Below are 230,686 nucleotides of genomic sequence, written 5' to 3'. Positions count from 1 at the left end.
TGGCAATCTGGTTGGCCTTGCCAAGTCCGGGTTCGGCTCCTTTCAGATATTTACGGATCAGGGCCTCACTCAACCCCACCTTGCGGGCAAAGGCACTGATGCTGCCCGTCCCGATCAGGCTGTGCAAGCGCTCGGCAAAACCGTCCATTTCCTTCCCCTTCAGAACCAAAGTTCGAATTAACAAAAGCCGCATTATTGCCTTGCCAGCCAGAAGAGACCAAGATGCTGGCAGCATTTTTTCCCTTATCCGCCAAGGAGCCACCATGTCCGTATCCCGCCTCTCCCTGCATCCACAGGGTCCGACCTTCTCTCGCCTCATCATGGGTTACTGGCGTCTGATGGAGTGGCAACTCTCCCCGAACGCCCTGCTGGATCTGATGAAGTACCACCTGGATCTGGGGGTCACCACCATCGATCACGCCGACATCTATGGTGGCTACCAGTGTGAAGAGGCCTTCGGTAACGCCCTGCGCCTTGAACCCTCTCTGCGCAGCCGGATGGAGATCGTCAGCAAGTGCGGCATCGCCCTCACCGCCAAGCCGGAACACGCGCTGAATCACTACAACACCGGCAAGGCGCACATCATCGCCAGTGCCGAGGCCTCCTTGCAAAAGCTCGCCACCGACCATCTGGATCTGCTGCTGATCCATCGCCCGGATCCCCTGATGGATGCCGACGAGGTGGCCGATGCCTTCATCACCCTCAAGCAGGCGGGCAAGATCAAGCATGCCGGGGTCTCCAACTTCACCCCTAGCCAGTTTGAGCTGCTGCAGTCGCGCCTGCCCTTCCCGCTGGTGACCAACCAGCTGGAGATCTCGCCGCTCAACCAGAGCACCACCCTGGACGGTACCCTGGACCAATGCCAGCAACTGCGCATCAAGCCGATGGCCTGGTCCTGCCTTGGTGGCGGGCGCCTGTTCCAGGCTCCCGAATATGCCCCGCTGCGCGCCGAGCTCGAGCAGATCCGCCAGGAAGTGGGCGCCGAGCAGATCGAACAGGTGGTCTACGCCTGGGTCATGATGCTGCCAAGCCAGCCGCTGCCGCTGATTGGCTCCGGCAAGCGGGAGCGCATCGCCGCCGCCGTGGCCGCTGAATCCATCGTCCTCAATCGCCAGCAGTGGTTCCGCATTCGCAAGGCGGCGCTCGGTTACGACGTACCCTGATTCATCCGGCAAACGCCAGAAACAAAAACGGCATGGGGAAACCCATGCCGTTTTGCGTTATCGAGGCAGCTCAGCGATGACGCTGGGGGCGACCACGTGGTGCATCTGTCTTCGGCTTGGCCTGGTTGACTGTGATGGTACGGCCACCGATTTCGGTGCCATGCAAACCGGCGATGGCCTTTTCGGCCTCGCCATTGACAGGCATTTCAATGAAGCCAAACCCCTTGGACTGACCGGTATCGCGATCGATGATGATATCGACCTTGTCTACCTGCCCAAATTGGCTGAACACGGTTGTCAGTTCGTCGGCCGTCATCCGGTACGACAGATTACCTACGTAAATCTTCATGCCATCCACTCTCGATTCAAGGTGCCTTCTCTATCCAATCACCAACACAAAGGTAAGGGCACAACCCCCATGCCGGACCTGCCAGGGCATCATGCCTGGGCACTCCCCCGTACGATTCACTCAAGTCATTGATCTCTTGGGTGAACAGAACGGGCAAGATCAATTCGAGTCACTGGCAGTATCTGAGCTTTGGGGAAGATTGTCGAGAAAATAGTCAGCTCATATGGGGAGCAGAGTATCCAGCAGCCCCTGCAGCGTGCGTCGACCATGCCAGGCGCGCTTAAAGCCAAAGCGATAGATGCCGGGCGTCACGACATGGGTGCCTTCCCGACTCAGCCCCATCAGCGCGGTGGCGGCCGCCAGCTGCTCATCGTTCAGCGCTAGATCCAGGCTGAAGGCCAGCCACTGACCATCGTGGCCCACCTTGCGATACCGCTCGACCCCGACCAGTACCGATCTTGGCAAGGCCTGTGCCCGATCACTGCTGCCATTGAGCAGGTAAAGATGCGTCTCGTCCCAGGCCAGCTCCGCCAGCCGCCAGCGCTGCCAGCTGCGAGGCAGTATCATCATCAGCAGCACTATGCCGCCAAACACCAGCCCCACCCAGGGCAGCAGACCCATGTGTGGATAACCAAGACCGACGGCAGCCAGCACGGTGACCAGGCTCGCCAGCAACAGCACAACCATCACCGGATAGAAACGGCGAGCAGGGGGCATCAGCCAGACCAGTCCCTCTTTGTTCACCAGCTCACTGACCTTCATTCTCTTCTCCTCTTGCCTGTGCGTTTACACGCCCTGGATGCACCAATTTTGTCGCGCATTGTGCGCGAGCCCGACACCGGGATGCAACCGGGCTCGCTCATCGGGTGACGGCCTCACCGGACTCTTGATATCATTCTCTTCATCTGAGCCCATTCGCATGTTTGTCGGGAGTCTCATGCTTGCCACCACCCTGCTCTTCATGGCCAGTGCCTTTCTTGCCGAACCTCATCCCCGCCAGGCCGAAGCGATTGGCAGCTACTCCGCCGGCTGCCTCAAGAACGGAGTAGCCCTGCCGCTGACCGGCCCCGGCTATCAGGTGATCCGCACCAAGCGACTGCGCTACTACGGCCACCCCGAGCTCATCGCCTACCTGACCACCCTGGCCAACCAGACCCGCATGGCCGGCATGCCGGATCTCTATATCGCCGATCTCGCCATGGCCCACGGTGGCCCCTTCACCTCCGGTCACCGCAGCCACCAGACCGGCCTCGACGCCGACATCTGGTTTCGCATGGCCAACCAGCCCATCTCAACATGGGAGCAGGATGCCCCCAAGGAGTGGGCGCTGATCGATGAGCCCAGCTACCGGGTACTGCCCGGGCGCTTCGGCCCCCTGCAGCTAAACCTGTTGCGCCTGGCAGCCAGCAAGCCCGAGGTCGCCCGCATCTTCATCAACCCGGTGCTCAAGGCCGAGGTATGCAAACGGGCACCCGATGAACCCTGGGTCGGCAAGTTGCGCCCCTGGGTCGGCCACTTCAGCCACTTTCATGTGCGTCTGCGCTGCCCGGCCGGCAGCCCGGATTGTCAGCCTCAGGCGCCGATCCCGCCCGGCAACGGCTGCGGCGCCGAGCTGGCTTCCTGGCTCAAAGACAAGCCGCAACTGCCCAAGGTTTCGATGGCTTACCACAAACCCAGACTGCCCGCCCGTTGTGGCGGTTGACCACAAGCTGGTATGGTGAGCCGTTATCTGCAAAAAATGTCAATGGAGAACAACAAGATGGCCACTTCACTCTGGCAGAGGGCAACCCAGTCCCTGTTGGTTATGACCCTGCTGCTGGGCCTGACCGGTTGCGGCATGAACAATATTCCGACCCTGGATGAGCAGGTCAAGGCGAGCTGGGGCCAGGTCGAGAACCAGTATCAGCGCCGCGCCGATCTGGTCCCCAATCTGGTGGCCACCGTCAAGGGCTACGCTAGCCACGAGCAGGAGACCCTCAAGGCGGTGACCGATGCCAGAGCCCGGGTGGGCAGCCTGCAGGTCAGCGATCCCGCCCAGCTCAAGGAGTTTGAAGCGGCCCAGAACCAGCTCTCCGGCGCCCTCTCCCGGCTGATGGTGGTGGTCGAGCGCTATCCGGACCTGAAAGCGGATCAGCAGTTCCTGACCCTGCAGGCCCAGCTGGAAGGCACCGAAAATCGTATTTCGGTGGCCCGGCGCGACTACATAGAAGCGGTACGTCAGTTCAATACCGAGATCCGCACCTTCCCCGGCGTCATCTGGTCCAAGCTGCTCTACTCGGACCTGGAGGCCAAACCCACGTTCAGCGCCAAGCCAGGTGCCGATGAGGCGCCCAAGGTCAGTTTCCAATGAAGCGCGTGATCCGCGCCCTGTTGTCCTGCCTGCTGCTGTGGACGGCGGTGGTGTCCGCCGCCCCCACTTTCCCCGCCTTGAGCGGACGAGTGGTGGACGAGGCCAACCTGATGTCCCGCAAGCAGGCCCACCAGCTCACCCAGCAGCTGGCGGCATTCGAGAAGCGCAGCGGCATCCAGCTGGTGGTGGTCTCCATCGACACGCTGGCGGGCGACACCATCGAGGAGTACGGCTATCAGCTCGGCCGTCATTGGGGCATCGGCCAGAAGGGCAAGGACAACGGGGTGCTGCTGCTGATCGCCCAGGATGAGCGCAAGGTGCGCATCGAGGTGGGCTACGGGTTGGAAGGCGCCCTGCCCGATGCCATCGCCGCCAACATCATCCAGACCCGGATCCTGCCCGCGTTCAAGCGCGGCGACATGGTGGCCGGGGTGGTTGCCGGCAGCCAGGCGATCATGCAGGCGCTGGCGGGCGAGTACAAACCGGTGGACAACGCCAGCAAGGATAAGCTGGGCGGGCCCTGGCTGTTCATCCTGATGGTGATAGTGATGATCGTGCTGCACAACCTGCGTGGCGGTGGTGGTGGCGGCAGAGGTGGCCGGCGCCGCGCCGCTTACCTCGCCGGTGGCTTCGGTGCCGGTCGCTCCGGTGGCGGTTTTGGTGGTGGCGGCGGTTTCAGTGGAGGGGGCGGCAGTTTCGGCGGCGGCGGTGCCTCCGGTGGTTGGTAACAGGGATTAAGAGACGACACATGATTTCGAAACAGTTCTTTCACACGCTGCAGGCCAGGGTCAAACAGGCGGAGCAGGCAACCGATGCCGAGCTGGTGACCGTACTGGCCCCCGCTAGCGACGGCTATCGCTATATTCCCACCCTGTGGGCGGCGCTGCTGGCCATGCTCACCCCGCTGCTGGTATTCGAGCTCGGTTTCTGGCTCGGCTGGTACGAGATCCTGCTGGTGCAGTGGTCGGTCTGGCTGGTGCTGAGCATCCTGTTCCACTGGACCCCCATCAAGATGTACCTGATCCCCAAACAGGTTCGCCAGCACAGGGCAGCCCTGATGGCACGCCTGCAGTTCGTCGAGCAGGGGTTGCATCGTACCCAGGATAGGCTGGGTGTGCTGATCTTCGTCTCGGTGGCCGAGCACTACGTGGAGATCCTGGTGGATGACGGCATCGCCCAGCACATCGACAACGGTCAGTGGCAGGAGATCATCGATGACTTCACCCGCCGGGTACGCAACAAGGAGGTGGAGCAGGGTTTCCTCGAGTGCATCGAGCGGACCAGCGCCATTCTGACCGACGCCTTCCCCGCCACCCGCGACCAGAACGAGCTGCCGGACAGCCTGATCATCCTCCCCAAGCCCTGAGCGGGTTTAAAAAACCGGCATTCTGTTCAAGGGATAGGCGTTCGATAAAGATTATGAAAAATAAGGGGAAAAGTGGTTGACCCAGGCAGCCCTTTCCCCTAAATTACGCCCCGTTCCAGCGCAACGGCGCTGTGAGCAAAAATTTGGTGAGGTGTCCGAGTGGCTGAAGGAGCACGCCTGGAAAGTGTGTATACGGCAACGTATCGAGGGTTCGAATCCCTCCCTCACCGCCAAATTTTAAAGAACCGACCTGATGGTCGGTTTTTTGCTTCTGGGAGCACAGCAAATCTGATGCCCACAGAGGGAGGGTGAGAACCCTCGCCGGGTTCGAGCAGAGCAGCTTGCTGCGATGAACGGCCGCAGGCCGCCCCGAAGGGGTGAGCCACGCAGTGGCGAATCATCCCTCCCTCACCGCCAAATTTTAAAGAACCGACCTGATGGTCGGTTTTTTGCTTTTGGGGTTTTCAGATGCGTGACCCCCGTGAAAGAAAGCAAAACTCTCGTTGGGTACGAGCAACGTTGCCTGTGGTAATGGAGGGCTGCCCGCCGCCCCCAAGGAAAAACCACACGGACTGAAGCATCCAATTCCCACAATCCAATCTAAGAAAACCGGCTCAATGGCCGGTTTTTTTTCTTCTCACATTTGCAATCTGATCTGCTGGGTCTCTCTTCCCGTCAAAGTCCCGCGACAGACCCTCCCCTTTTCGGTAAAACGCCCTGCATGGCCCGGCTGCTTGCCACCCGGGAAAGAAATCTGTCCATCTAGGTCAAGGCACTCACTTTATTGCTCATCGATTGGATATCATTTTGAAAAACTGATACTTAAATAGCTACACTAGCCATTATCAATATTCAGGGATGTATAAAAAATGAGCTTAATCGGCCTGGTCCTGGCATTGATCGCCATCCTGGGCGGCAACATGATCGAGGGTGGACATCCCAGCGCCCTGCTCGATCTGCCCGCCTTCCTTATCGTGATCGGAGGCACCATAGGTGCCGCCTTGACCCAGTTCCCCTTCTCCGTTGTCGGCAGCACTCTCAAGCGTTTCAAGTGGCTGCTGGCCCCTCTCAAACTCGACATGCAGCAGCAGGCCGAACTGCTGGAAAACCTGGCCGGCAATGCCAGGCGCAGCGGCATGCTGGCCCTCGAAGGCATGATCGACGAGATCAAGGATCCCTTCCTGCAAAAAGGGGTGCAGATGATGGTCGACGGCTACGAGAAGACCAAGATCCACGAGGTGCTGGAGAACGAGATCGAGTTCGAGCAAGAAGATCTCGAGCAGACCGTCAAATTCTATGAAGCCATGGGTGGCTACTGCCCGACCATGGGGATCGTGGGGGCGGTGTTTGGCCTGATCCACGCCATGGGCCTGCTGGATGCCCCTGACAAGCTGGGTGGCGCCATCGCGGTGGCCTTTATCGCCACCATCTACGGGGTATCGGCCGCCAACCTGATCTTCCTGCCCTTCGGCAACCGTTACAAAGGGTTTGCCCATCAGATCCGCCACTACAAGGAGATGACCCTGACCGGTATCCTCTGCATCGTGGATGGCGAATCCCAGCAACGCCTGCAAGTCACCCTCGAACCCTACCTCGGAGGCCACGGTGGCAAAAAAGAAAAAGGCTGAAGCGCCGGAGAACCACGAACGCTGGCTGGTCTCCTATGCCGACTTCATGACATTGCTGTTCGCCCTGTTCGTGGTGCTCTACTCCTTTGCCATGGCCAAGCAGTCTGAAACCCGGGTGCTGATCCAGGGCTTCATCGAATCGCTGGGCAAAATTGGCCTCATCTCCCCTGCCGCGGGCTCCCCCGTGATGCAGGGCGGTACCGGGATCCTGGAACCCGAGTCCAAGACCACCCCCAGCAGCCCGAAGAAGGAGACGGTGTTGGAGAAGGATGCCCCCATGGCCGCCTCGGACCCCTTCAACGAAACCATCGGCGCCTCGGAGAAGCCGAGCGCAACGGAGTCATGGCCTCACAAGACCAAGGAGCAGGAGTGGGTGCAGGTCACCAAGAAGAAGCTCGAGCAGCAGCTCAAGGCACAGATTGAATCCAAGGATCTGGAGGTAGAACAACTGGGCAGCCAGCTGGTGATCCGCATCGGCGAGAAGGCGCTGTTCCCGGCCGACTCCGCCTTCCTGCAGCCCCAGTTCATTCCGCTGGTCAACAAGATCTCCGGCATTCTGGCTGACATTCCGGGCAAGGTCGTGGTCACCGGCCACACCGACAACTCCCAGGCCCCGGTAGAGCTCTATCGCAGCAACTGGGAACTGTCGGTATTGCGCTCCGCCTCCATCGTGCACACATTGCTGACCAACCCCAAACTCGATGCCACCCGGGTCATCGCCCAGGGGGTAGCGGATGCCCAGCCCCGCTATCCCAATGACACAGCCGAACATCGTCAGGCCAACCGCCGGGTCGAGATCACCCTCTCCCAGGGCAAGGCAGCCGAACAGGCTCTACCCATCCTCAAACCCTGATCGAGCAGACCCCGCCTTGCGGGGTCTCTCATTTCACGATTAGTTTATTTTTCACACGATCCCGCCATTTCCGTCACATCCTAAAAGCGATTGAAAATGATTCTCAAATAGGAACATTGACTCCGCTAGCAAAATACGATTTTCCTCCCGATGATTAATAATTAATCCTTTGAAATGACATGTAAATCAGTACGAAAGTGGCATAATACGTAACATCCTTGTTAAATCGCGTGATTAATTCGGTTAGGGAAAACTCCTATGTTTGCTGATATTGCTGTCCAGCATTGGGCTTTTGCTGTCTATGTAGTTGGGGCCATCTGCATCTGCCTGACCATGATCGGCCTTGCCGCCCTGCTGGGTGGTCGAGCCTATGGTCGTGCCAAGAACAAACCCTTCGAATCTGGCGTCGATTCGGTGGGCAATGCCCGTCTACGCTTCTCCGCCAAGTTCTATCTGGTTGCCATGTTCTTCGTCATCTTCGACGTCGAGGCACTCTACCTCTTCGCCTGGTCCGTCTCCGTTCGAGAAAGCGGCTGGGTCGGTTTCATCGAAGCCACCATCTTTATCTCCCTGCTGCTGGTAGGACTCGTCTACCTGTGGCGCATTGGCGCCCTCGACTGGGCACCGAAAAAGCGCGTCCTGACCGACAAGAAGCCAGACTGAATTACTGATTATCCCTTTGAGGTTGCACCATGAAGTACACCCTGACCCGGATCGACCCAGATGCGCCCGTTGAGCGCTACCCCCAGGAACAGCGCCAGACCGTCGAGGATCCCCTGGCTCAAGAGGCCTCACGCGGCATCATGATCGGGCGCCTCGAAGAGGTGCTGCAAGACACTGTCAACTGGGGCCGCAAGAACTCCCTCTGGCCTTACAACTTCGGCATCTCCTGCTGCTACGTAGAGATGTGTACCGCCTTCACCTCCCCCCATGATGTGGCCCGCTTCGGTGCCGAAGTCATTCGTGCCTCACCGCGCCAGGCCGATTTCATGGTGATCGCCGGCACCCCCTTCATCAAGATGGCCCCCGTCATCCAGCGTCTGTATGAACAGCTGCTCGAACCCAAGTGGGTCATCTCCATGGGTGCCTGCGCCAACTCCGGCGGCATGTACGACATCTACTCGGTTGTTCAGGGCGTCGACAAGTTCCTGCCGGTCGACGTTTATATTCCGGGTTGTCCACCCCGTCCCGAGGCATTCCTGCAGGCGCTGATGCTGCTGCAGGACTCCATCGGCAAAGAGCGCCGTCCGCTCTCTTGGGTGGTTGGCGATCAGGGTATCTATCGCCCCCAAATGCCTGCCGAGAAGGACCGCAAGCGTGGCGAGCGGATCAACGTCACCAACCTGCGCACGCCGGATGAGATCTGACCATGAAACTGACTCGAGAATTTCCCAGCAACTACGCCATGGCCCAATGGCAACCGAGTGATCACAAAGACGCTCAGGTGATCGGCGAGCTGTTCGCCCATTTCGGTGCCGAACGTTTCACCATCCAGAATACCCGCACCGGCGTGCCGGTGGTCTGGCTCTCCCGCGAACTGCTGCTGGATGTCATGGGCTTCCTGCGCAAGCTCCCCTCCCCGTTCGTGATGCTGTTCGATCTCAGCGCCACCGACGAGCGGATGCGCAGCCATCGCCACGACCTGCCCGACAGCGACTTCACCGTCTTCTATCACCTCATTTCCATCGATCGCAACGCCGACCTGATGCTGAAGGTGCCGCTCAAGGAGGGGGATCTGACGCTGCCCACCGTCAGCCGCCACTTCCCCAACGCCAACTGGTATGAACGGGAAGTGTGGGATCTGATGGGCATCAATTTCGATGGTCACCCCCACCTGACCCGCATCATGATGCCCAAGAGCTGGCAGGGTCACCCGCTGCGCAAGGATTATCCGGCGCGTGCCACCGAATTTGATCCCTTCATGCTCGATGCGGTCAAGCAGGATCAGGAGCAGGACAACCTGCTGTTCAAACCGGAAGAGTGGGGCATGGCCCGTGGCAACGAGAACGAGGACTACATGTTCTTGAACCTCGGCCCCAACCACCCCTCCGCGCACGGCGCCTTCCGCCTGGTGCTGCAGCTCGATGGCGAGGAGATCCGCGACTGCGTGCCCGACATCGGCTATCACCACCGCGGGGCCGAGAAGATGGGCGAGCGCCAGTCCTGGCACAGCTACATCCCCTATACCGACCGGGTCGAGTACTTAGGGGGGGTGATGAACAACCTGCCCTACGTACTGGCGGTCGAAAAGCTGGCCGGCATCAAGGTGCCACAGCGGGTCGACATGATCCGGGTGATGCTGGCTGAGCTGTTCCGCATCCAGAGTCACCTGCTGTTCATCGGTACCTATATCCAGGACGTGGGTGCCATGACCCCGGTCTTCTTCACCTTCACCGACCGGCAGCGGATTTACACCATCATCGAGGCCATCACCGGCGCCCGTATGCATCCGGCCTGGTTCCGCATCGGCGGCGTGGCCCACGATCTGCCCGTCGGCTGGCAGCGACTGGTGCAAGACAACCTGCTGAGCTGGCTGCCCAAGCGGCTGATGGACTATGAGAAGGCCGCCATGCGCAACAGCATACTGCGTGGCCGCACCATCGGCGTCGCCGCCTACAACACAGAGCAGGCGCTGGCCTGGGGCACCACGGGCGGCGGTCTTCGCGCCACTGGCCTCAACTTCGACGTGCGCAAGTGGCGTCCCTACTCCGGCTACGATCAGTTCGAATTCGAAGTACCGGTCGGCGCCAACGGTGATGCCTACGATCGCGCCCTGGTGCGCATCGAGGAGGTGCGCCAGAGCATGCGCATCATAGAGCAGTGCATGAAGAACATGCCGGAAGGGCCGTTCAAGGCGGATCACCCGCTCACCACGCCGCCACCCAAAGAGCGCACCCTGCAGGACATCGAGACCCTGATCACCCACTTTCTGCAAGTGTCGTGGGGCCCGGTCATGCCGGCCGCCGAGTCCTTCCAGATGATCGAGGCGACCAAGGGGATCAACAGTTATTACCTGACCAGCGATGGCTCCACCATGAGCTACCGGACCCGGATCCGCACCCCGAGCTTTGCTCACCTGCAGCAGATCCCCTCGGTGATCCGTGGCCAGATGGTGTCGGACCTCATCGTCTATCTGGGCAGTATCGATTTCGTTATGTCGGATGTGGACCGTTGAGTAACGGCTGTTACCAAGACCCGTTACACGACAAAAAGGACAAGCCACAAAAGGTTAAGCCATGAGCCAGCAATGTCAGTGCCAACACAATCAGTCCCCGCAGGGACAGAGTTCATGCCAGGGCAAGGGGAAGGATTTCGTCCTGAGCCAGGCAGAACGCGATGCCATCGAGCATGAGAAACACCACTACGAAGATCCCCGTGCCGCCAGCATTGAAGCGCTCAAGATAGTGCAGCAGGCCCGCGGCTGGGTACCTGACGGTGCCATCCACGCCATCGCCGCCGAGCTCGGCATCCCCGCCAGCGACGTGGAGGGGGTCGCCACCTTCTACAGCCAGATCTTCCGCCAGCCGGTCGGTCGCCACATCATCCGCGTCTGTGACAGCATGGTCTGCTACATCAACGGCCACGAACAACTGCTGGCCGGCCTGAAAGAGGTGATGGACCTGGCACCCGGCCAGACCTCCGCCGACGGCCGCTTCACCCTGCTGCCGGTCTGCTGCCTCGGCAACTGCGACAAGGGGCCGGCGCTGATGATCGACGATGACACCTACGGTGGGCTCGACGCCGTCAGCCTGCTCAAGACCCTGGAGGCTTACCCATGAGTCTGGCATCCCTTGGTACCGCCAATCGCATCGCCCGCGCGGCCGAGACCCACCCTCTCACCTGGCGGCTGCGCGACGACGGCCAGCCGGTCTGGCTGGATGAATACCAGAGCAAGCAGGGTTACGATGCGGCCCGCAAGGCACTGGGCCAGATGAGCCCGGATGAGATCGTCGGCACCGTCAAGGATGCCGGCCTCAAGGGTCGCGGCGGCGCCGGTTTCTCCACCGGCGTGAAGTGGGGCCTGATGCCCAAAGACGAGAGCATGAACATCCGTTACCTGCTCTGCAACGCCGACGAGATGGAGCCGAACACCTACAAGGATCGGCTGTTGATGGAGCAACTGCCCCACCTGCTGATCGAGGGGATGATCATCTCGGCCAAGGCCCTCAAGGCCTACCGTGGCTACATCTTCTTGCGCGGCGAGTACGTCGATGCCGCCACCAACCTGCGCCGCGCGGTGGAGGAGGCCAAGGCTGCCGGTCTGCTCGGCAAGAACATCCTGGGCTCGGGCTTTGACTTCGAGCTGTTCGTCCACACCGGCGCGGGTCGTTACATCTGCGGCGAAGAGACGGCGCTCATCAACTCCCTGGAGGGTCGCCGCGCCAACCCACGCGCCAAGCCCCCCTTCCCCGCCGTTTCCGGCGTCTGGGGCAAGCCGACCTGCGTCAACAACGTCGAGACCCTGTGCAACGTACCCGCCATCATCGGCAACGGTGTGGCCTGGTATCAGGGGCTGGCGCTGCCGGGGTCGGAAGATCACGGCACCAAGCTGATGGGCTTCTCCGGCAAGGTCAACAACCCCGGCCTGTGGGAGCTGCCGTTTGGCATCACCGCCCGCGAGCTGTTCGAAAACTATGCCGGTGGCATGAAGCCCGGCTATCGCCTGAAAGCCTGGCAACCGGGCGGGGCCGGTACCGGCTTCCTGCTGCCCGAGCACCTGGATGCCCAGATGTACGCCGGCGGCATCGGCAAGGTCGGCACCCGGATGGGCACGGGCCTTGCCATGGCGGTGGATGACAGCATCAACATGGTCTCCCTGCTGCGCAACATGGAAGAGTTCTTCGCCCGCGAGTCCTGCGGCTGGTGCACTCCCTGCCGCGACGGCCTGCCCTGGAGCGTCAAGCTGCTGCGCGCGCTGGAGCGAGGCGAGGGCCAGCCAGGGGATCTCGCCACCCTGGAGCAGCTGGTCAGCTTCCTCGGCCCAGGCAAGACCTTCTGCGCCCATGCCCCTGGCGCCATCGAGCCGCTGGGCAGTGCGATGAAGTATTTCCGGTCGGAATTCGAGGCCGGCGTCAAGGCGCCGCAGGATAATCGCAAGCAGCTCAAGGGTATCCAGCCCAACCTGCTGGGCGAGCGCTGGTAAGGCACGCAGGGCGCCCACCGCGGGCCCGCTGAACCGGCGCGAGCCAAAGAATTTATCTCATTGAAGTCAGGGAAGTTGTATGGCCACCATTCATGTAGACGGTAAAGAGTACGAGGTAGACGGGGCAGATAACCTGCTGCAAGCCTGTCTGTCCCTTGGTCTGGACGTCCCCTATTTTTGCTGGCACCCGGCGCTTGGTAGCGTCGGCGCCTGCCGCCAGTGTGCGGTGAAACAGTATCAGAATGCCGACGACAAGCGCGGCCGCCTGGTCATGTCCTGCATGACCCCCTCCACCGATGGCACCTATATCTCCATCGAGGACGAAGAGGCGAAGGAGTTCCGCAAGACGGTGGTGGAGTGGCAGATGACCAACCACCCCCACGACTGCCCGGTGTGCGAAGAGGGTGGCTCCTGCCACCTGCAGGACATGACGGTGATGACCGGCCACAACAGCCGTCGCTACCGCTTCACCAAGCGCACCCACCAGAATCAGGATCTGGGCCCCTTCATCAACCACGAGATGAACCGCTGCATCGCCTGCTATCGCTGCGTCCGTTACTACAAGGACTACGCCGGCGGCGAGGATCTCGGGGTCTACGGCGCCCACGACAACGTCTACTTCGGCCGGGTCGAGGACGGCACCCTGGAGAGCGAGTTCTCCGGCAACCTGGTGGAGGTCTGCCCCACCGGCGTGTTCACCGACAAGACCCACTCCGAGCGTTACAACCGCAAGTGGGACATGCAGTTCGCCCCCAGCATCTGCCAAGGCTGCTCGGTCGGCTGCAACATCAGCCCAGGTGAACGTTATGGCGAGCTGCGCCGCATCGAGAACCGCTATCACGGCGCCCTGAACCACTACTTCCTGTGCGACCGCGGCCGCTTCGGCTACGGCCACGTCAATCTGACCGACCGCCCGCGCCAGCCCCTGCTGCAGGATGGCAATGACAAGCTGGCCATCACGGTGGACGGCGCCCTGAACCGGGCCGCCGATGCCCTGCGCACCGCCGCTGGCGTCATCGGCATCGGCTCGCCCCGCGCGTCGCTTGAGAGCAACTTCGCCCTGCGCGAACTGGTGGGAGCCGCCAACTTCTACAGCGGCGTCGAGCAAAGCGAATGGGAATGCCTGCAGAAGATGCTGCAGATCCTGCAGCACGGCGGCGTGCGCACCCCCAGCCTGCGTGACATGGAAGAGGCCGACGCCGTGCTGGTGCTCGGCGAGGATGTCACCCAGACCGCCGCCCGCATCGCCCTGGCCCTGCGTCAGGCCGTCAAGGGCAAGGGCCGCGAAATCGCCCGCAAGCTGAAGGTGGATCTGTGGCAGGTCGCCGCGGTGCAGACCCTGGCCCAGAACGAGCGCTACCCGCTGCTGATCACCAGCCTGGACAGCACCCGACTGGACGACGTGGCGAGCGGCACCCTGCACGCCCCTCACGCGGATCAGGCGCGCCTCGGCTTCGCCATCGCCCATCTGCTCGATGGCAGCGCCCCTGCCCTGACCGATCTCGCCCCCGAGCAGCAGGCCCTGGCCGCCAGCTGGGCCACGCTGCTCGGCAACGCCAAGAAGCCGCTCATCATCGCCGGTACCGGTGCCCGCAGCCAGGCGCTGCTTGAGGCGGCCAGCAACATCGCCCACGCCCTCAAGGGCCGTGGCCAGGCCGTGGAGCTCGCCCTGGTCGCCCAGGAGACCAACAGCCTGGGGCTGGCCATGCTGGCCGGCAATGCCGCCCCGCTGGAAGCCGCCCTCGAGCGTATCGAAAGAGAAGAGAAGCTCGCGCTGGTGATGCTCGAGAACGATCTCTATCGCCGCGCAGCGCGCAGCCGCGTTGATGCCGCCATCGACCGTCTGCAGCACCTGCTGGTGGTCGACCATCAGGACACCGGCACCGCCCAGAAGGCGAACCTGGTGCTGCCTGCCGCCAGCTTCGCCGAGGCCGACGGTACCCTCATCAACATGGAAGGCCGCGCCCAGCGCTTCTTCCAGGTCTATGCCCCCGCCTTCTACGACGCCGACATCCAGGTGCGCGAGAGCTGGCGCTGGCTGGCCGCCCTGCAAGGCGTGCTGGATCGCAAACCGCTGCGCTGGAACACCTTCGACGAGGTGAGCAGTGCCTGCGCCGCCAGCGCCCCGCTGCTGACCAGCATGCGCGAGGCCGCACCCAACGCGGGTCTGCGCATCCGCGGCATGAAGCTCGCCCGCGAGCCGCATCGCTACAGTGGCCGTACCTCCATGCTGGCGGACCAGAACGTGAGCGAGCCCAGAGTCGCCCAGGATCCCGACTCGCCCTTCAACTTCTCCATGGAAGGCTACGCCGGTGCCCGCCAGCCGCTGCAACAGGTGCCGTTCGCCTGGGCGCCGGGCTGGAACTCCCCGTCCGCCTGGAACAAGTTCCAGGATGAAGTGGGTGGCAACCTGCGCGCCGGGGATCCCGGTCGCCGTCTGCTGGAAGCGGGCGAGGACAGCCTCGGCTGGTTCGACACCGTCCCCGCCCCGTTCAGCGCCAAAGAGGCGCTGCAGGTGGTGAGCTATGACCAGCTGTTTGGCGGCGAAGAGCTGTCTGCCAGAAGCCCGGTCATCCAGGCCCGCATGAGCGAGCCCGTGCTGGTGCTGAACCCGGCCGACGCCAGTCGTCTCGCCCTCAGTGCCGGCAGCCAGGTCGCCTTCTCCTGGGGTGGCCACCACTGGCGGTTGACCCTGCGGCTGAGCGAGCATCTGGCCGCGGGTCTGGTGGGTCTGCCGCTCGGTGTCAACGGTCTGCCGACCGCCCTGCACCAGCAATATCTCGCTAACCTGCAGGAGGCCATCGCATGAGCGACTCTCTGATCGATCTGTTGCTGGAAATCGGCAAGGCATTGATCGTGCTGGTGGGGATCGTGGGGGCCGGTGCCTTCATGAGCTTCATCGAGCGCCGTCTGCTGGCGCTGTGGCAGGATCGTTACGGCCCCAACCGGGTAGGCCCCTTCGGCCTGCTGCAGCTGGCGGCCGACATGATCAAGATGTTCTTCAAAGAGGACTGGATCCCGCCGTTCGCCGATCGCCGGATCTTCGTGCTGGCCCCCATCATCGCCTTTACCGCCTTCATTCTGGCGTTTGCGGTGGTGCCGATCACCCCCACCTGGGGCGTGGCGGACCTCAACGTGGGGCTGCTCTACATCCTGGCCATCGCGGGGCTGGCGGTCTACGCCGTGCTGTTCGCCGGCTGGTCGAGCAACAACAAGTACTCATTGCTTGGCAGCCTGCGCGCTTCGGCTCAGACCCTCTCCTACGAGGTGTTCCTGGGCCTATCCTTGATGGGCATCGTCATCCAGGCCGGCAGCTTCAACCTGCGGGATATCGTGGAAGCCCAAGCAGGACTGTGGAACGTGATCCCCCAGATCCTGGGCTTCATCACCTTCCTGTTTGCCGGCGTCGCCGTCACCCACCGCCATCCGTTTGACCAGCCGGAAGCCGAGCAGGAGCTCGCCGACGGTTATCACATCGAGTATGCGGGCATGAAATGGGGTCTGTTCTTCGTGGGCGAGTATATCGGCATCGTGCTGATCTCTTCGCTCATCGTGACCCTGTTCTTCGGTGGCTGGCACGGCCCCTGGCTGCCGCCCTTCATCTGGTTTGCCCTGAAGACCGCCTGTTTCATGGTGTTCTTCATCCTGCTGCGGGCCTCCCTGCCCCGCCCGCGCTTTGACCAGGTGATGTCGTTTGGCTGGAAAGTCTGCCTGCCGCTGACCCTGCTCAACATGCTGGTCACCGGCGCCGTGGTGCTGATGAATGCGCAGTGAGGCCGCAATGGACAGAAAAATTGTGATGCCGTTTGGCTGGAACGTCTGCTTGCCCGCCGCCCTGCATCCCGCTCTGGATGCAGCCGGTGCGGGCTGTGGTGCTGATGAATGTGCAGTGAGGCACGACTATGAAAATTATTAACATCATCAAGGGTGTCGGCACCCAATTGCGCAGCCTGGGGATGGTGTTCTCCCATGCCTGGAGCCCCCGCGAGACCCTCAACTATCCGGAACAGGCTGTCTATGCGGCGCCCCGCTATCGCGGCCGCATCGTGCTGACTCGCGATCCGGATGGCGACGAGCGCTGCGTGGCCTGCAACCTGTGTGCGGTGGCCTGCCCGGTCGGCTGCATCTCGCTGCAGAAATCCGAGCGGGAAGATGGTCGCTGGTATCCGGAGTTCTTTCGCATCAACTTCTCTCGCTGCATCTTCTGCGGCCTGTGCGAAGAGGCCTGCCCCACCACCGCCATCCAGCTGACGCCGGATTTCGAGATGGGCGAGTACCGCCGCCAGGATCTGGTGTACGAGAAGGAAGATCTGCTGATAAGCGGCCCCGGCAAGTATCCGGATTACAACTTCTACCGCATGAGCGGGATGGCCATCGACGGCAAGCCGAAAGGGGATGCCGAGAACGAAGCCAAGCCCATCGATGTCAAGAGCCTGCTGCCCTGAGGAGTCAATCATGGAACTGGCATTCTATGCCGCGGCCCTGGTCGCCATTTACAGCACGCTGCGGGTGATCAGCACCAGCAATCCGATGCACGCGCTGCTCAATCTCATTATCTCCCTCATCGCCGTGGCCATGATCTTCTTCTGCCTGGGCGCCTCCTTCGCGGGTGCCCTGCAAGTGATCGTCTATGCGGGCGCCATCATGGTGCTGTTCGTGTTCGTGGTGATGATGCTGAACCTGGGCTCGGCCCAGGATCAGGAAAAGAACTGGCTCACCCCCACCACCTGGGTGGGCCCCGGCCTGCTTTCGCTCATTCTGCTGGGTTTTCTGGCCTACGGCATTCTCGGGGTCACCGGCGGTGAACTCGGTCTGACCGACGTCAGTGCCAAAGCGGTTGGCATCGCCCTGTTCGGTCCTTACGTGCTGGCGGTGGAGCTTGCCTCCATCCTGCTGCTGGCGGGTCTGGTCACCGCCTATCACCTGGGCCGTGAAGACAAGAGCGGGGAAGTGCTCTCCGTGCCAAAAGCCTCGGCACATCCGTCTCAAGAAGGAGGTCAATGATGAACGGAATCCCGATGGAACACGGCCTGCTGCTGGCTGCCGTGCTGTTCTGTATCGGCCTGTGCGGCCTGCTGATACGTCGCAACTTGCTGTTTATCCTCATGAGTATCGAGATCATGATGAACGCGTCGGCACTGGCATTCGTGGTGGCTGGCAGCCGCTGGGCCCAGGCTGATGGCCAGATCATGTACATACTGGTGATTTCTCTGGCGGCAGCGGAGGCCAGTATCGGCCTCGCCCTGTTACTGCTGCTCTATCGTCGTTACCACACCCTCAACGTGGACACTGTGAGCGAGATGCGCGGATGAGCCTCCTATACCTGACTTTTCTGTTTCCGCTGCTGGGATGGCTGGTGCTGGCCTTCTCCATCGGTCGTTTCGGCGAGCGCACTGCTGCGCTCATCGGCGTCGGCAGCATAGGGCTGTCGGCCCTCACTACCCTGTGGGTCGGCATCGATTTCCTCAACACCATGCCAACTGGCGGCGTCTATACCCAGACCCTGTGGCAGTGGATAACGGTGGGTAAATTCACCCCCACCTTCCGCCTGGCGCTGGACGGTCTGTCGCTGACCATGCTCGGCGTGGTCACCGGGGTGGGTTTCTTCATCCACCTGTTTGCCTCTTGGTACATGCGCGGGGAAGAGGGCTATTCGCGCTTCTTCACCTACACCAACCTGTTCATCGCCAGCATGGTGTTCCTGGTGCTGGCCGATGACCTGCTGTTCGTCTACCTCGGCTGGGAAGGGGTGGGGCTGTGCAGCTACCTGCTGATCGGCTTCTACTACCGCAACCCGGCCAACGGCGCTGCCGCCCTCAAGGCGTTCGTGGTGACCCGGGTCGGCGACGTGTTCCTCGCCATCGGTCTGTTTGTCCTCTACCGGGAGCTGGGCACCCTCAACATTCACGAGTTGCTGGTACGTGCACCGCTGATGTTTGCCGAGGGCTCCCCTGCCCTGTCGTTTGCCTGTCTGATGCTGCTTGGCGGCGCCGTCGGCAAATCGGCCCAGCTGCCGCTGCAGACCTGGCTGGCGGATGCGATGGCGGGCCCGACCCCGGTCTCGGCGCTGATCCACGCAGCCACCATGGTGACCGCCGGTGTCTATCTCATCGCCCGTACCCACGGCCTGTTCCTGCTGGCCCCTGAGATCCTGCATCTGGTGGCGCTGGTCGGTGCCATCACCCTGGTGCTGGCAGGCTTTGCGGCCCTGGTGCAAACCGACATCAAGCGGATCCTGGCTTACTCCACCATGAGCCAGATTGGCTACATGTTCCTGGCCCTCGGTGTTGGCGCCTGGGAAGGGGCCATCTTCCACTTGATGACCCACGCCTTCTTCAAGGCGCTGCTGTTCCTCTCCGCAGGTGCCGTGATCGTCGCGACCCACCACGAGCAGAACATCTTCAAGATGGGGGGCCTGCGCAAGAGCCTGCCGCTGGTCTATGCCTGCTTCCTGGTAGGGGGCTCGGCCCTGGCCGCGCTGCCGCTGGTGACCGCCGGTTTCTACAGTAAAGACGCCATCTTGTGGCAGGTGCAGGCCAGTGGCCAGAGCGCCCTGCTGTGGGCCGGTCTGGGTGGTGCCTTCCTCACCTCCCTCTACACCTTCCGCCTGATCTTCATCGCCTTCCACGGCAAGGAGCAGACCCAGGCTCACGCCGGTCACGGCCTGGCCCATCAGCTGCCGCTGCTGGTCCTGCTGGTGCTCTCCACCGGCATCGGCGCCTTGATCGTGCCGCCGCTGGCGGGGGTACTGCCAGCAGGTCCGGGGGATCACATCGAAGAGGGGCGCCATGGGCTGGAGATCACCTCCGCCATCATCGCCATCGCCGGCATTGCCCTGGCCGCCTTCCTGTTCCTGGGCGAGCGCCGTCTGGCCAGCAGCGTGGCCAACAGTGCGCCGGGCAAGTTGCTCAGCACTCTCTGGTTCAATGCCTGGGGCTTTGACTGGCTTTACGATCAGCTGTGGGTCAAACCATATCTGCTGGCGACCCGGCTGCTCGGCAAGGATCCGCTGGACTGGATGATGAACCTGCCGGCCTGGCTGGCACAGAGTGGCCACCAGCTGTTGGCCTGGACCGTTTCCGGCAAGTTGCGCTGGTATGCAGCTTCCATGGGGATGGGCGCCGCCCTGATCCTGGCCCTGCTGCTGCTCGGCTGATCCCGTGATGCAGCCCCTGAACTCGCAGCAAGCCCACGGGCCTGCACAGTGACTAGAACATAGACGAGAGCTGATATCGTGACCTTACTCTGGATCTTGTTAATACCCTTCATCGGCGGTCTGCTCTGTTGGCAGACCGAGCGATTCGGCGAGTACTTCGTACGCTGGGTCGCCCTGCTGTCGATGAGCGCCTGCCTGCTGCTCTCCTGCGCCGTCTGGTGGAGCGGTGACTTCACCCTGGCAGCCCAGGGCGGCGTGCCCGTCTGGGCCGCCGAACTGCAACTGCCCTGGATCCCCCGCTTCGGCATCTCATTGCACCTGGCGGTGGATGGCTTGTCGCTGTTGATGGTGATCCTCACCTGCTTCATCGGCGTGCTGGCCATCCTCTGTTCCTGGAAGGAAATCGTGCAGCGCATCGGCTTCTTCCACCTCAACCTGTTGTGGATCCTGGGTGGCGTACTCGGCGTCTTCATGGCGCTGGACCTGTTCCTCTTCTTCTTCTTCTGGGAGATGATGCTGGTACCGATGTACTTCCTGATTGCGCTGTGGGGCCACTCGGTCACCGACGGCAAATCCCGGATCAACGCCGCCACCAAGTTCTTCATCTACACCCAGGTCAGCGGCCTCATCATGCTGGTCGCCATCCTGGGCCTGGTGCTGACTCACCATGCCGCCACCGGCGTGTTCACCTTTGACTATCAGGACTTGTTGAATACCCCGATGAGCAAGGGCGTGCAGTGGCTGCTGATGCTGGGCTTCTTCATCGCCTTCGCGGTCAAGATGCCGCTGGTGCCGCTGCACGGCTGGCTGCCGGATGCCCACAGCCAGGCACCGACCGCGGGTTCCGTGGACTTGGCGGGGATCCTGCTGAAGACCGCCGCCTACGGCCTGCTGCGCTTCGCCCTGCCGCTGTTCCCCGAGGCGTCCGCCGAATTTGCCCCCTACGCCATGGTGCTGGGTCTCATCGGCATCGTCTACGGCGCCATCGTGGCGTTCGCCCAGACCGACATCAAGCGGCTGGTGGCCTACACCAGCATCTCCCACATGGGCTTCGTGATGATCGCCATCTACTCCGGCAGCGAGCTGGCCCTGCAAGGCGCCGTGGTGCAGATGATCGCCCACGGCCTCTCCGCCGCCGGCCTCTTCATCCTGTGCGGTCAGCTCTACGAGCGGCTGCACACCCGGGACCTGCGTCTGATGGGCGGGCTGTGGGGCCGTCTGCGCTACCTGCCCGGCGTGATGCTGTTCTTCTCGGTCGCCTCTCTGGGGATGCCGGGCACCGGCAACTTCGTCGGCGAGTTCCTGATCCTCATCGGCAGCTTCCAGGTTGCCCCCGTGCTCACCATCATCGCCACCTTCGGGCTGGTGCTGGCCTCGGTCTACTCCCTCATCATGCTGCAGCGCGCCTGCTTCGGTACCCCCAAGGACGAGAGCGTCCTCAAGGGGCTCGACAGCCGCGAGCTGGTGATGATGATGACCATTGCCGGCCTGCTGGTGCTGCTCGGTGTCTATCCCCAACCTGTGCTCGACACCGCGGGCAACAGCCTGCTGAGCGTGCTGCACTGGTACGCCCTGCCCTTCGCAGGAGCATTGCAATGAGAGTGACCGCTGTTAAACCGCTGGCCCTGTTGCCTTCCTTGTCCATTACAGGAGCACTGCAATGACCTTCACCGCTTCGCAACTGCTGGCCCTGCTGCCCCTGTTGCTGACAACCGGGGCCATGGTGGCCCTGATGCTGGCCATCGCCTGGAAACGGTGCGATGACACCGCCTTCGTGGTCACCATCGCCGGCCTCAACCTGGCGCTTTTCTCCCTGCCCATCGTGATGGCACAGGGCGATCAGGGGGTCACCCCGCTGCTGCAGATCGATGGCTACGCCGTCTTCTACATGGGCCTGGTGCTCATCGGTGCCCTGGCGACCTGTACCTTCGGCCGCTCCTGGCTCAAGGGCTATCCGGACAACCGGGAAGAGTTCTACCTGCTGCTGCTGATCGCCACCGCCGGTGGCCTGGTGCTGGCCGGCTCCCGTCACCTCGCCTCCCTGTTCATCGGGATCGAGATGCTGACCCTGCCGATGTTCGGTCTGGTGGGCTACGCCTATCGCGAGCGCCACTCGCTGGAGGCCAGCATCAAGTACATGGTGCTCTCCGCAGCCGCCACCGCCTTCCTGCTGTTCGGCATGGCGCTGCTCTATGCCCAGGCCGGCAGCCTGAGCTTCAGCGATCTGGGGCTGACCCTGGCCACCACCCCGGCTCACCACCCGCTGCTGATGGGTGGTCTGGGTCTGATGCTGGTCGGCTTTGCCTTCAAGCTCTCCCTGGCACCGTTCCACCTCTGGACCCCGGACGTGTACGAAGGGGCGCCGGCCCCGGTGGCCACCTTCCTCGCCACCGTCAGCAAGATCGCGGTGTTCTGCGTGCTGCTGCGCTTCTACCTGGCGGTGCCCGCCGCCGCGGACCCCATGATCCACTGGCTGCTGGCCGCCATGGCGGTGATCTCCATCGTCATCGGCAACCTGCTGGCTCTGCTGCAGACCAACATCAAGCGGATGATGGGTTACTCCTCCATCTCCCACTTCGGTTACCTGCTGGCGGTGATCGTGGCGAGCCGTCTCGGCCAGATGCCGGTGGAAGCGGCCGGCGTCTATCTGCTGATGTATCTGTTCACCAGCCTGGGGGCCTTCGGCGTCATCAGCATGATGTCCAGCCCCTATCGCGGCAAGGATGCGGACTCCCTGCACAGCTACCGCGGCCTGTTCTGGCGTCGTCCCTACCTGACCGCCGTGCTGACCGTGATGATGCTCTCGCTGGCCGGTATCCCCATGACGCTCGGCTTTATCGGCAAGTTCTACCTGATCGGGGTGACCGTCGATGCGAAGCTGTGGTGGCTCTCCGGCGCCATCGTGCTCGGCAGTGCGCTGGGTCTCTACTACTACCTGCGGGTCATGGTCACCCTCTACCTGCGCGAGCCCGGCATGCAGCTGCGCGACGCCAAGGGAGACTGGGCCATCACCTCCGGTGGTCTGGTGGTGCTGCTCTCCGCCGCGCTGGTGGTGGCACTGGGTCTCTATCCCCAGCCAGTCATCAGCCTGGTGCAGGGCTTCCAGAACGTGGTGCTGCACTGATTTCACGCCCCCAAAAAAAACCGGCCCAAGTGGCCGGTTTTTTTATCTCCACAGCGCTGGATGCCTGTTCAGCCATCTCAAATTTATCTGCCTTTATAACGGCTTATGCTCGCTTGCCGGACACGACCGGGTATCCACCGCGCCCCCCTTGCTGATATATTGATGATTGGCAGGAAAGGAGTTCCGAGCGATGATGCAGCCCGCGTTTCATTCATTCGATACGCAGCCACTGGCCGAGGCACTGCGCCCCTATCGTGGCCAGCGGCTCGACGTCTTGCTGGCCGAGCAGGATGCAGAGCACGTAGCCGATCTGCAGCAGCAATGTAGCCACCTCGACATTCAACTCAGCGGCGCCCTCTTTCCGCGCCTCCTTAGCCGTCACGGTTTTCATGAACGCGGCGCCTGGCTGCTGCCGCGCCCGGCCTCCCACGTCCCGCAGCTCATCCCGCTCGATCCCGTCGCCAGCGCCGATGAGCAGGCCCGTCTGCTCTGCGACGCGCTGGCTCCTCGTCTTGCCCAGTGGCCAGCAGCCGAAGGCATTCCGACCCTCTTTCTGACCTTCGATGCCATGATCCCCAACATCGCCACCCTCCTCGATGGGATCTATCTGCATCTCGCGGACAGGGTCCACTATGCCGGCGTCAATGCCGGCAGTGGCCAGTTTCGCCCCATGCCCTGCCTGTTCGACAACCACAGGTTGCTGGATCAGGCGGTCTGCTGCACCCTGCTGCCCCATCGCAGCTACCCCTTGCTCGAGCACGGCTATCAGCTCACCGCCCAGCCCATGCTGGCCACCAGCAGCGAGGGCAACAAGATCTCCTTCATCGACTGGCAGCCCGCCTTCAGCCGCTACCAGTCCCTGGTCCAGCAACAGTTCCAGCAGCGCCTGACTCCGGAGCAGTTCTACCAGTACGGCGTCCACCTGCCGCTTGGGCTGCTGCGAGCCAACGGCGACGTCATCGTGCGCATCCCGGTCGCCGTCACCGACGAGGGGGCGCTGCTCTGCGTCGGGGAAGTGCCGGATCACAGCATCCTCACCCTGCTCAAGGCGCCGCACAGCCCGACCGCTCACGCCATCGAGCTGGCCGAAAAACTGAGCCGGCACGGGGCGCCGGAGCGCCTCGAGATCTACTACTGCGCCGGCCGCCAGCAGCACTTCGGCGAACAGAGCACCTTGGAGCTGGAGACCCTCTTCAGCCACAGCGGCGCCCACGAACTGGTCGGCGCCCTCTCCCTTGGCGAGATCGGCAGCCTGCGGCCAGGGGACTATCCGCTATTTCACAACGGCGCCATTGTCTGCAACGGGGAGGGATTGCGATGAACAACGACCACGCCATGGCCATCGTCTGCGATCTCGCCCTCTGCATCGGCCGCGAGGTCACGCTGGATGCCCTGCTGACCAAGGTGCTGCAGCGCTTTCTGTTTCACTGCGCCTGCCCGGTCGGGCTGGTGCTGCAGCAGTTGCCGCAGGGGGAGTACAAGATCATCAAGGCGATCGGCGACGAGCAGCTGCTTCGCCATCAGGGAGAGCCGCTCCCACTGCCCCACTGGGTCAGCGACGGCGAGCAGTGCATCCTGCGGGCAGCGCTGCCGCTGCCAGGCTCGCGCCCCTACCCGTTTGCCTATCGGCTTCGGATCGAGGGAGGCTATCTGATGCTGCTGCTCTCCCCCAATGCGGAGCAGCAGGGGGAGCAGCTCTGCCACCTGTTCAGCCCCATCCTCGGCAACCTGGCCCGCGCCATCCAGCTGTGCCGGGATAGCGAGCAGCTGGCCCTGCGCCAGCAGGCGGAGCTGGTCGACATGCAGCGCTTCAACGAATCCCTGCTCAAGGCAATCCCCATCCCGGTGTTCTACAAGGATGTCGAGGGGCGCTTCATCAGCTGCAACCCGACCTTCACCCAGATCACCGGCATCAGCAAGGCCGAGCTGCTGGGCAAGCGGGTAGACGAGATCCTCCCCCCCGAGATGGCCGACGAATACACCCAGCGCGACCTGGAGGTGCTGCGCAGCAGGCAGCCGCAATATTTCGAGCACACCCTGTTTGATCGCAGCGGCCACCGCTATCAGGTGCTCAACTTCAAGGATCTCTTCTACGACCATCAGGGTGAGGTGGCCGGCATCATCGGCGCCCTGGTCGACATCACCCACATCAAAGAGAGCGAGCAGCAGCAACGCACCCTGCTGTTCCAGACCATAGCGGCGCTTTCCTCCGCCATCGCTCACAAGGATCCCGGCACCGCAGGCCATGAGCGGCGCGTGCACGATCTCGCGCTGGCCATCGGCCAGCATCTGCAACTTTCCCAAGAACGCCTCGATGGGCTGGGCCTCGCCGCCATGGTGCACAACATCGGCCTGTTGCAGATCCCGGCGGAGATCCTCACCCGCCCCCGCGCATTGAGAGAGGTGGAGTTCGAGCTCATCAAACAGCACCCGCAGGCGGGCTGTGAAATCCTGCAGCAGATAGACTTCCCCTGGCCCATCACCGCCATCGTGCAGCAGCACCATGAGAACCTGGACGGCAGCGGTTATCCGCAAGGGCTGCAGGGGGATGCCATCTCGCTGGAGGCGCGCATCATCCGGGTGGCGGATTCTCTCGCCGCCATGACCGCCCACCGCCCGTTCCGGCGAGCCATGTCCCTCACCGATGCCTTTGCCGAACTGACCCGCTATGCCGGCGTCCACTACGACGAGCAGGTGGTCAGCGCCTGCTTCGCCGTATGGCAGGCGGGTTATCGCTTTGCCCCCCTTTGACCGAGGCAGGATGAAATGAGCTCAAGACCCGCACCGCCCTTTCCCCCGCTGCCCACGGCCGCCCTGCTTGGCCAGGTGATGGATCAGCTGCCCTATCGGGTGCTGCTCAAAGACACCCGCTCCGTCTTCATCGCCTGCAACCGGCTGCTGGCAGACGATCTCGCCCTCACCCCGGCCGAGCTGGTCGGCAAGTGCGATGCCGACTTCTTCCCGGCCGAGCTGGCCAAGCGCTACCGGGATGACGATCTGAGGGTCATGGCCAGCGGCACCACCCAGCGCCACGAAGAGCCCTATCTGAAGGGGGGCGAGGCCCGCTGGCTCAGCACCACCAAGTTTCCCCTGCACGACGAGCTGGGCCAGGTGGTCGGGGTCGGCGTCTTCTTCGACGACATCACCGAGAAGAAACAGCAGCAGGAGCGGTTGCAGCAGTACACCTGGACCCTGGAGGCCATCGGCCGCGCCCACCACGCCATGCTCAAGCAGGATGATGAGCAGACCCTGCTGCAGGAGATCTGCGATGCCATCACCTTCGACGGCCGCTTCCCCCTCGTCACCGTGCTGCAGGAAAACAGTGACCAGCACACCCTGCAGGTGCTGGCGCAGGCGGGCAACGCGGTCTGGTTTGCCAGCGACGACTGGCTGACCCGGGATCCCGCCCTGCATCAGGCCATCGGAACCGGGGCGCCGTGCAACGAAGCCCTGGCCAGCGCGCTGGTGCACCACTCGGCCACCCTGCGCGCCCGTCTGCTGCTGCCGCTGCAGTGGCACGCCGGCGGGCATGGCGGCCTGCTCATTCACAGTGAGCAGGCACGCCCCTTCACCGACGAGGAGGTGCACCTCTTCAGCCAGCTGGCGGACTACCTTGCCTACGGCCTGCAGGCCCGCGCAACCCAGCAGGCCTATCTCACCGCCCAGCGCGACAAGGTGCTGCACGCCCGCCAGCTGGAGCTGGCGCTGGAAGATGCCCTCGGCGCCATTGCCGCCGTGCTGGAGCAGCGCGATCCCTACACCGCCGGCCACCAGAAGCATGTCGCCACCCTGGCGCTGGCCATCGGCCGCGAGCTGAAGCTGGACGACAAGCGGCTGCGGGGGCTCTATCTGGGGGCCATGGTGCACGACATCGGCAAGATCCAGGTGCCACTCGATATCCTCACCAAACCGGGCCGGCTGACCCCACAGGAGTTCAACCTGGTCAAGGAGCACCCGGGTGCCGGCTATCAGGTGCTCAAGGACATCGCCCTGCCCTGGCCCGTCGCCCAGATGATCCACCAGCACCACGAGTTCATCGACGGCTCCGGCTACCCGGCGGGGCTCAAGGGCGAGCAGATCCTGCTGGAGGCCCGCATCCTCACGGTGGCCGACATCGTGGAGTCCATGTCCTCCGATCGTCCCTACCGTGCCGCCCTCGGCATTCCTCAGGCCAGGGCCCACATCATCGAACTGCGCGGCAGCAAGCTGGATGCAGCGGTAGTGGATGCCTGCCTGCGCATCCTCGATCGCGGTGACTTTACCCCCCATGAACTGGGCCACGGCCAGTTCTAACGGGCAAGCCGCCATAAAAAAACCGGCCACAAGGGCCGGTTTTTTTGTTTGCGATGCGCGTTTAACCCAGGCGTACCCGGGCGTTGCGGAACATCCGCATCCAGGCGCCGTCCTCGCCCCAGTTGTCCGGGTGCCAGGAGTTGGCCACGGTGCGGAACACCCGCTCCGGGTGCGGCATCATGATGGTGGCGCGCCCGTCCATGGTGGTCACCGCGGTGATACCCGCCGGTGCACCGTTCGGGTTGGCCGGATACTGCTCGGTCACCTGACCGCGGTTGTCGACGAAACGCAGCCCCACCAGCCCGCTCTGTTGCAGCGCAGCCAGGTGAGCGGCATCGCGCACCTCCACTCGCCCTTCCCCGTGGGAGACGGCAATCGGCATCACCGAGCCTGCCATGCCGGCGAAGAAGGCCGACGGAGAGTCCTGCACTTCCACCAGGCTGAAGCGGGCCTCGAAGCGCTCGGAGCGGTTGCGCACGAAGCGCGGCCACAGATCGGCCCCCGGGATCAGCTCGCGCAGGTTGGACATCATCTGGCAACCGTTGCACACCCCCAGGGAGAGGGTGTCGCCGCGCTCGAAGAAGCGCTGGAACTGCTCGCGGGCACCGTCGTTGAACAGGATGGACTTGGCCCAGCCTTCGCCCGCCCCCAGCACGTCGCCGTAGGAGAAGCCGCCACAGGCTACCAGGCTCTGGAACGCATCCAGCTTGATGCGCCCCTCGAGGATGTCGCTCATGTGCACGTCCACCGCCGCAAAGCCGGCGCGGTCAAACGCCGCCGCCATCTCCACGTGGGAGTTGACCCCCTGCTCGCGCAGCACCGCCAGACGGGGGGAGGCCCCGCGGGCAATGTAGGGTGCCGCCACGTCCTCGGCCGGGTTGTAGCTGAGCTTGGCCTGCAGGCCCGGATCGGCTGCGTCCTGACGGGCGGCATGCTCCTGATCCGCGCACTCCGGGTTGTCACGCAGGCGCTGCATCTGCCAGCTGGTCTCGCCCCAGATGGTACGCAGGGCGGTGCGGCTGGCGCGGTAGACCTCCTGACCGGCCCGCTGCAGGGTGATGAGATCCCCCTCGCGCACCGTGCCGAGCACATGGGAGCAAGCCGCCAGGCCGTGACCGGCCAGCAGGGTCATCACCGCTTCTTTATCTTCACGACGCACCTGGATGACGGCGCCCAGCTCTTCGTTGAACAGGGCCGGCAGCAGCTCGCCGCCGATGCGATCCAGCTGCAGGTCGAGACCACAGTGACCGGCGAAGGCCATCTCCACCAGAGTGACGAACAGGCCGCCATCGGAGCGGTCGTGGTAGGCGACAAGTTTGCGATCGCTCACCAGCGCCTGGATGGCATTGAAGAAGCCCTTCAGCTGGACCGGGTTGTCCAGATCCGGCGCCTTGTCACCCAGCTGGCGATAGACCTGGGCCAGGGCGGAGGCACCGAGGCGCTGCTTGCCGTTGCCAAGGTCGATGAGGATAAGGTCGGTCTCACCGAGATCGGTACGCAGCTGCGGCGTGACGGTATTGCGCACGTCCTCGACCCTGGCAAAGGCCGAGATGAGCAGGGAGAGCGGCGAGGTGACGCTGTGCTCCTTGCCATCCTGCTGCCAGCGGGTCTTCATGGACATGGAGTCCTTGCCCACCGGGATGGTGATACCCAGGGCCGGGCAGAGCTCCTCGCCCACCGCTTTGACCGCCTCGTAGAGGCCGGCATCTTCGCCCGGGTGACCAGCAGCCGCCATCCAGTTGGCGGAGAGCTTGACCCGCTTCAGAGACCCGATGTGGGCCGGCGCCAGGTTGGTAAGCGCTTCCGCCACCGCCATGCGAGCGGAGGCGGCGTGGGAGAGCAGCGCCACCGGGGTGCGCTCGCCCATCGACATGGCTTCGCCGTGGTAGCTGTCGTAGGTGGCGGCGGTGACGGCGCAGTCAGCCACCGGGATCTGCCAGGGGCCGACCATCTGGTCGCGGTTGACCAGACCGGTCACGCTGCGATCGCCGATGGTGATGAGGAAGGACTTCTCCGCCACGGTGGGCAGACGCAGCACCCGCTCGGCAGCCTCGCCCAGGGTGATGCCATCGAGCACCAGCGGCTTGCCCTGCGCTGGCAGGCTTGCAACCTCGCGGTGCATCTTGGGAGTCTTGCCCAGCAGCACATCCAGCGGCAGATCGATGGGGTGGTTGTCAAAGTGCTCATCCGAGAGAGTGAGATGCTTCTCTTCGGTGGCGCTGCCGATGACGGCATAGGGGGCGCGCTCACGCTCGCACAGCGCCTTGAACAGCGGCAACTTGTCCTTGGCCACTGCCAGCACGTAACGCTCCTGGGATTCGTTGCACCAGATCTCGAGCGGGCTCATGCCCGGCTCGTCGTTCGGAATGGCACGTAAGGAGAAGCGACCGCCGCGATCGCCGTCGCTCACCAGCTCTGGCATGGCGTTGGAGAGGCCGCCCGCCCCCACGTCGTGGATGAAGACGATGGGGTTGTCGTCCCCCAGCTGCCAGCAGCGGTCGATCACCTCCTGGCAACGGCGCTCCATCTCGGGGTTGTCGCGCTGCACGGAGGCAAAGTCGAGATCTTCTGCCGACTGGCCGGAGGCCATGGAGGAGGCCGCACCACCACCCAGACCGATGTTCATGGCCGGACCGCCCAGCACGATGAGGGCAGCCCCGACCGGGATCTCCCCTTTCTGGACGTGCTCGCTGCGGATGTTGCCGATACCGCCCGCCAGCATGATGGGCTTGTGGTAGCCGCGCACCTCGACGCCGTTGTGGCTCGGCACCTGCTCTTCGAAGGTACGGAAGTAGCCGAGAATGGCCGGACGGCCGAACTCGTTGTTGAAGGCGGCGCCGCCGAGTGGCCCCTCCTGCATGATGTCAAACGCGCTGACGATGCGGCTCGGCTTGCCAAAATCCTGCTCCCAGGGCTGCTCGAAGCCGGGGATACGCAGGTTGGAGACGGAGAAGCCCACCAGACCGGCCTTGGGCTTGGCACCGCGACCGGTGGCACCCTCATCGCGAATTTCGCCGCCGGAGCCGGTAGCGGCGCCCGGGAAGGGGGAGATGGCGGTCGGGTGGTTGTGGGTCTCCACCTTCATCAGGATGTCGACGCGCTCTTGATGATAGTGATACTCGCCGCTGGCGGGGCTCGGGAAGAAGCGGCCACCCTGGCTCCCTTCCATCACGGCGGCGTTGTCTTTATAAGCAGACAGGACATGATCCGGCGTCTGCTCGAAGGTGTTCTTGATCATCTTGAACAGCGACTTGGGCTGCTGCTCACCGTCGATGGTCCAGTCGGCGTTGAAGATCTTGTGGCGGCAGTGCTCGGAGTTCGCCTGGGCAAACATGTAGAGCTCGATGTCGTTGGGGTTGCGACCCAGCCGGGTGAAATTCTCCACCAGGTAGTCTATCTCGTCATCGGCCAGTGCCAGACCGAGCGCCACGTTGGCCTCGGCCAAGGCTGAGCGACCACCGCCCAGCACATCCACCTGGGTGAAGGGGCGCGGCTCGTGATGGGCAAACAGGGCGGCGGCCTCGTTCATCTCGCCAAACACCGTCTCCATCATGCGATCGTGCAGCACGGCGGCCACGTCGGCACGCTGGGTGGCGCTCAGCTCACCCTTGGCCTGCACGTAATAGGCGATGCCGCGTTCGAGCCGCTTGACCTGATTCAGGCCGCAGTTGTGGGCGATGTCGGTTGCTTTGGAAGACCAGGGGGAGATAGTGCCGGGGCGGGGGGTAACGAGAAACAGCTGACCGCTGGGGGTGTGTTCGGGGATGGTCGGGCCGTAGCGCAGGAGCTGGCCCAAGGTCGCTCGCTCCGGGGGCGACAGCGGGCTCGAGAGCTCGGCAAAGTGCACGTATTCGGCATAGACATCCTCTATCTCTACTCCTCTCTCCTGTTTCATCTGCGCGAAGCGTTGCAGCAGTTTTTGGACACGAAACTCAGACAGTGCGGGGGCACCACGCAAGATATCCATATGACCTTTCTCACCAAGTGTTGAAGTGGGGGGGAATTGAGACGCGCGTATTATAGGGATCAGGCCCATGCCGGACAAACGTTTTTCTTGTTTTGCCCAGTGTGACTCGGTGCACACTCTCTGGTATAAAGGTGCCTCTTTTTTGACAAATGCCGATTTTTTCAACAAGGGTACTCACCTACTTGCGCTGCATTTTTCGACTGTTTATCGGGCTGACGTTGCTGCTGACCCTGGTCGGTTGCGACTTCTACACCCCCTCCAGCCAGCTGGAGCAGATCCGCCAGCGTGGCGAGATCCGGGTTGGCACCATCTACGGCCCCACCTCTTATTACCAGCGTGACGACACCGCCCAGGGGTTCGATTACGAGCTGGCGCAGAGTTATGCCGACTGGCTGGGGGTCAAGCTGACCATAGTGCCGGTCTACTCCACCGCCGAACTGGTGGAACTGCTGAGAAAGGGCAAGCTGGATCTGGCTGCCGCCGCCATAGTGGTCACCCCGGAGCGACGCCAGCTGTTTCGCTTCGGCCCCGGCTTCTACCAGGTCTCCCCCAAGCTGGTCTATCGCAACGGTTCTCCCAAGCCCAAGGACATCGGCGATCTCAAGGGCAACATAGTGGTGCCGGCCGGTTCCACCGGCGAAGATCTGCTCAAGGAGCTCGCCAAGCAGTACCCCAACCTGAAGTGGAGCACCAATCGGGATGCCGATGTGGAGGAGCTGCTCAAGCAGGTGGCCGACGGCAAGATTGACTACACGGTGGTGCAGGATACCGTGCTGGCCCGCACCCAGCGCTACTACCCCGAGCTCACCGAGGGGATGACCCTGGCCAAGAACCAGACCGTGGCCTGGGCCATGACCAAGCTGCCGGACGACAGCCTCTACGCCAGCATCATCGACTTCTTCGGCCAGCGCTTCATGGACGGCGCCATCGCCAAGCTCGACGAGAAGTACTTCGGCCACGTGCAGAATTTCGACTTCGTCGACACCCGCACCTTCCTGCAGCGGGCCAAGAGCCTGCTGCCCAAGTATCAGGATCTGTTCAAGACCCACGCCAACGTGGTGGACTGGCGCCTGCTGGCCGCCATCAGCTATCAGGAATCCCACTGGGATCCGGAGGCGCGCTCCTACACCGGGGTGCGCGGCATGATGATGCTGACCGAGCCCACCGCCAAGGCGATGGGGGTCAACAACCGGCTGCACCCGGAGGAGAGCATCAAGGGCGGCGCCCGTTATCTGGAGCAGATGATGGAGAAGGTGCCCGCCTCGGTGCCCGATGACGAGAAGGTGTGGTTTGCCCTCACCGCCTACAACATCGGTTACGGCCACATGATGGATGCCCGCCGCCTGACCAAGGAGCTCGGCAAGAATCCCGATGCCTGGAGCGACGTGAAAGAGGTGCTGCCGCTGCTGCAACAGTCGCGCTGGCATCGCAAGGTACGCTACGGCTATGCCCGCGGCGGCGAGGCGCGCAACTACGTCAACAACGTGCGCCAGTACTACCAGAGCCTGCTCTGGCTCGATAACGAGCAGCAGAAAGCCCACCGCCGCGAAGAGCTGGACGATGACGACAGCAGCGAGCCGCCCAGTGCCGAGCGCCCCACCGTCATCGCCGAAGTGGTCAAGCAGATCACACTGCGCTGATCCCTTGTTGACAGGTTTGTTTTTCGGGTGGTTTCTCTGTTACCATCCGACCATACCGGAGCCTATCCGAAATTGTTTTTATCGCGCTATTTCATCCACTTGCACTCGGGATGACAGCACTTTCAGATAGGCTCCCATCATCACCCAAGGCCGGGATGGCCACCCAATGGGAGGAGACCAAGATGCGAGCTCGCAGAAGAACGACACTGGTCAGAAAAGCAAAGTGCGGCTGGAGCCCCAGACGCAAACTCAAGCTCAATGACATCAAACGCAAGATATGGCGCCGAAACCGCTCCTTCACCTTGCTGATAGCAGAACACACAGCATAAACCCGGCAATCGCCGGGTTTTTTATCGCCTCAATTCCCCGCCTGCGGGCTCACCTCAAAGACCACTGCCCGCTTCGATACCAGGCTGTTGCAGTGATTGCAGAAGTAATCCACCGCGCCGCAGGCCTTGAGCCGCTCCAGCTCCTGCCGGCAGGTCGGGCAGAGGGCCCGGATCTGGAAACGGGCCTGGCACTGGCTGCAGGTGGTCTCGCGGCTGCGACTGTCCAGCTCGCCCTGACAGGCAGGGCAGTGAAGGTGGCTCATGGTTGGCTCCTTGCAAAGTGAATGTGCAGTGGGTCAGCCCACTGCACATTCCCCTCCCCTTAGCCCTAGAAAAAACGGCTGCCGGTGAGGGCAGCCGCTGGGCCTTATTTCTTGGCTTTGGCCTTGAGCAGGCGCTTGCGTTGACGCTCCTGGCTCAGGGTCAGGGTATTTTTCTTGCCCTCGAACGGGTTGGCCGACTCCTGGAACTCGACCCGGACCGGCGTCCCCATGATCTTCAGCGACTTGCGGAAGTAGTTGATGAGGTAGCGCTTGTAGGAATCCGGCAAATCGTTGAGCTGGTTGCCGTGGATCACGATGCGCGGCGGGTTGTAGCCACCGGCGTGGGCATATTTGAGCTTGACCCGGCGACCGTTCACCATCGGCGGCTGGTGGTCTTCCTGCGCCATCTGCATGATGCGGGTCAGCATGGCGGTGCTGGTACGGCGGGTAGCGGACTGGTAGGCCTCCTGAATGGATTCGAACAGGTGGCCAACCCCGCTGCCGTGCAGGGCGGAGATGAAGTGTACGCGGGCGAAGTCGATGAAGCCCAGACGACGATCGAGCTCGTTCTTGACGTCCTCTTTCACCTTCTGATCCAGACCATCCCACTTGTTCACCACCAGTACCACGGAGCGGCCGGTGTTGAGCACGAAGCCGAGGATGCTCAAGTCCTGATCGGTGATGGTCTCCTGGGCGTCGATCACCAGCAGGCAGACGTTGGCATCTTCAATCGCCTTGAGGGTCTTGATGACGGAGAACTTTTCCACCGTCTCGTGCACCTTGCCGCGGCGACGCACGCCGGCGGTGTCGATGATGACGTACTTCTGCTCGTCACGCTCCATCGGGATGTAGACGGAGTCGCGGGTAGTCCCTGGCATGTCATAGACGATGACCCGATCTTCACCCAGCATGCGGTTGGTCAGGGTGGACTTCCCGACGTTGGGGCGACCGACGATGGCAAACTTGATGGGCAGATCGGCGAACGGCGTCTCCTTGGTGTCTTCCTTGGTGTCGAGTTCACCGGCAGCCACCATGCGCAGCAGGGCTTCTTCGTCGAAGTCCTCTTCTTCCTCATCCTGCGCGGTTTCTTGTGTGGCGGCGTCGACCAGGGTCTCCAGATGGGGGGCCAGCGCCAGCTCCAGCAGGCTCAGTACGCCACGACCGTGGGCGGCCGCCATCTGGTAGACCTCGCCCAGAGCCAGACCGTAGAATTCGGACACGGCGGAGTCACCGTCGATGCCGTCGGTCTTGTTGGCCACCAGAAACACCTTCTTGTGGGTCTTGCGCAGGTGCTCGGCGATGGCCTGATCCGCCGCGGTCAAACCGGCACGGGCATCCACCATGAACAGCACCACGTCGGCTTCTTCGATGGCCAGCAGGGACTGTTCGGCCATCTTCAGCTCGATCCCCTCTTCGGTGCCATCGATACCGCCGGTATCCACCACGATAAATTCCAGCTCGCCCAACTTCGCCTGGCCGTACTTGCGGTCCCGGGTCAGACCGGGGAAGTCAGCCACCAGGGCATCCCGGGTACGGGTCAGGCGGTTAAACAGGGTGGATTTCCCCACGTTGGGGCGGCCCACCAGGGCTACTACAGGAGTCATAAAAGCCTCATTCTCAAGACGACAAAGGCTCCGGGTCCGAAGACCAGGAGCCGGATATTCAGATTGACGGGCGATCAGGGACGCTGCAAAGCGTACAACTTGCCGCCACGGCTCTGCACATACAGGGTGTCACCATCCACCAGAGGGGCGGCGTACAGACCACTGCTGTCGAGCTGCTGCATGGCCTTGATGGTACCGTCGGTACGATCCAGCCAATACAGGTAACCTTCCACATCGCCGACCACCACATAGTCACCCAGGATGACGGGGGCGGTCACGGTGCGGTTTTCCAGCTGGGTATTGGACCACAGCTCGAGACCATTGCGACGGTCGACCGCAAACAGGTGGCTGCGGCTGTCGGTCAGCACGATGGCATTGCCGGTCACCGCCATGTCGCGGTAGCCGGAATACTTGCGCTTCCATACCTCGTCACCGGTCATCAGCTTGCGCGCCATCAGCTGGCCATTATAGGCGATGGCATAGAGCTCATCGCCGGCGATCAGCGGGGTGGCGTCCACGTCGACCATCCGATCCAGCTCGGTAGCACCGCGCGGGTCGGCGACCTTGGACTGGCGCACCGGCTGACCGTTGCTGAGCAGGGCGATGCCCACCTTGCCATCGGCGCGGCCGTACAACACGGCGCCGTTGGTGATGATGGGGGCACCGGCGCTGCGCAGGGTCAACGGCGGCTGTTCTTCCGCCAGCGTCCACTGCAGCTTGCCTTCATCGGTATCGAGCGCCACCAGGCGGCCCGAGGTGGTCAGCACCACTACCCGGCCATCTTCGACGGCAGGGCTCGCCACCACTTCACCCGGCACCGAAGTCTGCCACAGCACTTCGCCGTTCTCCTGGTTCAGGGCGTAGACCACCCCGTTCTCGGAACCCAGGAACAGCTTGCCGTAACGGGATACCAGGCCACCGGAGAGGCGGGCGCTGCGCTTGTCGGTGTTGATCGGCAAGTCAGCCAGATCCACGCTCCACAGCTCCTTGCCGCTTTCGCGGTCAAAGGCGGTCACGTCGCCATCGCGAGCGGCGGCATAGATGCGCTCCTCTTCCACCACCGGCTTGAGCTGGGAGTAGAAGTCGCCGATGCCGTCACCCACCGAGGAGGACCAGCTGGTATCGGCCGTGAAAGCGGACTCGACCTTGGGCAGCGGGGCCATCGGGTTGAGATCCTCTTCCGAACTGAACAGGGAGCACCCCTGCAGGGCGAAGGAGACCGCAGCCCCCAACACCACCATCTTGAACAGATTACGCATCCGGAGCCTCACCCGTGGTCACCGCTGGCAACGCCAGATCGTCCATTTTCAGCTTGAGCTCGGCGCTGCCCTGCAGGCCGCCGGCATCGGCCGCAGCCTGATAGGCATCGCGCGCCTCTTCGGCCTTGCCCTGCTTGAGCAGTACGTCGCCGCGCACTTCCGCGACCTGGGCCTTGAAGGCATCGTTGTTGATCTTGCCAAGCTGGGCCAACGCCTCGTCAGCCTTGCCCTGATCGTTCAGAACCCGGGCCAGACGCAGGGCGGCGATGGGACGGATGCTCTCGTCACCGCTGGTGGCCACCTGGGTCAGCTGCTCGACGGCCAGATCCAGCTTGCCAGCCTTGACGGCGGCGGCGGCCAGCTGCAAGGCAGCCAGTTCGGCATAGGAGTCACCCTTGTGGGCACTGATGAAGCTTTGCGCCTGCTCGAAGCCGGCGGCATCGCCCTTGGCCAGCTGGGCAGCCATCTCGTTGTAAGCCTGGGAGGCAGTCTCCTGGCTGGTCTGCTGATGCTCGTTGTAGTAGCGCCAGCCAAAGAGTCCAACCAGACCGATAACAGTTCCTGCGATCACCGAGGTTCCGTTCTCTTTCCACCAGCTCTTGATGACCTCAACCTGTTGTTCTTCGGTGGTATAAACTTCCACAGCTTACTCTCCTTTGGCTGCCAGCAGGGCAATGGCGGCGTCGACCGTGACGGTCTGTTGCTCGGCCTGGCCACGCAGATATTTGATGGTGATCTCCCCGTTTTGCACCTCGGTCTCGCCAAGGATCAGGGCAATGGCCGCGCCGCTCTTGTCGGCACGCTTGAGTTGTTTCTTGAAGTTGCCGCCGCCGCAGTGGCTCATCAGGCGCAAGTCAGGCAGGGCGTCGCGCAGCCGCTCGGCCAGCTGGAAACCGGCCTGTTCAGTGCCCTCGCCCACCATGGCCAGGTAGACATCCACCGCCGGGCGGATATCGCCGTTGAGTTCGAGGGTCTCGAGCATCAGCACCAGTCGTTCCATGCCCATGGCGAACCCCACAGCCGGCGTCGGCTGACCACCGAGCTGCTCCACCAGACCATCGTAACGACCACCGGCACAGACGGTGCCCTGAGCCCCCAGACTGTTGGTGACCCACTCAAACACGGTGAGGTTGTAGTAGTCGAGGCCGCGTACCAGCCGCTCGTTCACTTCGTACTGGATGCCGGCGGATTCGAGCAGGCGCTTGAGCCCCTCGAAGTGGGCCAGGCTCTCTTCGCCCAGGTGATCGAACAGACGCGGGGCACCCACCAGAATGGCTTGTACCTTCTCGTCCTTGGAGTCGAGCACCCGCAGCGGGTTGCTGTACATGCGGCGCTGGCTCTCTTCGTCCAGCTGATCCTTGTACTGCTCCAGGTAGGCGACCAGCGCATCGCGGTAGGCGGCGCGTTCGCTGCTCTGACCGAGCGTGTTGAGCTGCAGGGTTACGTGCTCGCTGATGCCGAACAGACGCCACAGGCGGTGGGTCAGCATGATGAGCTCGGCATCGATATCCGGCCCGTTGATGCCGAACAGTTCGACTCCGAACTGGTGGAACTGGCGATAGCGGCCCTTCTGGGGACGCTCGTGACGGAACATGGGGCCCATGTACCACATCCGGCGTTCCTGGTTGTAAAGCAGACCGTGCTCGATGCCGGCACGCACGCAGCTGGCGGTGCCTTCCGGGCGCAGACTCAGACTGTCGCCGTTGCGGTCTTCAAAGGTGTACATCTCTTTTTCGACCACGTCGGTCACTTCACCGATGGCGCGCTTGAACAGATGGGTCTGCTCGACAATCGGCATGCGCACTTCGCTGTAGCCATAGCTGGCCACGACCTGGCGCAGGATCTGTTCTACTTTCTGCCATACCGGGCTCTGCTCCGGCAGGCAATCATTCATACCGCGAATAGCTTGGATCTGTTTTGCCACGTTGATACTCGAGAAAAAGAGGTAAAATTTGGCCGCATTATAGGGATTTTCGACCCCGAGGTAAAATCAGGGTATTCCAATGCGGGATGTAAAATCAGCAACCTAAAGACAGGGCCACCCTGAGTGGCCCTTGGTTGCTCAACCCTCGTCCACCTGGATCTGGTTGGCCGGATCCAGCATGGCGGCCCGGGCGCGAATGCGGCGCTCCAGGGTCGGGATGAGATCCTTGTTGTCGAGCCGGTCCACCCGCTGACCACCCTCGTAGAAGGCGCTCTTGTTGGCCGCCCCCGCCAGACCCAGATCCGAGACCAGCGCCTCGCCCGGGCCATTCACCACGCAGCCGATGATGGAGACATCCATCGGGGTGATGATGTCTTCCAGCCGCTCTTCCAGGGCGTTGACCGTGCCGATGACGTCAAACTCCTGGCGGGAGCAGGAGGGACAGGCGATGAAGTTGATGCCGCGAGAACGGATGCGCAGGGATTTCAGGATGTCGAAACCCACCTTGATCTCTTCCACCGGATCGGCGGCCAGCGAAATGCGCAGGGTGTCGCCGATGCCTTCGCTCAGCAGCATGCCAAGGCCGATGGCGGACTTCACCGCGCCGGCGCGAAAACCGCCCGCCTCGGTGATGCCCAAATGCAGCGGCTGTTCAATCTGCTTGGCCAGCAGGCGATAGGCGCCGACCGCCAGGAAGACGTCGGACGCCTTGACGCTCACCTTGAAGTTGTCGAAGTTCAGGCGATCCAGATAGTCCACGTGGCGCATGGCTGACTCGAGCAGCGCCTCCGGGGTCGGTTCACCGTACTTCTCCTGAATGTCTTTCTCCAGCGAGCCGCCGTTGACGCCGATGCGGATCGGGATGTTGTAGTGACGGGCACAGTCGACCACGGCGCGAACCCGCTCCTCGTTGCCGATGTTGCCCGGGTTGATGCGCAGGCAATCGGCACCGTACTCGGCCACTTTCAGGGCGATGCGGTAGTCGAAGTGGATATCGGCGACGATGGGAATGCGGGTCTGCTGCTTGATGAGCTTGAAGGCTTCCGCCGCTTCCATGGTGGGAACCGAGACCCGCACGATGTCGGCGCCAACCCGCTCGATCCGCTGGATCTGCTCGACGGTGGCGGCCACGTCCGTGGTCTTGGTGTTGGTCATGGTCTGCACCGTGATGGGGGCATCGCCCCCAACCGGTACATTACCGACCATGATCTGCCTGGATTTACGACGAATGATGGGAGATTCGTGAGCGGACATGGCGGACAGATTACTCCTGCGGCAGTGAGAGGCGAGCAGTCCGGCCGTTGTTGTAACGGCTCATGTCGATGGACTTGCCCTGATATTCGATATTGACGGCCATGGGCGCACCAATGATGAATTTGAGCGGCTCGGGTCCTTCCAGTACCAGTTCGTCATTGGCCTTCTTGAGGCCGCTGAACAGGGTCTTGCCCTTGGCATCCTTGACATCCAGCCAGCAGTCGGCGGTGAAGCTCATCTTCAGCTGAGGCACCTTGGCCGGCTCGCTCGCGGCGGTATCGGCAGCCGGTTGCGTGGCAGTGGCGGCAGAGGTCGCAACCGCCGTGGTCGCCACGGCGCTGCTGGCATCGACCGGCAGCGTGGTCGCAGCGGCGCTCACTACGGGATCAGCCGAGGTCGCGGCCGCAGCGGAAGTTGCCGGAGCAACCACAGGGTCAGCCACGTCCACCGCCGGCGGCACTGTGGCGCTCGGGGTGTTGCTGGTTGCGCCCATTTCAGTCGCGGCCAGGGCCTCGTCACCGGCGGAGCGACGCGCCGTGCTCTGCCACCACCAGGCGACGGAGAGTGCGATCAGCACCAGGATCACCAGCCAGGTGACGACCTTGAGGCGGCTGTCGTTGGCCTGCTGACGGGAGCGACGGGAGAAGCTCTGCATGTCGATGTTGTCGGGGGGAGTCAGCCCCAGCTTGTCATAAGCCGCGAGGATGGTCTCTTCCGGGATACCGACCAGCTTGGCATAAGTACGCAGATAACCGCGAATGAAGGTATGGGACGTATGCTTGTCATACGTATCCGATTCGATCGCGGCAATCAGGGTCAGACGAAGGTGAATGCGAGACGCAACCTGTTCTCGTGTCCAGCCGAGCTGTTCACGGGCGTTGCGCAGCAGCTGGCCTGGGCCAACTGCCTGGGAGTCGTCTTGAAAATCGTGTGGCTGTTCAGTAGTCATTGGCTAAGTAACGCTTGGCTTGTTGCGAAGTGGGATATTGCCTTACCAGCTCAGTCCCGAATTGGTGAAGTAGTGCCGGTTTGTCCATGGCCTGCGCCAGCCGCAATCTCAACCAGAGACTGTTCTCGTTCTCGTCTGACACATCGGCAAAACGGGCGAGATAGGCCTGCACATCAGGCAGCTTGCCATCTTTCATGGAAAGCTCCGCCATGTCCAGCAATAACCTTGGATTGCGGGGATTATACCCCAAGGCCAAGCGATAATACTCGCTTGCTTTATCATTTCTGCGATTTTGCGCGGCGCAAAGTGCCGCGTTTTCATAGGTATCGGCAATCTTGATGTAGTTGGGCTGGCTGACGGCCTGCAGGAAGGCCTTTTCCGCCTCGTCGAAGCGACCACGATTGCAAAGGAAGGCGCCATAGTTGTTCATCGCGTCAGCATTGGACGGATCCATGGCAAGGGCTTTCTTGTAGCTCTCTTCGGCCGCCTTGAAATCTTCCACCTGCTGGTAGAAGTAGGCAAAACCGACGTAAACCTGAGGGTTGGCAGGGTCATACTGCAGCGCGCGGTCAAGGTTGAACTTGGCCTGCTCGGCGTTCCCCTGTTGCAGATATTGAATACCCAAATCCAGACGGGTCTGGGCTGCCGCCTTGAGATCGGGACCCACTTCACGCTGGGTGGAATTCTGGCCAGCGTAAGTGGTCTCGGTAACACAGCCTGGCAGCGCGCAGAGCGCTGCCACTACGATCAATGTACGTGTATCCATTCCCTGACTATACAATGGCTTAGCAAGTTAAACCATTTTGACGGAAATCCCATCCTGTTGCATCCGATTTTTCATGGTGCGCTTGGTGCGATCGATCACCTCCCCCACCAGCTGGCCGCAGGCCGCATCGATGTCGTCGCCACGGGTCTTGCGGACGATGACGGTGAAGCCGTATTCCATCAATACCTTGGAAAAACGGTCGATACGACTGTTGCTCGGCTTGCCGTAGGGGTTGCCCGGGAAGGGGTTGAACGGGATCAGGTTGATCTTGCTCGGGGTATCCTTGAGCACCTTGGCCAGCTCGTGGGCGTGCTGCATGTCGTCATTGATATGATCGAGCAGCACATATTCCACGGTCACCCGGCCGCCGTTGGCGTTGGACTTGCCGAGGTAGCGACGGACACCGGCGAGGAACTCCTCGATGTTGTACTTGTCGTTGATCGGCATGATCTCGGAGCGCAGCTTGTCGTTGGGCGCGTGCAGGGAGATGGCCAGGGCCACGTCAATCTGGTCGCCCAGCATGTCCAGTGCCGGTACCACGCCGGAGGTGGAGATGGTCACCCGGCGCTTGGAGATGCCGTAGCCGAAGTCGTCCATCATCAGCCGCATGGCCGGTACCACGTTGGCGAGGTTGAGCAGCGGCTCGCCCATCCCCATCATCACCACGTTAGTGATGGGACGCTTGCCGCCGACAATCTTGGCGGCGCGCCATACCTGGCCGATGATCTCGGAAACTTTCAGGTTGCGGTTGAAGCCTTGCTGGGCGGTAGAGCAGAACTTGCACTCGAGGGCGCAGCCTACCTGGGAGGAGACGCACAGGGTCGCCCGATCCTCTTCCGGAATGTAGACGGTCTCCACCTCCTGACCGCCAACCTGCAGCGCCCACTTGATGGTGCCGTCGGAGGAGCGCTGTTCGCGGCTCACTTCCGGCGCCCGGATCTCGGCGATCGCCTTGAGGCGCTCGCGCAGCACCTTGTTGACGTTGTTCATCTGATCGAAATCATCACAACCAAAGTGATAGATCCACTTCATCACCTGATCTGCCCGAAACGGCTTCTCGCCCAGTTCGACGAAGAAGGCACGCATGGCATCCCGATCAAGATCCAGCAGGTTGGTTTTTGTTTCGCTCATCAAGGGCCTCAGCTCACACACTTCATAAATTATCGGCTGACCTACGTCAGGGGGCGGCATTGTACAAATTATGGGTCCGGCTTTCCACCTGGAGAATAAGTGGATATTGACCGAATGACCAAAAAACAAAAGGGAGCCGAGGCTCCCTTGGGGTTCTTTCGACAGAAATCAGCCGCGCGGGCAGATCTCGGCGTCGGAGAAGAAGTAGGCGATTTCACGGGCAGCGGAGGCCGGTGCATCGGAGCCGTGCACGGCGTTGCGGTCGATGCTCTCGGCGAAGCAGGCGCGCAGGGTGCCGGCCAGGGCCTCTTTCGGGTTGGTGGCGCCCATGATTTCACGGTGGCGACGGATGGCCTCTTCGCCTTCCAGCACCTGGATCATGACGGGGCCGGAGGTCATGAAGCTGACCAGGCCGTCATAGAAAGGCTTGCCCTGGTGCTCGGCATAGAAACCGGCGGCTTGCTCGCTGCTCATGTGCAGCATCTTGGCGGCGATGACTTTCAGGCCAGCGCTCTCGAAACGGTTGTAGATGGCACCGATCAGGTTCTTGCTGACGGCATCCGGCTTGATGATGGAGAAGGTACGTTCGATGGCCATTGAGATCTTTCCTTAACTACAGAGATTTATTGTTAGAATCCATGTTCGGCGGCGATTATACGTAAACAAAAAGCGAAATAACACACAGAAAAGCAACTTTTTATTAAACAAATTCTTCCCTAAAACAACATCACAACTCATCTTGGCCCAGGCTGGCAGGAAAAAATGTGCGCTTGTGCACGATAGTCATGTTAACCCCCTGAAACCCAGGCTATTGCTCACCTCCCCCTGTCGAAAGGGCACCCGAGGGTGCCCTTGTCATTGCCGGTCAGCGGACTTCCGCCAGCAGGGTGTGAGCGATGGTGCGCATCCCCAGGGTGTTGGCCCCCGGCGCCCACAGGTTGTCGCCGTTCTCGCTGAAACAGGCGGCGAGATCGACGTGCAGCCAGCCCTGCCCCTCATTGGCGACGAAGCGGGAGAGGAAGCCCGCCGCGTTGGAGGCACCACCCGGACCGCCGCCCGGCACGGGCCGGCTGTTGGCGGTGTCGGCATAGTGGGACGGGCACTGCTGGCGATGCCAGGGTTCCAGCGGCAGCGGCCAGGCGGGTTCCTGTTCGGCATCCGCATAACCCATGGCGCGGCTCACCAGCCCCTTGTCCAGCCCGAACAGGGCATTGTAACGCCCCCCCAGCGCCATCACCGCCGCCCCGGTGAGGGTCGCGGCGTCGATGACCAGCGGCGCGCCAGAATCCCCGGCCAGCTGCAGGCCATCGGCCAGCACCAGCCTCCCCTCGGCGTCGGTGTTGACGATCTCCACCGTGGTGCCGTTCTTGTAGGTGAGGATGTCGCCCAGCTTGTAGGCGTGACCCGAGACCAGGTTCTCGGCGCAGCAGAGGATGAGCTTCACCCGCTTGTCGAGGCCGCGCAGAATGGCCAGCGCCAGGGCGCCGGTGACGATGGCCGCCCCGCCCATGTCGTGCTTCATGGTCAGCATGCCCTGGGAAGTCTTCATGGAGTAGCCGCCAGAGTCGAAGGTGATGCCCTTGCCCACCAGCGCCGCCGCCACCGGGGCTTTGGGATCCCGGCTAGGGTTGAAGTCCAGCTCCAGCAGCACGGGCTCGCGCTCGCTGCCACGGCCGACCTGATAGAGACCGACCCAGCCCGCCTGCTGCAAGGCTTCTCCCTTGAGGATGCGATGACTGATCCGGTCCGGCGCCAACTCGGTGATGAAGGCGGCAGCTTCAACCGCCAGCTCCAGCGGCCCCAGCTGTTCCGGCGTGGCATTGGTCATCTCCCGCACCCAGCGCCCGCACAGCCAGCGCGCCTCCAGCTCCTCCCGATCCTCCTCGGACGAAGTGGCCCACTGCAGCTCGACCTCCACCTTGGGGGTCTGCAGCCCTTGGGCAAAGGCCCACTGCTGCTCGCGCTCCCAGTGACCGGCCAGCACCACCTGCTGGATCCCCTGACTGCACAGACGCCGTGCCGCCTGCTGGATATCCAGCAAGGGGCTGGCGGTCACCAGATGGATCACCATGCCGTCGGCACGGTGGGAGAGCAGCGCCCCTTCACCCCACTCGGGAGCGGCAAATTCTCGGCTCAACCAGATGTTCATGCACTCACCTCCTGCAGCCAACGGGCAATCGTGCGCAGACCGTGGCCCTTGGCACCGGTCGCCCACAGGTCATTGCCCGATTTTTGATAGGAAGCGGCCAGATCCAGGTGCACCCAGCCCTTGCCTTCGTCACGTACGAAGCGCGACAGGAAAGCCGCCGCCGTAGTCGCACCGGCGGTGCCTTCGGCAGACGCCACGTTGCCCAGCTCGGCAAAGGCGGAGGTAAGCTGGCCCGCATGCCAGGGCTCCAGCGGCAGCGCCCAGGCCTGCTCGTTTTCGGCTTTGGCGGCAGCCAGCGCGCGGTCCTGCTCGGCCTCATCGAGGGCAAATACGGCGTTGTAGTCGCGGCCCAGCGCGGTCTTGGCGGCGCCGGTGAGGGTAGCGGCGTCGAGGATATAGGCAGCCCCGCTTTCGCTCGCGGCCAGCAGGCCGTCAGCCAGTACCAGGCGACCTTCCGCGTCGGTGTTCTGGATCTCGACCGAGATGCCGTTGCGATAGGTGAGGATGTCGCCGAGCTTGAAGGCATGGCCGGAGACCAGGTTCTCGGCGCAGCAAAGGATGAGTTTCACCCGCTTGTTCAGGCCGCGGCTGATGGCCAGCGCCAGCGCGCCGGTCACCATGGCGGCACCGCCCATGTCGGACTTCATCGGCAGCATGTTGTCGGAGGACTTCATGGAGTAGCCGCCGGAATCGAAGGTGATCCCCTTGCCCACCAGCGCCGCCAGCACGGGGGCATTGGCATCCCCGGTCGGGTTGTAGTCGAGCTCCAGCAGCACCGGCTCGCGCTCGCTGCCACGGCCCACCGACCAGATCCCGATGTGACCGGCCTCCTGCAGCGCCTCCCCGGCAGTAATGCGGGCGGTCACCTTGTCACCGGCGAGACTGCGGATGAGCAGCAGGGCGGATTCCGCCAGGCTCATGGGATAGATCTCCTGCGGGCAGCCGTTGGTCACTTCACGCACCCAGCGGGTCGCTTTGAGCAAGGCCGCCAGCTCGGCAGCCTCCTGGTCGCTCTGTTCGCCGAAATCGAGCTCGCGAACCCCCTTGGCGGCATAGAAGCCCTGGGCAAAGGCGTAGCGACGCTCCCCATTCCAGCCCTCACCCACCAGCTTGACGCGCTTGATACCGCTCGATTCTAGGCGTCTGGCAGCGCGCTGGATGGCGCGCAGCGCCTCCTTCTCCTGGCCACTGCCCAGATGGAGATGGGCTTCGTCGCCGTTGAAACTGAGCAGGGCACCCTCGCCCCAGTGGGCGGCGGCGGCCTGGGAAGACAACCGTACGTTCATCATGTCAGCCATGTTCTCTTGCTTCCTTTTTATTGGCACTTTCATCAACGAATAGGGAAATCACGGGCACAAAAAAGGCCGCTCCCTCAAGGGTCACGGCCTTCACCATATCATTACTGCACCACGAGATGCTGCACGCGCAATTCACTCATGTGTAATTAAGGGGTCATCAGTGGCGCTCAGACGCCAGATTCAGGGTGTACTTGGGCAGTTCCACCACCAGATCCTCGTCCGCCAGTCTGGCCTGGCAGCTGAGACGGGATTCCGGCTCCAGCCCCCACGCCTTGTCCAGCATGTCGTCTTCCAGCTCGTCGCTCGGCTCAAGGGAGTCGAAGCCTTCCCGCACCACGCAGTGGCAGGTGGTGCAGGCACAGGACTTCTCGCAGGCGTGCTCGATCTCGATACCGTTGCGCAGCGCGATGTCCAGAATGGTTTCACCGGTCGCGCCTTCGAGGGCCGCGCCGTCCGGACAGAGCTCGGGATGGGGCAGAATAATCAGTTTTGGCATATTACACCTTGTTGACGTTTTGTCCGGTCAGCACCTTGCGGATGGAGGCATCCATCCGGCGGGCTGCAAATTCGCCACTGGCAGCGTCCGCCGCCTCGATGGCCTCTTTGATCTGGTTGGTGGTGCCCGTGCTGCGCATGGTCAGCAGATGGGCGATGGCGGCATCCAGCTCGGCCCGCTCGGCGGGGCTCAATAAAGCCTCGCCATCGGCGGCCAGGGCGGCGTTGAGGCTCTCGACCACCCGGTCGGCCTCGACCTGCTGCTCCGCCAGCATGCGGGCGTCCATGTCCTGCTGGGCATTGGCGATGGAGGCGCTCAGCATGTTGAGGATGTCATCCTCACCCAGTCCGTAGGATGGCTTGACCTGGATCTCGGCCTGCACGCCGGAGGATTTCTCCATGGCGCTGACCGACAGCAAACCGTCCGCATCCACCTGGAAGGTAACCCGGATGTGGGCCGCCCCCGCCGCCATGGGCGGTATGCCGGTCAGGGTGAAGCGGGCCAAGGATCGGCAATCGGCCACCAGCTCGCGCTCGCCCTGCACCACGTGGATCGCCATCGCGGTCTGGCCATCCTTGAAGGTGGTGAACTCCTGGGCGCGGGCCACCGGAATGGTGGTATTGCGCGGGATCACCTTCTCGGCAAGGCCGCCCATGGTCTCAAGACCCAGGGAGAGCGGAATGACGTCCAGCAGCAGCATCTCGGCGTCAGGCTTGTTGCCCACCAGGATGTCGGCCTGGATGGCGGCACCGATGGCCACCACCTTGTCGGGGTCGATGCTGGTCAAGGGCGGACGCTGGAAGAACTCGCCCACCAGCTCGCGCACCAGCGGCACCCGAGTCGAACCGCCGACCATCACCACTTCCAGCACCTCCTCCTGCTCGAGTCCCGCATCGCGCAGGGCGCGGCGGCAGGCCAACAGGGTGCGTTTGACCAGCGGCTGGATCAGCTCGTCAAACTGGCTGCGGGTGATGGTGCCCTGCCAGCCGGCAAAGGTGCAGGGAACGGCGTCGGCGTCCGTCAGACCGTGTTTGACGGCGGCGGCCACATCCAGCAGTTCGCGCTGCAGACGGGCATCCAGCTCGCCAGTCAAACCGGCTTGTTCTTTCAACCAATCTGCCAGCAGGTGATCGAAATCATCGCCGCCCAGGGCCGAATCGCCACCGGTGGCCATCACTTCAAATACTCCGCGATGCAGGCGCAGGATGGAGATATCGAAGGTACCGCCCCCCAGGTCGTAGACGGCGATCACCCCTTCCTGGCCGGAGTCGAGGCCATAGGCGATGGCGGCGGCGGTCGGTTCGTTGAGCAGGCGCAGCACGTGCAGACCGGCCAGCCGGGCCGCATCCTTGGTACCCTGGCGCTGGGCGTCATCGAAATAGGCGGGCACAGTGATGACCACACCGTCGAGATCGCCACCGAGGGCGGCAGCGCCCCGCTCGGCCAGTTTCTTGAGGATCTCGGCCGAGACCTGAACCGGGTTGACCAGCCCTTGACGGGTCTGCAGCTGCGGCATGCCGTTGTCGGCCGCCACAAATTGATAGGGTTGCTGGCGGGTATCGATGTCGGCCAGCGCCTTGCCCATCATCCGCTTGGCGGAAACGATGGTGTTGTGCGGGTCGAGGGCGGCCTCGCGCTTGGCATCGACGCCGACCCGGATGGTGTCGGCCTGGTAATGCACGACGGAGGGCAGCAGATCACGCCCCTGCTCGTCGCAGAGGGTATCGGCCTGACCGCTGCGCACGGCGGCGACCAGCGAGTTGGTAGTGCCAAGATCGATGCCAACGGCACGTTTGTGCTGATGAGGTGCGGCGCTCTGGCCGGGCTCGGCGATTTGCAGTAATGCCATGGGTAATCAAACTTCCAGCGTTAAAGGATCAAGACTCGAACAGCGAGTCTTCGAATCGTTCCAGCTCCTCGAGGAGCTTGTCGACAAACTTGAGTTTGCGAACACAATCAGCCGCTCGCGGATCCTCGCCTGTGGCGAGGGCCTGGGTCAGCTGCTGCATCAACAACTGGTGATCATGCCTGATCTCCTGGCGAAAATCCTTGATGGCACGCTCAGGGTCAGTCTCCCCTTTCAGGTCGGCCAGCCGCTCGCGCCACTCCAGTTGCTGCATCAGAAACGCGGTATCTTGCAACGTCTGTTGCTCGCCACGAAGTTCGGTGCCACGCAGGGAGAGCAGGTACTCGGCTCGGCGCAGGGGCGCCTTGAGGGTAGTGAAGGCATCGTTGATCTGGGCGGCACGTTGCACCGCAGCCAGCTGCTCCCGCTCGGGGGCGGTGGCAAAACGATCGGGATGAAACTGGGTTTGCAACTGGCGGTAGGTCTCTGCCAGCTGACGGGTATCGAGCTCGAAGCCTTCAACCAGCCCAAACAGCTCGAAATAATTCATGCAGACCTCTTAGACACTGATGCTGCCCCCATGCCGCTCGCGCTCAGGTGGGCGAAGCGGCATGGTTGAACCGGCCGTGGCCGACCAGTTCAACGGACAAGCGATCATGTGTTGCACACATCTCAGACACTGAAGCTTTCGCCGCAACCACACTCGCCCTTGGCGTTGGGGTTGTTGAACTGGAAGCCCTCGTTGAGGCCCTCCTTGACGAAATCCAGTTCGGTGCCATCCAGGTGGATCAGACTCTTGGCATCGACGATTATCTTGACCCCGTCCTGCTCGAATACCTGATCTTCATCTGCCAGCTCATCGACGAACTCGAGCACATAGGCAAGACCCGAGCAGCCGGTGGTCTTGACGCCGAGGCGCAGGCCGATGCCCTTGCCCCGGTTGGTCAGAAACGAGGAAACCCGTGCCGCTGCGGCATCTGTCATGGTAATGGCCATACTGCGCTCCTGACCTTAGAGACCTTTCTTCTGCTTGTAATCGGCGATGGCGGCCTTGATGGCATCCTCGGCCAGAATGGAGCAGTGGATCTTCACCGGTGGCAGCGCCAGCTCTTCGGCGATATCGGTGTTCTTGATACCCGCCGCTTCATCCAGGGTCTTGCCCTTGACCCACTCGGTCACCAGGGAGCTGGAGGCGATGGCGGAACCACAACCGTAGGTCTTGAACTTGGCATCTTCGATGATGCCATCTTCGCTGATCTTCAGTTGCAGCTTCATCACGTCACCACAGGCCGGTGCACCGACCATGCCGGTAGCGATGCTGGGATCGTTCTTGTCGAAGCCACCTACGTTACGGGGGTTCTCGTAGTGGTCGATTACTTTTTCACTGTAAGCCATATCTAACTCCTGCTAATTCCGTTGAACACCGATCCCGCGGATCAGTGATGAGCCCATTCGACCGTGTTCAGATCGACGCCGTCCTTGTACATCTCCCACAGGGGAGACATCTCGCGCAGACGACCGATGGAGTCACGGATAAGCTTGATTGCGTAATCAATCTCTTCCTCGGTGGTGAAGCGACCCATGCTGAAACGGATGGAGCTGTGCGCCAGCTCGTCGTTCAGGCCCAGTGCGCGCAGCACGTAGGAGGGCTCCAGGCTGGCCGAGGTACAGGCAGAACCAGAAGAGACCGCCAGATCCTTCAGCGCCATGATGAGGGATTCCCCTTCCACATAGGCGAAGCTGACGTTGAGGTTGCCCGGCACACGCTGTTCCAGGTCACCGTTGATGTAGACCTCTTCGATATCCTTGATGCCGTCCCACAGACGCTGACGCAGGGCCATGATGCGCTGACCTTCGCTCACCATCTCTTCCTTGGCGATGCGGAAGGCTTCGCCCATGCCGACGATCTGGTGAGTCGGCAGGGTGCCTGAACGCATGCCGCGCTCGTGACCACCACCGTGCATCTGGGCTTCCAGGCGCACACGCGGCTTGCGACGCACGTAGAGGGCACCAATGCCTTTCGGGCCGTATACCTTGTGGGCGGACATGGAGAGCAGGTCAACCTTGAGCGCTTCCACGTCGACCGGGATCTTGCCCACGCTCTGTACTGCATCCACGTGCAGCAGGATCTTGCGGGAGCGGCACAGCTCGCCGATGGCGGCAATGTTCTGCACCACGCCGATCTCGTTGTTGACGTGCATGATGCTGACCAGGATGGTGTCATCACGCAGGGCGCCTTCGATCTGTTCCAGGGTGAACAGGCCATTGGGCATCGGCTCGAGGTAGGTTACCTCATAGCCTTCGCGCTCCAGCTGGCGACAGGTATCCAGTACCGCCTTGTGTTCGGTCTTGGAGGTAACGATGTGCTTGCCCTTGCCGGCGTAGAAATGGGCGACGCCCTTGATGGCGAGGTTGTTGGATTCAGTCGCACCGGAGGTGAAGACGATCTCGCGCGGGTCGGCACCGATCAGCTCTGCCACTTGATTACGGGCCAGATCGACCGCCTCTTCGGCTTGCCAGCCAAAGCGGTGGGAACGGGAAGCTGGATTGCCGAACAGGCCATCCATGGTGAGACACTGCATCATTTTTTCTGCGACACGCGGGTCCACCGGACAGGTTGCCGAATAATCAAGGTAAATAGGCAGTTTCATGTTTTTCTCCGTTACAGCCAGGGTCATACATCGACCAGCTGTGGAAAGCACGTTTGTTTATAGTTGGACTTTCAAGCTCACATCGCCGCGTTCTGCCCGGTCTACCAGGGACAACACGGTTTTCATTTGTTCATCTTGCTTGCCGGCAATCCGGCGCACATCGGCCTGATCAACCAGCTCGGCCAGGGTGATGTCCCCCAGGAAGCTGGAGATCCGCTCGCTCAGGTCACGCCACAGGGAGTGAGTGAGGCACTGGGTGCCGCCGTGGCAGCCGCCTTTGCCGAGGCACTTGGTGGCATCCACCGATTCGTCGACCGCGGTGATCACCTGACCGACCGAGATGGCATTCGGCGCCAGACCGAGGCGATAACCGCCGCCCGGGCCACGCACGCTGCTCACCAGGCCATGCTTGCGCAGGCGGGCAAACAACTGCTCCAGATAGGACAAGGAGATGCCCTGGCGCTCCGAAATATCAGCCAGGGGCACGGGCCCCTGCTCTGCATGCAACGCCACGTCGAGCATGGCAGTCACAGCGTAACGTCCTTTTGAGGTCAGTCTCATATGCCTTACCGTTTTGCGAACCAATCAATATGGGCATATGGTCACATACCCGACTAAATCAGTCAAGTATATGGTTGAGTAATCCAGTCGGGTTTAATCCTGCGGTCTCGGTTTTTGTACCGAGGTCAGAATGCCGCGCAGGATATTGAGTTCCACCGCCTCCGGACGAGCCCGGTTGAACAGGCGACGCAGCTTGCTCATGACCTGTCCCGGATGGTCATCGGCGATGAAGCCGGTCTTGAGCAGCGTCTGCTCCAGATGCTCATAGAAGCCTTCCAGCTGCTCGGCGCTGGGATAATCCACCGCCATGTCGGTCTCACCGACCTGTTCCTGCTGCAGCCAGTGCATCCGCACCTCATAGCAGAGAGTCTGCACCGCCATGGCCAAGTTGAGGGAGCTGTACTCCGGGTTGGCCGGAATGGCCACGTGGTAGTGGCACTTTTGCAGCTCGTCATTGGTCAGGCCGGTGCGTTCACGGCCAAATACCAGCGCCACCGGATACTGCATCCCCTCGGTTACCAGCTTCTCGCCCGCTTCGCGGGGGTCCAGCATGGGCCAGCTCAGGGTACGGGAGCGGGCACTGGTACCGATGACCAGACCACAATCCGCAATGGCTTCATCCAGGGTCGACACGATACGGGCATTGGCCAGCAGATCGCTGGCACCGGCGGCCAGCGCATAGGCGTTGTCATCAGGCTGTGCTTGCGGATCAACCAGCACCATCTGGCTCAAGCCCATGGTCTTCATGGCGCGCGCCGCAGAGCCCATGTTGCCGGTGTGAGAAGTGTTTACCAACACGATACGAATATGATCCAACATGCCCAGTCAATCTTCAGTCAAAAATGGCGCGCAATTGTAACATAGCCAATCGCTATTTTGGCACCGTAAATGGCGCGCCAATTCACAACAATGACGCCGTTTTGCAGAACAAAGCGGTATGAGGCGGGTGTGCTGACTGGCTAGACTTGAAGGATGGTAAGGTGAAAAGTGGAGGCAACATGTGCCCACGCTGGCTTTATGAGAGGTTGCCGGTCTGCTATCTGCTGGTGGCGGTCGGCATCATCCTGCTCAGCCACTCCCCGCTGCTCTGGCTAGCGGGCACCTTGCTGTTTGTCGCCGGCGCCACCGTCTGGATGATGCGATCCAGCTATCGGCGTACCGATCTGGTCATCTTCCCGACCAAACGCTGGTTTCAGCCGGAGTGGCTCTACGAGGCCCAGCCGTTCATCTGGCTGGCGCTGGGTCTGCTGCTCTCGCGCCTTCCCAACGCCGGCGCCCTGCTGGCACTGCTGCCCTGTCTGTGGGCCTGTCGCTGCCTGTGGGCTCGCAATCACTACCGCCACCATGCCGATGGACTGGTCTCACAGCTGAGGCGCAACCCCACCCGCCGGCGCAGAGTGCGCCTCTTGCGCTGAGCCCGCCTTCGCCCGCTCGATGAAGGTGGCAAGATCCAGCAAGGGATAACGCACCAGGCTTGGCAAACCGTCCAGATCCAGGCTGTCCATCAGGTTTTTCACCTCCAGCCCCAGCTCGGTGCTCCCTTCAATCTTCAGCTTGCGCTGGAAGAAGAGAGAGTCGGGATCTTCCTTGCGCCCGGCAATCAAAATGAGGTCGTTGGTAGTGCCGCTGAAACAGACATCGGCCTGCTCGCAATGACGCGCCACCACCAGCTTGCCATCCTGCTCGCTGATGAACCAGCACAGCTCCAGATCAGAGACTTCGACCTTGAGCCACTTGCCCGCCAGAAATTCAAAGTCGCCATCTGCGATGGCCTCTTTGAACACGCTGGCCAGCAGGCGCTCCATCAGGTTCTGCTGCAAGGAAAATGGCACCAGTTTGAGGGGATGGCGCAGAATGCGGGGAGCCTGTTCGACCAGGCGACGTTGCAGTTGTTGAAACACGATAAACTCCCAGTTTTTTGCGCATTCAAGCACAGGGCCGCAGCCATGATCCTGTTGGAAATCAAACTTGTGCCCACTTACCTCAAGAAGGGTAAAGCCACACAAAGCTGCCTCAGGTCAAAAAGTGGAAGGACGCCGGTGAATACAATCGGGCCACTTTTGCATTTTTTGCCCTCTCGGAGCGTACCCGATGGAATTACTCTGTCCGGCAGGCAGTTTGCCGGCACTGAAAACAGCCGTGGATAACGGGGCCGATGCGGTCTATATCGGCTTCAAGGATGACACCAACGCCCGCCATTTCGCCGGGCTCAACTTCACCGACAGCAAGCTGGAGAAAGCGGTCGACTATGTGCACCAGCATGGCCGCAAACTCCATATCGCCATCAACACCTTCGCCCACCCGGGCTCCGATACCCGCTGGCAGCAGGCGGTGGACAAGGGCGCCGCACTGGGTGCCGATGCCCTGATCATCGCCGACCTCGCCGTGCTCGACTATGCCAGCCGCCGCTACCCGGATCTGGAGCTGCACGTCTCGGTGCAGGCCAGTGCCACCAACGCCGCCGCCATCCGCTTCTACCAGCAGCACTTCAACGTCGGTCGGATGGTGTTGCCCCGCGTCCTCTCCATGCATCAGGTGAGGCAGCTGGCCCGCGAGACCGACGTCGGTCTAGAGGTGTTCGCCTTTGGCAGCCTCTGCATCATGGCGGAGGGACGCTGCTACCTCTCCTCCTACATGACCGGCGAGAGCCCCAATACCGTCGGCGCCTGCTCACCGGCCAAGTTCGTGCGCTGGGAGGAGACCCCGAGCGGCCTCGAGTCTCGCCTCAACGAGGTGCTGATCGACCGTTACGGCCCCGGGGAAAACGCCGGCTACCCGACCCTGTGCAAGGGCCGCTTCGAGGTGGATGGTCAGACCTACCACGCACTGGAAGAGCCCACCAGCCTCAATACCCTTGGCCTGTTGCCCGAGCTATTCCAGACCGGTATCCAGTCGGTCAAGATCGAAGGTCGCCAACGCAGCCCCGCCTATGTGGAGCAGGTCACCCGAGTCTGGCGCGCCGCCATCGACGCCTATCAGGCCAACCCGGAAGCCTATCAGGTCAAGGCCGAGTGGGATGCCCAGCTCGCCCGCGTCTCCGAGGGGAGCCAGACCACCCTCGGTGCCTATCATCGCCAGTGGCAATAAGGAGCCCTGTTCATGAAATTCTCTCTCGGCCCCCTGCTCTTCTACTGGCCCAAGGCCGACACCCAGGGCTTCTATCAGGCGGCCGCCGCCAGCCAGGCCGACATCGTCTATCTGGGGGAAACCGTCTGCAGCAAGCGCCGCGAACTGAAAGTGGATGACTGGATTGCCCTCGCCCGTCAGGTGGCCGGCTCGGGCAAGCAGGCGGTGCTCTCCACACTGGCGCTCATCTCCGCCCCCTCCGAGCTCAAGGAGGTCAAGCGGCTGGTCGACAACGGCGAGCTGATGATCGAGGCCAACGATCTGGGGGCGGTCCAGCTCGCCAGCGAAGCCGGGCTGCCGTTCGTCTGCGGCCCCGCCATCAACGCCTACAACGCCGACGTGCTGCGCATGCTGCTCAAACAGGGGATGCAGCGCTGGGTGATGCCGGTGGAGCTGTCACGGGACTGGCTGGTGCAGCTCAATCAGGATCTGGGCACTGCCCGCCAGCAGTTCGAGGTGGAGGTGTTCGCCTACGGCCACCTGCCGCTCGCCTACTCGGCGCGCTGCTTCACCGCCCGCTCCCTCGACCGCCCCAAGGACAACTGCGAACTGGCCTGCATCGACTACCCCACCGGTCGGCTCGCCAGCAGTCGCGAGGGGCAGAAGGTGTTCAACCTCAACGGCATCCAGACCCAGTCCGGTTATTGCTACAACCTGGGCAACGATCTGGCCGGGATGGAGGGGCTGGTGGATGTGGTGCGCCTCTCCCCCGAGGGGCTGGACACCCTGACGATGCTGGAGCGCTTCAAGGCCAATGAACAAGGCCAGGCTCCCCTGCCCCTGCAGCAGGAGCGGGACTGCAACGGTTACTGGCGTCAGATCCCCGGCATGATGCTGGCGCAGTGAGCCGGCGGTGTACCGTCTGACGGGGGTGACTCACCCCCTCGCATCTGACACCCGGACAGCAAAAAGGCCTCGCAATGAGGCCTTTTCTACATCATTCAAACCGGCAACAGGGCAAGCTCAGGATGCCTGCTTGCTGCTCTTGCCCTGGGCACTCTGGGCACCGGGCGGCAGGGGTTTGCGCGCCATCAGCTCCAGCTCGAGCAGGGCATATCTGTGCTCGATGAAGTCATACACGTTGTTGGCGAGCGCCAGCTTGAAGTAGCTGATGGCTTCCTTGCGGTTGCCCTTGGCCAGTTCAAACTTGCCGAGGTAGAAGTAGGTTTCGCACAGGCGCTCGGCGAGCTCCCGGTTGTCCTTCACCCCTTTCACCACGTTGCCCATCAACTGGGTGGCATTGAGTTCGCCGGTATAGAGGCGCACCAGATCCCAGTTCCAGGCATCGTCATCGTACTTGTTGAGCCGCTCGCGCATCCGGCTCATGGCGGCCGGGGCATTGAGCTTCTGTTCGGCCAGATAGAGCCAGATCACCCGATAGGGATCTTCCGGCTGCGCCTCGTAGAAGCGCTTCATATCGGCCGCGGCCAGCTCGGGACGATTGCCGTAATAGAGCGCAATGCCACGATTCAGGTAGGCATAGTCATAATCGGGAGCCAGCTCGAGGGCGGAATCAAATGCCTCGTAGGCCTCGTCATAATTCTGCTGCTGCACCAGATAGACGCCGATGAAGTTGTAGGCTTCGGCGAAATCCGGCTTCTCCCGCAAGGCGCGGTTGAAATCCAGCCGCGCCAGAGAGCGCAAGCCTACCCGGTCAAACACGACAGCACGCTCATAAAACAGTTCAGCCCGTTGCTCCGTGGTCAATTCCATCTCGCTGAGCATCTGCCCGAGTCGCGCCAACGCCAACTCGCTCTGGTAAGAGACCTGCAGGGGGGTCGCCAATACCAGTGAAGCGGGTTGCGGCTTGGGAACTTGAGGCGCTTCAACCTGACTGCTACTGCTGCAACCCCACATGGGGAGCAGCAACAGGATACCAAGGAGGTATCCAATCCCTTTCCTGACGTTCAATGAACACTCCGACGCTTACGCTTGACCCGGCATATGGTAAAGGTCAGCCGACACTTTGTCATGTGGCTGAGCCTCTCTCCCTCAAATAAATCAGGATTCGACAGGGTATCCGGCATCACACCAGCCCCGAAAGCCACCATCGACGCTGGCCACCCGACCGTAGCCCATCTTCTGCAGGTTCTCCGCCACCAGAATGGAGCGAAATCCCCCACCACAATAGAGGTAGAGCTCGGTGTCGGGATCCGGGTAACGGGTCTCGATGTCCCGCTCGATCACCCCGCGACCGAGGTAGGTCGCCCCCGGCAGATGGCCCCTGGCCCACTCGCTCTCTTCCCGCACGTCGATCAGGTGAAAGGTGCGCCCCTCATCCTGCCAGCGTTTGATCTGGTGCACGTCGGTCTCCTGCACATGGGGACGAATGGCCTCTACCAGTGCCAGAAAACGGGGATTGTGTTGCATGGCTTGCTCCTTGCCTGTTGGCCAACAGCCGTGGGTGAAACCGTCATAATGACTCACCCGGACGATAAGAGAAAGGGCGCCTCACGGCGCCCTTGTCATTTACGGCAGGATCTCTTGCTGATCCGCGCCCTCTTTTTCCACCTGGGTCGGCAGCATGTGCTCCCGCTTGACCCCGAAGAACATGGCGAACGAGCTCGCCACATAGATGGAGGAGTAGGTACCGAAGGCGACACCGATCACCATGGCCACCGAGAAACCGTGGATCAGCGGACCGCCCTTGAGCAGCAGCGCCAGCACCACCACGAAGGTCAAGCCCGAGGTGATGATGGTCCGGCTCAGGGTCTCGGTCATGGAGAGATCCAGGATGTACTCGGTATCCCCCTTGCGCACCTTGCGAAAGTTCTCCCGCAACCGGTCGAACACTACGATGGTGTCGTTCAGGGAGTAACCCACCAATGTCATCAATGCCGCCAGCACGGTCAGGTCGAACTCGTACTGGAAGTAGGCAAAGACGCCGAGGGTGATCACCACGTCGTGCACCAGGGAGAGAATGCCCCCCATGGCCAGACGCCATTCGAAGCGCACCGCCACGTAGATCAGGATACAGATGATAGAGGCCAGCATGGCCAGCGCACCGTCGGTCGCCAGCTCGTCACCCACCGAAGGGCCGACGAACTCGACGCGCTTGAGCACGGCCGCAGGATCGATCAGCTTGGCCGCCGCCAGCACCTCGTTGCCCTGCTGCTCCACCTTGACCCCCTCTTTCGGGGTCAGGCGGAACAGTACGTCACGGCTGGAGCCGAAGTGTTGCAGGGTCGCCCCTTCAATCTTCTGCTCGTCCAGCACCTGGTGCACCTTGTCCAGGCTCACCGACTGCTGGAAGCCCACCTCGATGGTGGTACCACCGGTGAAGTCCAGACCCCAGTTCAAACCCCGATCGAATAGGAAGAACAGGGAAATCACCATCAGCAGGGTAGAGAAGACCACACCCGGCCTGGCATAGCGCATGAAGGGAATGGGCTTTTCAAAATGTAGAATCTGAAACATGTCTCTTCCTTAGATCGGCAGCTTGTCGAGGCGCCGTCCACCCCAGGCCAGGTTGATGATGGCGCGGGAGACCGTGATGGCGGTAAACATGGAAGCACTCAGACCAATCCCCAGCGTCAGGGCGAAGCCCTTGATGGCGCCGGTACCGATACCGAACAGGATCACACAGGTGATGAGCGAGGTGACGTTGGAGTCGGCGATGGTCGAGAACGCCCGATCAAAGCCCAGATGGATGGCCTGCTGCACCCCACGACCGTTGCGGATCTCTTCACGAATACGCTCGTAGATCAGCACGTTGGCATCTACCGCCATACCCAGCGTCAAGACGATACCGGCAATGCCCGGCAGGGTCATGGTGGCCCCCGGGATCATCGACATGATACCGACGATCAACACCAGGTTCATGGTGAGGGCGATGTTGGCCACCCAGCCGAACGCACGGTAGTAGATCCCCATGAACAGCACGATCACCAGCATGGCCCAGCCGATGGCTTCCATACCGCTGTCGATGTTCTGCTGACCCAGGCTCGGGCCAATGGTGCGCTCTTCCACGATCTGGATCGGGGCGATCAGGGCACCGGCACGCAGCAACAGCGCCAGGTTGTGGGCTTCGTTGGCGTTGTCGATGCCGGTGATGCGGAACTGGCTGCCAAGGCGCGACTGGATGGTGGCGACGTTGATCACCTCCTCCTGCTTGCGGAACTTGCGCTTGCCGTCCGGACCCGGCTGACCAACCGGCTTGTATTCGATGAACACGGTCGCCATGCCCTTACCAACGTTGTCCTTGGTAAAGTTGGCCATCTTGTTGCCACCCTGGCCATCAAGCTTGATGTTGACCTGGGGACGGCTGTATTCATCGAAACCGGACTGGGCACCCACGATGTGGTCACCGGTCAGGATGATGCGCTTTTGCAGCACCACCGGACGTCCGTTGCGATCGTTGTAGACCTTGGAGCTCGGCGGCACCCGGCCATCGGCCGCGGCCTGGATGTCGGCAGTCTCATCGACCATGTGGAATTCCAGGGTCGCGGTCGCGCCCAGGATCTCCTTGGCACGGGCGGTGTCCTGAATACCGGGCAGTTCCACCACGATGCGCTCGGCACCCTGCTGTTGTACCAGCGGCTCGGCCACGCCCAGCTCGTTCACCCGGTTGCGGATGATGGTGATGTTCTGCTCGAGGGCGTACTTCTTCACTTCCTTGATCTTGGCTTCACTCAGACCGGCCAGCAGGACGAACTCGTCCCCCTTCTGCTCGGTGGTGAAGGTGAGATCCGGGTTCTGACGACGCAGGTGAGAGATGGCCTTGGCCTGATCGGCCTCGTCACGGAACAGCACCTGTACCTGATCACCGGCCCGGCGCACGCCGGAATAACGGATCTTCTGGGTACGCAGCTCGGAGCGGAAATCCTGCACCATCTGCTCTTGCTGCTTGGTCAGCGCCTCAGCCATGTCCACTTCCATCAGGAAGTGCACACCGCCGCGCAGGTCCAGACCCAGCTTGAGCGGGTTGGCGCCGATGGCTTCGAGCCAGGCAGGCGTGGAAGGGGCCAGGTTGAGAGCGGTAATGAAGTTGTCGCCCAGCTTGTTGGCGACGATGTCGCGCGCCTTGAGCTGCTCTTCGGTATTTTTGAAACGAACCAGGATGAAGCCGTGCTCGAACGCCGCATGCTTGACCGGGATCTGAGCCGCATCGAGCGTCTCTTTTACCAGGTCAAGGGTGTCCAGCTTGACTTCGGCCCCCCGGCTGGCAGAGATCTGCAAGGCCGGGTCTTCGCCGTAAAGATTGGGGGCTGCATATAGAAAACCGATGGCGATCACCACGACCACCATCAGGTATTTCCACAGCGGATAGCGATTTAACACGCTGTGCTCCTCGGGAGATTAGAGGGACTGGATAGAACCCTTGGGCAGAACGGCAGAGACGAAGTCACGTTTGATGGTGACCTGGGTCTGATCGTTCAGGGCCAGCACGAGGTATTCGCTGTCGGCGGATACTTTGGCGATCTTGCCGACCAGGCCACCGGAAGTGAGTACTTCGTCACCCTTGGAGAGGGAGCTCATCAGGTTGCGGTGATCTTTGGCGCGCTTGGCCTGGGGGCGATAGATCATGAAGTAGAAGATGAGGCCGAATACGGCCAGCATGATGATCATTTCCATGCCACCACCCTGTGCACCCGGAACTGCGCCTTCTGCATACGCCTTGGAGATAATGCTCATTTAACAACCTCTTATTGATGTAGATTTGAAAACTAGCTTATATATCGTTGTTATTTCACGTCATTTTCAGCTAACGGAGGCACGGGCTTCCCTTGCCGACGGTAAAACTCAGTTACAAAGTCGTCTAATTTACCCTGCTCGATCGCGTCCCGCAAACCCTGCATCACACGCTGGTAATAACGCAGGTTGTGGATGGTGTTCAGACGGGCACCGAGGATCTCGTTGCACTTGTCCAGATGGTACAAATAACTGCGGGTGTAGTTCTTGCAGGTGTAGCAATCGCAGTCGGCATCCAGGGTGCTGGTGTCCTCGCGATACTTGGCGTTGCGGATCTTGACCACCCCGTCGGTGGTGAACAGGTGGCCGTTGCGGGCGTTGCGGGTCGGCATCACGCAGTCGAACATGTCGATGCCGCGGCGCACCCCTTCCACCAGATCTTCCGGCTTGCCCACGCCCATCAGGTAACGCGGCTTGTCGGCCGGGATTTTCGGGCAGACGTGCTCGAGGATGCGATGCATGTCCTCTTTCGGCTCACCCACCGCCAGACCACCAACCGCGTAACCGTCGAAGCCGATCTCCAAGAGACCTTCCAGCGACACATCCCGCAGATCTTCGTACACGGAACCCTGGATGATGCCAAACAGGGCGTTCTTGTTGCCGAGCGCATCGAACTTGTCGCGCGAACGCTTGCCCCAGCGCAGGGACATCTCCATCGACTTGCGCGCCTCTTCGTAAGTGGCCGGGTACGGCGTGCACTCATCGAAGATCATCACGATGTCGGAGCCCAGATCGTACTGGATCTCCATGGATTTCTCGGGGTCGAGGAAGATCTTCTCGCCATTGATGGGGTGACGGAAGTGCACCCCCGCCTCGGTGATCTTGCGGATGTGCCCCAGGCTGAACACCTGGAAACCACCCGAGTCGGTCAGGATCGGGCCCTGCCAGTTCATGAAGTCATGCAGATCGCCGTGGGCGCGCATCACTTCCTGCCCTGGCCGCAGCCAGAGGTGGAAGGTGTTGCCGAGCAGGATCTGGGCGCCGGTCTCACGCACCTCTTCCGGGGTCATCCCCTTGACGGTGCCGTAGGTGCCGACCGGCATAAAGGCCGGGGTCTGCACGGTGCCGCGCTCGAATACCAGCTGGCCGCGACGGGCACGGCCGTCAGTGGTTTTCAGTTCAAATTTCATTGCTACCTCGTTGCGTCAGAGAAACAGTCTGACAGTAGGGGGCCCGAGGGCCCGGTATAAAGGGCGCGGCTTATGCCTGCGCCCGGCGACGGGTGACGAACATGGCGTCCCCGTAGCTGAAGAAACGGTACTGCTCGGCCACAGCCGCCTGGTAGGCCGACATCACGTTGTCGTAGCCGGCAAAGGCGCTGACCAGCATGATCAGGGTCGACTCCGGCAGATGGAAGTTGGTGACCATGGCATCGACCACCTGGAACTGGTAACCGGGGAAGATGAAGATGTCGGTGTCGCTGAAGAACGGCGCCAGCGGCTTGCCCTGGGCCAGAGTCACCTTGGCCGCGCTCTCGAGCGAGCGTACCGAAGTAGTCCCCACCGCAATCACCCGGCCACCACGGGCGCGCGTCGCGGCGATGGCGTCCACCACCTCCTGCGGCACCTCGGCATACTCCGAGTGCATGTGGTGATCTTCAATCTTGTCCACCCGCACCGGCTGGAAGGTGCCCGCCCCGACGTGCAGGGTGACGAACGCCGTTTCCACTCCCTTGGCACGAATTTTCTCGAGCAGCGGCTCATCGAAGTGCAACCCGGCAGTCGGCGCCGCCACGGCACCCGGCTTCTGGTTGTAGACGGTCTGGTAGCGCTCCTTGTCGGCATCCTCGTCGGGACGGTCGATGTAAGGGGGCAGCGGCATGTGGCCGATGGCTTCCAGGATCTCCAGCACAGGGCGGGGGTCGAGGAAGTGGATCTCGAACAGGGCATCGTGACGGGCACGCATCTCGGCTTCGACTTTCTCGCCGTCGGCCCCTCCATCCAGAATGAGCCGGGTACCGGGCTTGGGCGATTTGGAAGAGCGCACATGAGCCAGCACGCTGTGTTCGTCCAGCATCCGCTCCACCAGTACCTCCAGCTTGCCGCCGCTGGCCTTCTGGCCAAACATGCGCGCCGGAATGACACGGGTGTTGTTGAACACCAGCAGATCGCCGGGGTTGAGCTGGTCCAGCACATCCACAAATTGACCGTGGCGCAGTGCGCCAGTTTGACCATCGAGCTGCAACAGACGACTGGCGGTACGTTCCGTCATGGGATAGCGGGCAATCAGCTCGTCTGGCAGATCAAAATGAAAATCGGATACTTGCATCTTTCACCTCGGGGGGAATCGGCGGCTAGTCTAGTTATCCCCTTCTTCCAAGGCAACCCAAAAGACCAAAAACCCAAGGGAGACAAGGGATAGCGAGCAATTATGTGAAGCAGGGCCAGTTAAAAAACCTTTAAGGTTTTGTATTGACCCTGATCATGTTTTGCCGAGGGGGGCTGGGCTAGGGTGAAAGCAGATACACAAGGAGGCCCACCATGATGACCCTATCCGAGATCATGACTGAACACCCCTTCACCCTGGGTCCGGAAAACAGCGTCAAACAGGCGATGGATCTGATGCAGCAGGAGCGGATCCGCCACATCCCCATCGTTGACGAACAGCATCATCTGCTGGGCCTGGTTACCCTCTCCGACATCCTGGCCACCCGCGAGTCCAAACTGCTGCTGATCAATCCTGAGCGGGAGGCGGAGTTCACCGACAGCGTGCAGCTCGACGAGATCATGACCCGCCAGGTGGCGAGCGTGGATCCCCACGCCGGCATCAAGGAGGCGGCGCTCTACCTGCAACGACACAGATACGGCTGCCTGCCGGTACTCAAAGGACGCAAGTTGATCGGCATCGTCACCGAGTCGGACTTCATTGCCGTCGCCATCAACCTGCTGGAACTGATGGAGGAGCAGGAGCCGCTTGGCGACTTTTGATCTCAATTTCATGTAATAAAATTACAATAAAAGCGTTTTCAGCGTACTTGATCGGCAATAAAGCTGAAACCCTTTCATTTTGATTGAAAAATTACACCACAACCTTGCTTTGTGATCTGCATCACACTATCATGGCCGTCATGCAATAGTTGCCGAGCGGAAGACGAGGGATTGTGCACCCGTCCTCTTCCTCTCATATGTCTGCAAGTTTGCACACCCCGTAGTTAGTCTTTGCTGTAAAGCTTTTGTTTATATAGCCATTCCTTGTTTGATGACCCGGCCTTGTCCTTGCGACGACGCCGGGATTTTTTTATCCGCGCAATTCCCCTCCCCTAACCCCGTGCGTGCCGGCGCCTGTGCGTCGCAAGGCGGCAACCCCCCACCTCTCTGCGGTTGGCAGACTGCCACTTGCCTCTTGAAAAGCCGAAGCCGCGCACAGATGTTGAATCTCGACAAGGAGTTATCCCAGCATGCCGGCGATATTCATGTTAGGTACAGCAGCCATGGTTTATCTAATAAGTAGATTTAAGTGATTCAAAATTGCGGCTTTGATCGATTAGGAAAAGTCCCTATGATGAATCCATCGAAAGTTAAACGCCTCGTCCGGCACGACTCTTCAAACCCAGACAGGCATATGTACATCACCAAGGAGCAAATACATGTCTACCTACATCAACACTGAAATCAAGCCGTTCAACGCCACCGCCTACCACAATGGCAAATTCATTCAGGTGTCTGACGCTGACCTGAAAGGCAAGTGGTCCGTGGTGTTCTTCTACCCGGCTGACTTCACTTTCGTTTGCCCGACCGAGCTGGGTGACCTGGCTGACAACTACGCCGAATTCCAGAAGCTGGGCGTCGAGATCTACTCCGTCTCCACCGACACCCACTTCACCCACAAGGCCTGGCACGACACTTCTGACACCATCCAGAAGATCCAGTACCCGATGATCGGCGACCCGACCGGCACCATCACCCGCAACTTCGGCGTGATGATCGAAGAAGCCGGTCTGGCTGACCGCGGTACCTTCGTCATCGACCCGCAAGGCATCATCCAGATCGTCGAGATCAACGCTGGCGGCATCGGTCGTGACGCCCTGGAACTGCTGCGCAAGGTCAAAGCCGCTCAGTACGTTGCCGCTCACCCGGGTGAAGTGTGCCCGGCCAAGTGGAAAGAAGGCGACGCCACCCTGGCCCCGTCCCTGGATCTGGTAGGCAAAATCTAAGCCTCCCCGCTCTGAAGACCGGCCCAATCAAGGGCCGGTCTGCTTTCTGGCCTGACAAAACGCCGACCCGCAATCAAAAGAAGGAATTCGAAGATGTTGGATACCAACCTCAAACAACAACTCAACGGTTACTTGCAGTACATCGTCAATCCCATCGAGATCAGCGTGTCCGGCAATGACAGCGACAAATCCGCCGAACTGCTGGCCTTGGCCACAGAGATCAGCGAGATGTCCCCCAAGATTACCCAGACCTCTGGCACCAATGCCCGCAAGCCTTCCATGAGCGTCGCGCCGAAGGGCCAGGCCCCGCGCGTTCATTTTGCCGGCATCCCCATGGGTCATGAATTTACTTCCCTGGTCCTTGCCCTGCTGCAAAGCGGCGGTCACCCCTCCAAGGCCGATGCGGCCGTGCAGGAGCAGATCCGCAACCTCAAGGGCGAGTTCCACTTCGAGACTTACATTTCGCTCTCCTGCCACAACTGCCCGGACGTGGTGCAGGCGCTGAACCTGATGGCCACCCTGAACCCCGGCATCACCCACACCATGATCGACGGTGCCCTGTTCCAGGACGAGGTCAATGAGCGTCAGATCATGGCGGTACCGAACGTCTACCTGAACGGTCAGCCGTTCAGCCAGGGCCGCATTTCGCTCGAAGAGATCGTCGCCAAGCTCGACACTGGCGCCGCCGAACGCAAGGCTGAGGAGCTCAACGAAAAAGCGCCTTACGACGTACTGGTCGTCGGTGGTGGCCCGGCTGGCGCCGCCGCCGCCATCTATGCCGCTCGCAAAGGCATTCGCACCGCCATCGTCGCCGAGCGTTTCGGTGGCCAGGTGATGGACACCGTCGGCATCGAGAACTTCATCTCCGTGCCCTATACCGAAGGCCCCAAGCTGGCCGCGAGCCTGGAGCAGCACGTCAAGCAATACGGTGTGGAAGTGATCACCGAGCAGCGCGCCGCCGCCATCAGCAAGGATGGCTACGTCAATGTGGATCTCGCCTCTGGCGCCACCTTGAAGAGCCGCGCCGTGATCCTGGCGACCGGTGCCCGCTGGCGTGACCTGAACGTGCCGGGCGAGCTCGAGTACCGCACCAAGGGCGTGGCCTACTGCCCGCACTGTGACGGCCCCTTCTTCAAAGGCAAGCGGGTTGCGGTGATCGGGGGCGGCAACTCCGGCATCGAGGCCGCCATCGACTTGGCTGGTATCGTCGAGCATGTCACCGTAGTGGAGTTTGCCGACACCCTGCGCGCCGACGAGGTGTTGCAGAAGAAGGCCCGCTCCATGGGCAACATCGACATCATCATGAGCGCCCGCACCACCGAAGTGATCGGTGATGGCAGCAAGGTGGTGGGCATGGATTACGAAGATCGCACCACCGGCGAGATCAAGCATCTGGCGGTGGCCGGCATCTTCGTCCAGATCGGTCTGGTGCCGAACACCGAGTTCCTCAAGGGGAGCGACGTGGCCCTGACCCGCTTTGGCGAGATCGAGATCGACACCAAGGGCGCCACCTCCCTGCCCGGCGTCTACGCCGCAGGGGACGCCACCACGGTGCCGTTCAAGCAGATCATCATCTCCATGGGCGCCGGGGCAACCGCCGCACTGGGAGCGTTTGATTACCTCATTCGCAATCCGGCGCCGGAAGCGACCAAAGCTGACGCCGTCACCGCCTGATAGCGACCAGATGAACAAAAAGCCGACTCACAGAGTCGGCTTTTTTTGTTGCTACGCACCCGCGACTCAGCCTGCTTTTGACTGCTGGCCCTCATCCGATCCGGGGGTGGCATAGCTGGCGGGCACCGCCTCCCCCGCCAGATCCGTTCTCGGCTCCAACTCCGCCGTCATGGGAGTATTGGGCGGCACCGGGATGAACACCTGATGATCGGCCAGTGGAATGGGCGCTCGCTGCCGCTTGCGCCAGCCAAGATATCCTGTCAGCAGCAGGCCACAGAGGGCGAAGTAGACGAACAGCCCTTCTGGCCCGAACTGCGCCATGACAAAAGGTGCCAGCAGCGGCCCGGTCATGGCCCCCAGGCTGTAGGCGAGCAACAGCCCCTGATTGGCACCCAGCACCTGATCCGGGCGCAGCTCGTCGCAGGCATGGCTGAGGCTCAAGGGATAGATGGAGAACGCCATGCCGCCCAGCAGGAACACCAGGCCCCCCATCAGCGGCTCGCGCCAGCCGGCGGGCAGCAGCACCATCAACAGGGCCAGCAGCACCAGCACGGCGCCAAGCAGCAGGATCACCAGCCGCCTGTCATAGCGATCGGAGAGACGACCGATGGGGTACTGCAGGCACATGCCCCCCAGGATCACCAGCGCCATCATGTCCGCCACCTTGGAGAGCGACGAACCGCTGTCGGTAAAATAGAGCGGCAGCAGGCCGTAGATGGCCCCGAGGATGAGGCCGGAGGTAAAGCTGCTGCCCATCCCCGCCGGGGTGAGACGCACCAGCTCCAGCACGCCGACCGGCTGGGGTGCCACCATGGCCGGGGTCGCTACCCGGGAAATCGCCAGCGGGATCACCGACAGGGTCGCCGCCATGGCGCACAGGGCGAACGGAGTCAGCACCATGGGATCCACCCACTTGAGCAGCAGTTGCCCCATGGCCAGGGAGCCGTAGAGCAGGATCATGTAGAGGGACATCAGCCGGCCCCGGTTGGCTGGCGTGCTGGAGACCAGCATCCAGGACTCCAGCACCACGAACAGACCGCCGGTGGCAAAGCCCCCCACCAGCCGCAGCGCCGCCCAGCTCAGCGGCTCCACCACCATGCCGTGCAGCAGAAACAGAAAGCAGAGCAGGGAGGCGTAGGCCGCATAGGCCCGGATGTGACCGACCCGGATGATGAGGCGGGCGTTGACGAAGGCCCCCAGCACCAGACCGCCGAAGTAGGCGGCCGATACCAGGCCGATGGCCTGGGCCGATACCTGCTCGGCAGACAGGCGCACCGTCAGCAGGGTGTTGAACATGCCGTGGCCCAGAATGAAGATCACCAGACTGGTCAGGGGTGAGAGGAACCTTGCGAGTGTCATGGGGTCTCCCTGATTGGCTCAATCGTGAGCAAAACAACCATGGTACCGTCTGTTTCCCGCCCACTTCAACCCGAGCGCCCCGCCAAGGCGCGGACCGCGGGCTATGCTTGCTGGGTATCCCATGATGGAGCGTCCCATCATGGTCATCACTGTGGAGACAACCGACATGAAACCAGCCCTGCTTTTGGCCAGCCTGCTCTTTACCGGCAGCGCCCTCGCCTTTCACTGCCCCGCCGACATGAAGAAGATCGATGATGCCCTCGCCGCCAAACCCGCCCTCAGCGCCGACAAGCTGGCCGAGGTGAAGAAGCTGCGAGCCGAGGGGGAAGTCCTGCACAAGGCGGGCAAGCATCAGGAGTCCGTCGATACCCTGGCCAAGGCGATGGCCATGCTGGGGTTGAACAAGAGTTAGCGCAGGCACCACAGCCCACCGCTGCGAACAGGATCAGCCATGCCCTTGCGGGCCCTCGCCACCGGTGGCAAGGGCCCGCTGTTTATCTGGGCCCCTTGCTATCCCCGACTGCTACACCCGACCGCTGTAGAGCAGGGTGTCGTAGTTGAAGGCAATCACGCCATCGACCGCATGGCGGGCAAATTCCCGCGCGATCAGCGCCGTCAGCGCGGCATGGGCTTGCGAGCCGGCCACCGGGGCATAGGAAGAGGAGTTGAGCCGCCCCAGCACGCCGTCGAGATCGAACAGCTGGCGGTTGGCGAAACGATCGAGCCGGTACTCCCCCTCGAAGAAGGCCTGAAAGTCCCCTTCGCCCAGATTGCGGTGATTGACCTCCTCATAATCTCCCGAATAGGTACGCAGGCCCGCCTCATAAGCCTTGAGAAATGGGGTGTCGGTCAGCCGGTCGTTCCAGATGAGGGCGACCCGGCCACCGGGTCTGAGCAACCGCCGGCACTCCTGCTTGAAGGCGGCGCGATCAAACCAATGAAACGCTTGCGCCACCGTCACCAGATCCACCGACCCGTCTGCCAGACCGGTGGCTTCGGCACTGCCATCCTGCCACTCGACATTGGTCACTGACTGCAGCTGGTGCCGGGCCGCCCCGCGCATCTTCGCATTTGGCTCGACCGCCCAGACCCGCGCCACCCGGGGGGCCAGCAGCGCGGTCAGGATGCCGGTGCCGGCCCCGATGTCGGCCACCCGGGCAGCCGGCCCCATGGCCAACGCGCTGGCCAGAAAATCGAGCATGGCGGCAGGATAACTTGGCCGATATTTCACATAGGCCTCGACCCGGGTCGAGAATCGCTGGGTACTGTCCATTGCCACTCCTTGTGCTGAATTTGTGCGGGATCAGGGCCGAGTCAATCGCCCCGCCCCTCATCCTGCCCCGAACGCAATCGGCAAGGCAACCACCCCCTCATGGCGATCCAACATCATCGCCACTCACCTGAGTGCCGGGGTCAGCCGATGCGCCGGCCTTGTGCATCCACCACCTGCTCTCCATCTTCCTTGCTGAAGGCTCCTTGCTGGGGGCTCGGCAGTATCTCCAGCACCAGTTCTGACGGGCGGCACAGCTTGGTGCCAAGCGGTGTCACCACGATGGGACGGTTGATCAGAATGGGGTGCGCCAGCATGGCATCGACCAGTTCATCGTCGCTGAACTTGTTCTCGGCCAGTCCCAACGCCTCATAGGGGGGCACGTTCTGGCGCAGCAGGTCGCGAACCGGCATGCCCATGGCGGCAATCAAGGCCAGCAGGGTGTCGCGACTGGGCGGTGTCTCCAGATAATGGATGACGGTCGGCTCAACGCCTGAGTTGCGGATAAGGGCCAGCGTATTGCGGGAAGTGCCGCAGGCCGGGTTGTGGTAGATGGTGATTTGAGCGTCATTCATGATGGGTTCTCTGGGTTGGTATAAGAGCGCTTCATGCGCAGGGCGACATTGAGCAGGGCGATCAGTACGGGAACCTCCACCAGCGGGCCGATCACCCCGGCAAAGGCCTGATCCGATCTAAGCCCGAACACCGCGATGGCGACGGCGATGGCCAGCTCGAAGTTGTTGCCAGTGGCGGTAAAGGCGATGGAGGCATTCTTGTCATAGGGGATGCCCAGTTTCTTGCCCACCAAGAAGCTGGTGAAGAACATCAGCACGAAGTAGACCACCAAGGGTACAGCGACCCGCAGCACATCCATGGGCAGTTCGACGATCATCTCCCCCTTGAGGCTGAACATCAGCACGATAGTGAGCAGCAGCGCGATAAGCGTGATGGGGGAAATTGCCGGAATAAAACGCTCGGAGTACCACTTCTCCCCTTTAACCTTGACCAGATAGTGACGGCTCAAGAAGCCTGCCAGGAAGGGAATGCCCAGATAGATCAGCACGCTTTGCGCAATATCCAGCATGGTGATGTCCACCGCAAAGCCCTGCAGGCCAAACAGCGGCGGCAGCACGGTAATAAACAACCAGGCCATCAGGCTGTAGGTGAGGATCTGGAACGCGCTGTTGAGCGCCACCAGGCCGGCGCCGTACTCCTTGCTGCCGCCGCCGAGATCGTTCCACACCAGCACCATGGCGATGCAGCGCGCCAGGCCTATCAAGATGAGCCCCACCATATAGCCCGGCTGATCGTGCAAAAACACCAGCGCGATGACGAACATCAAGATGGGGCCAACCAGCCAGTTCATCACCAGCGAGAGGGTGATGGCGCGGCGATCCCGGGTCATGGCCCCCATGGTGCCGTAGTTCACCTTGGCCAGCGGCGGATACATCATCAGGATCAGGCCAATGGCCAGCGGGATATTGGTGGTCCCGACCGACATGGCCTCATTCCACTCGGAGACCTGGGGAAACAAATAGCCAATCCCAACCCCGATGCCCATGGCGACAAAGATCCAGAGGGTCAGATTGCGGTCTAGAAAACGCATTTTTTTGCTGACGGGCAGATCGCAGCAAATACTGGTATTCATCAAAAGACTCCGTATATGAGGTAAATCAGAATTAAAGCTAGAGGGGGCTGATGCACTCACCCCGACTTGGGGATGGAGTGACATAAATCTTGCAGCGCTTTCACCCCCACCGGCTCGACAGCTTGCAAGGGCACCACGGCATAACGCTTCGCATGTTCCTGCTTGACCGCGTCGATATGGGGCTGCTGGCGATACGCTCGCTGGGCCAGCAATGGCGAGGTGACACGGGTCGGAGCCAACACGTGATTGACTACCCAGGCCCAGGGCTCGATACCGGCGCGGCGCAAGTCGGCTTGCAAGTTGGTCGCCTCCTGTACCGGAGTGGGTTCGGGCAGGGTGACGATCATCACCTTGGTCTGTTTCGGGTCTTGCAACTGCATCATGGGGGTGGTGAAGTGCATCCCCTTGCCCCCCATCTGACGGGCGATCTCGCGGTGATAGGCACCGGTCGCATCGAGCAGCAGCAGGGTATGGCCAGTGGGGGCGGTATCCATCACCACGAAGCGCTTGCCCGCCTCGCGAATGATCCGCGAGAAGGCCTGAAACACGGCGATCTCTTCGGTGCAGGGGGAACGCAAATCTTCTTCCAGCAGGGCGCGGCCCTGGGCATCCAGACTCGCCCCCTTGGTGGCCAGCACCTGGGCACGATAACGCTCGGTCTCGGCGTGAGGATCGATACGGCTGACCTCCAGGCTGGGCAAGGCGCCAGCCAGGGTCTCTCCCAGATGGGCAGCGGGATCTGAAGTGGTCAGGTGAACTGGCAGACCCCGGCTGGCGAGCTCTACCGCCACTGCCGCCGCCAATGTCGTTTTACCCACCCCACCCTTGCCCATCAGCATGATGAGCCCGTGACTATCAGTAGCAAGCTCATCGACCAGTTGCTTCAATCCGGGGTGCTGCTGGTTGCATGACTCGGCGGCACTGCATGCGATCTCATTAACCCCACTGACGGGGCTTGCACCGAGTAACTGGCGCAGGCTGTCCACGCCCACCAGATTGGTCGCCAACAGCGGCACGCTGTCTTGTGGCAAACTGGCCAGCAGCGCTGGCATATCAGCCATCGCCTGCTGCTCACGTTGCCATACGGCAGTCGCCAGGGGATCATCCGCCAGCTCGCTTTGGGGGAAGATGCCATTGATGACCAGTTGCTGATTGGCAAGGCCGATAGCGGCAAGTTCGTCATGGGTACGCGCCACTTCCCGCAGGGTCGAGGCTTGCGCCCGGGCCACCAGAATAAGCCGGGTTTTTCCGGCATTGGCAAGGGCCGCAACAGCCTCTGCGTATTGGCTGCGCTGTTTTTCCAGCCCGGCCAATGGCCCCAGACAGGAAGCATCGCCCTTGCCCTGCGCCAGAAATTCGCTCCATGCCCCCGGCAGTTGCAACAGACGGATGGTGTGACCGGTCGGCGCCGTGTCGAACACGATATGGTCGTATTCCCCCACCAGGCAGCTGTCGGTCAAGAGCGCGGTGAATTCGTCAAAGGCGGCGATCTCCGTGGTACAGGCACCGGAAAGCTGTTCTTCAATGCTGCGTACCACGCTCTCGGGCAGCTTGCCGCGCACCGGGCCAACGATACGTTCGCGATAAGCTTTTGCGGCCGCTTGCGGGTCAATCTCCAGTGCTGATAACCCACTGACTGCCGCGATGGCGGTAATGCTGTTGCCTATTTGGGTGTCGAACACCTGGCCTACGTTTGAAGCCGGATCCGTGCTGACCAGCAGTACCCGTTTGCCACTGTCACACAAGGCAACCGCACTGGCACATGCCAGCGATGTTTTACCCACCCCCCCTTGCCGGTGAAAAAGAGAAAGGGGGGCGCATCATTGAGAAACGAGTAGTTCAGCAACGGGGACATGAGAGACTCCTATCAGGAAGAACGGGGCAATTGACCGAGCAGAGAACTTGCCAGCCAGGCGATGGCGCCTAGCAGCAACCACTGCTGCCGGAGCAGCATCCACTCTTGACTATCCCTTTGATGGCACCGGCTTTGTTGGGCTCGGCTGCTGGCTGTTCAACTTCTTCGCCATCGACGTCAGCCGCTTTTGGTGACTCAAGTCCGGCATAACGCATCAATTCAGCGCGGCTGGGATAACGACCGGTGAGAACCACCTGGCCATCCACCAGGATCACAGGCAGCCCTTCTTCACCGGACAGTTCCAGGAAAGAAGCCACCGCCGGGGTTTCAGCAAAAACCAGAGGTTGTTGCGCCAAATTGAAGCGATATAGAGATCCCCCCTGCTGCTTGAGCCACTCGGCATCGCCAGCGAAGATCACCAGATTTTGGTCAATGTCTGTGCCACAGACGCCGCTGGAGCAGCACAGGGCCGGGTCAAAAACTTGTATCAGTCTCATGGTCTACTCCTTATTGCAGCATGGCTGCGCAGGCAATACATGGGGTGAGCAGCCAGACTCAGCCCTCATCACCCCGCAGGCTTCCGGATGACCGGCGCAGCACTCTTCGGTGAGATAACCGATCAAGTCGAGCATCAGGGGAATGTTGGCGCGATAGCGTAAAAAGCGCCCCTCCTGCTCCACCGAGAGCAAGCCCGCATGCAGCATGGCTTTCAGATGAAATGAAAGCGTGTTGGGAGCAATGTCGAGCTCGCTGGCCAACTGGCCGGCGACTTGCCCTTCCAGCCCGGCCTTGACCAACAGGCGCCATACATCGAGGCGGATGCCGGACGACAGAGACTCGAAGACTTTAGTAGCAATATCTTTATTCATGTGAACCTCTATCAATCATCTCATCATTACAACTATACAAGAACAGTTGAAATGATCAAGGCAGCTTGGTACTGCTGTGAATCTGTTCAGGTTGAGCGACCATTTACGCAACACTCTTCACGGAAAAACGCGATGATCTCTTCCAGCACGTCGTATTGAGAGACGCACAGCAGGGTGCGGCTCTCCCGGTTCTGCTTGACCAGACCAACCGAGACCAGCGCGGCAATGTGGTGGCTTAGGGTCGATGCGGGAATCGCGAGCTGCTTTTGCAAGTCTCCAACAGGCAAGCCTTGCTCCCCCGCTTTGACCAAATGCTTGAAAATGAACAAACGAGTCGGATGACCCAGCTCTTTCAATGCCTTGGCAACCTCTTCCAATTGCATAGCTCACTCCTCTCGAGAACGTATATTTCGATAATACCAGAAATATCTTGACCACCCCAATGATTCGATTATTTTGGAAATATAGTAAATCAAACAGGACATGAAGATGAATGACTGGTTAACCATGCTGACAGATGCATCTCAGATGTTTTTGTTCCTGGCCTTTGAGCTTTCTGTGCTGTTCCTGGTGATCAGTGCCGGGGTCAGCTTGATCCGCCAGAAGATACCTGACACCAAGATCCAGGCCATGCTGGGGGCACGAAAAGGCAGAGGCTATTTTATTTCAGCAGCACTTGGCGCTTTGACCCCTTTTTGCAGTTGCTCAACCATCCCTATGCTGCGCGGACTCTTGTCTGCCAAAGCCGGTTTTGGACCAACCCTGACCTTCCTGTTTGTCTCACCGCTGCTCAACCCCATCATCGTCGGCCTGATGTGGGCCACCTTCAGCTGGAAAGTGACGGTACTGTATGCCGTGATTGCAGCAGGCGTTTCAGTGCTGGCGAGTATGCTGCTGGACATGCTGGGTTTCGAGCGTCATGTCATTGACCCCAAAGAGGCCAAGCAAAGTAGCTGCGGCACCGGCTGTAGCACCACGACACAAGAACCTGCCAGTGTGGATGCAACAGCTTGCTGCTCAAGCAAGGCTATCAAGTCCATCAAACCGCTAAAAGCCCAGACATCTTGCTGTACCGTACAACCCGATGAGGCCGCACCAACTCTCTCTTGCTGCGCAGATGGCACTGCGGCACTGACTCAGGCTCCAGTCATTCCCACTGCCTTCGCCAAAGCGCGTCTCGATGCCTGGCAACAATTCAAAGACGTGTTTCCTTACTTGTTGCTGGGGGTGCTGATAGGGTCATTTATCTACGGTTTCATCCCCGCCGAATGGATAGCGGCCCACGCCGGGGCAGACAACCCGCTGGCGATCCCGTTCAGCGCAGTTGTGGGTATTCCGCTCTATATCCGGGCAGAAGCCGTTATCCCTCTGGCATCGGTATTGCTGGGCAAAGGAATGGGCATGGGAGCGGTGATGGCACTGGTTATCGGTAGCGCAGGAGCCAGCCTGACCGAGGTGATCCTGCTCAAGTCGATGTTCAGAACACCTATGATTCTTGCGTTCCTGACCGTCATACTGGGGATGGCCGTCATGATGGGCTACTTGACACAGTGGCTTCTCTAAAGAAGCCCTAGCACCCAATCGCTCACAACCGCTATAAGCGACACAAAAGAAAAATGCCCTGCGATTGCAGGGCATTGTTGGTTTCCAACTTGAATGGCCGTGAGCAGTGAGCCACTTACTTGGCGTAATCCTCGGTCGGAATGCAGGAGCAGAACAGGTTGCGATCGCCGTAAACGTCGTCGATGCGGTTGACCGACGGCCACAGCTTGGCGGCGCGCACGGCCTCCGACGGGAACACCGCCTCGGCGCGGCTGTAGCCACGGGACCACTCTGCATCCATCACGTCATCCTGGGTATGCGGCGCATGGACCAGCGGGTTGTCGGTGAGACTCCACTGCCCGTCCTGCACCTTGGCAATCTCGGCGCGAATGGCGGTCATGGCCTCGACGAAACGGTCCAGCTCGCGCTTGGATTCCGACTCGGTCGGCTCGACCATCAGGGTACCCGCTACCGGGAAGCTCATGGTCGGCGCGTGGAAGCCGTAGTCCATCAACCGCTTGGCCACGTCCATCTCGCTGATGCCGGAGGCTTCTTTGAGCGGGCGGATATCCAGGATGCACTCGTGAGCCACCCGACCGTTGCGGCCGGAATAGAGCACGGGGAAGGATTCACCCAGCTTCTTGGCCAGGTAGTTAGCGTTGAGGATGGCCACCTGAGTGGATTTCTTCAGCCCCTCGTCGCCCAGCATGGCGATGTACATCCAGCTGATGGGCAGGATGCTGGCCGAGCCGAACGGTGCCGCCGACACGGCGCCGTTGTTGCGGCTCTCCTTGTCGGTCTTGACCACGGCGTGACCGGCCACGAACGGCGCCAAGTGTTTCTTCACGCCGATGGGGCCCATGCCCGGGCCGCCACCGCCGTGAGGAATGGCGAAGGTCTTGTGCAGGTTGAGGTGGGATACGTCCGCCCCGATAAAACCCGGTGCAGTGAGGCCCACCTGGGCGTTCATGTTGGCGCCGTCCAGATAGACCTGACCACCGTGCTGGTGAACGATGTCGCACACCTCCTTGATGGTCTCCTCGTACACCCCGTGGGTGGAGGGGTAGGTCACCATCAGACAGGAGAGCTGATCCCCCGCCTCGGCGGCCTTGGCGCGCAGATCGTCCAGATCCACGTTGCCCGACTTGTCACAGGCGGTGACGATGACCCGCAGGCCCGCCATCTGGGCGGAAGCCGGGTTGGTACCGTGCGCGGACGCCGGAATGAGGCAGATATCGCGATGCCCCTCGCCGCGAGACTCGTGGTACTTCTTGATGGCGAGCAGGCCGGCGTATTCGCCCTGGGCACCGGAGTTGGGCTGCATGCAGACCGCATCGTAACCGGTCACCTTCACCAGCCAGTTTTCAAGATCGGCCAGCAGCAGCTGATAACCCTTGGCCTGGGCCAGCGGAGCGAACGGGTGCAGCTTGCCAAACTCGGGCCAGGTCACCGGGATCATCTCGGCGGTGGCGTTGAGCTTCATGGTGCAGGAGCCCAGGGAGATCATGGCGTAGTTGAGCGCCAGATCCTTGGCTTCGAGACGGTGGATGTAGCGCAACATCTCGGTCTCGGAGTGGTACTTGTTGAATACCTCATGGGTCAGCACGGCGTCGGTGCGCAGCAGATCCTGCGGGATGGCGTGATGGGCCTGGGCCGCCTGGTCGAGGGCCTCGATGTCCAGGCCGTGGCCTGCGCCCAGGAACAGTTCGAACAGCTCGGCCACATCGCCACGGGTGGTGGTTTCAGAGAGCGACACGCCCACCGCGCCGTCCAGATCCGCGCGCAGGTTGATGCCGAGATCTTCGGCCTTGGCAATGAGCGCGGCCTTGTCGGCAGTCTGCACGGTCAGGGTATCGAACCAGCTGGCATGCTTGAGGGACACGCCCTTGGCCTTGAGGCCGAGCGCCAGAATGGTGGTCAGACGGTGCACGCGGGAGGCGATGGTTTTCAGTCCCACCGGGCCGTGGTAGACGGCGTAGAAGCTCGCCATGTTGGCCAGCAGCACCTGAGCGGTACAGATGTTGGAGTTGGCCTTCTCGCGGCGGATGTGCTGCTCGCGGGTCTGCATCGCCATGCGCAGCGCGGCCTTGCCACGGGCATCCTTGGAGACGCCTATGATGCGGCCCGGCATGGAGCGCTTGTAGGCATCGCGAGTGGCAAAGAAGGCAGCGTGGGGGCCACCGTAGCCCATGGGCACGCCAAAGCGCTGGGCCGAGCCCAGCACCACGTCGGCCCCCAGCTCGCCCGGGGATTTGAGCAGCAGCAGGGAGAGCAGGTCGGCGCTGACACAGGCCAGCCCTTTCTGGGCCTGCACGGCGGCGATAAGCGCCCGCAGGTCTTTCACTTCACCCGTGGTGGTGGGGTACTGGAACAGGGCACCGAACACCTCTTCTGCGCAGGCCTGTGCGGCCGGGCCGACAGCCACGTCAAAACCGAAGTGGACCGCCCGCTCCTTGACCACGTCGATCACCTGCGGGTGCACGTCGTCGGCCACGAAGAAGAGGTTGGCTTTGGACTTGGCCATCCGCTTGGCCAGCGCCATCGCCTCGGCGGCGGCGGTTGCCTCATCCAGCAGGGAGGCACTGGCCAGATCCATGCCGGTCAAGTCCAGGGTCAGCTGCTGGAAGTTGAGCAGGGCTTCGAGACGGCCCTGCGCCAGCTCGGGCTGGTACGGGGTGTAGGCGGTATACCAGCCCGGATTTTCCAGCACGTTGCGCAGGATGACGTGGGGCACGTGGGTATCGTGATAACCCATGCCGATGTAGCTCTTGGCTACCTTGTTCTGGGCGGCATAGCCCTTGAGCTTGGCCAGTGCCTCCACCTCGGTCATGGAGGCGCCGATACCGAGCGGACCCGGCCGGCGAATGGCGGCGGGGACGGTCTGCTCAATCAGATCATCCAGGCTCTCGGCGCCCACCACGGCCAGCAGGGCGCGCAGATCTTCCTCACCCGGCCCGATGTGACGGCGGATGAAATCGGTTTTTTGCTCGAGTTCAAACAGTGACTGGGTCATTTCCCTATTCCTGATAAAAAGTCCTGATAACTAAGTGCCTGACAGCCAGCCTCGGCCGGCTTCACTCATGTTCGGCTGGCAGGGTGGCCCCTGCCGGCACCGGATGTCGCTCATAGCGACAGGGAGTCGTCTTGCGGCTGACCGGGTTGCCGCGGGCAAACCGGTGCGGACGACTTCACCCTCGCCGGTCGGCCTCCTGGCCGACGGGCACCTATACAAGCGGGCCCTGCGCATTGGCAGGGCCCGGGGACATTACTCTTCGTCCACCACGTTCTGGTAGCCTTCGGCATCCAGCAGGTTGGCGAGCTCGCCCGCGTCGTCCAGCTTGATGCGGAACAACCAGCCGGCACCGTAGGGGTCGGAGTTGACCAGCTCGGGGCTGCCTTCCAGCTCTTCGTTGACGGCCAGGATCTCGCCGCTCACCGGGCTGTAGATGTCAGAGGCGGCCTTGACCGACTCGGCCACGGCGCAGTCATCACCGGCACCAACCTGCTTGCCCACTTCCGGCAGATCGACGAACACCATGTCACCCAGCAGCTCCTGGGCGTGCTCGGTGATACCGACCACGGCCTCGCCGTTGGCTTCGACACGGATCCACTCGTGGGAGGTGGCATATTTCAGTTCGCTCGGGATATGGCTCATTTGTGCTTCCTTTATTCACTTGGATCACTTGTCCCGGCGCGTTCGACAGGCGTTGCCGGGGCAAGGGGGTCTGGCGAAGGGCAGCCCCTTCGCCGCAATGGGTCGTTACACCAGCTTCTGGCCGTTGCGCACGAAAGCCGGCTTGGTCACTTTGACGGTGACCAGCTTCTTGCGGATCTCCACCGAGGCCTGTTCGCCGATATCACGGGGCACCCGCGCCAACGCAATACTGTACCCCAGGGTGGGCGAGAAAGAGCCGGAGGTGATCACACCTTCCCGCTCTTCTCCAGCGGCGGTGGTGAAGGTGACCGGCATGCCACTGCGCAGCACGCCCTTCTCTTCCATCACCAGGCCCACCAGCTTGGGCTGGCTGCCTGCGGCTTTCTGGGCTTCCAGCGCGGCGCGGCCGATGAACTGGCGATCGCTCGGTTCCCAGGCAATGGTCCAGGCCATGTTGGCGGCAAGGGGAGAGACGGTTTCGTCCATGTCCTGGCCGTAGAGGTTCATGCCGGCCTCGAGGCGCAGGGTGTCACGGGCACCCAGGCCGCAGGGGGCCACGCCGTTGTCCAGCAGCGCCTGCCACAGATCGCACGCCTGCTCTTGCGGCACCACGATCTCGTAGCCGTCTTCACCGGTGTAGCCAGTGGTGGCAATGAAGAGCTCGCCGGCCTGCACGCCGAAGAAGGGCTTCATGCCTTCCACTGCGGCAACTTGCTCGGCGCTGAACACCTTGGCCGCCTTGGCTTTGGCGTTGGGGCCCTGCACCGCGATCATGGCGAGCTCAGGACGCTCGGTCACGGTCACCCCGAAGTCCTGGGCGTGGTGGCGGATCCAGGCCAGATCCTTCTCGCGGGTGGCGGAGTTGACCACCAGGCGGTAGAAGGTCTCGCCAAGGTAATAGGTAATGAGGTCATCGATAACACCGCCTTCCGGGGTCAGCATGCCGCTGTAGAGGGCCTTGCCGAAGACGGTGAGCTTGGCCACGTCGTTGGCCAGCAGGTGTTGCAGGAAGGCTTTGACCCGCTCGCCGGTCAAATCGACGATGGTCATGTGGGAGACGTCGAACATGCCGGCATCGGTGCGCACCTGATGGTGCTCTTCCAGCTGTGAGCCGTAATTGATGGGCATTTCCCAACCGTGGAAGTCCACCATCTTGGCGCCGGCTTCCAGGTGCTTGGGATGCAGTACTGTAGTCTGGATCATCGCTGTGTTTCCTTAAGCGTTCGCGACAACACTCACGCATCGCTCGCCCGGCAACCACCATCCGGCTATCTACCTGGGTGGCAGCAAGCGACGTGCCTGAGTCTGTGCTCGTTCCGGCCCCGCAGGGCAAGAGTGATTCCTTGAACGCAGCGGATTATAAGCCAAGCGGACGCGCATGCCGCTCAAAAAAAACTAATCCACCGCCAGTAAACAGACCCCAGACACTAAGGTAAAAACAGCGATAAAAACAGACCAAACCCGGTAATGGCGATATTAAGTTTCGATTTTTACCGTTTCGTCACAATTTGGAGAAAAACGTTTCGCCGACCGCCCAGATTAAAGGCTGATGCCCAAACCGGGTCATCAGCCTCATCACATTAGTTTTGTTGTGAAAACAGCCGGGTATTATTAGATTTTTTCACCCTTGGCCAGGGCGGGCAGCTCGCCTTCCAGCCCCATGGCGGTCCGGATCACCCTCTTACTTCGGCCGGGTCGGCAAATTGTTCCCCTTGGCCAAGGCCGGCAACTCACCCTCTAACCCCATGGCGGCCCGGATCACGCTTTGCTTGAGCGGCGTCAGCAGATCGAAGGCGCACAGCCCGGCCCCACGCACCAGCTTCTTGAGCGGATTGGCACCGGCGAACAGCCGCTTGAGCCCCTCCATCGCCGCCAGCATGCTGGCCGCCTCGCTCTTGCGCCAGCGCTCGTAGCCACGCAGGTTGGTGAGCAAACCGATGTCCTTGCCCGCCGCCTGATTGCGCAGGATCTGCTCGGCCAGCGCGGCGGCATCCAGCAGCCCCAGGTTGACCCCCTGCCCCGCCAGCGGGTGGATGGTGTGGGCGGCATCCCCCACCAACACCAGCCGCTCGCGGGCAAAGTCGCGGGCATAGCGGGCGGTGAGCGGGATGGCGCTGCGCGCCCCTTCCACCTTGCACAGCCCCAGCCGGCCGTCGAACGCGGTGGTGAGCTGGCGGTTGAACTGCTCTTCATCGCACTGACAGAGCGCCTCGGCCCGGGCCGCTGGCACCGACCAGACGATGGAGCAGAGATCCGGTTGCCACAGGGGCAGGAAGGCGAGCGGCCCCTCGGGGGTGAAGATCTGACGCGCTACCGCCTCGTGGGGCTCGGCACAGCGCACCGTCGCCACCAGCGCGTGATGGCCGTAATCCCAGCTGGTGAGCGGGATGTCGGCCTGCCGGCGCACCCAGGAGTGGGCGCCATCGGCCGCCACCACCAGCTTGGCCGACAGCGCGCGGCCATCTTCCAGCAGCAGCAGGGAGCCCGCCTCGCCGCTTTGCAGGCTGCTCGCCCGGGCCGGGCTCAGCAGCTGGATATTGTCGCCATCGAGAATCGCCTCCAGCAGCGCCAGCTGGATGACCCGGTTCTCGACGATGTGGCCGAGCTCGGGCTGGCGCAGGCTGGCGGCATCAAAGGCGATCCGGCCAAAGCTGTCCTGCTCCCACACCTCCATCTGCATGTAGGGCTGCAGGCGACGGGCCTCGATCCCGCGCCAGGCGCCCACCTGTTGCAGGATGCGCTGGCTGGCCAGACTCAGGGCACTGACCCGGTTGTCCGGCGCCTCATCCAGCTCGGAAGCCGGCAGCTGGCCCTCGATCACGGCGACCTTGAGCACACTTCCCTTGAGCGCGGCGGCGAGCCCCAGGCCCACCATGCCGCCCCCCACAATCACCACATCCACGTTTTGCATCTGCATCGTTCTATATCCTTTCAGGGCTGATCGCCGGGATCAGCGAGGGCACGCCCGAAGGCGCACCCGTTCAATACCCATGGCGTCACCTCGCCTCAGGGGCGGCACACATCGGCGACAAAGCCCAGGGTGCGGGAGGCCAGCGGCGCCTTGAGGCAGCTCAGCCGCCCCATCAGGGAGAGCGCCAGGTTGCGGCCAGCCACCAGCGGGTCATGATCATTGGAGAAGAGCTGGGCCAGCGAAGAGGTGAGCCAGACCGTCTGGGCCTGATCCCCCTTGCGCAGCTGCCAGTAGCCGCTGAGCACCTCAAAGCTGCCGATATCCTCCCCCGCCGCCAGCGCCCGGCCCACCGCCCGGGTGAGCAGGTCGAGATCGCGCATGCCGAGGTTGAACCCCTGACCGGCGATGGGATGCAGCAGATGGGCGGCATTGCCCACCAGCACGGTGCGCTGGGCCAGCGGGTAGTCGGCCACCGTCAGCACCAGCGGATAAACGTGGCGCTGGCCGGTTTGCAAGAAGCGGCCGAGGCGCCAGCCGAAGGCCTGCTGCAGGCGGGCCAGAAACGCAGAGTCATCGAGCGCCATCAAGGCCGGCGCCTCATCCCGTGCCACGCTCCAGACCAGGGAAGATAGCCCGTCCTGCATCGGCAGCAGGGCCAGCGGCCCCCCTTGGGTGAAACGCTCGAAAGCCCGTCCGGCCGGGTCTTCGGCGGTCTTGACGGTGGCGATGATGGCGCTCTGACCGTAGTCGTGACGACTTACCGCCAGCTTGCACTGCTGGCGCACGAAGGAGTTGCCGCCATCGGCCGCCACCAGCAGGCGGGTCTGATAACGCTCGCCGCTGGCCAGGGTCAGGTTTACCCCTTCCGCCAATGGCTCCACGCGCTCGAGCTGGGCCGGACACAGCATGCGGATCTGCGGGCAGGCGGCAATCGCCTGCTGCAACGCAATGCCCGCCGCCGACAGCTCGATCACCTGGCCAAGGGCTGGCAGGCCATACTCCGCCGCCGTCAAGCCGGCCTGGCCGAAGTGGCCCCGATCCGACACATGAATCTGGCTGATGGGGCTGCAATGGGGAGCAAAACGGGACCAGAGCGTGTGCCGGGCCAGCGCTTCGCAGGTGCCGGCGGAGAGCGCGATGGCGCGGGCATCGAAGCCGGGATGCACATTGAGCTCGGGGGCGCTCGCCTCCAGCAGCAGGATCTGCAGGGGTTTGGGCCCTGGCAGGGCCGCGAGGGAGAGCGCCAGCACGGCGCCGCTCATTCCACCACCGACGATGGCCACATCGACGTGGTTCAGATCAGATTGAGACATGAGATGAGGGGAAGGACTGAAAACGTGGGGTCATGCTAACACAAAGCGTGGGGTCGGGATGCGAAGCCACGGGCAAAAAAGCGCAGTCCCTGTCGTCACTTGCCTCATCACGGCGGGCCGGCGTGGGCAACATACAGATGTAAAAAGAGCGCCACCAGGCGCTCTTTTTAGGGTTCGACCGACTCAGTGCAGGGTCGGCGGCGTGCTCGGGGCATCCGGCCGCTTGCCGAACTCCTCAAAGCTCATCATCACCCCGAGGCGCACGTGCTCGTAGAGCACCAGGAAGGAGGCTTCGTTCTCTTCATCTTCCTGATCGAACTCGGCGGAGACCTGAGTGATGCTGGCAATGTCCTGGATCATCTCCTGCAGCTCTTCGGAAGCCTTGGAGAGCTCCTGTTGCACCACGCCGAAACCGGCCAGGAAGGCCTGGGACCAATCCACCAGCGAGTCGATGCGCTCGTCGAGCGGCGCTTCGTCGCTCGGCAACAGCAGCTCGACCCCTTTCTGGGCCATCAGGCTCTCGATCACCTGGTGATAGAGATCGGTCATCACCTGGCGCACCGGGGCCGGCAGACCGAAACCGTCGTTGACCAGATCATTGAAATGGGGCAGCCAGCTCTTGTCGTCCAGTGCCACACCACCGCACACCAGACCGCAGATCACGCCATGGGCCTCTACAGCCGTCGCCATCAGCTCATGCTGCTCCATCAGGTCGGCCACGGCCGCGTATTTCAGGGGGTTCGTTTTGCTCATCGAAGATCCGCTCAAAGTTCAGGCAAATATGCAGAATTAATGGTCAGGATCCTAGCATTCTCCCCCTTCCAGAGCCAGCAAGGCCTTGAAACTTCTGCATCTGCGCTATATAGTCCCGCCCAGTTGTCCACGTGGATAAAGGCGGAAATCAGCTCCGCCGTATTGAGGAAGGCATGAGCACAGAGGCCGTAGAAATCGTCATTTTGGGACGTCCCTACAAGGTATCCTGTCCCCTGGGACAGCAGGATGCCCTGCGCCAGGCCGCCGACCAGCTGACTGATAAACTCATCGAGCTGCGTCAACGCTCCAAGGTCTCCAGCAACGAACAGCTGGCGGTGATGGCAGCGCTCAATTTTTGCCATGAGCTCTGCCTTGAAAAAGAGAAAAATCACCAATACTCTGAGACCATGGACAAGCGGATCAAGATGCTGCAACGCACCATCGAAGCGGCCTTGATCGAGCACGGACAATATGGCGAATCCAGTGACGAAGGCCTGCAGCCCTAATCGTCCACCGTTTTAAAATTCCCTGGGGTGTTTGTCAGCCGGTTCAAGTCCCCGAGCCGATATTCATACCAAACAGGGGATCTGCCTTCTGGCTATTGCGCATGCTCGGCACGACCGAGAAGCCTGCGGTCAGATCCGATCCCCGCCTTGAACCGACGGTTCAAGGGCCCAAACCGGCAACGGCATCTCCGGGGTACCAACAGCAAAAAGCCCGTCACCAGCGTGACGGGCTTTTTCTTTATCTCCTGCGCCATCCACGCTCCCCTGCCGCCACCCCCCTTCGACACTCCCGCAGCACCAACCACACCAGAAGCGGCCCATAAAAAACCCGCCGGCTTGGGCGGGTCTTTTTTATGTGCTCGGCTCAAACAGCCATCTGTTGATGGGGTGAGCCATGATGGCGCAGCCAGAGGAAACTCAGCGCCACGATCAGTACCATCAGCGTCATGATGGCCCCCAGGGTCACCTGTCCTTCCATCGGGAAGCAGGCTGCCAGCAGCGTCACGATACCGGCCCCCAGGTTCTGCATGCCGCCGAGAATGGCACCGGCGGTGCCCGCCTGACCCGGGAAGGGTTCGATGGCACAAGAGGTAGCGGTCGGATAGAGGATGCCGCTGCCGATGAAGTAGACGGCGGCGCCGCCAACCAGGGAGGCCGCACTCACTACCCCGAACAGACCCGGCAGCAGGATGATCAGCGACCCCAGCGCCAGGAAGACGATGCCAAGGCGCATCAGCTTACCCTGACTCAGGCGAAAACTGAGCTTGGCAGAGAGCCAGGCACCGAACAGATAACCGGGCAGCGGCAGGACGAACAGCACGCTGACGGTACGGGCACTCAACTTGAGCACATCGCCGAGCAGCACGCCGGCCGCCGCCTCGAACACCGCCAGACCGGCAAAAGTCGCCATCAGGCAAAGCAGGTTGCCCTGAAAGCGCGGATTGCCGAGTACGTGGCGATAGGCGGCACCGACTCGCAGCGGCTGTTGGCGTGCGGTCGCCGGCAGCGTCTCAGCAAACCAGGCCAGCAGCGCCAGGGTCGTTACCGCACCGAAACCGAACAGGAACCAGTACCCGGCACGCCAGTTGAACAGCTCGGTCAACCAGCCGCCCAGCACCGGCGCCAACAGCGGGGAGAAGATCACCCCCATGCTCACCAGGCTGTTGGCCCGGTTGAGCTCGGCGCCGCTATAGCGATCGCGCATCACGGTCCGGCTCATGGCGCCACCCGCTCCGGTGCCCAGCCCCTGAATGAAGCTGCCCACCAGCAGCGCCATGAAGCTTGGGATCAACTGAATGGTCAGGGTGCCCACCAGAAACACCATCATGCCGATCAGCAGGATGGGGCGACGGCCGATGCGATCCGACAGCGGGCCGTAAACAAACTGGGAGAGCCCGTACGGGATCAGGTAACAGGCCATCACCGCCTGCAACTGGCCGGAGGCCACGTTGAAGTCCCCCGCCATCATGGGAATGGAGGGCACATACAGGGTCTGGGTCATCTGGCCCACAGCGACCATCAGAATGGTCAGAAAAAACAGCGGATAAAAACTGTGCCGATACATATCTCAGTCCCGAAAATCATCAAAAAGCTGCCGCACCCCTGGCAGAAACCTGCAGAGGGGATCCAAAAACACAGAGTCAATCAAAGGTGAAAATACAAGGCGGAGAACCCGCACCGGCCGGGAGCAGGACACTCCCTAGGCTTGCGGTGATCTTAGTGATTCAGATCACGAAAAACGAACGAATCTTTATAATCAGCTTTCCCTAGTTTTTCTAATGTGACGGGATTTTTAGTCCCGTCAGCAATAAAAATCAACGCGTTACCATCTGCTGGGCCTGTTTGACCAGATCCTCCGGCTTCTCGTTGCGCGGCGGTATGGTGATCCCCTTCTGGCAGGCGGGCTTCTCTGCCATCCGGTCCATCCAGGCTTGCAGATGCGGCAACCCCTCGATGGAGATGCCACTCCAGTCATGAATGCGCACCCAGGGCCAGGTAGCGATGTCGGCGATGCTGTACTCGTCGGCCAGATATTCGTGATGGGCCAGATGGCTGTCGAGCACCTCGAACAGACGGCGCCCCTCCTTCTGGTAGCGCTCGATGGCGGCCGGGATCTTCTCCGGGAAGTAGCGATAGAAGACGTTGGCCTGCCCCATCATGGGACCGACCCCGCCCATCTGGAACATCAGCCACTGGATAGCCTGGGAGCGGCGCTTGGGATCTGCCGGCAGCAACTTGCCCGCCTTCTCTGCCAGATAGAGGAGGATGGCGCCGGACTCGAACACGGCGAAGTCACCATTATCCCGATCGACGATGGCCGGGATACGACCGTTGGGGTTGATGGCCAGAAACTCGGGCTTCTTCTGATCCAGCGCCGACAGATCGAGCGGGATCACCCGATAGGGCAAACCCAGCTCTTCCAGGGCAATCGCCACCTTGAAGCCGTTGGGCGTAGCGGCGGTGTAAAAGTCGATCATCATGAACTCCTTGTGATTCACACATTGGTGCAAAGACGGCCACAGCCTCACTCATGCGAGACAACAACGGACACAGAGCGGATGCCGCACCGGCATTTGCTCCGGCGCCTGCATGGCAAAGCGGCACAATACTGGTCAGTTATGACAAATATTGTGCCGTTTGAACAGCCCGGACGCAGGGAGGAGCGTGACTAGTTGCACAGCCCCATGGGTTGGCGCTGGCGCAGCAGGATCAGGCGGGACAAAAGCGGGAAGTAGGACTCCAGTTTGCTCAGCAGCACCCGGCTGCAGGCGGGATCGGCGAGTTCCGGCTCTTCCAGCACGATGCCGTTTGAGACGAAGTAGAAGCGCGGGTCCCGCACGTCCGGCCCCTGAATGGTGAGAGTCGCATCGCCTTTGCGCATCAGCAGCGGCAACACCGGCAAGCCGAATGTATCGCTGTTACGCTGCCAGGCAAATTCCGGCCAGGCCGCGTCGCCATCGAGCAGCAAGATCGCCGCCTCTTCCTTGCCTGGCTGCCATTGGCAAGGCTGGGCAATGCTCACCTCGCTGAAGTAGTCGCCATATCCGGTCGATGCGCGCAAGGCAGCCAGCAGCCCCTGAGTAGTGATTGCCGACGGTTTTTGACTGACTAATGACAAATTCATGATCCACGTCCCTATGCTCAATGCAGCCTGTTATTCGGCTGCTGCCCATAAGACTAGACCAAAAGGAGCCTATATTGGAGCCGTCAGATCTGGCAGTCGCCAAGGCTGGGGGGATGGCGTATAACGGTTGCCATTCTCGCGAAGACTGGTATGATACCGCGTCCTTTTATTCCCCGTTCTTTAACATCCAGTGGTGAACCTATGCATCCGATGCTGAATATCGCCGTGCGCGCTGCGCGCAACGCCGGTCAAGTAGTAGTAAAAGCCTTTTCTCAACCCGAGAATATCGAGGTTATCCAGAAAGGCAGCAATGACTTCGTGACCAACGTTGACCGTGAAGCCGAAGCGGCCATCATTCACACCATCAAAAAATCTTACCCGGAACACAGCATCGTGGCTGAAGAGTCTGGTGAGATTACCGGTACCAATCCGGACTACCAATGGATCATTGACCCACTGGATGGCACGACCAACCTGGTCAAAGGCATTCCGCACTTTGCCGTCTCCATCGCCCTGCGCGTGAAGGGCAAGACTGAACAAGCCGTTGTTTACGATCCGATCCGTGACGAGCTGTTTACTGCTACCCGTGGTAGTGGTGCCCAGCTGAACGGTTATCGTATCCGTGTCGGCAAGGCCAAAGAGCTGGCCGGCACCATCCTGGCCACCGGTTTCCCGTTCAAGCAGAAGCACCATATCGAGCCGTACCTGAAGATGTTCCAGAGCATGTTCATCGAGTGTGCCGACATCCGTCGTGCCGGCTCTGCCGCGCTGGATCTGGCCTACGTGGCTGCCGGTCGTGTCGACGGTTTCTGGGAAATCGGCTTGAAGCCCTGGGATACCGCAGCCGGTGAGCTGCTGGCCAAAGAGGCCGGCGCCATCGTCACCGACTTCGTGGGTGGTCACAACTACGAAAACTCCGGCAACATCGTGGTTGCCAACCCGCGCGTTCTGAAAGAGATGCTCGGCAAGATCCGTGAGAACCTGCCGGAGTCCCTGGCCAAATAAGCCAGCCTCGCGCAGCACGCGTACCACAAACCCGGCCTAGGCCGGGTTTTTTTATGGCCGTCAGTAAGGGAAGCGTGCCAATCTGCGTCATATCCCCACACGTCATTGCCCTACCTATCTCATCGGTAGGACTGCATCCGTTGCCCAACCAAGGCGGCCTTTGTAGATGTCTCGTCAGCGCGGCAAGAGGATGCAACATCCCTTCGAATCTATGTCGTACCACAATCCTGACTCGCCCCTCAGGCTGCTCTCAAAGCGACCTGGCAGCCGGCTTCTGCCGTCGCGAGCTTGCCACGCCGTTCACCGAACCCGTGTTGCTCTCCCTTCCTTGCAAACCTCATGACTAATCCAGTAGTCGTCAGCCAATAACAAACAACCCGGCCTGAGCCGGGTTGTTTGGGTGTCTGCCAATGCAGGCCGCGGTTGCGGCGCCCTCCCTGGCGCGCAGCAGCATTACGCCAGGCGGAAACGACCGATGGTCTGACGCAGACCGGCGGCCAGCTGACTCAGCTCCAGACAGGCGCGGGCGGTGTGATCGGCCCCAACGGCGACCTCGTTGGAGGATTCGTTGATCCGCTCCACGTTGCGACCCAGCTCATCGGAGACCGCATCCTGCTCGCCGCAGGCGCTGGCAATCTGAATGGCCATGTCGGCGATCTGGGCCACCGCCTCTTCAATCTGCTGGATGCCGTTGCTGGTCTGCTCGCTCTGCTCCACGCACTGGCGGATCATCTCGCAGCTCTGGCCGGTCACCTCTTTGGCCTGGTTGGCACGTGCCTGCAGGGTTTCAATGATGGCAACGATCTCGCCGGTGGAAGCCTGGGTGCGACCCGCCAGGGTGCGCACCTCGTCGGCCACCACCGCAAAGCCGCGGCCCTGCTCGCCAGCGCGGGCAGCCTCGATGGCGGCGTTGAGAGCCAGCAGGTTGGTCTGATCGGCGATGCCACGGATCACATCCACTACCACATTGATCTGGGCGGATTCGCGCTCCAGTTCGGTAACCAGGGTGCCCGCCTGTTCAATCTCTTCCGCAACCCGGGTGATGGACATCAGCGAGCTCTGCACATCCTGATTGCCACGGCGTGCCAAGGCATTGGCGGAGCTGGCCGACTCGGACGCGGTCTCGGTGTTGCCTGCCACATCGGCCACGGTGGCCTTCATCTGGGCCATGGCGGTGGCGACCAGCGAGATCTCCTGCTGCTGGCTCTGGATCCCCTGTGCCGATTGCTCGGAGACGGCGCTCACCTCTTCAATGGCGGCCCCCAGCTGAGTCACGGCGGCCACCACTTCTTCAATCAGGCCGCGCAGGTTGTCCTGCATCTTGAGGGAGGCCTTGGCCAGCATGCCCAGCTCGTCGCGACCGATGTGCTGGCGATCCAGCTGATGGGTCAGATCGCCGGCGGCGATGGCGTTGGCCTGCGCCACCACGGCCTGCAGCGGCAGGCAGATCTGGCGGGTCAGGAACCAGGTCATGGCCACCATGAACAGCAGCAGGCTGCCGATGCTCACCATGGCAAAACTGGTCACCATGTTGACGCTGCCAAGCAGGCTGCCACGGTTCTCTTTCACAAAGCCCAGGTTCACTTCCACCAGACCGTTGACCGCCTGCTCCAGCTCGCCATAAATCGGGTTGGACTGGAACAGCTGATCCTTGGCCTGGGCCAGCTGACCCTGCACCAGCAGTTGATCCACCACATTGACCGAGTTCAGATAGCGTTGCCACTCCTGCTTGGCGCGGTTGAACACCTGGCGCTCATGGTCGGCACCGACCGTGGCCTCGTAGGCACGAAAGGCCTGCTCGACTTTCTGGACACTGGCCTGGATCCGCCCGCGACGCGCCTGCAGATCGGTGGCGTCATCCACCATCAGCAGGGCAAACTGGGCACGGCGCACGTAGGATACGTCGTAGAGCAGGTTCTCGACCGAGAGCACGCTCGGCAGGGTGGAGTCGGTAAAATTCAGCACGCGATCGCGCACGCCGCGCAGCTCGCTGGAGAGAAAAATACCGAATATCACGTTGACGGCGGCAATGACCGCAAAGACCACGGCAATTTTTTTGCCGATAGACAGATTTTTGTAAAACATGGTGGCTGGTGATCCTCGACTGCTGACAAGCAGGTGCACAGTGGCGATCACATCCGTATGAACTGGTAACCCGGGCTTTCCTGGCGGGAGATGGGACGTAGCGAAAGACCAAGGGAAGGGTGGGTTTCGCGAGGGCGGCACTTTACCACAAACCTGCCTACTCCTTCACCAGCTTTCGCCGCAACAAAGCAAGTTGTTTTTCCGTACAACCCGATCTTCATCACAAACTATTCAAAGCGACCAAATCATTTCAAATAGTTAGCCGATGAATGCAATCGATGCACCGGCATGGACAAGTCAGGCCCGGCTCGCTGTAATGCAAGAGTCCCCGGAGGACGCCTCGCCGTCCCCGCCATCAAGCAAGAGAGGTGATCTTCAATGGATAACGCGTCGGCCCTGCCCCTTTCCTCCTGGTCTGCCCAGCTGCGCGGGCAACTGCGGGCACGCCCGGAGATCGCCATCGGCCTGCTCGTTGCACTGGCGGCCGTCGTGCTGTTGCTGCTGCAGAGCCTGGTGATGCTGGCCGCCGGCGACATCAGCCCCGGCGTTCGCTACGGCCTGCTCGGCGGTCTGGCCGGCTTTGCCGCCACCGCGCTCGGCGCCTTGCCTGCCCTCTTTCTGCGTTCGGTCCCCCAGCGGGTGGAGGACAGCATGCTGGGCTTTGCCGCCGGCATGATGCTGGCGGCCAGCGCCTTCTCCCTGCTGCTGCCGGGGCTCGAGGCGGCAGAGGGGCTCACCGGCAACGGCTTTCTCGCCGCCGCCGTGGTGGTGGCAGGCATGACCCTCGGGGTGCTGCTGATGCTGGGGCTCGATCAATTCACCCCCCATGAGCATGACAAGACCGGCCCCTGTGGTCCCGGTCACGAGAGCTGCTCCCGGGTCTGGCTGTTCGTGTTTGCCATCGCCCTGCACAACCTGCCGGAAGGGATGGCCATCGGGGTGAGCTTCTCCCAGGGTGACATGTCGGTGGGTCTGCCGCTCACCACCGCCATCGCCTTGCAGGACATACCGGAAGGGCTGGCGGTGGCACTCGCCATGTGCGCCGCCGGTTTTCGCCCCGGCAAAGCCGTGCTGGTCGCCATCGGCAGCGGTCTGCTTGAGCCGCTCGGAGCCCTGCTCGGTGTCGGCCTCTCCAGCGGGCTGGCCATCGCCTATCCCATCGGCCTCGGCCTGGCCGCCGGTGCCATGCTGTTCGTGGTCTCCCACGAGGTGATCCCCGAGACTCACCGCAACGGTCACCAGACCCACGCCACCCTGGGCCTGATGGCCGGGTTTGCCTTGATGATGACCCTCGATACGGCGCTTGGTTGATAAGATTCTGATATATGGCGTAATGTTTGAGCACTAGCGCCGTGACATCGGCGGGCAACGTCGCATTTCCCCACGCATCGAGGGCCAGCATGACATGATATTCCGAGTGATGATGCTGGGTTGTCTGCTGGCAGTCGCTCACCGGGCCGTCTCTGCCACCGAAATCTATCGCACGGCGGCACAGCCCGAATCCGCCCCCAAATACATCCAGATGGCGGATGGCCGCATCGGAGGATTCTGCGTCGAACTGTTTCGACTGCTGGAGCGCCAGGAGCCCGCCCTGCGCATCCAGGGCGATCAGCGCTTTGTACCCCTCAAGCGGCTGGAGAAACAGGTGCGTTTCGGCCAGCTCGACTTCATCTGCGGCGTGGGCGACAACCCGGACCGTCGCAACCACTTCCTCTATCTGCAGCCCCCCATCTTCACCGTGCGCTACCACTTGGCGGTGCGCAGCGATGATCCGGTCGAGATCCGCCAGTGGGACGACGTCAGAGCCCTTGGCGAAGAGGGTATCATCCTCATCAATCACGGCAGCGGCGCCATCGAACGGCTGCAGGCCCTGCAGGGACTCATCATCGACAGCGGCGGGATCAGCAGTGCCGCCAATTACGACAAGCTGCTGATGAAACGAGGGCGCTTCGTCTACTACCGCTCACCCGGCTTCGAGGCCGACCTGCTGCGCCACCATCTGAGCGGCCAAATTCGCATCCTCCCCACCGCCATGGAGACCATTCCCTTCTATATCCTGTTTTACCAGCGCACCTCCCCTGCCCGGCTGGCCCTGTTCGCCAATGCCCTGCAACGGCTGGCGGACAGCGGCGAGCTGGCTGACCTGGCCAAGCGCTACCCTTAAGCGCCCCTTCACATCGCGCAGTATCGGAATGCTCGGCGCCATCGCCAACTTTTGTTATGATCCACAACAACTTATTCGGCCGCACGGCCATCAAGACGAGGTGAGTGATGAAAGTAGGTATTATCGGCGCCATGGAACAGGAAGTGGCCCTGCTGCGCAGCCAGATGAGCAACCCGACCACCCTGCAACTGGGCGGCTGCGAGTTCTATCAGGGCACCCTGGCAGGCAAAGAAGTGATCCTGACCCGCTCCGGCATCGGTAAAGTCGCTGCCAGCGTCGCCACCAGTCTGCTGCTGGAAAAATTCGCTCCCGACTGCGTCATCAATACCGGCTCTGCCGGCGGCTTTGCCCAAGACCTGCACATCGGTGACGTGGTGATCGCCAGCGAGATGCGCTTCCACGATGTGGATGTGACCGCTTTTGGCTACGAGATGGGCCAGATGGCGCAGCAACCGGCCGCCTTCCCCTGCGACGAGACGCTCATCGCCGTCGCTCAGGATTGCATCGCCGAGCAGGGCAAGCATCAGACCAAAGTCGGCCTCATCTGCACCGGCGATCAGTTCATGTGCAAGCAGGACGCCATCGCCAAAGCCCGCGCCGACTTCCCGCAGATGCTGGCGGTCGAGATGGAAGGCGCGGCCATCGGTCAGGTATGCCACATGTTCAAGGTGCCCTATCTGGTGGTGCGTGCCATGTCTGACATCGCCGGCAAGGAACAGGTTGAATCCTTCGATGCCTTCATCGAGGTGGCCGGCAAGCACTCCGCCGAGGTGATCATCAAGATGCTCGGCAAGCTGTGATCCCACTCACCACGCTGGAACAGATGGCCGCCACTCCGGCGGCCATCTTGCTCGGGGCCGCCCTGCTGGAGGCCATCGTGCCCTGGCCGGCCCACTATCGGCTCTCCGCCGTCGTACCGCTGCTGACCCGGCTGGGTCACAAGGTGTGTCGCCCCGATGGCGCCCCCGGTCAGCAATTGCAGGCCGGTCTGCTGGCCATGCTGATTGTCTGGCTGCCTTGCGCCGCCGGACTCTGGGCGGTGCGCAATCTCTCGCTCTCGGAGCCGCTGTTCGATCTGTTGTTTCTGCTACTGATGCTGGAATCGCGTCCGCTGCGGGAGCTGGCCCGTGCCACTCGCTCGCTGACAGACCAGGATACCTTGGTGGTGGCCCGGCTGCAGGCCGCCCCCTGGCTCAGGCGCGATACCGGCAAGCTCTCCCTGATGGGGCTTGCCAAGGCGGTCAGCGAAAGCTGCACCCTGCGCCTGATAGGACAGTGGGCCGGCCCTCTGCTGGGATTTGCCCTGGCAGGTGTGCAAGGTGCCCTGCTGTGGCGCCTCGCCCAGTTGATGAATCAGGGCTGGAGTCCGAAACTGCCAGCCTTTGCCCACTTTGGCCGGGCCGCCGCCGTGCTCTATCAGGCCCTGTGCACCCCTGCCATCTTGTTGCTGGCACTGCCCTTGTGCCTGACCCAGCTGCGCCAGCTGGCAAGCCGGCTGCGCACCGCGATACGCTGGCCCTACCCCGCGATGGGAATACTGCTGGCGCTGCTGTCCGGCTCGCTGGGCTGCAAGCTCGGTGGCCCCCGCTACTATCAGGGCAGCTTGATCCGTTTCCCCGTGTTTGACGCCGCCGCCGAGCCGGATGCCGGCATGGCCCTGCGCCTGCTCAACCGCCTGCAACAAGCCGGTTGGGGCTGGTTGGCGCTGGCATTGCTGCTCACGGTGCTGGGGCAGCTGCATGGCTAGATGGCTCGCCCTGCTCTGCCTATTGTGTGTGTCGCCCGCCCTGCTGGCCGGGACACCGACACGCATCGTCAGCCTCACTCCTCATCTGACCGAACTGCTGTTTGCCATCGGCGCCGGCGATCGCATCGTTGCCACCGACGATGCCTCCGATTATCCACCCGAGGTCAAACGCCTGCCCCAGGTAGCCAATTACCGCAGCATCAATCTGGAAGCCCTGCTGGCCCAAAAGCCCGACTTGATCGTCGCCTGGCGCTCCGCCCAATCCCGCATGCTGGCACCTATCGAGCAGCTGGGGATCCCGGTGTTCTATTCAGAACCGACCAACTTTGCCTCCCTCGCCACCGAGATGCGGGCGCTGGGAAAAATATTGGGGGTGGAACAAACCGCCAATACCGAGGCCGATGCCTATCTCGCCCGCCTGGCCGCACTTGGGCTGCGCTACGGCAGGCCCAAACATATCAAGGTGTTTTATCAGCTCTGGTATCCACCGCTCACCAGCGTTAGCGGCAATGCCTGGCCCGCCCATGCCATCGAGTTGTGCGGTGGGGAAAACGTGATGGCAGCTGCCCGCACGCCCTACCCCCAGGTCAGCCTGGAGCAGGTGATCAAGGCCAATCCGGCGCTGATCCTGGCGGGGAGTCAAGATCCCGACGCTCTGCGCCACTGGCAACAGTGGTCCAATCTGGACGCCGTCCGCCATCAGCGCCTGCGCCTCATCAACTCGGATGAACTGCATCGTTTCACCCCGAGAGCCCTCAATGCCGTGGAGCAGATATGTCGGGCCATTGAAGAGGCACAACAGCCGAACCAGTAAGCCGCGTTGCTTGGTTATTTTCACAATAAAAAACACCGGCAAGCGCCGGTGTTTCTTATTCAGCAGACATGTGATGATAGATAGCCGTTACTTCTGCTTGAAGATATCCAATCCGACGAAATAGACGGAATCGTGACGCTGGAAGGCATCGGCATAAATCGGCTTCGCATCATCAAAGAACCGCTCGAGGATGGCCTCGGCCTCTTTTATCTTGGCTTCGAACTTGTCAGGGGCAGCGTCAAGCAGGGTCATCATCAAACCAATGATGTTGGCGTAGAAATAGTTCATCGAGCCAATCAAAATGCGATAAAGATGGCAATCACGGCTCATCAGCAAATAAAGAAGATAATCGTGATGACGCTGCATCATGGCCAATATCTCATTGTGTTCGTATTTGACCGTTTGCCAGTCGGTACGCAACTTCTCCAGCAAATCGTCAAACAGCGGTACGTTGAGCGTGGCATTGAAGTCGATACTGGTCATGTCGAACGGCTGGAAGCTGCGCGCCATCAACTCATCAAGCAGAGCTATTTTATCCAGCTCAGGGCCGCTGATTTGCAGAGCATCAACCCGTTGAGGGATGGCTCCTTCAATGTAAGCACCATCACTGCAATTCAGGCAGCGTATATCTGGATGGCCAGTCAGCACGCGCGTCATATTATGGATGGCCAGACCAAATAGGTGATTGATACGCACTTCCCCACCAAAATTGCCTGGGGCTGGGAAAGTATCTTTTAGACTTTCATTGTACTTGGCTTCTTTCTTCTCGTTGTAATAGAGGCTCAGACTGGAGTGATGCTTATCTGTATACTTGTAGCCATTGTCTATCCCGAACAGGTATACCTGCTTGAAACCGAGCAGGGCAGCATAGTTGAGACCGGTATTGCCAACGAAGGGGTTGGAAAATTCAATGGACTCATATTCGAAAGCCTGACCAAACCGGCTGACCAGCATGGAGAACATGGGTTCATTAGGTTTGAAAGTAAGACCTGTTTTGCGGAAAAAGGTCTTGCACTCGGGGTGGATCACATCGACGCTGAGGAAGACCGCATCCTTGAGAAAGTCATCCGCATCGAGAATGCGCAGAAAATCTGCCGAGCTCTTGGTGCGCTCCACCGCCACATATATGTCAGGCTTGATGCCCGCCTTGTGCAGGGCACTGACGGCCGTGCCACAGGCGATGATGATGGCTTGTCCCTGATGCTGCCGGATAAAGTCGATGTTCTGATCCAGCGACGGCCCGTTACCGACCACGAATACCGGTACCTGCTCGGCCAATGAGGTATCCCGCTCCCTTTTCAGGAACGGCGTACCATCCTGCAGATGGGTGTGACTGTGGGCCAGTGCATAAATATTGTCATCAAAGAAGCCCCAACCCGTCCTGAGCAGATACAACTCGCTCTCTGCCTTGTCGATCAAGTCATGCAGCTTGGGGGAGTGATAAGTACAAAATGAGAAATAACTCGCCGACCAGAATGCTCCTTTGCGATGTATCGCTTCCATCATGTCGGCCACCAGAAGTTGCTCATCCACACCGATAAAAAGATGCAGGCTCAGCGACTCCTGCTCCATATACTCGAGCAGTTGGTGCCAGTCAAAACAATAAAGCGAGGCATAGAACATGTCGATATCCGGTTCGAAAGCAAACAGATTTCGAACCCGGCACCGTTCATACAGGTAGCCCAACTGATAACCCAGGCCGATCCCGTACATGAATGACAAGGGAATGTCGGCATCCAGCGCCTTACTAAGCGGCAAGCCTTCCAGCGATACATTATCCTTTAGTTTGGAAATGGCATTGTTGTAGGCGATATGGATTTGGCCCTCCAAATACCACTGAGGAACGAAGTCGATACATTCAAGTACGCTATGCTCAATCACCTCGGCAATCTGGGCTTGCGCTTCGGCAAAGGGATCGTCTCCATACAGGGAAACCTTGTCATCAAGCCACAAAATATTTGGAATGCCATTTTCATTACAGAAAAAGCGAAAAGGTCTGGATGGCTGGTACTCTTTGAAAAAGGCATGGATCCCTGGCATGTATTTTTCAAAGGCGGCCATATTAAGCTGATGGCGAACAGGCAACACCGCCAGCATGGCGGCTTCCTGTTCTTTTTGAACTGCAAGACGGGAAAGCTCTTCCTCTGCACTTTCTATGTTTTTATTAAAATCCATTCGATATTTAACCCGCATTCGACTTGTAAAGGCTCGTTGCTCGCCCAGCCTTGGAGAATTGGCGCAATTCATCTTCTGCCAGACTCCTGGCACTCGCGATTCGCTCATGGATCATTTGAAACTGCAACAGAGCCTGCTGCTGTTCCATATCAAGGTGGCTTTCCACGGGGAACTGCCGAAACACACCATCGAAAGCATCAAGATAGTGATCCATTTGTGCCTCCGCTGCCGACAACTCATTTCTCTCCAGCAGTAGCAACAGCTGGGTGCCGTGAGCCATCAACCCGGACAGAATGGCATCGCTCATTCCGTCCTGCCCGCTTTTTGCTGGGCAATGGCCTTGTCGCGCTCTTCGACCGGAATGGCATCCCAGCCGCTTTTGACGGTCAGCATCAGGGTCATCACCTCATCGATGGCAGCGATATCCATGTCACGGCTGGCATCCATCATCCGTGCCTTCATATAGTCATACAGAGCAAAAAGATCCTCAGGCACCTTGCCGTAAGAGAGATCCAGCGAGTCCTGCAAACCGTTGATAATGGCCATGGTCTTGGATACAGACTGGGATTTGCCCTCGAAATCACGACGCTCGATGGCACCACGGGCCTGGGCAAGTCGCTCGAGACAGCCCTGCATCAACAACTGGATCACCCGGTAGGGATCTGCCACCGCAAGCTCGGACTGCAGATTCTGGGTGGTATAGGCCTTGATATTTTTCCGATACATACGAGACACGGCTCCTGACTACGTATTAATTCGACTTGGTATTGAGCAGATTGAGATAAGAGGCCGACTTGTTCATCTTGGCCAGCATGGAGTCCAGGCTGCCATAACGGGCACGCAGAGTCTCCTGATACTTGGTCAGCTGGGAAGCGACATCCGACTCCTTGCGGCTCACCTCACGCAGATCCGAATTCAGCGTATCTTCCCGCTTGGCCAGCAAGCCACCGGTTTTGGAGTAGGTTTCCAATTGTCCGGCCAGTTTACCTGCCACCCCATCCTTGCCACCAAAAACCGCCACCACCTGATCGAAGTTTTTGTCGATGGCCTCGCTGAACTTGGTGTCATCAATGGAGAGAACCCCTTTGTTGTCCATCTTCACACCCATCTGGAAAATCGTTGAGTAGGTTGAGGATTTTTGTGAGGGTTCGGTAATGGCACCGTTCATCATGTTGATCACTGCGCGTGTCGTCGCGTCACCAGCCAGGGCTCCGCCATCATTCTGACTTTTTCCGGCCACGATGGAGTTGCGTTTGCCCAGCTCATTGCTCTTCTTCACCAGGGCGTTGTAGCCGTCGACAAAGCTTTTGACCATGTCTTTGATGCCGGCCTTGTCAGTGCTCACATCAACCTTATTGGAACTGTAAGTCTTGACTGGTTTGCCATCTGCATCGGTAGAGGTCGTACTGTCCGACTCTCTCAGCACAGTCAGCTTGAGCCCAACGATGGTGCCATCAAAGGTATTGGTCGCGCTGGTCAGCGTGTTGCCATCCACCTTGATCTTGGCATCCTGAGCATCCTGGCGCTTGGTCAATTTAGATACCAGGTTGTCGGTCAATTCGGTGGTGTTGCCGGTGATCTGCAGATCCTTGCCACTGCCGCTGACCCCTGAATCGATCATCAGCTTGGATTTGCCATCGGAGGTATTCATGATGTTGACGCTCAGACCGAAGTTGTCTGCGTCATTGTTGATGCGCTTTCGAATGGATTGCAGCGAATCGCCAGCTTTGACATCGACATCAAAGGTCTTGTCGCCGGCCTTGAACGTCAATTTTCCGTCTTGAGTGATAAGAGGGGTGGTCGACGAGTCGAAGGTACCGTCAAATTTGCTGGTTTTTGCCAGCTGTTCGACGCTGATATCATATTGCCCATTGGAGGCCCCTGCCTTGCTCTCCACCTTGAGCACAGGTTTGTCCTTGTCCTGGGTAATGTTGATGGAGCGTTTGTTGAACGCGTCATCTTTCGCCATCGCCTGCAAGGTAGTCACGAAAGAGGCGATGGCAGATTTCAGCTGCCCCACACCGGAGAGAGTTATTTGAGTGTTGGTCTTCTTGGTGGTGATGGGCTGCATCAGCTGTGCTTTTTTGGCATCGACGCTGGCAGCAATCACTGACTCCAAATCGAGTCCGGAGCCGGCACCTGCAGACGTAATGGTGGGCATACTCACTCTCCTCTTAAGTTTTCATATCAGATCTCGTTATCGAGCAGCAACCCGGCGCGTGAACCTCCTCCGGTCGCATCACTCTCACGCAGATCTTTAATTCGTTTGCTGATAGCCAGCAACTCTTCGCTCGGGATTTGCCGGATCATTGACTTGGTCTCGGCGTCTACCACCTTGATCACCACCTGATCCAGATCCTTTTCAACACTGAAATTGACGGTCCAGCCTTGCAACTTACTGAACTCTTGCAACTTTTGGACCTCATTTTCAATGTCTGCCTGAGGCACATCTTGTTTGACGTTTTTTTCACCAGGCTGTCCCTCTTGCTGTTTTTTCACATCCTGTGCCGTCACCCGCTGCTCTTCCGTCGTGCCAGATAGCACTTGAGCGGCCGATTGGCCGCTCTTGCTACTTGACTGAAGAGAAGAAGGAGTGACCGATGACGGGATCCCAATTTCATTGGCCATATCGTCGCTCCTCTTTCTATCTCATCACTGCGTTTCTGTTAACCCAGCAGGGACAGAGCAGATTGCGGTCTTTGGTTGGCTTGCGCCAGGATGCTGGACGCCGCCTGTTGCAGAATGTTCTGCTTGGTCAGGTTGGCAGTCTCGGTCGCAAAGTCTGCGTCGCGGATACGAGAGCGTGCTGCACTCAGGTTCTCGGAAACGTTGGACTGGTTGCGAATGGTCGAGTCGAAGCGGTTCTGCACCGCACCCAGCTCTGCCCGTTTGCTGTCAACTGCCTTGATCATGAAATCAAGGTTCGCCATGGCCAGCTGAGCTCCACTTGCAGTTTTAATACTGCTCACACTAGTAGTCGTCGCTGCGGTTGTAAGTTTTGATACAGTATATTTATCTGCAGTAGCAGTGGAGGCAACTGTTGCACTTCCTTTTGTTGCTGTTGCAATTCCTTTGATACTAAATGCAGACGTCATTTTAAAGGAGATAGTCTGCCCTGCATCAGCACCAACTTGGAAAGTCCCCTTGTACTTGCCATCAAGCAGCTTCTGCCCACCAAAAGTAGTGTCTTCAGAAATACGGTCTATCTCAGTTATTAGCTGATCATATTCCTGCTGCAGTGCGACACGGTCGTCCGTATTATTGGACCCATTTGAGGACTGCTGGGCTAGTGTACGCATCCGCTGTAACATGGAAGTTACTTCATCCATGGCCCCTTCTGCCGTTTGGGCAACAGAGATACCATCGTTGGCGTTGCGGTTACCTTGATCCAGTCCGTTGATCTGAGAGGTCAAACGGTTGGAGATCTGCAGACCGGCGGCATCGTCCTTGGCGGTGTTGATACGCAGACCGGAAGCCAGTCTGGTGTAGGACGTATCCAAGGACTTGTTGGTGTTCATCAGGTTACGCTGGGCGTTCAGTGATGAAGTATTCGTGTTGATATACATGGCCATAAAATATTCTCCCGAAGAACATGCGACTGCGGGTTGCGCCGCCAAAGCGGCGTCCCACCGTTAGAAGAACAGGTTGAACGATCCTGATTCTTCTGGCGGGTGTCTGTTTGAACGGACAGGCCACCCGCAGTAGTGCAAACGTTGGATTCCGAACACCCCTCGATTGCTTCACTTTATTTAACGGCAGAACAGCGACAAGCTTTAGGAAAATAATTGCCGAAGGTGGCAAGTTTTGTCCGGCAAGCGGCAAACGGCAGGCACTCTATGTCCTTGGACGCGGCAGCAGACCTGAGACCAGCTTGGAGAGATGAATGAACATATTTGGCACAGTTTGTGCTTTGCTATGGGGGAGTGGCGTCAATTTGACGGCACAATAAAAAGAGGCCGGAAAATCCGGCCTAAAACGAGCATACGCTCAGGAGAATATGACCAAGCGTGACAGAACTGAACAGCTGTACAACACTTGGCTTTACTAGTAGAGAATAGATTCTCTCCCGATAGAACAGAGTGCGAACCGAACACCCCTTTGTTCCATCTCTTGACCAGGGCGGCCTGAACAACCGCCCTGTTTTCTTTTATCAGCCCTGCAGCAGGGAGAGTGCTGACTGCGGACGCTGGTTTGCTTGGGACAGTATGGTCGAGGCAGCCTGTTGCAGAATGTTCTGCTTGGTCAGGTTGGCGGTCTCGGTCGCGAAATCGGCATCGCGGATCCGTGAACGCGCGGCACTGACGTTTTCAGAGACGTTCGCCTGGTTACGAATGGTTGAATCGAACCGGTTCTGCACCGCACCCAATTCCGCACGCTTGCTATCAACCACCTTAATCATAAAATCCAAATTCGCCATAGCTAGCTGGGCTGCGCTTGCCGTTGTGATACTGCCCACACTAGTCGTTGTTGTTGCTGTCGCCGATTTTGTGACTTTATATTTATCGGCTGTAGCAACAGATTGAACTGTTGCGCTACCTTTAGAAGCTGATGCTATACCACTCAAGGTAAAGGCTGATGTCAGTTTAAAAGTAATTGTCTGACCAGCATCAGCACCAACTTGGAAAGTTCCAAAATAATTGCCGTTTAATATATTCGTACCACCAAAAGTAGTATCTTTTGCTACTCGGTCAATCTCAGTAATCAGCTGGGTGTACTCTTGCTGCAACGCGGTACGATCATCGGTGTTGTTGGAACCGTTGGCGGACTGCTGAGACAGGGTACGCATCCGTTGCAACATGGAGGTGATTTCATCCATGGCGCCTTCAGCAGTCTGGGCGACGGAGATACCGTCGTTGGCGTTGCGGTTGCCCTGATCCAAGCCATTGATCTGGGAGGTCAAACGGTTGGAAATCTGCAGGCCGGCGGCATCGTCTTTGGCGCTGTTGATGCGCAGACCAGATGCCAGACGGGTGTAGGATGTATCCAGAGATTTGTTGGTGTTCATCAGGTTACGCTGAGCGTTAAGCGATGAAACGTTCGTATTGATATAAAGACCCATGACTATTCTCCTAAGCTATTAAATTCACTATCTAATTCGCTCGAACTTTATTGTCTTTCCTGTTCGATGCCTCTTATTTAACGGCCTCTTTTTCGATGTCTTTAGCATTATTTTCAACGCTTCATCGCATTAACGCCGCTTACCCTATTTATCGGCATGTTCTCGTTGAACTTGAGGAAAAAAATGCTCTGTTTTTCCTGCAAGGTTCATGATGCAAACAACAGAGGGCGGTGGGTGAGGCAGCGTGCGACTTGCCGGCGATCTGGCACCGCTCAGGCACCATGACGACAACCGGCATCATCACCGCCGGCAAAAACTTGGTCTGGCTCCCACTTCTTGCTGGCAGCCATTGGTCAGACGCCGCAATCCCCCTAAAATCGCGACCCCATCAACAATTGGACGTGAGTTGTTCTCCATGCAAACACTGGTTGAGCAGATTGTTTACATCAGCGACATGTTTGGTACTGCGGTATTCGCGTTTTCGGGGGTTTTGGTGGCGGGCCGCCTCAGGATGGACGGTTTTGGTGTCATGGTGTTGGCGGCAGTCACCGCCATCGGGGGCGGAACCATCCGCGACATGATCCTGGGGGCCACCCCCGTCTTCTGGGTACGTGACCCTCTCTACATCTGGGTGGTGATAGCAACGGCACTCATCGGGATGTGGATGGTCAAGCTGCCCCGCCGCATGCCCTGGTACGTGCTGCCGGTCGCCGACGCCTTCGGGCTGGCACTCTTTACCGTGATCGGGGCGCAAAAAGCCCTCAACTTTGGTACATCGGGGCTTATCGCCGTATTGATGGGCACCATGACAGGGGTGGCCGGCGGCATGATCAGGGACGTGCTGGCCCGTGAGGTGCCCATGGTCTTGCAAAAAGAGATCTATGCCACCGCCTGTATCCTGGGGGGCATCCTCTATACCCTGGCGCTGGAGATAAACGTGGATCGGGTGACCGCCATGCTCATCTGCATGACGGCGGTGTTCGGTCTGCGGGTGGCGGCCATCTATTGGCATCTGTCACTGCCCACCTTCTCCCTGCAGCGCAATTGATGCCGTGGCCAGGGAACGAGTCGCACTCCTGGCCAGGTTGCGTTGAACCAAGCAGGCTTTTCTGTTGTCATAAGGTCCAGTGTTGTAAGCCGGAATCCCTCATGCAAAAACTTGGACTCATCACATCACTGCTATTGATGAATGTGGCAACGGCGCAGGCCGAAGCGCAGGTACTGTTTGGACGGCTCGCTTCCACCCCGGTGCAGCAGTTCAACCAGCAGATCCGACAGGCAAGCACTGCCCAGCAGAGCTGGGTCAATGACTATCGTGAAGTGGCATTGCGTTTTGTCGGCCACAGCGACATCCCCAGTCGCATCCAGGCACAACAGCTGGACAACGATCTGGTGCTCTCCGTTGCCCTCGACGGCACCAAGAGCGACATGATCTACATCCTGACCCTGTTTCGCAGCAACAACCTGTGGCAGATGCGTCAGGCTGAGATGGGGTGGCGCTGCCAGGGGCAATCCACCTTTACCCCGGTGCCTTGCCCTTAACGAAGGGCATCTTCCCCGAGTGAAATAAAAAAATCCGGCTCATTGGCCGGATTTTTTTATGCATGCTTGAACGTCATATTACGGACGGTACACCTTGACGTTGGCAAAGCCCTTCTCTTTCAGATAGAGCGCCTGCAGCTTGCTCATCACGCCGCGATCGCAATAAAGCAGGTAGGTCTTCTCCTTGGGCAGATCGCCAAAGGCGGTGGCCAGCTTGAAGAAGGGGATATGCATGACCTCACGCCCTTCTACCAGCAGCGGCTTCTCGTCGTGCTCGTCCATGGAGCGGATATCAAGGATCACCTCGTTGTCACCGCTCTCGGCGGTAGTCTCCACTTCCTGCACCTCGGCGGCGGTCTCTTCACCGATGCGACGAATGTCGAGGTAACGGGCCTCGGCCACCACCTTGTCCAGAATGGCGAAGTCGAAGTTCTCCTCTTCCGCCTCGATGCGGGAGAGCTCGGCCTTCACGGTCGGCTTCTTGGAGATGACACCGCAGTACTCCGGCATGGTCTCGGCAAACTCCAGGGTGCCGATGCGACGGGCTTCGCTGATGATGTCCGGCTTGTCCCAGGTGATGAGCGGGCGCAGGATTACCTTGTCGGTCACCCGGTCGATAACGTTCAGGTTGGTGAGGGTCTGGCTGGAAACCTGACCCACGCACTCGCCGGTCACCAGCGCCGGGATCTGGAACTCGTCGGCCACCTTGGCGGCGGCACGCATCATCATCCGCTTGAGCACCACGCCCATCTGGCCGTTGTCGATCTTCTCAAGGATCTCGGCCACCACCGGCTCGAAGTCCACCGCGGTGAAACGCACCCGGTGGGAGGAGCCGAAGCGGTTCCACAGGTGATAGGCCACCTGCTTGACGCCGATCTCGTGAGCGGCCCCCCCCAGATTGAAGAAGCAGTAGTGCACCCGGCAGCCGCGCTTGATGAACTGGAAGGAGGCAACACCGGAGTCAAAACCGCCGGAGATGAGGCTCAGCACATCTTCCTGGGTAGCGATGGGCATGCCGCTCAGGCCCTGATGGATGGCGCTGACGATGAAGAGCTCTTCGCCGTCGATCTCGAGGTTGATCTTCACATCCGGATTCTTGAGACGCACGCCGTTGCTCACACAGTGCTGGTTCAGGCCACCGCCCACGTAGCGCTCCACTTCGAGGGAGGAGAACTCGTGCTTGCCGTGGCGCTTGGCGCGCACGCAGAAGGTTTTCCCCTCGAGCTGGTCACCCCACACGGCTTTCACCTGCTCGAAGATGTCGTGCAAGTCGGTAAACTTGCTGGCCTGCACCTCGAGGAAGGCTTGAATGCCGGGGATGCAGGCCAGGGCTTCGATGGCCTGTTCACGGAACTGGTCATTGCGGGAGCTCACGATCAGCTTGTCCCAATCCATCCGCACCCGGGCATCGTCGTCGAAGCGGCGCAGGACATTGCGGATATTGCCCTGCAGGATCTTGATAAAGCGCTGGCGAACCGACTTGCTCTTGATGGTGATTTCCGGGAACAGCTTGATAATGAACTTCATGGTAATGACTCGGGTGACCTTGATTTAAGGGCGCGAATTATATCAGAACTTTGTGGCCAGCGCCTACTGGATGAGCGTTTGCTCACATTCCCCCACGCAATGTTTGCCGCACCGAGGCAATCTTGCGTATATTCCCGAACCTGCGTCCCGGCAACATTCCTGACCACAGACCCATTCGATGAAGACCTACATCTACTACCCCGGCATGGAAGTGCGCGACGAGCTGTGGCTCAAGTTTGCCCTGCTCTATCTGGAGCGGCTCGCCTTCGTCTTCACCGTCAGTGAGAAGAGCGGCCTCACCGCCCTGCTGCAGACGCTCGAACAGGAGACGGATCTGCTGGCCGAGCGGCCGGATGCCACCTTCTTCGCCACCATCACTCCCCAGCTGGAGAGTCAGCTGAGCAGCCTGCTCGCCCCCGACTTCGTGCGTCACAAGGTATTTGGCAACAAGGAGCTGATCGGTCGCTGGCGCACGCCGGCCAACCACGACTGCTTCTGCCCGGCCCAGGCAGGGCTGGAGCGGCTGCACGGCTTTTGCCTGACTCACGGTTTTGCCAGCCGGGAAGAGGGCGGGTTCAGGATGGCACGGCGCTTTGCCAACCTGCTCTCCATGCGGCTCGCCCGCGAGTGGGCGCTAGCCAATGAGGGAGCGCTCATCACCGATCACGACTATCTGGACCGGCTGCTCCACCTGCTGGAATCCCGCTATCACAACCGCGGTGGTCAGGATTGCTTCCACCTCGAGATCCCGCTGCAAGTGCCCACTCACTTGGCTGACATCCCGTTTGCAGAGCTGATCGCCCTGCGCAGCCGCAGCGGCTTTCGCCAGCAATTGGCCGAGTTCAATCAGGCGCTCGATGCCCTGCTCACCATGCTGGGCAGCGGCTACGCCGAGCCCGCCGTGCTGACCCGCTTCGAGCAGGCCCAGCAGGGGCTCAACCAGCTGTTGGGGCCGCAGACCCAGAGTCTGCCGCTCACTACCCTGGTCAGTACCGGCCTGCCTGCCATGGCGATGATCCATCGCCTCAAGGCGAGCCATCCGGACAGCAAGCTGGTGTTTCACTCCATCAAGAAGAGCCACTTCCACCAGCGCAAGAGTCAGCACTTCTTCACCCGGCTGGGGCAGGTCAAGCCCTGAATCCGCGACGCCCTGCTAGGAAATCGACAATCCGCTGACGACATCGGAGCCATCCCCCGATGTCGTCAATATTCTGACCCCCCAAAGAGAGGCTCCTCCCCTCAGGAGGGATTCTCCAGCCGAAACTCGATGCGATCGCTGTTGCCCGCCTCGTCCACCACCACCAGCTGATAACGACCCGCCTCGCTCAGCACCTGATCGCCGTCCCAGCGCAGCCGCTGGCCGTTGAGAAACCAGGCCGGCTTGCCGACACCGCCCAGCACCTTGGGTTGCAGCCGGTAACGCTGGCTGCGAATAAGATTCCCCTCCCCCAGCGCCACGATGCGAATGGGGGCCTGCAGCTCGGCGCTCTGCCCCTCCCCCGCGCAGCCGCTGGCCAGCAGCGCCTGACGCCGCTCGCCGGGCGTGCGCCACGGCTCCAGCGAGAGCGGCCAGAGCGCCCGAAAACCGGATTGCGCCGCATCGTGGCAACGAGTCAGAGTCAGCTTGCCCTCCTTGGTCAACGCCACTTGCCGCAGCGGCGAGGGCCAGTCCATGGGATCCGACAAGGTGGGAGGATCGCGCCCTTCCAGCAACCAGGCGCTCTGGCGCTGCAAACAGGCCTCAGGCAGGGTTGCGCTCGCCTTGCGCCCCAGCGGCCAGCAAACTTCGGCCTCGCTCACCGTGTTGGGCTGCACCGGCAAGGGGCTGTTGTCAGCCAATCGCGAGTAGACCGAGAGCAGCAGCGGCACCGCCGCGCTCTGGCCGTAGAAACCGGGCATGGGGGTACCGTCGGGGCGACCCAACCAGACGCCAATGGTCCAGCGACCGGAGACCCCCATCGCCCAGCTGTCGCGATAGCCATAGCTGGTGCCAGTCTTCCAGGCCAGTCGATTGACCCGGCCGGTCGCCTCGCTGGCAAAAGGCTGGTCCGCCCGCCCCTGCGCGCTCAGGATCTGCCAGATAACCCAGGCCGCTCCCGGGCTCAGCAAGGGGCGTGACACCGCCCGCTGCCCCGCCAGCCAGACCGGCATCGCTACCTGCCCCTGCCGGGTCAGCGAGCTGTAGAGCGCCACCAGCTGCTCGAGCCGAATGCCAGCCGCCCCCAGTGCTATGGCCGGATTGGGCTTGTCGGAGAGCGCCAGCCGCACCCCGGCGTTGTCTAAGCGGCTGACCAGCTTGTCCGGCCCAAGCGCCTCCAGCACCTGCACCACCGGCACGTTGAGGGATTGCTGCAGCGCCTGAGCCAGGGTCACCGGCCCCTGAAAGGCGCCGGAAAAGTTGGCGGGGCGATAGTCAGACCCGAGCCTTGGCGCATCGGAGAGCAGGGAGGCCGAGTGCACCAATCCTTCGTCCATGGCCAGACCGTAGATAAAGGGTTTCAGCGTAGAGCCGGGAGAGCGGATCGCCTGGACCATGTCGAGGTAACCGTGGCGGCGCAAATTGCCATACTCGGCGCTGCCCACATAGGCGCGCACAGCCATGGTTTTGTTGTCTACCAGCAGCAGGGCCGCGGAGGTCTGCTCGGGGAAACGGCGGATATAGCTTGCCACCCGCCCCTCCAGCCAGCGCTGCAGATCGCCGTCAATGGTGGTGTGCACCAGCGCCCCCACCTGATTGTCGGCGGCAAGACGGGCAAACAGCGGCGCCTCCATCGGCGTGAAGTGACCGCGGGCCAGCACCGGCTCGATACGTCCCTCCAACCATACCTGTTCGGGCCAGACGCCCTGTGCCACCAGCCTCTGCATCACCTTGTCGCGAGCCGCGCGAGCTCGCTCGGGATGCCGGTCCGGCCGGTTGCGGCTGGGAGCCTGCGGCAGCACCGCCAACAGTGCCGCCTCGGCATAGGTCAGCTTGGCGGCGCTCTTGCCGAGATAGGCAAAACTTGCCGCCTGCACCCCCTCCAGATTGCCGCCAAACGGCGCCCGGTTGAGGTAGACGGTGAGCAGGGTGCGCTTGTCGTAGTGCCACTCCAGCTGCAGCGCGCGGGCCATCTGGCGCAGCTTGCCGGGCACGCTCCTGTGGTAGGGCTCGATAAGACGCGCCACCTGCATGGTGAGAGTCGAGCCGCCCGACACGGCTCGCCCGTAGCGCAGCCACTGCCAGACCCCGCGCACCATGGCCACCGGATTGACCCCGGGATGACGCCAGAAGTAGCGATCCTCGTAGCCCAGCAGCGCCTCGATATAGCGGGGGGAGACCTGCTCCAGGGTCACGGGGTAGCGCCACACGCCGCTGGTATCGGCAAAGGCGCGCAGCGGTCGCCCCTTCATGTCGAGCACCACCCGTGCGTAGGCAGGGTCGAGTGGCGGCGGCGGGAAGAGTCGATCCAGCGCCAGCAGCGACAGAAACAGGGCAACAACCGCCAGCACCGAACATCGCAGCCAGCGCGGTAGACGGCCCAGCCAGTGGCGGCAAATGCCGCCACTGCGACCCAAGCTCAGCCAGCCACGCTGCCAACGGGTGAGCGGGCGAACCCGCTCAAGGGATGGTTTGTTACTCAGAGATACGCACCTCGTGGATATCCTCACCCACAGCCCGGATCTCGGGGCGGTACATATCCTCCACCTGGGTCGGCGGCACCTGATAGCGACCCGGCGTCACCGCCCGCATCAGGTAGACCAGCTGCTGGTTGCTCCCCTCGCTCAGATCCAGCGCCGCCGTGTAGCGGTCGTCGCGAAACTCCTGATGCTTGAGGTAGTCGTTCCATTCACTCTGCCACGCCGGTTTCCCCTCGATGGAGAGCTCTTCGAGCTTGATGCTGTTGCCAAGAGCCGGATTCTCCAGCTCGAAGCCAGCGGGCACCATCTCCACCAGCAGGGCATCGGGCACCGCCGATTCACTGCTGACATTGAGCCGCACCACCACCAGATCGCCCACCTTCACCTTGGCGGGATCAAACGGCTGACCGTCGCTGTTGAACCAGCTGCGGGTCACGCTTATCCCCTGACTCAACCGAGCAGGAGCCTGTTCTGGGTAACCGATCAGTGTACGCTGCACATAGAGGGATCCCTTGCCCTCGTTGGTGACGGCGCTGGCCGCCAGTGCCTCGGGGGCACCCTGTTGCAACGCGGCCGAACCGCTCAAGGCTTCAATGCCAGAGGATGAGGCGACCCTGGCCTGCCAGTCGACGGCCGGATCGAAGCGGGCGAGTCGCAACAAGGCGAGCCGCTCCTGAGTGCTGAGCCACTGACGGTGAGCCAGGGTATCGGCCACCTTGGCGCTGAGAGCCGGCCAGCGCTCCGCAGCCAGCTTGTGCTGGCGCAGCAAGGAGAGCTCAAGGGCCTGATCGCGTAGCGGCGAACCGTAATCCCCCAGATAGTCGTCACCGCGCTCGGTCGCCAATGCCCGGCTGAGGGCCTTGGTGGCGTTCTGCTCATCCCCCATGGCCGAGAGCGCCAGCGAGAGGTACAAGAGCGGCAAACCGGAGCGGGCGTGATCGGCCTGCTGCTCCCAGACAAGGCGCAAGGTAGCGAGCGGCGCCTTGCCCACCCGGGCCAGCACATAGGCGCTGTAGGCCTGATAGGCAAGACGGCTGTGCTCGGGGGCACTGCTCCAGCGCTCGCCGTACTGGCTGTCGGTGAGATAGCTCTGCAGCCGGTTCAGCGCCTGATTGAGCATCGCCTCCGGCACGGCGTCGCCCGCCTCCTTGCGCGCCAGCAGGTAGTCGGCTGCATAGGCGGTGAGCCACTGCTCCTCGTCGGAGCGACCATCCCAGAGGCCAAAACCGCCGCTTGGCAGTTGCAACCGCTGCAGCCGTTGCAGCAGGGCGCGTTGCACGTCCGCCTCGCTCGCCGCTTGCTTGCCCTCTGCGGGTTTGCTCCAGGCGGCCCGCTCATCGGCCGTGGTCAGCAAGTAAGGCCAGGCACGGGACAGGGTCTGCTCCAGACAGGCGTAGGGGTAGTCGGCCAGCGCCTGCCACTGGGCTGCCGGATCCCAGGGGGGAGTGCCGGAGAGGCTGAGCAGCCCCTGCAGGTTGGCACGATCCAGACCGGCCAGCTCAGCTGGCACAAAGCTCATCTGCTGGCCGGGGGCCAGCATCTGGTAGCGCTGGCGAGTCTCCGCCGGCCAGGGGGATCGCAGCGGCAGAGTCCAGTCGCGGCTGATGGCAAAATCCTTGCCGCTGGCCGCCAACTGCAGGCTTGCCACGCCGCTCGCCCCGGTCACGGTGAGCGGCAGGGTCAACCACTGCTCTTCGCCATTTTTCAGGGAAAGGGTGCCGGGCAGTTCGCCGTTTGCCTTGAGCCCACCGTTCAGGGTCCAGGCAAGGGAGAGGGTCTGATCCTCACCGCTCATGTTGCGCAGTTGCACCAGCGCCCGGGTCTCATCCCCTCTGGCGCCAAAGCGCGGCCAGCCAATTTCGGCCACCAGCGGCGCCACTACCTTGACGGCGCGCTCGGCCTCACCCACCTGCTGTTCGTTCCAGGCCAGCGCCATCAGCGCCAACGCGCCGTTGAAGTTGGGCAGATCGAGCGGGATCACCGCCTTGCCGCTCTCATCAAAACTGACTTCGCCGCTCCAGAGTGCGGCAATCTCGACCCGGCTCTCCAGCGCGCCTCCCTTTTTCAGCGGCGCCCGATCGCCGCCGTAGTTGAGGCGGGCCAGCTTGCCATCTTGCGGCGGGATCACTTGCCCGTAGTTGTCGAACAAATCTTGGGAGAAGCGCTTGCGACCAAAGAAGATCTCGAACGGGTCGAGGGGCTGGTAGGCGCTGATATTGAGCACGCCCCGATCCACCGCAGCCAGCACCACGCGGCCCTGACTGTTGGGGGTGGAGGTCGCGGTTACTTCCAGTCGGGTGAGCGGTACGGCTTTGTCCGGTGCGCTCAGGGTGAGCGGCAGACGGCGCGCTTCCCGGTCCAGGGTGAGCGGCACCAGTCCGACCGAGCGCAGGCTCTGCCCCTGCTGCTTGCCAGCCGGTTTGGAGGCGCTGTCTAGCGCGGCGATCTGGGCCGAGATATGCAGGTCATGGCGCTGCCACTCGGGGCTGACCGGGATCTCGAACTCGCCGCGGGCATCCTTGGCATCGCCACCGGCCCCCTTGAGCTCGATACGCTGCCACCAGCGCAGGCCGTCGCCATCTTCCACCAGCAGCAACCCCTTGCCGGGGCGCGGGGCCACCAGCGTCACTTTGGCCTTGTCACCCGCCTGATAGGCGCGCTTGTCGAGGGTGATGGCAATCTTGTCAGGCCGCGCCTGCTCGCCACCGCCGCCCCAGGCGTAACTGCCTATCTCCACCCGCAGGCTCGATTGATGGCCCTGACTGTTCTCCACTTCCAACCGATACCAGCCCGCCGCCAGTTGCAGCGTGAGCGGGGTCGGCCCCTTGCCATCCAGCTGCAGGGTCTGCTCCTGCTCCAGATAGGGCTGGCTGTTGAACTCGTACTTCCACCCCTCGCCATCGGCGTAGTGCCAGTAGTAGTCGCGGTACTCGTTGATAAGGCGCACCTTCACAGTCCCCGCCACCGGATGACCCTTGTCATCGAGGTTGAGGAGCAGGAAGGGGAGCGGCTTGCCCCCTTCCACCCGATCCGTCACGAAATCAGCCTTGAGCGCGGGCCACTGGCTACCCGCGGGCCAGCCATACTGGGTGCGGCTGCGATTGACGGCGCGGCCACCGGGCTCGGAGAGCGACACCCGATAGGCCACCTCCAGCGGCCCGAGCGCGCGCACTCCATCGAGCTCATCAGCCAGCGAAAAAGTCCCCTGCCCCTGCGCATCGAGGGTGAGATTGAGGGGCTCGAGATCCTTGGCCTGCTCGGCGAGCAGCACGTCACCCAGAGTGAACTCCTGCCACTGGGTAAAGGGCATGGTAGCGCGGCTTAACTTCACCTCCGCCTTGGCCTTGGTGGCACTGGCTGGCGCACCGTAGAGATAGTCCCCTTGCAGTGGCAGAGTGAGGGCGGCGTCCAGACTCGTCACTTCACCATCCGGCCCCTTGCCAAGCTGCAGTTTCAAGCGCTCAGGCAGAAATTCCTCCACCAGAAAAGGCCACTCGAAGCGGCTGCCGGCGGCGGTCTTGAGGTTGATGGTCCAGCGCCCGAGCGGCGCATCGTCAGGCAAACGCAGGCCGTAATGGGCGGCGCCAAGGTTGTCCGGCAGCAGCCGTTTCTGCTCGAGCAGCTGGCCGTCCGGCTGTTTCACCTCCAGCTCCACCGCCATGCCCGGCAGCAGCTGGCCATCCTGCCCCTTGAGCAGGATCTCGCTGTCGAGCCGCTCGCCGGGGCGATAGAGGTCGCGCCCGCTGAACAGATAGAGCTGCTGGGCCTGCCAGGGCTGGGTGCCGAGATCGAAGGTGGAGAGATCGAGCGCCGCCCCATCGAGGCGCAGCACCGCCAGATGGTTGCCCTGCTCGGCCAGCAGCAGACGAGCCCCCTGCACCTGATCGAAGCGGCGATGGCCCTGCGGATCCGTGGTTTGCACCTGCAGCCGGTTGCCCTTCTCGTCGAGCAGGGAGAGCTGCACATCCTTGAGCGGGTCGGCGCTGGCCAGGGAGCTGACGAACACCTCCAGCTGATCGCGGTAACGGCGGGCACTGAGCCCCATGTCGCTCACCGCAAAATAGGTGGTCTCCTTGCGCCAGTCGTAGTTGCCAAGGGGCGACATCACCGCAAAGTAGACGCCAGCTTCGGCCAGCTGCGGCTCCTTCACATTGATAAGGCGGGTCTCGCGCCGGTTGGCATCGAGTTCCAGCGCGTAGCGGCCGCTGAACACCCGCTTGGCCCGCTTGGTGATCTGTTCAAGCTCCCAGTTGCCCATGCCGGCACCGGGACGATACTCGGCCAGAAAACGGGGCAGATATTCCGCATCGACCCGGAAGAAATCGATATTGACCTCGTCCACGTTGACCGCGCTGATGGGCAGGCGCAGCTCGTCGCGCAGCGGCAACACCATGCCACTGGCGGTAAACGAAGCCCCCGCCTCCAGCGGCCGGGTCTTGAGAGTCCAGCTCTGGGGGGATGGGCCCAGCCCCGCCTTGAGGCTCACCTCATAGCTCTTGTCGGGCTGTACGTTCGGGAAATAGAGGGTGCGGCCATCGTCGGCCAGGATCCACTCCCCCTGCACCTGCTTGCCCCCCTCACTGACCGAAAGCCAGCTCTGCCAGTTCGCCTTGGGTGCCAAGGGGCCGGAGAAGACCAGCGCCAGCGCCGGGGCATCGCGATATTGACGGGCATTGGCCTGCACAACTGAACTCGGCGCCCCAGCCTCCTGCCCGGCAGCGGGTTGAGTAGTTGGTGTATTGGCCACAGGCTTGTCGGGGCCGCAGCCGCTCAGCAGCAGTGCCGTGAATCCCGCCAGCAGCAGGGCTGGCCAGCGGCGCCCCGGGGCGGTCATCTGTTGCGGTGAGGAACAAGAGAAGCGAGGGTGAGAGTCGACGCGGCGCATAAATGTCATCCCTGATTGGCTCGCTGCCAGTGCAGCGCAATAGCCAACAGGATAAGGGATCAGGCTCGCTTGACACAAAACTCATTGCCATGTTTGCGACAACACAGGGGTAACTGCCACTATGACAATAGGGTGCTCTCGCGAGACACCCTGCCTTTATTTACCCGTAGTCAATGCTCAACGCAGCTATTGTGCCGGACCCGCCGATTTGGCCAGTACGCTAAGCGCGGTCGCCGTATTGACCCTGGCCCCGACCGGAATGGCGGCCAGATCCACGAAGAAGTCGGGATTGTGCAACCCATAAGGGAAGGTTTTTCCCTCCGCCCTGGCCTTGGCAAATACCGCGGGCGGTGCCACTCCGATGAATTGATAGGCATAAGGGACATTCATCCCCTTGAAGGCTTCGGCAAAATCTTCTGAGCCCATGGCAGAGGGGAAATCACTGATCACGTTCTGCTCCCCCAGCAGCTGACGCAAGACAGGCGTGACTCGGCTCATCAACTCGGCATCATTGACCACGGCACCGGCACTGCCTTTCATCAGCCGGGTCGGCAACTTGTCATCCGGTACCCCGGCAGCGATGGCGATGCCCCGGTTGACCTCGTCGATACGCCGCAGCAGCAGTTCACGCACTTCGTGGCTGAACCAGCGTAGATTGAGCTTGAGCACGGCACTGGCCGGGATCACGTTGTTGTCACGCCCCGCCTCGATGGCACCCACCGTCAGCACCGCTGGTTGCTGGGGATCGAGATTGCGGCTGATGATGGTCTGATAGGCCAGCACAGCCTGGGCCGCCATCACCACGGGATCCAGCGTCAGCTCGGGGGTCGAACCGTGACCGCCTACCCCGTGAAAAGTAATGTCGAGCTGATCGACCCCCGCCATCCGCACTCCCGCCGCGCTGGCAACCAGCCCGGTGGGGCCAGGTACCACGTGGGCACCAAAGGCGTAATCCGGCTTGGGGAAACCGCGCTGCCACAGACCGTCATCCACCATACTCTGCGCCCCGGTCCCCGGCTCTTCCGCAGGCTGGGCATATACCACCAGGGTACCTGACCAGGCGGGCTTGAGCGCGACCATGGCCTTGGCCATGCCAAGCAACCAGGTGACATGGGCATCGTGACCACAAGCATGCATCACATCGATCTCGCTGCCATCTGCCAGGCGTTGTTTGGTCTTGGCGGCATAATCGAACCCAGTCGCCTCCCGTACCTGCAGCGCATCCATGTCAGCCCGATACCAGACCGTCGGACCGTCCCCGTTTCTGAGCACCCCGACCACCCCGGTCTTGGCGATCCCTTCGGTGACGTCGAACCCCAACTCGCGTAACTGCTGACTGACGATACCGGCGGTGCGCACCTCCGTGTAGCCAATTTCGGGATGCTGGTGCAAGTCCTTGTAAAGCGCGATCAGACGCTCGCTGTCACTTGCCACTGTATCATTGAGCTGGGTCAGCAGCTGGCTGGAGAGAAGATGAGCCTGCGTCGGCAAACTCTCTCTTGCATTCGTTACCGGCGTGATGGCCGAGGAAAGGGCCAGCATGGCGGCGATGGAGAGCCCCTGGCAACATGTGGATTTGTTCATTCAGATCCCCTTGCATGAGATGAAAACGGGGTGAACCGTCAAGGGCGGAAGACACGTGTAGATGCCAGTGCTGGTAGCCCGCGCCAAGCAACGCCCTGGATGGCGATTGCCAGCATGGCACAGGCAAACAACCTCAGCGAGAAAAAATAAGTTGCGTTCGAGTCGCCACAAGCCGGTTAGTGTTCGCAGTGAGACCTACCCTACCAATGGCGGTATTGTCTTCACGTTGACAGGGTTATAACCACCGCAAGCTGTACCGGGGTTTAATCTGTAACGGCAAACCGGCGGAAAACATGTTTCAAAATATGACAAGCACCGGCTTGGTACACATCAACACATGGACGCCGTCAGCATGCTTCCTGTCAATGTCCAACTGTCAACATCGAGCATCTGGCTGCGGACACGTCTTCATCACCGCCATCTGTGGCAACAGAAATATCCAGCCATGACAGGGCCGCAATATCCGCCATTCTACTGCGCACGCTGTCGACGCTATTTTATATAGGCAAATCCGCCCCGTTTTCCGGCTGCAGACTAGACTGGAAACAACTGTTCTCTGGTGCCGCAGGTGATCGGACTCCTTATTACCCAGCCTCATCAGCGCCATTGAACCAATCGACCAGATATCAATCAGTTAAATATTTATTAAACATGGATTGTCGGCACAACAAATAAACCGGGGGCAACCTCGAAATACCCCCTACACTCTGAACTCAGTCTATTTATTACCGTACAACCCGCTTGCTGGGCAGTCCTTCACGTCAGACAAGCACGGTTGTGTGCTCATCCCTCGTTGGAGTCATACCAGAATGGAAAATAACGATCTGTCCATCGTCGAAAAGCGATTGGTTGCCCGGTTCCTGGATATGTTCATCAAGTTCGGCCTGATCCTGGCGTTGGGCTCTTTCTGCTTCACCGTGTTCTCCCCCTTCATGAACATGATGTTGTGGGCCCTGATCCTGGCCGTCACTCTCTATCCTCTCCACCAGCGCTTTGCCGTGCGGCTGGGGGGAAAACAGGGGCGGGCCTCCACCCTGCTGGTCTTGCTGGGCATCCTGCTGATCGTGGTTCCCACCGTGGCCATGCTGAGTTCCCTGGGTGACAGCGTCAGCGCCCTGATGGAGCGAATGGACAGCAACACCCTGCAGATCCCGGCGCCTTCCGCCGACATCGCCAGCCTCCCGCTGATCGGCACCAAGCTCCACGCCATCTGGCTGAAGGCATCGGTGGACTTGCCCAGCCTCCTCATCAGCTACAAGCCGCAACTCGGCGATCTCGCCAAGCAGGTGGTCGGCATGCTGGCCAGCATGGGGGTGGACTGCTGGGTTTCGTCGTCTCCTTCATCGTGGCCGGCATCATGATGGCCTGGGGAGCTCCGGGCGCCCTGAGCGCCGATCGCATCGCCATGCGCATCACGGATGAACGCAAGGGATTGTCGCTGACCAAGTTGTGCACCAGCACCATCCGGGCCGTGGCCATGGGGGTCATCGGAGTGGCCTTCATCCAGGCCCTGCTGGCGGGGATCGTCATGATGCTGGCAGGGATCCCGGCGGTCGGCATCTTCTTCGTCCTGGCGCTGATCCTCGGTATCGCCCAGGTGCCCGTGATCCTGGTAACGGGGCCCGCCATCGCCTACATGTGGAGCGCAGGCGATCACGGCACCCTGCTGAACATCTTCTACAGCGTCCTGCTGATCGTCGCCGGCATGGCCGACAACGTGCTCAAACCGCTGCTGCTCGGGCGCGGGGTCGATGCGCCCATGCCGGTAGTATTGCTGGGCGCCCTTGGCGGCATGGCCACCAGCGGCATCCTCGGCATGTTCATCGGGGCCACCCTGCTCTCCATCGGTTATCGCATCTTCATGGCCTGGGTCAACGAAGGTCTGGCTACTGCGGAAAAATAGCCCCATGGCCGTCCAGCGTCATACCATGCGCCCTCTGCTCACGGGGGGCGTATGCCTGCTGTTGAGTGCCTGCACCCTGCTTGGCCCTGACTATCAGGCGCCCCGCGTCGAGGAGATGGCCGGCTGGCACCCCGCCAGCACGGGCCAGCAGGTATCTTCGGCCACCGACTATCGCCAGTGGTGGACCCGGTTGCACGACCCCGTGCTGAGCACGCTGGTGGAAGAGGCATTTATCAAGAACCCGGATGTGCGGATAGCGGGGTTGCGGATCCTCGAGGCCCGGGCCCAGCTCGGCATCGCCGAGAGCCTGCTCGGCCCCCAGGCCACCATCGGCACCGCCGAGCTGCTGCAGGCGGGCCAGACCCGCAACGGCCACAGCAGCTCGGGCAGCAGCTATGGCGCCGGCTTCAACCTCGGTTGGGAACTCGACTTCTGGGGCAAGTTCCAGCGCGGGATCGAGGCGGCGGATGCCAACTACTTCGCCACCCTGGCGCAATATGATGACATCCAGGTCCTGCTGGCGGCCCAGGTGGCCCAGCTCTATGTGAGCATTCGCACCGTCGAGGCCAGACTGCAGATCGCTCGTGAGAATGCGCGTATCCAGCAGCGCAGCCTGGAGATCACCGAACGGCTGTTCAAGAGCGGCAACAGCGCCGAACTGGACGTGCAGCAGGCCAAGACCCAGTACCTGGGCACCCTCTCCGGCATTCCGCAGCTCGAAACCAGCCTGCGCCAGAGCCAGAATGCCCTCTCGACCCTGCTCGCCAGATCCCCGGGGCCCCTGCCCGAGATGAATGCCGATACCGGCAAGATCCCCCGGGGCGAGCTGGCACTGGTCACCGAACTGCCGGCCGATCTGCTGCGCCGTCGCCCCGATGTGCGGGTGGCGGAGCGACAGCTGGCCGCCCAGTCGGCGCTGATCGGCGTGGCCGAGAGCGAACTCTACCCCTCCATCACCCTGCTCGGTACCCTGGGCATCAGCGCTACCAGCGGGGAGAGCGGCACCTTCTCCTGGGCCGCCGGGCCATCGCTGAGCTGGAACCTGCTCGATCAGGGGCGGCTCGGCAACCAGATCCTGGTGCAGGACGCCCGCTTCCAGCAACTGCACGAACGCTATCGCGACAGCGTGTTCAAGGCGGCACGCGAGGTGGACGACGCGGCCGTGGCCTACGCCAACGGCCAGGACGAGATCGCCCTGTTGACCCAGACCGGCGAGGCCGCCCGCCGCTCCCTCAACATCGCCAACACCCAGTATCGCGAGGGGATGGCGGACTTCCAGCGGGTACTCGACTCCCAGCGCGCCCTGTTCAATCAGCAAGAGCGGCTGGTCAACAGCCGTGGCGCCCGGATGCGCGATCTCATCACCCTCTACAAGGCACTGGGTGGCGGTTGGGAACAGGGGCGAGAACGTCCTCTTGTCAGCCCGGCAGTGGAAGCCCGCTTGCGCAAGCGCGCCGACTGGGCCCCGCTGCTCGACGCCGCCCAACCCTCATCCTCTGCCCGAAAGGTAACCTCGAATGACTGACAGCTCCGCCTCCCCCGGCCAGGCCAGCCGCCGCGCCACGCTCGGCTTGCTGGTACTCATCCTCCTGCTGCTCATCTGGTATCTGCTGGCTGACCGGCTGACCCCCTACAGCTCCCAGGCTCGCGTGCAGGCCTTCGTGGTTCCCGTCGCCGCCGAGGTATCCGGCCAGATCAAGCAGGTATATGTACGCGACAATCAGGACGTGGAAGCCGGCACCCCCTTGTTCGAGATCGATGCCGAACCCTATGACATCGCGCTGGCCAAGGCGCGTTCCGATTACCAGACGGTGTTGAGCGGTGTCAGAGCAAATAGCGAAGGGGTCAAGGCGGCCGAAGCGGCCCTGATGGCCATGCGCGCCGCCTACGACAACGCGGCCAAGGACGCCGAGCGGCAGGAGCGGCTCTATCGGGAAGATCCGGGCGCCATCTCGGTGCGTCGCCTCGAGGTAGCCCAGGCCAGCCGCGAGACGGCCAGGAGCCAGGTGGCGGCAGCCCAGGCCGACGTGCGCCGCGCCATCGAGGCCGCCGGGGCGAACGGCGATCACAACTCCCAGCTGCTCAGCGCCCGTGCGGCGGTACACAAGGCCGAGCTGGATCGCCAGAACACCCGGGTGGTGGCGCCAGGCCGCGGTCTCATCACGGATCTTCACACCGATGCAGGCCAGTTTATCGGTGCCGGTGCCCCGGCCATGACCCTGATCGCCATCCACGACGTCTGGGTGTCGGCGGATCTGACGGAGAACAACCTCGGCAACATTCACGCCGGTGACAGGGTCGCCATCCTGCTCGACAGCCTGCCCGGCCGCCTGTTCGAGGGGGAGGTGCGCAGCATCGGCTACGGGGTGAGCGATGGTAAGGGTCAACCGGCGGGCACCTTGCCGAGCGTGGACAACAACCGCGACTGGCTGCGCCAGGCTCAGCGCTTCCCGGTCAAGATCGCCTTCAAGGCCGCTGACTTCCCCCCGGTCGAGGCGCTGCGGGTCGGCGGTCAGGCCGACGTGCTGGTCTATACCGGTGGGAATGCCGGCGGCAGCTGGGTGATGAACCTGCTGGGCTCGCTCCATATCCGGCTGATGAGCCTCTGCTCCTTCCTCTACTGAGGCTCCCATGCATAACGCCGACAGGACAGTACTGCGCATTGGCACCGGCATCGCACTGGCAACCCTGATCTGCTACGGGCTGGCGCTGCCCATGCCGCATCTCGGGGTCATCATGGCCTGGGTGGTACTGTGTCGCCCCGGCGAGCCGCTCGGCCTTGGCAAAGGGTTGCTGGGTGGCGCCCTGCTGCTGGCCGTGATGGTCGGCGGCGTGCTGCTGGTGCCCCTGCTGACCCACTATGCGCTGGCGGCGGTGCTGCTCGTCGCACTGCTGCTCCATGGTCTGATGCAACAGGCGCTGACGGGCAAGGGAGCGGCCGCCATGCTGCTCATCATGGCCATCACAGTGATCCCGGTGGCCGGCCTCATCGAGCAGGCACTTGCCATCGCCCTTGCCCAGCTGATGGCGCAGGGGATCCTGATAGGCACCCTGGTCAACCGACTTGCCCACAGCCTGTTCCCGCCCCAGCCGGTGACGGGAACCCAGACCAGGGCCAAGCCTCAGCGCCCCGAACGTCCGGAGCGACTCGCGCTACGGGCCGTGGCCATCGTGCTGCCGGTGTGGCTGCTGGCGCTCGGCAATCCAGCCTTCTATATCCCGGCAGTGATGAAGACGGTGATGCTGGCCCAGCAGAGCAGCTCGCTCACTGCCAAAGAGGCGGGCAAGGAGCTGGTGCTGTCGACCCTGACGGGCGCCCTGCTGGCGTTCCTGCTCTGGCAGGGGCTCGGCCTCTGGCCCTCGCTGTTGATGCTGGTACTGCTGCTGGTCCTGATGACGCTCTGGCTGGCACGACGGCTGGTACGGCTGGTGCCAAGTCGCTTTCCACCCTCGTTCTGGAGCAACGCCTGGATCACCGCGCTGATCCTGTTTGGTCCGGCGATCGAGGACAGTGCCACCGGCAAGGATGTCTGGCTGGCAGCCGCGATGCGCTGCGGTCTCTATCTGTTGGTGGCCGGCTACGGCTGGCTCTGTATCTGGCTGCTTGAACAGTGCTGGCCCGTCGGCCGACCACTGGCACAAGCATCAATAGGAGAGTGATATGTTTTCCATTTTTCTGGTCGGCATCCCGGTGATCCTGGCCAACATGCTGCTGCAATCCCTGATGTCCGTCTGGTGCATCCGCTTCTACGTCAAGCGCTTCAGCGAACGGGAAGGCATGCTGGCCGGGGTGCTGGCTCTGTTTGGCATCATCACCCTGGTGATGCTGGGCAACCTGGTGCAGATCGGCATCTGGGGCGCCCTGTTCCTGTGGCTGGGCGAGTTCAACACGCTGCAGGAGGCCGTCTATCACTCAGGCGTCAACTTCGCCACCCTGGGCTATGGCGACATCGTCATGAGTGCGCAGTGGAAGCTGCTCGGGCCGCTCGAGGCGGTCAATGGCGCCCTGATGATAGGCCTCTCCGGTGCCTGCATGCTGGCGATCCTGCAACACCATGTTCGCAAGCAACTGGGCAACACGCCGCACTAGCCATCCATCCGTTAAGCAATCAAAACAAAAAGGCCACTCTCCCGAGTGGCCTTTGGTTGGCATTGCCCCTGATCCCCCTCGGGGTCAGCGCTATTCGGCGGTGGTCATCTGCCAGGTCTTGAAGCCGCCGGAGAGGTTCTTCACCTTGAAGCCGTGCTGGCTCAGCAGGCGACAGGCCACGTGACCGCGCAAACCCACCTGGCAGCTGATGAGCAGCTCTTTATCCTTCGGCAGCTCGTGAAGGCGGCCGCGCAGCTCATCGAGGGGGATGTACAGGGCGCCCGGGATGCGACCCAGCTTGTCGAGTTCGGGGCCATTGCGCACGTCCAGCACCAGCTGATGGGGGTGACGGGCCTCGACCTCGGCGGCGTGGCAGAGCAGGGTATCCCCCTTAAGATGGTTGCTGGCCACGAAGCCGGCCATGTTGATCACGTCCTTGGCCGAGCCGAAGGGCGGCGCGTAAGTCAGCTCCAGATCCTGCAGATCAAACACGGTGAGACCGGCGCGCTGGGCCACCGCCAACACGTCGATGCGCTTGTCGACCCCGTCCTTGCCGATGGCCTGGGCACCGTAAATCTTGCCATCGGGGGCAAACAGCAGCTTGAGACTGACCGGATGAGCACCGGGGTAGTAACCGGCGTGGCTGCCCGGGTGAACATAGGCCTTCTCGAACGGCAGCCCCAGTTGCAGCAACCGCTTCTCGCTCAGGCCGGTGCTGGCTACCGCCAGATCGAACAGCTTGCAGATGGCGGTACCCTGGGTCTTCTTGTAGGTTTCGCTGCGGCCCAGCATGTTGTCGGCAGCGATGCGCCCCTGCCGGTTGGCGGGGCCCGCCAGCGGGATCAGCACAGACTCGCCGGTGACGAAGTCGGTCTCCTCCACCACATCCCCCACCGCATAGATGAAGGGATCCGAGCTGCGCATGCCGGGATCTACCTTGATGCCGCCGCGCGGCCCCAGCTCCAGCCCCGCCTTGGCGGCGAGCAGGGTTTCGGGCTTGACGCCGATGGCGAGGATCAGCAGGCCGGTGTCGAGCCGGGAGCCGTCACTCAGGGTCAGCCGCAGCCCGCCCCGCTGCGCGGTCGCCACCGCCGAGGTTTTCTCGGCAGGCACATCCAGACTCTCGATGGCCGAGAGGCCGGTGCGCAGGCGCAGCTCGATCCCCTCTTCCCGGATGCGGGCATGGAGCATGTTGGCCATCTCTTTATCCACAGGCGCCATCACCTGATCGGAGAGCTCCAGCAGGGTGACTGCCAGCTTGCGCTGGTGCAGCGCCTCCATCATCTCCAGCCCGATGAAGCCGCCCCCCACCACGGTGACATGGCGCGGCTGATCGTGCGCCAGCGCCGCCAGAATGCGATCCATGTCGGGAATATTGCGCAAGGTGTGCACACCCGGGCTGTCGATGCCGGGGAACGGAGGCCGGATGGGAGCCGCGCCCGGGCTCAGCAGCAGCACATCATAGGCTTCGCGGCGCTCTTCGCCGGTCAGCAGGTTGCGCACCAGCAGACTCTTGCCGGCCTTGTCTATCTCGATGACGTCGTGAAAGACCCGCACATCCACGTTGAAGCGGCGTTTGAAGCTCTGGGGGGTCTGCAACAGCAGGGCATCCCGGTTGGGGATGTCGCCACCAATGTGATAAGGCAGCCCGCAGTTGGCGAAGCTGACGAACTCGCCCCGCTCGAACATCACTATTTCCGCTTCTTCGCTCAGACGGCGGGCTCTGGCCGCCGCAGAGGCACCACCGGCCACACCGCCTACAATCAGGATCCGTTTCATCAGCAAGACTCCAGTCAACGACAGATTGCCATTAAATTAGTGCTTTCTAATTTAGAATTCAATGAAATTTTGTTTGTACCGATTTTGCAGTATTCTTGCCACCCGACAGTCGTTCAACAGGATGTTATCAGTTCATGTCGTCAACCGCGCTCAGTCACCTTTCCTCTGCCAGCCAGACACCGCTGTTCTTTCGTCTGGACGTGCGCAGCCAGCGGCTGGTCGCCCTGACCGATGTGATGCAAACTCCGCTCTACTGGCTCGATGAGCCCAGAGGCCCCTGGCCGGCCCAGTTGCCGGATGCGCTGCGCCTGCCCATCGAGCAGGCGCTCACCAGCGGCCAGGGCGGCAAGCTGGTGCTGCGCTTTGCCGGCCAGCAGTGGCACGTCGCCCTCTCCCATGAGCAGGATGCCTTCTGGCTCATCTGCCTGCAGACCCTGCGCCAGGAGCCGCTGGCCGATCTGGCGCTGCACCTGCCGCGCCTGAGCCAGATGGCGAGCCAGCAGCAGTTTGCCGCCATGCTGGAGACCCTCAAGGAGAGCCTGGGGGCCGATCGCCTGATCCTCTGGCACTATCAGGCCAACGGCCCCCTCGGCAGCGAGCAGCTGACCCCGGTCTTCACCCTGGGGGCCGACGAAGTGGCCGCCATTCGCGGCGACAGCCGCTACATCCGCGCCCTGCGCACCCGCAAGTCCCTGAGCTTTTCGGAGGCGGCGCACCAGCCCATGCTGAGCCAGCACTACTACCTGGCCAATGCGGGGGTGAGCTCGCGCCTGGACGGTGCATTGCTGGAGCAGGAAAAACTCATCGGCGTGCTGAGCCTTGAATACCTCAACGCCACCCCCCTCAGCGAGGAGATGCTGCAACTGGTGCGTCACAGCGCCCAGCTGCTCGGCCACTGGCAACCGCTCCCTGAACCTGTGCACAACCCAGTGCTGGCCCTGCCGGCCGAGCTCACCCTGCTGACCGGCATCGCCTATTGCCGCGCGCTGGTGCGCTGGGGCATGAGCGTCAGCGGCGCCCGCATCGGCTGGATCGGCGAGTACCAGCCCCGCGGCCAGGAGCTGTGGATGATCCCGCGCTGCGTGCTGGAGGGAGAGATCTTCTCGGTGCTCAAACCCATCCAGATGGACCCGGGCCCCGGCCAGGAGCTGTTCCAGCACGGCCAGGCGGTCTATGTGGAAGACCTGCCCCTGCGCTATCCCCAGGCCAGCCAGCTGCTGGCCCTCAATGCCGGCGTCTATGTCGGCATTCCGCTGCACGGCCAGCACGGTGTCCCCATCGGCCAGCTCACTTTGCTGCTCGACACGCCGCTGGCCGACCCCATGCCGCTGCTCGACGCTCTCAGCAGCCAGCACGAGCGGGCCGCCGTCGAACTGCAACGCTTGGCCGCCGACGAAGCCTTGCGGCTGGCCGAGGTAGCCTTCAACACCCACGACGGTCTGCTGGTGATGGATCACAAGGGGATCATCCTCAAGGTCAACAACTCCTTTACCCGCATCACCGGCTTTGCCGACGATGAGATGATCGGCCAGCATATCGTCCGGCTCAGACCCACCTACTATGGCGATCACCTGAAACAGGATGTGCGCCAGGCGGTGGCGGCCCAGGAGTTCTGGATGGGCGAAGAGCGCTGCCTGCACAAGGATGGCCACCTGTTCCCGGTGCGGTTGATGGTGAGCGGGGTGCAGGACGAGCACGGCGAGATCAGCCACTACGTCTGCAGCTTCTACGACATCAGCAAGGAGAAGGAGGCGGCGCGCCACATCGAGCAGCTCGCCTATTACGACGATCTGTGCGGCCTCTACAACCGCCGCAGCCTCAACGACATCATGCAGCGTACCCTGCAGGAGGCCAGCGGCCAGTGGGGCGCCCTGCTGCTGGTGGATCTGGACAACTTCAAGTCGATCAACGACTCCCTCGGCCATGCCTGTGGCGATCTGTTGCTGCAGGCGGTGGTGGAGCGGCTCAAGGGGCTGCCGCAGGACAACCTGGTGCTGGCCCGCATCTCGGGGGACGAATTCGCCCTGCTGTTCACCGCCCTGGGCCAGGGCTATGTCACCGCCAAGATCCTCGCCGAGCACTTCGCCCGCGAGCTGATGGGGCTGTTTCGCATCCCGTTCGACATCGAGGATCACAAGCTGCACTGCAGCGCCTCGGTGGGGATCAGCCTCTTCTCCAGCGAGGACAAGGATCACCTGGTACTGATGCAGCAGGCCGACACCGCCACCCACATGGCCAAGCGATCCGGCCAGGGCAACTATGTGTTCTTCAGCGAAGCGATGGCCGAAAAAGAGAAGAGCAAGCTGGCGCTCAACAACCAACTGCGCGACGCCCTGCGCCACCACGAGCTGCAGCTGCACTATCAGCCGCAATACCGGGTCGACAACGGCGCGTTGTCCGGCATCGAGGCACTGCTGCGCTGGCAGCGCAGCGACGGCAGCATGGTGCCGCCGGCGGAGTTCATTCCCATTGCCGAGGAGACCAGCCTCATCCAGGACATCGGCTACTGGGTGATGAAGACCGCCTGCGCCCAGTACAGCTTCTGGCTCAACCGCGGGCTGGCCATTCCCCACCTGTCGGTCAACGTCAGCGCCCGCCAGTTCCACACCGTCGGCTTCGTGCAGCAGGTGGAATACATACTGCGCGATACCGGGGTGCCCCCCTCCCGCCTGCTGCTGGAGGTGACCGAATCCGTGGTGCTGGAGAACCGGTTGGAGAGCATCGCCAGAATGCGCCAGCTCAAGGAGCTCGGCATCCTGCTCTCCATCGATGATTTCGGCACCGGCTACTCGTCGCTCGCCTACCTGCGCGACCTGCCGGCAGACGAGGTGAAGCTAGACAGAAGCTTCATTCAGACCCTGGTACACAGCGAACAGGACAAGGCTATCGTCAAGGCAATCCTGGAACTGGCCAAGGTTTTTCGTTTTACCGTCACCGCCGAAGGGGTGGAGGATGAAGAGCAACTTGCCATCCTCAAATCCCTCGGATGCCAGCATTATCAAGGCTTCCTGACCAGCCGGCCGCTCACCGCCAAAGCCCTCGAGAGCCTGCTGGGTGCCCCGGTACCGGGCTAAACATGTAGGATTTATAGGGCTTTATGTAATAAAATAACGGCCTGCTCGAATCATTGGAGTCGTCTATGTCTGTCATTAATCGGATCCCCGCTGTCGAAGTCAGCGCCACCGCCGCTGAAACCAGTGTGACCGCCGATGCATCCGGGGTCATTGGCCGGATCCATTCCGTTGAAACCTGCGGCACCGTCGATGGCCCCGGAATACGCTTCATCGTGTTCATGCAGGGCTGCCTGATGCGCTGCAAGTACTGCCACAACCGCGACACCTGGGACACCCAGGGCGGCCGCGAGGTGACAGTGCCGGAGTTGATGAGCGACATCACCAGCTATCGTCACTTCATGAATGCCTCGGGTGGTGGCGTCACCGCCTCCGGTGGCGAAGCCATGCTGCAGCAAAATTTCATCGCCGAACTGTTCGCCGCCTGCAAGGAGAAGGGCATCCACACCTGCCTCGATACCAACGGCTTCGTGCGCCACTACGACGAGCAGCTCGACAAGGTGCTCGACAATACCGATCTGGTGCTGCTCGACATCAAGCAGATCAACGACGACAAGCACATTCCGCTGACCCACGTCAGCAACAAGTACACTCTGGAGTTTGCCCGCTATCTTGCCGCCAAGGGCAAGACCATGTGGATCCGCTACGTGGTGGTACCGACCTGGTCGGACGACGACGAGAGCGCCGAAGGGCTCGGCCAGTTCATCGCCGAACTGGGAGAGTGCGTCGAGAAGGTGGAACTGCTGCCCTACCACGAACTCGGCAAGCACAAGTGGGACGTACTGGGCGACACCTATGATCTCAACGGGATCAAGCCGCCCAGCAAGGAGACCATGGACCGCGTCCAGGGCATCCTCGCCAAGTACCACAACAACGTCAAATACTGATAGCTCAGGGGCTGGCCGGGAACACGCCGGCCCCTTTCACATCGGGCTTCGCCCATCTGCATGCCGTCACCGGACAAGGATCTGCCATGAGTGAAGGACAAGCCGCCGCCCTGCTGCTCTGGGTACTGCTGCTCATATTCAGCCTGCGCGGCACCTTGCTGCGCACCCTCTACCACAATCCGCTCTATCAGCATCTCTGCCTCGGCGGCGCCATCGTGCTGGTACCGCTCTGGACCCTGCGGGCCGGCCTGCACGAGGGATTGGACGTGCACTTTCTCGGCCTCACCAGCCTGACCCTGCTGCTGGGCTGGCGTCTCGCCCTGCTCGCCCCCTGCCTCACCCTGCTGGTGCTCAGCTATTTTGGCGTCATCCCGCTCGCCGAGATCGGCTGGCAGGCCCTCATCGGCGTGGCCCTGCCGGTCGCCACCACCTGGCTGCTGTTTCTGGCCAGCTGGGCCTGGCTGCCACGCCATCTGTTCGTCTACCTGTTCGTGGTGGCCTTTCTTGGTGGCGCCCTTTCCATCTCGGTCAAGGTGGTGGCCAGTGCCCTCCTGATGGGGCTCAGCGACACCTATCCCTGGTACACCATCAGCGCCGACTACCTTTCCATCTGGCCGCTGCTGCTCTTCCCCGAAGCGCTGCTCAACGGCATGACCATGACCCTGCTCGCCATCTACCGCCCCTACTGGGTCAACACCTTCTTCGACCGGGAATACCTGGGCCGCTGATCTAGATGTTAGGCTTGATGAACACCCGCAAAGCAAAAGCCCCTGAGGACAGGGGCTTAGATCATGCAATGCAGTAAAGAATAGCTAGAAGCGATATTCAATGTGGATGGAATGACTATCCAGACCTGGGTTCTGCTCATACATATTGGCGTTGGACATGTGCTCATATTGATAGCCAATCAGCCAGTTTGAAGTCAGTGCATAGCCAAGACCAATACCACTTGAAAACTGGAACGGCCCGCCGTAATCCTTGAAGCCATTGCCACGATGACCGAATTCATGCTCCGCCAGCCAGAGCACTTCAACCGGGATCCAGACCACCCAGTTGCCCCACAGGCACTCTGCCCTGGCACCAGTTCCGAGTCTGGCAGTGCTGTCATCTCCTACCTTCAACATACCACCCCGAGCCCCCAGACCGAGCTGACAACCTGTGTCGCCCCAACGCCAAAACATATGGTGGTATTTCACATCAACGCTATAAATGTCGAGTTTCTCATTTTCAGCGGGCTTGCCGAGCTGCAACGCCATAATGTCATCGCCGGCGGCAACGTTCGTGCCGGTACTCAAGGTCGCCAGCGCCCCGGCAAGCAAAAGCATGTTAGCGTTCATCTTCCCCTCCAACGTCCTTGTTGTTCTGCGTAGCCACACTCAAGTTCGAATGGGTACACATCAGGCATAGTCAGTGAGGAAGATGTTTGTCAATTGGATATGAAAAACTAAAAAGTTCAACATTTCAGGGGAAATAGTCTAGCAAACGGAGACATTAAGAATGAATTACAGAATAAACCAGATGGGGAGGATATTATTTGAGCAATACAATAATAGTAGTGAACGTATTTGAAAATTAAAAAAGACAAGAAACCAAGATCACAAAAACAGTATTTTAATGAAAAAACATCGTATGTAAGAAAAGTCTTAATTAATCATTTTTTCACCATTAATACTCATCCGATCTGTGTCAATCACCATAAAGTTTCAAAAAAAACACATTAACAACAAATGGTTAGACTTGACAGTTTACTTTTCCACCAATTGATATTGCGTGTTGACTCAATTGCAACTGGTGGGTAGTATGCAGCACAAATAAAATTAAGCATGATGCGCATCACAGAATGACGCGATATGCACGGGTTGATTACTTGCTTTGCAAGTCCATTTATGTTTGCTGTTCACAGCAAGCAACGCCTCGCTATCACCCCATTTTATTTTCGTTAAACACAATCTGCTTTCTTTCTTCGGGAATATGTCATTGCCGTGCGGTAGCTATGCCTAATCGCAGCCCTAAAAATAACAATAAAGCAACATAACATCAACATGTCTGGACTAACAAATACGAACTGACGCCCTATTACCATTGCAGTAGTCAGTGGATCAGCAGTTTGTGATAGAGTCGCACCTTCTTAAAATTCAATTGTCGATATTAGATTAAACATTGAACACCCCTATTCTCTCAACTCATCGCAGAACCTCGCTGGCCGTGCTCAAGGATGTCACCTTCGGCCTGTTGATGCGGGAACTTAAAACTCGCTTTGGCAACTACCGGATGGGCTATGCCTGGGCTGTTCTCGATCCCTTGCTGACGATTGCCCTGTTCTGTTTCGTGTTCGGTATGCGTCAGCGCAGCGGCTTTGGCGGGGTAGAAGCCCCCGTTTTTGTTGCTGCTGGATATCTTCCTTTTCTCATGTTTCAAAACATGAGCAATCAATTGCAATCCGCAGTCAGTGCCAACAAGGGGTTGTTTTGCTATCGACAGGTAACACCGTTTGCCACCCTGTTTTCCCGTTTCTTGCTGGAAACCCTGATTGGTGTACTGGTCGCCTTTGTACTGATCTTGGGACTTATCTGGTTTGGCTTCGATGCTATGCCCGCCGATCCGCTGGCCGTGCTGACCGGCTATGGATTGCTGATGATTTTTTCATTCGCGTTGGGAACCTTGTTCTGCGTTGCGACTTCGCTTTCCGAGGAAGCACGCAAACTAATCCCTATTCTAATGCGACCCATGATGTGGATCTCGGCGGTATTCTTTCCGTTGGCCGCGGTGCCACAGAACTATCAACATCTATTGCTATGGAATCCTGTTGTGCATGCCCTCGAGCTGATCCGCTCCGGCTGGATTGCTGGCTTCCAGACTCAGGGAGGCAGTTGGGGCTATCTCACGGGTATCACATTGATATTACTTACCTTTGCCATGAGTGCCTATCGCCTCAGCCATCGCCGCTTAATTGCAAGCTAACCGTATGATCACGCTGGAAAACGTCTCAAAATATTATCCGACCAAATTTGGCCGTCATTACGTGCTTAAAGATGTCAGCTTCACCCTGCCGGGAGATCGCAATATCGGCATTCTCGGAGCCAACGGCGCCGGCAAGTCGACCTTGCTGCGATTGCTCGGCGGCATGGATATGCCCAACAAAGGCAAAGTGACTCGCCATAGTCGGGTTTCCTGGCCACTGGCCTTGAGCGGCGGCTTTCAAGGCAGCATGACGGGTCGCGAAAATACCCGCTTCGTCTGCCGCATCCATGGTGTGCACGATACAGCAGCCGTGGAAGAGTGGGTCAAGGAGTTCTCGGAGATAGGAAAGCACTTTGAACTGCCCATTAAAGGCTATTCCAGTGGTATGAAATCCAAGTTTTCCTTCGCCGTCAGCATGGCCTTTGATTTCGATATCTACCTCACCGACGAGATCACCTCAGTAGGGGATGCCAGATTCAAGCAAAAGTGCATCGATGTCTTCACCCAAAAGCGGCAGACCGCCAGCTTGATCATGGTCTCTCACGACATGAAAACTTTACGCCAACAGTGTGATATGGGCATCGTGCTGCAAAACGGGCAATTGACCCTGCACGATGACATTGAAGACGCCATCACCATCTATCAAAAGCTCTGATTTTTCCTTTTAAGCCTTGCCACGGATACCTATGACCAAAGCCAATCTCAGTGCCCTGCTTGAGCGAAAACTTCGCAAATTCAAGCGGGACCCAAAACTCTTTCTCATCGATTCCAAGGGTTATCGGGTAGCCCGCCAGTCGTGGAAAAAAGCAATCAAGCTAGGTAGTTTTTTATGGATCCTAGGTTGCTTCATGTTAGCAACCTTCTATTACAGTTTTGTGGCAAGCGATCGCTACGTCAGTCAAGCCAGTCTTATCATCAAGCAGGCAGACCAGCTCAAGATGATGCCGGATGCCCTCTCCATGCTGGGGCTGGGTGGTAGCAATCATCAGGATGTGCTGGTGATCCAGGATTACCTTAAATCCTGGGACATGCTCAATACACTGGATAAAAAGCTGCAATTAAAACAGCACTACCAGGGCGACAACGCAGATCTTTTCTCCCGCCTGCCGGCAGACGCCAGTCGCGAAGAGTTTCTGGCCTTCTATCGTGACCACCTGACCGTCAGCCTTGATGAGCTTTCCGGGGTGTTGACCGTCAGTCTGCAAGCCTTTGAGCCTGAGTATGCCAAACAGGTGGTCGCGCTGATGCTCAAGGAGAGCGAAGGATTCATCAACCGGCTGAGCCGTCAGGTCGCCGTCGAGCAACTCAAGTTCGTCGAATCTCAGGTTGCCCGCTCCCACGAGCGGCTGCTGAGTGAACGTGAAAAGATGCTCGCCTTCCAGAACCAGCACCAGCTGATGAGCCCCGAGGCTACCAGTACAGCCATGATGGGCGTGGTCTCTGAGCTGGAAGCGGAACTGGTACGCCAGGACGCCGAGCTTAAACGTCTGCAGATCTACATGAACCCCAATGCCCCTGACGTGGTGGCGGTAAAAGATCGGGTAGATGCCCTCACCCGCCAGCTGACGCAAGAAAAACAGCGACTGACCGGCAGTGAGAAACAAGCCCTCAACGAAGTCAATGCCGATTATCAGGCGGTTCAAGTACAAACCCAGCTGGCCGCCGATGTCTACAAGACCGGCCTGGTCAGCATGGAGCAGGCCCGCGTCGAAGCCTATCGCAAACTGAAGCATCTGCTGGTGGTCAGCCAACCCAGCTTGGCCGAAGAGGCTGAATATCCCCGCCGTCTCTACAACCTGGCAACCATAGGCGTGCTGCTTTGTCTTTTCTACGGTCTGGTCGTGATGGGTCTGGCGACCCTGCGTGAACACCAGGACTGATCAGGAGTGATTTTTTGAAGATGTTATCCCATTTGAACCTGAAACCCAGCCTGCTGGCGCTGGGCCTGGGCATGTTGCTGCAACCTGCGTTAGCCCTCGAGATCTCGCAAGAAGCGGCCCCGGTGCGCAAGGTCATTACCGACACCCAGACCCAGGATCCGGTCTTTGGCAACTGGCTGTTTCGCGGCGAATTCGCCCGCGAATCCTTCAATGGCTTCAACCCGGATTACCGCATCTCCATTGGCGATCGCGTACAGGTACAGCTCTGGGGCGGCGTCGAGTTTGATCAACCGCTGACGGTCGATCATCAAGGCAATATCTTTCTGCCCAAGGTGGGCCCCATCAAGGTAGCCGGGGTACGCAACGAGCAGCTCAACGATACCCTGCTGGGCGCCATCACCACCGTTTATCAGAAAAACGTCAGCGTGTATGCCACCCTGGATGTCAGCCAACCGGTCAAGATCTTCGTGACAGGCTTTGTCAGACAGCCGGGCCTGTTTGCCGGCCAATCGGGGGACTCCATCCTCTATTTTCTCGACAAGGCGGGTGGCATCTCCCCCGAGCGCGGCAGTTATCTGGATGTGGCCCTCAAGCGCAATGGCCAAACCTTGCGCCATTACAATCTCTACCAGTTCCTGATCAATGGCACCCTGCTGCCGACCCAGTTGCGCGATGGCGACATCATAGTGGTGGCACCACTGCGCTATCAGACCACGGTCAGAGGCAAGGTTGCCAACGCCAACAAGTTCGAGCTGAGCAAGCCCCATGTCACCCTGACCGAACTGATGCAAATGGCCAGGCCCGACCCCGATGCCACCCATATCCGGGTCAGTCGCAATCAGGGGGAAGATATCCGCATGGACTACTACCCCATCAATGATCAGCAGATGAGCAGCCACATGGTCAGCTCCGGCGATACCGTGGAGGTGATTGCCGACAAGCGTTACGCCTCCATCGCGGTACGGGTGGAAGGGGAACACGACAGTGCCCAGGAGTATGTGCTCAAATACGGCGCCCGCCTTGGCGACATCCTCAACGGGCTGAAACTGACCCAGGATGCGGATCTCAGTGCCATCCAGCTTTATCGGGAATCGGTCAAGGTTCGTCAAAAAGAGATGCTGCAGTCGTCACTCAAGGCGCTGGAAGCCAGCATCCTGACCGCCCGCTCCTCGTCCGAAGGTGAGGCAAAGCTGCGCAACAGCGAAGCTCAGCTTCTGATGCAGTGGGTGGAGCGTGCCAAAGACATCCAGCCCAACGGCCAGGTGGTGCTGGCCAACGGCACCAATATGGAAGACGTGCGGCTCGAACCGGGCGATATCATCCGTATCCCGCGCCAGACCAACCTCATCATGGTACACGGGGATGTAATGTTCCCGAACGCCATCCTGATGGATAGCAAGCGTACCGTGGCCGATTACATCAATCTGGCAGGCGGCTTTACCCAGAAAGCCAGCAACTCCCGCATCCTGTTGCTGCACCGTGATGGCACCTTCAGCCAGATCGAGAAGAGCGATCTGGATAACAAAGAGATTGCCATCAAACCGGGTGACGAGATCTTCGTACTGCCGCAGGTCGATACCAAGTCACTGCAGATCACCAAGGATATTACCGAAGTGCTCTATCAGATCGCCATTTCGGCGCGAGCATTGGTTCTACTTTAATAATTGACAATTTACCAAGTTGCGGGAGGTCATTAAATGGCCTCCCGAATTTTTTGCCTATAAAAACCAAAATAATCAATATAGATAACGCTAGGGGATAAAATGAAAGCTGTGATTCCAGTTGCTGGCCTGGGTACCCGCATGTTACCTGCCACCAAGGCTATTCCTAAAGAAATGCTGCCTATCGTCGATAAGCCGCTGATCCAGTATGTGGTCAATGAATGCATTGCAGCAGGTATAAAAGAAATTATTCTGGTAACTCACTCATCAAAAAATGCCATAGAGAACCACTTCGACAAGTCATTCGAGCTAGAAGCAACCTTGGAAAGCAGGGTGAAACGGCAATTACTGGAAGAGATCCAGTCCATATGTCCCAAGGATGTGACTATCATGCATGTCCGTCAAGGTGAGGCAAAAGGGTTGGGCCACGCAGTGCTTTCAGCTTATCCCCTCGTCGGTGACAACCCGTTTGTAGTGGTATTGCCCGATGTGATTATCGACGACGCAGCAAGCGATCTGAAAAAAGATAATCTGGCAAAAATGGTTCGTAATTATAAAGAGTCAAGTCACTCCCAGATTATGGTGGAGCCTGTCGAGATCAAAGATGTATCGAAATACGGTATCGTGGATTGCCATTCTATTGATGTGAATGCGGGTGAGTCTGCCACCATATTCGATGTTGTTGAGAAGCCGGAACAAGATGACGCACCATCCAACCTTGCTATTGTTGGGCGTTACGTGTTAACGCCAGAGATATGGCCACACCTGCGTACAACCAAGCCTGGTGCTGGTGATGAAATTCAGCTCACAGATGCCATCTCAGAATTGCTGAAAAATGGCCAAGTAGATGCTTTTTGTATGCAGGGAAAATCTCATGACTGTGGCGATAAGCTGGGCTATATGAAAGCTTTTGTGGAGTATGGCCTAAGACATAAAGAGTACCAGCATAGCTTTAAAGAGTTTATAGGGTCGCTAGCATTATAAAATATGTAATTCTGACTCATTCAATGCATTAGAAACTTACATTCATATCGAAATAAGATGAGAAAACTTAAAAAGTTCTTCAAGAACCCAGGTATTTTTATTCGTGATCATCTGAATAAGAAATATCCAGTTATCCGAAACGAGATTGAATGTGCAGAGAATGAAGAAGACATTCTTATGCGCCATGATCTTGCACTGGAAAGTAAAATAGATATCGATTTCCCAATCGATGTGGTATTTACATGGGTTGATGATACAGATCCGGCATGGCAGCTTAGATATCAGCAACACAAGTTGCAAGTCAATGCTGAACATGTAGGTAGATATGCGACTGATCCAGCAAGATTCAGCAATCATGATGAACTAAGATATTCTCTTGGCAGCGTATTGAAGTTCTTACCATGGGTCAGAAGAATATATATCGTAACTGACCAACAATGTCCAAAATGGCTGGCTCCAAGTGATAAAATAAGAATTGTTGATCACTCTGACATTATTGATAGACAATACCTTCCAACATTCAACTCTCATGTAATTGAAGCACATCTGCATAAAATCCCTGATTTGGCAGAACATTTCATCTATTTCAATGACGATGTGTTTGTCGCCAGACCATTGCCAGCTGGGCATTTTTTCAGAAGCAATGGGATAGCTTCGCTTTTTATGTCCAACAAAAGCTTGGCCATGATGCAGAAGAAAGGTACGGATACGCCGACACTATCAGCCTCATTGAAATCAGCATCAATCCTTAACCAGGATTTCAGTTTTCTCATCGACCACCCACTGGTGCACACCTATGTACCTCTTAGAAAAAGTATATTTGAAGAGAGCTGGAGGTTATATCGAGCAGACCTAAAGAATTTCTTATCTCATAAATTCAGAACAAATCATGATTTGAATTTGGCAACATTCTTTGTCCCTTGGCTTTCTTATATTAGAGGTGTCGCTGTCCCCTCCAGGGATATTTGCTATTATTTTAATGCAAGATCACCTGCCGCTGCGACCTATTTTAAAGCCCTTGAGATAGCCAAACAAAAAGGAACTCTGCCACATTCATTTTGTGCTAATGATTTTAATACAAAGAAAAAATCTTCGTTAGATTATAAATATCAACTTGATTTAGCATTAAAAAAATATTTTGAATACGGGAATAGTCATGCTTAAGAGAAAGTTTCGCAAACTTGTCAACAATCCTAAACTGTTTTTCTCTGATATGGCCATCAAGCATAGCGACAAGGTCAGCTATCTTAAGCCGAAGAAGATGGAAGGTCACTATCAGTACACAGTCGTATCTGCCGTATATAATGTAGGTCGTTATTTAGAGGATTACTTCAACAGTTTGGTGAAACAACGACTAGACTTTAAGAAACATATCACTCTTATTTTAGTTGATGATGGTTCTACAGATAACTCTGCGGAAATAATTAAACGATGGCAGAAAAAATACCCTGATAACATTCATTACATTTATAAGGAAAATGGTGGACAAGCATCTGCACGTAATTTGGGCATGCAGTATGTAAAAACAGAATGGGTCACATTTATGGACCCAGATGATTTTGTTGATGCCGATTATTTCTTAGAATCAGATAATTTCATTTACACCCATAAGAACGATAATATCAGACTGCTATCATGTAATTTTATTTTTTACTATGAGGATAAAGATGCATACAGTAATACGCATCCATTATCGTATCGATTTAATGACGGAGATAAAGTATATCCGTTGTTAAAGATGGAGAATAATCCACAGTTTCACGTAAATTCGGCGATTTTTAAGAAAGATGACTTAATTAATCATGGAGTTACTTTTGCTGAAAATATTCGACCTAACTTTGAGGATGGCCATTTTGTTATCAGCTATATAGCAAAAGTAAAAGACGGAGTAATTGGTTTTTCACCGAAAGCAAAGTATTTTTATCGTAAGCGATCTGATGGTTCATCATCACTAGATTCTGCATGGGAAAAGAAGGGCCGTTATCTTGATGTTTTGGAGAATGGTTACTTGGACTCCCTCTTAACATGTAAAAACGATCTATCTCTGATTCCAAAGTCTGTCCAATGGACAATCATGTATGATCTCATGTGGCATTTTAAACGTATCGTATCTCACCCAGAGAAATTGAGCTGCTTATCAGAAATCGAAAGAGATAGATACTATTATAATTTAACATCGATATTTAAACTAATTGATACTGAGCAAATAATGTCGTTTAATCTCGCTGGAGCATGGTTTTATCATAAAATAGGCATGCTCTCATTAAAGAGAGAAACAGAGCCATATCAAATAGTATATATTGAAAAATTTGATAGAATTAAAAATCAAGTCCAGCTTCGTTATTTTACCACTAACTTGGGATTAGAGATTACATCTATTAATGATAAAGAAGCTTACCCTATAGCAGCAAAAACTATTAAGCATGATATTGCTGGACATCAGTTTCTATTAGAGAGACGAATGTGGATACAGTTAGAGAAAAACTCTATTTTAAATGTACGAATTAATAATTTAAATACTCAGATATCTCTTTCTGGAAAATTGTACAAGAATGGAGTGAAATCTGATCTGATCTCACAAAATACACATAAGAATATCCCTTATAATAAAATGAAGTTTAATGATTCTTGGTTGTTCATGGATCGAGAAACTCAAGCAGATGACAATGCGGAACACCTGTATCGTTATGTAAGAGAAAATCACTCCGAAAGGAACATATTTTTTGTACTTAAAAACGATTCCTGCGATTGGAATAGGTTAGTAAATGATGGCTTTAATTTACTCCCTTTCGGTTCTCAACAACATATAGACGCTTTAAAGAATTGCTCTAAAGTTATCAGTTCTCACGCAGATTATTATGTGACTAATTTTCTTGGTCAACATATGTTAGATGGTAGGCATTTTTGTTTTTTACAACATGGCATTACCCAGAATGACATATCTGGTTGGCTTAATAAGAAAGAGCAAATTGACTTATTTGTGACAGCAACATCAGCAGAATATAATTCAATTGTTTCTGATACATCGAGATATAAATATACAAAAAAAGAAGTTAAGCTAACAGGCTTCCCACGCCATGATGCATTGATAAACAACAGTAAAAAAACAGAGAAAATCATTTTAATAATGCCAACTTGGCGCGAATGGGTTGTTGGACCTCAGTTATCAACAAGTAATGAAAGAGAGATTAACCCTGATTTTGATAACACTGAATACCTCATTTCTTGGAAAGAGTTTTTAAATAGCGGTGATTTAAGAGAAATGAGTGAAATGTCAGGTTACAAAGTGATGTTTTCACCACATTCAAGTATTCGCCCATATCTAAATTCATTCTGTGTCCCTGACTATATATCAATCTTTACACCAGGAAGTGAAAGCATATAGAGTTTATTCACTCGTTCAGCAATCATGATTACTGACTATTCATCTGTCAGTTTTGAGATGGCAGTTCAAGGTAAGCCGACCATATATTATCAATTTGATGAAGAACGAATGTTTTCTGGTGCACATACGCTAGCCAGAGGGTATTTTGATTATCGAAAGCATGGTTTTGGTCCTGTAGTAAATGATTTTAAATCTCTATTATCTGCATTGAGTGAAACACTTTCAAATGGTGGTAAACCTTCAAGTGATATTATTGAAAGAATATCTGAAATGTTTCCTCAAAGGGATGGAAATGCATGCCGAAGGGTTTATGATGCCATTTGTAGCTTAGATGAGAAATCTGATAAATCAATTAAGATAGATGATTATTCCATTGGGTTAGATTATGCGGTGAGAGCATTCAAACACAAAGCTTATGCAATAGCAGAATCGAGATGGAAAGTTTTAAGATCGAACACGAAAGATGACGAAATGGTTCTAATTGGCCTAATAGCATCACTGCGAATGCAAGGGAAATTAGAAGAGGCTAATACTATTTTTAATAAAAGTTTTAAAGCTGACTGTACGCAATGGTCTGAGCGTGTACTAACTGAAGCAGCATATTTATCGATGTATCAACATAAGTGGGACCTTGCAGTAACGTATTGGGAGAGAATACCCACAAAAAGTACAGCGCAACACTTAAGCTATATTCAGTCATTATCAGAACTAGAATGGCACCAAGCTCTTGCAAGGGAAATTCGTCATCTCGATAATCTGGCGATTCCATCTCGATTTGTTGCGTTAGCCCAGGCTTGGCGTGATATGGCAAATAAAGAATGGAAGTCAGCGATAAATAAGATTGAAGCAAATATTAATGATTATTCACAAGATGAATTATTTTCGTATAAACCACAGCTCATGCTGTCTAGATGCCTACGGAACATGTGGAATGTAACAGGTGCTTATGAATATCTTACATCTTATGAAAAACATACTAAAAATGATTTACTATGCAGAGTTGAGATAGCACAACTTGCTTTTGTGCAAGAAAATTGGGATAAAGTAATATATCAGATTCAACTTGCATTCAAGGATCTGAATGATATTCCTGAGCCAATTGCATTGATATATGTAAGGGCGTTAGAGTCAAAAATATCAGACGTTGTGATTAAAAAGGACGTTGTTTTTAATAAAGAGCTAACGTTGACTAAAGTAAGAGCATTGCGAGAGCAGGGATATGTTGGTCAAGCATCTAATTTTTTAAATAATTCATTTTCTAATATTAGAGTTAGTGCTTGGTGTGATTCGATGAAGTATGAAGCAGCAAGAATAGCAATGGCAAAATACTGTTGGCTTGATGCTTTATCATTCTGGGATTCAATGGACTGTTACGATAATATTAGCGGCATGGCACGCCTTCGTTGTTTAGCTGAACTTGGCCATCATAAAGCAGTTAGGCGTACTATCCTCGATGCTGAATGGGTTAGAACAATATCTAAAAATCAATTTAGTTTTGCCGAAGCTTTATATTATATAGCCAAATCTGATTGGTATTCCGCATCTAAAATTTTAGAAACTTCGTTACATGGTTATGAGTTTCATGAGTTTTTAATTCATAAACCTCAACTGTTACTATCTCGCTGCTATCGAAATCTGGGACTTTACAAAGAGGCAGTTAAACAGCTAATTAATTATGAAAAACATACGCGTAACGATCCTGCATGCCGAGTAGAAATTGCATTATTAGCAAAAGAAAAAAATGAATGGAGTAAGGTGGTTGCTCAGTTAGAGCAGGCATATCCATCTCCTTCAGACCTTCCAAAGGAATTAGCAGTTATAATGGTATTATCTTTGCAAAATATAAATGCCTTTAAAAAAATGGACATTATTTTAAAGTCTCTTCCGAAGAGTACCTTTGATTTTGTATCTGAGAATATGGTTCTTTTTGTAACAAAAGAGAACGCACTTTCTTAAAGTTAGGAGATAGGGCATGTGAAGCACATGCCCTATCTGTATAAGAGCAGTTTATATGACAACATTAGAAAATGTTTTTATAAAAAACAACACTTCAATTAAATATAAGTTTAGAAAGGCTAAGCAAGATAGAAGGCACTTATTAGTAGTTTTTTCTGGATTTGGTTGGCCGAACCCAATAACTTATTATTTTTCAGGGAAATCATCTGATGATTGTCGTTCCAATATTCTTTGGATAAAAGATGACATTGAAAATGAATGTACGTATTACTTATGTCATAAAATGGATTTTTCAATTGAAGCCACAGTTATAGCTTTAATTGAAGAGGTGTTATCTGACCTCTCTCTAGATAAATCAAGATGTACTTTGATGGGTTTCTCAAAAGGCGGTAGTGCTGCTATATTCTTCGGAATAAAATATGGTTTTAGTAATATAATTTCCTCTTGCCCTCAATTAAATATTGGAACCTATGTTAATAGCTCTTGGCCAAAAACAGCAATTAACATGATGGGAGATACAATTGGAACAAGCACTTCAGTACTCGATGAATTAATACCATTAATGCTTAAAAATGATAAAAACACAAATAAAAATATATATCTAATTAGTTCACCTCACGATGAACAGTTTGCTACAGAAATAGCACCATACTTGTCCTATTTCTATAAGTATAGTAACTTTAACTTTGTTTTTACTGATTCCGAGCTAACATGGCATCATAATAAAGTTACCTATTATAACATGCCAATTATCATGTCAATAATTTATGCACATGGTGAAGGGGCATACCCTAGTTTTGGTATACTCAATAATGGGGCATCAAAAAATGGCAGCTTTGTTAGCTCCAAGCTGAAAAATATTAATATTGAACCAGTCATTGAACTTAATTCGATTAGTCTAAGCGACTCCAAGCTGTATATAAAAGGAACAGCCTTTATTCAAGGCGTTGAATGTCCGTCTTATGAATATCTCGAGCAAGAAATAATATTTAAAAGTGAGCGCGCTGTTTATACATTTACTTTGGGAAAAGTAATTAACAATGAGTTGTCTTACTTATATTACAATGACCACTTTATTGATTATAAAGTTGGGGATTTCTCTACTTTAAAGCATAAAGGTATAGATATATCATCCTTGGAATGCGGGAAGTATGAAGTGTTAATAAAGGTGACTTCTGGACAGTACAAGTTTGAAAAACCTCTAACTTCTAATGTTGTAGCCTCATCGTATTCATTCATAAATAACAAGGTTTTCAGCGTTTGCAATGTTTCTAATAACATATTTTTTGTTGTGGATGCAATAGGTATAAAGTCAGACTCGTATCATTTTTTTGAAGTGAAAAACAAATGGCTTAAAAATGAACGCATTCATTATGATGGGGTTTATGCGGTCAAAGGTTTGGAAATCTCAGAATGGTCTGATGCTGAATATTTCTTGCTTCTGCTTGGGGATTCAAATAGGTATAGCTTCCAGTTAGGCAAAAAACATTTCGAATGGTTGAATGATATCTTTTTGCCTAGCTGCGGGGTATATCAAAAATCATATTTTTCAACTATGAAAGGATTGGGCGTTTCTATTTCTGATCTTCCTCATGGTGAGTATAGGATATTTGTGCGCCTGATGAAGAATGGGGTTTCATTTTCAGAAGATACTGGGGATGTATTATTTTTATCGAATGAGGCACCTCGTTTAGAGGCTGTTGTAAATTAAGATGCATCTGTATACTAATTCCAAGGGGATATACAGGCGGTCACATTATATTTCTGTATTGTTAAACGGGGAAGTCAATTATCAGCGTATAATTAAGCTCAAAAATAATGGTGATGATGATATTGTCATCGGCTGGGGCCAGAAGGCCAATACACGCCAGATCAAGGCGCAGGCGGAGACACTGGGCTTGCCCTACTGGCAACTGGAAGACGGTTTTATTGGCTATATCGGCCACCCCGCCAAGGGGGGGATGGCGGTGTCGCTGATCGCCGATCCGGTGGGCATCTATTACGATGCCCGCCAACCCAGCCGGCTCGAACAGCTGATTGCCACCCCTTGCGATGCCGATACGCTGGCGCGGGCCGAGCGACTGATCGGCGAGCTGGTACGTCTTGGGGTGACCAAGTACAACTGTTATGCCAGTCACCCCGATGCCGCCTCAGCCGCCGGGCCCCGCAGCCCATCGGTTGCCGAGGTGAAAGGACTGCCGACGGCACTGGCTCAGCGCCTGCTGCAAGACACCCGACCCAGAGTCTTGTTGGTCGATCAGGTGGCCGGCGATCTCTCCATCCCCGGCGCGCTCGCCAGCGAAGCCGATTTTGTTGCCATGGTGGAAGCGGCACGTCGCAACCACCCCCATGCCCGTCTGCTGCTGCGCACCCATCCCGATACCCGCTTTGGCAAGAAGAGCGGCGTGTTGGCCAGACTGAAGCTCAGCGATGTGGAGATAGTGGCCGACCATTGTCATCCCCACGTGCTGCTGAGCCTGGTGGATGCCATCTATACCGTCTCATCCCAGCTCGGCTTCGAGGGCCTGCTGCTGGGCAAGCCGGTCTACTGCTTCGGCATGCCGTTTTATGCCGGCTGGGGGCTGACCCACGACAGCAAACAGTGCGAACGCCGCAACCTGCAGGTGTCACTGGCCCAGCTGGTGGCGGCGGCCTTGATCCACTACCCGCGCTACCTTGACCCCGTGCTTGGCCAGCGCTGTGAAGTGGAAGAGGTGGTCGCCATCATCGCCCGCCAACAAAAGCCCGCTCCCCGTTGGCGCAGGCTCTATCTGGTCGGTTTCTCGCTGTGGAAGCGCGCCTTTATGCAGGCATTTTGCCATCACCTGGCCGAGGAGCTTCGTTTTGTTCGCAAGCCTCCCAAGCGGTTGACTGGCGATGAGCAGGTGTTGGTCTGGGGTAGCCGCCATCCTGACCTCACCTCTGCCATTCGGGTGGAAGATGGTTTTATCCGCTCTCGCGGGCTGGGTTCCAACCTGTGTCGTCCCTCTTCCCTCTCCATCGATCCGGTGGGGATCTACTTTGACTGCCGCACCCCAAGCGGGCTCGAGCAGCTGCTCAATTACCAGCAACTGACCGAACAGGAGGTCATGCGAGGCCAGGCTCTGCTTGACCTGCTCAAGCAACACGGCGTCAGCAAATACAATGTGGGCACAGTGCAGCCATTCACACCGCCGACCGATGGCCGCACGCGGGTGCTGGTGGTGGGTCAGGTCGATGGGGATGCCTCCATCCTGACCGGCAGTCCGACCATTCGCAGCAACGAGCAGTTGCTGTGGGCCGTGCGGGCCGCCAAACCCGAAGCCCATATCATCTATAAGCCGCATCCGGATGTGGTGGCTGGCAATCGGGCCGGGGCTATTTCGGCAGCCTGCCTGGCGGAGTGCGTCGACAGCCAGGTGCTCGATATCGGCCTGACCAGCCTCTATCCCCATGTGGATGAGCTGCATACCATGACCTCCCTGAGCGGGTTCGAGGCACTGGTGCAAGGGGTCAAGGTCACCACCTGGGGCCAACCCTTCTACAGTGGCTGGGGCCTGACCACGGATGCCCACCCTCCTGCTCGTCGCCAGCGCAATCTGCCTTTGGCTGCCCTGGTCTATCTGACCCTGGTGGCTTATCCGCTCTACATCGACTGGCAGACCGGGCTCTGGATAAGCCCGGAGCAGTTGATCCGCCAGCTGGCGCAGCAGGGCCACTCCTCGACCCAGAAGTCGAGCCGCTGGCAACGCTGGCAGATCAAGCTGAGTTATCTGGCCCAGACCCTGTGGCAGCGCCCATCCCTCCCCCAGCTCATGAGATAAGCCGTACATGAAGATTTTGTTGTTGCAAGGGCCGCTCGGCCCCTTCTTCCAGATCCTGAGCCAGGCACTGAGCGATGCCGGCCACCAGGTGTACAAGATCCATTTCAACGGGGGGGATGAGTGCTGGCCATGCGCCGGCCATAACGAGCGTTTTACCGGCAAGCCGGAGAGCTGGAACACCTTTTTCCGCCGCTTCATCAAGCGCAACGGCATCGACAGCCTGATCTGCTACGGGGATTGCCGCTATTACCATCTGCAGGCCATTCGTATCTGCAAGCAGAAGAAAATTGCCGTCTGGGCCATGGAAGAGGGGTACCTGCGTCCCGACTACGTGACGCTGGAGCAAGGGGGCGTCAACGCTTTCAGCCCGCTCTATGCCAAGCGTGACAAGCTGGCCGAGCTGACCTGGTCTGAGCCCTATCAGGCACAGTTGCAGGTGGGCAAGACCTTTGCCAGACGAGCCTGGTATGCCAGCCGCTATCACATCAACAAGAGCCTGTTTCGCTGGCGCTATCCCCACTTCGTCAACCACAGACCCTGGAGCCTTTACCAGGAAGCCAGCGGCTGGGTTGCCGGTGGTTTGGTGAAATGGCGTTACCGCTGGGCAGACCGCCGTTTGCTGAAAGCCTTGCCGGCACACAAGGGACATATCTTCTTTGTCCCCCTGCAGGTCACCGAAGACTTCCAGATCCGCGAACATTCAGATTTGAGCGGCGTCGAGGAGATGGTGGCACAGGTGATGAACTCGTTTGCCGAGCATGCCCGCAACGAGGATGTACTGCTGTTCAAGCACCACCCCATGGACCGGGGTTATGTCAGCTACCAGTCCCAGATCAACCGGTTGGTCACCCTGCTCGGGCTGGAAGGGAGGGTGTTTTATGGCTATGACCTGCCGCTGCCTGCACTCTATCCCCTGCTCAAAGGGGTCATCACCATCAACAGCACGGTCGGCCTCTCCGCCCTGCTGCACGATGTACCGACCTTCTGCATGGGGCGTGCCCTCTATGATCTGCCGGGGCTCACGACCCGCGGCACGCTGGAGAAGTTCTGGCACAAGCAGAGCCCGGTCTGCAGCGAGACGTTCGAACGCATGCGCCAGTCCCTGCTGCACCTGACCCAAATCAATGCCAGCTTCTATCGACATCTGGAGATCGGCGCCATGGCCGTGGTGCAGAAGATCCAGCAGCACGACGAGCAGCGCATACCGAACAGGCAGAGCAAACGCGCCCTCAATCCAGCCGGGCTTATCGGTGCCCTCGGCATGTTGAGTTCATTTGGTTTTGTGGCGGACGAGATGTTGGCGCCCCTTGGCATGCTGTAACGCTTGTTCCCTTTCTTGACCGACAAAAAAGCCCGCAATTGCGGGCTTTTTTTATGGCGTTTACACGGTGCGGGGGCGCAGGTGGGCGTGCCAGCGGGCTTCCCACTTCTTGAACAGCCAGACGATGACGAAGGTCAGCAGCATGTAAAGCAGGCCGGCGGTCAGGAATGCCTCGAACGGGCTGTAGTAGCGGGAGTTGATGATCCGCGCGGCGCCGGTCAGATCGACGATGGTGATGATGCCCGCCACCGCCGAGCCCTGCAGCATGAAGATCACCTCGTTGCTGTAAGCCGGCAGTGCCCGACGAAACGAGTTGGGCAAAATGATCCGGGTCAGGGTCTGCCAGCGGGTCATGCCAAAGGCGTTGGCCGCTTCAATCTGCCCCTTGGGCATGTTGAGCACGGCGCCGCGCACGATCTCGGCGGTGTAAGCCCCGGTGTTCAGGGTGAACGCCAGCAGAGCGCAGAACCAGGCTTCGGCAAACAGATCCCAAGCGACGCTGTTTTTCAGCCACTCCCACTGGGCAGCGCCGTAGTAGATGATGAACAGCTGCACCAGCAGCGGGGTGCCGCGAAAGAAGTAGATGTAGGCCCAGATCGGCCCCTTGATCAGCCAGTTGCGGCTGTTGCGCAGGATACCGAGCGGCACCGCCAACATCAGCCCGAGGATCAGGGAAGCCGCCACCAGCAGCACCGTGGTGTAGAGGCCCTGCCAGTAGGTGGGCCATTCGGTGAGAATGATTGAGAAATCCATGGCTTACCTCGTCTTTATCGCATAGTGACGCTCGGCCCACTTCAGTGCCGAGGTGGAGACCGCAGTGAAGATCAGGAAGATCAGGGCCACCGCCATGTAGAAGGTGAAGGGCAGCTGGGTCGAGCCCGCCGCCAGGGACGCTTTGCGCACCATGTCATCGAGCCCGATGATGGAGACCAGCGCCGTGGTTTTCAGCAGTACCAGCCAGTTGTTGCCAAACCCCGGCAGGGCGTGGCGCATCATCTGGGGAAACAGGATCCGCACAAACACCTGGGTTGCCCGCATGCCGAAGGCCCGGGCCGCTTCCAGTTCGCCCTTGTCCACCGCCAGGATGGCGCCGCGGAAGGTCTCGGTCATGTAAGCGCCGAAGATGAAACCGATGGTGGCGACCCCGGCTGCAAACGGGCTGATGTCGATGTAATCGGGCAGCAGGGAGACCCACTCCTGGTTGGGATTGCTCGCCAGCAGGTAGTTGTTGTAGCTCTCGTTGACCCAGGTACAGAGGTTGTTGATGAGCACCTGGCCGCCGAAGAACAGCAGCATCATCAGCACCAGATCGGGGATGCCGCGAATGACGGTGGTGTAGGCGGTGGCAAAACCACGGGCCCACTTGTAGGGGGAGAGCTTGGCCAGCGCCCCCAGCATGCCGAGCACCAGCGCCAGCAGCAGGGAGGCCAGCGCCACTTCCAGCGTCACCCAGGCCCCCTCCAGCAGGGAGGTTTCGTATCCTTTCAAATCAAACATATGCGGCTCCATTGCAACTCATTGAGCGGGATCTCCCGTCCCAATATCCTTTCAAACCAAACACATGCAGCTCCATTGCAACTAAGCGGGCCCATCGCTCCCTTGCGAGAGACAACGGGCCCGATGACTACAGACTAGGGTCAACCTGTCGTGATGATTCGCCGCAATTGCGCCGGCGGCTACCGGGGTAGCGCGCCTTCGGGGTTACTCGCCATACACGTCGAAGTCGAAGTACTTGTCGTTGATCGCCTTGTACTTGCCGTTGGCACGCAGCGCCAGGATGGCGGCGTTGAATTTCTCTTTCAGATCCTTGTCGGCCTTGCGCACCGCGATACCAGCACCCTCGCCAAACCACTTGGGATCGGTCAGTTTCGGGCCGATGAACTCGAACGCATCGCCACCCTCTTTCTTGAGCAGGCCGTCGCTGATGGCTGCGGAGTCGGCCATCACATAGTCAACCCGGCCGGATTTCAGATCGAGATAGGCCTCGTCTGCAGTGCCATAACGCTTGATGGTGGCGTTGGGGAAGTTGTCGGTGATGTAGGTGTCCATGGAGGTGGCACGCTGCACGGCCACTGTCTTGCCACTCATGAACTCCTTGTCGAGCTTGATCTCGGTGCCCTTCTTGGCGGCGAAGCGGGCCGGAATGTGCTGATACTTCTGGGTGAAGTCCACCTTCTTCTTGCGCTCTTCGGTGATGTCCATGGTGGCGATGATGGCGTCATATTTGCGCGACAGCAGCGCCGGAATGATACCGTCCCAGTCCTGTTTGATCAGGGTGCACTTCACCTTCATCTCCTCGCACAGGGCGTTGGCGATGTCGATGTCGAAACCTTTCACCTCGCCGCTCGGCTCGGTCCAGGAGAAGGGGGGATAGGCACCTTCCACCCCGATCCGCACCTCTTTCCACTCCTTGGCCATCAGGCTGCCGGAAGACAGGGCAGTGACTATGGCGGTCGCCAGCATCAGCTTGTTCATGTATCTCTCCTTGATAAAGTCATCGACTGTTGCAATTGCAGATTATTGGGGTTCAGCCCCGGCCATCAATAGATGGAGGAGATGAATTGCTTGAACCGTTCGGACTTGGGATGGGCGAAGATCTCCTTGGGATTGCCCTCCTCCTCCACACGGCCCTGATGCAAAAACATTACCTTGTTCGACACATCGCGGGCAAACGACATCTCATGGGTCACCACCAGCATGGTGCGCCCCTCTTCGGCCAGCTCGCGCATCAGGCCGAGCACTTCGCCCACCAGCTCGGGATCGAGCGCCGAGGTGGGTTCGTCAAACAGCATCACCTCGGGTTCCACCGCCAGCGCCCGGGCAATGGCCGCCCGCTGCTGCTGGCCGCCGGAGAGGTGACCTGGGTAGTAGTCGCGCCGCTCCCACAGACCCACCCGGTTGAGCAGGTGTTCCGCCTTGGCCATCGCCTCGGCGCGGGGCACCTTGAGCACCTGGATCGGCACCTCGATGATGTTCTGCATGATGGTCATGTGGGACCAGAGATTGAAGCTTTGAAACACCATGGCCAAGCGGCTGCGAATGCGCTCCACCTGGCGCACGTCCTCCGGCAACCGTTCACCGGCCCGGTTGGTTTTCATGCGAATAAGTTCGCCATGGAGGGAAACCGTGCCGGAAGAGGGTGTTTCCAGCAGATTGATACAGCGAAGAAAGGTCGACTTCCCCGAACCGGAGGAGCCGATAAGGGAGATGACATCCCCCTTGTGGGCGGTCATATCGATGCCCTTGAGCACTTCGTGGGTGCCGAAATACTTGTGCAGATCACGAACTTCCAGTGCGGCAACGTCGCTCATCCATTACAACCTTGTCTGTCCCTAGACGCCGCTGGGGCGTGACTCACGCCATCGCTTATTTAACAAAAAGTTAACCGATGGCAACCTTCAGCGAAAATATCACTCGGATAGTTAAAAAACAATACAGAACCGAGGTCTTTGGTGTTTTGTCTGTATTTTTATTGGCCAAACAGGTATTTTTCAGCACTTTGTCTGCATAAAATGCTAAACCACCCTGCCTGATGACACCGCCTTTTTATACCCATAGCGCAAGGCTGGCAAGAAGATTCCTGCCTTTTAGCAGCAAGCCACCCAGATTGACTTTATTCAACCATGCAGTACGCGCATCCTGTTGAAAAATGGGCCTGTCAGGCCCCGTTCTGGCTGCACCAGAATGGGCCGGCGCCCCAACAGCGGGCCTCATTTCGCACCAAAAACATAACATATTGATAAAAAGGCTCCGGATGGAGCAGGCAAACACACAAATATGTGACACAGGCCCAATAAGTGATGATAAGGTGTCATTTTTGTCAGTTTTTGTGATCGAGGCCCCGATGTTGCTCAATGTGTTGCTGATCCTGCTGCCGCTGGTAATCGGCTATCTGGTACCCCTCTCCTCTGCCCGTTTGATCAAGCTGGTCAATCAATCGCTGGGCAAGATGGTCTATCTCATTTTGTTCCTGATGGGGCTGGGGCTCGCCTACGTGGAGAACCTGGGCAGCAATCTGGCGGTGATTTTCAAGGTGGCCGGGGTGATGCTCGCCGCCATTACCCTGTGCAACCTGCTGGCCCTCTGGTGGCTGGACAGGCGCTCACCTCCCACCCACGAGGCCAGCGACGGCCCGATGCCGAGCAAGCTGCACCTGCTGTGGGAGTCGCTGCAGCTCTGTTTCGTGGTGCTGGGTGGCGTCTTGCTGGGGCTACTGGTCGACCTGCGCGCCCTGCCCATCGACAAGTGGAGCGAGTGGGCGCTGATGCTGCTGCTGTTTCTCATCGGGGTGCAGATGCGCAACTCCGGCATGCGGCTGCGCCAGATCCTGCTCAACCCCTGGGGCATGAAGATCGCCGCCACCGTCATCGTCAGCAGCTGGCTGGGCAGCCTACTGGCCGCCCAGCTGCTCGGCATGCCGTTGACCCACGGCCTGGCCCTCAGCTCCAGCTTCGGCTGGTATTCGCTCTCCGGCATCCTGGTGGCCGACAAGCTGGGCCCGGTGCTGGGCTCCGCCGCCTTCATCAACGATCTGGGGCGCGAGCTCATCGCCATCCTGATCATTCCGATGCTGATGCGCCGCCACCCCTCCGCCGCCATCGGCTATGGCGGCGCCACGGCGCTGGACTTCACCCTGCCGGTCATCCAGAAATCCGGCGGCATCCAGGTGGTACCGGTGGCCATCGTCTCCGGCTTTATCCTGAGCCTGCTCGGCCCCATCCTGATCCTGGGCTTCCTGGCCATCTGATTGCCCCTGAGCCACCCACCGTCAACAACGACAAGCCCGGCACTGCTGCCGGGCTTGTCGTTTAAAAGAGGGGAGCCGGGTGTGACAGGCTCCCCGTCAACTCGCAGCCTTCAGGTGCGCCAGCGGCCGCCGCTCATCACCCGCTCGATGGTAAGCGTATCGGGGTCGATCAGCAGCAGATCCGCATCCTGCCCCACCGCCAGCGTGCCCTTGGTCGCCAGCCCCAGCGCCCTGGCCGGATTGGTCGTCACCACCGCCAGCGCCACCTCCAGCGCGACCCCCTTGTCGCAACTCTCCACCAGCGCCTGCCACAGGCTGCCGATCTGGCCGCAGCGCAGCTCGATGAGGCGCCCCTCGCCATCGAAGCGCGGCAAGCTGGCGTTGGCGTCCGAGCTGAAGCTGATGCGATCGGCAGGCACCCCGGCTGCCAGCAGCTCCACCAGGGCGTCGGCCGCCAGCCGCTCGCCATCGTCCAGCAAGTCCGGAAAGCTCGAGGTGGTGAGATCGACCCAGCCACCGGCCCGCCCCCACTCGATGGCCTCGGCAAACAGCCAGGGGTTGCGGTTGCAGTGAGTGGGATAGAGCTGGCGCAGCGGGATGTCGGTGCCATCGCGCAAAGCCCGCAGCGGCGCCAGCGCCCCGCGCCCGTCCCCCAGATGAAAGAAGCTGACCCCGCTCTTGCCGGCGAGCAGCCCGGCCACCCGCGCCTCGCTCACCAGGCGGGCCAGCTCGTCGTGGGTCGGCGCGCTGGATCGGTGATCGCTGATGGCCACCTCCCCCACCCCCAGCACCTCGGGAATGAGCATGATGTCGGACTCCACCGAGCCGGTGAGGGTCTTGACCGGCAGATGGTAGGAGCCGGTATACATGAAGGCGCTCACCCCGGCGGCGCGAAACTCGCGCACCTTGCCTAGCACCAGGGCCGGGCTGCGGGTCAGGCTGTCGGTACCAAGCGCCGCCACCAGGGTAGTGACCCCTGCCCTCAGCGCCTCCCTTGCCGCCAGCTCCGGAGTGCGAAAACCAAAGCCCCCCTCACCACCACCGCCGGTAATGTGGGCCAGCGGATCCACCAGCCCGGGCACCAGATAGCGGCCGCGGCCATCCACCCGCGTCAGTGGCCAGTCGGCGGGGACTGACAAGCCCCGGCCGAGCCAGGCAATGCGGCCATCGGCCACCAGCAGATCCTGGCGGCCCAGCGCAGTCGGGCCATAGAGTTCGGCGCCCTCGATCAGGGTCAACATGTGCATGCTCCTCGTGATGATGATGGGCGCCACAAAGCGCCAGCCATGCTGCACTCTACCCAGCCGGCGGTCATGGTGGGAAGCACTTCCGCACGGCCAAGCGCCCGTTCCCGTAGGCAATGGCCGCCGGATCCGCTAGGCTCAGCGACAATCCCCCTGGCTGACGTCACCCTTCATGAACTATCTCGCTCACCTGCATCTGGCAGCCCATACCCACAGCTCCCTCACCGGCAACCTGCTGGGGGATTTCGTCAAGGGCGCCCTGCCAAGCGCGCTCGGCACCGAACTCGACGAGGGGATCTGGCTGCACCGCAAAATAGATGCCTTCACCGACAGTCACCCCGAACACAGGGCGGCAGTGGCCTGCTTCGAGGCCCCCTGGCGCCGCTTTGGCGGTATCCTGGTGGACATGCTCTATGACCACTGGCTCAGCCTGCACTGGCCGCAGTTTCATGACGAGGCCCTGCCCCGCTTCCTGCAGCAGAGTTACCGGCACCTGCTGGTGGATGCGGAGCGTCTGCCGGATGGGTTGCCACTGCCCCTCAGACGGATGGCGGAGCAGAACTGGATCGCCTCCTATCAGCACAAAGAGGGGCTGGCGCAGGCCCTCAACGGCATCGGCCGCCGGCTGCGCCGCCCCCTGCCGCTCGGCGATGCACTGCTCACCCTCAAGCAAGCGCAATGGCAAGGGTGCGAGGCGGGCTTTCTGCGCTTCTACCCCCAGCTGATGAGCCACAGCGTGCAGCAGCTGGCCCACTATCGCGAGACTGGCGGCCACGCAGGCTTGCGGCCATAAAAAAGGCCCCGTGAGGGGCCTTCTACCAACGCTTCATCAGGCCCCTGGCGTGGCAGGCAGGAAGGTGAACGCCTTGGCCGGCACAAACTTGTCCGCCGTTTCCCCCGCATAGAGCTGACGCTCGGTCAGCGGGAGTTTCTTGACCGGGGCGCCAACACTCAGATCCAGCTGGTCCATGCTCACCCAGAAGGTGTTGGGCAGATGGGTCAGCTCGAAGAAGTAGCGGCGATGCTGTTGATCCGACACGCTGCGCCACAGGGTGGTGGAGATGTTGGGTTGATCCGGGGTGCTGATCCCCATGGGCACCGAGACGTTGCGCATCACGCTCATCACACCGGCCACGGCCTCATTGGCCTGATCCGTCTTGGGCAGGGTCTTGATATAAAAAGAGGCCCGGGCGAAACGATCCGCCGACCGGTTGGTGCCCGGCAGCATGGTGAGCCCGCCTATCTCCTCCCAGTACTCATTGAGTGCCAGCTGCTTGTCGAACACGGGGGAGTTGGTCATCACCTGATAGCTGCGGTCGTGGTGGATCTGCAACTTGCCATTCACGTACTGGAAAATGGCCGAGTCACCGCTGGCATCCGAGATGGAGAGGTGCAGCTGGCCCGGCTTGCCATCCGGCGTCAGGGTGGTCACCACATAGAACTCGTCCTTCGACAGGGCGGCGACCGCCTCGCTGACGGTGGCAAAATTGTCCAGCACATACTGGGCCCAGAGGGAGATGGAGAGCGTCTTGCGCGGATCCTGGTCACTCGGAGTCACATACTCGGACTCGGTCAGGTAGAGCAGGTTGGCCACCAACCCCTCTTCATTCATGCCATCGGCGGTACCCGCGTCAAAACCCGCGGCGACCAGGGAGCCATAGCGCGCGTTCCACGTCATGGAGTGCGGCCCGGCCGCCCCGCTCCGATCGATGCCGCGCGGCAAGGCCCAGAGGTTGGTCGGCATGGCGGCGCGCCAGTCCATGGTACGGCCGGTCACCACCAGACCGCCGTCGCCCTGATAAACGGCGCGGGTACAGGCATCGGCCAGCGAGCTGACCGACAGGGCCATGGTCAAGGCCAACAGGGTTTTCTGGAACAGGGGGCGGGATTGGCGTTTCATAGGGTGCATCACTCAAGGCTGGTGAAAAGGACAGGCTAACGGCTGCCGCTGTATGGGAGCTTAATGAGGATAGTCAGCCGCCCGCCCCCCTCCCACCTCGCGGCGGCCAAGATGTGATCATGTCGACATAGTGGCTGCAAGATCAGCGAGATACAGCGGACATCTGCACTGCCAGCAAGCCCTTGGCCCACCCGCTGTCACGTCAACTCCGGTCGTGTCATGCCTGGGTAGCGCATCCATAAAAAAACCGGACTCCAGGTCCGGTTTGCACAGAGCAGGCACGCTGACACGGGCCTCAGTGGTCCTGCGCCGAAGGCTCACCCTTCTTCTTGCGAATGCTCAGGCTCAGCTCGCGGCCGCGCAGGCGGGCGTAATAGATGGTGCCGATGAAGGCGAGCACGGTGAACACCAGCTCCACCACCGCCAGCCACCGCTCCCCCTCATCCGTGGTGATCAGGGTCAGGGCGTGCAGGAAGTAGGGCATCAACACGAAGTTGCCCCAGGCGTGGGTGTAGGGGTTGCCCTGCACGATCCCCTTGAGCGGGAACAGCAGCGGCACCGTCCAGATCACCGGCAGCAGCCAGGGGTTGAGATCCGGGTGGGGCGAGAGCCACAGATGCCAGAGGATGACCCAGCCCAGCAGGCCGAAGAAGCCGACCAGGGTCAGCAGGCGGGCGAAGCGGGTGCTCACTTGAGGATCTCCAGCACCTGCTCGGGCGGACGACCGATGCGGGCCTGACCGTTCTTGATCACGATGGGCCGCTCGATGAGCTTGGGATGCTGGTGCATGGCGCGAATGAGGTCATCACCGCTCACCTCGCCAAGCCCCAGCTCCTTGTAGAGATCTTCCTTGGTGCGCATCAGCTGACGCGGATCGCTGAACCCCAGCTGGCTCAGCAGGGTGCGGATCTCTGCCTCGCTCGGAGCCTGCTCCAGATAGAGCACCACATCCGGGGCGATCCCGTGCTGTTCCAGCAAGGCCAGGGTTTCACGGCTCTTGGAGCAGCGCGGATTGTGGTAGATTTGGGTCTCGCTCATGATAACTCCCTGATTAATCGCAAGATGGGACAAGAAACGGCGCTATTGTAGGGGAAACTGATGGTCAGGGTAAGCGCGAGAGTGCAGGAATTGAAACGAATTTGTTGGCTGATTGTGGCCGGCCTGCTGACAGCCTGCAGCCCGCCCCCCCAGTTCACCGACAGCCAGAACCAGCCGGTGGCCCTGGCCGACTTTGCCGGCAAGCCGCTGTTGGTCAACTACTTCGCCCCCTGGTGTGCCCCCTGCCTGCGGGAGATACCGCTGCTGGAGGCGCTGGCTCATGAGGGGCAAACTGCCGTGGTGATGGTCAACTACGACCCGGCAACCCCGGCCGAGCTCGCCAAACTGGCCGGACAGTACCACATCGAGGTGCCGCTGCTCATCGCCCGGCAGGAGGCGAGCCTCCCCTTCCCCCGCCCCGCCGGGCTGCCCACCAGCTATCTGCTTGATGGCGAGGGCAAGCTCCAGCAGACCCTGGTGGGTGAGCTCACCCCATCGCGGGTCGAGGCCCTCAGGGCATCAGTCAAAGCGGTGGACCACTGACGCCAACGCCGCTGGTAGCGGCGCCAGCCGGCTGGCGTTCCCGCCATTCTCTTCGCCATCATAAAACGACAAGGGCGCACCGAGGTGCGCCCTTGTCGTGGGTGAGAGCTGCTGGCCCGTCAGCCCTTGAGGCTGTCGAGATCCTTCTTGGCCCGCTCCAGCTCGGTGATGCGCGCCTCCAGTCTGGCCAGGGTCAACTTGTCGTTGGTGGTGCCGCGCGCCACGATAAGCTCGTCGATGGCTGCCTGGTAGTCACCGCGCAGGGAGAGCATTTCGGCCCGTGCCATGTGCAAATCGGTCATCCTGCCCGCCTTGCGATAGGCATCGGAGAGCAGGCTCCAGGCCAGGTTGTTCTCTTCGTGCTCGCGGGCATAGGGGTCGAGAATGGCGATGGACTTCTTGTAATTGCCCCCTTCCAGATAGGCGTTGCCGAGGTTCACCACCACCACCTCGTTGTCCGGCATGCGGGTGCGGAACTTCTCGAGCCGGGCGATGGCCTGGGCGCTGCGCCCCTTGGCCAGGTCGATGTCGGTGAGGGCATCCACCACGAACAGATCCTCGGGGTGGCGAGTCGCCAGCTCCTGCATCAGGGCATCGGCCTCGTCGGTGCGCTTGAGCTGCAGCAGCGCCAGCGCCTTGCCGTAGGTGGCCGCATCCTTGAGCGGGTAGTCCCCCTTCTGCAGGCGGTTGTCAAAATAGGTGAGCAAGGCCTGCGGGCTCTCGGTGCCGAAACGCACCTGGATACGCACCTTGGCCAGCCAGAAGTCGAGACTCGGCGGCAGATCCCGGCGGCCATAGCTGCCCGCCCGGGCGCGCGCCTCGCTGATCCGGGTCTCCGGCAGCGGGTGAGTCAGCAGCATCTCAGGCGGCTTGCTGGCGTAGCGATACTCGGCCGCCAGCTTCTGGAAGAAGTTGGCCATGCCCATGGGATCGAAGCCGGCGTCGTAGAGGGTCTTCATGCCGATCCGGTCCGCTTCGTATTCGTTGTCGCGGGTGTAGTTGATGGCTGACTGCATGGAGAGACCGAGCGTGGTCTGCAGCGCGGCGATGCCCGCGGTGGGGTTGATCACCGCCAGCGCGATGGAGCCCACCAGCCCGGCCAGGGTCATGGCGGAGCTGCTCGCCTGCGCTTCCATGTAGCGGGCGATGTGGCGCTGGGTCACGTGGGTGATTTCGTGCGCCAGTACCGAGGCGAGTTCGCTCTCGCTGTCGGCATAGAGAAACAGGCCGGTGTGCACCTTGACCCGCCCGCCGAGGAAGGCGGCCGCGTTGATGCTGGGGTCGTTGATCAGGAAGAAGGTGAACGGGAAACGCACGCCATCGGCGTTGGAGAGCAGCCGCTGGCCCAGATCGTCGATGTACTGGCTCAAGACGGGATCATCGATGATCGGCAAGCCGGCCCGGGCAAAGCGCATGAAAGCGTTGCCGTAGCGCACCTCCTGCTCGATGGGCAGGGCGGCCACCCCGGCGGTGCCGATGTCGGGAAGCTGGTTGTTGGCCTGGGCATGGAAAGTGGCACCCATCAGGGAAGCCAGCAGGGGGAGCGATGCCATCAGGGGGGAAAAGCGTGCCACGTTATCTCTATCTCCAATCAGACCCTACCGGGACACCGGCAGAATACCCTTGCCCATCAAGGGCTACAAGCGTTGTTTCGCGCTCTCATCACGGCCATAATAGCCGCCTCACGCGCGATGGAGCCTCCATGGAATACCTCGACCTGACCCCCTGGCGCTGCCCCGAGCCGCTGATCCGGCTCAAGCTCTGGCTGCGTCAGGCCAACGCCGGTCAATCCCTGTCCATCCGGCTGGCCGATGCCGGCTCCCGGCAGGACATTCCCGCCTATCTGCAACGCCAGGGTCATGCCTTCACGTTGCAGGAGGCGCCAGACAATACCCTCTCTTTGCAGTTGGTGGTCGGGGCCAAGCCACGGCAAGCCCCAGTAACCTAAGGATGTCGCCATGTTAGAAGTCATCAAGCGCTGGTATCAGACCCGTTTCTCCGATCCCGATGCCGTCACCCTGTTCCTGCTGCTGGTGGCCTGTTTCGCCGTGCTCTGGTTGTTCGGTGATCTCTTGGCGCCGCTGCTGGTGGCGCTGGTGATGGCCTACCTGCTGGAGTGGCCGGTGAGCCGGCTGCAGCGGGCCGGGCTCTCGCGTACCCTGGCCACCAGTCTCATCCTGCTGCTGTTCATCGCCCTCACCGCCATGGCGTTCCTCGGGCTCATCCCGACCCTGGCGAGCCAGGGGCTGAACCTCGCCAAGGAGTCCCCGGCCATGCTCTCCCATGCCCAGGACTATGTGCGCACCCTGCCGGAGCAGTACCCCGAGCTCATCAACGTCACCCTGGTGGAAACCATCATCGACAACATCCGCCAGCGCATCCTGACCGGGGGCGAGCAGCTGGTGAGCGCCTCCCTCAGCTCCCTCATCAACGTGGTGGCCATCCTCATCTACGCCATTCTGGTGCCGCTGATGGTGTTCTTCATGCTCAAGGACAAGCAGATCCTGATGGGCGGACTGCGCCGCTTCCTGCCGCGCAACCGCACCCTGGTCAACCGGGTCTGGGTGGAGATGAACGAGCAGATCCTCAATTACATCCGCGGCAAGGTCATCGAGATCCTGATCGTCGGGGTGATCAGCTATGTGGCCTTCGCCATGCTGGGGCTGCGCTACTCGGTGCTGCTGGCGGTGGCGGTCGGCTTCTCGGTGCTGATCCCCTACATAGGCGCCGCGGCGGTGACGGTACCGGTGGCCATGGTGGCCCTGTTCCAGTGGGGACTGACGCCGGAGTTCACCTGGCTGATGGTGGTCTACACCGTTATTCAGGTGCTCACCGGCAACGTGCTGGAGCCCATCCTCTTCTCCGAGGCGCTCAACCTCCATCCGGTGGCCATCATCATCGCCGTGCTGGTGTTCGGCGGCCTGTGGGGATTCTGGGGGGTCTTCTTCGCCATTCCCCTCGCCACCCTGGTCAAGGCGGTGCTCAACGCCTGGCCCAAGCGCGAAGAGCTGCCCGCCGCGACCAAATAGTGCGATAGTCGTCCCATCATCAGTGACAACGGAGTGTCCATGCGCGTGTTGCAATCCATCAAACGGGCAGGGCTGGCGGCCCTGCTCCTCACCGTGCTGCCAGCTCGGGCCGACATCGACCTCGGCTCGCTGGATCTGCTCTCCAGTGCCAACCCCAGCAGTCCGGTGCCGCAGGGGCTGGTGGGCGGCGCCGTCCTCCTCGGCGGGCAGGCCCGCTATCAGGCGCAGGACAACACCCTCTACCCCATCCCGGGCTTTCTCTATTTCGGCGAGCAATTCATGTACCTGGGAGACCGCGCCCGCTACTACCTGCACAAGGATGAGCGCGTCGCCCTCTACGGTTATGGCCGGGTACGCTTTAGCAACCTGGATCCCGCCGATGAACCGGCGTTTACCGGCATGGACGAGCGCAAAGGGCAGCTGGAAGGGGGGATCGGTGGCAACCTCATCACGCCCTACGCCCTCTTGACCGTGCGGGCCAGCAGCGACATCAGCGGCCGCAGCAAGGGCCAGGAGCTACTGCTGTGGGCCGATTTTCCCATCCTGCGCGACAAGCTGCTGATCATGCCGGGGATGGGGCTGATGCTGCGCAGCGACAAGCTGGCCAACTACTACTTCGGCGGCATCGCCGAGCATGAGGCCACCACCCAGCGCCCGGCCTGGGATACGGGGTCAACCCTCTCCCCCATGGCGGCGCTCATCACCAGCTATCGCTTCAGTCCCGACTGGATCGGCATGTTTGCCATGAACTACGAATGGTATGACGGCGACATCGAGCACAGCCCGCTGGTCCAGCACACTGGCGAACTCTATGCCGGTGTGGGGATCGGCTACATCTGGTAGCCAGCACCGCAGGCAACGACTAGGCCACACACTCGCACAACAAGAAGGGAGCCATCGGCTCCCTTCTTGTTTATCTTCAGTACACACCTTAGAGCGCAGCCAGAAACGCGCCCAGCTGCTCATTGACGAAGGCGGGGTTCTCCAGCGAGGCGATGTGGCCGGCCGCCGGGATCTCTTTGAACGGGCAACCCAGCACCTCGGCCATCAGATAGCCTTCCAGCACCGGCCGCGCCTTGTCCTGACTGCCGGTCATCACCAGCGCAGGCACGCTGATCGCCTCCAGCCACTCGATGCGATCCTCGCGGGTCACGAAGCTGCGGCCCACCACCACCATGGCGGCTACCTTGTCGGCCGGCCAGGCGGCGAGGCGCGCCTTGAAACCGCTCATCAGGCCGGCATCCGGCTGGTCGGCAAAAAACAGCGGCGCCACCTGCTCGACGATGGGGGCCGGGATGGTGCCAAGCTGCTCGATCATCGCCAGCATGCCGAGGTAGCGCTCGCAGGTGATCTGCGGCTCGAGACCGACGAAGCTGTCCATCAGCACCAGGCCCTTGAGGCGCGCGGGAGCCATGCGTGCCAGCTCGACGCCCCACATGCCGCCGATGGAGAGACCCACCAGCACGAACTCATCGATGCCGAGCGCATCGAGCAGCGCCAGATGATCGCGGGCCAGGGTTGCCAGGGTGCAGGCCCCCTCGGGCAGCGCGTCGGAATCGCCGTGGCCCCACAGCTCGGGCACGATGCAGCGATACTGCCCCTTGAGGGCCTCGATTTGCGGCGCCCACATGGCGCTGTCCCACAGGTAGCTGTGACCAAACAACAGTACCGGGCCCTGCCCCTCGTCCAGATAGGCCATCTGGCGGCCCGCGATCTCCATAAATTGCTTCATGTTTTCTCCTGTTTCTGGTGCCGCCTATTGACGGGGCGGCAGTGTAGCACGACCCTCTTGGCAGTGACGCCTGCCTGGTGCAATCTGGAAAAGTGTCAATAAGGAGACGAACATGCCGAAGGACAAGAGCAAGAAACGCCCGCGCCTGGACAAGAAGACCTACGAGCACCACCTCGCCCATCTGCAGGAGGAGCTGGTCAAGCTGCAGGAGTGGGTCAAGCAGGAGGGGCTGAAAGTGGTGGTGCTGTTCGAGGGCCGCGACGCCGCCGGCAAGGGGGGCGTCATCAAGGCGATCACCGAGCCCCTCAACCCCCGGGTCTGCCGGGTCACGGCGCTGCCCGCCCCCTCGGATCGCGAGCGCTCCCAGTGGTACTTTCAGCGCTACGTGGCGCACCTGCCCGCCGCCGGTGAGATGGTGCTGTTCGACCGCTCCTGGTACAACCGGGCCGGGGTCGAACGGGTGATGGGCTTTTGCAGCGACAACGAGTATCGCGAGTTTTTTCGGGCCTGCCCCGAGTTCGAGCGGATGCTGATCCGCGCCGGCATCACGGTGATCAAATACTGGTTCTCGGTCAGCGACGAGGAGCAGGAGAAACGGTTCAAGGAGCGGATCAACACCCCCATCAAGCGCTGGAAGTTCAGCCCGATGGACCTGCAGTCCCGCTCGCGCTGGGTGGAGTACTCCCGCGCCAAGGACGACATGTTCACCTACACCGACACCGAGGATTGTCCCTGGTTCGTGGTGGAGGCGGACGACAAGCGCCGCGCCCGCCTCAACTGCATCTCCCACCTGCTGGGCAAGGTGCCCTATGAGGCGATCCATTACGAGCCCATCACCCTGCCCCCCATCAACACCGAGGGGTATGAGCGCCCGCCGCTGGCCAACCAGCACTTCGTGCCCGACATTACCGCCGCACTCGAGGGCTGAGCCCTGCCACCTTGTCTACCGTTCTCGCCAAACGGCAGGCAATAAAAAGCCGGTCTTGCGACCGGCAAAAAGGCATTGAATCTAAAGAAAGGAAAACCTCGGCAGCCGCCCCTGGTCAGGTGCGGATGTATTTGGCCGTGCGCGGGAAGGCTTGCTCCTTGGCATCGAACAGGTAGCAGGCTTCGGCCGGAATGCCGACGCTGTACTGCTGACCGGTGGCCACGTCCACGTCGGAGCTGGCCTTGACGGTGAAGTCGTGCCCAGCCACGTCCATGTAGACGAAGGATTCGGCCCCCAGGTGTTCAGCCACCTGCACCACCCCGCTCACCTTGCTGTCGGCATGGGGGTGATCCAGCGGCACCAGGTGCTCGGGACGAATACCCAGTTCCACCTTGTCGCCGACCGCGCCGCTGCGGGCATCGACCCGGGCACGCACGGTATCGCCAGTGGTCAGCTTGACCACGCACTCCTGCTCGCCAATCTCCACCAGCTCGCCGGCCAGGAAGTTCATCTTGGGAGAGCCGATGAAGCCGGCCACGAACTTGTTGTCCGGGTTGTGGTAGAGCTCGAGCGGGGTGCCGAACTGCTCCAGGTTGGTGGTCGCCTCGCCCTTGAGCGGGCTCAGCACCACGATGCGGTTGGCTAGCGTCATCGCCTCCACCTGGTCATGGGTCACATAGATGATGGTGGAGTTGAGCTCCTTGTGCAGCTTGGCGATCTCGATGCGCATCTTGACCCGCAGGGCTGCATCCAGGTTGGACAGGGGTTCGTCAAACAGGAACACCTGCGGTTGCTGGACGATGGAGCGGCCGATGGCGACCCGCTGGCGCTGACCGCCGGAGAGTGCCTTGGGCTTGCGGTCCAGCAGCGGCTCGAGACCCAGGATCTCGGCGGCGCGCATCACCCGCTTGTGGATGTTCTCCTTGTCCATCTTCTTGAGCTTCAGACCGAAGGCCATGTTCTCGTAGATGTTCATGTGCGGATAGAGGGCGTAGGACTGGAACACCATGCCCACGTTGCGCTCTACCGGCGGCACGTCGTTCATGTAACGACCGCCGATGGTCAGCTCGCCGCTGGTGATGTCTTCCAGACCCGCGATCATCCGCAGCAGGGTGGACTTGCCGCAACCGGACGGACCGACGAAGACGATGAACTCCCCTTCCTTGATGGCCAGGTTGATATTGCGCAGGGTGTCCTTGTGAACAGCCGGGTCGTAATTTTTGCGAACGTTGTTGAGTACTACTTCAGCCATGTCGAGCTCCGCTCTTGAATCTTTGCAAATCGTGATGGCGGGGGGAGTCGGCTCCCCCGGCCATGAACCTTAACCTTTCACGCCGCCGGCAGTGAGACCACCCACCAGCCAGCGCTGTGCGAGCAGGAACACCACTGTGATGGGGAAGCCCGACAGCACGGCCGCCGCGGCAAAGTCGCCCCACAGGTAGTTCTGCGGATAGAGGTACTGCTGGGCCCCGACCGCCAGGGTCAGATTGTTCACATCCTGCAGCAGGATGGAGGCCATGGGCACCTCGGTAATGGAACCGATGAAGGCCAGGATGAACACCACCGCCAGGATGGGCACCGACAAGGGCAGCAGGATCAGGCGGAATGCCTGCCACGGGGTGGCACCGTCGATGGCCGCCGCTTCCTCCAGGGAGGAGTCGATGGTCTCGAAGTAGCCCTTGATGGTCCAGACGTGCAGGGCGATGCCGCCCATGTAGGCCAGGATCAGGCCGCCGTGGGTGTTGAGACCCAGCCAGGGGATGTAGTCACCAATCTTGTTGAAGAGCGCATAGATGGCCACCAGTGCCAGCACCGCCGGGAACATCTGGAAAATCAGCATGCCCTGCAGGATGGTGGACTTGCCACGAAAACGCAGGCGGGCAAAGGCGTAGGCGCAGGTGGTGGAGAGCACCACGATCATCAGGGCGGTGATGCCTGCGATCTTGATGGAGTTCCACAACCAGGTCAGCACCGGGAACGGCGGCGGCGTGATGCTGCCGTCGGCGTTGGTGATGGACATGCCCAGCGCCAGCTTCCAGTGATCCAGGGTCGGGTTGGAGGGGATGATCTCCCCTACCGCGAAGTTGCCGTTTCTAAACGAGATGGCGATGACCATGATCAGCGGGAAGATGATCAGTGCCAGGAAGCCCCACATCACCAGGTGGGTTGCCCACACCCGGTATTTGACTGATTTGGGTTGTACGATTGCCATGTTGAAGCCTCCTTACAGTTGCTTGTCGGCTTTGGACAATTTCAGGTTGAGCAAGGCCAGCGCACCCACGATGAGGAAGATGGCGGTGGCGATGGCACTGGCCAGACCGTAGTCCTGACCACCCGAGCCCTGGAACGCGATCCGGTAGGTGTAGCTCACCAGCAGGTCGGTGGTACCGGCCGGGGTGCTGGCGCCTATGATGTCCGGCGCGCCGTTGGTCAACAACTGGATGAGCACGAAGTTGTTGAAGTTGAAGGCGAACGAGGCAATCAACAGCGGTGTCAGCGGCTTCATCAAGAGCGGCACTGTGATCTTGAAGAAGTTCTGCACCGGACCGGCACCGTCCATGGCAGACGCTTCATAGAGATCTTCCGGAATGGCTTTGAGCAGCCCCATGCAGAGGATCATCATGTAGGGGTAGCCAAGCCAGGTATTGACGATGAGGATCATCACCTTGGCCAGGAAGGGGTTGGTATACCAGTCCGGCTTGATGCCGAACGCCGCTTCCAGGAACAGGTTGATCTCACCGAAGTTCTGGTTGAACAAGCCCTTGAACACCAGGATGGAGATGAACGCCGGGATGGCATAGGGCAGGATCAGCATGACCCGGTAGAAACCGCGCCCCTTGAGGGACTCCCACTGCACCAGACAGGCCAGCACCATGCCGATGGCCAGGGTGAAGCCCACCGAACAGGCGGAGAAGATCACGGTCCAGATGAAGATCTGCAGGAACGGTGCCTGGATACCCGGATCGGTGACGATGCGGGCGAAGTTCTTCCAGCCCACGCTCACCACGAAGCCTGGCGCCACGCTCTTGCCGACAAACTGGCCCTGCTCGTCGATGTATTGATAGAAGCCGGTGTCGCCGTTGGGCAGCATCAGCTCGCCGCTCTGGTTGTCACGCAGCAGGTTGCTGTCTTTGATCACCACCCCGGACTTGAGCACGGCACCGTCCAGCAGACGGGTGTACTGCTGCTTCTGGGCGGCGAACTTGCGCAGGCTGCTCAGGGTCAGGTGGGTTCCGCCATCCGGCAGCACCAGATCGAGTGCGCTCAGGTGGGTGCGATGGTCGACGATGGCCCGAATGGGTGCCACCTTGTCCACGGCCTCCCCTTCCAGGTGTTGCAGCTGAACAACCTGCACCGGTTCATGGACTCTGCCCTCGCGGACAGCCAGTTCACGGGCCTTGTTGCTCATCAGGGTAACGGGTTGACTGATAAAGGATTGGTCGTCCTGTTTCAGCAGCAGCTGAAACTGATTGTTCTCACCACCCAAGAGGGTGAAATCGAATTCACCGCCCGCCACCTTGTAGGTTTTTTTCAGATGGTAATCTCGCGCCTGCTCGATGGAGAGCAGGTTGGATCCCGAATAGTTGGTGAAGGCGATGCCGATCGTGTAGGCAAGAGGGAAGATGATAAAAACAACCATGCCGGCCACACCGGGGAAGATATAGCGGTGGGCATAGGTCTTCTTGTTCATGAAGACATACAGACCGACGGAGACCACCACCAGATCCAGCAGAGCGAATACCCACTCACCGCTGGCGTACATCATCACGGCTGCATAACCGTTGAGGATGGCTACCAGAGCAGCAATGGTCCACTTAAGCCAGGTGTGCTTATCCTTCGGACCGGCATAGGATTCAATAGAAGGTACTACTTCCATGCCAATTAACCTTTATAACGCCAAGAGAAATTTGAGAGAGTGGGAGGCCATTGCGGCCTCCCGGGTAGTGCGTGCTTACTGAACGATACGCTTGGCAGCGGTATCCAGGGCTTCGTCAACGCTCTGACGGCCGGAGGTTACGTTCTTGAGGGCAGTTTCGAAGGAGGACCAGAAACGGCTCATCTCAGGCACGGACGGCATCGGCTCGCCATTCTGGGCGTTTTGCATGGTTGCCTTGATGTGCGGATCGGATTCCAGGGTCTTCTGGAAGGACTTCAGCGCCACGGCGCCCAGCGGCTTGTCGGCGTTGACCGGAGCCAGACCGGCGTCGGTCAGCAGGTAGTTTTCCAGGAACTCGATGGCCAGATCCTTGTTCGGGCTGGCGGCGTTGATGGTGGCACCCAGTACGCCAACGAAGGCCTTGGCCGGTTTACCCTTCAGGGTCGGCAGCGGCGCTACGCCGTACTTGATGCCGCTCTTGTCCAGGTTGCTCCAGGCCCAGGGACCGTTGATCATCATGGCCACTTCGCCCTTGTTGAACTTGGCATCCATCACACCGTAGTCGATGCCTTTTTCCAGGTGACCGGACTTGATCATCTCGGAGATGTAGCCGACACCGGCCTTGGCACCCGCGTTGGCCACGCCGGTGTCTTTCACGTCATAACCGGTAGCGGTTTTCTTGAAGGCATAACCACCGTTGGCAGCCACCAGCGGGTAGCTGAAATAGGGGGTGTCATAGGCCCACATGATGGCGCGCTTGCCGTTCTTCTTCAGAGTCTCGTCAATCTTGGCGATCTCTTCGAAGGTCTTCGGCGGCTCCGGCAGCAGATCCTTGTTGTAAATCAGGCTGACCGCTTCCACGGCAACCGGGTAGCCGTAGGTCTTGCCATCGACGGTCATGGCATCCCAGGCGAACTGTTCAAACTTGGCTTTGGTGGCTGCATTCGGGGTCACGGGGACCAGCAGACCGGCCTTGACCCACTCACCGTAACGGTCGTGAGCCCAGAAGAAGATGTCCGGACCGTTGCCAGTGGCAGCGGCTTGCTGGAATTTCACTTCCACCTGATCAGGGTGCGCAACCGTCACCTTGATGCCGGTTTCGGCTTCAAACTTCTTACCTACTTCGGCCAGACCATTGTATCCCTTGTCACCGTTAATCCAGATGGTCAGTTGACCTTCGTCAATGGCGGCAGTGGCAGAGCAAGCCACGCCCAGAGTAGCCAGACCGATCAGGGATGACAGCAATTTCTTTTTCATGAGCCTTTCCTTGTATTAGTTCCGCGCTGTAAGAGCATTGTGTGCGAGATGAATATTATCCCAAGCCGTTACCGCCTCACATGACGCAACTCGCATTTTTGAAACGCAATTACGTATTTTCTTCCAGAAAGTTCTGAAAACATTTTCTTATTTCAGGGGGTTATCGCCATTTATTGGCATATTTATCGCCAAATTAAGAAATTAAATTACCAAAGAGAAATAAAAAAACATGAATGAAAGGGTTTTCACCTCACTGAAAACCCTTTCACGGGGATTATTCTGTTTAATTTGTTAACAAAGCACCGAGTTGGTTTCGCTGCTGCCTACCCCGTTAAATAAAAAGACACCGCAGCGAAGTGCGGTGTCTTTTTGCCAAAACTGGAAAGCAGATCACATTACGACTGGCGCAGCAGCTGATCCTTGAGGTTGGGCGGGACCCCCTTGATGGTCAGGGTATCGGTCTGGGGATCGTAGAACACCCGGCTGTTAAGCAGCTTCTGCTCGAAGCTCAAAGTCAGGCCGCCACCGGAGCCGACGAACTTGGTCAAGCCGCGCAGGGTCGAACGGTCGGCCGGGAAGCGATCTTCCAGCTCGTACTCCTGACCGATGAAGCTGTAAAAATCGAGATCGCCATCGCCCGGCAATTCCGCCGACAGCTCCTTGATCTCGATCTCTTCACCGGCGCTGGCCTGCTCGGTGCAATATTTGAAGACCTGCTTCTTGTAGTCGTTGCGCTCGGCCGGCTCGAGCTGGCGGCTGTCGCAATAATCGTCCACCGCCTGCAGCAGCCCCTTATTCTGGATCTTGGCATCCATCCCCTCGCGGGCACCCAGCAGATCCATGAAAAAGTCACCCAGCTTGCGACCAACCCGGCCCTTGCTGAAGGTGATATAACGGCGCGAATCCGGCTGGGTTTTCCATTCGGTCAGATCGATGCGGGCTACCAGGTTCAATTTGCCGATATCCAGATACTGGATGTGACGCAGCTCCAGCGCCTCGCTGACGGTGACGCTCTCCTTGCCCTCCAGCAGGGCGATCATCAGATAATCCACCCCCACGTAGTTGTATTTGGCAAACAGCAGCACCCCCTGCTCGTCGAGGGCGTGCTCCACCAGCTGCTTGACCAGCAGTTGGGTCATCTCGACCGAGAAGGGGACGAAGTCGGTCTGTTCGCCGAGCAGCCGTTCGAGGGCGATGCGAAAGAGCGGAGAAGGCTGTTTGGGGGCGCTCTCCCCCTCCGCCAGCTCGGCGACGGCGGCCTCGGGGTCGGCAAAGAAGCCAAAACCCTTGCCCCCCTTGCCGTTGTAAATGCGATGCAGCTCCGCCATCAGCCCCTGTACCGCCTCATCGGCAGGCAGGAGCTGGCTGCGGGTGTCGGCGTGAGGTTGACCATCGCCGCCCTGGCGCAGGGAGTGAAGAATGATCTTGTCGATATCGAGACTCATGTCACAAAGCCATAGTGTTAGCCGAAAGGGTGAAGTATTATAAGGCGCTTTGAACCGAGATGAACCCAAGATTATGCCCATCGTATCAAAGTACAATAACGAGCAGTTTGACGCCCTGATGAACGACCTGATCACCGCCCTGGAGAAGCACAAAGCGCCGGTGGATCTGAGTCTGATGGTGCTCGGCAACCTGACCACCAATATCATCAATGGCATGGCCCCGGCCCAGCGTCAGGCGATCACCGAAAAATACATCCAGGCGCTCACCGCCTCGGTGGATCATCGCCACGATGCTCACTGAGTCTCTTCGCATTCTTTGATGTTTTTCAAGCAGATGGATCACTATGGTCGAAACCGGCAACCCCTATCGGGATAATGTTTCTCGCCTGATCACCTGGGGGCATTGGTTCTCCTTCTTCAACATCATTCTGGCCATGCTGATTGCCACCCGCTACCTGGGGGCGATCAGCTGGCCGTCGACCACGCTCGGCGTGACCTATCTCATCATCAGCTGGATCGGTCACTTCTCGTTTCTGAGCTTTGTCACCTATCTGTTGACGATCTTCCCCCTGAGTTTCGTGCTGCCCAAGGAGAAGCCGCTGCGCTTCATCTCGGCCATCATCGCCACTTTGGCGCTGGTGCTGCTGCTCATCGACACCCAGGTGTTCCAGCTGTTCAAGTTCCACCTCAACGGCCAGGTGTGGCAGTTGCTGCTGGATCAGGCCCAGACCGAGGAAGGCTCGATCTGGAGCATCATCTTCGTGGCGGTACCCACCATCTTCCTGGTGCAGCTGCTGCTGTCGGCCTATGTCTGGCGCAAGATCAACAAGCGCAAGCGCCGTCAGTACGGCAATCAGGTGGGGCTGGCCCTGCTGGTCTGCTTCATCCTGACCCACGTGGTCAACAGCTGGGCCGATGCCACTCTGTATCAGCCCATCACCATGCAGCGCGCCAACTTCCCGCTCTCCTACCCGATGACCGCCAAGAGCTTCCTCGCCAAGCACGGCTGGCTGGATCTGGATCAGTACGAGAAGAAGGCCGAGTCACAGGATGGTGACAATGCGAGCCGCTTGCGCTACCCGCTGCGCCCGCTCAGCGTCAACGCCCCGCTGACCCACAAGAACCTGCTGATCGTGGTGGTCGACTCCCTGCGGGCCGACATGCTCAACAACATCAACATGCCCAATCTGCAGCGCTATGCGGATCAGCACCTCAACTTTGCCAACCACATGAGCGGTGGCAACGACGATGTGATGGGGATGTTCAGCCTGTTCTACGGCCTGCCGGGTCACTACTACGACGACATTCGCAACGACAAGACGCCGCCGGTGCTGTTCGACGAGATGCTGCGCCAGGACTACCAGTTCGGCCTGTTCGGCGCGCTGGAAGATGCCCAGAAGTACCGTCAGAGCATTCTCTCCGGCCTGCGCAAGCAGGTGTTCGTCTCCGAGCAGACCGACGACACCCAGCTCATCGGCGACTGGCAGCAGTGGCTTGCCAAGCGCTCGCCAGACAGGCCCTGGTTCTCGCTGGTCTATCTGTCGAGCCCGGGTGACTACCAGCTGCCGGCCAACGTGAAGGGGCCCTTCCAGCCGGAGCTCACCAAGTTCAACCCGGCCACTGCCTATCAGGCCGAGAATCTGGTGAAGCTGGAGAACCGCTACAAGAATGCGGTCTTCTATACCGACCAGTTGCTGGAACAGATGCTGGCCCAGCTGCAACAGCAGGGGCTCGGCGAGCAGACCATCGTCGTGGTCACCGCCAACCACGGTCAGGAGTTCAACGAGACCCAGAACAACAGCTGGGGCTATGGCACCAACTACTCGCCCTATCAGGTGCAGGTGCCGTTCGTGCTGGCTTGGCCCGGCAACGATACCCTGCCGACGAGCCCGGTGAGCAGCCACCTGGATCTGGTGCCGACCCTGATGCAGAGCATGCTGGGGGTGCGCAATGCGCCACGGGACTACAGCATCGGCCGCAACCTGTTCGACACCAGCCCGCGCAACTGGCTGCTGGCGGGGGATCAGCGCGACTTTGCCATCTATCAGGGCAACACCATCACCCACTTCAACAAGCAGGGTGACTTCGAGCTGCTGGAGCGAAACAGCTACCGTCCCATCAAGCACGGCACCCCCGACATGGGCGTCATGATCCAGGTGATGAACGAGCTGAACCGCTTCTATCGCGCCCCCTGATAGCCGCCTCGTGCCCTTTGAAAACCCGCTCCTGCAGCGGGTTTTTTATTGCCGATATCACCTTGGCATGAAGCTGCCAAGCCCTCAGCCAACACCTTGCCACCCTCCCCCGTTTCATCCCCTGTCTGCCCGCCCAGCACCCTGCCGGCGCAAACGTTGGCCCGCGTTGCTACTGATGCCTTCATCAAAAAATGCAGTCTGATCAGGATCATAAAAACAAAATGATAATAATTATCAATCGTTGATCTGGCTGGACCTCTCTGCAATAATCCGCGGCCTTCAGGCTTAAATAATAATTATTCTCAACATGAAAACACTGCTTCACTACTGGCCCATGCTGCTGTCCGGTACAGCGCTGGCCGCCGGCGATCCTGCCGGCATAGACACCTCCGGCACCACCCCGCCCAAGGCGCGCGAGACCATAGTGGTCAAGGGTCAGCGGGTCGAACAGAAACTGTCCGACATCTCGGGCTCCATCACCGTCATCACCGAAGAGGATCTGGAGCGCCAGATAGCCACCGAGCTCACCGACGTGTTCAAGAACGAACCCGGCGTCTCGGTGACCGGCTCGGCGGGTCGGCCGCAAAACATCAGCATCCGTGGCATCGGTGGCAACCGGGTGCTGATCATCAAGGACGGAGTCCGGGTCAGCGACGGCTTCGGGGCCGACGATCTCAACGACAAGGTGGGCCGTTTCAGCTTCGATCTCGATGACGTCAAGCAGATCGAGGTGGCCAAGGGGGCCGGCTCCGCCCTGCACGGCTCGGACGCCATCGGCGGCACCGTGGTCATCACCACCAAGCAGCCGGAAGATTACCTGCAGGGGCAGGATGCCTACCTCAGCAGCAAGGTGCTGCACGATGGCAGCAGCGACAAGCAGAAACTGAGCGCCACCGGCGCCGCCCGCTGGGGCGAGAGCGCCCACCTGCTGCGTCTCTCCGGCTGGCAAGGGCACGAGACCGCCAACTACGACCAGAGCCGCATCCCGGCAGATCTCGATGGCCTGAGCGCCTCCACCAGCTCCAGCCTGACCCTCAACGAACAGCATCTGCTGCGCCTCGAGCTCGACTACTTCGAAGACAACGCCAAGCGGGATCAGGGACCGCGCGAAATTCCCCAGCCCGACGGCAAGTGGCAGGTGCGCCAGTATCGCGAGAACGGCACCCAGCGCTCCCAGGGCGGCAAGCTGAGCTGGGAGGCGCAGGATCTCGGCCACCCGCTGGCCGACCGCTTTACCTGGAACCTGCACGGCAACTACGCCAAGAACACCGCCAACAAGCGCAGCCTGCTGCAAAATGACGAGCTGAGCGGCTACCCCCGCTATCGCAGCGAGCGGGAGCTGGCCACCTTCACCGAACAGCTGATCGGCAGCGAGCTGGATATCCGCCGTGATCTGGTCACCGGCGCCATCGCGCACAAGCTGAGCTACGGCATCGAGCTGGCGCGCACCCGGCATGAGCGACCGGTGGAGAAGCTGATGCTGGAAGCCGGCATTCCCCAGCCCACCCAGTCCGCCCCCTTCAGCAGCGCCCGCACCGATCGGGCCGGCATCTGGCTGGGAGACGTGGCGACCCTGGGTCAGTGGCAGTTCACCCCAACCCTGCGCATGGATCAGCAGTGGCTGAGCCCGCAGGATGGCCGGGGCGAGAGCAACCACAGCTGGCATATCTCGCCGAGCCTGGCCACCAGCTACCGCTTCAACGAGCAGTGGCGCAGCTGGCTGAGCTACGCCAACGGTTTCAGCGCCCCCTCCTACGACAAGGTGTACGGCAACATCCCCCACTACTTTGCCCTGCCGCCGTTCGAGATCATCGCCAACCCGAACCTCAAGGAGGAGACCAGCCACAGCTTCGAGTGGGGGGTGAGCGGCGAAGGGGATGAGTGGAGCATCAAGCCGGCCCTCTTTTACAACCGCTACTACAACTTCGTCGACTGGCGTCAAGTGGGCTTTCGCCTGAGCGACGGGGTCATGCTGCGTCAATACCGCAACGTCGCCAAGTCCGAAACCTGGGGCGCCGAGATCGCCGCCAGCTACTGGCTGACCCAGCAGTGGGAGCTGGCCACCAAGCTGGGCTGGGTCGACGGCAAGACCAGTCAGGGCGAATCGCCGCGCAACCTCACGCCGCTCGAGGGCAACACCCGCCTCAGCTATCAGGCCAACGACTGGAGCCTGGGGCTGCAGGCCGACTACGCCGCCGCCATGAGCCGGGTGCCCACCTGTGGCAACAGCCTGACCCAGCAGCAGGGCGAGTGCCTGAAAACCGCCGGCTGGCTCAGCTTCGCCCTGACCGCCGACTGGCAGATCACCGACGCCCTCAAGGCCAACCTCAAGCTCGACAACCTGCTCGACACCCGCTACACCCGCTATCAGGACGTCGCCGGGCTGGAAGCGGGCACGGATGCGGGCCTCTACACCCAGACGGGCCGCTCCCTGAGCGCCAGCCTGCGCTACACCTTCGTGGGGCTCTGATGCACGCACTCCTGATGCTGGCCAGCCTGCTGGCCAATCCGGCGCCGGCCCAGCCTGTCGCCCTTGCACCTGCCGATACCCAGAGCCAGGCTGTCGCCACCTCGACGCCGCTCGTGGTCCCGCTTATCCCTCACCGCCCGCTGCCGATGCCGGGGGAGCGGGCCCGGCTCGATCCCTATGGCGGCTGGCGCGACGACAGCCGCCAGGATCCCGCCCTGCTGGCCCTGCTGGGCGAGCAGAACCGCTGGACCGAGCAGCAGCTCGCCGCGCAGCGGTCGCTGGAACAGACGCTGCAGACCGAGTGGCAGGCGCAAGCACGCGGCGAGCCCATGCCGCAAGAGTGGCTACGCGAGGCGGGCAGCCAGTGGCGGATGGAAGCCGACGGCAGCCTGTGGCAGCGAGACGGCGAGCAGGCTGAGCCCCGCCAACGGCTGGCGCCCCGCCAGCCGGCCAGCGGCTACTACGAGCTCGCCAGCTGGGCCCTGCACCCGAACGGGCGCTGGCTGGCCCTGGCCGAAGATCGGCAGGGCGATCGGGATTACCGCATCACCCTGCTCGACCTGGCCGACGGCAAGCCCCTGGCCATCCTGACCCACCGGGCCAGCGATCTGCTCTGGAGCCTGGACGGCAAGACTCTCTACACCATCGCCAACGAACCTCGCACCCTGCGCCCCTGGCAGCTGTGGGCCTGGCAGGATGGCAAGGAGCAGCAGATCCACCAGGAGGCGGACCCTGCCTGGCTGCTGAGCCTCTATCGCACCACGGATCGACGCCACCTGCTGCTGCAGAGCAACAACCACGACAGCTCGGAGCAGTACCTGCTGGACGAGGGCACACCGGCTCTGTTCAAGGCCCGTCAGGCTGGCCTTGAGTACTACCTGGACACCCAGGGGGAGCGGGTGCTGCTCAAGAGCAACCGGGACGGTGCCCTCGGCCTCTATCAGGTGGCCGACCTGAGCCAGGTGGCCAAGGGAGAGTGGCAGCCACTCTGGTCTGGCGAGCAGAGGAGTCTCGAGAAGTGGCGCCTGTTTGCCGACTACACGGTGCTGCAGTATCGCCATCACGGGGATGACTGGCTCGACGTGCTGGATGGCCGCGGCCGGCTCAACCATCGCCTGCTGCTGACCGAGGGGGCCGGCACGGCCTGGATCCAGGGCGCCCACGACCCCGCCAGCGGGCAGATCCTGATCCGCCGCCAGGGCATGGCCGAGCCGCCGCACCAGCGCCTGCTCGATCTCGCCAGCGGCCGCTGGCTGCCGGACGCCCAGGCCGCCCTCCCCTCCCCCTACCAGAGCGAGCGCCGCTGGGTAGTGGGTAAGGATGGCGTCAAGGTGCCGGTCTCCCTGGTGTGGCGCAAGGATATTCACACTCCCAAGGCGCTGCTGCTCTACGGCTACGGTGCCTACGGCACCCCCATGCGCCCCTACTACCAGCCGCAGGTGCTGAGCCTGCTGGATCGCGGCTTCGTCTACGCCATCGCCCACGTGCGTGGCGGCGGCATGCTGGGGGATGAGTGGTATCTGGCGGGGCGCGGTCGCCACAAGCAGCACAGCGTGGACGACTTCCTGGCCGTGGCCGAGGCGCTGGCCCGGGATCCTGCCATCGACCCCGCCCGGCTGTTCGCCATGGGCGGCAGCGCCGGCGGCCTGCTGGTGGCGGCGGCCCTCAACCAGGCACCGACCCGCTTCGCCGGGGCCGTGCTGCAGGTGCCCTTCGTCGATCTCATCGGCACCATGAGCGATCCCGAACTGCCGCTCACCCGTCAGGAGTACGCCGAGTGGGGCAACCCGGCCATTGCCGCCGATTACGCCGCCATGCGCCGTCTGAGCCCTTACGACAACCTGCATGCGGCCCCCTATCCCCCCGTCTATGTGACGGCTGGCTTGCACGACAGTCAGGTGCCCTACTGGGAGCCGCTCAAGTGGATAGCCCGCCTGCGGGAACACAGCACGGGAGCGGGCCCCTATCTGCTCAGCACAGCCCTCGACGGCGGCCACCGCACCAGCCCCGGCAACGCGCGCCAGCAGGCGGCCCGCGAGTACGCCTTCCTGCTCACCCTGGCGGGCGCCCGCCGGTGATCCCTTTTCTCATTTTTGTGTTGGAGTAAACCATGAAACCCTCTTCCCTGGCCCTCTGGCTGGCGGCAACCCTGCTCTCCCAGCCGCTGCTGGCGGCCGAGCTGCAGTTTGTCGATGAACAACCGCTGACCACCACACCCAAGCAGTGGCTCGAACAGCGCCTTGGCGTGAGCCTGGCCCCCGACTACGAGCGGGCCAGTCTGCTCGGCCATCACTACAGCTTCCGCCAGCTGGTCAACGGCCTGCCGGTGGCCACCATCCAGGCCGCCGTCAGCGTCGATCAAACAGGCAAGCCCTGGCGCATCTATCACAACAGCCGGCCGCTGCAGAGCAGCGAACCCGGCTGTGACGCCGCTGGCACTCTGGATCCCTTGCTGGAGCAGCTGCGCGATGGCGGCAGCGACATCGACACCCTTGGTCCGGTTGAAGCCTGGTACTGGCGCGACGGAGACACCCTGGTGCCGGCCCTGCGCCAACGGGTGCGCGAGCATCAGGCGGGCAACGCCAAGGCCAGCTATGTGCAGCTCTTCGCCAGCTGTGACGGCAGCCGCGAGCTCGGTCGCTGGATGGATGCGGCCAGCACCCAGGTCAGCCGCGTCGCCGACGCCGGCGACACCCAGCTGGAGGCTCGGGTATTCGATCCGGATCCCCGTACCCAGCTGCGCGATGCCAGCCTGGTCTGGCACGAAGCCCTGCAACTGGCGGACGCCGCCTATCAGGACAAGGTGCCGCTGCCGGTCACCCTGGCGGGTGGACGCTATCTGCTGAGCGGCCCCCACGCCCGGGTGGTGGATGCCATGGAACCGAACACCGCCCCCTTCAGCGCCGACAACCCGCAGGCGTTTCGCCTCACCCGCGATGATCGCGGCTTTGCCGACATCAACGCCTACTACCACCTGGATCTGGCCCAGCGCCACCTCAAGCGCCTCGGCTTTGTCGATCTCATCCCGGGGGCGCTCGACATCGATACCGAGGCCGGCTATCAGGACAACTCCCTCTACGATCCGTTCGAGCGCCGGCTGGAGCTGGGTCGCAGCGGTGTGCCCGATGCCGAGGATCCCATGGTGATCTGGCACGAGTTCGGCCACGCGGTGCAGCATCACATAGTGCCGGATCTCGGGGACGAGGCAGACTGGGGTGCCATCGGCGAGGGCTTCAGCGACTACCTGGCCGCCAGCCACCGCCAGCACAGCGAAGCCGGCCGCCAGTTCGAGCCCGCCATGGTGTTCAACTGGGATGCCCGCTTCACCGACCGCACCCCGCGCCAGCTGGACGATCTGCGCGCCCGCTACCACCCGGATTACAACTACCCGGCCCACCGCACCATCAACGGCAGCAATGGCGACCAGCTGTGGGGCACCCCGCTGTTCCAGGCGCTGCTGGCCGCGGTCGCCGAGCAGGGCGAAGGGGCGCGGGACGAGTTTGATCGCCTGATCATCGAGTCCCACTTCGGTCTCGGCCCAGCCATCCGCATGCCGCAACTGGCCCGCATCACGGTGGATACCGCCGCCCGCCTCTACCCGGCGCGCCCCTATGCCAGGCTGCTGGAGCAGGCGTTTCGCCAGCACGGCCTGTTGCAGGCACCGGTCAATGTGGGCCTGAGTGATGGCAGCGTCATCGAGCTGGGGCAGCGCCAGTCGGTGCAGCTGACCCTCACCAACCAGGGCAAGGCGCCGGTGACCCTCAATGAGCTGGCCCTCACCCTGCCAACCGGGTTGCAGGCCGATCCTTACAGCTGGCAACCGGCGACCCTCGCGGCGGGTGCCAGCATGACCACCACCCTGCGCCTGCTGGCCCAGAGCCCGCTCGCCTGTGGCGACGAGGTGGCGCTGCCGGTCAGTCTGACCATGAGTGGCACCAGCCCGACCGAGCGCCAGTGGCAGCAGTCGCTGACCCTGCCCATCGGCGCCCCCATCGTCAGCCGTGCCAGCGGCCAGCCGCTGACCTTGAGCGATGCCATGAGCGACGAAGTGCGTGGTCTCAGTGAAACCAGCCTGCTGATAGAGAGCAGCGAGGCCAGGGTGAGCGATCGGCTGCAGCTGAACCTGGATCTGCAACACCCGGCGCTCGATGAGCTGGAGATCTGGCTCAACTCCCCCTCCGGCACCCGCATCCAGATCTGGAACAAGGGCTACAGCCCGTTGCCGCGCCTCAAGGGGGTGTTCCCCACCGAGCTGCTGCCCCTGCAGCCCTTCAGCGCGCTGGAAGGGGAGCCGCTGGCCGGCCGCTGGACCCTGGAGATAGTGGACAGCAAGCCCGGCAATCGGGGCCGCATCAACGGCTGGAGCATCAGCCAGCGCACCGGCGCCCAGTGCAGCAAGCCGATCACTCCGCCCGATGACGGCATCATCCACTTTCAGGTGGACGACGGCAGCGGCGGCGGGGCAGCCAACCTGCTCTGGTTGCTGCCGCTGACGCTCTGGCGCCGCCTGCGCCAGCGCACCTGAATCCACCCCATCCATATATAAGAAGAGGGGGCCAAGGCCCCCTTGCCCAAGGACAAGAGATGACACCACATTACTCCCGCCTGGCCTGCCTGCTGGCCCCCCTGCTCACCGCCTGTGGCGGTGGCGGCTCGGACGAGGCGCCGCTGGCGGCTCCCGACTACAGCCTGACCGTGACCCTGCCCGAAGCCGGCACCCTGTGCGTCAACCTCAATCAGAATGCATCTTGTGATGCGGGCGAGCCCAGTGTCAGCGGCGCGGCCGGTACTCACCGGTTGAGCGGCAGCGCCCCGGCACTGTTGACCAGTACCTTGCTGTTCTTGCCGAGCAACCCGGCCGCCCCCGTGCTGCTGCACCCCGCCGCCCGGCTCGATGACCAGCACCTCACCCCCAGCCCGCTCACCACCCTGCTGCAATACCGCATCGCCGAGGGGCAGCCCCCGAGACAAGCCCTCGACCAGCTGCTGAGTGCGCTGGCGCCACTGCAACCGGGCCAGGAGCTGGCCGCCCTGGCGCAGCTGGCCGACTTCAACCTGGCGCTGGGTCAGTTGCTGCAGGCGCTCGTCGAGACCGATCTACAGGCGCAGGAGGGCTTCTCGACCGCCACCCTGCATATGCTGGTGTGGCCTGCCATCGGCAGCCTGCTGTCCGAGCTGGCCAACCACTTTGCCCTGCACGGCGAGCTGGCCAGCCAGCAGGAACGCGTCAGCGCCCGGCTGCTGCAACAGCACTCCCATCCACTGATCACCGGCAGTGGCGTCACCACCTACACGGACGGGGTCGACTACCTGCTCACCCAGGAGCCCGCCGATCACCCGGGGCAGGAGGCCAGCCTCAACAAGGCGCCGCTGCACTATCGCAAGCTGGATGGCAAGGGCCAGCCCCTGCCGGATGACGCCCCCGTCTGGGAGTGCGTGGAGGATCTCAATACCGGCCTGGTCTGGGAGAAGAAGCTCGATGATCCCGCCAGCCCGCGCGATCTGCATCGCACCTTCGCCTGGGAGCTTGGCGACTATCACCCCACCCAGGAGGAACGTGACTACGCCTGCCCGGATGGCGAAGCCATCTGCACCACGGAGCAGTACCGCCAGTGGCTCAACGCCCAGCAGCTGTGCGGCATCACTCACTGGCGCATGCCCCACTCGCGCGAGCTGATGAGCCTGCAGCACTATGGCTCCCTCGCCCGCCAGGACGGCCAGCCGGTGAGCATGGACGTGCGTTACTTCCCCGATGTCGGCACTACCAACAAGGATTTCAGCGGCTACTACTGGAGCCAGACCCTGACCCCTTCGCGCCGGCTGGAGAGCGCCCCCATCAGCGCCATCGCCCACATCTTCCTTGGCGATGACGCCGGCACCGATTACGCCACCACAGTTCAAAACAGCGATGATGCCAACGGTCTGCAACTGCGACTGGTGGCGGAGGTAACCCGATGAACCGCTTGATGTTGACCCTGCTGCTGACCCTGGGCAGCCCCCTCGCCCTGGCCACCGCCATCTGTGATGACAACATGCCCAGAACCAGCCCCACCGCCCGCTTCATCGACCGCGGCAACGGCACCGTCACGGATCGCTCCACCGGCCTGACCTGGATGCGCTGCCAGCTCGGCCAGACCTGGCGCAACCAGAGCTGCAGCGGCGAGCCGACCCGGCTTTACTGGCAGCAGGCCCTGCTGACCGCCGAGCGGATCCGCACCGAGCCGAGCCATGCCCTCTACAACTTCGGCGGGCACGGCGGCTGGCGGCTGCCCACCATCAAGGAGCTGGCCAGCGTGCTGGAGTCCGCCTGCTACAAGCCGGCGCTCAACGAAACCATCTTCCCCCGCGCCATGGCCGGCGAAGGAAAAGAGGTGAACGACGGCTATGTCTATCTCTGGTCCTCGACCCCGGTACCGGCCAGCAAGGGGGTCGCCTATCTGGATATCACCAGCGGCGCCGTCGGCATGCGGGCCCCCGGCGCCTGGGCCAAGCAGGTGTTGCTGGTGCGCTGATGAAGCCGGGTGGCCAGGGGATCCCGATGAACACAGGATCCCGGCTGGCCACCCGCGTTTGTCACCCGGCCTGTTGTTCAGCCGAACTTCCGTCCTGTCAGAAAATAGCCAGAACACGTCATTGTGTGCCGGATCTGCGTCATTTTACGCAGTTTTTACGTAGCAGATCGCTGGCATGAAACGGGCAGAGCGGTTAGTCTAGCGGCGTTGAACCAACCCCATGAGGTACAGATGAAAACCGTATTGCGTTTTAGCCTGCTGGGCGCCTTGTTGCTGGGCGGCCATGCCTTCGCCGCCGAACCGAAAAAATTTGATATCAGCATGTTCCCGGCCGCCGAAGTGAACCAGGAACGTGTGGTGATCCGCCTGCCGGAAGTCGAGAACGAAGCCGACATGATGGTCGAGCTGCAGGTCGGCAAGAAAATGATGGTCGATTGCAATGTGCCGCGCTTTGCCGGCAACCTGGAACAGCACAGCGTCAAAGGCTGGGGCTACAACTACCTGATGCTCGGCAAGGTGTCCGATCCCATCAGCACCCTGATGGCCTGCCCGGATGGCCAGAAGAAAGAGACCTTCGTCCAGATCTACGGTCAGGGCTTCTTCGTGAACTACAACTCCAAGCTGCCGTTCGTGCTCTACGTACCGCAGGAGTATGAAGTGCGCTACCGTCTGTGGCGTGCCGACACCCTGGCTCAGCCAGCCATGATAGAGTGAGTCTCCATCGAGACCAAACCTCCCGCTTTGGTTCATGAATACAACAAAATAGAGCGCCGAATGGCGCTTTGTTTTTAGCCAAATGTCGTCCGACCAGAGCCTCCAACCTTTACAGAACCTGACATAACTCCGCTTTTTTTCTCACTTTTTTGCCCTTCCCCCCGGCTCAGGCCCACTGGATCATGGCTAAACCGCTTTCGATTAAAGATATTTATCCATATAGTGAAAAAATTGATTTTGCACTCTGCGACGGCCTGATGATACTTGCCCGCAAAGGTCAAACTAACCAGAAAAAGAGCACTATGAGCTTCGAATCAGACAAGCGTTTCAACGACTTCAAACATTTTCCCCGTGGCCTGCGTCGCAGTGGCGAATTCACTGTGGCCGAAGCGGACAGTCTGGAAAAATACGGCACCGCCATGCTCGCGCTCTATCAGGGCAACCTTGCCCCGCGCGATGACGTAGAAAGCGCCTTTATCGAACAGGTCAAATCCGGCGCCGCCGGCAGCAACCCCCACGCCAAGGTGTGGTTCAAGTATCTGAAGGTGATCGGTCCCAAGCGTGTGCACCGGCTGTGCACCGTCACTGGCGGTGCCAACGAGGAGACCGGCGGTGGCGGTTTTGAAGGTGGCAGTGGTGGTGGCAGCGACGAGTCCATCGATTAATGGATACCGAACTGCTTCGGACGTTTATCGAGGTCAGCAAGACCCGGCACTTCGGCCGGGCAGCTGAAAATCTCTACCTGACCCAGTCGGCGGTAAGCTTTCGGATCCGCCAGCTCGAACAGCAACTCGGGGTCAGTCTGTTTGCCCGCCATCGCAACAACATCCGCCTGACCGCCTCCGGTGAGCGTCTGCTGCCCTACGCAGACGCCATCTTGCATACTCTGGGCCGCGCCAAGCAGGACGTGGCCCTCTCCCCCGGTTTCAGCCAGCAGCTCGCCATCGGCGCCCCCGCGGTGTTCTGGGAGCTCGACTTCAACGACTGGCTCAACCATGTCTATGCCCTGGCCCCCGGTCTGGCGGTGCGGCTCGAGACCGCCTCCCGCGAGCACCTGTGCCGCCAGTTGCTGGAGCGCTCCCTCGATCTCGCCCTGCTCTCCGAGCCGACCAAGATCGACGAGATTGCCCTGCACCCTATCGGCGAGCTGGTGTTCGAGCTGGTGAGCCGGGATGCCGCTGCCAACGCCGACAGCCTGATGCAGATGCCGCACATTCATCTGGATTGGGGAACCAGTTTCGAACCCCAGCCCAGCCGGCTGCAGAGCCTGCAAAAGACCCCGGTGCTGCACTCGAGCTCCGCCAACATGGCGCTGCAGTTCGTGCTGGCCAACGGCGGCGCCGCCTATCTGCCAAGGCGCATGGTGAGCCCCTTCCTCGAGCAGGGGCGCTTGCATCTGGTGGAAGGCGCCCAGGCCTTGAGCCGTCCGCTCTACCTCGCCTATCTGGAAAAATCCGATCGGCGGGAGCTGATCGATCAGTTGCTGACCCTGCCGCTGGGCTGGGATGGCGCCGATCTGCGCTTGCCGCAGCCAGAATAAAAACGCCGCAGCACGTAAGCGGGAGTGCAAATGCAAAAGGGGCCGACGGGCCCCTTTTGCATTTAGTCATCGTCAGCCGTGATGGCGACGATCGTTGGCCTGGGCCAGCAGGGTGCGGCTTTCGCGCAGGAACTCGTCTGCCCGCTCGCCGAAGAAGCCGGAGACCTGGCTGAAGGCCTCGATGAAACCCTCCCGGTCCCCCCGCTCCAGCAGGCCCAGCGCCTCGCCGAAGTTCTGGTAGTAGCGGCGGATCATCGCCAGGTTCTGCGGCGACGACAGTATGATGTCGGCGTAGAGGTGGGGATCCTGAGCGAACAGCCGTCCCACCATGGCCAGCTCCAGCCGGTAGATGGGGGAGCTCAACGCGAGCAGGCGATCGATGTTGGCCTGCTCGCGGGAGAGGTGCCAGCCGTAGGCAAAGGTGGCGAAGTGGCGCAGCGCCTGGATAAAAGTCATCGCCTCGTCGTGGGCCTTGGCCTCCACCTGCTGCAGGCGGGCCCCCCAGATGGTCATCTGCTCCAGCAGCCACTGGCTGGCGGCGCCGTCGCGCCCCTGACAGCAGACGATCACCTGCTTGGCGAGGCTCGCCACATCCGGTCCGAACATGGGGTGCAGCCCCAGCACCGGCCCCTGGTGTACCGCCAGCATATGGGCAAGCGGTTCACTCTTGACGCTAGTCACGTCCACCAGCAGGCAGTCCACTGGCAGGTTGCCGAGCCGATCGATCACCTCGCAGGTCACGTCGATGGGCACCGCCACCATCACCAGCCCGGCCCCGTGCAGGATCTCGTCGGCGCGCGGCCAGTCGGCCTGACCCAGGGTCTCGACCCGGTAGCCCGAGAGGCTGAACAGGTTGCCAAACAGGCGGCCAAGTTGCCCCTCACCACCGATGATAACCACCTTGCCGAGCTCAGGCTTCATGCACTTGAAGTGGTGCTCCTTGTCGCTGGCGGATTCCAGAATATAGGATTCGCGCATCACCCGGCGCAGCACATCCTCGATAAGGTCCCCCGGCACCCCCAGTGCCTCGGCCTCGGCGCGGCGGCGGGCCAGCATGCTCGCCTCTCGATCCGGTGCATAGATGGGCAGGCCGTGCCGGCTCTTCACTTCCCCCACTTCCCCTACCAGGGCGAGACGGGCAGCCAGCAGATCAATCAGCTGCTTGTCCACCGCATCGATTTTGTCCCTGAGGGCATTCAACTCTTCAGCCATATCCGGTCCCTGCGGCGCCGCCCGCAGCGACGCCCTGTGATTCAAGAGGCAACAAGGTGTCACCGCCTCGGCCGGTGACACCTCGCTTGTTCAATCAGTGCTGACAAGATACCACGGCTTATGCCTTGGTTCTGGCCAAAAGTGGTGCCGACAGCTGGCTGTGGCAGCGGGCCAGCAGCGCATCCGTGGTCTCCCAGTCGATGCAGGCATCGGTGATGGAGACACCGTAGCGCATCTCGCACTTGGGCTGCTCGCTGGACTGATTGCCTTCGAACAGGTTGGATTCGAGCATCACCCCGATGATGGAGCTGTTGCCCTCCTGGATCTGGTGGATCACGTTATCCGCCACCTTGGGCTGCAGGCGGTGATCCTTGCTGGAGTTGCCGTGGCTGCAATCCACCACCAGACCGGGCAGCAGGCCCGCCTTTTCCAGCGCCTCTTCCGCCAGCGACACATTGACCGAGTCGTAGTTCGGGTGCTTGCCGCCACGCAGGATCACATGACCATCCGGGTTGCCCTGGGTCTGCAGCAGCGCGACCTGACCCTGCTGGTTGATCCCCATGAAGGCGTGGGGGCTGGAGGCCGCCTGCAGCGCATTGATGGCGGTGCCCAGGTTGCCGTCGGTGCCGTTCTTGAAGCCGACCGGCATGGAGAGGCCGGAGGCCATCTCCCTGTGGGTCTGGGACTCGGTGGTGCGGGCACCGATGGCCGACCAGGAGAAGAGCTCCGCCAGGTATTGCGGGCTGATGGGGTCGAGCGCTTCGGTGGCCAGCGGCAACTCCAGCTCGGCCAGCCAGCAGAGCAGCTCGCGGGCGCGGTGCAGCCCCAGCTCCACGTCGAAGGTGCCGTCCAGGTTCGGATCGTTGATAAAGCCCTTCCAGCCGACCGTGGTGCGCGGCTTCTCAAAGTAGACCCGCATGACAATGTAGAGAGAGTCCTGATAGGCGTCATGCAGCGCTTTGAGTCTGGTTGCGTACTCTTTGGCGGCGTCCATGTCGTGGATCGAGCAGGGACCACAGATCACCAGCAAGCGGTGATCGCGACGGTGGATGATGTCGGCGATGGTATTGCGGGCCCCTTGCACGAATGCCAGCGCGCGATCGGAGATGGGCAGTTTCTCCTTGAGCTGGGCAGGCGTGATCATCACTTGTTCGGACTGGATATGGATGTTGTTCAGGGGATCTCTTTGCATGTTCTCATTCTCTCTACTGTTTCAAGCCAATTGCGCCGACCGTTCATTTTTGTTTACACAAGTCAGCACTTTGTTACGCAACCGCCCTCACCTTACCAATTAAAAACAAACAATCAAGTGAAACCAGTGGGTTTATTCGCTAACAGATGGATAAATGACCACAAAAGAGACCCTTTCGGCCAGAAAGTAGCGATCCGCGCATGCTCTACACACCAAAATCGTAAACATATAATTACACCCCTTCTATTTTCTCTTGCCAACAAGCATAAAAAAGCGGGGCACCTGGCCCCGCTTGCATTCCCGTGTTGCTCTTCTTTTATTATTTGCCGTGAGCCTTGATCACCTCGACCGCCTTGTCCGGGAAGTCGCTGAATACCCCGTCCACATCGGCCTGATAGAGGAAGATGTTGAGCAGGTCGGTGAAGTCTTTCGCATAGGCCGGGATCTGGCCCTCATCCTGACGGAAGGTATAAGGATGCACTTTGAGGCCAGCCGCGTGGGCCTCTTTCACCATGCCGGTGAAGGTCGGTTTGCCCAAGGTACCCGGCTCCGGCACTATCATCGGCTTCCAGGGGCCGATCCCCTCGGCATAGCCGGCGATCTCCTTCATGGCGCCCGGCTTGAACATCCAGTCATAGCTGTAGGGGGTCGCCTTGCCCTTGGCGTCATAGACAATGGTCTCGTTCCAGTCGGTCTCGGCCATCAGCTGCACCAGCTTCAAGTCCATCCCCATGGCGGGCATCAGCTCGCTGTTGATGCGCTTGAGCTCGTTGGTATCGAAACACTGCAGATAGACCTTGTCGTTCTTGCTGGTGTAACCGTACTCCTTCAGTACCTTGAGCACCGCCTTGGAGATGTCCTTGCCCTCGTGGCGGAACAGCCAGGGGGCTTTTATCTCCGGGTAGATACCGATGTTCTTGCCGGTGCTCTTGTTGAGCCCCTGGATCATCTCGATCTCTTCCTGGAAGGTATGGATCTTGAAGCTCGACTTCCACAGCGGGAAACGGGCCGGATAGACCGGCACCTGCTTGCCGTCCACCAGCTGGAACGGCTCGGTCATGCGCAGGGAACGCACCTCGTCCAGGGTGAAATCCACCACATAGTAGCGACCATCCGGGCGGGCCCGGCCAGGGAAGCGCTCGGCCACATCGGTGATGCCATCGAGGAAGTGATCGTGCATCACCACCAGCTGGTCATCCTTGGTCATCACCAGATCCTGCTCCAGATAGTCGGCCCCCATGCCATAGGCCAATGCCTTGGACTCCAGGGTGTGCTCGGGCAGGTAGCCGGAGGCCCCCCGGTGAGCGATCACTATCTTGCCTTCATCGGCCGCCAGGGCGGGCAATGCCAGGGCGGCCCCCAGACCAAGGGCAAGCAGGGAGAGAGTGTGTTTTTTCATGCGCGGTGCTCTTTGTTATTGTTTATGGGATGTAGGTTATTGTTATAACAGAGGTTTATTGCATTTTTACGGCGAGCGACCAGGGCCGCCCGCCAGGGGTGATCAGCAGGCTTCGGGCAGGGCGTGGTGGTGTTCGCTGAGCCAGGCAGCCAGTTGCTGCTGCTCGGCTTCGGACAGACGCAGCCCCAGCTTGCTGCGGCGCCACAGAATGTCTTCCAGGCTGCAGGCCCACTCCCGCTCGATAAGGTAGCGCACTTCAGATTCGTATAGTCCGGCCCCAAAGTGCTGGCCACGATCCTGATGCAGCCAGAGACGGGCATGGGCGCCATAGGCCTCGGCAATGCGCAGGGCACTGCGATCATCGAGCCAGTCAAATTCCAGCGCAAAGGCGCGTGCCAGCTCGCGAACCGAGCAGTCGAACTCGCCACCAGGCAACCGGCTGTAGGCGGTCCAGTCATCCCCCATCTGGCTGAACCAGGGTTTGAGCTTGTTGCAGGCAGCCTGGGCCAGCTTGCGATAGGTGGTGAGCTTGCCGCCAAACACCGACAACAGCGGCGCACCGTCGGATTCACCGGACAGTTCGAGGGTGTAGTCACGGGTCACCGCCTGCGGCGAGTCGGACTCGTCATCGCACAGCGGACGCACCCCGGCATAGGTCCAGATCACGTCTTTGGGGGCGATCTGACGGGTGAAGTGGGCGTTGACCACCTTGCACAGGTAGTTGATCTCTGCGTCGCTGATCTTGGCTTCGCGCGGGCTGCCCTTGTGCTCCACGTCCGTGGTGCCGATCAGCGAGTAGTCCTGCTGATAAGGGATGACGAAGACGATGCGGTTGTCCTCGTTTTGCAGTATGTAGGCCTCTTCGCGCTCATGGATGCGCGGCACTATCATGTGGCTGCCCTTGATGAGGCGAATGCCGCGCGGGGATTTCTCGTGCAGGCTCTCGTCATAGAAGGTCTTGACCCAGGGGCCGGCCGCATTGACCAGGCCGCGGCAGGTGACGTTGAACTGCTCGCCCCCTTCCCGCTCCAGCGTCAGGGTCCAGTGTTTGGAGCCGCGCACCGCCTTGACGCAGCGGGTGCGGGTCTGCACGTCGGCGCCCTTGTCGCGGGCCATCATGGCGTTGAGCACCACCAGCCGGGCGTCGTCGACCCAGGCGTCCGAATACTCGAATCCCTTGCTGATGCCGGCGGTGAGGCCATCCTGCGGCAGGAAGCGCACGCCGCAGCTGCCCTTGAGCTTGTCGCGCTTGGCCAGGTTGTCATAGAGGAACAGGCCGGCGCGGATCATCCAGGCCGGGCGCAGGTGCGGGCGATGGGGCAGCCGAAAACGCATGGGACGGGCGATGTGGGGGGCCATGCCGAGCAGCACCTCCCGCTCCGCCAGCGCCTCTTTCACCAGCCGGAATTCGTAGTGTTCGAGGTAGCGCAGGCCGCCGTGGATCAGCTTGCTGGAGTTGGAAGAGGTGGCAGAGGCGAGATCGCGCGCCTCGAACAGGGCAACCTTCAGACCCCGCCCCGCTGCATCAGCCGCAATGCCAACCCCGTTGATGCCGCCGCCGACGACGACCAGATCATAATGTTCGCTCATGTTCACCTACTTTCTTATTTTGACCTTGCGAAACCGTCGCAATGTTTGATTTCGCTCATATTAGAGCATGAAAAAATGATAAACGAACATTTTATGAAGAAAATGTGATCGCGATTGTTTTGGCAATGCTAAAAATGCTGCCGGTCGGTGATAAAGCAGCGCCGCCTGGGGAAAACGGGGACGAGGCTGTGAGCGAGATCGCGCTTTTGGGGACGTCAGCACGGCATCGGCGGTGAAATGAGGATGGGCAGAAGTGCGGGGGGCTGAAAACGAAGCGGCCGCCCGATGGCGGCCTGGTGTTGGAACGGGTTAGCGGCGACTCAGCAGATGTGGCACTCGATCTGGTGCTGGGACATCAGCCGCATCAGCTTCTCCGGCGGCTCCTGATCGGTGAACAGGGCGTGGATCTGGCTGAGGTTGCCAAGGTTGACCATGGCGTTGCGGCCGAACTTGGTGTGGTCGGCGGCCAGGAACACCTGGCGGGAGTGGGCGATGATGGCCTGGGCAATCTTCACCTCGTGGTAGTCGAAGTCGAGCAATGAGCCGTCGCTGTCGATGCCCGAGATGCCGATGACGCCGTAGTCCATGCGAAACTGGCCGATGAAGTCGCGGGTCGCCTCCCCTACGATGCCGCCGTCCCGATTGCGAATTTCGCCGCCGGCGATGATGACGGTGAAGTCATCCTTGGCGGTGAGGATGCTGGCCACGTTGAGGTTGTTGGTGACGATGCGCAGCTCGCGGTGATCGAGCAGGGCGCGGGCAATGGCTTCGGTGGTGGTGCCGATGTCGATGAACAGCGACGAGCCGTCGGGAATATTGGCGGCCACTTCACGGGCGATACGCTCTTTCTCCTTGAGCTGCATCACCTTGCGGGCACTGTAGGCGGTGTTGACGGTACTCGAATGCAGGGAGGCCCCGCCATGGTGGCGCCGGATCTTGTTCTGCTCGGCGAGATCGTTGAGATCCCGGCGAATGGTCTGGGGGCTGACGTCAAAGTGGGTCACCAGATCCTCGGTCGAGACAAAGCCCTGCCGCGTCAGGACGTCCAGGATCTCCAGATGTCGTTGGGTTTGCTTCACGCTTGAACTCCGATGATGAGACGAAAAAAGGCCCCGGCAGATGCGGGGCCTTGGGGAGTTTACCTGATCCCTTTTCCAATCGATAAGGGCAGGATCACGTTTTATGCCTTATGGGCAGCCGCTTTGGCGGCAATCGACTGGTTCTCGTGCTTGAGGGTCATCGCCAGCAGGATGATGGAGAGCACGCAGGAAGCGGTCAGCACCATGAAGCCGCCATCCCAGCCGAAGTGGTCAACGGTGTAGCCCAGCATGGCGTTGGCCGCGACCGCGCCCCCCAGATAACCGAACAGGCCGGTGAAGCCTGCCGCAGTACCGGCGGCCTTCTTCGGCGCCAGCTCCAGGGCATAGAGGCCGATCAGCATGACGGGGCCGTAGATGAGGAAGCCGATGGCCACCAGCGCCATCATGTCGACGGTCGGGTTGCCGGCCGGGTTGAACCAGTAGACCAGCACGGCCACGGTCACCAGCACCATGAACAGGATGCCGGCCGGCGCACGGCGGCCCTGGAACATCTTGTCAGAGATCCAGCCGCACAGCAGGGTGCCCGGAATACCCGCCCACTCGTACAGGAAGTACGCCCAGGAGGAGTTGTCGACGCTGAAGTCCTTGGCCTCTTTCAGGTAGGTCGGCGCCCAGTCCAGCACACCGTAACGGATGAGGTAAACGAAGGCGTTGGCAATGGCGATATACCACAGCAGCTTGTTGTGCAGCACGTACTTGACGAAGATCTCCTTGGCGGAAAACTCCTGCTCGTGGCTTTCGTTGTAATCCTTCGGATAGTCGTTCTTGTGCTCTTCGATGGGAGGCAGACCCACGGATTGCGGGGTGTCACGCATCACGAAGAAGGCGATCACCGCGATGGCGGCGGCGGCAGCAGCCGGCACATAGAAGGCACTGCGCCAGTCGTTGAACCAGCCCATCCCCAGAATGAACAGCGGGCCTATCATGCCGCCACCCACGTTGTGGGCCACGTTCCAGACCGCGACCACTTCGCCGCGCTCTTTCTGTGACCACCAGTGCACCATGGTGCGACCACAGGGCGGCCAGCCCATGCCCTGTGCCCAGCCGTTCAGGAACAACAGCACGAACATGATGGCGATGCTGGAGGTGGCCCAGTGCATGGTCCCCATCATGAACATGATGCCGGCCGACAGCAGCAGACCGGCGGAGAGGAAGTAGCGGGCGTTGGAGCGGTCCGACACGTTCCCCATCAGGAACTTGGAGAGACCGTAGGCGATGGAGACGCCAGACAGCGCCAGACCCAGATCACCGCGGGAGAAGCCCTGTTCGATCAGATAGGGCATCGCCAGACTGAAGTTTTTCCGTACCAGGTAGTAACCGGCATAACCGAAGAAGATCCCGAAAAACACCTGCCAACGCATGCGTTTGTAGAAGGGGTCGACCTTGTCGGCCGGGAGCCTGTCTATGTGTGGTGCAGGCCTGAAGAGACTAAGCATGTTCTGCTTCCTTATTGTTGTTGTGGGCGGTTGAGGGTGCCCTGTCCATGCTGACCAATCAGATGAGTCCTGATTCGAAAGCGAGCCTATTGTGCTCATATGTGAACATTTAATCTGTGATGGAGGCTGAAATATTGCAGTTTTATTACAAAAGAAAGTGCCAAATGAGCAATCACTCATCAGCCGCAATCCCTTGTGTAGCAAGGCTTTTGGCTACCCACTAAGTGGTATAACCACTGTATCAACTTGCTTTCCGTCACATTTTCTTAGCAATGAGTGGGATCTTGTCCACATTTCCTGCGGGGAGGGAGTGGTGAATGGGCGATTTAGGTTTATTTTCTCTCTCGTCCGAGAACGAGCGCAAACGAGCATAACGTTTGCGTCAGCTCAAAAAACAAGAAGAAACGTTTTCGGACGCAATAATGGGAATGAAAAACAACAAAACGGAACATCAAACCTACTCTGGGTGGATATAAGGAATAACGGTATGAGCATACAAAGACCCAATACCCTGCTTGGCGAATGCATCGCCGAGTTTATCGGAACCGGCCTGCTGATATTTTTCGGCGTCGGCTGCGTGGCCGCACTGGTGCTGGCGGGAGCCAACTTCGGGCAATGGGAAATTTCCATTACCTGGGGTCTGGGCGTCGCCATCGCCATCTATGTCACCGGCGGTATCTCCGGTGCCCACCTCAACCCGGCCGTGACCCTGGCGCTGATGACCTTCTGCGGGTTCGACAAGCGCAAAGTGGTGCCCTACATCATCGCCCAGGTTGCCGGCGCCTTCTGCTTTGCGGCGCTGGTCTACTTCCTCTATGGTAACCTTTTCACCCAGTGGGAAGTGACCCACAACGTGGTGCGCGGCAGCGTCGAGAGCCTCGGCAGCGCCGGCATCTTCTCTACCTACCCCAATGCCCTGCTCTCCAACATGCAGGCCTTCGCGGTCGAGATGGTGATCACCGCCGTGCTGATGCTGGGCATCATGGCACTGGGTGACAACAACAACGGTGCCCCCAAAGGCTTCGCCGCCGCCCTGCTGATCGGTATCCTGATCGCGGTGATCGGCGCCTCCCTTGGCCCGTTAACCGGTTTCGCCATGAACCCGGCCCGTGATTTCGGCCCCAAACTGTTCGCCTTCCTGGCCGGCTGGGGTGACGTAGCCATGACCGGTGGTCGTGACAACCCCTACTTCTGGGTCCCCATCCTCGGCCCCATCGTTGGTGCCCAGATCGGTACTGCCCTCTATGTAAAAGTGTTGGCTCCCTGTGTACCGGGCAACCGCGTCGCCACCGAAGAAGCCGCCAAGCTGTCTAACAAAGAAGAGGCCGCCGCCTAAGAGCGGCCCTCCCCAACGTGTAAAAACGTGGAAAATAAAAACGTGGAGAACATCATGTCTGCTGAAAAGAAATATGTCGTCGCTCTGGACCAGGGTACTACCTCTTCCCGTGCCATCGTGTTTGACCAGGACGCCAACATAGTCGGTACCTCCCAGCGCGAATTCACTCAGCACTATCCGAAAGCGGGCTGGGTGGAGCACGACCCGATGGAGATCTGGGCGACCCAGTCCTCCGTCTTTACCGAAGTGCTGGCCAAGACTGGCCTGCGCAGCGAAGAGATCGCCGCCATCGGCATCACCAACCAGCGTGAAACCACAGTGGTATGGGAAAAGGCCACCGGCAAACCCATCTACAACGCCATCGTCTGGCAGTGCCGCCGTACCGCGGCCATCTGTGAAGAACTGAAAGCGCGCGGCCTGGAAGAGTACGTGCGTGAAAACACCGGTCTGGTGCTGGACGCCTACTTCTCCGGCACCAAAGTGAAGTGGATCCTCGACAACGTCGAAGGAGCCCGCGAGAAGGCGATGAACGGCGAACTGCTGTTCGGCACCATCGATACCTGGCTGGTGTGGAAGATGACCAACGGCGAAGTGCATGTCACCGACCCGACCAACGCCTCCCGTACCATGCTCTACAACATCCGCGACCTGAAGTGGGATCAGAAGATGCTGGACGAGCTGGGCATCCCCATGTCCATGCTGCCACAAGTGAAACCCTCTTCCGAAGTGTACGGCTACACCACCCGTGGCGGCGGCTCCCGCATCCCCATCGCCGGTATCGCCGGTGACCAGCAGTCTGCCCTGTTCGGCCAGCTCTGCTTCGAGAAAGGGATGGCCAAGAACACCTACGGCACCGGCTGCTTCATGCTGATGAACACCGGCACCGAACCGGTTCGCTCCAGCAACGGCCTGCTGACCACGGTCGCCATCGGCTCGAAAGGGGAAGTGAATTATGCCCTCGAGGGTGCGGTATTCATGGGTGGCGCCACCATCCAGTGGCTGCGTGACGAGCTGAAGATCATTCACGATGCCCGCGACACCGACTACTTCGCCTCCAAGGTGGGCGACACCAACGGCGTCTACCTGGTACCGGCCTTCGTCGGTCTGGGCGCCCCCTACTGGGATCCGTATGCTCGCGGCACCATGGTCGGCCTGACCCGCGGCGCCAACCGCAACCACATCATCCGTGCCGCGCTGGAATCCATCGCCTATCAGAGCCGCGATGTGCTGGATGCGATGCAGCAGGACTCCGGCATCAAGCTGGCCGCCCTCAAGGTCGACGGCGGCGCCGTGGCCAACGACTTCCTGATGCAGTTCCAGGCCGACATGATGCACACCCCGGTAGTGCGTCCGACCCGTATCGAGACCACCGCCATGGGCGCCGCCTTCCTGGCAGGTCTGGCCGTCGGCTTCTGGAAGAGCTCGGAAGAGCTGGAAGACAAGTTCAGCGTGGACCGCGAGTTCATCCCGCAGATGGACCGCGACGATCGCGCCAAGCGCTACAACGGCTGGAAAAAGGCGGTGGAACGTTCACGCCGCTGGGCAGAAGAGGAGTGATCGGGCAACCGACACAGCCTTGAGCTGAAAATATGAGAGGCCGACAGCGATGTCGGCCTCTCTTTTTTTTAGCGCCGCCCCGATGATGACGTCCCTATCCTGCCTCGGCTGGCACCCCAAGCACGGCGAGCCCCTTCTGCCGAGCAGCCCAGTCAGAGCACGCGGACTAGAGCATCTCGCTGCCGAGCTGCTCTTTGAGGAAATCGAGCCAGACCCGCAGCCGGATATCGCGCTGGGCATCGGAGTAGAACACCGCATTGATGGGGCGCGAGGCACCACTGTTGCTGCGGGCCAGCACCTCCACCAGGGCCCCGCTCATCCGATCCTGCCCGGTCATGAAATCCGACAGACAGACGATCCCCTGCCCCCGCAGCGCCAGCTGGCGCAGGGTCTCACCGCTGCTGGCACGCAGGGTCGGGGTGATGGGAAAGCGGTCCCCCTGCTCCTGGCTCAGCAGCGGCCAGTGGTTGAGGTGATCGGGGTGCAAAAAACCGAGCAGCTCGTGGCCGCTCAGCAGATCCACCGGTTGGCGCGGGGTGCCGCGCTCGCGCAAATAGTCGGGGGATGCCAGCAGCCGCAACCGCGAGCGGCCCAGCGGCAGCGCCCGCAGGGAGGAGTCGGTCAGCTCGCCGATGCGAATGGCCATGTCCACCCGCCGCTCCATCAAGTTGATAAAACCCTCGGAGCTGTGCAGTTGCAGCTCGATGGCGGGATAGCGGCGGCGAAACTCGCCGATGATGGGCACCAGCCGGTGCAGGATGAAGGGGGTGGCGGCATCCACCCGCAATACCCCCTCCGGCTGCTCGCGGCGCATCAGCAGCAGCCCCTCCGCCTCGCTCATCTCGGTCAGGATCTTCACCGCCCGCTGATAGAACCAGCTCCCCTCCTCGGTCAGACTGACCCGCCTCGTGGTGCGGTTGAGCAGCACGGTCGAGAGCTTCTCTTCCAGCCGCTTGATGCCGCGGCTCACCACCGAATTGTCCATGCCGAGGTTCTCCGCCGCCTGGCGAAAACTCCCCGCCTCCACCACCGCCACAAACAGGGTCAGTTCATCAGAATGGGTCTTCATTGCTGCAATCCAGACAAGAGTAATGGGACTTTATAGGCGTATTGTCCTTGGGTTGGCAAGTGAGGCGTCGCTTCGTATCGTGACATACCGCCTGTTTTATCTCCGTCCTTGTCAGTACAATGCCGTCAACTGGCATCGTATGGCGCCACGCTATGACAAGGACGACCTATGATATTCGACAACAGGCTGGCCGCCGCCCATCGGGAGCTGGCAGAGAAGGGTGTGCAGACGCTCAACTACAACCCGCCGCTCATCTGGCTGCTGCGAAAGGCTGGGTTCACCATCAGGCCGCCCCACTACGAACGCTTTCTGGTCAATGTCCTTACTCTGGGGATCCCCACTGGCGCTATCTGGGGGGTGTTGATGTGGTTCTTCGGCTGGCAACATGAGGTAACGCCAGCATTCGCCCTGCGCCAGAGCCTGCTGTTTGGCATAGGGGTCGGTCTGCTGATGGCGACCTGGCTCTGGTTTCGGCGCAAGCAGCTCAAGCTGACCCCTTGGGACGCCTTGCCCCACTCCACGATCCGCACGCAAAAACGCTGGCAACTGAAATAATCACCGACAAGGAAAGCCTCATGACCAGGGCCCATGAAAAACTGAACTATGTGGAGTTTGCAGCCAGAGATCTTGCCGCCACCAAGGCCTTCTTTCAGGCCGCTTTCGGCTGGCAATTTGCCGATTATGGCCCCGATTATTGCGCCTTCGAGGGGGAAGGGCTGGATGGCGGCTTCTATCGCGCCGATCTCTGTAGCCTGAGTGCGCAAGGCGGCGCCCTGCTGGTGTTCTACAGCGCCGATATTGAGGCGACCCAAGCCAAGGTGAGCCAACACGGTGGCACCATAGTTCGCCCCCTGTTCGATTTTCCCGGTGGCCGCCGCTTCCACTTCGTCGAGCCCAGCGGCAATGAATTTGCGGTTTGGTCCGAGCCGGCCAATGCCTGATGACAAGGGGGCGCCCCGGCGCTCCCTGCTCCTTTTACCGCCCTGACTTCCTCACCACCACCTCGCCCCGGTCCCTTCATTGCTGCTCTTATCTCAATAGTGTTTTGCGACTGCGGCCCTGTTTCGGGCAAGTCACGGTGGGCATACTGACTCCCGTCTTAACGAGGAGGTTCAGATGTCATCCCCCGTGATTGTGATTGCCCAGCTTGAAGCCAAACCCGAATTCGCCCCCCAGTTTCGTGCAGCCCTCGATCCGCTGATCGCCGCCACCTTGCTGGAGGCTGGCTGCCTGCGCTACCAGCTGCATCAGGATTTGGACAATCCCCACAGCTGGATGCTCTACGAGGTGTGGGAGAGCGATGCCGCCCTCAGCGCCCATCAGGGCCAGCCCCACTTTACCGAATTCGTCGCCAAGGCCGAGCCCTGGTTTGCCGGCAGTACCATTCGCCGCTATCAGCCGCTGAAGGCCTGATTTTCCGCGCCGCTGAGCGCCCTTTTGCCACCTATTTGAGGAATAACATGATGAAGATGCCCAACCTGGGTCTGGGAACCTTTCGCCTGACCGGCCAACCCCTGCGTGACTCCCTGCTGCAGGGGCTCGAGCTTGGCTACCGCCACATCGATACCGCCCAGATCTACGCCAACGAGGCCGAAGTGGGCCAGCTGATGAGCGAGAGCGGCGTACCCCGCCAGGATATCTATCTGACCACCAAGGTGTGGACCAGCGAGTTCGGGCCGGGCAAGCTGATCCCGAGCCTGGAAGTGAGTCTGGAAAAACTAGGCACCGACTATCTGGATCTGGCGCTGATCCACTGGCCCTCCCCTGAGGATGAGGTGCCGATGGCGGTCTATCTGGAGCAGCTGGTCGAGGCCAAGGCTCGGGGCCTGACCCGCGAGATCGGGGTCTCCAACTTCACCGTGGCCCAGCTTAAAGAAGCCATCGATATTCTGGGGCCGGGCGTCATCGCCCACCAGCAGGTGGAGATCCACCCGCTGCTGCAAAATCGCAAGGTGGTCGAATTCTGCCAGGCCCACGGCATCGCCATCACCGCCTATATGCCGCTCGCCTATGGCAAGGTGCTCACCGAGCCGCTGCTGATGGAGATCGGCAAGCACCACGGCGTCTCGGCGGCCCAGGTGTCGCTGGCCTGGCTGCTGGCCCAGGGCATGGCGGTGATCCCGAGCTCCACCAAGCGGGAGAATCTGGCCGCCAACCTGGCGGCGCTGAAGGTCACGCTCACTGCCGAGGAGATGGCCGCCATCGCTACCCTGGAGCGGGGCGAGCGCTGTGCCAACCCGGACTTTGCGCCGGATTGGGACTAATAAGCAGGTTCAACTGGATTGTTCCCTCTTCCCATGGGAGAGGGCTAGGATGACGGTATAGCAGGCTACCCTAGGCTAGTTTTGCTGCATATACAGATTGCCCCTCATCCCCAACCCTTCTCCCGCCAGGGGAGAAGGGGGCAGATAACGCTTAACGGTATTTTTCAGCAGAAGCGGGAGGCCCAGTGCCTCCCGCTTTTTTTGCGCGCCACTGCCACCCGTGCAGTTGTCCTCATCCACCCTGCCGCCTTTCTCTTGCCCTCTTTCTCTTGTCCCTTCCCTCTTTGTTGCCTAGCCGGTCTGTACGCCTTGCTACTACGCGCTTTGCTCCGCTGCTTCAACCACTCCCACTACCCCACTCCACGGCCCCATTGCTGCTTATTTGGCAAAAGTAATTTGATGTCACCGTCATTTTTACCAACAAACGCCCTCGGCATACTGGCGCCATTCTCCCGTCGGGAGTCCCTATCCAAGGAGTTGTTATGCCACTGGCGTTATTTGCCCTCACCCTGAGTGCCTTTGCGATCGGCACCACCGAATTCGTGATCGTGGGGCTTATCCCCACCATCGCCGAGCAGCTGAATGTCTCGCTCCCCTCCGCAGGCCTGTTGGTCAGCCTCTATGCCCTTGGCGTGGCCATCGGCGCCCCCGTGCTGACGGCACTGACCGGCAAGGTGCCGCGCAAGTGGTTGCTGGTGGGGCTGATGGCGCTCTTCACCGCCGGCAACCTGCTGGCCTGGCAGGCCCCCGGTTACGAGAGTCTGATTGTGGCCCGCATCCTGACCGGGCTAGCGCACGGGGTCTTCTTCTCGGTGGGCAGCACCATCGCCACCGGCTTGGTGGCCAAAGAGAAAGCGGCCAGCGCCATCGCCATCATGTTCAGCGGCCTCACCATAGCGCTGGTGACCGGCGTGCCGCTCGGCACCTGGATTGGTCAGGTCTTCGGCTGGCGCGAAACCTTTCTGGTGGTGAGCCTGCTGGGCCTCGTCGCCATGGTGGGCAGCCTGCTCTTGATCCCCAATAACCTGCCCAAAGGAGCAGCCTCGACTATTCGCGAGCAGCTCTCGGTGCTCACCAAAAAGCCCCTGCTGCTGGTCTACGCCAAGACTGCGCTGGGTTACGGCGGCGCCTTCACGGCGTTCACCTTCCTCGCCCCCATCCTGCAGCAGGTGAGCGGCTTTAGCGCCGGCGCGGTGAGCCTCATTCTGCTGGTGTACGGGGTATCGGTCGCCGTCGGCAATATCTGGGGTGGCAAGCTGGCCGACAAGATGGGCCCGCTGCCGGCGCTGAAGCTGCTGTTTGCCGGTCTCGCATTGGTGCTGCTGGTGCTCACCTTCACCGCGCCGCACCCGGTGCTGGCGGTACTGACCGTGCTGGTGTGGGGCGCCTTTGCCTTTGGCAACGTGCCGGGTCTGCAGGTGCTGGTAGTGAAGCAGGCCGAGCTGCACACCCCCAGGGCGGTGGACGTGGCATCGGGCCTCAATATCGCCGCCTTCAACGTCGGCATCGCGCTGGGCTCCATCGTCGGCGGCCTGGTGGTGGAACACCTGGGGTTGATGCACACCCCCTGGATCGGTGCGCTGATCGTGCTGCTGGCCTACGGCCTCACCCATGTCAGCGAGCGGCAGGCCGCCCGGGTTGCCCTCCCCGCCTGAGCGAACCTTCCAGCCGGATGCAAAAAGGCCGACACCTGTGTCGGCCTTTTCATGGCTGCGTCTCAAGACTCCTTGAGATCCTCATCGGCGGCCCAGCGCGCCTCCAGCCAGAGCAGGTTGACCAGCCCGCACAACAGGGCGAAGCCCAGTCCCAGAATCCAGGTGAAATACCACATATCGCATGATCCTTTGGTTGAAGAGGGTTAGTAGAGGCTGTGGCCGTGCTGGCGGATCTGCTGGGCGCTCATCTTGCCGCGCACCACCCGGTAGACCCAGAGGGTGTAGCCGATGTTGATGGGCATCAGCACCCCGACAATCCCCAGCATGATGAAGAGGGTGCGCTCGCTGGAGGTGCTGTCCCACAGGGTCAGGCTGCTGGACGGATCCAGCGACGAGGGCAGCACGAACGGGAACAGGGCGATGGCAATGGTCAGCATCATGCTGGCGCAGGCGCCGCCACTGGCGAGCAGGGCCGTGCGCGGCAGCTCGCGGGCGCTGGCCAGGCTGCTCACCATGGGCAGCACCAGGCCGAGCGCCGGCACGCACCAGAGCCAGGGATGGGCGACGAAGTTGGCAAGCCAGCCCTGCTGGGCCACCCCCACCTCCTTCATCAGCGGGGTGAGCGCCCCGTTGATATCCCCTATCTCCAGCACCCGGTAACCGGCCATCTGGCTGAGCCAGACGCCGCCCAGGGCAAACAGGCCGCTCGCCAGCGGGCCGAGCCAGAGGCTCTGGCGGGCGCAGCGCCGGGCGATCTCTCCCTGGGTCTTGCACTGCAGGAAGCTGGTGCCATGCAGCAACAGCAGCGCCAGCGCCGTCCCCATGCAGGTCAACAGCAGCGGCCAGTGGAAGTCAAAGGCACCGTAGTGGATGCGAAGGGCCGCATCGAAGCGAAACGGCAGCCCCTGCAGCAAAAAGCCCAAGGTAGCGCCAAACACCAGGGTCGGCAGCAGACCGCCCACCACCAGGGCGCGATCCCACCAGCGGCGCCAGACCGGATCCGCCAGCTTGCTGCGATAGTCAAAACCGACCGGGCGCAGGAACAGGCCGAACAGCAGGAACATGAAGGGCACGTAGAGCGCCGAGAAGGCGGCGGCATAGACCAGCGGCCAGGCGGCGAACAGGGCGCCGGCCCCGGCGATGAGCCACACCTGGTTGCCCTCCCACACCGGTCCCACGCTGTTGAGCAGCACCCGCCGCTCCTCGTCGTTCTTGGCCACCACCGGCAGCAGCATGGCCACGCCGAGATCGAAGCCATCCATCACCACGAAGCCGACCAGCATGAACAGCACCAGCCCCCACCAGATCAATTTCAGGGTTTCGTAATCCATCAGGCAGGACTCCCGTTTTGCAACACTTCACCTTGATAGCGACCCGTCTGCAGGCTGGCGGGCCCTTTGCGGATCACATGACGCAACAAGAACAACTCCACCACCAGCAGGCTGGTGTAGATGAGACAGATGGAGATCAGGCTGAACCAGAGCTGGCCCGGGGTCAGCAAGGAGACGGACGCCGAGACCGGCAGCACATCGCTGATGGTCCACGGCTGGCGACCGAACTCGGCCACGAACCAGCCCGCCTCGATGGCAATCCAGGGCAGCGGAATAGACCAGAACAGGGCCTTGAGCAGACGCGGGGATTGCACCAGCTTGCCCCGGCACAGCTGCAGGAAGGCAGCGGCAAACAGCGCCAGCAGCACCACGCCGATGCCTACCATCAGCCTGAAGCTCCAGAACAGCGGCGCCACCTGGGGGATGGAGTCCGCCACCGCCTTGGCGATGGCCGCCTCGTCCGCCTTGCCAATCTCCTTGGCATAAGGGGTGAGCAAGAGGCCATAGCCCAGATCCTGGCGATGACGCTCGAAGGTGGCTCGCGCCGCCTGGTTGCTGCCATCGGCCCGCATCGTTTCCAGCGCCTCGTGGGCCAGCATGCCGCTGCGAATGCGTTCCTCGTGCCGCGCCTTGAGATCTTTGAGGTCCGTCACCTGTTCATCGAGGGAGCGGGTGGCGATGATGCCCATCAGATAGGGGATCTTGACCGCGGCATGGGTGGTCTCGGCGGCCTGATCCGGAAAGCCGAACAGGGTGAAGGAGGCCGGCGCCGGCTCGGTGTGCCACTCCGCCTCAATGGCGGCCAGCTTCACCTGCTGCACCTCACCGGTGCGATAACCCGACTCGTCGCCGAGCACGATGACCGAGAGGATGGCCGCCAGACCAAAGCCCGAGGCGATGGCAAAGGAGCGCAGGGCGAAGCGCACCTCCATGCGGCGCAGCAGATACCAGCTGCTCACCCCCATCACGAACAGGGAGGCCGCCACATAACCCGCCGCCACCGTGTGCACGAACTTGACCTGGGCCACTGGGTTGAAGATCACCGCGGCCACGTCCACCAGCTCCATGCGCATGGTCATGGGGTTGAACTCGGCGCCGACCGGGTTTTGCATCCAGCCGTTGGCGATGAGGATCCAGAGCGCGGAGAGGTTGGAGCCAAGCGCCACCAGCATGGTCACCAGCAGGTGCTGACCGCGGGAGAGCTTGTCCCAGCCGAAGAAGAACAGCCCCACCAGGGTGGACTCGAGGAAGAAGGCCATCAGCCCCTCCACCGCCAGCGGCGTGCCGAAGATGTCGCCGACATAGTGGGAGTAGTAGGCCCAGTTGGTACCGAACTGGAACTCCAGGGTAATGCCGGTGGTCACCCCCATCACGAAGTTGATGCCAAACAACTTGCCCCAGAAACGGGTGATGTCTTTGTAGATCACCTTGCCGGTCATCACGTAGGCCGACTCGGCGATCACCAGGATCCAGGACAGCCCCAGGGTGAGGGGCACAAACAGAAAGTGGAACATCGCCGTCGCCCCGAACTGCATTCGGGAGAGGCTGACCACATCATCCAGGCTTATCATGCATGACTCTCTATGTTGCATTTAACAGACAGGTTTTCGCCCGTTAAGTACATCACGGTCCATGACACCTATAACAGATGCAGTTATAGTGAAATATACCTATAACAGTTTGAACCCACCATGTCCCTATACGGCCAGCTGGCAGATCAGCTGCAACAGCAGATAACGAGCGGTCTCTGGCAGCCGGGGGAGCGCATTCCCTCCATCCGCCAGAGCTGCAAGACCCATGGCCTCAGCCCCATGACGGTGCTGCAGGCCTACCAGCTGCTCGAAAGCCGCGGCCTCATCCTGGCGCGCCCCCAGTCCGGCTACTACGTCAAGGCCGCGCCCTCCCGCCCGGCCGCCAGCCCGCCCCAGCAGGCGCACTACAGCGGTTCGGTGGACATCAACGATCTGGTGTTCGAGGTGTTGCAGGCGAGCAAATCGCGGGAGCTGGTGCCGCTCGGCATGGCGGTGGCGGATCCCACCCTGTTCCCCCACCCCCAGCTCGGCCGGGCGCTGGCCAGCAGCATGCGCCGACTCGACCCCTTCAGCACGGTGGCAGATCTGCCTCCCGGCAACGAGGCGCTGCGCCGGGCCATCGCCCAGCGCTACGCCGGCGAGGGGCTGGCGGTAGACCCCCAGCAGATCATCATCACCACCGGCGCCATGGAGGCGCTCTCCCTCAGCCTGCAGGTACTGACCGAGCCCGGCGACTGGGTGGTGGTGGAGTCCCCCACCTTCTACGGCGCCCTGCAGGCCATCGAGCGACTCAAGCTGAACGCGGTGGAGATCCCGGTGATCCCGGGGTCGGCATCGATCTCGCCCTGCTGGAGGAGGCCCTCGCCCAGCGCCCCATCAAGGCGTGCTGGCTGATGGGCAATGTCCAGCACCCGCTCGGCCACACCATGCCGGATGAGCACAAACAGGCGCTGATGGCGCTGCTCAACCGGCGCGGGGTGGCACTGGTGGAGGACGACGTCTATGCCGAGGTCTACTTCGGCCGCGAGCGGCCAAGGCCCATCAAGTATTGGGATACCAGTGGCGACAGCCTGCTGTGCAGCTCTTTTTCCAAGTGCCTGGCGCCCGGCTTTCGGGTCGGCTGGGTGGTGGCCGGTCGCCACGCCGCGCGGGTGCAGCGACTGCAGCTGATGTCGACCCTCTCCACCAATGTGCCAAGCCAGCTGGCGCTGGCCGAGATGCTGCGCCAGGGCGGTGTGGATGCCCACTTTCGCCGGCTGCGCCACACCCTGGCCCAGCGCCAGCAGCAGATGCGGGCCGCCCTGCTGCGCCTGCTGCCGGGGGAAGTGAGCATCTCCTCCCCCGATGGCGGCTACTTTCTCTGGCTCGAATTTGACCGGCGCCTCGACAGCCGCGCCCTGCACGCCCAGGCGCTGGCCAGCGGTTTTTCACTGGCCCCCGGCGCCCTCTTCTCCAGCAAGGGGCTGCACAACCACTGCCTGCGCCTCAACAGCTCCCATCCCTGGAGCGAGCAATTGGAGGCGGCCCTCACCCGGTTGGCAGAGCTCATTCACCAACAGCTGGACTCAGCTCCCGCCAAAGACCAAAAGGCCCCATGATGGGGCCTGTTCCTTGCGGAATTATCTGATTGAAACGGGCTTATCTGACCATGGTCTGTGACAACATCTTGAACCCCAGCGCCTCGTAGAGTGCCTTGGCCCGTTCGTTGAACGACATCACCTCCAGCCGGATCTGGTGGGCACCGTGCCCCTTGCCCCACTCGTCACAATGGGCGATCAGCGCTTTGCCGATGCCTTGGGAGCGGCGCCCCTCATCGACCACCACGGTGCCGATGCGGCAGATGGGCTCTTTGCTCAGAAACGGGATGGTCTCGTTGATATCGATGCGCGCAGTCAAAAAGCCCACCACGGCCCCCTCCTGCTCGGCAACGCAAAACAGCCGCCCTTCGGCGGCGATGGCCGCCAGCAAGAAAACCCGCTCCTCGGGGGACGGAGAACAAAAGACCTCCGGGGCCTGCTCGAAGTGGATCTCTCCTATCTGCCGGTTCAGCTCGAGGATAGCGTCGATGTCCTGCTCCTGTGCCTTGCGTATTTCCAATGAATGCTCCTTGCCTCTGTGTCCTGGCGATGATGTGCCTGAGCGATGAGACGGTCTCATCTGCTCCCTTTTGGCCGAAGAGCCATCATAGTGGCTGCCCGCGCCAATAAGAAGTGTCGTGACCAGTGACTAGTGACCAGACACAACAAGGCCCCGTGACGGGGCCTCATCGACAATCCTTGTCCCTGACGGGGTTCAGGCCGGCTGCGCCAGCTGGGCCACCTGCCGCTCTATGCTGCCTTTGAGGTTGTCATCAAGCTTGAGGGCGCGCGCCAGCTCGTCCAGATAACCGCGCTCCATGAAGTGATCCACCTCGATAGCGAGCAGGGAGGCGAGGTAGACCTCGGTCGCCAGCTCCATGTCGGTCACTTCCCGTGCCAGGGCGTGGGGGTCGAGCGGACGGGCCAGCTCGGCATCGATCCAGCGGGCCGCATCACTCTGGCCCTGTTCGGTCAGGTACTGCTGGATCTTCTGGCGCTCGTCGCCGTCAATATGACCGTCGGCCCGGGCTGCCGCCACCATGGCGCGCACCAGCAGGGCTGCTCTGGCATCCAGCGCATTGCCCTGCAGGGTATCGAGGGGCTGGGTCGGCTGGGCCGGGCTTGACTGCTGGGCCTGCCAATCCTGATAGAGCTTGTAGGCCAGCCCGCCGAGCGCCGCCGCGCCGCCCACCGCCGCCACCTTGCCGCCATATTTGCGCATCTTCTTGTTGCCAAGCAGCAGGGCCATGGCGCCGGCCGCCAGGCCCCCTTGCGCCATCCCCTTCATCTGCGCCTTGCGACTGTCGCCGCCTTCGTTGAGCCAGCCTTTGCCAGCGCCCAACAACTGATCAAGCATCTGTTTCATCATGACTCCTCGCAATTGACTCCCCCATGCTTGCGCCGGGCCGATGAACCAAGAGTGAATGAGGCCCCATTATCGCAGCACAGCCTGTGCATCCCGTCGCCATTCGCGGTATACCTGAAACAGGTCAACAAGGAGCAACCGGATGCGCACCCTCACCCCATGGATCCCCCTCGGCCTGGCCCTGCTGTGCGGCCCCGCCAATGCCGCCAGCGAGCTTGATCGCCCGGCCCAGCAAGCCAAGCTGGATGCCGCCTGCCAGCAAGCCCAGCAACAGCTGGTCGAACAGGGCAAGCAACAGCGGATCGACGCCTGCATCAAGGCGGGCGGCAAGGCCGCCAAATGCCAGCAGGAGTTCGCCAGCTTCGGTCAGCGCGAGGGCAACAAGCGGCCCGATCTCAACAACCTGGCCCCCTGCCAGCAGGCTGACGCCTATCGCAAGAGCTACCGGCAATGACCCTCAATCAAGGAGCACCCATGACCCCACCCCGCGAGCTGACCCTGCAGTTTCTGGCCGAGCCCGCCGACGTCAACTTCGGCGGCAAGGTACACGGCGGCATGGTGATGAAGTGGATAGATCAGGCGGGCTACGCCTGCGCCGCCGGCTGGTGCGGCGGCTACGCGGTGACCGTCTACGTGGGTGGGATCCGCTTTTTGCGCCCCATCCAGATAGGCCAGCTGGTAGAGGTGCACGCCCAGGTGATCCACACCGGCACCACCAGCATGCACCTGGCGGTGGATGTCTACAGCCGCCACCCGGCCAGCCGGGAGCGCCACAAGACCACCCACTGCATCATCATCTTCGTGGCCATGGACGAGAGTGGCAAACCGACCCCGGTGCCCCAGTGGCAACCGCAAAACGAGAGCGATCGGCAGTTGCAGCAGTACGCCCTCAAATTGATGGCCCTGCGCGAGCAGATCGAACAGGAGATGCGCCAGCACCTCTAGCCGGGTCACCCGCAACACCAGACAGGTCCCCATCCGGGAGCAGCCCTGTATAATGGCGTTTTCCCCGTTACGGAGTCTGTCATGTCATTGGAAACTGCCCCGCCCGAGGTCCAGCTCGCGGTGGATCTCATCGAACTGCTGGAGACCAACCGGATTGAACCGGCCCTCGCCCTGGCGGCGCTGGCCATCGTCTCCGCGGACTATCAGCGCAAGCTCAACGAAGGCAAAGAGTGCTGAGCAAGGTTGCCTTGCCACCCATCGCGTACAGGAGGTGTCATGACAGATCCCATCCGTTTTGAAACCGGCCGCCCCATGCTGCTCGGCGGCCTGCGCCGTCACCATGCCTTCGCCCACGCCGACTTCGGCGGCCAGTGGCGCGATTTCAGCGCCCTGGGTCCGCTGCCGGGCCAGCTCGGCGAGCATGCCTACGGTGTCATCTGCGGCGTCACCGCCACCGAGTGCGAATACATGTGCGCGGTGGAGGTCGCCGCGCTGGAGGTGCTGCCCAAGACGCTGGGGCGGATGCGCATCGAGCCCCAGACCTATGCCGTCTTCCTGCATCAGGGGCATGTCTCGACCATGCCGCACACCTGGCAGCAGGCACTGGACTGGCTGGCGCAGTCCGCTTACCAGTCTGCCCACAAGCCCGATTTCGAGCGCTATGGCGCCGCCTTTGACCCGGACACCGGCAGCGGCGAGGTCGAACTCTGGCTCGCCGTGCTGCCGCGCCAGGCCATCGCCTGAGCATCCCGCGCTCTCTGCCTTGATACACCGGCAAGGTTTAACCCAGACGAGGGGCTGACTCGGCGCACGGGCAGTGCAAGGATATGGCTCCCTTACTGCCCGAGAGTTGTTATGGATAACCAGGAATGTCTCGACCAGGCCGGTCTCTGGAGCCGCTCCGCCCGCATCATGACGCTGGCCTGCCTCATCGTCTTCATGGCCCAGATGGCCACCACCGTTTACCTCCCCTCCCTGCCCGTGGTGATGACGGATCTCGCCATGACCCGGCAAGGGGCCGAGCTCTCCATCTCGTTGTTCGTCATCGGCGCCGCCCTGCCGGTGCTGTTCTGGGGCGCCGCCGCCGATCGCTACGGTCGCCGGCTGCCCCTCGCCCTGTCACTCTTGCTGTTTGTCGGCCTCAGCCTGCTGCTGGCCACCACCAGCCAGGGGCCGCTGCTCTTGATCCTGCGCACCCTGCAAGGGGTGGCGGCCGGCGGGGCGGCCATCATCGCCCGCATCCTGGTGCGGGATCACTGGCACGGCGATGAGCTGGCGCGCCGTCTCTCGGTGCTCTCCATCGCCTTCATCACCGCCCTCGGCGGCGGTCAGTGGATAGGCGGCCTCATCAGCCGTTATGCCCATTGGCAGCTGGGATTCGTGCTGATGGCCGGGGTCGGTGTGCTGGCGCTGCTTTTGATGAGCAGCCTGCCGCTGCAGGGGCCCAACCCGGCGGCGACGGGCGGCGGCATGTGGGCCTGTTACGCCAGCCTGCTGCGCCGCCCCGGCTTTTTCTGGCCGGCCTGCGCCGGCGGCATCGGCTTTGCCATCACGGTGACCCTGCAGGAGGTGAGCCCCTTCGTGCTGCAGCAGGGGTTTGCCCTCGAGGTCACCACCTTCGGCAGCCTGGGGTTGCTGATCGGTATCGCCTACTTCGCCGGCGCCATGACGGTCAACCGGCGGGTCGCCCGGGTGGGAGGCCGCCAGCTGATGCGCCAGGGGGCCGCACTCATACTGCTGGCGGCCGGCGGCATGCTGCTGCTCTGGGCACTGGGCGCCCTGCGGGGCAGCGGTGGATTGGTGGCCATGATGATCTGCTACTGCCTCATCATCTTCGGGCAGGCGGTGCTCTTTCCCAACAGCATGGCGCTGGCGGTAAGCGATGGCCGCGAGCACGGCGCCTACGCCATGGCCCTGTGCGGCTTCCTGCAGCAGGGGGTGGCCGGGGTGGCCGCCGCCGGCGCCACCCTGGTGAGCCATCACGGTGCCTGGGCCCCGCTCATCTTCACCCTGGCGCTCATCACCCTGTTCATCGTGCGCACCAGGGTGCGCTAAGCAGGCATCTGCATCTGCCTGCGTCCCCTCACTGCTCAGCGGGCCCCATCACCCGATCGCACAGGCTGATGAGGGCCTCGCAGAGGCGCGTAAGGGGCTCGCCGCGCTCCGCACCCAGGTGCAGCGCCAGCTCCACCGGCGCCACCGCCGGCCAGTGGGTCAGCTCCTGCTGATCCGGCTGCAGCAAACGCCGGGGCAGCAAGCTGACCCCGATCCCGGCGCTCACCGCCCCTGCAGGCTGGCCAGGCTGGCGCTGACGTAGGCGATGCGCCAGCGCCGCCCCATCCCGTCGAGTGCCTCGGTCACCTGCCGCCGATAGAGCCCTTCGCTCGGGAACACCACCAGCGGCAAGGGATCCCGCTCGCTGGCGGGCCAGGCACGGCTGTCGACCCAGGCCAGCGGTTCGCGCCAGCAGGCGCGCGGCGCCCCCTGTCCCCGTGCCTGTTTGACCAGCGCCAGATCCAGCTCGCCAGCCTCGAAGCGCTGCCAGATCTCGTGGCTGAGGCCGCTGTGCACCTCCAGCCGCACCTGCGGGTAATCGCGGGCAAAGGCTGCCAGCACAGGGGCGATGGCGCCGGCGGCAAAATCCTCCGGAACCCCCAGGCTCAGTTGCAGGCTGGCCTCGGCCACCTGCTCCTCGGCCCGGGCCAGCAGGGCCAGGATGCTGCGGGCCAACCCCAGCAGCTTCTCCCCCTCTGCCGTGGTCACCACCTGGCGACCGGCGCGGTCCAGCAGCGGGCAGCCGAGCTGCTGTTCGAGCCGTCGCATCTGCTGGCTGATGGTGGATTGGGTGAGGTGCACCCGTTCACCGGCACGGGTAAAACTGCCGCTGTCGACGATGGCGACAAAGCTGCGCAGCAAGAGGGGATCCAGCATGGCGACTCCATTTACAAAACCACTGGATGTCATTCTATCATTTAATTTCCCCATGACTGATTCCCCCGCTAGGCTGGTCTCCTCCCATCCCCTTGCCTCGAGGATCCGTCATGCCCCACTCCCTTGCCGAACCCGCCGGCTCACGCCTGATCGCGTCGCTGACCGCCAATCCCAGCCATCAGGAGTGGCTGGAGCAGGCGCTGCAACTGGCCCTTCATAACCACCAGCAGGGAGGCCGCCCCTTTGCCGCCCTGCTGGTGCAAGGCAACCAGCTGGTGACCAGCGCCGTCAACGGCATGCACCAGGATGGCGACCCCACCCGCCACGCCGAGCTGGAAGCCCTGCGCCAGGCCAGCCAGGTCGGGCCGCTGGCGGGCGCCATCGTCTACGCCAGCGGTCACCCCTGCCCCATGTGCCTGAGCGCCCTGGTGATGAACGGCATTGTCGCCGTCTATTATGCCTTCGATAACGAGGATGCGGCCCCGTTCGGCTTTGACAGCACGGCCGCCTACCACAAGCTGGGCCTGCCCCTCGCGCCAGCCCCCCTGCCACTCATCAAGCTGCCGAGCCCGCTGGCCGCCGCCGAGCTCTATGGTGCACCAGACCATGGTTGAGGCCCGCATCGATACGCGCCAGCAGCAGGCCCTGCTGATGCTGGTGGTCCTGATCGGGCTCAACCTGCGGCCGTTTCTCACCGCCATCGGCCCCTTGAGCCGCGACATTGCCGAGGCGCTCGGGCTTGGCATGGACACCCTGGCCTGGCTGACCCTGCTGCCACTCTGGCTCATCGGCGGCGGCGTGCTGCTCACCCCGGCCCTGCGCAGTCGCACCGGGCCGCGCCAGTTGCTGGGGGCGGCCCTGCTGCTGCTGGGCATGGGCAGCGCCATGCGCTTCGAAGCGGCCAGCGGTGCCCTGCTCATCGCCAGCGCCGCCCTCTGCGGGCTGGGCTCGGCCCTGGTGCAAGGGGTGCTGCCCGGCCTCATCAAGCAGGCGTTTGCCCAGAAGGTGCCGCTGGTGATGGGCATCTTCTCGGCCTGCATGATGGGGGGCGGGGCGCTGGGTGCCAGCCTCACCCCGCAGCTCGCCGCCCAGCTCGACTGGTCCCAGGCGCTGGCGCTGTGGAGCCTGCCGGTGCTGCTGGCCATGGGCTGGCTCGGCTGGCGAGTACGACTGCCCGCGACACCGGTGGCAGTGTCCGGTGGCGGCGAGCAGCGCCTCATCAGCCTGCCCCGCAGCTGGCTGCTGATAAGCTGCTTTGGCATCATCAACAGCGGTTACGGCATCGTCGTGGCCTGGCTCGCGCCGGCCTACATGGCGCAGGGCTGGAGCCCCCAGCAAGGCGGCGAGCTGGTGGCCTGGCTGGCGCTGGCCCAGACCGTGAGCGGCCTCGGCCTGCCGCTGCTGGCCGCCCGCCGGCTCGACCGGCGACCCTGGATGGGATTGGCCATCGCCATGCAACTGGCCGGCTTTGGCGGCCTCTGGCTGGCGCCGACTGCCGCCCCCATCCTCTGGTGCATGCTGTGCGGCGCCGGCCTTGGCGGCAGCTTCTCCCTCATCATGGTCATCGCGCTCGATCACCTGCCGGATCCGCGCCGCGCCGGCACCCTCAGCGCCCTGATGCAGGGGTTCGGCTTCATGCTGGCGGCCACCGGCCCCTGGGTGGCGGCCCGCCTGCATCACCTGAGCGGTGACTTCGCCGCCGCCTGGCAGTGGCAGCTGGCCGGTCTGGTGCTGATGAGCCTGCTGGTTCTGCGCCTGGATCCACGCCGCTACCCCAGCGCCATGAAGCTGGCCACACCGTCTCCCGCCCCCACTCCCATCAGCTGATCTGTGCTTGTCTCCTCTTTCCCGAATGAGGAGGCAAGCTCACCACCTTCCAGCCTCTCCCCATTCCTTGCTCGCTTTCCGGTATCGGGCCAGCTGAGCAAACCATCAGCAAAAAAACTGCATATCCATTTGATTTGTAACACATTAAACCTTCCCATATGGTGGGTTGCGCCGCCATATGAGCCCATTAAGGTAAGGCACTCAGACGAGAATTAATCTCGTTTCGTCTGACAGGGAAGAGGCTGTATTCATCAAGGAGGAGAACGCCACGCGCCAGTGGCTTTGCTATCACTCAAAGGAAATCACATGCAGACAAACACAAAATGGGCTTCTCTACTCGGTGGCTTGGCCATGCTAGGCGGTGCCATCTCACCGGTCATGGCCGACGAGTCATTCAACCTGTGGCAGGAGTGCGCCACCCGTTGCACTCTGGATCTGGCCCAGGGGGTGCGCGCCAGCCAGCTCGATGTCGCCGGCCTGCTGGGTGAACAAGCCGGATCCGGGGTACTGCACTACTCCATGGTATTGGAGGAAGGAGGAGACAGCCTCAAGCTGGCCCTCGGCAATGCGCTGACCCTGCGCACGGATGGCACCACCATCACCCTGACCAGCGCCACCGCGGGCAAGGGCCCGCGCACCTACAGCTATACCCGCCAGGGACACGGCAACTGGTCGCTGCATTGGCTGGTTCCCGTCGGCGACGATGCGCCCGCCAGCATCAAGGTCTTCTTCCACGAGCTGGATGCAGGATCCGAGGTGAGCCATATCTCCCCCATCTACAGCATCGAAGTGAGCGACGACCTGCTGCGCAGCATGGCCAGCAACTCGACACTCTTCGTCAGGCACGTGGAAAACAATCAGATCAATCGCAGCCTCACCCTCAGTGCGGCCGGTGTCGGCTTCGTGGCGGCGCCCACCCAGCACAGCCGTCAGAAGCGCTGGAGCGAGTGGCACAGCGGCAAGGTGTTGTGCCTGCTGGATCCGCTGGATGCGGTCTACAACTACCTGTCGCAGCGCACCTGCAACCTGGGTGATACCTGGGAAGGCAAGGTCTACCGGGTATTGGCCGGCGCACCCGCCTCTCACGATACCCATATCGTGCCGACCGCCATCAGTCATCGTCTGCACTTTGCCAAGGGAGACGGTCTGGCGGCCCTCACCACTCATCAGGTTTGCGCCATACCGCTTGAATCCCTGGCCAGAAGCCGTCAACCCAGAGGCTGGGAAGAGCTCAGCCAGTGCGGTTATCCGGTCCACAATCTCATCACCCTCTATCTACTGACCCGCCTGCCATGGTCACAGCTTGATACCGTGATCACCCAGGCGCTGGCCAACACCACGCCAGAGGATGGTTCAACGCCACGAGGGCAGCTGGCACAAGCCATTCGGGAGAACCCGGCCCAGGCACGGCTGGCCCTGAGCATGGCGGCCGCCCAGAGCGACGCCTTCAGCCACCAACAGGCGGGCAATAGCCAAGAACAGGCCGCCAGCGCCGACGTGGTCAATCTCACCTGCCCTGCCGCCGATCTCAACTGCCTGGCGCCGGCCGACAGCGCCGATGCCCTGCAGGAGCGGGACTATCCGAACGGTGCCAGCTTCCTGGGTGACGGGGACGAGGTCAGCTTCAGCACGGCCGGTACTCGCAACTGGTCGGTGACCCGCCTGGAGCAAGCCCATCGCCAGTTGCTGGCGCGCGGTTATCTCTTCGTCGGTTATCACGGCACCTTCCTCGAAGCCGCCCACAGCATAGTGTTTGAAGGGGTGCATGAACGGGATCAATCCTCCATCGCTCCTTGGCAAGGCTTCTATGTCGCTGGCGATCCGGCCCTCGCCTACGGTTACGCCCAGGATCAGGAAGCGGATGCCCGTGGCCGCATCCGCAATGGCGTGCTGCTGCGGGTGTATGTGCCGCGCGCCGCGCTGCCTCACCTCTACGCGACCCAGCAGACCCTGGCCGATCCCGGCGCCGTCGATGAGGTCGGCCGCCTGATTGGTCACCCCCTGCCGCTGCAGCTGGAGGCCATCACAGGACCGGAAGAGGAAGGTGGACGCCTGGAAACCATTCTGGGTTGGCGGCTGGCGGAGCAGGCGGTGGTGATCCCCTCCACCATACCGACGGATCCGCGCAATGTCGGCGGCGATCTTGACCTTGCCAGCGTGCCGCAGGAAGAGAGCTCCATCAGCGCCTTGCCTGATTACACCACCCAGCCCCGCGAAGACCTCTGAATCGCGGTTCATCGATACAAAAACACCGGCCTGTGGCCGGTGTTTTTTACTGTCAACGCGGGGAGTGAGAGGGTGGCTTAGCGCCCCTTCTTCTGCCGCCCACCTTGACCAGCGCGCGGTTTGGCCCCCTTGTTCGGGGCGCCTTTACCTGCGCTCCCTTTGGCCAAGCCGCCTTTGCCGGCAGCACCCTTGCCAGCCGGGCTCTTGTTTTCGAATGCCGACGGCCCCGGCACATTGGGACGCCCGCCAATCTCGTGGTCATCATCCCGGCGCGGTTTTTTGCCCGGTGCCAGCTTGCCGGCTTGCGCGGCGGACGCCTTGGGTTTACCGCCCTGCCCGGCGGCAGCTTGCCCGCCTTTGGCCGGTTTCACCTCGGAGGAGGAGTCTTCAATCAGCTTGAACAGCTCGATCAGCTCGTCGTCGGTGAGATCGCGCCACTCGCCCACCGGCAGCCCCTTGAGGCTGACGTTCATGATGCGAATGCGCTCAAGCTTGGTCACCTCGAAGCCGAAGTGCTCGCACATGCGGCGGATCTGGCGGTTCAGCCCCTGCACCAGGGTGATGCGAAACACGAACGGCGCCTCTTTCTTCACCTTGCACTTCTTGGTGACGGCACCCAGGATCGGCACCCCGGCGCCCATGCCCCGAATAAACTCGTCGGTGACCGGCTTGTCCACGGTCACCAGATACTCTTTCTCGTGATCGTTGCCCGCCCGCAGGATCTTGTTGACCAGATCGCCGTGGTTGGTCAGGAAGATGAGCCCCTGAGAGTCTTTGTCCAGTCGGCCGATAGGGAAAATGCGGGTACTATGGTTGACGAAGTCGACGATGTTGTCCTTCTCGCCCGCCTCGGTGGTGGAGACGATACCCACCGGCTTGTTCAGGACGATGAAGACCAGGCTATCCGCCTCGCGCGGCTCGATCACCTGGCCGTTGACCTTGACCAGATCCCCGGCAAACACCTGATCCCCCACCCCGGCCCGCTTGCCGTTGATGAAGACGTTGCCCTGCTCGATAAAGCGGTCGGCCTCGCGGCGCGAGCAGATGCCGCTCTCGCTGATGTATTTGTTCAGGCGCATGGATTCATCAGCCAGCATGGGTCACCTGCCACTGGCCTGCGGCCTGGATCCGGGTCATCAGGGCGGCACGCTGCCGGTTCACTAACTCAAAATTGTGCATATCATTCCATCTTCAAAAAAGGCCGCTACCGACCTGTCCGGCAAAAAGCGCCGACACATTAACATATTGCCCCCTGACACACGCCGGATAGTTGCATTCGGCCCGCCCCCTTCTCGCAAAATGCGCCCCCTGTCACGCGGCCAGCCCCCGATATTGCATCGTCATGCGCGGCCATTCGATTGCCGCCAGCGCCACCGAAGTCAACCTGGCAATGGCCACTTCCGCCGTTGCACGGAATCTTCTCGCTACGCCATAAAGATGCATGAAATATGCAAGAAACGATAACCCAAGCCAAATGACAGCAACATTTTCTTGCTATTTATTAATCAAAAATGCATAAAAAGATTTTGATTCGCGCGAATTATCTGCCCCTGCCGGCACTCTTCTCTGCTGTTTTCGGCGATTCACACAACAATTTTCGCCCAATTGCGAAAAACACCAAATATTCACCTGCATCCAGGCCTGACAAAAACCATAAATTTGGCTGCAGGGTGTGCACTTTTCTCTGGCAAGAGGCCACTTTTACCCTTCACTACAGGAGTTACAGATGAGTCATTCCCTCTCCCAGGCGGATTTTCTGGCCCAGGTCGCCAGCCGCAATCCCCACCAACCGGAGTTCATTCAGGCCGTAAGCGAGGTGATCGCCTCCATCTGGCCCTATGTGGTGCGCCACCCCCGCTACCTGCAGCACGGCCTGCTGGAGCGGCTGGTGGAGCCGGAGCGGCTGATCCAGTTTCGGGTGAGCTGGGTGGATGATCGAGGCCAGGTGCAGGTGAACCGGGGCTACCGGGTGCAGCACAGCTCCGCCATCGGCCCCTTCAAGGGGGGGATGCGCTTTCACCCCTCGGTGGATACCTCGGTGCTCAAGTTCCTCGCCTTCGAGCAGACCTTCAAGAATGCCCTCACCACCTTGCCCATGGGCGGCGGCAAGGGGGGCAGCGATTTTGATCCCAAGGGCAAGAGCGAGGGAGAGGTGATGCGCTTTTGCCAGGCGCTGATGCTGGAGCTGCATCGCCACCTCGGCGCCGATACCGACGTGCCGGCCGGCGACATCGGGGTGGGCGGGCGCGAGGTGAGCTACATGGCGGGCATGATGAAGAAGCTCACCAACAGCGCCGAGTGCGTCTTTACCGGCAAGGGGCTCTCCTTTGGTGGCAGCCTGATCCGCCCGGAAGCCACCGGTTACGGCCTGCTCTATTTCGTCGAGGCCATGCTGGCCAACCGGGGGCAATCCCTGGACGGCATGACGGTCTCTGTGTCGGGCTCAGGCAACGTGGCCCAGTACGCCATCGAGAAGGCGATGGCCCTCGGCGCCCGGGTCATCACCGCCTCCGACTCCGGCGGCACCGTCTACGATCCGGCGGGCTTTACCCCCGAGAAACTGGCGCGGCTGATGGCGCTCAAAAACGAGCAGCGCAAACGCATCGCCGATTATGCCCACGAAGAGGGGCTGGAGTTTTTCAGTGGCCGCACTCCCTGGCACCTGCCGACGGACGTCGCCCTCCCCTGCGCCACCCAGAACGAGCTGGATGAGTCGGACGCCGTTACCTTGATTGCCAATGGCGTGCAACTGGTGGCCGAGGGGGCCAACATGCCGAGCAGCGCCGCCGCCATCCGCCGCCTGCACGAGGCCAAGGTGTTGTTTGCCCCGGGCAAGGCCGCCAACGCCGGCGGGGTTGCCACCTCGGGTCTCGAGATGAGCCAGAACGCCCAGCGTCTCTGCTGGAGTCGGGAGGAGGTGGATGCCCGCCTCAAGAGGATCATGACCAGCATCCACGCCACCTGTGTGCACTATGGCCAGGATGAGACGGGTCACGTGAACTACGAAAGCGGCGCCAACATCGCCGGCTTCGTCAAGGTGGCCGACGCCATGCTGGCTCAGGGAGTCTGCTGACGCCGCCAACGACCGCACAGACGGACAGCATTACGACAGAGGGCAGCCCCGGGGCTGCCCTCTGTTTGAGTGGATGAGCCGCTCACTGTCTGTACTTATCACCTTGTTTCCCTTAGGCTTTAAGCCAGCTTTCGACCCTTAGTACGGCCACCGTGGACGCGGGGCCGCCCCTCTTTTATCAGTGCCAAGGACTCTCCCATGCTGGCTCGCACCCGCCGCCTCGTTCGCCGCCTTCTTCTCAGCCTGCTGGGCTTGCTGTTGCTCGGCTGGGCCCTGGTCGCCTACTTCGCCTGGCAGGCGGCGCCGTTGCAGCCCTGGCACACCCTGGTACCGCCCGAGCTCAGCGCCGAGCAGCTCGATGACAGCGACTGGCAGGCCTATCTGGCCCACGAGCAGCAGCTGTTCGAGCTGGTGACCAAGGAGGTGATCGCCAGAACGCCGCCGGAGCAGCAGCTCGACAGCAATCGCTACTATCAGGATGCCCCCATCAATCCGGCTCATTTTGCAACCGACTGGAACCGCTCCTATCTGCTGCGCCCGAGCGGCGAGGTGAAAGGGGTGGCGGTGTTCCTGCACGGTTTGACCGACTCCCCCTACAGCCTGCGCCACCTGGCCCAGCGCTACCGCGAGCAGGGCTTCATCGCCCTGGGGCTGCGCATTCCGGGCCACGGTACCGTGCCGGCCGGGCTGATCGACATCGACTGGGAGACCTGGCTGGCCGCCACCCGGCTGGCGGTGCGCGAGGCCAGGGTGCTGGCGCCAAGCCCATTGCCGCTGCATCTGGTGGGATTTTCCAACGGCGGGGCGCTCGCGGTGAAATATGCACTCGATGCGGAAGGTGACAAGACGGGCACGCTGGCAAGGCCAGATCGGCTGGTGCTCATCTCCCCCATGATAGGGGTGACCCGCTTTGCCCGCTTCGCCGGCCTCAAAGCGGTGCCCGCCCTGCTGCCCGCCTTTGCCAGCGCCGCCTGGCTCGACACCATGCCGGAGTTCAACCCCTTCAAGTACAACTCGTTTCCGGTCAACGGCGCACGCCAGTCCTACCGGCTGACCCACGCCATCCAGCAGCAGGTGCGTGAGCAGGCCGCCAGCGGCGAGTTGGCGGCCTTCCCGCCCACCCTCACCTTCCAGTCGGTGATGGACTACACCGTCAGCACCCGCTCCATCATCGCCGATCTCTACCACTTCCTGCCTGCCAACGGCAGCGAGCTGGTGCTGTTCGACATCAACCGCGGCACCCTGTTCGGCCCGCTGCTGAGCAGCGCCTCCGAGTTGGCGCTGAGCCACCTGCTGCCGCGCCCGCCGCTCTCCTACCGGCTGACGGTGGTGGGCAATCAGGCGCCCGCCAGCACCCGCACCCAGGCCAGCAGTTTGCCGGCCGGCGGCGGGCCTGAGCAGATCCAGCCCCTCGACATCGACTACCCCAGGGAGATCTACTCCCTCTCCCACGTGGCCCTGCCCTTCCCGATGGATGACCCCCTCTATGGCATGGCGCCACGACCCGAGCAACGGGAGCAATACGGCATCAATCTCGGAGGCCTGGCCCTGCGCGGTGAGCGCGGGGTGCTGATCGTCAACCCCGGCGCCCTCACCCGCACCTCCTCCAACCCCTTCTTCCCCTATCTGCAGCAGAAGGTGATAGAGACGCTGACCGCGCCAACCCAACCGCCGGCCGGCAAACAGCCAACCCCGGTCTGGGACAGCGAAGACGAGGCCGCCTATCAGGCGGAGCGGGAACAGTTTCTACAGGATGCGCAGGAGAGCGAGGCTCCCTTCTAGAGCCCTTGCCAGGGCCCGTTGCGGCTGTGCGTCAGGATGGGGCCGACCAGGAAGATCTTCTGCACTTGCTCAGGCAGAACGGCATCCACCGTCAATCACCCGATGCCAAGCGCCATCAGGGATAACGGCTGATCTCAATCAGGTTCTGATCCGGATCCAGGCAGTAGACCGACTCGATGGGGCCGCAGGCTCCGCTCTTGGTCACCGGCCCCTCCACTATCTCCACCCCGTGGCAATGGAGCTGGGCGATGACCTGTTCCAGCGGCCAGCGGGTGATGAGGCAGAGATCCCCCGAGCCCACCTGCGCCCGGTTACGCGGCTCCTGCCCCAGCAGTTGCAGATTGATCTTCTGGTTGCCAAAGCGCAGGGCCCGGCGCCCCGCCCCGAAGGTGATGGCTTCCATGTTGAGCACCGAGCTGTAAAACGCGACGGCTCGCTCGATGTCGCTAACCGTCAATACCAGATGGTCGATATGGCTGATCATGTCCCCTCCTGGCTGAGATGTGTCGATAGTGCTGGCCCGACAGACGGCTCTGTGGGCACCCTCATCATACCCAATTGTCTACCAATCAACTGTGCCGAATGGCGCAAAGATGGCCGAGCAAAGCCGCTAGCTGAGTGAAGGCGGCGGTTGCTTTCACTGTTGGGGACCACACGCCAGGTCACGCTGGGCCAGCAGGGCTTCATCATCATTGTCCATCGCAGCCAGAATGGCCTGATTGCAGGCGCGCTCAGCCTGCCGAGCCGCATCCGGTTTGCTCTCGCGAATGTCGGCGATCATGGGGCGGTAGTTAACTGAAGCAGCGCAATACATGGCGCGATACTGAGGCTGCTGCGCGTTGCTGTCATCCTGGCGCGACAACTGATCGCACAGCTTGCTAAATAGCGCCGCCGCCTTGACGGTGCATTGGCTGAAGCGCCGTGCATCCTGCTCGTAGCTGCGGCAGACGCTTTTCGGCTGCAGCTGCCAAAACTGGAAGGCAAAGGGGATTTGTTCCCCCTCATACTCCACCACCAGCGACTTAAGCTCAGTGCCATAAATATCCGCTACCTGCTGCTGTACCAGATTGAGATAAGCCGAGAAAAGATAAGAAACCGGATCCATCACCACCTCCTTGTGGTTGACCTGGGTGAACTGACGTCTGTTACTCCCCTGCGCTAAGTCTCTAATGAAAGGACCCACTCTAGCCTACCGCTTACTATCAGCTAATTGCTTGATGATGCACACATTATTGTACCGACACAGCTGAAATAAGGTGTCGATTGGATTAAGATGCGCGCCATATAAGGTAACTCGGATGGGGCCATCCCGATCATGTCGGGGCTCAAGGCGACCGAGAAACAGTGCTGAGGAGCCAGTTTTGCGCGGGACATGGACAGAAGAGGAACTAAGGGCGACGGTCAGCGCCTACCTGGCGATGCGCACCATGGAGCAAAATGGCATCCCCTTCGTCAAAAAGCGCTATTACACCGAACTTGCTAACCAGTTTGGCCGCACCGAGAAGGCATTCGAATATCGAATGCAGAACATTTCCTATATCTGCGCCCTGCTAGGGCGGACCTGGGTATCAGGTCTCAAACCGGCTAAAAACGTGGGCCCCCACAATGCCCCCATCATAGAGCGCCTGCTCTGTGAGCTCGATGGCCAACCCTATACCGGCAAGGCTGCTTTTGAGCATCAAGTGAGCCGCTACAAGATCAAGCCAGTACTCCCCACGCCCATCGGCATCCAAGAACCACAGCAGCGTTATGCAACCAACACAAGCTATGGGCGAGATCCAAAGGTGAAGGCTTGGGTATTGATGACGGCGGCAGGCCATTGCGAAAGCTGCGCACAACCGGCCCCTTTTCATGCCACCACGGGGGGCGCCTTCTTAGAGGTGCATCATCTGCGCACACTCGCCGAAGGGGGTTCGGATACCATCAGTAACACAGTGGCGCTCTGCCCTAATTGCCACCGTGAGCTGCACTATGGCGTCAACCAGGCACATAAACGTGAGGCCCTTTACCAGGCGCTACCCAGGCTGGTGCGAGAATAACGCGCCTGCTGCGCTCATAAAAAAATGGCTCGCCAATGGCGAGCCGTTTTGGTCTGGGTCAGCAGGGGATCCGCTTGATGCGGCCGTCGCTCAGTTTGAAGAAGGCATCCTGCGGCAGCTCCTGCAGCCAGGTGGTGGTGTAGTCCAGATCCGCATAGGCACCGCGCAACATGGCGCCAAACAGCCCGTGAGAGACCACGATGGCACGCTCGGCGATACGCTCATCCTGCAGCCAGCTCAGGGCCCGGCCTTGAATGCTCTGAAAACTCTCCCCCTCGGGGGCTTGCAGATACCAGTCTGGCTGTTCCAGATCGAGCTCGGGGTGGGCCGCCAGCAGCTCGGGCACCCGGCGACTCTCCCACTCCCCCATCCCCAACTCCACCAGTCGCTCGTCCCAGACGATACGCGCTTGGTCCAAGCCAAGCTGCTGGCACACCCGCTCCGCGGTCTGGCGCGCCCGACCGAGGGGGCTGGCGTAAATGGTCCAGTCGGCGGGCTCGGCCAGGAGCTTGGCCAGGCGGGTGCCCATGGCGAGGGCCTGGGCTTCCCCCTTGGCGGTCAGTTCGGAGTTGCAGCGCCCCTGCAACCGCAGTTCGGCGTTGTAACGGGTCTGGCCGTGGCGCAGCAGATAGAGGGTACGGGACATGGTTTCTCCAGCAGGTTCAATGAGATAACAAAAACAGAAGAGGCATGATAACAGATGCGCCGGGGCAGCCAAGGCGCAGGCGGGGAGCGGAAAAAACAAAACGGGCCAATGCTGACCCGTTAATGCTGGCTGGAGCGGCGCTCAACCCTTCTTGATCTCCCGCAGATAGCGGTAGATGGAGTGAACCGAGATGCCGAGCTGGCGGGCGGCGATCTGGGCGCTGTCTTTGAGCTCGAAGATGCCGAGCTCGTGCAGCTGGTTGACCATGACCCGGGTCTTCTGGGACGGGGGCACCGCCTCGTTGCCGCGCACCTCGGCACTGACGGTGTCGATGGTGCTGTTAAGGGCCTCGTCGATGTTGCGGGCAAACACCTCCGGGGTGGCATGCCCATCGTGGCCGTGCAGGCACTCCGGCATCATGGTGCGCAGCACGGATTGCAGCGGGGCATCCATGTCGGTGTTGATGCAGAGCAAGCCGATGGCCTGCCCCTCGCCATTGCGAATGACGGTGGTGAGCGAGCGCAGCGTCTTGCCGGTGGCGCACTTGGTCATGTAGGGGCTGGAGATATCCTGCCCGCTCTTGAGTTTCATCATCGCCAGGTTGGTGATGGGGGCACCGACGCTGCGCCCCGTGATATGGCCGTTGGCAATCTTGATGATCGACGGATTGCGCGCATCCAGGCTGTGCAGCAGCACCTCGGTGTGCTGACCATACATGGCGGCGATGCCGTCCACGATGATCTCCATCGCCTTGAGGATCTCGAAATCGGTCGGACTCAGCTCTTGCAGCTTCACATTGAAACCTTATAAAAGGGCCGCCGACCCGGACAAGGGCGGCAGCCGACAGGGACACTCAGGCGGACATGATATCAATAATGGTGCTGTCTGTGGCAGACATGCCGTCTTTGACCATCTGGCCCACGTTGCGAATGGTCTGCTCCACGTTGCCCGCCACAATCCCCTGCCCCGACACTGCATGGCTGTTGAGCGCCATCAGGAAGCCGCGCACCGCAGCCCCGGAGGAGGTGCTCACCTTCATGGCGCAGGAGGCCTTGGCGCCGTCGCACACCATGCCGGCGCTGTCGCTCAATACGTTCTGGATGGCGTGGCAGGATTGCTCGAAACTGCCGCCCGCCAGATAGACCATGGCCATGGCCGCGGCCGCGCTGGTGACCGTGTTGCCGCAAAAGGCCGACAGCGGCGGATAGTGGGACTTGATGTAGATGGCCCCCAGGTGGCTCATGATGAGGGCGCGGGCCAGCTGCTCTTCGCTGGCACCGAAGCGCTCGGCGATGACCACCACCGGGATGGTGGCGGCGATGCCCTGGTTGCCGCTGCCGAAATTGCTCATGGCCGGCAGGGTAGCGCCCCCCATACGGGCATCGGAGGCCGCCGCGGTGCGCATCACGATGCGGTTCATCACGTCCTCACCGATGAGGCCGGCCTGGATGTTCTGCTGCATGGTGCGGCCAATTTCGAGGCCGTAGGGGTTGTTCATCCCCTCGTCGGAGAGTTTGCCGTTGAGCTCGGAGGCCTGCAGGATAAAGCGGATCTGCTCGAACTCCACCTGGGTGGCGAACTCATGAATGGCGGCGATGCTGATGTCGACCCCGTCGCAGATGGCGCCGGTGGCGCCCCCCTGGCCCTGCTCGGCCGTGAAGGTCACTTCATCATTGCGGCGCTGCTCGACGATGCGGGTATGGCCGCCGCACAGGGTCACCTCGGCGCTGTGCTCGGTGCCCTCTGCATCAAGGCCCAGCAGCCGGACCCGGCAATAGATGAACTCGGGGGCCGAGGTGCGGCTCACCTGCACCTGGCCTGCATCGATCAGCTCCTGCGCCTCTGCGACCTGGGACGGCGTGATGGCGGCCAGCACCTCCAGCCCGGCCTCGGCGTTACCACCGATGGCGCCGGCGGCAGCGGCAATGGCCAGCCCGATCTTGCCGGTGCCCGGCACATAGACCCCCATGGAGTTCTTGTAGAGGTTGTCCGACACCACCACCTCCAGCCGGACGGGCTTGCAGCCCAGTTGCCGGGCGGCGACGGCGGCGGCATAAGCGGCGGCGATGGGCTCGGTACAGCCCAGCGCCGGTTTGACAACCTGTTGAATAATCTGCAGATACTGCTGCCACGCTTGCTTCATCAGAACACCCTTTCTATCAACATTAACCAGCGATGTGAGCGATCGCTTCCACTTCCACCCTGACACCCATCGGCAGATCCTTCACCGCAAAGCAGCTGCGGGCCGGGCAATCTTTCAGGAAATAGCGTTTATAAACCTCGTTGAACGCGGCAAAATCACTGATCTCGGCGAGATAACAGGTGGTCTTGAGCACGGTATCCAGGTTGCCGCCGGCGGCTTCCAAGACATGCTTGAGGTTCTCCAGCGCCTGACGGCTCTGGGCTTCGATGCCCCCTTCCACCACGCCGCCCTGCTGTTTGCACACCGGCAGCTGGCCGGAGGTAAAGATGAGGTCGCCATAGGCAGTGCCATGGCTGTAGGGACCGATGGCATCGGGTGCGGCATCCGCCACGATGATCTTTTTCATATCGCCACTCCTTAAAATGCAATTATTTTTGCAATCAATAGTCTCGTCTTGTTCAACATTATTTGCTTATTAGGCATTCCATTCAACTAAAACCTGCAAAAACAGCGATAAATTCGGTAGCAGGTGCAAATTGAAAGCGTGATCTGTCTCCCTCTTTAGGTAGAAGAGCGATAAAAAGCATTGTTTTGCCGCTTTTTATTCAACTATATTTGCGCCTGATTTTTACCCCTATAAAAACAAGGTATTTTATGGACGCGCACAGTACGACACTCACCCGGCCCGTGATGGGCACGCTGGAATGGAAAGAAGCGGTTCGTTTTGACAGCACCGACTGGGGCTGGGTCATCATGAGCATCGGCATGGCCATCGGGGCGGGGATCGTCTTCCTGCCGGTGCAGGTGGGACTGATGGGGCTGTGGGTGTTTCTGCTGTCGGCGGTGATCGGCTACCCGGCCATGTACATGTTCCAGCGCCTCTTCATCAATACCCTGGCCACCTCGCCCGAGTGCAAGGACTACCCCAGCGTCATCAGCGGCTACCTCGGCAAGAATTGGGGCGTGCTGCTTGGCGCCCTCTACTTCGTGATGCTGGTGATCTGGGTGTTCGTCTACTCCACCGCCATCACCAATGACAGCGCCTCCTTCCTGCAAAGCTTCGGAGTCACCCAGCAACTGCTCTCCGAGAATCCCTTCTACGGGCTGGTGCTGATCTGCGCCCTGGTGGCACTGGCCTCGCGCGGCGAAAACCTGCTGTTCAAGATCTCCACCTTCATGGTGCTGACCAAGATCAGCGTGGTGGCGGTGCTCGGCCTGATGATGGTGGGCAAGTGGGATGCCGCCAACATCACCGCCATGCCGGCCAGCGGTGACTGGCTGAAGGATGCCATCGTCATGCTCCCCTTCACCCTCACCTCCATTCTCTTCATCCAGAGTCTGAGCCCCATGGTGATCTCCTACCGCTCGCGGGAAAAATCCCTGGAAGTGGCCCGCTTCAAGGCGATGCGCGCCATGAACATCGCCTTCGGCATCCTGTTCGTGGTGGTGTTCTTCTACGCCGTCTCTTTCACCCTGGCCATGGGCCACGAGCAGGCGGTCAAGGCCTCCGAGGAGAACATCTCGGCGCTGGCCATGGTGGCCCAGGGTATGCCGGGCCAGACCCTCAAGCTGCTCAGCCTCACCCTCAACATCTTCGCGGTGATGACCGCCTACTTCGGCGTCTATCTGGGCTTTCGCGAGGCCTGCCAGGGGCTGGCGATGAACCTGCTGCGCCGGGTGATGCCGGAAAATCGCATCAACAAGGGGCTGGTGGGCAAGGGCATCATGCTGTTCACCGTGCTGCTCTCCTGGGGGCCATCGTGCTCAACGCCCCAGTGCTGAGCTTCACCTCCATCTGCAGCCCCATCTTCGGCATGGTGGGGTGCCTCATCCCGGCCTACCTGGTCTATCAGGTGCCGGCGCTGCACAAGTACAAGGGAGTCTCCCTCTACATCATCATCGTCACCGGCCTGCTGCTCTGCGTCTCGCCCTTCCTGGCGTTCAACTGAGCCGCGACCTTCTCCCATCGGCAACGGGCCACCCTGAGGGTGGCCCGTTTTTCTGACCCATTCAGCCCCCCTCGCCACGGGAAAAAGCCAAGGGGATCACAACTTCCACCCCGCCCCCAGCCGAGCCCCCCGGCGAGGAGTAATATCCAGCCATCCCGCTACACGCCCCGTCGGGGCCCGAGGCTTCATATGAAATGGATATTCACGCCCGCCATCCGGCTCGGCAATCAGCTCTCCTTCAAGTACAAGTTTTTGCTCTGGTCCTGCCTGATGCTGCTGCCGCTGGCCTACAGCATGACCAACCTGCTGGGTCGGCTGCAGGATGACAACGCCCAGGCCCGCAAAGAGCTGGCCGGCGTGGTCAAGCTGGCGCCGCTGCCCGCCATCGAGCAGGCCCTGCTGACCCATCGCAACCTGGTCACCCGGCACGGCTATGAGCAGAACCCGGTCGGCGAGGAGGAGGTCAAGGCCGCAGCCCGGGCCGTCGATGCCAGCCTGGCCGCCTTCGCCGCCACCAAACAGCAAAACCCCGTGTTCGATACCCTCGCCCAGGAGTGGTCAAGCCTGCAAAGCGAGGCGCTCGGGCTCGAGGTGGATCAGAGCAACCTGCGCCACGACAAGCTGCTGACCGAGGTACGCCACCTCTACAAGAGCATCACCGCCGCCAGCAGCCTGGTGCAGGATCCCGCGCTCGGCACCTACTACATGGTGGTGCTCGCCAGCGAGCGGCTGCCGCAGCTGCGCGATCTGCTGGCCCAAGTGCGGGATCGGGCCGCCACCATCGCCGACTTCGGCCTGTTTCAGGCCCAGGGCTACAGCGCCCTGCGCTTTCGCCTCGACCTCATCAACGCCACCCTGCAGGAGCTGGAGGCCGACCTGACCCTGCTCTATGAGATGGCGCCCACCTATCGCAGCGAGCTGGGCCAGCAGACCGACGCCCTGCTGCTGCAGGCCCATCAGGGGGTCGACACCCTGGAAAACAAGATGATGAAGGATCAGCAGGTGCAGCTCTCCAGCAAGGAGGTGCTGGCGCTGGGGGATGGGCTGGATGCCGCCATCACGGCGCTGGCGGGTCAGGTGCGCCAGCGGCTGGAGGCAGACCTGCACCAGCGCATGACCGCCAACCAGCGTCACTTCTGGTGGGTGACCGGGCCGCTGACCGCCATCCTGCTGGTCTATCTCTACCTGATGATCGGCGCCTATCTCTCCTTGCGTGGCACCGTGGGCCGGGTGCGGGAGATCGCCGCCCGGGTCAACGCCCAGGATCTCAGCCAGCAGATCGAGATCGTCGGCCAGGATGAGCTGGCCGCCATCAGCCGGGATTACAACGTGACCCTGCAGACCCTGCGTACCCTGATGCTGCGGGTGCGGGAGAACGGCGTCAGCGTGGTGGAGAGTGCCACCGAAATCGAAGCGCGGACCTGTCGTTCCCAGGAGGTGATCGCCGATCAGCAAGGGGAGACCCATCAGGTGGCCACCGCCATCAAGGAGCTGGCCGCCACCTCCCACGACATGGCGGGCAACGCCCAGCAGGCCGCCCGCATGACCCAGGAGGCGCAGGCCGTGGTGGGTCAGGGCGAGGCGGTGGTCGAGCGTACCATCAAGGCCATCGACCACATCAACCGCGAGGTGCTGCGCACCGCCGAGACCATCGGCCAGCTGGAGCAGCAGTGCAGCCAGATTGGTGGCGTCATCGGGGTGATCCGCGGCATCGCCGAGCAGACCAACCTGCTGGCCCTCAACGCCGCCATCGAGGCGGCCCGCGCCGGCGAGCAGGGACGCGGCTTCGCGGTGGTGGCCGACGAGGTGCGCTCGCTGGCCAACCGCACCCAGGGGGCCACGGTCGAGATCCAGCAGATGATCGAGCAGCTGCAAACCGGCGCCCGCGCCTCGGTCAGCGCCATGTCCGCCGCCAGCCGCGAGGCGCAGGAGGGGGTTGGTCTGGCCCAGGAGGCCCAGCAGGCCTTTGGCGCCATCACCGAGCGGGTGGGCAGCATGGTCGACACCAACTCGGTGATCGCCAGCGCCATCGAGCAGCAGGGGGCCGTGGTCAACGAGATAGAGCGCAACGTGGTGCGCATCTCCGATGGCAGCGACGAAGCGCTGCAGGTGGCCAACGCGGCCCGCGACGCCGCCCGCCAGATCCACCAGCTCACCGAGCAGCTGCGAGCCATGGTGCAAAGCTTCGTGCTCTGAGCCGGCGTCAATCACCTATGCCAGCCCCCTGCCGGGGCTGGTTTTTTTTGCCAATTCAGACGATCGGGCAGCATTGTTTTTCTTGGCGAAAAAAGTACCAACTGCCCATTGTGCGCTGAGGATAAAGCGGGGTAATCTTCAGCCACAACAAGATTCGAACGTTACCTTTATTGCCTGCAACAGGCCCGGGGATCAGTTCGACGCCCGAGGAACAGTTCGACGAAAGTCCGGCGAGAGGAAGCTCGCATCACGACACACAAGTTCAGGCGAGGTATCGCAAATGGCGAAGTACCAGTTTTTCTCTATCCCGGCCTCCAACCGGCAGCAGTACACCTTTATCGACATGGCCTCCCCCACCTTCCTGCCCGAGAAAGAGGCACTGCTGGCGCAGGGGTTCGAGGTGGAAGAGGATTTCATCGACGCGGCCAACCCGCGCGAGGCGGTGGAGAAGTATCGCTCCAACTTCCTCTATGTGGCCGATGAGATAGGCAAGTCGGACGCCGGTTACGCCGCGGCCATCGCCCTGCAAGAGCTCGGCAAGGAACTGCTGGGGCATAAGCAGGGCAATTGAGCTGATAAATGAAACGCGGCCAGCGGCAAGCTGCCGATGGCCGCAGGCAATGCTGGCAATGCTGGCAATGCTGGCAATGTAGTTCAGCAGCGGGCGAGCTGGCGGAGCATCTCGATCAGCTCCTCTTCGCTGCTGGGCTCATAAGCGAGCTGCAGGCAGGGCGCAGCGCCCCCCATCAACATGTAGACGTGGGTGCTGCAGTGATCGTAGTGATACCACTTACCGTCGATACAAACGTCGGTGTAGCATCTCGGGTCCCTTTCAAGTTCCATACGCACATCCTTTTGTTACATCCCTTCAACATCACTCTGACCGTAAGATAACCCGGCCGCTGCAAACTTGATGCAGATCAAGGGAAGCGACGGCCGACGCGGATATCTGCCGGATCTGCGGCCCATGGTGCCCAACACCGACATCCATCAGCCGTACCCAACCCAAGACTCACCCCGCCGGCGCATACTGCGGTGGATCGTGCGCAACAAAAACGGCGCCCGCAGGCGCCGTTTTTTTATCTCCGCGCCACGTGGTCTCGCGGTGCGGGTGAACAAGCCTCGGGCTTATTCGTCTTCCAGGTAGGCGTAGCCTTGCAAACCCAGCTCCAGCTCGTCGAGCAGGGCCTTGCGGGTCGCGTCGTCCAGCGCCGGGTGGGAGACGATGCGCTGGTAGTTCTCGCGGATGACCGACGGGTCGATGTTGACGTAACGCAGCAGCTGATCGACGGTGTCGCCGCGCACCACGTTGCGAATGTCCATCTTGCCTTCGTCATCGAGCCACACTTCCGCGCAGTGGGTGTCACCGAACAGGTTGTGCAGATCCCCCAGGATCTCCTGATAGGCACCGACCAGGAAGAAGCCGACATGGCACTCTTCGTGCTCGCCATATACCGGCATCGGCAGGGTGCTCTCGACCCCCAGACCGTCGACATAGTGCTCGACCTGACCGTCGGAGTCACAGGTGATGTCCATCAGGATGCCGCGGCGGGTGAGCGGACGTTCGAGGCCGGCCAGCGGCATCACCGGGAATACCTGACCGATACCCCAGGCATCCGGCAGGGACTGGAACAGGGAGAAGTTGGCAAAGCACTTGTCCGCCAGTTTCTCGGAGAGCTCGTCAGCCAGCGCACGGTGGTTGCGGTTGACCGGGTTGAGCAGCTCTTTGAGTGCCAGACAGGTGTTCTGGTGCAGCATCTCGGCCCAGGCGCGTTGCTCCAGGTTCAAGAGACCCATGGTGTACTGGGTATTGACGTCGCCCAGGTCTGCCACCGAGTCGTGGAAGATCTCCAGCAGGGAGGGATCTTCGCTGCGCAGGTCCAGCCAGCCTTTCCACATGTTCTGCAGAATGGTGGGCGCATCCTCGTCCGGTGCGCTGATGTCGTTCATCTCCACCCCTTCGGCACCAATGATGTTGGTAACCAGCACGGCGTGGTGAGCGGTCAGGGCACGGCCGGACTCGCTGATGATGGTCGGGTGCGGCAGGTCGAACTCGCGGCAGACATCGCCGATGCCCCACACCACGTTGTTGGCGTACTCGGAGAGGCTGTAGTTGGCGGAGCAGTGGCTCTGGGAACGGGTTCCCTCGTAGTCCACCCCCAGGCCGCCGCCGACGTCAACCACTTCGATGTTGGCACCGAGGCGACGCAGTTCGGCGTAGAAACGGCCGCACTCGCGGATGCCGCCCTGGATGTCGCGGATGTTGGCGATCTGGGAACCCAGGTGGAAGTGCAGCAGTTGCAGGCAGTCCAGCTTGCCAAGGCCGCGCAGACGCTCGATCAGCGCCAGGATCTGGGAGGCGGACAGACCGAATTTGGACATGGAGCCACCGCTCGATTCCCACATGCCGGAGCCGGTGGAAGCGAGCTTGGCACGCACCCCGATGTTGGGCTTGATGTTGAGACGAGCTGACTCGTCCAGCACCATTTCCAGCTCGGAGGGCTTCTCCACCACGATGTAGACCTTGTGGCCCATCAGGTTGCCCAAGAGGGCGTGGCGGATATATTCGCGGTCTTTGTAACCGTTGCAGACGATCACCGAGCCTTGCTCATGGTGATGGGACAGCACGGCCAGCAGTTCCGGTTTGGAACCAGCTTCCAGGCCAAGCCGGGGCTTGTCGCTGTAGGACTGGCTGATGGTCTCGATGACGCGACGCTGCTGGTTTACCTTGATCGGGTAAACGCACAGGTAGTCCCCTTCATAGCCTGACTTCTCGATGGCCTGACCGAAGGCGTTGAACAGCGCATCGACCCGACTCTTGAGGATGTCGGGGAAACGCAGCAGTACCGGAGTGGTCAGCCCGGATTGACGCAACTGTTCGATGGCGTCGGAGAGCACGATCTGTGCATCAGGGCGTGATTTGTCGGGAGCGACGGTCACATGACCGGCGTCATTGATGTTGAAAAAACCCGCACCCCAGTAGGGAACGTTGTAGACCTTCAAGGAGTCCTTGCTGGACCAGTTAGTCATGGGCTATGCCTCGCAAATGAGCGGCCGGTGGCCGCCTTCGTTACCCTCAATCACATCCAGACCATCGATGACAAGGTGCGGCGCGCCGAGGCGGCCTGCCGGCTCGGGAAGGGCGACTCCTGCAACCTGCGCGCACTACGCGGCGGGTTGACCCGGGCCCTTCCGTCACATCCCTTGCACATCGCGGCAAGCCTAGGCTGCCTGGTGGATCTTGGGGAAGTAACGAGTCTTGATGTGGGGCTGGTGGCTTTACATCAAGCTCAACGGTATGCGGTGCTGCGCTAACAGCGCCGCGGTACTTTGATGACGGACAGCATCAGCCACGCGGTCCGTTCATCATTCGGCAGCCATCACGACAGCAAGGGAAGGTTTCAAGGAAGAGAAGCGAAGGCGTCAGCACGCGTGCGTGTTGATAGACGACAACAACCACAGCCAGCTCAGCACCAGTGACCGCCCATGACAAGGGAAGATGATGAGCCGTTGGCTCACTCGGTCAGCTGGACATTGAGTGTCCGTTGTTCTCCCTGATACCGGAGCCTAACCGGTATTAAAGAAACCATACCCTAGCAGTGTCTGTCGTTGCTGCGTGCCTCGCCCTATAGGCGTCTGATCATCCGGGAGTCTGGCGGCCTCTGCCTGCTCAGGGTTACCCTTGGATCGGCGCGGAGTGTACACACTTACCGCCAGCGGTGACAATAAAAAATAGTGTTCAAAAACTGCTTTTAATAAGGCGATCAAATCTTGCTGCCAGCAGGCCTGGCACGCGGGGGAAGAAGTCCGTCCACCCCCTCTTTTCCACCCTGAAAATAACGCCGGTTTGCGCCATCCGTTGTCGCCCCCGACCCCCTCAGTGCTGAGCGCCTGCCTGGCCACATCACAAGCCGCTTAAAAATGTCGGTTATTGGATATTTTATGCTGCGCTTGATATCAACAACCACAGCCTGAACCACCTTACACGTTTACAGCCAGATCTTCGCCAAAAAATGCGGCAAAAACTGCGCTGACGCAAAAAGCCGCGCCGCCAGATTGGCCACAATGGCCCCTCCCCACCGGTACGAGGCTTGCCAATGGATACCTTGCTTGAGCGTTTTCTGCGTTACGTGACTTTTCATACCCGCTCCGATGCGACCAATCCCGCCAGTCCCAGCAGCGAGGGACAGCTCGTCTTCGCCCGCGCCCTGTGCGACGAGATGCAGCAGATGGGACTGAGCCGGGTCACCCTGGACCAATACGGCTACCTCACCGCCTACCTGCCGGGCAACCAGCCGGACGCGCCGGCCATCGGCCTCATCGCCCACATGGATACCGCCGACTACGAGGCGGCGCACGTGGTACCCCAGATCATCGAAAACTATCAGGGCGGTGACATCTGTCTGGGCAAGGGGGACGAGGTGCTGGCCATTCGCGACTACCGCTTCCTGAAAAACTACCTGGGGCAGGATCTCATCACCACCGACGGCAGCACCCTGCTGGGGGCCGATGACAAGGCGGGCATCGCCGAGATCCTCACCGCCATCGACCACCTGCTGGCTCACCCCGAGATCCCCCGTGGCGATGTCTGGGTCGGTTTTACCCCGGACGAGGAGATAGGTCGCGGCGCCGACCGCTTCCCGCTGGACCGCTTCCCGGCCAAATGGGCCTATACGGTAGACGGCGGCGAGCTGGGTGAGCTCGAATACGAGAACTTCAACGCCGCCGGCGCCACCGTGCGTTTTATCGGCAACAACGTGCACCCCGGCACCGCCAAGGGCAGCATGATCAACAGCCAGACCCTGGCCGCCCGCTTCCACGCCGCCATGCCCGCCGAGCAAACCCCGGAGGCGACCGACGGCTATCAGGGCTTCTTCCACCTGGCCCAGATGAACGGCACAGTGGAAGAGACCAGCCTGCACTACATCATCCGCGACTTCGACGACGAGGGCTTCGCCGCCCGCAAAGCCCAGCTCAAGGAGCGGGTCGCCTCGCTGCAGCTGGAGGCCCCCAGGGCGCGCATCGAGCTGACCCTGACCGACAGCTATCGCAACATGCGCAGCCAGATCGAGCCGCACATGCACATCATCGAGCTGGCCAAGGCCGCCATGCAGGCCGCCGACGTCACCTCGAGGATCAAACCCATTCGCGGCGGTACCGACGGCGCGCGGCTCTCCTTTATGGGGCTGCCCTGCCCCAACCTGTTTACCGGCGGCCACAACTTCCACGGCAAGCACGAGTTCATCCCGCTGCAATCCATGGAAAAAGCGGTCACCACCTTGGTGGAGCTGGTGCGCCTGACTTCGGCCTGGCGCGGCTAAACCGGCCATCGTCACCGCCATGACCAAAGAGGGGAACCGGTTAACCGGCTCCCCTCTTTGCCATCAAACTGTCATCCCGCTGCCATGGGGCGGGAACAGAAGGGTGTCACGCTAGGGCAACGACTCATCGGAGCCCAGCCCATGTTCAGTGTCGATACCCTGCTACAACAACACCTGCCCCGCCTCTCGGCCCACGGTCTGTTGCGCCCCCTGCTCCGGCAGGGGCTGCGCTGGCTGCTGCACGAGCAGGCGTTTCAACGCTTCGCCACGAGTCATCCCCACCTGCGCGGACTCGACTTCGTCGAGCAGGCGCTGACCGAGCTCGACTTCGACTACCGGGTGAGCGAAGCCCAGCTCGAGCACATTCCGGCCAGCGGCCGGGTCATCATCGTCGCCAATCACCCCATCGGCTCCCTCGACGGGCTGGCCCTGCTGCGCCTGCTCGGCCGCATCCGGCCGGACGTCAAGATAGTGGCCAATCAGCTGCTGGCCCAGCTGACGCCGCTGCGCCCCCTGCTGCTGCCGGTGGACAACCTGGGCGGCAAAACCGACCGGCGCGCCATCCTGGCGATGGGGGAGCACCTGGCAAGCGAAGGGGCCTTGGTGATCTTTCCCGCCGGCGAGGTGTCGCGCCTCGGCCCCAAAGGGGTCAAGGACGGCCCCTGGCAGGCGGGCTTCATCAAGCTGGCCCAGCGCACCCGCACCCCGCTGGTGCCCATCCACCTGGACGGGCGCAATGGTCTCTCCTTCTATCTCGCCGCCTGGCTCCACAACGACTGGGCTGGGCTGTTGCTGGTCAAGCAGCTGTTTCGCCAGCAAGGGAAACGCATCGGCGTCACCATCGGTGCCCGCATTCCGGCCAGCGGGGTGCAGGAGCTGCCCGCCAAGAGCGCGGCCCGGCTGGTGCGCAGCCACCTCTACCGAGTCGGACGCGGCAAGCGGGGTTTGCTGGCCACCGAGGCCCCCATCGCCCTGCCGGAGGAACGCCGTCAGCTCAAACAGGCCATCGACGCCTGCGAGGCGCTCGGTCATACCCCGGATGGCCAGGGGATCTACCTTTACCGGCGCCACGAGCTGAGCCATTCGGTGATCCTGCGCGAGCTGGGGCGCCTGCGGGAAATCGCCTTTCGGGCGGTGGGGGAAGGCTCCGGCAGGCGGCGGGATCTCGACGCCTTCGACGATGACTACCACCACCTCATTCTCTGGGATCCGGCCCGGCTCGAGATCATCGGCGCCTACCGTTTCGCGCCGGTGGCCGAACTGCTGGCCAGCAAGGGGCTTGGCGGCCTCTACAGCCACACCCTGTTCGGCTTTGAAGAGAAATTGCGGCCCAGGCTGGAGCTTGCCATCGAGCTTGGCCGCAGCTTCATCCAGCCCGCCTACTGGGGCAAGCGGGGGCTCGATTACCTCTGGTTCGGCATCGGTGCCTATCTGGCCCGCTATCCCCGCTACCGCTACCTGTTCGGCCCGGTGTCGCTCTCCGGCAGCCTGCCGGCGGCGGCCAAGGATCTGCTGGTGAGCTTCTATCGCCAGCACTTTGCCCCCGAGCTCGCGCTCGCCCCGTCGCGCCGCCCCTACCCCGCCACGCCGCCGCTGTTTGCCGGGCTGGATTACGGCGCCGATCTGCGGGAACTCAAAGCCCGCCTCGACAACCTGGGTTGCGCCATCCCTACCCTCTACAAACAGTACTCCGAGCTGTGCGAGCCAGGTGGCGTGCAGTTCATGGATTTTGGCATCGACCCCGACTTCAACCACTGCATCGACGGCCTGGTGTGGGTGGATGTGAGCCGCCTCAAGCCCCACAAGCGGGCCCGCTATATCGGCCTTCCCGCAGAGGAAGAACCGGGCACAACTGCCGACCGTTGAACGGGCGCCACAACGAGAGAGGGAGGCCTGTGCCTCCCTCTCTCTGTCATTGATGCTGTGGCCTACTCGGCGACCGGCTTGCGATCGGCATGGCCGAGGTCGCGCTCG

Annotated in this window: 201 protein-coding genes, 1 tRNA gene, 2 other RNA genes and 5 pseudogenes (2 of these 209 running past the window's edge); 108 read left to right on the top strand and 101 right to left on the bottom strand. The window is 60.8% G+C overall.

Annotated features, from left to right (window positions below; all coding sequences use genetic code 11):
• A protein-coding gene (locus E5E97_RS14040) for a helix-turn-helix transcriptional regulator (RefSeq protein ID WP_039214920.1) crosses the window boundary here: on the bottom strand, nt 1–148 show its beginning. The gene continues 260 nt to the left of window position 1, outside the view; only the first 148 of its 408 coding nucleotides appear in the window; the start codon lies at nt 146–148; its stop codon lies off the left edge, out of view.
• 115 nt (nt 149–263) lie between these two features.
• On the opposite strand from E5E97_RS14040, the gene E5E97_RS14035 reads away from it, so the two are divergent.
• Nucleotides 264–1,163: an aldo/keto reductase family oxidoreductase gene (locus tag E5E97_RS14035; protein WP_118881429.1), complete on the top strand. Its 900-nt coding sequence runs from the start codon at nt 264–266 to the stop codon at nt 1,161–1,163.
• 70 nt (nt 1,164–1,233) lie between these two features.
• Here E5E97_RS14035 and E5E97_RS14030 read toward each other — a convergent pair whose 3' ends face one another.
• On the bottom strand, nt 1,234–1,512 hold the full coding sequence (locus E5E97_RS14030) for an RNA-binding protein (RefSeq protein ID WP_026080382.1): 279 nt from the start codon (nt 1,510–1,512) through the stop codon (nt 1,234–1,236).
• A gap of 219 nt (nt 1,513–1,731) precedes the next feature.
• Nucleotides 1,732–2,274, bottom strand: coding sequence for a hypothetical protein (locus E5E97_RS14025; RefSeq protein ID WP_118881430.1), 543 nt, complete (start codon nt 2,272–2,274; stop codon nt 1,732–1,734).
• 175 nt (nt 2,275–2,449) lie between these two features.
• Between E5E97_RS14025 and mepA the strand changes: the two genes are divergently transcribed.
• From mepA to E5E97_RS13905, 25 genes are all read left to right on the top strand, one after another.
• Nucleotides 2,450–3,214, top strand: a complete 765-nt coding sequence (gene mepA / locus E5E97_RS14020; RefSeq protein ID WP_162901966.1) for a penicillin-insensitive murein endopeptidase — start codon at nt 2,450–2,452, stop codon at nt 3,212–3,214.
• A gap of 42 nt (nt 3,215–3,256) precedes the next feature.
• Complete coding sequence (locus E5E97_RS14015) at nt 3,257–3,862, top strand: LemA family protein (protein ID WP_065477938.1); 606 nt, start codon at nt 3,257–3,259, stop codon at nt 3,860–3,862.
• On the top strand, nt 3,859–4,590 hold the full coding sequence (locus E5E97_RS14010) for a YgcG family protein (RefSeq protein ID WP_118881432.1): 732 nt from the start codon (nt 3,859–3,861) through the stop codon (nt 4,588–4,590). Before E5E97_RS14015 ends, E5E97_RS14010 begins: the two co-directional genes overlap by 4 nt.
• A 20-nt stretch (nt 4,591–4,610) precedes the next feature.
• Nucleotides 4,611–5,228, top strand: coding sequence for a TPM domain-containing protein (locus E5E97_RS14005; protein WP_011705669.1), 618 nt, complete (start codon nt 4,611–4,613; stop codon nt 5,226–5,228).
• Nucleotides 5,229–5,373: 145 nt separating this feature from the next.
• Nucleotides 5,374–5,461 (top strand) — tRNA-Ser (locus tag E5E97_RS14000).
• A gap of 55 nt (nt 5,462–5,516) precedes the next feature.
• Nucleotides 5,517–5,645, top strand: a non-coding RNA gene (locus E5E97_RS13995) — RtT sRNA.
• Nucleotides 5,646–6,097: 452 nt separating this feature from the next.
• The gene (locus E5E97_RS13990) at nt 6,098–6,856 is read left to right on the top strand and encodes a flagellar motor protein (protein ID WP_011705668.1); all 759 of its coding nucleotides are present in this window, start codon (nt 6,098–6,100) and stop codon (nt 6,854–6,856) included.
• Nucleotides 6,834–7,709, top strand: a complete 876-nt coding sequence (locus E5E97_RS13985) for a flagellar motor protein MotB (RefSeq protein ID WP_130632587.1) — start codon at nt 6,834–6,836, stop codon at nt 7,707–7,709. Before E5E97_RS13990 ends, E5E97_RS13985 begins: the two co-directional genes overlap by 23 nt.
• A gap of 258 nt (nt 7,710–7,967) precedes the next feature.
• A complete protein-coding gene (locus E5E97_RS13980; protein WP_016350419.1) occupies nt 7,968–8,372 on the top strand; it encodes an NADH-quinone oxidoreductase subunit A in 405 nt (134 codons plus the stop codon).
• Between the two features lie 29 nt (nt 8,373–8,401).
• Entirely contained in the window at nt 8,402–9,076 is a 675-nt protein-coding gene (locus tag E5E97_RS13975) for an NADH-quinone oxidoreductase subunit B family protein (RefSeq protein ID WP_005299840.1), read from the top strand.
• A 2-nt stretch (nt 9,077–9,078) separates the two neighbouring features.
• Nucleotides 9,079–10,884, top strand: a complete 1,806-nt coding sequence (nuoC, locus tag E5E97_RS13970; protein ID WP_011705665.1) for an NADH-quinone oxidoreductase subunit C/D — start codon at nt 9,079–9,081, stop codon at nt 10,882–10,884.
• Nucleotides 10,885–10,945: 61 nt separating this feature from the next.
• Entirely contained in the window at nt 10,946–11,488 is a 543-nt protein-coding gene (gene nuoE / locus E5E97_RS13965) for an NADH-quinone oxidoreductase subunit NuoE (protein WP_024944068.1), read from the top strand.
• A complete protein-coding gene (gene nuoF / locus E5E97_RS13960; protein WP_042064349.1) occupies nt 11,485–12,852 on the top strand; it encodes an NADH-quinone oxidoreductase subunit NuoF in 1,368 nt (455 codons plus the stop codon). The genes nuoE and nuoF overlap by 4 nt, the downstream gene beginning before the upstream one ends.
• Before the next feature lie 79 nt (nt 12,853–12,931).
• The gene (nuoG, locus tag E5E97_RS13955; RefSeq protein WP_171280452.1) at nt 12,932–15,661 is read left to right on the top strand and encodes an NADH-quinone oxidoreductase subunit NuoG; all 2,730 of its coding nucleotides are present in this window, start codon (nt 12,932–12,934) and stop codon (nt 15,659–15,661) included.
• Nucleotides 15,658–16,626: an NADH-quinone oxidoreductase subunit NuoH gene (nuoH, locus tag E5E97_RS13950; protein WP_171280451.1), complete on the top strand. Its 969-nt coding sequence runs from the start codon at nt 15,658–15,660 to the stop codon at nt 16,624–16,626. Before nuoG ends, nuoH begins: the two co-directional genes overlap by 4 nt.
• Before the next feature lie 7 nt (nt 16,627–16,633).
• On the top strand, nt 16,634–16,768 hold the full coding sequence (locus E5E97_RS23685) for a hypothetical protein (protein WP_257119727.1): 135 nt from the start codon (nt 16,634–16,636) through the stop codon (nt 16,766–16,768).
• A complete protein-coding gene (gene nuoI / locus E5E97_RS13945; RefSeq protein ID WP_011705660.1) occupies nt 16,755–17,297 on the top strand; it encodes an NADH-quinone oxidoreductase subunit NuoI in 543 nt (180 codons plus the stop codon). Before E5E97_RS23685 ends, nuoI begins: the two co-directional genes overlap by 14 nt.
• Nucleotides 17,298–17,307: 10 nt before the next feature.
• Nucleotides 17,308–17,856: an NADH-quinone oxidoreductase subunit J gene (gene nuoJ, locus E5E97_RS13940; protein ID WP_011705659.1), complete on the top strand. Its 549-nt coding sequence runs from the start codon at nt 17,308–17,310 to the stop codon at nt 17,854–17,856.
• Nucleotides 17,856–18,164, top strand: a complete 309-nt coding sequence (nuoK, locus tag E5E97_RS13935; RefSeq protein ID WP_005299823.1) for an NADH-quinone oxidoreductase subunit NuoK — start codon at nt 17,856–17,858, stop codon at nt 18,162–18,164. The genes nuoJ and nuoK overlap by 1 nt, the downstream gene beginning before the upstream one ends.
• Nucleotides 18,161–20,008, top strand: coding sequence for an NADH-quinone oxidoreductase subunit L (nuoL, locus tag E5E97_RS13930; RefSeq protein WP_124251686.1), 1,848 nt, complete (start codon nt 18,161–18,163; stop codon nt 20,006–20,008). The genes nuoK and nuoL overlap by 4 nt, the downstream gene beginning before the upstream one ends.
• A gap of 78 nt (nt 20,009–20,086) precedes the next feature.
• A complete protein-coding gene (gene nuoM / locus E5E97_RS13925) occupies nt 20,087–21,607 on the top strand; it encodes an NADH-quinone oxidoreductase subunit M (protein WP_011705657.1) in 1,521 nt (506 codons plus the stop codon).
• 61 nt (nt 21,608–21,668) lie between these two features.
• Nucleotides 21,669–23,132 carry an NADH-quinone oxidoreductase subunit NuoN gene (gene nuoN / locus E5E97_RS13920; protein ID WP_011705656.1) on the top strand — a complete coding sequence of 488 codons (1,464 nt, stop codon included), beginning with the start codon at nt 21,669–21,671 and terminating at the stop codon, nt 23,130–23,132.
• Between the two features lie 190 nt (nt 23,133–23,322).
• The gene (locus E5E97_RS13915) at nt 23,323–24,453 is read left to right on the top strand and encodes an FIST signal transduction protein (protein ID WP_171280450.1); all 1,131 of its coding nucleotides are present in this window, start codon (nt 23,323–23,325) and stop codon (nt 24,451–24,453) included.
• Nucleotides 24,450–25,883 (top strand): HD domain-containing phosphohydrolase, encoded by a 1,434-nt coding sequence (locus E5E97_RS13910; RefSeq protein WP_024944073.1) that lies wholly within the window; start codon nt 24,450–24,452, stop codon nt 25,881–25,883. Before E5E97_RS13915 ends, E5E97_RS13910 begins: the two co-directional genes overlap by 4 nt.
• A gap of 15 nt (nt 25,884–25,898) precedes the next feature.
• Complete coding sequence (locus tag E5E97_RS13905; RefSeq protein ID WP_171280449.1) at nt 25,899–27,425, top strand: HD domain-containing phosphohydrolase; 1,527 nt, start codon at nt 25,899–25,901, stop codon at nt 27,423–27,425.
• Between the two features lie 61 nt (nt 27,426–27,486).
• On the opposite strand, the gene purL is transcribed toward E5E97_RS13905, so the two are convergent.
• Complete coding sequence (gene purL / locus E5E97_RS13900) at nt 27,487–31,392, bottom strand: phosphoribosylformylglycinamidine synthase (protein WP_171280448.1); 3,906 nt, start codon at nt 31,390–31,392, stop codon at nt 27,487–27,489.
• A 149-nt stretch (nt 31,393–31,541) separates the two neighbouring features.
• Between purL and mltF the strand changes: the two genes are divergently transcribed.
• Entirely contained in the window at nt 31,542–33,032 is a 1,491-nt protein-coding gene (mltF, locus tag E5E97_RS13895; protein ID WP_011705651.1) for a membrane-bound lytic murein transglycosylase MltF, read from the top strand.
• Between the two features lie 358 nt (nt 33,033–33,390).
• On the opposite strand, the gene E5E97_RS13890 is transcribed toward mltF, so the two are convergent.
• The 20 genes from E5E97_RS13890 to trmJ all read right to left on the bottom strand — a co-directional run bounded on the left by E5E97_RS13890 (nt 33,391) and on the right by trmJ (nt 52,331).
• Nucleotides 33,391–33,624, bottom strand: coding sequence for a zinc ribbon domain-containing protein (locus E5E97_RS13890; RefSeq protein WP_041216326.1), 234 nt, complete (start codon nt 33,622–33,624; stop codon nt 33,391–33,393).
• A 104-nt stretch (nt 33,625–33,728) separates the two neighbouring features.
• Nucleotides 33,729–35,228 carry a ribosome biogenesis GTPase Der gene (gene der / locus E5E97_RS13885; RefSeq protein ID WP_011705649.1) on the bottom strand — a complete coding sequence of 500 codons (1,500 nt, stop codon included), beginning with the start codon at nt 35,226–35,228 and terminating at the stop codon, nt 33,729–33,731.
• A 74-nt stretch (nt 35,229–35,302) separates the two neighbouring features.
• On the bottom strand, nt 35,303–36,487 hold the full coding sequence (bamB, locus tag E5E97_RS13880; protein ID WP_171280447.1) for an outer membrane protein assembly factor BamB: 1,185 nt from the start codon (nt 36,485–36,487) through the stop codon (nt 35,303–35,305).
• Complete coding sequence (locus tag E5E97_RS13875) at nt 36,480–37,130, bottom strand: tetratricopeptide repeat protein (protein ID WP_011705647.1); 651 nt, start codon at nt 37,128–37,130, stop codon at nt 36,480–36,482. The genes bamB and E5E97_RS13875 overlap by 8 nt, the downstream gene beginning before the upstream one ends.
• A 3-nt stretch (nt 37,131–37,133) precedes the next feature.
• Nucleotides 37,134–38,411 carry a histidine--tRNA ligase gene (hisS, locus tag E5E97_RS13870; protein ID WP_011705646.1) on the bottom strand — a complete coding sequence of 426 codons (1,278 nt, stop codon included), beginning with the start codon at nt 38,409–38,411 and terminating at the stop codon, nt 37,134–37,136.
• Nucleotides 38,412–38,549: 138 nt separating this feature from the next.
• Nucleotides 38,550–39,665: a flavodoxin-dependent (E)-4-hydroxy-3-methylbut-2-enyl-diphosphate synthase gene (ispG, locus tag E5E97_RS13865; RefSeq protein ID WP_016350405.1), complete on the bottom strand. Its 1,116-nt coding sequence runs from the start codon at nt 39,663–39,665 to the stop codon at nt 38,550–38,552.
• Nucleotides 39,666–39,675: 10 nt separating this feature from the next.
• Nucleotides 39,676–40,614, bottom strand: a complete 939-nt coding sequence (locus E5E97_RS13860) for a RodZ domain-containing protein (protein ID WP_011705644.1) — start codon at nt 40,612–40,614, stop codon at nt 39,676–39,678.
• A complete protein-coding gene (gene tapF / locus E5E97_RS13855) occupies nt 40,604–41,395 on the bottom strand; it encodes a PilW family type IVa pilus biogenesis/stability lipoprotein TapF (RefSeq protein ID WP_011705643.1) in 792 nt (263 codons plus the stop codon). The genes E5E97_RS13860 and tapF overlap by 11 nt, the downstream gene beginning before the upstream one ends.
• Before the next feature lie 12 nt (nt 41,396–41,407).
• Complete coding sequence (locus tag E5E97_RS13850; RefSeq protein WP_011705642.1) at nt 41,408–42,511, bottom strand: bifunctional tRNA (adenosine(37)-C2)-methyltransferase TrmG/ribosomal RNA large subunit methyltransferase RlmN; 1,104 nt, start codon at nt 42,509–42,511, stop codon at nt 41,408–41,410.
• Between the two features lie 168 nt (nt 42,512–42,679).
• On the bottom strand, nt 42,680–43,108 hold the full coding sequence (gene ndk / locus E5E97_RS13845; RefSeq protein WP_011705641.1) for a nucleoside-diphosphate kinase: 429 nt from the start codon (nt 43,106–43,108) through the stop codon (nt 42,680–42,682).
• Between the two features lie 268 nt (nt 43,109–43,376).
• On the bottom strand, nt 43,377–44,660 hold the full coding sequence (gene pepB / locus E5E97_RS13840; protein ID WP_016350402.1) for an aminopeptidase PepB: 1,284 nt from the start codon (nt 44,658–44,660) through the stop codon (nt 43,377–43,379).
• Nucleotides 44,657–45,958, bottom strand: a complete 1,302-nt coding sequence (pepB, locus tag E5E97_RS13835; RefSeq protein ID WP_171280446.1) for an aminopeptidase PepB — start codon at nt 45,956–45,958, stop codon at nt 44,657–44,659. The genes pepB (E5E97_RS13840) and pepB (E5E97_RS13835) overlap by 4 nt, the downstream gene beginning before the upstream one ends.
• A 157-nt stretch (nt 45,959–46,115) precedes the next feature.
• The gene (gene fdx / locus E5E97_RS13830) at nt 46,116–46,454 is read right to left on the bottom strand and encodes an ISC system 2Fe-2S type ferredoxin (protein WP_005299781.1); all 339 of its coding nucleotides are present in this window, start codon (nt 46,452–46,454) and stop codon (nt 46,116–46,118) included.
• A 1-nt stretch (nt 46,455) separates the two neighbouring features.
• Nucleotides 46,456–48,303: a Fe-S protein assembly chaperone HscA gene (gene hscA / locus E5E97_RS13825; protein WP_171280445.1), complete on the bottom strand. Its 1,848-nt coding sequence runs from the start codon at nt 48,301–48,303 to the stop codon at nt 46,456–46,458.
• 28 nt (nt 48,304–48,331) lie between these two features.
• Nucleotides 48,332–48,850, bottom strand: coding sequence for a co-chaperone HscB (gene hscB, locus E5E97_RS13820; RefSeq protein WP_016350399.1), 519 nt, complete (start codon nt 48,848–48,850; stop codon nt 48,332–48,334).
• Between the two features lie 122 nt (nt 48,851–48,972).
• Nucleotides 48,973–49,296 (bottom strand): iron-sulfur cluster assembly protein IscA, encoded by a 324-nt coding sequence (iscA, locus tag E5E97_RS13815; protein ID WP_011705636.1) that lies wholly within the window; start codon nt 49,294–49,296, stop codon nt 48,973–48,975.
• 15 nt (nt 49,297–49,311) lie between these two features.
• Nucleotides 49,312–49,695 (bottom strand): Fe-S cluster assembly scaffold IscU, encoded by a 384-nt coding sequence (gene iscU / locus E5E97_RS13810; RefSeq protein WP_139748650.1) that lies wholly within the window; start codon nt 49,693–49,695, stop codon nt 49,312–49,314.
• A gap of 41 nt (nt 49,696–49,736) precedes the next feature.
• Nucleotides 49,737–50,951, bottom strand: a complete 1,215-nt coding sequence (locus E5E97_RS13805; RefSeq protein WP_005299763.1) for an IscS subfamily cysteine desulfurase — start codon at nt 50,949–50,951, stop codon at nt 49,737–49,739.
• Nucleotides 50,952–51,008: 57 nt separating this feature from the next.
• Complete coding sequence (gene iscR, locus E5E97_RS13800) at nt 51,009–51,512, bottom strand: Fe-S cluster assembly transcriptional regulator IscR (RefSeq protein WP_011705634.1); 504 nt, start codon at nt 51,510–51,512, stop codon at nt 51,009–51,011.
• A gap of 93 nt (nt 51,513–51,605) precedes the next feature.
• Complete coding sequence (gene trmJ / locus E5E97_RS13795) at nt 51,606–52,331, bottom strand: tRNA (cytosine(32)/uridine(32)-2'-O)-methyltransferase TrmJ (RefSeq protein WP_171280444.1); 726 nt, start codon at nt 52,329–52,331, stop codon at nt 51,606–51,608.
• A gap of 179 nt (nt 52,332–52,510) precedes the next feature.
• Between trmJ and E5E97_RS13790 the strand changes: the two genes are divergently transcribed.
• On the top strand, nt 52,511–52,927 hold the full coding sequence (locus E5E97_RS13790) for a hypothetical protein (protein ID WP_011705632.1): 417 nt from the start codon (nt 52,511–52,513) through the stop codon (nt 52,925–52,927).
• Here E5E97_RS13790 and E5E97_RS13785 read toward each other — a convergent pair.
• Nucleotides 52,874–53,413 (bottom strand): SCP2 domain-containing protein, encoded by a 540-nt coding sequence (locus tag E5E97_RS13785; protein ID WP_171280443.1) that lies wholly within the window; start codon nt 53,411–53,413, stop codon nt 52,874–52,876. The genes E5E97_RS13790 and E5E97_RS13785 overlap by 54 nt on opposite strands.
• 190 nt (nt 53,414–53,603) lie before the next feature.
• Between E5E97_RS13785 and E5E97_RS13780 the strand changes: the two genes are divergently transcribed.
• Complete coding sequence (locus E5E97_RS13780) at nt 53,604–54,599, top strand: peptidase U32 family protein (RefSeq protein ID WP_171280442.1); 996 nt, start codon at nt 53,604–53,606, stop codon at nt 54,597–54,599.
• Nucleotides 54,600–54,611: 12 nt separating this feature from the next.
• Entirely contained in the window at nt 54,612–55,484 is an 873-nt protein-coding gene (locus tag E5E97_RS13775; protein ID WP_171280441.1) for a U32 family peptidase, read from the top strand.
• 117 nt (nt 55,485–55,601) lie between these two features.
• Here E5E97_RS13775 and nlpI read toward each other — a convergent pair whose 3' ends face one another.
• The 7 genes from nlpI to queA form a co-directional block, all read right to left on the bottom strand.
• On the bottom strand, nt 55,602–56,549 hold the full coding sequence (nlpI, locus tag E5E97_RS13770; protein WP_280940144.1) for a lipoprotein NlpI: 948 nt from the start codon (nt 56,547–56,549) through the stop codon (nt 55,602–55,604).
• 90 nt (nt 56,550–56,639) lie between these two features.
• Nucleotides 56,640–57,008: a rhodanese-like domain-containing protein gene (locus E5E97_RS13765; RefSeq protein WP_171280440.1), complete on the bottom strand. Its 369-nt coding sequence runs from the start codon at nt 57,006–57,008 to the stop codon at nt 56,640–56,642.
• Between the two features lie 99 nt (nt 57,009–57,107).
• Entirely contained in the window at nt 57,108–58,055 is a 948-nt protein-coding gene (gene secF / locus E5E97_RS13760; protein WP_016350392.1) for a protein translocase subunit SecF, read from the bottom strand.
• A gap of 9 nt (nt 58,056–58,064) precedes the next feature.
• Nucleotides 58,065–59,918 (bottom strand): protein translocase subunit SecD, encoded by a 1,854-nt coding sequence (gene secD / locus E5E97_RS13755; RefSeq protein ID WP_011705625.1) that lies wholly within the window; start codon nt 59,916–59,918, stop codon nt 58,065–58,067.
• An 18-nt stretch (nt 59,919–59,936) separates the two neighbouring features.
• Nucleotides 59,937–60,272, bottom strand: a complete 336-nt coding sequence (yajC, locus tag E5E97_RS13750) for a preprotein translocase subunit YajC (RefSeq protein ID WP_011705624.1) — start codon at nt 60,270–60,272, stop codon at nt 59,937–59,939.
• 50 nt (nt 60,273–60,322) lie between these two features.
• On the bottom strand, nt 60,323–61,459 hold the full coding sequence (tgt, locus tag E5E97_RS13745; protein ID WP_016350389.1) for a tRNA guanosine(34) transglycosylase Tgt: 1,137 nt from the start codon (nt 61,457–61,459) through the stop codon (nt 60,323–60,325).
• A 70-nt stretch (nt 61,460–61,529) separates the two neighbouring features.
• Complete coding sequence (gene queA, locus E5E97_RS13740) at nt 61,530–62,597, bottom strand: tRNA preQ1(34) S-adenosylmethionine ribosyltransferase-isomerase QueA (protein WP_011705623.1); 1,068 nt, start codon at nt 62,595–62,597, stop codon at nt 61,530–61,532.
• Between the two features lie 212 nt (nt 62,598–62,809).
• Here queA and E5E97_RS13735 point away from each other — a divergent pair, with 212 nt between their 5' ends.
• The 3 genes from E5E97_RS13735 to ahpF all read left to right on the top strand — a co-directional run bounded on the left by E5E97_RS13735 (nt 62,810) and on the right by ahpF (nt 66,156).
• Nucleotides 62,810–63,256, top strand: coding sequence for a CBS domain-containing protein (locus tag E5E97_RS13735; protein ID WP_171280439.1), 447 nt, complete (start codon nt 62,810–62,812; stop codon nt 63,254–63,256).
• A gap of 659 nt (nt 63,257–63,915) precedes the next feature.
• Complete coding sequence (gene ahpC / locus E5E97_RS13730; protein ID WP_166464399.1) at nt 63,916–64,482, top strand: alkyl hydroperoxide reductase subunit C; 567 nt, start codon at nt 63,916–63,918, stop codon at nt 64,480–64,482.
• A 93-nt stretch (nt 64,483–64,575) separates the two neighbouring features.
• Nucleotides 64,576–66,156 (top strand): alkyl hydroperoxide reductase subunit F, encoded by a 1,581-nt coding sequence (gene ahpF, locus E5E97_RS13725; RefSeq protein ID WP_166464398.1) that lies wholly within the window; start codon nt 64,576–64,578, stop codon nt 66,154–66,156.
• Nucleotides 66,157–66,222: 66 nt separating this feature from the next.
• Here the strand turns inward: ahpF and E5E97_RS13720 are convergent, their stop codons facing one another.
• Nucleotides 66,223–67,515: an MFS transporter gene (locus E5E97_RS13720; RefSeq protein WP_171280438.1), complete on the bottom strand. Its 1,293-nt coding sequence runs from the start codon at nt 67,513–67,515 to the stop codon at nt 66,223–66,225.
• Between the two features lie 166 nt (nt 67,516–67,681).
• Here E5E97_RS13720 and E5E97_RS13715 point away from each other — a divergent pair, with 166 nt between their 5' ends.
• On the top strand, nt 67,682–67,927 hold the full coding sequence (locus E5E97_RS13715) for a hypothetical protein (RefSeq protein ID WP_029301252.1): 246 nt from the start codon (nt 67,682–67,684) through the stop codon (nt 67,925–67,927).
• A gap of 111 nt (nt 67,928–68,038) precedes the next feature.
• Here the strand turns inward: E5E97_RS13715 and E5E97_RS13710 are convergent, their stop codons facing one another.
• From E5E97_RS13710 to E5E97_RS13680, 7 genes and pseudogenes are all read right to left on the bottom strand, one after another.
• Nucleotides 68,039–68,788 carry a class I SAM-dependent methyltransferase gene (locus E5E97_RS13710; protein WP_171280437.1) on the bottom strand — a complete coding sequence of 250 codons (750 nt, stop codon included), beginning with the start codon at nt 68,786–68,788 and terminating at the stop codon, nt 68,039–68,041.
• A 140-nt stretch (nt 68,789–68,928) separates the two neighbouring features.
• On the bottom strand, nt 68,929–69,360 hold the full coding sequence (gene arsC, locus E5E97_RS13705) for a glutaredoxin-dependent arsenate reductase (RefSeq protein WP_171280436.1): 432 nt from the start codon (nt 69,358–69,360) through the stop codon (nt 68,929–68,931).
• Nucleotides 69,357–70,433 (bottom strand): ACR3 family arsenite efflux transporter, encoded by a 1,077-nt coding sequence (gene arsB / locus E5E97_RS13700; protein ID WP_171280435.1) that lies wholly within the window; start codon nt 70,431–70,433, stop codon nt 69,357–69,359. The genes arsC (E5E97_RS13705) and arsB overlap by 4 nt, the downstream gene beginning before the upstream one ends.
• Before the next feature lie 56 nt (nt 70,434–70,489).
• A pseudogene (arsA, locus tag E5E97_RS13695) lies at nt 70,490–72,288 on the bottom strand (arsenical pump-driving ATPase).
• A gap of 68 nt (nt 72,289–72,356) precedes the next feature.
• Nucleotides 72,357–72,785: an arsenite efflux transporter metallochaperone ArsD gene (arsD, locus tag E5E97_RS13690; RefSeq protein WP_166464393.1), complete on the bottom strand. Its 429-nt coding sequence runs from the start codon at nt 72,783–72,785 to the stop codon at nt 72,357–72,359.
• A 3-nt stretch (nt 72,786–72,788) separates the two neighbouring features.
• Nucleotides 72,789–73,157 carry a helix-turn-helix transcriptional regulator gene (locus E5E97_RS13685; protein ID WP_049049137.1) on the bottom strand — a complete coding sequence of 123 codons (369 nt, stop codon included), beginning with the start codon at nt 73,155–73,157 and terminating at the stop codon, nt 72,789–72,791.
• A gap of 86 nt (nt 73,158–73,243) precedes the next feature.
• Nucleotides 73,244–73,540, bottom strand: a complete 297-nt coding sequence (locus E5E97_RS13680; RefSeq protein WP_011705611.1) for a helix-turn-helix transcriptional regulator — start codon at nt 73,538–73,540, stop codon at nt 73,244–73,246.
• A 106-nt stretch (nt 73,541–73,646) separates the two neighbouring features.
• Here E5E97_RS13680 and E5E97_RS13675 point away from each other — a divergent pair, with 106 nt between their 5' ends.
• Nucleotides 73,647–74,720, top strand: a complete 1,074-nt coding sequence (locus tag E5E97_RS13675) for a permease (RefSeq protein ID WP_171280434.1) — start codon at nt 73,647–73,649, stop codon at nt 74,718–74,720.
• 115 nt (nt 74,721–74,835) lie between these two features.
• On the opposite strand, the gene gcvP is transcribed toward E5E97_RS13675, so the two are convergent.
• The 6 genes from gcvP to E5E97_RS13645 all read right to left on the bottom strand — a co-directional run bounded on the left by gcvP (nt 74,836) and on the right by E5E97_RS13645 (nt 83,331).
• Complete coding sequence (gene gcvP, locus E5E97_RS13670; RefSeq protein ID WP_171280433.1) at nt 74,836–77,712, bottom strand: aminomethyl-transferring glycine dehydrogenase; 2,877 nt, start codon at nt 77,710–77,712, stop codon at nt 74,836–74,838.
• Between the two features lie 252 nt (nt 77,713–77,964).
• A complete protein-coding gene (gcvH, locus tag E5E97_RS13665; RefSeq protein ID WP_010634317.1) occupies nt 77,965–78,354 on the bottom strand; it encodes a glycine cleavage system protein GcvH in 390 nt (129 codons plus the stop codon).
• Between the two features lie 105 nt (nt 78,355–78,459).
• The gene (gcvT, locus tag E5E97_RS13660) at nt 78,460–79,557 is read right to left on the bottom strand and encodes a glycine cleavage system aminomethyltransferase GcvT (protein ID WP_043161877.1); all 1,098 of its coding nucleotides are present in this window, start codon (nt 79,555–79,557) and stop codon (nt 78,460–78,462) included.
• 478 nt (nt 79,558–80,035) lie between these two features.
• Entirely contained in the window at nt 80,036–81,271 is a 1,236-nt protein-coding gene (locus tag E5E97_RS13655) for an FAD-dependent 2-octaprenylphenol hydroxylase (protein ID WP_171280432.1), read from the bottom strand.
• Between the two features lie 89 nt (nt 81,272–81,360).
• The gene (ubiH, locus tag E5E97_RS13650; RefSeq protein WP_171280431.1) at nt 81,361–82,578 is read right to left on the bottom strand and encodes a 2-octaprenyl-6-methoxyphenyl hydroxylase; all 1,218 of its coding nucleotides are present in this window, start codon (nt 82,576–82,578) and stop codon (nt 81,361–81,363) included.
• Nucleotides 82,579–82,761: 183 nt separating this feature from the next.
• Nucleotides 82,762–83,331, bottom strand: a complete 570-nt coding sequence (locus E5E97_RS13645) for a UPF0149 family protein (protein WP_011705605.1) — start codon at nt 83,329–83,331, stop codon at nt 82,762–82,764.
• A gap of 173 nt (nt 83,332–83,504) precedes the next feature.
• On the opposite strand from E5E97_RS13645, the gene zapA reads away from it, so the two are divergent.
• Nucleotides 83,505–83,837 (top strand): cell division protein ZapA, encoded by a 333-nt coding sequence (gene zapA / locus E5E97_RS13640; RefSeq protein ID WP_016350376.1) that lies wholly within the window; start codon nt 83,505–83,507, stop codon nt 83,835–83,837.
• A 16-nt stretch (nt 83,838–83,853) separates the two neighbouring features.
• Nucleotides 83,854–84,036, top strand: a non-coding RNA gene (ssrS, locus tag E5E97_RS13635) — 6S RNA.
• Between the two features lie 165 nt (nt 84,037–84,201).
• Here ssrS and emrD read toward each other — a convergent pair.
• From emrD to E5E97_RS13620, 3 genes are all read right to left on the bottom strand, one after another.
• The gene (gene emrD, locus E5E97_RS13630) at nt 84,202–85,401 is read right to left on the bottom strand and encodes a multidrug efflux MFS transporter EmrD (protein ID WP_016350375.1); all 1,200 of its coding nucleotides are present in this window, start codon (nt 85,399–85,401) and stop codon (nt 84,202–84,204) included.
• 250 nt (nt 85,402–85,651) lie between these two features.
• Entirely contained in the window at nt 85,652–86,314 is a 663-nt protein-coding gene (locus E5E97_RS13625; protein WP_011705602.1) for a glutathione S-transferase family protein, read from the bottom strand.
• A gap of 191 nt (nt 86,315–86,505) precedes the next feature.
• Nucleotides 86,506–86,961 carry a hypothetical protein gene (locus E5E97_RS13620; protein WP_171280430.1) on the bottom strand — a complete coding sequence of 152 codons (456 nt, stop codon included), beginning with the start codon at nt 86,959–86,961 and terminating at the stop codon, nt 86,506–86,508.
• A 201-nt stretch (nt 86,962–87,162) separates the two neighbouring features.
• Between E5E97_RS13620 and suhB the strand changes: the two genes are divergently transcribed.
• The gene (gene suhB, locus E5E97_RS13615) at nt 87,163–87,966 is read left to right on the top strand and encodes an inositol-1-monophosphatase (protein ID WP_016350372.1); all 804 of its coding nucleotides are present in this window, start codon (nt 87,163–87,165) and stop codon (nt 87,964–87,966) included.
• A 453-nt stretch (nt 87,967–88,419) separates the two neighbouring features.
• Here the strand turns inward: suhB and E5E97_RS13610 are convergent, their stop codons facing one another.
• The gene (locus tag E5E97_RS13610; RefSeq protein WP_043122141.1) at nt 88,420–90,051 is read right to left on the bottom strand and encodes a methyl-accepting chemotaxis protein; all 1,632 of its coding nucleotides are present in this window, start codon (nt 90,049–90,051) and stop codon (nt 88,420–88,422) included.
• A gap of 378 nt (nt 90,052–90,429) precedes the next feature.
• Here E5E97_RS13610 and E5E97_RS13605 point away from each other — a divergent pair, with 378 nt between their 5' ends.
• From E5E97_RS13605 to E5E97_RS13585, 5 genes are all read left to right on the top strand, one after another.
• Nucleotides 90,430–91,362 (top strand): ZIP family metal transporter, encoded by a 933-nt coding sequence (locus E5E97_RS13605; RefSeq protein ID WP_171280429.1) that lies wholly within the window; start codon nt 90,430–90,432, stop codon nt 91,360–91,362.
• A 94-nt stretch (nt 91,363–91,456) separates the two neighbouring features.
• On the top strand, nt 91,457–92,215 hold the full coding sequence (locus E5E97_RS13600; protein WP_171280428.1) for an ABC transporter substrate-binding protein: 759 nt from the start codon (nt 91,457–91,459) through the stop codon (nt 92,213–92,215).
• 107 nt (nt 92,216–92,322) lie between these two features.
• Nucleotides 92,323–93,015 (top strand): 5'-methylthioadenosine/S-adenosylhomocysteine nucleosidase, encoded by a 693-nt coding sequence (gene mtnN, locus E5E97_RS13595; RefSeq protein ID WP_171280427.1) that lies wholly within the window; start codon nt 92,323–92,325, stop codon nt 93,013–93,015.
• The gene (locus E5E97_RS13590) at nt 93,012–93,962 is read left to right on the top strand and encodes a cobalamin biosynthesis protein (RefSeq protein WP_171280426.1); all 951 of its coding nucleotides are present in this window, start codon (nt 93,012–93,014) and stop codon (nt 93,960–93,962) included. Before mtnN ends, E5E97_RS13590 begins: the two co-directional genes overlap by 4 nt.
• Nucleotides 93,955–94,776 (top strand): cobalamin-binding protein, encoded by an 822-nt coding sequence (locus E5E97_RS13585; RefSeq protein ID WP_171280425.1) that lies wholly within the window; start codon nt 93,955–93,957, stop codon nt 94,774–94,776. The genes E5E97_RS13590 and E5E97_RS13585 overlap by 8 nt, the downstream gene beginning before the upstream one ends.
• An 87-nt stretch (nt 94,777–94,863) precedes the next feature.
• On the opposite strand, the gene E5E97_RS13580 is transcribed toward E5E97_RS13585, so the two are convergent.
• The 7 genes from E5E97_RS13580 to flaA all read right to left on the bottom strand — a co-directional run bounded on the left by E5E97_RS13580 (nt 94,864) and on the right by flaA (nt 102,010).
• Nucleotides 94,864–96,951 carry a 6-hydroxymethylpterin diphosphokinase MptE-like protein gene (locus E5E97_RS13580; protein ID WP_171280424.1) on the bottom strand — a complete coding sequence of 696 codons (2,088 nt, stop codon included), beginning with the start codon at nt 96,949–96,951 and terminating at the stop codon, nt 94,864–94,866.
• A 7-nt stretch (nt 96,952–96,958) separates the two neighbouring features.
• Nucleotides 96,959–97,258 (bottom strand): hypothetical protein, encoded by a 300-nt coding sequence (locus E5E97_RS13575; protein ID WP_171280423.1) that lies wholly within the window; start codon nt 97,256–97,258, stop codon nt 96,959–96,961.
• Nucleotides 97,255–97,677 carry a flagellar export chaperone FliS gene (gene fliS, locus E5E97_RS13570; protein ID WP_017410249.1) on the bottom strand — a complete coding sequence of 141 codons (423 nt, stop codon included), beginning with the start codon at nt 97,675–97,677 and terminating at the stop codon, nt 97,255–97,257. Before fliS ends, E5E97_RS13575 begins: the two co-directional genes overlap by 4 nt.
• Nucleotides 97,678–97,702: 25 nt before the next feature.
• Nucleotides 97,703–99,112: a flagellar filament capping protein FliD gene (fliD, locus tag E5E97_RS13565; protein ID WP_106552257.1), complete on the bottom strand. Its 1,410-nt coding sequence runs from the start codon at nt 99,110–99,112 to the stop codon at nt 97,703–97,705.
• A 26-nt stretch (nt 99,113–99,138) separates the two neighbouring features.
• Nucleotides 99,139–99,579 carry a flagellar protein FlaG gene (locus E5E97_RS13560; RefSeq protein WP_011705590.1) on the bottom strand — a complete coding sequence of 147 codons (441 nt, stop codon included), beginning with the start codon at nt 99,577–99,579 and terminating at the stop codon, nt 99,139–99,141.
• 38 nt (nt 99,580–99,617) lie between these two features.
• The gene (gene flaB, locus E5E97_RS13555; RefSeq protein ID WP_011705589.1) at nt 99,618–100,523 is read right to left on the bottom strand and encodes a flagellin B; all 906 of its coding nucleotides are present in this window, start codon (nt 100,521–100,523) and stop codon (nt 99,618–99,620) included.
• Between the two features lie 578 nt (nt 100,524–101,101).
• On the bottom strand, nt 101,102–102,010 hold the full coding sequence (flaA, locus tag E5E97_RS13550; RefSeq protein WP_011705588.1) for a flagellin A: 909 nt from the start codon (nt 102,008–102,010) through the stop codon (nt 101,102–101,104).
• A gap of 415 nt (nt 102,011–102,425) precedes the next feature.
• Between flaA and E5E97_RS13545 the strand changes: the two genes are divergently transcribed.
• Together E5E97_RS13545 and E5E97_RS13540 are read left to right on the top strand one after the other, a co-directional pair.
• Nucleotides 102,426–103,058 carry a trimeric intracellular cation channel family protein gene (locus E5E97_RS13545; protein ID WP_011705587.1) on the top strand — a complete coding sequence of 211 codons (633 nt, stop codon included), beginning with the start codon at nt 102,426–102,428 and terminating at the stop codon, nt 103,056–103,058.
• 101 nt (nt 103,059–103,159) lie between these two features.
• Nucleotides 103,160–103,552 carry a hypothetical protein gene (locus E5E97_RS13540; RefSeq protein ID WP_039214967.1) on the top strand — a complete coding sequence of 131 codons (393 nt, stop codon included), beginning with the start codon at nt 103,160–103,162 and terminating at the stop codon, nt 103,550–103,552.
• Between the two features lie 78 nt (nt 103,553–103,630).
• Here the strand turns inward: E5E97_RS13540 and thiI are convergent, their stop codons facing one another.
• Nucleotides 103,631–105,079, bottom strand: a complete 1,449-nt coding sequence (gene thiI, locus E5E97_RS13535; RefSeq protein ID WP_024946451.1) for a tRNA uracil 4-sulfurtransferase ThiI — start codon at nt 105,077–105,079, stop codon at nt 103,631–103,633.
• 178 nt (nt 105,080–105,257) lie between these two features.
• Here thiI and E5E97_RS13530 point away from each other — a divergent pair, with 178 nt between their 5' ends.
• Nucleotides 105,258–106,217: a hypothetical protein gene (locus E5E97_RS13530; RefSeq protein WP_171280422.1), complete on the top strand. Its 960-nt coding sequence runs from the start codon at nt 105,258–105,260 to the stop codon at nt 106,215–106,217.
• Nucleotides 106,218–106,318: 101 nt separating this feature from the next.
• Here E5E97_RS13530 and pbpC read toward each other — a convergent pair whose 3' ends face one another.
• The 3 genes from pbpC to E5E97_RS13515 form a co-directional block, all read right to left on the bottom strand.
• On the bottom strand, nt 106,319–108,727 hold the full coding sequence (pbpC, locus tag E5E97_RS13525) for a penicillin-binding protein 1C (RefSeq protein WP_171280421.1): 2,409 nt from the start codon (nt 108,725–108,727) through the stop codon (nt 106,319–106,321).
• On the bottom strand, nt 108,693–113,660 hold the full coding sequence (locus E5E97_RS13520) for an alpha-2-macroglobulin (protein WP_171280420.1): 4,968 nt from the start codon (nt 113,658–113,660) through the stop codon (nt 108,693–108,695). Before E5E97_RS13520 ends, pbpC begins: the two co-directional genes overlap by 35 nt.
• A gap of 108 nt (nt 113,661–113,768) precedes the next feature.
• Nucleotides 113,769–115,166, bottom strand: coding sequence for an amidohydrolase (locus E5E97_RS13515; RefSeq protein WP_024943695.1), 1,398 nt, complete (start codon nt 115,164–115,166; stop codon nt 113,769–113,771).
• Between the two features lie 809 nt (nt 115,167–115,975).
• Between E5E97_RS13515 and E5E97_RS23550 the strand changes: the two genes are divergently transcribed.
• From E5E97_RS23550 to E5E97_RS13490, 6 genes are read left to right on the top strand one after another with little or no spacing between them, the layout of a single operon-like run.
• A complete protein-coding gene (locus E5E97_RS23550; RefSeq protein WP_253265085.1) occupies nt 115,976–116,527 on the top strand; it encodes a hypothetical protein in 552 nt (183 codons plus the stop codon).
• The gene (locus tag E5E97_RS23545) at nt 116,524–117,069 is read left to right on the top strand and encodes an AI-2E family transporter (protein WP_253265084.1); all 546 of its coding nucleotides are present in this window, start codon (nt 116,524–116,526) and stop codon (nt 117,067–117,069) included. The genes E5E97_RS23550 and E5E97_RS23545 overlap by 4 nt, the downstream gene beginning before the upstream one ends.
• 25 nt (nt 117,070–117,094) lie before the next feature.
• The gene (locus tag E5E97_RS13505) at nt 117,095–118,594 is read left to right on the top strand and encodes an efflux transporter outer membrane subunit (protein ID WP_253265083.1); all 1,500 of its coding nucleotides are present in this window, start codon (nt 117,095–117,097) and stop codon (nt 118,592–118,594) included.
• Nucleotides 118,587–119,693: an HlyD family secretion protein gene (locus tag E5E97_RS13500; protein ID WP_024943697.1), complete on the top strand. Its 1,107-nt coding sequence runs from the start codon at nt 118,587–118,589 to the stop codon at nt 119,691–119,693. Before E5E97_RS13505 ends, E5E97_RS13500 begins: the two co-directional genes overlap by 8 nt.
• Nucleotides 119,694–119,700: 7 nt before the next feature.
• The gene (locus E5E97_RS13495) at nt 119,701–120,729 is read left to right on the top strand and encodes a DUF2955 domain-containing protein (protein WP_171280418.1); all 1,029 of its coding nucleotides are present in this window, start codon (nt 119,701–119,703) and stop codon (nt 120,727–120,729) included.
• A gap of 1 nt (nt 120,730) precedes the next feature.
• Nucleotides 120,731–121,159, top strand: a complete 429-nt coding sequence (locus E5E97_RS13490; RefSeq protein WP_016350335.1) for an ion channel — start codon at nt 120,731–120,733, stop codon at nt 121,157–121,159.
• 90 nt (nt 121,160–121,249) lie between these two features.
• Here E5E97_RS13490 and E5E97_RS13485 read toward each other — a convergent pair whose 3' ends face one another.
• Nucleotides 121,250–122,938 carry an FAD-dependent oxidoreductase gene (locus E5E97_RS13485; RefSeq protein ID WP_171280417.1) on the bottom strand — a complete coding sequence of 563 codons (1,689 nt, stop codon included), beginning with the start codon at nt 122,936–122,938 and terminating at the stop codon, nt 121,250–121,252.
• 134 nt (nt 122,939–123,072) lie between these two features.
• Between E5E97_RS13485 and E5E97_RS13480 the strand changes: the two genes are divergently transcribed.
• The 3 genes from E5E97_RS13480 (at nt 123,073) to E5E97_RS13470 (ending at nt 127,624) form a co-directional block, all read left to right on the top strand.
• Nucleotides 123,073–126,012 (top strand): EAL domain-containing protein, encoded by a 2,940-nt coding sequence (locus tag E5E97_RS13480; RefSeq protein ID WP_171280416.1) that lies wholly within the window; start codon nt 123,073–123,075, stop codon nt 126,010–126,012.
• Between the two features lie 65 nt (nt 126,013–126,077).
• On the top strand, nt 126,078–126,896 hold the full coding sequence (pflA, locus tag E5E97_RS13475) for a pyruvate formate lyase 1-activating protein (RefSeq protein WP_011705579.1): 819 nt from the start codon (nt 126,078–126,080) through the stop codon (nt 126,894–126,896).
• Nucleotides 126,897–126,982: 86 nt separating this feature from the next.
• Nucleotides 126,983–127,624, top strand: a complete 642-nt coding sequence (locus E5E97_RS13470; RefSeq protein ID WP_171280415.1) for an energy-coupling factor ABC transporter permease — start codon at nt 126,983–126,985, stop codon at nt 127,622–127,624.
• Between the two features lie 84 nt (nt 127,625–127,708).
• Here E5E97_RS13470 and E5E97_RS13465 read toward each other — a convergent pair whose 3' ends face one another.
• On the bottom strand, nt 127,709–128,221 hold the full coding sequence (locus E5E97_RS13465) for an acyloxyacyl hydrolase (protein ID WP_307772710.1): 513 nt from the start codon (nt 128,219–128,221) through the stop codon (nt 127,709–127,711).
• Between the two features lie 835 nt (nt 128,222–129,056).
• On the opposite strand from E5E97_RS13465, the gene E5E97_RS13460 reads away from it, so the two are divergent.
• The 11 genes and pseudogenes from E5E97_RS13460 to E5E97_RS13410 all read left to right on the top strand — a co-directional run bounded on the left by E5E97_RS13460 (nt 129,057) and on the right by E5E97_RS13410 (nt 144,847).
• Nucleotides 129,057–129,857 carry an ABC transporter permease gene (locus E5E97_RS13460; RefSeq protein ID WP_171280413.1) on the top strand — a complete coding sequence of 267 codons (801 nt, stop codon included), beginning with the start codon at nt 129,057–129,059 and terminating at the stop codon, nt 129,855–129,857.
• 4 nt (nt 129,858–129,861) lie between these two features.
• Nucleotides 129,862–130,512 carry an ABC transporter ATP-binding protein gene (locus tag E5E97_RS13455; protein WP_171280412.1) on the top strand — a complete coding sequence of 217 codons (651 nt, stop codon included), beginning with the start codon at nt 129,862–129,864 and terminating at the stop codon, nt 130,510–130,512.
• A gap of 31 nt (nt 130,513–130,543) precedes the next feature.
• The gene (locus E5E97_RS13450; protein WP_171280411.1) at nt 130,544–131,737 is read left to right on the top strand and encodes a sugar transporter; all 1,194 of its coding nucleotides are present in this window, start codon (nt 130,544–130,546) and stop codon (nt 131,735–131,737) included.
• Nucleotides 131,738–131,769: 32 nt separating this feature from the next.
• A complete protein-coding gene (locus E5E97_RS13445) occupies nt 131,770–133,398 on the top strand; it encodes a polysaccharide biosynthesis/export family protein (protein WP_171281223.1) in 1,629 nt (542 codons plus the stop codon).
• A 102-nt stretch (nt 133,399–133,500) separates the two neighbouring features.
• Entirely contained in the window at nt 133,501–134,382 is an 882-nt protein-coding gene (galU, locus tag E5E97_RS13440) for a UTP--glucose-1-phosphate uridylyltransferase GalU (protein ID WP_171280410.1), read from the top strand.
• A gap of 57 nt (nt 134,383–134,439) precedes the next feature.
• The gene (locus E5E97_RS13435) at nt 134,440–135,546 is read left to right on the top strand and encodes a Stealth CR1 domain-containing protein (protein ID WP_171280409.1); all 1,107 of its coding nucleotides are present in this window, start codon (nt 134,440–134,442) and stop codon (nt 135,544–135,546) included.
• On the top strand, nt 135,539–137,767 hold the full coding sequence (locus E5E97_RS23775; RefSeq protein WP_171280408.1) for a glycosyltransferase: 2,229 nt from the start codon (nt 135,539–135,541) through the stop codon (nt 137,765–137,767). Before E5E97_RS13435 ends, E5E97_RS23775 begins: the two co-directional genes overlap by 8 nt.
• Before the next feature lie 15 nt (nt 137,768–137,782).
• Nucleotides 137,783–139,723 (top strand): annotated as a pseudogene (locus E5E97_RS23770) (CDP-glycerol glycerophosphotransferase family protein); the annotation flags it as partial.
• 55 nt (nt 139,724–139,778) lie between these two features.
• The gene (locus E5E97_RS13420; protein WP_171280406.1) at nt 139,779–141,434 is read left to right on the top strand and encodes a hypothetical protein; all 1,656 of its coding nucleotides are present in this window, start codon (nt 139,779–139,781) and stop codon (nt 141,432–141,434) included.
• 1 nt (nt 141,435) lies between these two features.
• A complete protein-coding gene (locus E5E97_RS13415) occupies nt 141,436–143,526 on the top strand; it encodes a capsular polysaccharide biosynthesis protein (RefSeq protein WP_171280405.1) in 2,091 nt (696 codons plus the stop codon).
• Between the two features lie 7 nt (nt 143,527–143,533).
• Nucleotides 143,534–144,847 (top strand): capsule biosynthesis protein, encoded by a 1,314-nt coding sequence (locus tag E5E97_RS13410; protein ID WP_171280404.1) that lies wholly within the window; start codon nt 143,534–143,536, stop codon nt 144,845–144,847.
• Nucleotides 144,848–144,907: 60 nt separating this feature from the next.
• Here the strand turns inward: E5E97_RS13410 and E5E97_RS13405 are convergent, their stop codons facing one another.
• The 4 genes from E5E97_RS13405 to E5E97_RS13390 form a co-directional block, all read right to left on the bottom strand.
• Complete coding sequence (locus tag E5E97_RS13405; RefSeq protein WP_011705577.1) at nt 144,908–145,600, bottom strand: ABC transporter permease; 693 nt, start codon at nt 145,598–145,600, stop codon at nt 144,908–144,910.
• A 3-nt stretch (nt 145,601–145,603) separates the two neighbouring features.
• Nucleotides 145,604–146,344, bottom strand: coding sequence for an ABC transporter permease (locus E5E97_RS13400; RefSeq protein ID WP_011705576.1), 741 nt, complete (start codon nt 146,342–146,344; stop codon nt 145,604–145,606).
• 204 nt (nt 146,345–146,548) lie between these two features.
• Nucleotides 146,549–147,322, bottom strand: a complete 774-nt coding sequence (locus E5E97_RS13395) for an ABC transporter substrate-binding protein (protein ID WP_011705575.1) — start codon at nt 147,320–147,322, stop codon at nt 146,549–146,551.
• Between the two features lie 65 nt (nt 147,323–147,387).
• Entirely contained in the window at nt 147,388–148,158 is a 771-nt protein-coding gene (locus E5E97_RS13390; protein ID WP_011705574.1) for an ABC transporter ATP-binding protein, read from the bottom strand.
• Between the two features lie 533 nt (nt 148,159–148,691).
• On the opposite strand from E5E97_RS13390, the gene E5E97_RS13385 reads away from it, so the two are divergent.
• Complete coding sequence (locus E5E97_RS13385; protein ID WP_146061850.1) at nt 148,692–149,594, top strand: lysine exporter LysO family protein; 903 nt, start codon at nt 148,692–148,694, stop codon at nt 149,592–149,594.
• A gap of 110 nt (nt 149,595–149,704) precedes the next feature.
• Here E5E97_RS13385 and iadA read toward each other — a convergent pair whose 3' ends face one another.
• Entirely contained in the window at nt 149,705–150,835 is a 1,131-nt protein-coding gene (iadA, locus tag E5E97_RS13380; protein WP_171280403.1) for a beta-aspartyl-peptidase, read from the bottom strand.
• Nucleotides 150,836–151,010: 175 nt separating this feature from the next.
• Here iadA and E5E97_RS13375 point away from each other — a divergent pair, with 175 nt between their 5' ends.
• Complete coding sequence (locus E5E97_RS13375; RefSeq protein WP_171280402.1) at nt 151,011–151,631, top strand: ACP phosphodiesterase; 621 nt, start codon at nt 151,011–151,013, stop codon at nt 151,629–151,631.
• A 36-nt stretch (nt 151,632–151,667) separates the two neighbouring features.
• Here E5E97_RS13375 and E5E97_RS13370 read toward each other — a convergent pair whose 3' ends face one another.
• From E5E97_RS13370 to arsC (E5E97_RS13360), 3 genes are all read right to left on the bottom strand, one after another.
• The gene (locus E5E97_RS13370; protein ID WP_171280401.1) at nt 151,668–152,738 is read right to left on the bottom strand and encodes a linear amide C-N hydrolase; all 1,071 of its coding nucleotides are present in this window, start codon (nt 152,736–152,738) and stop codon (nt 151,668–151,670) included.
• A gap of 295 nt (nt 152,739–153,033) precedes the next feature.
• Complete coding sequence (locus E5E97_RS13365; protein WP_171280400.1) at nt 153,034–153,429, bottom strand: DUF2069 domain-containing protein; 396 nt, start codon at nt 153,427–153,429, stop codon at nt 153,034–153,036.
• On the bottom strand, nt 153,426–153,776 hold the full coding sequence (arsC, locus tag E5E97_RS13360) for an arsenate reductase (glutaredoxin) (RefSeq protein ID WP_103827723.1): 351 nt from the start codon (nt 153,774–153,776) through the stop codon (nt 153,426–153,428). Before arsC (E5E97_RS13360) ends, E5E97_RS13365 begins: the two co-directional genes overlap by 4 nt.
• A 60-nt stretch (nt 153,777–153,836) precedes the next feature.
• On the opposite strand from arsC (E5E97_RS13360), the gene E5E97_RS13355 reads away from it, so the two are divergent.
• Complete coding sequence (locus E5E97_RS13355; protein WP_171280399.1) at nt 153,837–154,319, top strand: TlpA disulfide reductase family protein; 483 nt, start codon at nt 153,837–153,839, stop codon at nt 154,317–154,319.
• Between the two features lie 119 nt (nt 154,320–154,438).
• Here E5E97_RS13355 and E5E97_RS13350 read toward each other — a convergent pair whose 3' ends face one another.
• Nucleotides 154,439–155,893 carry a M48 family metalloprotease gene (locus E5E97_RS13350; RefSeq protein ID WP_348981351.1) on the bottom strand — a complete coding sequence of 485 codons (1,455 nt, stop codon included), beginning with the start codon at nt 155,891–155,893 and terminating at the stop codon, nt 154,439–154,441.
• Between the two features lie 128 nt (nt 155,894–156,021).
• On the opposite strand from E5E97_RS13350, the gene E5E97_RS13345 reads away from it, so the two are divergent.
• Genes E5E97_RS13345 through E5E97_RS13335 form a run of 3 tightly spaced genes read left to right on the top strand, consistent with a single transcriptional unit; the run spans nt 156,022 to nt 158,191 of the window.
• Nucleotides 156,022–156,267, top strand: a complete 246-nt coding sequence (locus E5E97_RS13345) for a sulfurtransferase TusA family protein (RefSeq protein WP_016350321.1) — start codon at nt 156,022–156,024, stop codon at nt 156,265–156,267.
• A gap of 10 nt (nt 156,268–156,277) precedes the next feature.
• Complete coding sequence (locus E5E97_RS13340) at nt 156,278–157,348, top strand: AI-2E family transporter (RefSeq protein ID WP_029301299.1); 1,071 nt, start codon at nt 156,278–156,280, stop codon at nt 157,346–157,348.
• 39 nt (nt 157,349–157,387) lie between these two features.
• Nucleotides 157,388–158,191: a MipA/OmpV family protein gene (locus E5E97_RS13335; RefSeq protein ID WP_171280398.1), complete on the top strand. Its 804-nt coding sequence runs from the start codon at nt 157,388–157,390 to the stop codon at nt 158,189–158,191.
• Nucleotides 158,192–158,279: 88 nt separating this feature from the next.
• On the opposite strand, the gene E5E97_RS13330 is transcribed toward E5E97_RS13335, so the two are convergent.
• Nucleotides 158,280–159,080 carry an alpha/beta fold hydrolase gene (locus E5E97_RS13330; protein ID WP_171280397.1) on the bottom strand — a complete coding sequence of 267 codons (801 nt, stop codon included), beginning with the start codon at nt 159,078–159,080 and terminating at the stop codon, nt 158,280–158,282.
• 112 nt (nt 159,081–159,192) lie between these two features.
• Between E5E97_RS13330 and ppk2 the strand changes: the two genes are divergently transcribed.
• Nucleotides 159,193–160,008 carry a polyphosphate kinase 2 gene (gene ppk2 / locus E5E97_RS13325; RefSeq protein WP_171280396.1) on the top strand — a complete coding sequence of 272 codons (816 nt, stop codon included), beginning with the start codon at nt 159,193–159,195 and terminating at the stop codon, nt 160,006–160,008.
• Nucleotides 160,009–160,123: 115 nt separating this feature from the next.
• Here the strand turns inward: ppk2 and E5E97_RS13320 are convergent, their stop codons facing one another.
• The 5 genes from E5E97_RS13320 to yejK all read right to left on the bottom strand — a co-directional run bounded on the left by E5E97_RS13320 (nt 160,124) and on the right by yejK (nt 166,587).
• Nucleotides 160,124–161,260, bottom strand: a complete 1,137-nt coding sequence (locus E5E97_RS13320) for an ABC transporter ATP-binding protein (protein ID WP_011705560.1) — start codon at nt 161,258–161,260, stop codon at nt 160,124–160,126.
• Between the two features lie 69 nt (nt 161,261–161,329).
• Nucleotides 161,330–162,220 carry a maltose ABC transporter permease MalG gene (gene malG, locus E5E97_RS13315; protein WP_005299600.1) on the bottom strand — a complete coding sequence of 297 codons (891 nt, stop codon included), beginning with the start codon at nt 162,218–162,220 and terminating at the stop codon, nt 161,330–161,332.
• Between the two features lie 12 nt (nt 162,221–162,232).
• Nucleotides 162,233–163,885 carry a maltose ABC transporter permease MalF gene (gene malF, locus E5E97_RS13310; RefSeq protein ID WP_011705559.1) on the bottom strand — a complete coding sequence of 551 codons (1,653 nt, stop codon included), beginning with the start codon at nt 163,883–163,885 and terminating at the stop codon, nt 162,233–162,235.
• A 75-nt stretch (nt 163,886–163,960) separates the two neighbouring features.
• On the bottom strand, nt 163,961–165,142 hold the full coding sequence (gene malE, locus E5E97_RS13305; RefSeq protein WP_011705558.1) for a maltose/maltodextrin ABC transporter substrate-binding protein MalE: 1,182 nt from the start codon (nt 165,140–165,142) through the stop codon (nt 163,961–163,963).
• Between the two features lie 395 nt (nt 165,143–165,537).
• Complete coding sequence (gene yejK, locus E5E97_RS13300) at nt 165,538–166,587, bottom strand: nucleoid-associated protein YejK (RefSeq protein WP_016350315.1); 1,050 nt, start codon at nt 166,585–166,587, stop codon at nt 165,538–165,540.
• A gap of 73 nt (nt 166,588–166,660) precedes the next feature.
• Between yejK and E5E97_RS13295 the strand changes: the two genes are divergently transcribed.
• From E5E97_RS13295 to hdfR, 10 genes are all read left to right on the top strand, one after another.
• Nucleotides 166,661–166,888, top strand: a complete 228-nt coding sequence (locus tag E5E97_RS13295) for a DUF1414 domain-containing protein (protein ID WP_011705556.1) — start codon at nt 166,661–166,663, stop codon at nt 166,886–166,888.
• 43 nt (nt 166,889–166,931) lie between these two features.
• On the top strand, nt 166,932–168,782 hold the full coding sequence (locus tag E5E97_RS13290) for a DUF3413 domain-containing protein (RefSeq protein WP_016350314.1): 1,851 nt from the start codon (nt 166,932–166,934) through the stop codon (nt 168,780–168,782).
• 307 nt (nt 168,783–169,089) lie between these two features.
• Nucleotides 169,090–171,252 (top strand): TonB-dependent hemoglobin/transferrin/lactoferrin family receptor, encoded by a 2,163-nt coding sequence (locus E5E97_RS13285; protein ID WP_171280395.1) that lies wholly within the window; start codon nt 169,090–169,092, stop codon nt 171,250–171,252.
• Nucleotides 171,252–173,330: a prolyl oligopeptidase family serine peptidase gene (locus tag E5E97_RS13280; RefSeq protein WP_171280394.1), complete on the top strand. Its 2,079-nt coding sequence runs from the start codon at nt 171,252–171,254 to the stop codon at nt 173,328–173,330. The genes E5E97_RS13285 and E5E97_RS13280 overlap by 1 nt, the downstream gene beginning before the upstream one ends.
• Nucleotides 173,331–173,362: 32 nt before the next feature.
• Nucleotides 173,363–175,777, top strand: a complete 2,415-nt coding sequence (locus tag E5E97_RS13275) for a proprotein convertase P-domain-containing protein (RefSeq protein WP_171280393.1) — start codon at nt 173,363–173,365, stop codon at nt 175,775–175,777.
• A 59-nt stretch (nt 175,778–175,836) separates the two neighbouring features.
• Nucleotides 175,837–177,210, top strand: a complete 1,374-nt coding sequence (locus E5E97_RS13270; protein WP_171280392.1) for a DUF1566 domain-containing protein — start codon at nt 175,837–175,839, stop codon at nt 177,208–177,210.
• On the top strand, nt 177,207–177,764 hold the full coding sequence (locus E5E97_RS13265; RefSeq protein ID WP_017409924.1) for a DUF1566 domain-containing protein: 558 nt from the start codon (nt 177,207–177,209) through the stop codon (nt 177,762–177,764). Before E5E97_RS13270 ends, E5E97_RS13265 begins: the two co-directional genes overlap by 4 nt.
• A 231-nt stretch (nt 177,765–177,995) precedes the next feature.
• Nucleotides 177,996–178,478 carry a serine protease inhibitor ecotin gene (gene eco / locus E5E97_RS13260; protein WP_005299572.1) on the top strand — a complete coding sequence of 161 codons (483 nt, stop codon included), beginning with the start codon at nt 177,996–177,998 and terminating at the stop codon, nt 178,476–178,478.
• A 302-nt stretch (nt 178,479–178,780) separates the two neighbouring features.
• Complete coding sequence (locus tag E5E97_RS13255; RefSeq protein ID WP_171280391.1) at nt 178,781–179,143, top strand: DUF413 domain-containing protein; 363 nt, start codon at nt 178,781–178,783, stop codon at nt 179,141–179,143.
• Nucleotides 179,143–180,018 carry an HTH-type transcriptional regulator HdfR gene (gene hdfR, locus E5E97_RS13250; protein ID WP_016350308.1) on the top strand — a complete coding sequence of 292 codons (876 nt, stop codon included), beginning with the start codon at nt 179,143–179,145 and terminating at the stop codon, nt 180,016–180,018. The genes E5E97_RS13255 and hdfR overlap by 1 nt, the downstream gene beginning before the upstream one ends.
• 72 nt (nt 180,019–180,090) lie before the next feature.
• Here the strand turns inward: hdfR and tyrA are convergent, their stop codons facing one another.
• The 6 genes from tyrA to glpT all read right to left on the bottom strand — a co-directional run bounded on the left by tyrA (nt 180,091) and on the right by glpT (nt 187,947).
• A complete protein-coding gene (tyrA, locus tag E5E97_RS13245) occupies nt 180,091–181,230 on the bottom strand; it encodes a bifunctional chorismate mutase/prephenate dehydrogenase (RefSeq protein WP_171280390.1) in 1,140 nt (379 codons plus the stop codon).
• Nucleotides 181,231–181,348: 118 nt separating this feature from the next.
• Entirely contained in the window at nt 181,349–182,422 is a 1,074-nt protein-coding gene (locus E5E97_RS13240; protein WP_171280389.1) for a 3-deoxy-7-phosphoheptulonate synthase, read from the bottom strand.
• A 319-nt stretch (nt 182,423–182,741) separates the two neighbouring features.
• Nucleotides 182,742–183,821, bottom strand: coding sequence for a glycerophosphodiester phosphodiesterase (glpQ, locus tag E5E97_RS13235; protein ID WP_171280388.1), 1,080 nt, complete (start codon nt 183,819–183,821; stop codon nt 182,742–182,744).
• 102 nt (nt 183,822–183,923) lie between these two features.
• Nucleotides 183,924–185,411 (bottom strand): glycerol-3-phosphate dehydrogenase, encoded by a 1,488-nt coding sequence (gene glpD / locus E5E97_RS13230; RefSeq protein WP_171280387.1) that lies wholly within the window; start codon nt 185,409–185,411, stop codon nt 183,924–183,926.
• Between the two features lie 320 nt (nt 185,412–185,731).
• Nucleotides 185,732–186,490, bottom strand: coding sequence for a DeoR/GlpR family transcriptional regulator (locus tag E5E97_RS13225; RefSeq protein WP_011705542.1), 759 nt, complete (start codon nt 186,488–186,490; stop codon nt 185,732–185,734).
• A 101-nt stretch (nt 186,491–186,591) separates the two neighbouring features.
• Nucleotides 186,592–187,947 (bottom strand): glycerol-3-phosphate transporter, encoded by a 1,356-nt coding sequence (gene glpT, locus E5E97_RS13220; protein ID WP_011705541.1) that lies wholly within the window; start codon nt 187,945–187,947, stop codon nt 186,592–186,594.
• A gap of 487 nt (nt 187,948–188,434) precedes the next feature.
• Between glpT and E5E97_RS13215 the strand changes: the two genes are divergently transcribed.
• Nucleotides 188,435–189,283, top strand: a complete 849-nt coding sequence (locus E5E97_RS13215) for an MIP/aquaporin family protein (protein WP_011705540.1) — start codon at nt 188,435–188,437, stop codon at nt 189,281–189,283.
• 54 nt (nt 189,284–189,337) lie between these two features.
• Entirely contained in the window at nt 189,338–190,840 is a 1,503-nt protein-coding gene (gene glpK, locus E5E97_RS13210) for a glycerol kinase GlpK (RefSeq protein ID WP_171280386.1), read from the top strand.
• 166 nt (nt 190,841–191,006) lie between these two features.
• Here the strand turns inward: glpK and E5E97_RS13205 are convergent, their stop codons facing one another.
• Nucleotides 191,007–191,909 (bottom strand): LysR substrate-binding domain-containing protein, encoded by a 903-nt coding sequence (locus tag E5E97_RS13205; protein WP_139748597.1) that lies wholly within the window; start codon nt 191,907–191,909, stop codon nt 191,007–191,009.
• A 168-nt stretch (nt 191,910–192,077) separates the two neighbouring features.
• Between E5E97_RS13205 and E5E97_RS13200 the strand changes: the two genes are divergently transcribed.
• The 5 genes from E5E97_RS13200 to E5E97_RS13180 all read left to right on the top strand — a co-directional run bounded on the left by E5E97_RS13200 (nt 192,078) and on the right by E5E97_RS13180 (nt 195,828).
• Nucleotides 192,078–192,464, top strand: coding sequence for a DUF6404 family protein (locus E5E97_RS13200; protein WP_171280385.1), 387 nt, complete (start codon nt 192,078–192,080; stop codon nt 192,462–192,464).
• 20 nt (nt 192,465–192,484) lie between these two features.
• Nucleotides 192,485–192,850: a VOC family protein gene (locus E5E97_RS13195; protein WP_171280384.1), complete on the top strand. Its 366-nt coding sequence runs from the start codon at nt 192,485–192,487 to the stop codon at nt 192,848–192,850.
• 175 nt (nt 192,851–193,025) lie between these two features.
• Complete coding sequence (locus E5E97_RS13190; protein ID WP_024943726.1) at nt 193,026–193,322, top strand: putative quinol monooxygenase; 297 nt, start codon at nt 193,026–193,028, stop codon at nt 193,320–193,322.
• A gap of 47 nt (nt 193,323–193,369) precedes the next feature.
• Nucleotides 193,370–194,173: a 2,5-didehydrogluconate reductase DkgB gene (dkgB, locus tag E5E97_RS13185; RefSeq protein WP_024943727.1), complete on the top strand. Its 804-nt coding sequence runs from the start codon at nt 193,370–193,372 to the stop codon at nt 194,171–194,173.
• Nucleotides 194,174–194,655: 482 nt separating this feature from the next.
• Nucleotides 194,656–195,828, top strand: coding sequence for an MFS transporter (locus tag E5E97_RS13180; RefSeq protein WP_024943728.1), 1,173 nt, complete (start codon nt 194,656–194,658; stop codon nt 195,826–195,828).
• Between the two features lie 62 nt (nt 195,829–195,890).
• On the opposite strand, the gene cydX is transcribed toward E5E97_RS13180, so the two are convergent.
• From cydX to E5E97_RS13165, 3 genes are read right to left on the bottom strand one after another with little or no spacing between them, the layout of a single operon-like run.
• A complete protein-coding gene (cydX, locus tag E5E97_RS13175; protein ID WP_005310033.1) occupies nt 195,891–196,004 on the bottom strand; it encodes a cytochrome bd-I oxidase subunit CydX in 114 nt (37 codons plus the stop codon).
• A 27-nt stretch (nt 196,005–196,031) separates the two neighbouring features.
• Complete coding sequence (gene cydB / locus E5E97_RS13170) at nt 196,032–197,159, bottom strand: cytochrome d ubiquinol oxidase subunit II (RefSeq protein ID WP_039215757.1); 1,128 nt, start codon at nt 197,157–197,159, stop codon at nt 196,032–196,034.
• Complete coding sequence (locus E5E97_RS13165) at nt 197,159–198,730, bottom strand: cytochrome ubiquinol oxidase subunit I (RefSeq protein WP_171280383.1); 1,572 nt, start codon at nt 198,728–198,730, stop codon at nt 197,159–197,161. Before E5E97_RS13165 ends, cydB begins: the two co-directional genes overlap by 1 nt.
• 120 nt (nt 198,731–198,850) lie before the next feature.
• Between E5E97_RS13165 and E5E97_RS13160 the strand changes: the two are divergent.
• A pseudogene (locus tag E5E97_RS13160) lies at nt 198,851–200,289 on the top strand (PLP-dependent aminotransferase family protein).
• 40 nt (nt 200,290–200,329) lie between these two features.
• On the opposite strand, the gene E5E97_RS13155 reads toward E5E97_RS13160, so the two are convergent.
• Both E5E97_RS13155 and E5E97_RS13150 read right to left on the bottom strand, forming a co-directional pair.
• On the bottom strand, nt 200,330–200,848 hold the full coding sequence (locus E5E97_RS13155) for a GNAT family N-acetyltransferase (protein WP_171280382.1): 519 nt from the start codon (nt 200,846–200,848) through the stop codon (nt 200,330–200,332).
• A gap of 135 nt (nt 200,849–200,983) precedes the next feature.
• Nucleotides 200,984–201,634 (bottom strand): tellurite resistance TerB family protein, encoded by a 651-nt coding sequence (locus E5E97_RS13150; protein ID WP_017409909.1) that lies wholly within the window; start codon nt 201,632–201,634, stop codon nt 200,984–200,986.
• A gap of 142 nt (nt 201,635–201,776) precedes the next feature.
• Here E5E97_RS13150 and E5E97_RS13145 point away from each other — a divergent pair, with 142 nt between their 5' ends.
• The 5 genes from E5E97_RS13145 to E5E97_RS13125 all read left to right on the top strand — a co-directional run bounded on the left by E5E97_RS13145 (nt 201,777) and on the right by E5E97_RS13125 (nt 204,634).
• A complete protein-coding gene (locus E5E97_RS13145) occupies nt 201,777–202,088 on the top strand; it encodes a hypothetical protein (RefSeq protein ID WP_011705528.1) in 312 nt (103 codons plus the stop codon).
• A 20-nt stretch (nt 202,089–202,108) separates the two neighbouring features.
• A complete protein-coding gene (locus tag E5E97_RS13140) occupies nt 202,109–202,579 on the top strand; it encodes an acyl-CoA thioesterase (RefSeq protein WP_011705527.1) in 471 nt (156 codons plus the stop codon).
• 81 nt (nt 202,580–202,660) lie between these two features.
• Nucleotides 202,661–202,816 (top strand): pleiotropic regulatory protein RsmS, encoded by a 156-nt coding sequence (gene rsmS / locus E5E97_RS13135; protein WP_005299504.1) that lies wholly within the window; start codon nt 202,661–202,663, stop codon nt 202,814–202,816.
• 39 nt (nt 202,817–202,855) lie between these two features.
• Nucleotides 202,856–203,323 carry a GyrI-like domain-containing protein gene (locus E5E97_RS13130; RefSeq protein WP_103827700.1) on the top strand — a complete coding sequence of 156 codons (468 nt, stop codon included), beginning with the start codon at nt 202,856–202,858 and terminating at the stop codon, nt 203,321–203,323.
• Nucleotides 203,324–203,434: 111 nt separating this feature from the next.
• Nucleotides 203,435–204,634, top strand: a complete 1,200-nt coding sequence (locus E5E97_RS13125) for an MFS transporter (RefSeq protein WP_118881510.1) — start codon at nt 203,435–203,437, stop codon at nt 204,632–204,634.
• Between the two features lie 28 nt (nt 204,635–204,662).
• Here E5E97_RS13125 and E5E97_RS13120 read toward each other — a convergent pair.
• Nucleotides 204,663–205,510, bottom strand: a pseudogene (locus tag E5E97_RS13120) (LysR family transcriptional regulator).
• 110 nt (nt 205,511–205,620) lie between these two features.
• On the opposite strand from E5E97_RS13120, the gene E5E97_RS13115 reads away from it, so the two are divergent.
• The 3 genes from E5E97_RS13115 (at nt 205,621) to E5E97_RS13105 (ending at nt 209,563) form a co-directional block, all read left to right on the top strand.
• The gene (locus E5E97_RS13115; protein WP_171280381.1) at nt 205,621–206,124 is read left to right on the top strand and encodes a nucleoside deaminase; all 504 of its coding nucleotides are present in this window, start codon (nt 205,621–205,623) and stop codon (nt 206,122–206,124) included.
• Nucleotides 206,117–207,337: a cyanate transporter gene (locus E5E97_RS13110; RefSeq protein ID WP_171280380.1), complete on the top strand. Its 1,221-nt coding sequence runs from the start codon at nt 206,117–206,119 to the stop codon at nt 207,335–207,337. Before E5E97_RS13115 ends, E5E97_RS13110 begins: the two co-directional genes overlap by 8 nt.
• Nucleotides 207,338–207,682: 345 nt before the next feature.
• Nucleotides 207,683–209,563: an exotoxin A binding domain-containing protein gene (locus E5E97_RS13105; RefSeq protein WP_118881513.1), complete on the top strand. Its 1,881-nt coding sequence runs from the start codon at nt 207,683–207,685 to the stop codon at nt 209,561–209,563.
• 77 nt (nt 209,564–209,640) lie between these two features.
• Here the strand turns inward: E5E97_RS13105 and rluF are convergent, their stop codons facing one another.
• Nucleotides 209,641–210,660, bottom strand: coding sequence for a 23S rRNA pseudouridine(2604) synthase RluF (rluF, locus tag E5E97_RS13100; protein ID WP_118881514.1), 1,020 nt, complete (start codon nt 210,658–210,660; stop codon nt 209,641–209,643).
• Nucleotides 210,661–211,289: 629 nt separating this feature from the next.
• On the opposite strand from rluF, the gene gdhA reads away from it, so the two are divergent.
• Together gdhA and E5E97_RS13090 are read left to right on the top strand one after the other, a co-directional pair.
• Nucleotides 211,290–212,636 carry an NADP-specific glutamate dehydrogenase gene (gene gdhA / locus E5E97_RS13095; protein WP_171280379.1) on the top strand — a complete coding sequence of 449 codons (1,347 nt, stop codon included), beginning with the start codon at nt 211,290–211,292 and terminating at the stop codon, nt 212,634–212,636.
• A 198-nt stretch (nt 212,637–212,834) separates the two neighbouring features.
• On the top strand, nt 212,835–214,418 hold the full coding sequence (locus E5E97_RS13090) for a carboxylesterase (protein WP_171280378.1): 1,584 nt from the start codon (nt 212,835–212,837) through the stop codon (nt 214,416–214,418).
• A 115-nt stretch (nt 214,419–214,533) separates the two neighbouring features.
• Here the strand turns inward: E5E97_RS13090 and E5E97_RS13085 are convergent, their stop codons facing one another.
• Both E5E97_RS13085 and E5E97_RS13080 read right to left on the bottom strand, forming a co-directional pair.
• Nucleotides 214,534–214,902 (bottom strand): VOC family protein, encoded by a 369-nt coding sequence (locus tag E5E97_RS13085; protein WP_010634411.1) that lies wholly within the window; start codon nt 214,900–214,902, stop codon nt 214,534–214,536.
• Nucleotides 214,903–215,055: 153 nt separating this feature from the next.
• Nucleotides 215,056–215,523 carry a hypothetical protein gene (locus E5E97_RS13080; RefSeq protein WP_171280377.1) on the bottom strand — a complete coding sequence of 156 codons (468 nt, stop codon included), beginning with the start codon at nt 215,521–215,523 and terminating at the stop codon, nt 215,056–215,058.
• Nucleotides 215,524–215,779: 256 nt separating this feature from the next.
• On the opposite strand from E5E97_RS13080, the gene E5E97_RS13075 reads away from it, so the two are divergent.
• A complete protein-coding gene (locus tag E5E97_RS13075; protein WP_253265081.1) occupies nt 215,780–216,457 on the top strand; it encodes an HNH endonuclease signature motif containing protein in 678 nt (225 codons plus the stop codon).
• A 58-nt stretch (nt 216,458–216,515) separates the two neighbouring features.
• On the opposite strand, the gene E5E97_RS13070 is transcribed toward E5E97_RS13075, so the two are convergent.
• The 4 genes from E5E97_RS13070 to E5E97_RS13055 form a co-directional block, all read right to left on the bottom strand.
• Nucleotides 216,516–217,103: a histidine phosphatase family protein gene (locus E5E97_RS13070; RefSeq protein WP_171280375.1), complete on the bottom strand. Its 588-nt coding sequence runs from the start codon at nt 217,101–217,103 to the stop codon at nt 216,516–216,518.
• 141 nt (nt 217,104–217,244) lie between these two features.
• The gene (locus E5E97_RS13065) at nt 217,245–217,898 is read right to left on the bottom strand and encodes a transcriptional regulator (RefSeq protein ID WP_017779224.1); all 654 of its coding nucleotides are present in this window, start codon (nt 217,896–217,898) and stop codon (nt 217,245–217,247) included.
• A gap of 58 nt (nt 217,899–217,956) precedes the next feature.
• Nucleotides 217,957–219,246, bottom strand: coding sequence for a serine dehydratase subunit alpha family protein (locus tag E5E97_RS13060; protein ID WP_171280374.1), 1,290 nt, complete (start codon nt 219,244–219,246; stop codon nt 217,957–217,959).
• 22 nt (nt 219,247–219,268) lie between these two features.
• The gene (locus tag E5E97_RS13055; protein WP_005299455.1) at nt 219,269–219,652 is read right to left on the bottom strand and encodes a Rid family detoxifying hydrolase; all 384 of its coding nucleotides are present in this window, start codon (nt 219,650–219,652) and stop codon (nt 219,269–219,271) included.
• A gap of 248 nt (nt 219,653–219,900) precedes the next feature.
• Here E5E97_RS13055 and E5E97_RS13050 point away from each other — a divergent pair.
• From E5E97_RS13050 to E5E97_RS13040, 3 genes and pseudogenes are all read left to right on the top strand, one after another.
• A pseudogene (locus E5E97_RS13050) lies at nt 219,901–221,195 on the top strand (hypothetical protein).
• A gap of 189 nt (nt 221,196–221,384) precedes the next feature.
• Nucleotides 221,385–223,391, top strand: a complete 2,007-nt coding sequence (locus E5E97_RS13045) for a methyl-accepting chemotaxis protein (protein WP_171280373.1) — start codon at nt 221,385–221,387, stop codon at nt 223,389–223,391.
• Between the two features lie 280 nt (nt 223,392–223,671).
• Nucleotides 223,672–223,962 (top strand): hypothetical protein, encoded by a 291-nt coding sequence (locus tag E5E97_RS13040; protein ID WP_045790196.1) that lies wholly within the window; start codon nt 223,672–223,674, stop codon nt 223,960–223,962.
• Nucleotides 223,963–224,045: 83 nt separating this feature from the next.
• Here E5E97_RS13040 and E5E97_RS13035 read toward each other — a convergent pair whose 3' ends face one another.
• Together E5E97_RS13035 and speA are read right to left on the bottom strand one after the other, a co-directional pair.
• Nucleotides 224,046–224,234 carry a hypothetical protein gene (locus E5E97_RS13035; protein ID WP_042065358.1) on the bottom strand — a complete coding sequence of 63 codons (189 nt, stop codon included), beginning with the start codon at nt 224,232–224,234 and terminating at the stop codon, nt 224,046–224,048.
• Nucleotides 224,235–224,519: 285 nt separating this feature from the next.
• Nucleotides 224,520–226,421, bottom strand: a complete 1,902-nt coding sequence (gene speA, locus E5E97_RS13030) for a biosynthetic arginine decarboxylase (RefSeq protein ID WP_029301340.1) — start codon at nt 226,419–226,421, stop codon at nt 224,520–224,522.
• 27 nt (nt 226,422–226,448) lie between these two features.
• Between speA and E5E97_RS13025 the strand changes: the two genes are divergently transcribed.
• The 3 genes from E5E97_RS13025 (at nt 226,449) to E5E97_RS13015 (ending at nt 230,578) form a co-directional block, all read left to right on the top strand.
• Entirely contained in the window at nt 226,449–226,706 is a 258-nt protein-coding gene (locus E5E97_RS13025; RefSeq protein WP_024943755.1) for a hypothetical protein, read from the top strand.
• A gap of 782 nt (nt 226,707–227,488) precedes the next feature.
• Nucleotides 227,489–228,712 carry a peptidase T gene (pepT, locus tag E5E97_RS13020; RefSeq protein ID WP_171280372.1) on the top strand — a complete coding sequence of 408 codons (1,224 nt, stop codon included), beginning with the start codon at nt 227,489–227,491 and terminating at the stop codon, nt 228,710–228,712.
• A gap of 141 nt (nt 228,713–228,853) precedes the next feature.
• Complete coding sequence (locus E5E97_RS13015) at nt 228,854–230,578, top strand: lysophospholipid acyltransferase family protein (RefSeq protein WP_171280371.1); 1,725 nt, start codon at nt 228,854–228,856, stop codon at nt 230,576–230,578.
• A 62-nt stretch (nt 230,579–230,640) separates the two neighbouring features.
• Here the strand turns inward: E5E97_RS13015 and E5E97_RS13010 are convergent, their stop codons facing one another.
• Nucleotides 230,641–230,686 carry the final stretch of a SelT/SelW/SelH family protein gene (locus tag E5E97_RS13010; RefSeq protein WP_171280370.1) on the bottom strand. Its footprint extends 266 nt past the window's final position, so 46 of the gene's 312 nt are visible here — the last part of the coding sequence; its start codon lies off the right edge, out of view; it ends in the stop codon at nt 230,641–230,643.

The organism is Aeromonas sp. 2692-1 (assembly GCF_013085505.1).
Taxonomy (GTDB): domain Bacteria; phylum Pseudomonadota; class Gammaproteobacteria; order Enterobacterales; family Aeromonadaceae; genus Aeromonas; species Aeromonas hydrophila.
Note: the sequence above shows the minus strand (reverse complement) of the source record. Positions and strands in the feature narration are given on the sequence as shown.

Bases quoted from the DNA above. Each gene is read 5' to 3' on its own strand.
- E5E97_RS14035 (WP_118881429.1), top strand. From the start codon at position 264: ATGTCCGTATCCCGCCTCTCCCTGCATCCACAGGGTCCGACCTTCTCT.
- E5E97_RS14030 (WP_026080382.1), bottom strand. From the start codon at position 1,512: ATGAAGATTTACGTAGGTAATCTGTCGTACCGGATGACGGCCGACGAA.
- E5E97_RS14025 (WP_118881430.1), bottom strand. From the start codon at position 2,274: ATGAAGGTCAGTGAGCTGGTGAACAAAGAGGGACTGGTCTGGCTGATG.
- mepA (WP_162901966.1), top strand. From the start codon at position 2,450: ATGCTTGCCACCACCCTGCTCTTCATGGCCAGTGCCTTTCTTGCCGAA.
- E5E97_RS14015 (WP_065477938.1), top strand. From the start codon at position 3,257: ATGGAGAACAACAAGATGGCCACTTCACTCTGGCAGAGGGCAACCCAG.
- E5E97_RS14010 (WP_118881432.1), top strand. From the start codon at position 3,859: ATGAAGCGCGTGATCCGCGCCCTGTTGTCCTGCCTGCTGCTGTGGACG.
- E5E97_RS14005 (WP_011705669.1), top strand. From the start codon at position 4,611: ATGATTTCGAAACAGTTCTTTCACACGCTGCAGGCCAGGGTCAAACAG.
- E5E97_RS13990 (WP_011705668.1), top strand. From the start codon at position 6,098: ATGAGCTTAATCGGCCTGGTCCTGGCATTGATCGCCATCCTGGGCGGC.
- E5E97_RS13980 (WP_016350419.1), top strand. From the start codon at position 7,968: ATGTTTGCTGATATTGCTGTCCAGCATTGGGCTTTTGCTGTCTATGTA.
- E5E97_RS13975 (WP_005299840.1), top strand. From the start codon at position 8,402: ATGAAGTACACCCTGACCCGGATCGACCCAGATGCGCCCGTTGAGCGC.
- nuoC (WP_011705665.1), top strand. From the start codon at position 9,079: ATGAAACTGACTCGAGAATTTCCCAGCAACTACGCCATGGCCCAATGG.
- nuoE (WP_024944068.1), top strand. From the start codon at position 10,946: ATGAGCCAGCAATGTCAGTGCCAACACAATCAGTCCCCGCAGGGACAG.
- nuoF (WP_042064349.1), top strand. From the start codon at position 11,485: ATGAGTCTGGCATCCCTTGGTACCGCCAATCGCATCGCCCGCGCGGCC.
- nuoG (WP_171280452.1), top strand. From the start codon at position 12,932: ATGGCCACCATTCATGTAGACGGTAAAGAGTACGAGGTAGACGGGGCA.
- nuoH (WP_171280451.1), top strand. From the start codon at position 15,658: ATGAGCGACTCTCTGATCGATCTGTTGCTGGAAATCGGCAAGGCATTG.
- E5E97_RS23685 (WP_257119727.1), top strand. From the start codon at position 16,634: ATGGACAGAAAAATTGTGATGCCGTTTGGCTGGAACGTCTGCTTGCCC.
- nuoI (WP_011705660.1), top strand. From the start codon at position 16,755: ATGAAAATTATTAACATCATCAAGGGTGTCGGCACCCAATTGCGCAGC.
- nuoJ (WP_011705659.1), top strand. From the start codon at position 17,308: ATGGAACTGGCATTCTATGCCGCGGCCCTGGTCGCCATTTACAGCACG.
- nuoK (WP_005299823.1), top strand. From the start codon at position 17,856: ATGAACGGAATCCCGATGGAACACGGCCTGCTGCTGGCTGCCGTGCTG.
- nuoL (WP_124251686.1), top strand. From the start codon at position 18,161: ATGAGCCTCCTATACCTGACTTTTCTGTTTCCGCTGCTGGGATGGCTG.
- nuoN (WP_011705656.1), top strand. From the start codon at position 21,669: ATGACCTTCACCGCTTCGCAACTGCTGGCCCTGCTGCCCCTGTTGCTG.
- E5E97_RS13915 (WP_171280450.1), top strand. From the start codon at position 23,323: ATGATGCAGCCCGCGTTTCATTCATTCGATACGCAGCCACTGGCCGAG.
- E5E97_RS13910 (WP_024944073.1), top strand. From the start codon at position 24,450: ATGAACAACGACCACGCCATGGCCATCGTCTGCGATCTCGCCCTCTGC.
- E5E97_RS13905 (WP_171280449.1), top strand. From the start codon at position 25,899: ATGAGCTCAAGACCCGCACCGCCCTTTCCCCCGCTGCCCACGGCCGCC.
- purL (WP_171280448.1), bottom strand. From the start codon at position 31,392: ATGGATATCTTGCGTGGTGCCCCCGCACTGTCTGAGTTTCGTGTCCAA.
- mltF (WP_011705651.1), top strand. From the start codon at position 31,542: ATGCCGATTTTTTCAACAAGGGTACTCACCTACTTGCGCTGCATTTTT.
- E5E97_RS13890 (WP_041216326.1), bottom strand. From the start codon at position 33,624: ATGAGCCACCTTCACTGCCCTGCCTGTCAGGGCGAGCTGGACAGTCGC.
- der (WP_011705649.1), bottom strand. From the start codon at position 35,228: ATGACTCCTGTAGTAGCCCTGGTGGGCCGCCCCAACGTGGGGAAATCC.
- bamB (WP_171280447.1), bottom strand. From the start codon at position 36,487: ATGCGTAATCTGTTCAAGATGGTGGTGTTGGGGGCTGCGGTCTCCTTC.
- ispG (WP_016350405.1), bottom strand. From the start codon at position 39,665: ATGTCCGCTCACGAATCTCCCATCATTCGTCGTAAATCCAGGCAGATC.
- E5E97_RS13860 (WP_011705644.1), bottom strand. From the start codon at position 40,614: ATGACTACTGAACAGCCACACGATTTTCAAGACGACTCCCAGGCAGTT.
- E5E97_RS13850 (WP_011705642.1), bottom strand. From the start codon at position 42,511: ATGAGCGAAACAAAAACCAACCTGCTGGATCTTGATCGGGATGCCATG.
- ndk (WP_011705641.1), bottom strand. From the start codon at position 43,108: ATGGCCATCGAACGTACCTTCTCCATCATCAAGCCGGATGCCGTCAGC.
- pepB (WP_016350402.1), bottom strand. From the start codon at position 44,660: ATGAACATCTGGTTGAGCCGAGAATTTGCCGCTCCCGAGTGGGGTGAA.
- pepB (WP_171280446.1), bottom strand. From the start codon at position 45,958: ATGGCTGACATGATGAACGTACGGTTGTCTTCCCAGGCCGCCGCCGCC.
- fdx (WP_005299781.1), bottom strand. From the start codon at position 46,454: ATGCCAAAACTGATTATTCTGCCCCATCCCGAGCTCTGTCCGGACGGC.
- hscA (WP_171280445.1), bottom strand. From the start codon at position 48,303: ATGGCATTACTGCAAATCGCCGAGCCCGGCCAGAGCGCCGCACCTCAT.
- hscB (WP_016350399.1), bottom strand. From the start codon at position 48,850: ATGAATTATTTCGAGCTGTTTGGGCTGGTTGAAGGCTTCGAGCTCGAT.
- iscA (WP_011705636.1), bottom strand. From the start codon at position 49,296: ATGGCCATTACCATGACAGATGCCGCAGCGGCACGGGTTTCCTCGTTT.
- iscU (WP_139748650.1), bottom strand. From the start codon at position 49,695: ATGGCTTACAGTGAAAAAGTAATCGACCACTACGAGAACCCCCGTAAC.
- E5E97_RS13805 (WP_005299763.1), bottom strand. From the start codon at position 50,951: ATGAAACTGCCTATTTACCTTGATTATTCGGCAACCTGTCCGGTGGAC.
- iscR (WP_011705634.1), bottom strand. From the start codon at position 51,512: ATGAGACTGACCTCAAAAGGACGTTACGCTGTGACTGCCATGCTCGAC.
- trmJ (WP_171280444.1), bottom strand. From the start codon at position 52,331: ATGTTGGATCATATTCGTATCGTGTTGGTAAACACTTCTCACACCGGC.
- E5E97_RS13790 (WP_011705632.1), top strand. From the start codon at position 52,511: ATGTGCCCACGCTGGCTTTATGAGAGGTTGCCGGTCTGCTATCTGCTG.
- E5E97_RS13780 (WP_171280442.1), top strand. From the start codon at position 53,604: ATGGAATTACTCTGTCCGGCAGGCAGTTTGCCGGCACTGAAAACAGCC.
- E5E97_RS13775 (WP_171280441.1), top strand. From the start codon at position 54,612: ATGAAATTCTCTCTCGGCCCCCTGCTCTTCTACTGGCCCAAGGCCGAC.
- E5E97_RS13765 (WP_171280440.1), bottom strand. From the start codon at position 57,008: ATGCAACACAATCCCCGTTTTCTGGCACTGGTAGAGGCCATTCGTCCC.
- secF (WP_016350392.1), bottom strand. From the start codon at position 58,055: ATGTTTCAGATTCTACATTTTGAAAAGCCCATTCCCTTCATGCGCTAT.
- yajC (WP_011705624.1), bottom strand. From the start codon at position 60,272: ATGAGCATTATCTCCAAGGCGTATGCAGAAGGCGCAGTTCCGGGTGCA.
- tgt (WP_016350389.1), bottom strand. From the start codon at position 61,459: ATGAAATTTGAACTGAAAACCACTGACGGCCGTGCCCGTCGCGGCCAG.
- queA (WP_011705623.1), bottom strand. From the start codon at position 62,597: ATGCAAGTATCCGATTTTCATTTTGATCTGCCAGACGAGCTGATTGCC.
- E5E97_RS13735 (WP_171280439.1), top strand. From the start codon at position 62,810: ATGATGACCCTATCCGAGATCATGACTGAACACCCCTTCACCCTGGGT.
- ahpC (WP_166464399.1), top strand. From the start codon at position 63,916: ATGTCTACCTACATCAACACTGAAATCAAGCCGTTCAACGCCACCGCC.
- ahpF (WP_166464398.1), top strand. From the start codon at position 64,576: ATGTTGGATACCAACCTCAAACAACAACTCAACGGTTACTTGCAGTAC.
- E5E97_RS13720 (WP_171280438.1), bottom strand. From the start codon at position 67,515: ATGACACTCGCAAGGTTCCTCTCACCCCTGACCAGTCTGGTGATCTTC.
- E5E97_RS13715 (WP_029301252.1), top strand. From the start codon at position 67,682: ATGAAACCAGCCCTGCTTTTGGCCAGCCTGCTCTTTACCGGCAGCGCC.
- E5E97_RS13710 (WP_171280437.1), bottom strand. From the start codon at position 68,788: ATGGACAGTACCCAGCGATTCTCGACCCGGGTCGAGGCCTATGTGAAA.
- arsC (WP_171280436.1), bottom strand. From the start codon at position 69,360: ATGAATGACGCTCAAATCACCATCTACCACAACCCGGCCTGCGGCACT.
- arsB (WP_171280435.1), bottom strand. From the start codon at position 70,433: ATGAATACCAGTATTTGCTGCGATCTGCCCGTCAGCAAAAAAATGCGT.
- arsD (WP_166464393.1), bottom strand. From the start codon at position 72,785: ATGAGACTGATACAAGTTTTTGACCCGGCCCTGTGCTGCTCCAGCGGC.
- E5E97_RS13685 (WP_049049137.1), bottom strand. From the start codon at position 73,157: ATGAATAAAGATATTGCTACTAAAGTCTTCGAGTCTCTGTCGTCCGGC.
- E5E97_RS13680 (WP_011705611.1), bottom strand. From the start codon at position 73,540: ATGCAATTGGAAGAGGTTGCCAAGGCATTGAAAGAGCTGGGTCATCCG.
- E5E97_RS13675 (WP_171280434.1), top strand. From the start codon at position 73,647: ATGAATGACTGGTTAACCATGCTGACAGATGCATCTCAGATGTTTTTG.
- gcvP (WP_171280433.1), bottom strand. From the start codon at position 77,712: ATGACCCAGTCACTGTTTGAACTCGAGCAAAAAACCGATTTCATCCGC.
- gcvH (WP_010634317.1), bottom strand. From the start codon at position 78,354: ATGAGCCATATCCCGAGCGAACTGAAATATGCCACCTCCCACGAGTGG.
- gcvT (WP_043161877.1), bottom strand. From the start codon at position 79,557: ATGATCCAGACTACAGTACTGCATCCCAAGCACCTGGAAGCCGGCGCC.
- E5E97_RS13655 (WP_171280432.1), bottom strand. From the start codon at position 81,271: ATGCAGATGCAAAACGTGGATGTGGTGATTGTGGGGGGCGGCATGGTG.
- ubiH (WP_171280431.1), bottom strand. From the start codon at position 82,578: ATGTCTCAATCTGATCTGAACCACGTCGATGTGGCCATCGTCGGTGGT.
- E5E97_RS13645 (WP_011705605.1), bottom strand. From the start codon at position 83,331: ATGAGCAAAACGAACCCCCTGAAATACGCGGCCGTGGCCGACCTGATG.
- zapA (WP_016350376.1), top strand. From the start codon at position 83,505: ATGAGCACAGAGGCCGTAGAAATCGTCATTTTGGGACGTCCCTACAAG.
- emrD (WP_016350375.1), bottom strand. From the start codon at position 85,401: ATGTATCGGCACAGTTTTTATCCGCTGTTTTTTCTGACCATTCTGATG.
- E5E97_RS13625 (WP_011705602.1), bottom strand. From the start codon at position 86,314: ATGATCGACTTTTACACCGCCGCTACGCCCAACGGCTTCAAGGTGGCG.
- E5E97_RS13620 (WP_171280430.1), bottom strand. From the start codon at position 86,961: ATGAATTTGTCATTAGTCAGTCAAAAACCGTCGGCAATCACTACTCAG.
- suhB (WP_016350372.1), top strand. From the start codon at position 87,163: ATGCATCCGATGCTGAATATCGCCGTGCGCGCTGCGCGCAACGCCGGT.
- E5E97_RS13610 (WP_043122141.1), bottom strand. From the start codon at position 90,051: ATGTTTTACAAAAATCTGTCTATCGGCAAAAAAATTGCCGTGGTCTTT.
- E5E97_RS13605 (WP_171280429.1), top strand. From the start codon at position 90,430: ATGGATAACGCGTCGGCCCTGCCCCTTTCCTCCTGGTCTGCCCAGCTG.
- E5E97_RS13600 (WP_171280428.1), top strand. From the start codon at position 91,457: ATGATATTCCGAGTGATGATGCTGGGTTGTCTGCTGGCAGTCGCTCAC.
- mtnN (WP_171280427.1), top strand. From the start codon at position 92,323: ATGAAAGTAGGTATTATCGGCGCCATGGAACAGGAAGTGGCCCTGCTG.
- E5E97_RS13585 (WP_171280425.1), top strand. From the start codon at position 93,955: ATGGCTAGATGGCTCGCCCTGCTCTGCCTATTGTGTGTGTCGCCCGCC.
- E5E97_RS13580 (WP_171280424.1), bottom strand. From the start codon at position 96,951: ATGGATTTTAATAAAAACATAGAAAGTGCAGAGGAAGAGCTTTCCCGT.
- E5E97_RS13575 (WP_171280423.1), bottom strand. From the start codon at position 97,258: ATGAGCGATGCCATTCTGTCCGGGTTGATGGCTCACGGCACCCAGCTG.
- fliS (WP_017410249.1), bottom strand. From the start codon at position 97,677: ATGTATCGGAAAAATATCAAGGCCTATACCACCCAGAATCTGCAGTCC.
- fliD (WP_106552257.1), bottom strand. From the start codon at position 99,112: ATGCCCACCATTACGTCTGCAGGTGCCGGCTCCGGACTCGATTTGGAG.
- E5E97_RS13560 (WP_011705590.1), bottom strand. From the start codon at position 99,579: ATGGCCAATGAAATTGGGATCCCGTCATCGGTCACTCCTTCTTCTCTT.
- flaB (WP_011705589.1), bottom strand. From the start codon at position 100,523: ATGGCCATGTATATCAACACGAATACTTCATCACTGAACGCCCAGCGT.
- flaA (WP_011705588.1), bottom strand. From the start codon at position 102,010: ATGGGTCTTTATATCAATACGAACGTTTCATCGCTTAACGCTCAGCGT.
- E5E97_RS13545 (WP_011705587.1), top strand. From the start codon at position 102,426: ATGCAAACACTGGTTGAGCAGATTGTTTACATCAGCGACATGTTTGGT.
- E5E97_RS13540 (WP_039214967.1), top strand. From the start codon at position 103,160: ATGCAAAAACTTGGACTCATCACATCACTGCTATTGATGAATGTGGCA.
- thiI (WP_024946451.1), bottom strand. From the start codon at position 105,079: ATGAAGTTCATTATCAAGCTGTTCCCGGAAATCACCATCAAGAGCAAG.
- E5E97_RS13530 (WP_171280422.1), top strand. From the start codon at position 105,258: ATGAAGACCTACATCTACTACCCCGGCATGGAAGTGCGCGACGAGCTG.
- E5E97_RS13515 (WP_024943695.1), bottom strand. From the start codon at position 115,166: ATGAACAAATCCACATGTTGCCAGGGGCTCTCCATCGCCGCCATGCTG.
- E5E97_RS23550 (WP_253265085.1), top strand. From the start codon at position 115,976: ATGGAAAATAACGATCTGTCCATCGTCGAAAAGCGATTGGTTGCCCGG.
- E5E97_RS23545 (WP_253265084.1), top strand. From the start codon at position 116,524: ATGATGGCCTGGGGAGCTCCGGGCGCCCTGAGCGCCGATCGCATCGCC.
- E5E97_RS13505 (WP_253265083.1), top strand. From the start codon at position 117,095: ATGCGCCCTCTGCTCACGGGGGGCGTATGCCTGCTGTTGAGTGCCTGC.
- E5E97_RS13500 (WP_024943697.1), top strand. From the start codon at position 118,587: ATGACTGACAGCTCCGCCTCCCCCGGCCAGGCCAGCCGCCGCGCCACG.
- E5E97_RS13495 (WP_171280418.1), top strand. From the start codon at position 119,701: ATGCATAACGCCGACAGGACAGTACTGCGCATTGGCACCGGCATCGCA.
- E5E97_RS13490 (WP_016350335.1), top strand. From the start codon at position 120,731: ATGTTTTCCATTTTTCTGGTCGGCATCCCGGTGATCCTGGCCAACATG.
- E5E97_RS13485 (WP_171280417.1), bottom strand. From the start codon at position 122,938: ATGAAACGGATCCTGATTGTAGGCGGTGTGGCCGGTGGTGCCTCTGCG.
- E5E97_RS13480 (WP_171280416.1), top strand. From the start codon at position 123,073: ATGTCGTCAACCGCGCTCAGTCACCTTTCCTCTGCCAGCCAGACACCG.
- pflA (WP_011705579.1), top strand. From the start codon at position 126,078: ATGTCTGTCATTAATCGGATCCCCGCTGTCGAAGTCAGCGCCACCGCC.
- E5E97_RS13470 (WP_171280415.1), top strand. From the start codon at position 126,983: ATGAGTGAAGGACAAGCCGCCGCCCTGCTGCTCTGGGTACTGCTGCTC.
- E5E97_RS13465 (WP_307772710.1), bottom strand. From the start codon at position 128,221: ATGCTTTTGCTTGCCGGGGCGCTGGCGACCTTGAGTACCGGCACGAAC.
- E5E97_RS13455 (WP_171280412.1), top strand. From the start codon at position 129,862: ATGATCACGCTGGAAAACGTCTCAAAATATTATCCGACCAAATTTGGC.
- E5E97_RS13450 (WP_171280411.1), top strand. From the start codon at position 130,544: ATGACCAAAGCCAATCTCAGTGCCCTGCTTGAGCGAAAACTTCGCAAA.
- galU (WP_171280410.1), top strand. From the start codon at position 133,501: ATGAAAGCTGTGATTCCAGTTGCTGGCCTGGGTACCCGCATGTTACCT.
- E5E97_RS13435 (WP_171280409.1), top strand. From the start codon at position 134,440: ATGAGAAAACTTAAAAAGTTCTTCAAGAACCCAGGTATTTTTATTCGT.
- E5E97_RS23775 (WP_171280408.1), top strand. From the start codon at position 135,539: ATGCTTAAGAGAAAGTTTCGCAAACTTGTCAACAATCCTAAACTGTTT.
- E5E97_RS13420 (WP_171280406.1), top strand. From the start codon at position 139,779: ATGACAACATTAGAAAATGTTTTTATAAAAAACAACACTTCAATTAAA.
- E5E97_RS13415 (WP_171280405.1), top strand. From the start codon at position 141,436: ATGCATCTGTATACTAATTCCAAGGGGATATACAGGCGGTCACATTAT.
- E5E97_RS13410 (WP_171280404.1), top strand. From the start codon at position 143,534: ATGAAGATTTTGTTGTTGCAAGGGCCGCTCGGCCCCTTCTTCCAGATC.
- E5E97_RS13405 (WP_011705577.1), bottom strand. From the start codon at position 145,600: ATGGATTTCTCAATCATTCTCACCGAATGGCCCACCTACTGGCAGGGC.
- E5E97_RS13400 (WP_011705576.1), bottom strand. From the start codon at position 146,344: ATGTTTGATTTGAAAGGATACGAAACCTCCCTGCTGGAGGGGGCCTGG.
- E5E97_RS13395 (WP_011705575.1), bottom strand. From the start codon at position 147,322: ATGAACAAGCTGATGCTGGCGACCGCCATAGTCACTGCCCTGTCTTCC.
- E5E97_RS13390 (WP_011705574.1), bottom strand. From the start codon at position 148,158: ATGAGCGACGTTGCCGCACTGGAAGTTCGTGATCTGCACAAGTATTTC.
- E5E97_RS13385 (WP_146061850.1), top strand. From the start codon at position 148,692: ATGTTGCTCAATGTGTTGCTGATCCTGCTGCCGCTGGTAATCGGCTAT.
- iadA (WP_171280403.1), bottom strand. From the start codon at position 150,835: ATGTTGACCCTGATCGAGGGCGCCGAACTCTATGGCCCGACTGCGCTG.
- E5E97_RS13375 (WP_171280402.1), top strand. From the start codon at position 151,011: ATGAACTATCTCGCTCACCTGCATCTGGCAGCCCATACCCACAGCTCC.
- E5E97_RS13370 (WP_171280401.1), bottom strand. From the start codon at position 152,738: ATGAAACGCCAATCCCGCCCCCTGTTCCAGAAAACCCTGTTGGCCTTG.
- arsC (WP_103827723.1), bottom strand. From the start codon at position 153,776: ATGAGCGAGACCCAAATCTACCACAATCCGCGCTGCTCCAAGAGCCGT.
- E5E97_RS13355 (WP_171280399.1), top strand. From the start codon at position 153,837: ATGGTCAGGGTAAGCGCGAGAGTGCAGGAATTGAAACGAATTTGTTGG.
- E5E97_RS13345 (WP_016350321.1), top strand. From the start codon at position 156,022: ATGGAATACCTCGACCTGACCCCCTGGCGCTGCCCCGAGCCGCTGATC.
- E5E97_RS13340 (WP_029301299.1), top strand. From the start codon at position 156,278: ATGTTAGAAGTCATCAAGCGCTGGTATCAGACCCGTTTCTCCGATCCC.
- E5E97_RS13335 (WP_171280398.1), top strand. From the start codon at position 157,388: ATGCGCGTGTTGCAATCCATCAAACGGGCAGGGCTGGCGGCCCTGCTC.
- E5E97_RS13330 (WP_171280397.1), bottom strand. From the start codon at position 159,080: ATGAAGCAATTTATGGAGATCGCGGGCCGCCAGATGGCCTATCTGGAC.
- ppk2 (WP_171280396.1), top strand. From the start codon at position 159,193: ATGCCGAAGGACAAGAGCAAGAAACGCCCGCGCCTGGACAAGAAGACC.
- E5E97_RS13320 (WP_011705560.1), bottom strand. From the start codon at position 161,260: ATGGCTGAAGTAGTACTCAACAACGTTCGCAAAAATTACGACCCGGCT.
- malG (WP_005299600.1), bottom strand. From the start codon at position 162,220: ATGGCAATCGTACAACCCAAATCAGTCAAATACCGGGTGTGGGCAACC.
- malF (WP_011705559.1), bottom strand. From the start codon at position 163,885: ATGGAAGTAGTACCTTCTATTGAATCCTATGCCGGTCCGAAGGATAAG.
- malE (WP_011705558.1), bottom strand. From the start codon at position 165,142: ATGAAAAAGAAATTGCTGTCATCCCTGATCGGTCTGGCTACTCTGGGC.
- yejK (WP_016350315.1), bottom strand. From the start codon at position 166,587: ATGAGTCTCGATATCGACAAGATCATTCTTCACTCCCTGCGCCAGGGC.
- E5E97_RS13295 (WP_011705556.1), top strand. From the start codon at position 166,661: ATGCCCATCGTATCAAAGTACAATAACGAGCAGTTTGACGCCCTGATG.
- E5E97_RS13290 (WP_016350314.1), top strand. From the start codon at position 166,932: ATGGTCGAAACCGGCAACCCCTATCGGGATAATGTTTCTCGCCTGATC.
- E5E97_RS13285 (WP_171280395.1), top strand. From the start codon at position 169,090: ATGAAAACACTGCTTCACTACTGGCCCATGCTGCTGTCCGGTACAGCG.
- E5E97_RS13280 (WP_171280394.1), top strand. From the start codon at position 171,252: ATGCACGCACTCCTGATGCTGGCCAGCCTGCTGGCCAATCCGGCGCCG.
- E5E97_RS13275 (WP_171280393.1), top strand. From the start codon at position 173,363: ATGAAACCCTCTTCCCTGGCCCTCTGGCTGGCGGCAACCCTGCTCTCC.
- E5E97_RS13270 (WP_171280392.1), top strand. From the start codon at position 175,837: ATGACACCACATTACTCCCGCCTGGCCTGCCTGCTGGCCCCCCTGCTC.
- E5E97_RS13265 (WP_017409924.1), top strand. From the start codon at position 177,207: ATGAACCGCTTGATGTTGACCCTGCTGCTGACCCTGGGCAGCCCCCTC.
- eco (WP_005299572.1), top strand. From the start codon at position 177,996: ATGAAAACCGTATTGCGTTTTAGCCTGCTGGGCGCCTTGTTGCTGGGC.
- E5E97_RS13255 (WP_171280391.1), top strand. From the start codon at position 178,781: ATGAGCTTCGAATCAGACAAGCGTTTCAACGACTTCAAACATTTTCCC.
- hdfR (WP_016350308.1), top strand. From the start codon at position 179,143: ATGGATACCGAACTGCTTCGGACGTTTATCGAGGTCAGCAAGACCCGG.
- tyrA (WP_171280390.1), bottom strand. From the start codon at position 181,230: ATGGCTGAAGAGTTGAATGCCCTCAGGGACAAAATCGATGCGGTGGAC.
- E5E97_RS13240 (WP_171280389.1), bottom strand. From the start codon at position 182,422: ATGCAAAGAGATCCCCTGAACAACATCCATATCCAGTCCGAACAAGTG.
- glpQ (WP_171280388.1), bottom strand. From the start codon at position 183,821: ATGAAAAAACACACTCTCTCCCTGCTTGCCCTTGGTCTGGGGGCCGCC.
- glpD (WP_171280387.1), bottom strand. From the start codon at position 185,411: ATGAGCGAACATTATGATCTGGTCGTCGTCGGCGGCGGCATCAACGGG.
- glpT (WP_011705541.1), bottom strand. From the start codon at position 187,947: ATGCTTAGTCTCTTCAGGCCTGCACCACACATAGACAGGCTCCCGGCC.
- E5E97_RS13215 (WP_011705540.1), top strand. From the start codon at position 188,435: ATGAGCATACAAAGACCCAATACCCTGCTTGGCGAATGCATCGCCGAG.
- glpK (WP_171280386.1), top strand. From the start codon at position 189,338: ATGTCTGCTGAAAAGAAATATGTCGTCGCTCTGGACCAGGGTACTACC.
- E5E97_RS13205 (WP_139748597.1), bottom strand. From the start codon at position 191,909: ATGAAGACCCATTCTGATGAACTGACCCTGTTTGTGGCGGTGGTGGAG.
- E5E97_RS13200 (WP_171280385.1), top strand. From the start codon at position 192,078: ATGATATTCGACAACAGGCTGGCCGCCGCCCATCGGGAGCTGGCAGAG.
- E5E97_RS13195 (WP_171280384.1), top strand. From the start codon at position 192,485: ATGACCAGGGCCCATGAAAAACTGAACTATGTGGAGTTTGCAGCCAGA.
- E5E97_RS13190 (WP_024943726.1), top strand. From the start codon at position 193,026: ATGTCATCCCCCGTGATTGTGATTGCCCAGCTTGAAGCCAAACCCGAA.
- dkgB (WP_024943727.1), top strand. From the start codon at position 193,370: ATGATGAAGATGCCCAACCTGGGTCTGGGAACCTTTCGCCTGACCGGC.
- E5E97_RS13180 (WP_024943728.1), top strand. From the start codon at position 194,656: ATGCCACTGGCGTTATTTGCCCTCACCCTGAGTGCCTTTGCGATCGGC.
- cydX (WP_005310033.1), bottom strand. From the start codon at position 196,004: ATGTGGTATTTCACCTGGATTCTGGGACTGGGCTTCGCCCTGTTGTGC.
- cydB (WP_039215757.1), bottom strand. From the start codon at position 197,159: ATGGATTACGAAACCCTGAAATTGATCTGGTGGGGGCTGGTGCTGTTC.
- E5E97_RS13165 (WP_171280383.1), bottom strand. From the start codon at position 198,730: ATGATAAGCCTGGATGATGTGGTCAGCCTCTCCCGAATGCAGTTCGGG.
- E5E97_RS13155 (WP_171280382.1), bottom strand. From the start codon at position 200,848: ATGAGACCGTCTCATCGCTCAGGCACATCATCGCCAGGACACAGAGGC.
- E5E97_RS13150 (WP_017409909.1), bottom strand. From the start codon at position 201,634: ATGAAACAGATGCTTGATCAGTTGTTGGGCGCTGGCAAAGGCTGGCTC.
- E5E97_RS13145 (WP_011705528.1), top strand. From the start codon at position 201,777: ATGCGCACCCTCACCCCATGGATCCCCCTCGGCCTGGCCCTGCTGTGC.
- E5E97_RS13140 (WP_011705527.1), top strand. From the start codon at position 202,109: ATGACCCCACCCCGCGAGCTGACCCTGCAGTTTCTGGCCGAGCCCGCC.
- rsmS (WP_005299504.1), top strand. From the start codon at position 202,661: ATGTCATTGGAAACTGCCCCGCCCGAGGTCCAGCTCGCGGTGGATCTC.
- E5E97_RS13130 (WP_103827700.1), top strand. From the start codon at position 202,856: ATGACAGATCCCATCCGTTTTGAAACCGGCCGCCCCATGCTGCTCGGC.
- E5E97_RS13125 (WP_118881510.1), top strand. From the start codon at position 203,435: ATGGATAACCAGGAATGTCTCGACCAGGCCGGTCTCTGGAGCCGCTCC.
- E5E97_RS13115 (WP_171280381.1), top strand. From the start codon at position 205,621: ATGCCCCACTCCCTTGCCGAACCCGCCGGCTCACGCCTGATCGCGTCG.
- E5E97_RS13110 (WP_171280380.1), top strand. From the start codon at position 206,117: ATGGTTGAGGCCCGCATCGATACGCGCCAGCAGCAGGCCCTGCTGATG.
- rluF (WP_118881514.1), bottom strand. From the start codon at position 210,660: ATGCTGGCTGATGAATCCATGCGCCTGAACAAATACATCAGCGAGAGC.
- gdhA (WP_171280379.1), top strand. From the start codon at position 211,290: ATGAGTCATTCCCTCTCCCAGGCGGATTTTCTGGCCCAGGTCGCCAGC.
- E5E97_RS13090 (WP_171280378.1), top strand. From the start codon at position 212,835: ATGCTGGCTCGCACCCGCCGCCTCGTTCGCCGCCTTCTTCTCAGCCTG.
- E5E97_RS13085 (WP_010634411.1), bottom strand. From the start codon at position 214,902: ATGATCAGCCATATCGACCATCTGGTATTGACGGTTAGCGACATCGAG.
- E5E97_RS13080 (WP_171280377.1), bottom strand. From the start codon at position 215,523: ATGGATCCGGTTTCTTATCTTTTCTCGGCTTATCTCAATCTGGTACAG.
- E5E97_RS13070 (WP_171280375.1), bottom strand. From the start codon at position 217,103: ATGTCCCGTACCCTCTATCTGCTGCGCCACGGCCAGACCCGTTACAAC.
- E5E97_RS13060 (WP_171280374.1), bottom strand. From the start codon at position 219,246: ATGAAGCAAGCGTGGCAGCAGTATCTGCAGATTATTCAACAGGTTGTC.
- E5E97_RS13055 (WP_005299455.1), bottom strand. From the start codon at position 219,652: ATGAAAAAGATCATCGTGGCGGATGCCGCACCCGATGCCATCGGTCCC.
- E5E97_RS13045 (WP_171280373.1), top strand. From the start codon at position 221,385: ATGAAATGGATATTCACGCCCGCCATCCGGCTCGGCAATCAGCTCTCC.
- E5E97_RS13040 (WP_045790196.1), top strand. From the start codon at position 223,672: ATGGCGAAGTACCAGTTTTTCTCTATCCCGGCCTCCAACCGGCAGCAG.
- E5E97_RS13035 (WP_042065358.1), bottom strand. From the start codon at position 224,234: ATGGAACTTGAAAGGGACCCGAGATGCTACACCGACGTTTGTATCGAC.
- speA (WP_029301340.1), bottom strand. From the start codon at position 226,421: ATGACTAACTGGTCCAGCAAGGACTCCTTGAAGGTCTACAACGTTCCC.
- pepT (WP_171280372.1), top strand. From the start codon at position 227,489: ATGGATACCTTGCTTGAGCGTTTTCTGCGTTACGTGACTTTTCATACC.
- E5E97_RS13015 (WP_171280371.1), top strand. From the start codon at position 228,854: ATGTTCAGTGTCGATACCCTGCTACAACAACACCTGCCCCGCCTCTCG.